Source organism: Kitasatospora sp. NPDC028055 (assembly GCF_040637885.1).
GTDB lineage: Bacteria > Actinomycetota > Actinomycetes > Streptomycetales > Streptomycetaceae > Kitasatospora.
This window is the reverse complement of the sequence record NZ_JBEZXE010000001.1, coordinates 56,032-282,824: the sequence shown is the minus strand read 5'-3', so window position 1 is coordinate 282,824 and position 226,793 is coordinate 56,032. Positions and strand designations below refer to the sequence as shown.

At 72.3% G+C, this 226,793-nt stretch carries 217 protein-coding genes and 4 tRNA genes (2 of these 221 only partly in view); 64 read left to right on the top strand and 157 right to left on the bottom strand.

From position 1 onward, the window contains the following. The 46 genes from AB0F71_RS01370 to AB0F71_RS01145 all read right to left on the bottom strand — a co-directional run. A protein-coding gene (locus AB0F71_RS01370) for an ATP-binding cassette domain-containing protein (RefSeq protein WP_360226285.1) crosses the window boundary here: on the bottom strand, positions 1-1,387 show its 5' portion. The gene continues 272 nt to the left of window position 1, outside the view; 1,387 of the gene's 1,659 nt are visible here — the first part of the coding sequence; the start codon lies at positions 1,385-1,387; the stop codon falls past the left edge of the window. Between the two features lie 41 nt (positions 1,388-1,428). Then, on the bottom strand, positions 1,429-2,340 hold the full coding sequence (gene truA / locus AB0F71_RS01365; RefSeq protein ID WP_360226282.1) for a tRNA pseudouridine(38-40) synthase TruA: 912 nt from the start codon (positions 2,338-2,340) through the stop codon (positions 1,429-1,431). Between the two features lie 79 nt (positions 2,341-2,419). Continuing rightward, positions 2,420-2,893: a 50S ribosomal protein L17 gene (gene rplQ / locus AB0F71_RS01360; RefSeq protein ID WP_360226279.1), complete on the bottom strand. Its 474-nt coding sequence runs from the start codon at positions 2,891-2,893 to the stop codon at positions 2,420-2,422. Between the two features lie 127 nt (positions 2,894-3,020). Then, a complete protein-coding gene (locus AB0F71_RS01355) occupies positions 3,021-4,043 on the bottom strand; it encodes a DNA-directed RNA polymerase subunit alpha (protein ID WP_030055844.1) in 1,023 nt (340 codons plus the stop codon). 146 nt (positions 4,044-4,189) lie between these two features. Continuing rightward, positions 4,190-4,597, bottom strand: a complete 408-nt coding sequence (gene rpsK, locus AB0F71_RS01350) for a 30S ribosomal protein S11 (RefSeq protein WP_030232513.1) — start codon at positions 4,595-4,597, stop codon at positions 4,190-4,192. A gap of 72 nt (positions 4,598-4,669) precedes the next feature. Beyond that, positions 4,670-5,050, bottom strand: a complete 381-nt coding sequence (gene rpsM, locus AB0F71_RS01345; protein WP_030259703.1) for a 30S ribosomal protein S13 — start codon at positions 5,048-5,050, stop codon at positions 4,670-4,672. A gap of 176 nt (positions 5,051-5,226) precedes the next feature. Beyond that, positions 5,227-5,340: a 50S ribosomal protein L36 gene (gene rpmJ, locus AB0F71_RS01340; RefSeq protein ID WP_003956441.1), complete on the bottom strand. Its 114-nt coding sequence runs from the start codon at positions 5,338-5,340 to the stop codon at positions 5,227-5,229. A 32-nt stretch (positions 5,341-5,372) separates the two neighbouring features. Then, the gene (gene infA, locus AB0F71_RS01335; RefSeq protein WP_003956442.1) at positions 5,373-5,594 is read right to left on the bottom strand and encodes a translation initiation factor IF-1; all 222 of its coding nucleotides are present in this window, start codon (positions 5,592-5,594) and stop codon (positions 5,373-5,375) included. A gap of 194 nt (positions 5,595-5,788) precedes the next feature. After that, positions 5,789-6,214, bottom strand: coding sequence for a large conductance mechanosensitive channel protein MscL (gene mscL, locus AB0F71_RS01330; protein ID WP_360226276.1), 426 nt, complete (start codon positions 6,212-6,214; stop codon positions 5,789-5,791). Positions 6,215-6,352: 138 nt separating this feature from the next. Beyond that, complete coding sequence (gene map / locus AB0F71_RS01325; RefSeq protein WP_360226273.1) at positions 6,353-7,192, bottom strand: type I methionyl aminopeptidase; 840 nt, start codon at positions 7,190-7,192, stop codon at positions 6,353-6,355. A 116-nt stretch (positions 7,193-7,308) separates the two neighbouring features. Continuing rightward, positions 7,309-7,962 carry an adenylate kinase gene (locus AB0F71_RS01320; RefSeq protein ID WP_360226270.1) on the bottom strand — a complete coding sequence of 218 codons (654 nt, stop codon included), beginning with the start codon at positions 7,960-7,962 and terminating at the stop codon, positions 7,309-7,311. After that, positions 7,962-9,272 carry a preprotein translocase subunit SecY gene (secY, locus tag AB0F71_RS01315; protein WP_360226267.1) on the bottom strand — a complete coding sequence of 437 codons (1,311 nt, stop codon included), beginning with the start codon at positions 9,270-9,272 and terminating at the stop codon, positions 7,962-7,964. The genes AB0F71_RS01320 and secY overlap by 1 nt, the downstream gene beginning before the upstream one ends. Positions 9,273-9,609: 337 nt before the next feature. Beyond that, positions 9,610-10,065, bottom strand: coding sequence for a 50S ribosomal protein L15 (gene rplO, locus AB0F71_RS01310; RefSeq protein ID WP_094742972.1), 456 nt, complete (start codon positions 10,063-10,065; stop codon positions 9,610-9,612). Next, positions 10,065-10,247: a 50S ribosomal protein L30 gene (gene rpmD, locus AB0F71_RS01305; protein ID WP_030055835.1), complete on the bottom strand. Its 183-nt coding sequence runs from the start codon at positions 10,245-10,247 to the stop codon at positions 10,065-10,067. The genes rplO and rpmD overlap by 1 nt, the downstream gene beginning before the upstream one ends. Continuing rightward, positions 10,247-10,867: a 30S ribosomal protein S5 gene (rpsE, locus tag AB0F71_RS01300; RefSeq protein WP_350503564.1), complete on the bottom strand. Its 621-nt coding sequence runs from the start codon at positions 10,865-10,867 to the stop codon at positions 10,247-10,249. Before rpsE ends, rpmD begins: the two co-directional genes overlap by 1 nt. Before the next feature lie 48 nt (positions 10,868-10,915). After that, the gene (rplR, locus tag AB0F71_RS01295) at positions 10,916-11,299 is read right to left on the bottom strand and encodes a 50S ribosomal protein L18 (RefSeq protein ID WP_030280785.1); all 384 of its coding nucleotides are present in this window, start codon (positions 11,297-11,299) and stop codon (positions 10,916-10,918) included. Positions 11,300-11,302: 3 nt separating this feature from the next. Continuing rightward, positions 11,303-11,842, bottom strand: a complete 540-nt coding sequence (gene rplF / locus AB0F71_RS01290; RefSeq protein WP_360226263.1) for a 50S ribosomal protein L6 — start codon at positions 11,840-11,842, stop codon at positions 11,303-11,305. Positions 11,843-11,864: 22 nt separating this feature from the next. Beyond that, on the bottom strand, positions 11,865-12,272 hold the full coding sequence (gene rpsH / locus AB0F71_RS01285) for a 30S ribosomal protein S8 (RefSeq protein ID WP_030232489.1): 408 nt from the start codon (positions 12,270-12,272) through the stop codon (positions 11,865-11,867). 269 nt (positions 12,273-12,541) lie between these two features. Beyond that, positions 12,542-12,727, bottom strand: a complete 186-nt coding sequence (locus AB0F71_RS01280; RefSeq protein ID WP_030055830.1) for a type Z 30S ribosomal protein S14 — start codon at positions 12,725-12,727, stop codon at positions 12,542-12,544. A 4-nt stretch (positions 12,728-12,731) separates the two neighbouring features. Next, a complete protein-coding gene (rplE, locus tag AB0F71_RS01275; RefSeq protein WP_030280779.1) occupies positions 12,732-13,301 on the bottom strand; it encodes a 50S ribosomal protein L5 in 570 nt (189 codons plus the stop codon). Continuing rightward, positions 13,301-13,612, bottom strand: a complete 312-nt coding sequence (rplX, locus tag AB0F71_RS01270) for a 50S ribosomal protein L24 (protein ID WP_030263484.1) — start codon at positions 13,610-13,612, stop codon at positions 13,301-13,303. The genes rplE and rplX overlap by 1 nt, the downstream gene beginning before the upstream one ends. A gap of 15 nt (positions 13,613-13,627) precedes the next feature. Then, a complete protein-coding gene (gene rplN / locus AB0F71_RS01265; protein ID WP_030300391.1) occupies positions 13,628-13,999 on the bottom strand; it encodes a 50S ribosomal protein L14 in 372 nt (123 codons plus the stop codon). Between the two features lie 102 nt (positions 14,000-14,101). After that, positions 14,102-14,374 (bottom strand): 30S ribosomal protein S17, encoded by a 273-nt coding sequence (rpsQ, locus tag AB0F71_RS01260; RefSeq protein WP_153460991.1) that lies wholly within the window; start codon positions 14,372-14,374, stop codon positions 14,102-14,104. Continuing rightward, positions 14,374-14,598 (bottom strand): 50S ribosomal protein L29, encoded by a 225-nt coding sequence (rpmC, locus tag AB0F71_RS01255; RefSeq protein ID WP_030232478.1) that lies wholly within the window; start codon positions 14,596-14,598, stop codon positions 14,374-14,376. The genes rpsQ and rpmC overlap by 1 nt, the downstream gene beginning before the upstream one ends. Further along, complete coding sequence (gene rplP / locus AB0F71_RS01250) at positions 14,598-15,017, bottom strand: 50S ribosomal protein L16 (protein WP_030232476.1); 420 nt, start codon at positions 15,015-15,017, stop codon at positions 14,598-14,600. The genes rpmC and rplP overlap by 1 nt, the downstream gene beginning before the upstream one ends. A gap of 5 nt (positions 15,018-15,022) precedes the next feature. Further along, positions 15,023-15,847, bottom strand: a complete 825-nt coding sequence (rpsC, locus tag AB0F71_RS01245) for a 30S ribosomal protein S3 (RefSeq protein WP_030280775.1) — start codon at positions 15,845-15,847, stop codon at positions 15,023-15,025. Continuing rightward, on the bottom strand, positions 15,847-16,194 hold the full coding sequence (gene rplV / locus AB0F71_RS01240) for a 50S ribosomal protein L22 (RefSeq protein WP_030280773.1): 348 nt from the start codon (positions 16,192-16,194) through the stop codon (positions 15,847-15,849). Before rplV ends, rpsC begins: the two co-directional genes overlap by 1 nt. Before the next feature lie 82 nt (positions 16,195-16,276). Continuing rightward, the gene (gene rpsS / locus AB0F71_RS01235) at positions 16,277-16,558 is read right to left on the bottom strand and encodes a 30S ribosomal protein S19 (protein ID WP_030280772.1); all 282 of its coding nucleotides are present in this window, start codon (positions 16,556-16,558) and stop codon (positions 16,277-16,279) included. Between the two features lie 11 nt (positions 16,559-16,569). Continuing rightward, entirely contained in the window at positions 16,570-17,406 is an 837-nt protein-coding gene (gene rplB / locus AB0F71_RS01230; protein WP_207810337.1) for a 50S ribosomal protein L2, read from the bottom strand. 46 nt (positions 17,407-17,452) lie between these two features. Next, positions 17,453-17,770: a 50S ribosomal protein L23 gene (gene rplW / locus AB0F71_RS01225; RefSeq protein ID WP_030280768.1), complete on the bottom strand. Its 318-nt coding sequence runs from the start codon at positions 17,768-17,770 to the stop codon at positions 17,453-17,455. Beyond that, on the bottom strand, positions 17,770-18,447 hold the full coding sequence (rplD, locus tag AB0F71_RS01220; protein ID WP_360226259.1) for a 50S ribosomal protein L4: 678 nt from the start codon (positions 18,445-18,447) through the stop codon (positions 17,770-17,772). Before rplD ends, rplW begins: the two co-directional genes overlap by 1 nt. A 4-nt stretch (positions 18,448-18,451) precedes the next feature. Next, complete coding sequence (gene rplC, locus AB0F71_RS01215) at positions 18,452-19,099, bottom strand: 50S ribosomal protein L3 (protein WP_207810335.1); 648 nt, start codon at positions 19,097-19,099, stop codon at positions 18,452-18,454. A 14-nt stretch (positions 19,100-19,113) separates the two neighbouring features. Then, positions 19,114-19,422 carry a 30S ribosomal protein S10 gene (gene rpsJ, locus AB0F71_RS01210; protein WP_012785157.1) on the bottom strand — a complete coding sequence of 103 codons (309 nt, stop codon included), beginning with the start codon at positions 19,420-19,422 and terminating at the stop codon, positions 19,114-19,116. Between the two features lie 393 nt (positions 19,423-19,815). Further along, positions 19,816-21,639 carry a hypothetical protein gene (locus AB0F71_RS01205; RefSeq protein ID WP_360226256.1) on the bottom strand — a complete coding sequence of 608 codons (1,824 nt, stop codon included), beginning with the start codon at positions 21,637-21,639 and terminating at the stop codon, positions 19,816-19,818. Positions 21,640-21,917: 278 nt separating this feature from the next. After that, positions 21,918-22,811: a glycosyltransferase gene (locus tag AB0F71_RS01200; RefSeq protein WP_360226253.1), complete on the bottom strand. Its 894-nt coding sequence runs from the start codon at positions 22,809-22,811 to the stop codon at positions 21,918-21,920. 187 nt (positions 22,812-22,998) lie between these two features. Beyond that, positions 22,999-23,376, bottom strand: coding sequence for a DUF2304 domain-containing protein (locus tag AB0F71_RS01195; protein WP_360226250.1), 378 nt, complete (start codon positions 23,374-23,376; stop codon positions 22,999-23,001). Beyond that, the gene (locus tag AB0F71_RS01190) at positions 23,373-24,062 is read right to left on the bottom strand and encodes a glycosyltransferase family 2 protein (RefSeq protein WP_360226247.1); all 690 of its coding nucleotides are present in this window, start codon (positions 24,060-24,062) and stop codon (positions 23,373-23,375) included. The genes AB0F71_RS01195 and AB0F71_RS01190 overlap by 4 nt, the downstream gene beginning before the upstream one ends. Positions 24,063-24,145: 83 nt before the next feature. Then, positions 24,146-25,468 carry a hypothetical protein gene (locus tag AB0F71_RS01185; RefSeq protein ID WP_360226244.1) on the bottom strand — a complete coding sequence of 441 codons (1,323 nt, stop codon included), beginning with the start codon at positions 25,466-25,468 and terminating at the stop codon, positions 24,146-24,148. Between the two features lie 135 nt (positions 25,469-25,603). Further along, complete coding sequence (locus AB0F71_RS01180) at positions 25,604-27,676, bottom strand: hypothetical protein (protein ID WP_360226241.1); 2,073 nt, start codon at positions 27,674-27,676, stop codon at positions 25,604-25,606. Positions 27,677-27,898: 222 nt separating this feature from the next. After that, positions 27,899-28,345: a GtrA family protein gene (locus AB0F71_RS01175; RefSeq protein ID WP_360226238.1), complete on the bottom strand. Its 447-nt coding sequence runs from the start codon at positions 28,343-28,345 to the stop codon at positions 27,899-27,901. Continuing rightward, a complete protein-coding gene (locus AB0F71_RS01170) occupies positions 28,342-29,373 on the bottom strand; it encodes a glycosyltransferase family 2 protein (RefSeq protein WP_360226235.1) in 1,032 nt (343 codons plus the stop codon). Before AB0F71_RS01170 ends, AB0F71_RS01175 begins: the two co-directional genes overlap by 4 nt. Before the next feature lie 189 nt (positions 29,374-29,562). Then, positions 29,563-30,756 (bottom strand): elongation factor Tu, encoded by a 1,194-nt coding sequence (tuf, locus tag AB0F71_RS01165; RefSeq protein WP_360226232.1) that lies wholly within the window; start codon positions 30,754-30,756, stop codon positions 29,563-29,565. Between the two features lie 198 nt (positions 30,757-30,954). After that, the gene (gene fusA / locus AB0F71_RS01160; RefSeq protein ID WP_360226229.1) at positions 30,955-33,060 is read right to left on the bottom strand and encodes an elongation factor G; all 2,106 of its coding nucleotides are present in this window, start codon (positions 33,058-33,060) and stop codon (positions 30,955-30,957) included. Between the two features lie 39 nt (positions 33,061-33,099). Further along, positions 33,100-33,570, bottom strand: coding sequence for a 30S ribosomal protein S7 (rpsG, locus tag AB0F71_RS01155; protein ID WP_030055803.1), 471 nt, complete (start codon positions 33,568-33,570; stop codon positions 33,100-33,102). 2 nt (positions 33,571-33,572) lie between these two features. Beyond that, the gene (rpsL, locus tag AB0F71_RS01150; RefSeq protein ID WP_014144289.1) at positions 33,573-33,944 is read right to left on the bottom strand and encodes a 30S ribosomal protein S12; all 372 of its coding nucleotides are present in this window, start codon (positions 33,942-33,944) and stop codon (positions 33,573-33,575) included. Positions 33,945-34,353: 409 nt separating this feature from the next. Then, a complete protein-coding gene (locus AB0F71_RS01145) occupies positions 34,354-34,902 on the bottom strand; it encodes a DUF1707 and DUF4190 domain-containing protein (protein WP_360226226.1) in 549 nt (182 codons plus the stop codon). Between the two features lie 258 nt (positions 34,903-35,160). On the opposite strand from AB0F71_RS01145, the gene AB0F71_RS01140 reads away from it, so the two are divergent. The 4 genes from AB0F71_RS01140 to AB0F71_RS01125 all read left to right on the top strand — a co-directional run bounded on the left by AB0F71_RS01140 (position 35,161) and on the right by AB0F71_RS01125 (position 40,145). Then, positions 35,161-35,997, top strand: coding sequence for an ABC transporter ATP-binding protein (locus AB0F71_RS01140; protein WP_360226223.1), 837 nt, complete (start codon positions 35,161-35,163; stop codon positions 35,995-35,997). Further along, positions 35,994-37,625, top strand: a complete 1,632-nt coding sequence (locus tag AB0F71_RS01135) for a transporter (RefSeq protein WP_360226220.1) — start codon at positions 35,994-35,996, stop codon at positions 37,623-37,625. Before AB0F71_RS01140 ends, AB0F71_RS01135 begins: the two co-directional genes overlap by 4 nt. Positions 37,626-37,697: 72 nt before the next feature. Next, positions 37,698-38,981, top strand: coding sequence for a DUF2786 domain-containing protein (locus tag AB0F71_RS01130; RefSeq protein ID WP_360226217.1), 1,284 nt, complete (start codon positions 37,698-37,700; stop codon positions 38,979-38,981). 48 nt (positions 38,982-39,029) lie between these two features. Next, positions 39,030-40,145 (top strand): ADP-ribosylglycohydrolase family protein, encoded by a 1,116-nt coding sequence (locus tag AB0F71_RS01125; protein WP_360226214.1) that lies wholly within the window; start codon positions 39,030-39,032, stop codon positions 40,143-40,145. Positions 40,146-40,149: 4 nt separating this feature from the next. Here AB0F71_RS01125 and AB0F71_RS01120 read toward each other — a convergent pair whose 3' ends face one another. The 7 genes from AB0F71_RS01120 to AB0F71_RS01090 all read right to left on the bottom strand — a co-directional run bounded on the left by AB0F71_RS01120 (position 40,150) and on the right by AB0F71_RS01090 (position 47,260). Next, positions 40,150-41,475, bottom strand: a complete 1,326-nt coding sequence (locus AB0F71_RS01120) for a serpin family protein (RefSeq protein ID WP_360226211.1) — start codon at positions 41,473-41,475, stop codon at positions 40,150-40,152. A 37-nt stretch (positions 41,476-41,512) separates the two neighbouring features. Continuing rightward, positions 41,513-42,511 carry an ADP-ribosylglycohydrolase family protein gene (locus AB0F71_RS01115; protein ID WP_360226208.1) on the bottom strand — a complete coding sequence of 333 codons (999 nt, stop codon included), beginning with the start codon at positions 42,509-42,511 and terminating at the stop codon, positions 41,513-41,515. A gap of 20 nt (positions 42,512-42,531) precedes the next feature. Continuing rightward, entirely contained in the window at positions 42,532-43,746 is a 1,215-nt protein-coding gene (locus AB0F71_RS01110) for a cytochrome P450 (protein ID WP_360226205.1), read from the bottom strand. Positions 43,747-43,838: 92 nt separating this feature from the next. Then, positions 43,839-44,450 carry a hypothetical protein gene (locus AB0F71_RS01105; RefSeq protein WP_360226202.1) on the bottom strand — a complete coding sequence of 204 codons (612 nt, stop codon included), beginning with the start codon at positions 44,448-44,450 and terminating at the stop codon, positions 43,839-43,841. A 122-nt stretch (positions 44,451-44,572) separates the two neighbouring features. Next, positions 44,573-45,253 carry a response regulator transcription factor gene (locus AB0F71_RS01100; RefSeq protein ID WP_360226199.1) on the bottom strand — a complete coding sequence of 227 codons (681 nt, stop codon included), beginning with the start codon at positions 45,251-45,253 and terminating at the stop codon, positions 44,573-44,575. Beyond that, positions 45,250-46,437 (bottom strand): sensor histidine kinase, encoded by a 1,188-nt coding sequence (locus tag AB0F71_RS01095; RefSeq protein WP_360226196.1) that lies wholly within the window; start codon positions 46,435-46,437, stop codon positions 45,250-45,252. The genes AB0F71_RS01100 and AB0F71_RS01095 overlap by 4 nt, the downstream gene beginning before the upstream one ends. Before the next feature lie 148 nt (positions 46,438-46,585). Further along, positions 46,586-47,260: a DUF4097 family beta strand repeat-containing protein gene (locus AB0F71_RS01090; protein ID WP_360226193.1), complete on the bottom strand. Its 675-nt coding sequence runs from the start codon at positions 47,258-47,260 to the stop codon at positions 46,586-46,588. Positions 47,261-47,504: 244 nt separating this feature from the next. On the opposite strand from AB0F71_RS01090, the gene AB0F71_RS01085 reads away from it, so the two are divergent. From AB0F71_RS01085 to AB0F71_RS01060, 6 genes are all read left to right on the top strand, one after another. Further along, a complete protein-coding gene (locus AB0F71_RS01085; RefSeq protein WP_360226190.1) occupies positions 47,505-48,224 on the top strand; it encodes a Crp/Fnr family transcriptional regulator in 720 nt (239 codons plus the stop codon). An 89-nt stretch (positions 48,225-48,313) separates the two neighbouring features. Beyond that, positions 48,314-49,165: a hypothetical protein gene (locus AB0F71_RS01080; RefSeq protein WP_360226187.1), complete on the top strand. Its 852-nt coding sequence runs from the start codon at positions 48,314-48,316 to the stop codon at positions 49,163-49,165. Beyond that, entirely contained in the window at positions 49,162-51,348 is a 2,187-nt protein-coding gene (locus AB0F71_RS01075; RefSeq protein ID WP_360226184.1) for a hypothetical protein, read from the top strand. The genes AB0F71_RS01080 and AB0F71_RS01075 overlap by 4 nt, the downstream gene beginning before the upstream one ends. A gap of 42 nt (positions 51,349-51,390) precedes the next feature. After that, positions 51,391-52,341, top strand: coding sequence for a hypothetical protein (locus tag AB0F71_RS01070; RefSeq protein WP_360226181.1), 951 nt, complete (start codon positions 51,391-51,393; stop codon positions 52,339-52,341). 17 nt (positions 52,342-52,358) lie between these two features. After that, positions 52,359-52,874, top strand: coding sequence for a Pycsar system effector family protein (locus AB0F71_RS01065; protein ID WP_360226178.1), 516 nt, complete (start codon positions 52,359-52,361; stop codon positions 52,872-52,874). A 121-nt stretch (positions 52,875-52,995) separates the two neighbouring features. Continuing rightward, on the top strand, positions 52,996-54,333 hold the full coding sequence (locus tag AB0F71_RS01060; RefSeq protein WP_360226175.1) for a M48 family metalloprotease: 1,338 nt from the start codon (positions 52,996-52,998) through the stop codon (positions 54,331-54,333). Between the two features lie 80 nt (positions 54,334-54,413). Here the strand turns inward: AB0F71_RS01060 and AB0F71_RS01055 are convergent, their stop codons facing one another. The 12 genes from AB0F71_RS01055 to AB0F71_RS01000 form a co-directional block, all read right to left on the bottom strand. Beyond that, positions 54,414-58,307 carry a DNA-directed RNA polymerase subunit beta' gene (locus tag AB0F71_RS01055; protein WP_360226172.1) on the bottom strand — a complete coding sequence of 1,298 codons (3,894 nt, stop codon included), beginning with the start codon at positions 58,305-58,307 and terminating at the stop codon, positions 54,414-54,416. A gap of 98 nt (positions 58,308-58,405) precedes the next feature. Further along, on the bottom strand, positions 58,406-61,882 hold the full coding sequence (rpoB, locus tag AB0F71_RS01050) for a DNA-directed RNA polymerase subunit beta (protein WP_350503604.1): 3,477 nt from the start codon (positions 61,880-61,882) through the stop codon (positions 58,406-58,408). 709 nt (positions 61,883-62,591) lie between these two features. After that, positions 62,592-62,978 carry a 50S ribosomal protein L7/L12 gene (gene rplL / locus AB0F71_RS01045; protein ID WP_360226169.1) on the bottom strand — a complete coding sequence of 129 codons (387 nt, stop codon included), beginning with the start codon at positions 62,976-62,978 and terminating at the stop codon, positions 62,592-62,594. A 90-nt stretch (positions 62,979-63,068) separates the two neighbouring features. Further along, complete coding sequence (gene rplJ / locus AB0F71_RS01040) at positions 63,069-63,632, bottom strand: 50S ribosomal protein L10 (RefSeq protein WP_350503606.1); 564 nt, start codon at positions 63,630-63,632, stop codon at positions 63,069-63,071. A 381-nt stretch (positions 63,633-64,013) separates the two neighbouring features. Further along, the gene (locus AB0F71_RS01035) at positions 64,014-64,889 is read right to left on the bottom strand and encodes a hypothetical protein (protein WP_360226166.1); all 876 of its coding nucleotides are present in this window, start codon (positions 64,887-64,889) and stop codon (positions 64,014-64,016) included. Positions 64,890-65,103: 214 nt separating this feature from the next. Continuing rightward, positions 65,104-65,958 carry a hypothetical protein gene (locus AB0F71_RS01030; RefSeq protein ID WP_360226163.1) on the bottom strand — a complete coding sequence of 285 codons (855 nt, stop codon included), beginning with the start codon at positions 65,956-65,958 and terminating at the stop codon, positions 65,104-65,106. A gap of 104 nt (positions 65,959-66,062) precedes the next feature. Beyond that, entirely contained in the window at positions 66,063-66,854 is a 792-nt protein-coding gene (locus AB0F71_RS01025) for a hypothetical protein (protein ID WP_360226160.1), read from the bottom strand. A 226-nt stretch (positions 66,855-67,080) separates the two neighbouring features. Then, positions 67,081-67,803: a 50S ribosomal protein L1 gene (rplA, locus tag AB0F71_RS01020; protein ID WP_355669608.1), complete on the bottom strand. Its 723-nt coding sequence runs from the start codon at positions 67,801-67,803 to the stop codon at positions 67,081-67,083. Positions 67,804-67,909: 106 nt separating this feature from the next. Beyond that, positions 67,910-68,344: a 50S ribosomal protein L11 gene (gene rplK, locus AB0F71_RS01015; protein ID WP_360226157.1), complete on the bottom strand. Its 435-nt coding sequence runs from the start codon at positions 68,342-68,344 to the stop codon at positions 67,910-67,912. Positions 68,345-68,510: 166 nt separating this feature from the next. After that, positions 68,511-69,350, bottom strand: coding sequence for a transcription termination/antitermination protein NusG (gene nusG / locus AB0F71_RS01010; protein WP_360227658.1), 840 nt, complete (start codon positions 69,348-69,350; stop codon positions 68,511-68,513). 269 nt (positions 69,351-69,619) lie between these two features. Further along, positions 69,620-69,946, bottom strand: a complete 327-nt coding sequence (gene secE, locus AB0F71_RS01005) for a preprotein translocase subunit SecE (RefSeq protein WP_360226154.1) — start codon at positions 69,944-69,946, stop codon at positions 69,620-69,622. Positions 69,947-70,096: 150 nt separating this feature from the next. After that, positions 70,097-70,169: transfer RNA gene (locus AB0F71_RS01000), tRNA-Trp, on the bottom strand. A gap of 286 nt (positions 70,170-70,455) precedes the next feature. Between AB0F71_RS01000 and AB0F71_RS00995 the strand changes: the two genes are divergently transcribed. Both AB0F71_RS00995 and AB0F71_RS00990 read left to right on the top strand, forming a co-directional pair. After that, on the top strand, positions 70,456-71,703 hold the full coding sequence (locus tag AB0F71_RS00995) for a pyridoxal phosphate-dependent aminotransferase (RefSeq protein ID WP_360226151.1): 1,248 nt from the start codon (positions 70,456-70,458) through the stop codon (positions 71,701-71,703). 116 nt (positions 71,704-71,819) lie between these two features. Then, complete coding sequence (locus AB0F71_RS00990) at positions 71,820-72,863, top strand: adenosine deaminase (RefSeq protein WP_360226147.1); 1,044 nt, start codon at positions 71,820-71,822, stop codon at positions 72,861-72,863. Here AB0F71_RS00990 and AB0F71_RS00985 read toward each other — a convergent pair. The 8 genes from AB0F71_RS00985 to AB0F71_RS00950 all read right to left on the bottom strand — a co-directional run bounded on the left by AB0F71_RS00985 (position 72,860) and on the right by AB0F71_RS00950 (position 77,822). After that, a complete protein-coding gene (locus AB0F71_RS00985) occupies positions 72,860-73,903 on the bottom strand; it encodes a UDP-N-acetylmuramate dehydrogenase (RefSeq protein WP_360226144.1) in 1,044 nt (347 codons plus the stop codon). The genes AB0F71_RS00990 and AB0F71_RS00985 overlap by 4 nt on opposite strands. Before the next feature lie 63 nt (positions 73,904-73,966). Further along, positions 73,967-75,523, bottom strand: coding sequence for an MFS transporter (locus AB0F71_RS00980; protein WP_360226141.1), 1,557 nt, complete (start codon positions 75,521-75,523; stop codon positions 73,967-73,969). 87 nt (positions 75,524-75,610) lie between these two features. Beyond that, entirely contained in the window at positions 75,611-76,153 is a 543-nt protein-coding gene (locus AB0F71_RS00975; protein ID WP_360227655.1) for a TetR/AcrR family transcriptional regulator, read from the bottom strand. Positions 76,154-76,356: 203 nt separating this feature from the next. Further along, the gene (locus tag AB0F71_RS00970) at positions 76,357-76,779 is read right to left on the bottom strand and encodes a MaoC family dehydratase (protein ID WP_360226138.1); all 423 of its coding nucleotides are present in this window, start codon (positions 76,777-76,779) and stop codon (positions 76,357-76,359) included. A gap of 5 nt (positions 76,780-76,784) precedes the next feature. Next, positions 76,785-77,243 (bottom strand): MaoC family dehydratase N-terminal domain-containing protein, encoded by a 459-nt coding sequence (locus AB0F71_RS00965; protein ID WP_360226135.1) that lies wholly within the window; start codon positions 77,241-77,243, stop codon positions 76,785-76,787. A 141-nt stretch (positions 77,244-77,384) separates the two neighbouring features. Continuing rightward, complete coding sequence (rpmG, locus tag AB0F71_RS00960; protein ID WP_006604855.1) at positions 77,385-77,549, bottom strand: 50S ribosomal protein L33; 165 nt, start codon at positions 77,547-77,549, stop codon at positions 77,385-77,387. Between the two features lie 83 nt (positions 77,550-77,632). Beyond that, positions 77,633-77,705, bottom strand: a tRNA-Met gene (locus AB0F71_RS00955). A gap of 44 nt (positions 77,706-77,749) precedes the next feature. Then, positions 77,750-77,822 (bottom strand) — tRNA-Thr (locus AB0F71_RS00950). Positions 77,823-78,104: 282 nt separating this feature from the next. Between AB0F71_RS00950 and AB0F71_RS00945 the strand changes: the two genes are divergently transcribed. Beyond that, the gene (locus AB0F71_RS00945) at positions 78,105-79,373 is read left to right on the top strand and encodes a hydrolase (protein ID WP_360226132.1); all 1,269 of its coding nucleotides are present in this window, start codon (positions 78,105-78,107) and stop codon (positions 79,371-79,373) included. A gap of 281 nt (positions 79,374-79,654) precedes the next feature. On the opposite strand, the gene AB0F71_RS00940 is transcribed toward AB0F71_RS00945, so the two are convergent. The 8 genes from AB0F71_RS00940 to AB0F71_RS00905 all read right to left on the bottom strand — a co-directional run bounded on the left by AB0F71_RS00940 (position 79,655) and on the right by AB0F71_RS00905 (position 90,406). Then, positions 79,655-80,350 (bottom strand): response regulator, encoded by a 696-nt coding sequence (locus AB0F71_RS00940; RefSeq protein ID WP_360226129.1) that lies wholly within the window; start codon positions 80,348-80,350, stop codon positions 79,655-79,657. Further along, positions 80,343-83,000 (bottom strand): ATP-binding protein, encoded by a 2,658-nt coding sequence (locus AB0F71_RS00935; protein WP_360226126.1) that lies wholly within the window; start codon positions 82,998-83,000, stop codon positions 80,343-80,345. Before AB0F71_RS00935 ends, AB0F71_RS00940 begins: the two co-directional genes overlap by 8 nt. Before the next feature lie 174 nt (positions 83,001-83,174). Continuing rightward, positions 83,175-83,804: a potassium-transporting ATPase subunit KdpC gene (gene kdpC / locus AB0F71_RS00930; protein ID WP_360226123.1), complete on the bottom strand. Its 630-nt coding sequence runs from the start codon at positions 83,802-83,804 to the stop codon at positions 83,175-83,177. A gap of 22 nt (positions 83,805-83,826) precedes the next feature. Next, complete coding sequence (kdpB, locus tag AB0F71_RS00925; protein ID WP_360226120.1) at positions 83,827-85,941, bottom strand: potassium-transporting ATPase subunit KdpB; 2,115 nt, start codon at positions 85,939-85,941, stop codon at positions 83,827-83,829. Further along, a complete protein-coding gene (kdpA, locus tag AB0F71_RS00920; protein WP_360226117.1) occupies positions 85,941-87,602 on the bottom strand; it encodes a potassium-transporting ATPase subunit KdpA in 1,662 nt (553 codons plus the stop codon). Before kdpA ends, kdpB begins: the two co-directional genes overlap by 1 nt. A 1-nt stretch (position 87,603) precedes the next feature. Beyond that, positions 87,604-87,693 carry a K(+)-transporting ATPase subunit F gene (gene kdpF, locus AB0F71_RS00915; protein WP_360226114.1) on the bottom strand — a complete coding sequence of 30 codons (90 nt, stop codon included), beginning with the start codon at positions 87,691-87,693 and terminating at the stop codon, positions 87,604-87,606. Positions 87,694-88,104: 411 nt separating this feature from the next. Continuing rightward, entirely contained in the window at positions 88,105-89,934 is a 1,830-nt protein-coding gene (locus AB0F71_RS00910) for an APC family permease (protein WP_360226111.1), read from the bottom strand. A gap of 391 nt (positions 89,935-90,325) precedes the next feature. Further along, positions 90,326-90,406: transfer RNA gene (locus tag AB0F71_RS00905), tRNA-Tyr, on the bottom strand. A 218-nt stretch (positions 90,407-90,624) separates the two neighbouring features. Here AB0F71_RS00905 and AB0F71_RS00900 point away from each other — a divergent pair. After that, positions 90,625-91,113, top strand: coding sequence for a YajQ family cyclic di-GMP-binding protein (locus tag AB0F71_RS00900; protein ID WP_360226108.1), 489 nt, complete (start codon positions 90,625-90,627; stop codon positions 91,111-91,113). A 137-nt stretch (positions 91,114-91,250) separates the two neighbouring features. Here the strand turns inward: AB0F71_RS00900 and AB0F71_RS00895 are convergent, their stop codons facing one another. The 11 genes from AB0F71_RS00895 to AB0F71_RS00845 all read right to left on the bottom strand — a co-directional run bounded on the left by AB0F71_RS00895 (position 91,251) and on the right by AB0F71_RS00845 (position 102,782). Then, the gene (locus AB0F71_RS00895; RefSeq protein WP_360226105.1) at positions 91,251-92,312 is read right to left on the bottom strand and encodes a low specificity L-threonine aldolase; all 1,062 of its coding nucleotides are present in this window, start codon (positions 92,310-92,312) and stop codon (positions 91,251-91,253) included. A 95-nt stretch (positions 92,313-92,407) separates the two neighbouring features. After that, positions 92,408-93,625, bottom strand: coding sequence for a hypothetical protein (locus AB0F71_RS00890; RefSeq protein WP_360226102.1), 1,218 nt, complete (start codon positions 93,623-93,625; stop codon positions 92,408-92,410). A gap of 27 nt (positions 93,626-93,652) precedes the next feature. Next, complete coding sequence (locus AB0F71_RS00885; RefSeq protein ID WP_360226099.1) at positions 93,653-95,266, bottom strand: class I tRNA ligase family protein; 1,614 nt, start codon at positions 95,264-95,266, stop codon at positions 93,653-93,655. Between the two features lie 26 nt (positions 95,267-95,292). Next, a complete protein-coding gene (locus AB0F71_RS00880) occupies positions 95,293-96,387 on the bottom strand; it encodes an FAD-dependent oxidoreductase (RefSeq protein ID WP_360226096.1) in 1,095 nt (364 codons plus the stop codon). After that, the gene (locus AB0F71_RS00875; RefSeq protein WP_360226093.1) at positions 96,384-96,779 is read right to left on the bottom strand and encodes a cupin domain-containing protein; all 396 of its coding nucleotides are present in this window, start codon (positions 96,777-96,779) and stop codon (positions 96,384-96,386) included. The genes AB0F71_RS00880 and AB0F71_RS00875 overlap by 4 nt, the downstream gene beginning before the upstream one ends. A 2-nt stretch (positions 96,780-96,781) precedes the next feature. Beyond that, entirely contained in the window at positions 96,782-98,002 is a 1,221-nt protein-coding gene (locus tag AB0F71_RS00870) for a SidA/IucD/PvdA family monooxygenase (protein WP_360226090.1), read from the bottom strand. Next, positions 97,999-99,270 (bottom strand): ATP-grasp domain-containing protein, encoded by a 1,272-nt coding sequence (locus tag AB0F71_RS00865; protein ID WP_360226087.1) that lies wholly within the window; start codon positions 99,268-99,270, stop codon positions 97,999-98,001. Before AB0F71_RS00865 ends, AB0F71_RS00870 begins: the two co-directional genes overlap by 4 nt. After that, positions 99,267-100,544 (bottom strand): MFS transporter, encoded by a 1,278-nt coding sequence (locus tag AB0F71_RS00860; protein WP_360226084.1) that lies wholly within the window; start codon positions 100,542-100,544, stop codon positions 99,267-99,269. Before AB0F71_RS00860 ends, AB0F71_RS00865 begins: the two co-directional genes overlap by 4 nt. Positions 100,545-100,806: 262 nt before the next feature. Continuing rightward, positions 100,807-101,439: a hypothetical protein gene (locus AB0F71_RS00855; protein ID WP_360226081.1), complete on the bottom strand. Its 633-nt coding sequence runs from the start codon at positions 101,437-101,439 to the stop codon at positions 100,807-100,809. Between the two features lie 155 nt (positions 101,440-101,594). Next, positions 101,595-102,083: a hypothetical protein gene (locus AB0F71_RS00850; RefSeq protein ID WP_360226078.1), complete on the bottom strand. Its 489-nt coding sequence runs from the start codon at positions 102,081-102,083 to the stop codon at positions 101,595-101,597. A 42-nt stretch (positions 102,084-102,125) separates the two neighbouring features. Further along, a complete protein-coding gene (locus tag AB0F71_RS00845; protein WP_360226075.1) occupies positions 102,126-102,782 on the bottom strand; it encodes a helix-turn-helix domain-containing protein in 657 nt (218 codons plus the stop codon). Between the two features lie 140 nt (positions 102,783-102,922). Between AB0F71_RS00845 and AB0F71_RS00840 the strand changes: the two genes are divergently transcribed. The 7 genes from AB0F71_RS00840 (at position 102,923) to mug (ending at position 110,854) form a co-directional block, all read left to right on the top strand. Continuing rightward, positions 102,923-104,341: an MFS transporter gene (locus AB0F71_RS00840; RefSeq protein ID WP_360226072.1), complete on the top strand. Its 1,419-nt coding sequence runs from the start codon at positions 102,923-102,925 to the stop codon at positions 104,339-104,341. A gap of 269 nt (positions 104,342-104,610) precedes the next feature. After that, positions 104,611-106,041 carry an APC family permease gene (locus AB0F71_RS00835; RefSeq protein WP_360227652.1) on the top strand — a complete coding sequence of 477 codons (1,431 nt, stop codon included), beginning with the start codon at positions 104,611-104,613 and terminating at the stop codon, positions 106,039-106,041. Continuing rightward, complete coding sequence (locus AB0F71_RS00830; RefSeq protein WP_360226069.1) at positions 106,038-106,475, top strand: hypothetical protein; 438 nt, start codon at positions 106,038-106,040, stop codon at positions 106,473-106,475. Before AB0F71_RS00835 ends, AB0F71_RS00830 begins: the two co-directional genes overlap by 4 nt. A gap of 9 nt (positions 106,476-106,484) precedes the next feature. Continuing rightward, a complete protein-coding gene (locus tag AB0F71_RS00825) occupies positions 106,485-107,831 on the top strand; it encodes a dipeptidase (protein ID WP_360226066.1) in 1,347 nt (448 codons plus the stop codon). Between the two features lie 218 nt (positions 107,832-108,049). Beyond that, positions 108,050-109,129, top strand: a complete 1,080-nt coding sequence (locus AB0F71_RS00820; protein ID WP_360227649.1) for an aminopeptidase P family protein — start codon at positions 108,050-108,052, stop codon at positions 109,127-109,129. A gap of 148 nt (positions 109,130-109,277) precedes the next feature. After that, a complete protein-coding gene (locus AB0F71_RS00815) occupies positions 109,278-110,294 on the top strand; it encodes a phosphatase PAP2 family protein (protein WP_360226063.1) in 1,017 nt (338 codons plus the stop codon). 17 nt (positions 110,295-110,311) lie between these two features. Then, positions 110,312-110,854, top strand: coding sequence for a G/U mismatch-specific DNA glycosylase (gene mug / locus AB0F71_RS00810; RefSeq protein ID WP_360227646.1), 543 nt, complete (start codon positions 110,312-110,314; stop codon positions 110,852-110,854). 27 nt (positions 110,855-110,881) lie between these two features. Here mug and AB0F71_RS00805 read toward each other — a convergent pair whose 3' ends face one another. Then, a complete protein-coding gene (locus tag AB0F71_RS00805) occupies positions 110,882-111,784 on the bottom strand; it encodes a LysR family transcriptional regulator (protein ID WP_360226060.1) in 903 nt (300 codons plus the stop codon). 133 nt (positions 111,785-111,917) lie between these two features. Here AB0F71_RS00805 and AB0F71_RS00800 point away from each other — a divergent pair, with 133 nt between their 5' ends. Further along, positions 111,918-112,916, top strand: coding sequence for an NADP-dependent oxidoreductase (locus AB0F71_RS00800; RefSeq protein ID WP_360226057.1), 999 nt, complete (start codon positions 111,918-111,920; stop codon positions 112,914-112,916). Positions 112,917-112,932: 16 nt separating this feature from the next. On the opposite strand, the gene AB0F71_RS00795 is transcribed toward AB0F71_RS00800, so the two are convergent. The 3 genes from AB0F71_RS00795 to AB0F71_RS00785 all read right to left on the bottom strand — a co-directional run bounded on the left by AB0F71_RS00795 (position 112,933) and on the right by AB0F71_RS00785 (position 115,357). Beyond that, a complete protein-coding gene (locus AB0F71_RS00795; RefSeq protein ID WP_360226054.1) occupies positions 112,933-113,889 on the bottom strand; it encodes a M48 family metalloprotease in 957 nt (318 codons plus the stop codon). A gap of 3 nt (positions 113,890-113,892) precedes the next feature. Further along, positions 113,893-114,318: a BlaI/MecI/CopY family transcriptional regulator gene (locus tag AB0F71_RS00790; protein WP_360226051.1), complete on the bottom strand. Its 426-nt coding sequence runs from the start codon at positions 114,316-114,318 to the stop codon at positions 113,893-113,895. Positions 114,319-114,427: 109 nt separating this feature from the next. Further along, the gene (locus AB0F71_RS00785) at positions 114,428-115,357 is read right to left on the bottom strand and encodes a DMT family transporter (protein WP_360226048.1); all 930 of its coding nucleotides are present in this window, start codon (positions 115,355-115,357) and stop codon (positions 114,428-114,430) included. On the opposite strand from AB0F71_RS00785, the gene AB0F71_RS00780 reads away from it, so the two are divergent. Next, positions 115,356-116,810: a PLP-dependent aminotransferase family protein gene (locus AB0F71_RS00780; RefSeq protein WP_360226045.1), complete on the top strand. Its 1,455-nt coding sequence runs from the start codon at positions 115,356-115,358 to the stop codon at positions 116,808-116,810. The genes AB0F71_RS00785 and AB0F71_RS00780 overlap by 2 nt on opposite strands. 37 nt (positions 116,811-116,847) lie before the next feature. Here the strand turns inward: AB0F71_RS00780 and htpX are convergent, their stop codons facing one another. From htpX to AB0F71_RS00725, 11 genes are all read right to left on the bottom strand, one after another. Beyond that, entirely contained in the window at positions 116,848-117,711 is an 864-nt protein-coding gene (htpX, locus tag AB0F71_RS00775) for a zinc metalloprotease HtpX (RefSeq protein WP_360226042.1), read from the bottom strand. A 118-nt stretch (positions 117,712-117,829) separates the two neighbouring features. After that, positions 117,830-119,383 (bottom strand): NADH-quinone oxidoreductase subunit N, encoded by a 1,554-nt coding sequence (locus AB0F71_RS00770; protein WP_360226039.1) that lies wholly within the window; start codon positions 119,381-119,383, stop codon positions 117,830-117,832. A gap of 56 nt (positions 119,384-119,439) precedes the next feature. Continuing rightward, a complete protein-coding gene (locus AB0F71_RS00765) occupies positions 119,440-121,020 on the bottom strand; it encodes an NADH-quinone oxidoreductase subunit M (RefSeq protein ID WP_360226036.1) in 1,581 nt (526 codons plus the stop codon). Positions 121,021-121,076: 56 nt separating this feature from the next. Beyond that, a complete protein-coding gene (locus AB0F71_RS00760) occupies positions 121,077-123,128 on the bottom strand; it encodes an NADH-quinone oxidoreductase subunit L (RefSeq protein WP_360226033.1) in 2,052 nt (683 codons plus the stop codon). Continuing rightward, a complete protein-coding gene (gene nuoK, locus AB0F71_RS00755; protein WP_360226030.1) occupies positions 123,125-123,502 on the bottom strand; it encodes an NADH-quinone oxidoreductase subunit NuoK in 378 nt (125 codons plus the stop codon). The genes AB0F71_RS00760 and nuoK overlap by 4 nt, the downstream gene beginning before the upstream one ends. Beyond that, positions 123,502-124,200, bottom strand: a complete 699-nt coding sequence (locus AB0F71_RS00750; protein ID WP_360226027.1) for an NADH-quinone oxidoreductase subunit J — start codon at positions 124,198-124,200, stop codon at positions 123,502-123,504. The genes nuoK and AB0F71_RS00750 overlap by 1 nt, the downstream gene beginning before the upstream one ends. Further along, positions 124,197-124,793, bottom strand: coding sequence for an NADH-quinone oxidoreductase subunit I (locus AB0F71_RS00745; RefSeq protein ID WP_360226024.1), 597 nt, complete (start codon positions 124,791-124,793; stop codon positions 124,197-124,199). The genes AB0F71_RS00750 and AB0F71_RS00745 overlap by 4 nt, the downstream gene beginning before the upstream one ends. After that, positions 124,790-125,743, bottom strand: coding sequence for an NADH-quinone oxidoreductase subunit NuoH (gene nuoH, locus AB0F71_RS00740; protein WP_360227643.1), 954 nt, complete (start codon positions 125,741-125,743; stop codon positions 124,790-124,792). The genes AB0F71_RS00745 and nuoH overlap by 4 nt, the downstream gene beginning before the upstream one ends. A gap of 2 nt (positions 125,744-125,745) precedes the next feature. Then, positions 125,746-126,942, bottom strand: a complete 1,197-nt coding sequence (locus AB0F71_RS00735) for an NADH-quinone oxidoreductase subunit C (protein ID WP_360226021.1) — start codon at positions 126,940-126,942, stop codon at positions 125,746-125,748. Next, positions 126,939-127,574, bottom strand: coding sequence for an NADH-quinone oxidoreductase subunit B family protein (locus tag AB0F71_RS00730; protein WP_360226018.1), 636 nt, complete (start codon positions 127,572-127,574; stop codon positions 126,939-126,941). Before AB0F71_RS00730 ends, AB0F71_RS00735 begins: the two co-directional genes overlap by 4 nt. Continuing rightward, positions 127,565-127,981 (bottom strand): NADH-quinone oxidoreductase subunit A, encoded by a 417-nt coding sequence (locus AB0F71_RS00725; protein WP_360226015.1) that lies wholly within the window; start codon positions 127,979-127,981, stop codon positions 127,565-127,567. The genes AB0F71_RS00730 and AB0F71_RS00725 overlap by 10 nt, the downstream gene beginning before the upstream one ends. A 336-nt stretch (positions 127,982-128,317) precedes the next feature. On the opposite strand from AB0F71_RS00725, the gene AB0F71_RS00720 reads away from it, so the two are divergent. After that, positions 128,318-129,487, top strand: a complete 1,170-nt coding sequence (locus tag AB0F71_RS00720) for a sensor domain-containing protein (protein ID WP_360227640.1) — start codon at positions 128,318-128,320, stop codon at positions 129,485-129,487. Between the two features lie 174 nt (positions 129,488-129,661). Here the strand turns inward: AB0F71_RS00720 and AB0F71_RS00715 are convergent, their stop codons facing one another. Further along, a complete protein-coding gene (locus AB0F71_RS00715; RefSeq protein ID WP_360227637.1) occupies positions 129,662-130,759 on the bottom strand; it encodes a trypsin-like peptidase domain-containing protein in 1,098 nt (365 codons plus the stop codon). A 221-nt stretch (positions 130,760-130,980) separates the two neighbouring features. On the opposite strand from AB0F71_RS00715, the gene galE reads away from it, so the two are divergent. Continuing rightward, a complete protein-coding gene (gene galE / locus AB0F71_RS00710; protein WP_360226013.1) occupies positions 130,981-131,967 on the top strand; it encodes a UDP-glucose 4-epimerase GalE in 987 nt (328 codons plus the stop codon). 39 nt (positions 131,968-132,006) lie between these two features. Here galE and AB0F71_RS00705 read toward each other — a convergent pair whose 3' ends face one another. Beyond that, a complete protein-coding gene (locus tag AB0F71_RS00705) occupies positions 132,007-134,403 on the bottom strand; it encodes a PQQ-binding-like beta-propeller repeat protein (RefSeq protein ID WP_360226010.1) in 2,397 nt (798 codons plus the stop codon). A gap of 424 nt (positions 134,404-134,827) precedes the next feature. On the opposite strand from AB0F71_RS00705, the gene AB0F71_RS00700 reads away from it, so the two are divergent. Then, positions 134,828-135,475 (top strand): TetR family transcriptional regulator, encoded by a 648-nt coding sequence (locus AB0F71_RS00700; RefSeq protein WP_360226007.1) that lies wholly within the window; start codon positions 134,828-134,830, stop codon positions 135,473-135,475. Between the two features lie 320 nt (positions 135,476-135,795). Here AB0F71_RS00700 and AB0F71_RS00695 read toward each other — a convergent pair whose 3' ends face one another. The 6 genes from AB0F71_RS00695 to AB0F71_RS00670 form a co-directional block, all read right to left on the bottom strand. Then, positions 135,796-136,740, bottom strand: a complete 945-nt coding sequence (locus AB0F71_RS00695; RefSeq protein WP_360226004.1) for a beta-ketoacyl-ACP synthase III — start codon at positions 136,738-136,740, stop codon at positions 135,796-135,798. A 122-nt stretch (positions 136,741-136,862) separates the two neighbouring features. Beyond that, complete coding sequence (locus AB0F71_RS00690; protein ID WP_360226001.1) at positions 136,863-138,152, bottom strand: L,D-transpeptidase family protein; 1,290 nt, start codon at positions 138,150-138,152, stop codon at positions 136,863-136,865. Between the two features lie 114 nt (positions 138,153-138,266). Beyond that, entirely contained in the window at positions 138,267-139,430 is a 1,164-nt protein-coding gene (gene mqnE, locus AB0F71_RS00685) for an aminofutalosine synthase MqnE (protein ID WP_360225998.1), read from the bottom strand. Positions 139,431-139,483: 53 nt separating this feature from the next. After that, positions 139,484-140,446 carry a threonine/serine dehydratase gene (locus tag AB0F71_RS00680; protein ID WP_360225995.1) on the bottom strand — a complete coding sequence of 321 codons (963 nt, stop codon included), beginning with the start codon at positions 140,444-140,446 and terminating at the stop codon, positions 139,484-139,486. Positions 140,447-140,450: 4 nt separating this feature from the next. Next, positions 140,451-140,909 carry an Lrp/AsnC family transcriptional regulator gene (locus AB0F71_RS00675; RefSeq protein WP_030232219.1) on the bottom strand — a complete coding sequence of 153 codons (459 nt, stop codon included), beginning with the start codon at positions 140,907-140,909 and terminating at the stop codon, positions 140,451-140,453. A 119-nt stretch (positions 140,910-141,028) separates the two neighbouring features. Then, complete coding sequence (locus AB0F71_RS00670; protein ID WP_360225992.1) at positions 141,029-141,703, bottom strand: UbiX family flavin prenyltransferase; 675 nt, start codon at positions 141,701-141,703, stop codon at positions 141,029-141,031. Positions 141,704-141,794: 91 nt separating this feature from the next. On the opposite strand from AB0F71_RS00670, the gene AB0F71_RS00665 reads away from it, so the two are divergent. The 3 genes from AB0F71_RS00665 to AB0F71_RS00655 all read left to right on the top strand — a co-directional run bounded on the left by AB0F71_RS00665 (position 141,795) and on the right by AB0F71_RS00655 (position 145,650). After that, entirely contained in the window at positions 141,795-142,541 is a 747-nt protein-coding gene (locus tag AB0F71_RS00665; protein ID WP_360225989.1) for a cyclase family protein, read from the top strand. Positions 142,542-142,605: 64 nt separating this feature from the next. Continuing rightward, positions 142,606-143,322 carry an MOSC N-terminal beta barrel domain-containing protein gene (locus AB0F71_RS00660; protein ID WP_360225986.1) on the top strand — a complete coding sequence of 239 codons (717 nt, stop codon included), beginning with the start codon at positions 142,606-142,608 and terminating at the stop codon, positions 143,320-143,322. 255 nt (positions 143,323-143,577) lie between these two features. After that, positions 143,578-145,650 (top strand): LPXTG cell wall anchor domain-containing protein, encoded by a 2,073-nt coding sequence (locus AB0F71_RS00655; protein WP_360225983.1) that lies wholly within the window; start codon positions 143,578-143,580, stop codon positions 145,648-145,650. A gap of 76 nt (positions 145,651-145,726) precedes the next feature. Here AB0F71_RS00655 and AB0F71_RS00650 read toward each other — a convergent pair whose 3' ends face one another. Both AB0F71_RS00650 and AB0F71_RS00645 read right to left on the bottom strand, forming a co-directional pair. Continuing rightward, the gene (locus tag AB0F71_RS00650; protein ID WP_360225980.1) at positions 145,727-146,095 is read right to left on the bottom strand and encodes a VOC family protein; all 369 of its coding nucleotides are present in this window, start codon (positions 146,093-146,095) and stop codon (positions 145,727-145,729) included. A 20-nt stretch (positions 146,096-146,115) separates the two neighbouring features. Then, positions 146,116-146,910, bottom strand: a complete 795-nt coding sequence (locus tag AB0F71_RS00645) for a TetR/AcrR family transcriptional regulator (RefSeq protein ID WP_360225977.1) — start codon at positions 146,908-146,910, stop codon at positions 146,116-146,118. Between the two features lie 96 nt (positions 146,911-147,006). Here AB0F71_RS00645 and AB0F71_RS00640 point away from each other — a divergent pair, with 96 nt between their 5' ends. Further along, positions 147,007-148,233, top strand: coding sequence for an FAD-dependent oxidoreductase (locus AB0F71_RS00640; RefSeq protein ID WP_360225974.1), 1,227 nt, complete (start codon positions 147,007-147,009; stop codon positions 148,231-148,233). A 119-nt stretch (positions 148,234-148,352) separates the two neighbouring features. Beyond that, the gene (locus tag AB0F71_RS00635) at positions 148,353-149,108 is read left to right on the top strand and encodes an alpha/beta hydrolase (RefSeq protein ID WP_360225971.1); all 756 of its coding nucleotides are present in this window, start codon (positions 148,353-148,355) and stop codon (positions 149,106-149,108) included. Positions 149,109-149,155: 47 nt separating this feature from the next. Here AB0F71_RS00635 and mqnP read toward each other — a convergent pair whose 3' ends face one another. Beyond that, complete coding sequence (gene mqnP, locus AB0F71_RS00630) at positions 149,156-150,052, bottom strand: menaquinone biosynthesis prenyltransferase MqnP (protein ID WP_360225968.1); 897 nt, start codon at positions 150,050-150,052, stop codon at positions 149,156-149,158. Further along, a complete protein-coding gene (locus tag AB0F71_RS00625; protein WP_360225965.1) occupies positions 150,049-151,506 on the bottom strand; it encodes a menaquinone biosynthesis decarboxylase in 1,458 nt (485 codons plus the stop codon). Before AB0F71_RS00625 ends, mqnP begins: the two co-directional genes overlap by 4 nt. Positions 151,507-151,599: 93 nt before the next feature. Between AB0F71_RS00625 and AB0F71_RS00620 the strand changes: the two genes are divergently transcribed. The 4 genes from AB0F71_RS00620 (at position 151,600) to AB0F71_RS00605 (ending at position 155,275) form a co-directional block, all read left to right on the top strand. Then, positions 151,600-152,064, top strand: a complete 465-nt coding sequence (locus AB0F71_RS00620) for a PLD nuclease N-terminal domain-containing protein (RefSeq protein WP_360225962.1) — start codon at positions 151,600-151,602, stop codon at positions 152,062-152,064. A 451-nt stretch (positions 152,065-152,515) separates the two neighbouring features. Further along, positions 152,516-154,117, top strand: coding sequence for an acyl-CoA carboxylase subunit beta (locus AB0F71_RS00615; RefSeq protein ID WP_360225959.1), 1,602 nt, complete (start codon positions 152,516-152,518; stop codon positions 154,115-154,117). Positions 154,118-154,193: 76 nt separating this feature from the next. Beyond that, positions 154,194-154,403, top strand: coding sequence for an acyl-CoA carboxylase subunit epsilon (locus tag AB0F71_RS00610; RefSeq protein ID WP_360225956.1), 210 nt, complete (start codon positions 154,194-154,196; stop codon positions 154,401-154,403). Positions 154,404-154,663: 260 nt separating this feature from the next. After that, positions 154,664-155,275, top strand: a complete 612-nt coding sequence (locus AB0F71_RS00605; protein ID WP_360225953.1) for a ScbR family autoregulator-binding transcription factor — start codon at positions 154,664-154,666, stop codon at positions 155,273-155,275. An 87-nt stretch (positions 155,276-155,362) separates the two neighbouring features. Here the strand turns inward: AB0F71_RS00605 and AB0F71_RS00600 are convergent, their stop codons facing one another. After that, on the bottom strand, positions 155,363-155,980 hold the full coding sequence (locus tag AB0F71_RS00600) for a ScbR family autoregulator-binding transcription factor (protein WP_360225950.1): 618 nt from the start codon (positions 155,978-155,980) through the stop codon (positions 155,363-155,365). A gap of 349 nt (positions 155,981-156,329) precedes the next feature. On the opposite strand from AB0F71_RS00600, the gene AB0F71_RS00595 reads away from it, so the two are divergent. Next, positions 156,330-157,400 carry a ScbA/BarX family gamma-butyrolactone biosynthesis protein gene (locus tag AB0F71_RS00595; protein ID WP_360225947.1) on the top strand — a complete coding sequence of 357 codons (1,071 nt, stop codon included), beginning with the start codon at positions 156,330-156,332 and terminating at the stop codon, positions 157,398-157,400. A gap of 40 nt (positions 157,401-157,440) precedes the next feature. Here the strand turns inward: AB0F71_RS00595 and AB0F71_RS00590 are convergent, their stop codons facing one another. The 7 genes from AB0F71_RS00590 to hemL form a co-directional block, all read right to left on the bottom strand. Next, on the bottom strand, positions 157,441-157,848 hold the full coding sequence (locus AB0F71_RS00590; RefSeq protein WP_360225944.1) for a hypothetical protein: 408 nt from the start codon (positions 157,846-157,848) through the stop codon (positions 157,441-157,443). A 121-nt stretch (positions 157,849-157,969) separates the two neighbouring features. After that, positions 157,970-159,169: a c-type cytochrome biogenesis protein CcsB gene (gene ccsB / locus AB0F71_RS00585; protein WP_360225941.1), complete on the bottom strand. Its 1,200-nt coding sequence runs from the start codon at positions 159,167-159,169 to the stop codon at positions 157,970-157,972. Between the two features lie 3 nt (positions 159,170-159,172). Next, a complete protein-coding gene (locus AB0F71_RS00580) occupies positions 159,173-160,966 on the bottom strand; it encodes a cytochrome c biogenesis protein ResB (protein WP_360225938.1) in 1,794 nt (597 codons plus the stop codon). 2 nt (positions 160,967-160,968) lie between these two features. Continuing rightward, positions 160,969-161,757, bottom strand: a complete 789-nt coding sequence (locus tag AB0F71_RS00575) for a cytochrome c biogenesis protein CcdA (RefSeq protein ID WP_360225935.1) — start codon at positions 161,755-161,757, stop codon at positions 160,969-160,971. After that, positions 161,754-162,359 carry a TlpA disulfide reductase family protein gene (locus AB0F71_RS00570; protein WP_360225932.1) on the bottom strand — a complete coding sequence of 202 codons (606 nt, stop codon included), beginning with the start codon at positions 162,357-162,359 and terminating at the stop codon, positions 161,754-161,756. Before AB0F71_RS00570 ends, AB0F71_RS00575 begins: the two co-directional genes overlap by 4 nt. 193 nt (positions 162,360-162,552) lie before the next feature. Beyond that, positions 162,553-163,203 (bottom strand): histidine phosphatase family protein, encoded by a 651-nt coding sequence (locus AB0F71_RS00565; RefSeq protein ID WP_360227634.1) that lies wholly within the window; start codon positions 163,201-163,203, stop codon positions 162,553-162,555. 65 nt (positions 163,204-163,268) lie between these two features. Beyond that, positions 163,269-164,597: a glutamate-1-semialdehyde 2,1-aminomutase gene (gene hemL, locus AB0F71_RS00560; RefSeq protein ID WP_360225929.1), complete on the bottom strand. Its 1,329-nt coding sequence runs from the start codon at positions 164,595-164,597 to the stop codon at positions 163,269-163,271. A 473-nt stretch (positions 164,598-165,070) separates the two neighbouring features. On the opposite strand from hemL, the gene AB0F71_RS00555 reads away from it, so the two are divergent. Further along, positions 165,071-165,559, top strand: coding sequence for a hypothetical protein (locus AB0F71_RS00555; protein WP_188309827.1), 489 nt, complete (start codon positions 165,071-165,073; stop codon positions 165,557-165,559). A gap of 97 nt (positions 165,560-165,656) precedes the next feature. On the opposite strand, the gene AB0F71_RS00550 is transcribed toward AB0F71_RS00555, so the two are convergent. The 4 genes from AB0F71_RS00550 to AB0F71_RS00535 form a co-directional block, all read right to left on the bottom strand. Then, on the bottom strand, positions 165,657-166,145 hold the full coding sequence (locus AB0F71_RS00550) for a MarR family transcriptional regulator (RefSeq protein WP_360225926.1): 489 nt from the start codon (positions 166,143-166,145) through the stop codon (positions 165,657-165,659). A 63-nt stretch (positions 166,146-166,208) separates the two neighbouring features. Then, positions 166,209-167,495, bottom strand: coding sequence for a glycosyltransferase family 39 protein (locus AB0F71_RS00545; RefSeq protein ID WP_360225923.1), 1,287 nt, complete (start codon positions 167,493-167,495; stop codon positions 166,209-166,211). Between the two features lie 190 nt (positions 167,496-167,685). Then, the gene (locus tag AB0F71_RS00540) at positions 167,686-169,362 is read right to left on the bottom strand and encodes an RICIN domain-containing protein (RefSeq protein ID WP_360225920.1); all 1,677 of its coding nucleotides are present in this window, start codon (positions 169,360-169,362) and stop codon (positions 167,686-167,688) included. 283 nt (positions 169,363-169,645) lie between these two features. Then, positions 169,646-169,885: a chaplin gene (locus AB0F71_RS00535; RefSeq protein WP_360225917.1), complete on the bottom strand. Its 240-nt coding sequence runs from the start codon at positions 169,883-169,885 to the stop codon at positions 169,646-169,648. A 570-nt stretch (positions 169,886-170,455) separates the two neighbouring features. Between AB0F71_RS00535 and AB0F71_RS00530 the strand changes: the two genes are divergently transcribed. The 3 genes from AB0F71_RS00530 to AB0F71_RS00520 all read left to right on the top strand — a co-directional run bounded on the left by AB0F71_RS00530 (position 170,456) and on the right by AB0F71_RS00520 (position 171,608). Next, the gene (locus AB0F71_RS00530; RefSeq protein WP_360225914.1) at positions 170,456-170,698 is read left to right on the top strand and encodes a chaplin; all 243 of its coding nucleotides are present in this window, start codon (positions 170,456-170,458) and stop codon (positions 170,696-170,698) included. A 110-nt stretch (positions 170,699-170,808) separates the two neighbouring features. Further along, positions 170,809-171,078, top strand: coding sequence for a chaplin (locus AB0F71_RS00525; protein ID WP_360225911.1), 270 nt, complete (start codon positions 170,809-170,811; stop codon positions 171,076-171,078). A 149-nt stretch (positions 171,079-171,227) separates the two neighbouring features. Then, positions 171,228-171,608, top strand: a complete 381-nt coding sequence (locus AB0F71_RS00520) for a hypothetical protein (RefSeq protein WP_360225908.1) — start codon at positions 171,228-171,230, stop codon at positions 171,606-171,608. A 145-nt stretch (positions 171,609-171,753) separates the two neighbouring features. On the opposite strand, the gene AB0F71_RS00515 is transcribed toward AB0F71_RS00520, so the two are convergent. Next, entirely contained in the window at positions 171,754-172,461 is a 708-nt protein-coding gene (locus tag AB0F71_RS00515) for a hypothetical protein (RefSeq protein WP_360225905.1), read from the bottom strand. A 280-nt stretch (positions 172,462-172,741) separates the two neighbouring features. Here AB0F71_RS00515 and AB0F71_RS00510 point away from each other — a divergent pair, with 280 nt between their 5' ends. The 3 genes from AB0F71_RS00510 (at position 172,742) to AB0F71_RS00500 (ending at position 173,915) form a co-directional block, all read left to right on the top strand. Then, positions 172,742-173,086, top strand: a complete 345-nt coding sequence (locus tag AB0F71_RS00510) for a rodlet layer protein (protein ID WP_360225902.1) — start codon at positions 172,742-172,744, stop codon at positions 173,084-173,086. An 83-nt stretch (positions 173,087-173,169) separates the two neighbouring features. Next, complete coding sequence (locus AB0F71_RS00505) at positions 173,170-173,514, top strand: rodlet layer protein (protein WP_329929037.1); 345 nt, start codon at positions 173,170-173,172, stop codon at positions 173,512-173,514. A gap of 134 nt (positions 173,515-173,648) precedes the next feature. Further along, positions 173,649-173,915, top strand: coding sequence for a hypothetical protein (locus AB0F71_RS00500; RefSeq protein WP_360225899.1), 267 nt, complete (start codon positions 173,649-173,651; stop codon positions 173,913-173,915). 61 nt (positions 173,916-173,976) lie between these two features. On the opposite strand, the gene hemB is transcribed toward AB0F71_RS00500, so the two are convergent. The 7 genes from hemB to AB0F71_RS00465 form a co-directional block, all read right to left on the bottom strand. Continuing rightward, positions 173,977-174,963 (bottom strand): porphobilinogen synthase, encoded by a 987-nt coding sequence (hemB, locus tag AB0F71_RS00495; protein WP_360225896.1) that lies wholly within the window; start codon positions 174,961-174,963, stop codon positions 173,977-173,979. A 72-nt stretch (positions 174,964-175,035) separates the two neighbouring features. Continuing rightward, the gene (locus AB0F71_RS00490; protein WP_360225893.1) at positions 175,036-176,682 is read right to left on the bottom strand and encodes a bifunctional uroporphyrinogen-III C-methyltransferase/uroporphyrinogen-III synthase; all 1,647 of its coding nucleotides are present in this window, start codon (positions 176,680-176,682) and stop codon (positions 175,036-175,038) included. Beyond that, positions 176,679-177,683: a hydroxymethylbilane synthase gene (hemC, locus tag AB0F71_RS00485; protein ID WP_360225890.1), complete on the bottom strand. Its 1,005-nt coding sequence runs from the start codon at positions 177,681-177,683 to the stop codon at positions 176,679-176,681. The genes AB0F71_RS00490 and hemC overlap by 4 nt, the downstream gene beginning before the upstream one ends. 41 nt (positions 177,684-177,724) lie before the next feature. Beyond that, positions 177,725-179,065: a glutamyl-tRNA reductase gene (locus AB0F71_RS00480; RefSeq protein ID WP_360225887.1), complete on the bottom strand. Its 1,341-nt coding sequence runs from the start codon at positions 179,063-179,065 to the stop codon at positions 177,725-177,727. Positions 179,066-179,090: 25 nt separating this feature from the next. Further along, a complete protein-coding gene (locus AB0F71_RS00475; RefSeq protein WP_360227631.1) occupies positions 179,091-179,987 on the bottom strand; it encodes a redox-sensing transcriptional repressor Rex in 897 nt (298 codons plus the stop codon). A gap of 107 nt (positions 179,988-180,094) precedes the next feature. Continuing rightward, complete coding sequence (locus AB0F71_RS00470) at positions 180,095-180,829, bottom strand: 3'-5' exonuclease (RefSeq protein WP_360225884.1); 735 nt, start codon at positions 180,827-180,829, stop codon at positions 180,095-180,097. Positions 180,830-180,992: 163 nt separating this feature from the next. Beyond that, complete coding sequence (locus tag AB0F71_RS00465) at positions 180,993-181,268, bottom strand: glutaredoxin family protein (RefSeq protein WP_360225881.1); 276 nt, start codon at positions 181,266-181,268, stop codon at positions 180,993-180,995. Positions 181,269-181,388: 120 nt separating this feature from the next. Between AB0F71_RS00465 and AB0F71_RS00460 the strand changes: the two genes are divergently transcribed. The 3 genes from AB0F71_RS00460 to AB0F71_RS00450 all read left to right on the top strand — a co-directional run bounded on the left by AB0F71_RS00460 (position 181,389) and on the right by AB0F71_RS00450 (position 185,480). Continuing rightward, positions 181,389-182,456, top strand: coding sequence for an HAD-IB family hydrolase (locus AB0F71_RS00460; RefSeq protein ID WP_360225878.1), 1,068 nt, complete (start codon positions 181,389-181,391; stop codon positions 182,454-182,456). 627 nt (positions 182,457-183,083) lie between these two features. Beyond that, positions 183,084-183,902 carry an ECF subfamily RNA polymerase sigma factor, BldN family gene (locus AB0F71_RS00455; protein ID WP_360227628.1) on the top strand — a complete coding sequence of 273 codons (819 nt, stop codon included), beginning with the start codon at positions 183,084-183,086 and terminating at the stop codon, positions 183,900-183,902. 288 nt (positions 183,903-184,190) lie between these two features. Next, positions 184,191-185,480, top strand: a complete 1,290-nt coding sequence (locus AB0F71_RS00450) for a DUF5667 domain-containing protein (RefSeq protein WP_360225875.1) — start codon at positions 184,191-184,193, stop codon at positions 185,478-185,480. A 106-nt stretch (positions 185,481-185,586) separates the two neighbouring features. Here the strand turns inward: AB0F71_RS00450 and AB0F71_RS00445 are convergent, their stop codons facing one another. From AB0F71_RS00445 to proC, 7 genes are all read right to left on the bottom strand, one after another. Further along, positions 185,587-186,594: a lysophospholipid acyltransferase family protein gene (locus AB0F71_RS00445; RefSeq protein WP_360225873.1), complete on the bottom strand. Its 1,008-nt coding sequence runs from the start codon at positions 186,592-186,594 to the stop codon at positions 185,587-185,589. A gap of 7 nt (positions 186,595-186,601) precedes the next feature. Then, the gene (locus AB0F71_RS00440; protein ID WP_360225870.1) at positions 186,602-187,693 is read right to left on the bottom strand and encodes an NAD-dependent epimerase/dehydratase family protein; all 1,092 of its coding nucleotides are present in this window, start codon (positions 187,691-187,693) and stop codon (positions 186,602-186,604) included. Between the two features lie 149 nt (positions 187,694-187,842). Beyond that, positions 187,843-187,941: an AURKAIP1/COX24 domain-containing protein gene (locus tag AB0F71_RS00435; RefSeq protein WP_003948845.1), complete on the bottom strand. Its 99-nt coding sequence runs from the start codon at positions 187,939-187,941 to the stop codon at positions 187,843-187,845. Positions 187,942-188,132: 191 nt separating this feature from the next. Then, positions 188,133-188,342 (bottom strand): helix-turn-helix domain-containing protein, encoded by a 210-nt coding sequence (locus AB0F71_RS00430; protein ID WP_045699258.1) that lies wholly within the window; start codon positions 188,340-188,342, stop codon positions 188,133-188,135. Positions 188,343-188,590: 248 nt separating this feature from the next. After that, positions 188,591-189,787: an acetoin utilization protein AcuC gene (locus tag AB0F71_RS00425; RefSeq protein WP_360225867.1), complete on the bottom strand. Its 1,197-nt coding sequence runs from the start codon at positions 189,785-189,787 to the stop codon at positions 188,591-188,593. Positions 189,788-189,836: 49 nt separating this feature from the next. Then, on the bottom strand, positions 189,837-191,027 hold the full coding sequence (locus tag AB0F71_RS00420; protein ID WP_360225864.1) for an MFS transporter: 1,191 nt from the start codon (positions 191,025-191,027) through the stop codon (positions 189,837-189,839). 85 nt (positions 191,028-191,112) lie between these two features. Next, positions 191,113-191,940 (bottom strand): pyrroline-5-carboxylate reductase, encoded by an 828-nt coding sequence (gene proC, locus AB0F71_RS00415; protein ID WP_360225861.1) that lies wholly within the window; start codon positions 191,938-191,940, stop codon positions 191,113-191,115. Between the two features lie 193 nt (positions 191,941-192,133). Here proC and AB0F71_RS00410 point away from each other — a divergent pair, with 193 nt between their 5' ends. Further along, on the top strand, positions 192,134-192,583 hold the full coding sequence (locus AB0F71_RS00410) for a hypothetical protein (RefSeq protein WP_360225858.1): 450 nt from the start codon (positions 192,134-192,136) through the stop codon (positions 192,581-192,583). Between the two features lie 175 nt (positions 192,584-192,758). Beyond that, positions 192,759-194,108 carry a hypothetical protein gene (locus AB0F71_RS00405; RefSeq protein WP_360225855.1) on the top strand — a complete coding sequence of 450 codons (1,350 nt, stop codon included), beginning with the start codon at positions 192,759-192,761 and terminating at the stop codon, positions 194,106-194,108. Positions 194,109-194,111: 3 nt separating this feature from the next. Here AB0F71_RS00405 and AB0F71_RS00400 read toward each other — a convergent pair whose 3' ends face one another. The 9 genes from AB0F71_RS00400 to AB0F71_RS00360 all read right to left on the bottom strand — a co-directional run bounded on the left by AB0F71_RS00400 (position 194,112) and on the right by AB0F71_RS00360 (position 205,969). Next, on the bottom strand, positions 194,112-194,627 hold the full coding sequence (locus AB0F71_RS00400) for a hypothetical protein (RefSeq protein ID WP_360225852.1): 516 nt from the start codon (positions 194,625-194,627) through the stop codon (positions 194,112-194,114). A 105-nt stretch (positions 194,628-194,732) separates the two neighbouring features. Then, positions 194,733-196,577, bottom strand: a complete 1,845-nt coding sequence (gene ilvD / locus AB0F71_RS00395; protein ID WP_360225849.1) for a dihydroxy-acid dehydratase — start codon at positions 196,575-196,577, stop codon at positions 194,733-194,735. A gap of 170 nt (positions 196,578-196,747) precedes the next feature. Next, entirely contained in the window at positions 196,748-197,518 is a 771-nt protein-coding gene (locus AB0F71_RS00390; RefSeq protein ID WP_360225846.1) for a methyltransferase domain-containing protein, read from the bottom strand. Positions 197,519-197,563: 45 nt separating this feature from the next. Beyond that, a complete protein-coding gene (locus tag AB0F71_RS00385) occupies positions 197,564-198,367 on the bottom strand; it encodes a sugar phosphate isomerase/epimerase (protein ID WP_360227625.1) in 804 nt (267 codons plus the stop codon). Between the two features lie 621 nt (positions 198,368-198,988). Next, positions 198,989-199,951 (bottom strand): Ppx/GppA phosphatase family protein, encoded by a 963-nt coding sequence (locus AB0F71_RS00380; RefSeq protein ID WP_360225843.1) that lies wholly within the window; start codon positions 199,949-199,951, stop codon positions 198,989-198,991. 121 nt (positions 199,952-200,072) lie between these two features. Next, complete coding sequence (locus AB0F71_RS00375; protein WP_360225840.1) at positions 200,073-200,927, bottom strand: glycerophosphodiester phosphodiesterase; 855 nt, start codon at positions 200,925-200,927, stop codon at positions 200,073-200,075. A 158-nt stretch (positions 200,928-201,085) separates the two neighbouring features. Further along, positions 201,086-202,441: an SUKH-4 family immunity protein gene (locus tag AB0F71_RS00370; RefSeq protein ID WP_360225837.1), complete on the bottom strand. Its 1,356-nt coding sequence runs from the start codon at positions 202,439-202,441 to the stop codon at positions 201,086-201,088. Positions 202,442-202,658: 217 nt separating this feature from the next. Next, on the bottom strand, positions 202,659-205,427 hold the full coding sequence (locus AB0F71_RS00365; RefSeq protein ID WP_360225834.1) for a toxin glutamine deamidase domain-containing protein: 2,769 nt from the start codon (positions 205,425-205,427) through the stop codon (positions 202,659-202,661). 71 nt (positions 205,428-205,498) lie between these two features. After that, a complete protein-coding gene (locus AB0F71_RS00360) occupies positions 205,499-205,969 on the bottom strand; it encodes a hypothetical protein (RefSeq protein WP_360225831.1) in 471 nt (156 codons plus the stop codon). Between the two features lie 238 nt (positions 205,970-206,207). Between AB0F71_RS00360 and AB0F71_RS00355 the strand changes: the two genes are divergently transcribed. Further along, on the top strand, positions 206,208-207,029 hold the full coding sequence (locus AB0F71_RS00355; RefSeq protein WP_360227622.1) for a hypothetical protein: 822 nt from the start codon (positions 206,208-206,210) through the stop codon (positions 207,027-207,029). A 56-nt stretch (positions 207,030-207,085) separates the two neighbouring features. Here AB0F71_RS00355 and AB0F71_RS00350 read toward each other — a convergent pair whose 3' ends face one another. After that, complete coding sequence (locus AB0F71_RS00350) at positions 207,086-208,255, bottom strand: NADH-quinone oxidoreductase subunit D (RefSeq protein WP_360225829.1); 1,170 nt, start codon at positions 208,253-208,255, stop codon at positions 207,086-207,088. Continuing rightward, the gene (locus AB0F71_RS00345; RefSeq protein ID WP_360225826.1) at positions 208,252-209,268 is read right to left on the bottom strand and encodes an SAM-dependent methyltransferase; all 1,017 of its coding nucleotides are present in this window, start codon (positions 209,266-209,268) and stop codon (positions 208,252-208,254) included. The genes AB0F71_RS00350 and AB0F71_RS00345 overlap by 4 nt, the downstream gene beginning before the upstream one ends. A gap of 129 nt (positions 209,269-209,397) precedes the next feature. On the opposite strand from AB0F71_RS00345, the gene AB0F71_RS00340 reads away from it, so the two are divergent. From AB0F71_RS00340 to AB0F71_RS00270, 15 genes are all read left to right on the top strand, one after another. Further along, complete coding sequence (locus AB0F71_RS00340; protein WP_360225823.1) at positions 209,398-210,627, top strand: sensor histidine kinase; 1,230 nt, start codon at positions 209,398-209,400, stop codon at positions 210,625-210,627. A gap of 25 nt (positions 210,628-210,652) precedes the next feature. Then, the gene (locus tag AB0F71_RS00335) at positions 210,653-211,342 is read left to right on the top strand and encodes a response regulator transcription factor (RefSeq protein ID WP_360225820.1); all 690 of its coding nucleotides are present in this window, start codon (positions 210,653-210,655) and stop codon (positions 211,340-211,342) included. A gap of 87 nt (positions 211,343-211,429) precedes the next feature. Then, positions 211,430-212,377: a DUF2520 domain-containing protein gene (locus AB0F71_RS00330; protein ID WP_360225817.1), complete on the top strand. Its 948-nt coding sequence runs from the start codon at positions 211,430-211,432 to the stop codon at positions 212,375-212,377. Next, entirely contained in the window at positions 212,377-213,282 is a 906-nt protein-coding gene (gene panC / locus AB0F71_RS00325; RefSeq protein WP_360225814.1) for a pantoate--beta-alanine ligase, read from the top strand. The genes AB0F71_RS00330 and panC overlap by 1 nt, the downstream gene beginning before the upstream one ends. 51 nt (positions 213,283-213,333) lie before the next feature. Beyond that, complete coding sequence (gene panD / locus AB0F71_RS00320; RefSeq protein ID WP_360225811.1) at positions 213,334-213,783, top strand: aspartate 1-decarboxylase; 450 nt, start codon at positions 213,334-213,336, stop codon at positions 213,781-213,783. A gap of 15 nt (positions 213,784-213,798) precedes the next feature. After that, positions 213,799-215,472, top strand: coding sequence for an L-aspartate oxidase (locus AB0F71_RS00315; RefSeq protein WP_360225809.1), 1,674 nt, complete (start codon positions 213,799-213,801; stop codon positions 215,470-215,472). Between the two features lie 4 nt (positions 215,473-215,476). Further along, the gene (nadC, locus tag AB0F71_RS00310) at positions 215,477-216,445 is read left to right on the top strand and encodes a carboxylating nicotinate-nucleotide diphosphorylase (RefSeq protein ID WP_360225806.1); all 969 of its coding nucleotides are present in this window, start codon (positions 215,477-215,479) and stop codon (positions 216,443-216,445) included. Between the two features lie 59 nt (positions 216,446-216,504). Continuing rightward, the gene (locus AB0F71_RS00305) at positions 216,505-217,290 is read left to right on the top strand and encodes a type III pantothenate kinase (protein ID WP_360225803.1); all 786 of its coding nucleotides are present in this window, start codon (positions 216,505-216,507) and stop codon (positions 217,288-217,290) included. Positions 217,291-217,478: 188 nt separating this feature from the next. Further along, positions 217,479-218,228: a hypothetical protein gene (locus AB0F71_RS00300; protein ID WP_360225800.1), complete on the top strand. Its 750-nt coding sequence runs from the start codon at positions 217,479-217,481 to the stop codon at positions 218,226-218,228. A gap of 103 nt (positions 218,229-218,331) precedes the next feature. Then, positions 218,332-219,888, top strand: a complete 1,557-nt coding sequence (lysX, locus tag AB0F71_RS00295) for a bifunctional lysylphosphatidylglycerol synthetase/lysine--tRNA ligase LysX (protein WP_360225797.1) — start codon at positions 218,332-218,334, stop codon at positions 219,886-219,888. A gap of 249 nt (positions 219,889-220,137) precedes the next feature. Continuing rightward, entirely contained in the window at positions 220,138-220,602 is a 465-nt protein-coding gene (locus AB0F71_RS00290) for a BlaI/MecI/CopY family transcriptional regulator (RefSeq protein WP_360225794.1), read from the top strand. Positions 220,603-220,611: 9 nt separating this feature from the next. Next, positions 220,612-221,148, top strand: coding sequence for an amino-acid N-acetyltransferase (locus AB0F71_RS00285; protein ID WP_360225791.1), 537 nt, complete (start codon positions 220,612-220,614; stop codon positions 221,146-221,148). Between the two features lie 91 nt (positions 221,149-221,239). Then, positions 221,240-221,590, top strand: coding sequence for an Lsr2 family protein (locus tag AB0F71_RS00280; protein ID WP_360225788.1), 351 nt, complete (start codon positions 221,240-221,242; stop codon positions 221,588-221,590). Positions 221,591-222,259: 669 nt separating this feature from the next. After that, entirely contained in the window at positions 222,260-224,779 is a 2,520-nt protein-coding gene (locus tag AB0F71_RS00275; protein WP_360225785.1) for an ATP-dependent Clp protease ATP-binding subunit, read from the top strand. 273 nt (positions 224,780-225,052) lie between these two features. Then, a protein-coding gene (locus AB0F71_RS00270) for an immune inhibitor A domain-containing protein (RefSeq protein WP_360225782.1) crosses the window boundary here: on the top strand, positions 225,053-226,793 show its 5' portion. Its footprint extends 605 nt past the window's final position; only the first 1,741 of its 2,346 coding nucleotides appear in the window; its start codon is at positions 225,053-225,055; the stop codon falls past the right edge of the window.

The window sequence follows — 226,793 nt, the reverse complement described above, 5'->3', positions numbered from 1 at the left end:
CGGACAGCGACTCGAACTTCTGCTCCTCCTGGCGGTCCAGCTCGTACCGGCGCAGCGCGCCCATCGCGGCGCCGCGGCTGAGCGCGTGCTCCTCCTCGATGATCGAGCGCACGGTACGACCGAACAGCTCCGGGTGGGCGTGGGTCTGCCGGAAGTGGCCGGGGACGACCCGGGCGCCGAGCTTCCAGTCGCCACTGTGGGCGACGGTGGTGTCCCCCGCGAGCAGCCGCAGCAGGTGCGACTTGCCGGCCCCGTTGGCGCCCAGCACCGCGACCCGCTCGCCGTAGAAGACCTCCAGGTCGAAGGGCTGCATCAGGCCGGTGAGCTCCAGCCGCTCCAGGGTGACGGCGCGCACACCGGTGCGCCCGCCCTTGAGCCGCATGGTGATGGTCTGCTCGCGCGGCGGCGCCTCCGGCGGGCCGGCGTCCTCGAACTTCTTGAGCCTGGTCTGGGCGGCCGAGTAGCGGGAGGCCATCTCGTGGCTGACGGCGGCGGCCTGGCGCAGGGTGACGACCAGCTTCTTGAGCTTGGCGTGCTCCTCGTCCCAGCGGCGGCGCAGTTCCTCGAAGCGCTCGAAGCGGGCCTTGCGGGCCTCGTGGAAGGTGTCGAAGCCGCCGCCGTGCACCCAGACGCTGCTGCCGGCGCCGCCGGACTCGACGCTGATGATCTTGTCAGCGGTGCGGGAGAGCAGCTCGCGGTCGTGCGAGATGAACAGGACGGTCTTCGAGGTGGCCTTGATGGCCTCCTCCAGCCAGCGCTTGGCCGGCACGTCCAGGTAGTTGTCCGGCTCGTCGAGGAGCAGCACCTCCTCCGGGCCGCGCAGCAGCGCCTCCAGCACCAGCCGCTTCTGCTCGCCGCCGGAGAGGGTGTTCAGGCCGCGCCACTGGGCCTTGTCGAAGGGCATCCCGAGGGCCGCCATGGTGCAGACGTCCCAGTCGGTCTCGTAGTCGTAGCCGCCGACGTCGGCCCAGTCGGAGAGCGCCTGGGCGTAGGCCATCTGCGTCTTCTCGTCGTCCTGGGCGATCATCGCCAGCTCGGCGGCGTCCACCGCGCGGGCGGCCGTGGCGATCCGCTCCGGGGCGACCGAGACCAGCAGGTCGCGCACCGAGGCGTCGGCCGGCAGGGCGCCCGGGGTGGCGCTCTGGTCCTCGCGGCCGGTGGTGCCGACGAACTGGCGCATCACGCCGAGCCCGCCGCTGATCGTCACCGTGCCGCCGTGCGGCTGGATGTCCCCCGCGATCATGCGCAGCAGGGTCGTCTTGCCGGCCCCGTTGGCCCCGACCAGCGCGACCGCGGCCCCCTCGCCGACCCGGAAGGACGCGTCGTCGAACAGCACCCGCCCGTCCGGCAGGTAGTACTCCAGGTGCGAAATCTCGACGTGTCCCATGGGAGCGATTGTCCCAAGCGGACGCCCCGGGCCAAAACGGATTACGCGGCCGCCGGCTGCCCGGGCAGCGTGCGCATCCGCCGCGCCTGCCGGTTCCGCTCGGCGAGCTGGTCGTCCGGCGGGTAGCCGACCTCCTCCAGCGTGAGCCCGTACGGCCGGATCACGTTGACGGCCGAGTTGCGCACCCCGCCGGCCAGCACCTCGCCGGGGAACTCCACCGGCCGGTGCCCGTCGCCGACCAGCAGCATCGCGCCGACCAGCGCCCGGACCATGTTGTGGCAGAAGGCGTCGGCCCGCACGGTGGCGACCGCGAGGCTGCCTTCCTGGCTCGCGTAGGTGTCCACCGGGACGCGGTCCCAGTGCAGCTCCAGCAGGGTCCGGATGGTGGTGGCGCCCTCGCGCTTCTTGCAGTACGCGGCGAAGTCGTGCTCGCCGAGCAGCAGCTTCGCGGCCTCGTTCATCTTCTCGACGTCCAGCGGCCGGTCGTGCCACAGCACGTGCCCGCGCAGCAGCGGGTCGACCCCGCCGGGGTGGTCGGCGACCCGGTAGGCGTAGCGGCGCCAGACGGCCGAGAAGCGGGCGTCGAACCCGGCCGGCGCCTCGCCGACCCGGTAGATCCGGACGTCCCCGGGCAGCCGGCCGGCCAGCCGGCGCAGCAGCTTCTCCCGGTGCGCCTCCCACAGCTCGGCCGGCAGGTCGACGTGGGCGACCTGGCCGCGGGCGTGGACGCCGGCGTCGGTACGGCCGGCCACGGTGAGCGGGAACAGCTCCGGGCTGCGGGTGACGATCTGCAGCGCGGTCTCGATCTCCTCCTGGACCGTCCGGCGGCCGCCCTTCTGGCGGGCCCAGCCGGAGAACTCGGCGCCCTGGTAGGCGAGGTCGAGCCGGACCCGGACGTGACCGTCGGCCGGCCCGTCCTTCACCGGCGGCTGCTCGGCGCAATCGTTGACCACTTGCTCCTGCTCCTACGAATAAGGAACGGGCCCGCTCCCCCATCGCTGGGAGAGCGGGCCCGCATCACACCTGGAGGTGTCAGGCCTGCTCGGTGGCCTCGGCCTCGTCGGCCTTGGCCTCGACCGCGGCGTCGGCCTCCTTGACGGCACGCTTGGTGGCGGCCTCGGCCTCGCCGACGGCGGTCTGCGCGACGGTCAGCGCCTCGACCAGCTCGATCACGGCCATCGGGGCGTTGTCGCCACGACGGGGACCGATCTTGGTGATGCGGGTGTAACCACCCGGGCGGTTCTCGTAGCGCGGCGCGATCTCGGTGAAGAGGGTGTGCAGCACCGAGACGTCGGTGATGGTCTTGCGCACCAGGCGACGGTTGTGGATGTCGCCCTTCTTCGCCTTGGTGATCAGCTTCTCCGCCAGCGGGCGCATCCGACGGGCCTTGGCCTCGGTCGTGGTGATGCGGCCGTACTGGAACAGCTCCCGGCACAGACCGGCGAGCAGCAGCGGCTCGTGGTGCGGGCCGCCGCCGAGGCGGGCACCCTTGGTGGGACGCGGCATGGTGACTCCTTGTATCTCCGAATACGGCCGTATCAGGTACCGCAGCGGGCGTACCGGCACTGTTGCCGGCACGACTTGCCATGACGACGGGGGCGGCTCCGTGGAACCGCCCCCGCGGCCAAATCTCTTAGTACTGCTCGGTCTCCGCGTAACCCGCGTCGTCCAGGTCGTCGGCGCCGAAGGCGTCGGCGGCGGCGGTCGGGTCGAACCCGGGCGGGCTGTCCTTGAGGGCCAGGCCCATGCCGGCCAGCTTCGCCTTGACCTCGTCGATCGACTTCGCGCCGAAGTTGCGGATGTCGAGCAGGTCGGCCTCGGAGCGGGCGACGAGCTCACCCACGGTGTGGATGCCCTCGCGCTTGAGGCAGTTGTACGACCGAACGGTGAGCTCCAGCTCCTCGATCGGCAGCGCCAGGTCGGCGGCCAGGGCGGCGTCCGTCGGGGACGGGCCCATGTCGATGCCCTCGGCGTCGATGTTCAGCTCGCGGGCGAGGCCGAACAGCTCCACCAGGGTCTTGCCGGCCGAGGCCATGGCGTCGCGCGGACGCATGGCGGGCTTGGTCTCGACGTCGACGATCAGCTTGTCGAAGTCGGTCCGCTGCTCGACACGGGTGGCCTCGACCTTGTAGGTGACCTTCAGCACGGGGCTGTAGATCGAGTCGACCGGGATGCGGCCGATCTCCTGGCCGGAGGCCTTGTTCTGGACGGCGGAGACGTAGCCGCGACCGCGCTCGACGGTCAGCTCCATCTCCAGCTTGCCCTTGCCGTTCAGCGTGGCGAGGACCAGCTCGGGGTTGTGCACCTCGACACCCGCCGGCGGGGCGATGTCGGCGGCGGTCACGACGCCCGGGCCCTGCTTGCGCAGGTACATCACGACCGGCTCGTCGTGCTCCGAGGAGACGACCAGCTGCTTGATGTTGAGGATGAGGTCGGTCACGTCCTCCTTGACGCCCGGCACGGTGGTGAACTCGTGCAGGACGCCGTCGATGCGGATGCTGGTGACAGCGGCACCCGGGATCGACGACAGGAGCGTGCGGCGCAGGGAGTTGCCGAGGGTGTAGCCGAAGCCCGGCTCCAGCGGCTCGATCACGAACCGCGAGCGGAACTCGTCGACGACCTCTTCGGTCAGCGAGGGGCGCTGAGCGATAAGCATGGGGGATGTTCCTCCAGTTGTCTTCGGCACCCACTATTTGATGCCGACAGGACCAAGCGTACGGGGTCCCCCGCAGAGCGACTAATCACCTGCGCGGGACCCCGTACGTGGCTTACAGCGTTACCACCGTGCCCGAAGGCGCTGCGTCAGACGCGGCGGCGCTTCGGCGGACGGCAGCCGTTGTGCGGGGTGGGGGTGACGTCCTGGATCGAGCCGACCTCCAGGCCGGTGGCCTGGAGCGAACGGATCGCGGTCTCGCGGCCGGAGCCCGGACCCTTCACGAAGACGTCAACCTTGCGCATGCCGTGCTCCTGCGCGCGACGGGCAGCGGCCTCGGCGGCCATCTGCGCGGCGAACGGGGTGGACTTGCGCGAGCCCTTGAAGCCGACGTGGCCGGCGGAGGCCCAGGAGATCACGTTGCCCGCGGGGTCGGTGATCGAAACGATGGTGTTGTTGAACGTGCTCTTGATGTGCGCGTGGCCGTGAGCGACGTTCTTCTTTTCCTTGCGGCGGATCTTCTTCGCGCCGGCAGCCTGACGACCCTTGGGGGGCATAAGTCTGTTCTCCTACTGAGGTGGTCGGTCCGCTGACCCGCGGGCCGGAGGGATGTCCGGTTACGGGACGGACTACTTCTTGCCCGGCTTCTTCTTGCCGGCGATCGCGCGACGCGGGCCCTTGCGGGTACGCGCGTTGGTGTGGGTGCGCTGGCCGCGGACCGGCAGGCCACGGCGGTGACGCAGACCCTCGTAGCAGCCGATCTCGACCTTGCGGCGGATGTCGGCGGCCACCTCACGGCGGAGGTCACCCTCGACCGTGTAGTTGGCGTCGATGTACTGGCTCAGCTTGACCAGGTCTTCCTCGGTGATGTCGCGAACGCGGACATCCGGGTTGACGCCGGTCTCGGCGAGGGTCTGCTGGGCGCGGGTACGGCCGATGCCGTACACGTACGTAAGGGCGATCTCGATCCGCTTCTCACGGGGGAGATCAACGCCGGCGAGGCGTGCCATTCAAGGCTCCTGTTGTTCTTCAGAGGTCTGACGAGCCACCTACTCCGACACCTCACGGTGAGGGAGCCCCGGCCTCTGACCGGGGGCGGCAGTCCGTCCCGCGGGGGACGGATCGGGTGACCCGCGTATGACGTTTTCGCGTCGCGCGAAGTACTACGAGAAATGCGGGAGGGAGATCAGCCCTGGCGCTGCTTGTGGCGCAGGTTGTCGCAGATCACCATGACCCGGCCGTGACGGCGGATCACCTTGCACTTGTCGCAGATCTTCTTGACGCTCGGCTTGACCTTCATGTTCAGGTTCTCCGGGTCTAGATCTGACGTTCTTACTTGTAGCGGTAGACGATCCGGCCGCGCGTGAGGTCGTAGGGGCTGAGCTCCACGACGACCCGGTCGTCCGGCAGGATGCGGATGTAGTGCATGCGCATCTTGCCACTGATGTGCGCGAGGACCTTGTGACCGTTCTGCAGCTCGACCTTGAACATCGCGTTCGGAAGAGACTCGATCACGGTGCCCTCGATCTCAATGGCGCCTTGCTTCTTAGCCATGAACTGCGAGATCCACCTTCCGGGACCGGCTACCGTATGCGGAACGCTCGTGCGAACCTGGGTTCACCCCGCCCCCGAGGGGAAGAGGGCGTGCTGAAGCACGCTACGAGTGAGCCGACGGTCCATCCTACGCCAGCGCGTCCCGCGGGCCAAAACGGGGGTACCGGAAGGAGTCCGCCGTCACACCGGCCCCGTCAGGCCCCGGTGGAGAAGGTCAGCGGCTCGACGTGGGCGGTGCAGGCCGAGCAGCGGCGGGCGGCCTCGGGTATCTCGGTCAGGCACTCGGGGCAGGGGCGCTTCGCGGGCTTCGGCTTCTTCGGCAGGTAACGCTCGGTGGCCTTGGTGATCGGCAGCACGACGCAGAAGTACAGCACCGCGGCGGTCATCAGGAACGCGATCAGCACGTTCAGGAACTGGCCGTACGGGAACTTCACCCCGCCGATCTCCGCCGTGTACGAGCTGAAGTCGCCGGCCGCACCGACCACCACGCCGACCAGCGGGGTGAGGAAGGCGGACACGAAGCCGGTCACCACCGCGGTGAACGCGGCACCGATGACCACACCGACCGCCATGTCGACGACGTTGCCGCGCATCATGAAGTCGCGGAATCCCTTGAGCACTGCGCTCTCCTGCTCGCTCGTAAGCCATTGGGCCAGAAACTGCCACTGCCAGCCGTTAAAAATAGGACAAAAGCCCTGGAGGTCCAAACCTCCAGGGCTCTGATCCCTTGTCAGCAGCGGCAGTTGACCGCCCGGCCGCTACGCCAGCGGGTCCGGAGCTGCGGTGATGCCCAGCTTGGCGAGCTCGGCCCTGCCGCCGTCGAAGGCGGTCAGCACCAGCGGGCCCTCCTCGGTGACGGCCACCGAGTGCTCCCAGTGCGCGGCCCAGGTGCCGTCGTTGGTGACGACCGTCCAGTCGTCCTCCAGCACCGCGGTGTGCGGGGTGCCCAGCGAGACCATCGGCTCGATCGCCAGCACGGTGCCCGGGACCAGCTTCGGGCCCTTGCCGCGGCCGCGCTCGACGTAGTTCAGCACGTGCGGCTCCATGTGCATCGCGGTGCCGATGCCGTGGCCGCCGTAGCCCTCGGTGATGCCCCACTTGCCCTTGGGCGGCAGCGGCTGGCGCCGGATGTAGCCCTCGATCGCCTTGGAGACGTCCACCAGGCGGTTGTTCTTCTTCATCTGGGCGATGCCGGCCCACATCGAGCCCTCGGTCACCCGGCTGAGCATCTCGACCTCGGGGCGGACCTCGCCGACGGCGACGGTGATCGCCGAGTCGCCGTGCCAGCCGTCCAGGATGGCGCCGCAGTCGATCGAGATGATGTCGCCCTCCTGCAGCACCCGCTCGCCGGGGATGCCGTGCACGACCTCGTTGTTCACCGAGGCGCAGATCACGCCCGGGAACCACAGGCCGCCGTGGTGGGCCCGGAAGTTCGAGGTGGCGCCGTGGTCGGTGATGACCTTGTCGGCGATGTCGTTGAGCTCCTGGGTGGTCACCCCGGGAGCGACCGCCTCGCGACAGGCCTTGAGCGCCTCGGCGACGACCAGCCCGGCCGCCCGCATCTTCGCGATCTGCTCGGGGGTCTTGATCTCCACCATCAGGTCACGCCTTCCAAGTCCGGATTACCACTGCCTACCACCGTACGACGTCGAAAACGGCCGGGCCGCCCGCTCCACGGGCGACCCGGCCGTCACACGTACCTCGCTGAGGGACCTCAGCCGTTCTGCTTCAACGCCTCGATCGCGCGCTGGGTGACCTCGTCCACCTTGCCGAGGGCCGAGATCGTCGCCACCAGGCCCTGCTGGACGTAGTAGTCGATGATCGGCTCGGTCTCCGTGTGGTAGACCTCCAGGCGCGTGCGCACCTTCTCCTCGGTGTCGTCCGAGCGCTGGTACAGCTCGCCGCCGCACTCGTCGCAGACGCCCTCGACCTTCGGCGGGTTGTAGTCCACGTGGAACACGTGGCCCCCGTCGTTGCGGCACAGGCGGCGGCCGGCGATCCGGCGGACGACCTCGTCCTCGGGGACCTCCAGGTCCAGCACGCCGTCCAGCTTGATGCCCTGCTCGGTGAGGAACTCGTCGAGCGCCTTGGCCTGGCCCAGGTTGCGGGGGAAGCCGTCGAGCAGGAAGCCGTTGGCCGCGTCGGCCTGCAGCATGCGGTCCTTGGCCATCCCGATGGTGACCTCATCCGGCACCAGGCGACCCGCGTCCATGTAGCTCTTGGCCTCGAGCCCCAGCGGGGTGCCCTGGCCGATGTTGGCGCGGAACAGGTCTCCGGTGGAGATGTGGGGGATGGACAGGGTCTTGGCGAGCAGGTGCGCCTGAGTACCCTTCCCGGCCCCGGGAGGACCAACGAGGACGATACGCATCAGCGGAGGAACCCTTCGTAATTGCGCTGCTGGAGCTGGCTCTCGATCTGCTTCACAGTTTCGAGTCCGACGCCGACGACGATGAGCACGCTGGTGCCGCCGAACGGGAAGTTGGTCTGCTGTCCGAAGGCGACCAGGGCGATCATCGGGATCAACGCGATCAGGCCCAGGTAGAGCGAACCCGGCCACGTGATTCGGGTCAGCACGTAGTTCAGGTACTCGGCCGTCGGGCGGCCGGCCCGGATGCCCGGGATGAAGCCACCATACTTCTTCATATTGTCGGCAACTTCTTCGGGGTTGAAGGAGATGGCGACGTAGAAGAAGGCGAAGAAGACGATCAGCAGGAAGTAGGTGGCCATGTAGATCGGGTGGTCACCCTTGACGAAGTTCTGCTTGATCCACGCCGCCCAGCCCGACTGGCTGTTGGTCAGCTGGACCACCAGCGCCGGGATGTACAGCAGCGACGAGGCGAAGATGACCGGGATGACACCGGCCTGGTTCACCTTGAGCGGGATGTAGGTCGAGGTGCCGCCGAAGGCCCGGCGGCCGATCATCCGCTTCGCGTACTGGACCGGGATCCGGCGCTGCGCCTGCTCGACGAAGATGACCAGCATCACAACGATGATGCCGACCGCGACCACGGAGAGGAACTCGACCCAGCCGCCGCCGATGGTGCCCGACTGCTTGATGGCCCACATCGAGGTCGGGAACTGCGCGGCGATCGAGGTGAAGATCAGCAGCGACATGCCGTTGCCGATGCCGCGGTCCGTGATCAGCTCGCCCAGCCACATGATGACCGTGGTGCCGGCCGTCATCGTGAGCACCATGACGGCGATCCGGAACACCGAGGTGTCCGGCACGATCTGGTTGGCCACCGGGCAGCCGGAGAACAGCGCACCGCTGGAGGCCGTCGCGACGATGCCGGTGCCCTGGAGCACGGCGAGCGCGATGGTCAGGTAGCGGGTGTACTGGGTGATCTTCGCGGTGCCGGCCTGCCCCTCCTTCTTCAACGCCTCCAGTCGCGGGATCACGACGGTGAGGAGCTGGAGGATGATGCTCGCGGTGATGTACGGCATGATGCCGAGCGCGAAGATCGTCAGCTGGAGGAGCGCGCCACCGCTGAACAGGTTGACGAGTCCGAAGAGCCCGTTGTTCTTGGTCTCCTTGACGCACTCGTTCACGGCCGTGAAGCTCACGCCCGGAATCGGAATGTGCGAGCCCAGCCGGAACAGCACCATGATGCCCAGCGTGAACAGCAGCTTCTTGCGCAGGTCGGGCGTCTGGAACGCCCGCGCGAACGCACTGAGCACGGTGCCTCCTGCGCCTCCCGCACGTCGTCGGCGGGAGGGTCGGTCCTGAATGGGGAGTTTGCGGTACGGGCCCCCGTACAGACGGCACAGGCGAGCCTACGCGCAGCCTACAAGGGAACTCCACGGACTCTAACAGTGCGCGGCCACTCGAAAGAAGCGCGTACCGTCCCTCCCCCACTCACGGGGGTACGGGATGCCCGGTTTTGCCACACAAAAGAACGAGGCCCGGTACCGGCTGATTTCGGCCCCGGAGTGAAAGCCGGGGTAAAAGCACGAGCCCCGCACCTCCCGAAGGAGGTGCGGGGCTCGAAGCCGGTTGTCGGCGGGTTCAGCGGGCTCAGACGAGCTCGGTGACCGTACCGCCGGCGGCCTTGATCTTCTCGGCGGCCGAGCCGGAGACGGCGTCGACCGTCACCTGCAGCGCAACCGAGACCTCGCCGGTGCCGAGCACCTTGACGAGGGAGTTCTTGCGAACCGCGCCCTTCGCGACCAGGTCCTCGACCGTGACCTCGCCACCCTGCGGGTAGAGCTCGGCCAGCTTGTCGAGGTTGACGACCTGGAACGTGATCTTGAACGGGTTCTTGAAGCCCTTCAGCTTCGGCAGGCGCATGTGGAGCGGCATCTGGCCACCCTCGAAGCGCTGCGGAACCTGGTAGCGGGCCTTGGTGCCCTTGGTACCACGACCGGCGGTCTTACCCTTGGAGCCCTCACCACGACCCACACGGATCTTGTCGGTCTTGGCACCCGGGGCGGGACGCAGGTTGTGGATCTTGATCGGGTTGTCGCCCATGATCAGTCCACCTCCTCAACCGTCACCAGGTGACGGACCGTGTGGGCCATCCCGCGGATCTCGGGACGGTCCTCCTTGACCACCACGTCGTGCATGCGCTTGAGACCAAGCGAACGCAGGGTGTCACGGTGGTTCTGCTTGCTGCCGATGTACGACTTGGTCTGCGTGATCTTCAGGCGAGCCATCAGGCGCTCACCCCAGCAGCACGAGCCCGCAGCAGGGCGGCGGGGGCCACGTCCTCCAGCGGCAGGCCACGGCGCGCGGCGATCTCCTCGGGGCGAACGAGGCCCTTCAGAGCAGCCACGGTGGCGTGCACGATGTTGATCGCGTTGTCCGAGCCGAGCGACTTCGACAGGATGTCGTGGATGCCGGCGCACTCCAGGACGGCGCGCACCGGACCACCGGCGATAACACCGGTACCGGGGGCGGCGGGCTTGAGCAGCACGACGCCGGCGGCCTTCTCACCCTGGATGGGGTGCGGGATGGTGCCCTGGATACGGGGGACCTTGAAGAAGTTCTTCTTGGCCTCCTCGACACCCTTCGCGATGGCGGCCGGAACCTCCTTCGCCTTGCCGTAACCGACACCCACGGTGCCCTCGCCATCGCCCACCACGACGAGCGCGGTGAAGCTGAAGCGACGGCCACCCTTGACAACCTTGGCGACACGGTTGATCGCGACGACGCGCTCGACGTAAGCGGTCTTCTCGACGGCCTGGGCGTTGCCCTGACCGTCACGCTTACGGTCGCGCCGCTCGCCACCCGTGCCGCGACCGGCGCCGCCTTCGCGGCGCTGGGGTCCAGCCATTGGAATTACCTCTCTCGTTTACGTCCGTCGACAGAGTCGACGAGCGGCTTAGAAGTCGAGCCCGGCCTCGCGGGCCGCGTCCGCCAGGGCGGCGATGCGGCCGGCGTACCGGTTGCCCGCGCGGTCGAAGACGACCGACTCGATGCCGGCGGCCTTGGCGCGCTCGGCGACCAGGCTCCCGACCTTCTTGGCCAGCTCGGTCTTGTCGCCCTCGGCGCCCTTGATGGACACGTCGAGGGTGGACGCCGACGCCAGGGTGTGACCCTTGGCGTCGTCGATGACCTGGGCGACCATGTGACGGTTCGAGCGCGTCACGACGAGGCGCGGACGCACCTCGGTGCCGACGACGCGCTTGCGAACGCGGATCGCGCGGCGCTTGCGAGCGGCGCTCTTGTAGGCGTTGCCCTTGCCGATCTTGACAGAGACACTCATCGCTTACTTACCACTCTTTCCGACCTTGCGGCGGATGACCTCGCCCGCGTACTTGACACCCTTGGCCTTGTACGGGTCCGGCTTGCGCAGCTTGCGGATGTTCGCGGCGATCTCGCCGACCTTCTGCTTGTCGATGCCGTCCACGTGGAACTTGGTGGCCGACTCGACGACGAAGGAGATGCCCTCCGGCGCGGTGATCAGGATCGGGTGGCTGTAGCCCAGCGCGAACTCCATGTCGGAGCCCTTCGCCGTGACTCGGTAGCCGACACCGCTGATCTCCAGCGACTTGCGGTAGCCCGCGGTCACGCCGGTGATCATGTTCGCCACCAGCGTGCGGGTCAGGCCGTGCAGGGCCTTCGAGCGACGCTCGTCGTTCGGGCGGGTGACGAGCACGGTGCCGTCCTCACCCTTGCCGATCTCGATCGGCTCAGCGACGACGTGGGTGAGGGAGCCCTTGGGGCCCTTCACCGAGACCGTCTGGCCATCGATGGTGACGTCCACGCCAGCGGGGACCTGGATGGGCAGCCGTCCAATGCGCGACATTGCTGTACCTCCGTTTCCCGAATTACCAGACGTAGGCGAGAACTTCTCCGCCTACGCCCTTCTTGGCGGCCTGCTTGTCGGTCAGGAGGCCGGAGGACGTGGAGATGATCGCCACGCCCAGGCCGCCGAGAACCTTCGGCAGGTTGGTGGACTTTGCGTAAACGCGCAGACCCGGCTTGCTGATGCGCTTGATGCCGGCGATGGAGCGCTCACGGTTGGGGCCGAACTTGAGCTCGATGGTCAGCTTCTTGCCGACCTCGCCCTCGACGGGCTCCTCAACCTTGTAGGAGGAGATGTACCCCTCCTGCTGCAGGATCTGGGCGACGTGCGCCTTGATCTTGCTGGCCGGCATCGCCACGGTGTCGTGGTACGCCGAGTTCGCGTTACGCAGACGCGTGAGCATGTCTGCGATGGGGTCGGTCATGGTCATGATGGCCTCAGGCCTCTCTCGCCGTGGTTTCTCCGCACCAGGTCCCCCCGCCGCACTCGGAACGAGTGCGTCAGGGGCACAAGCGCAGGGGACCTACGACGTAGTAAGACTGGGTGCGAGCCCTTCCAGAAAGGGCCACGGACATCCATGGGGAAGCCGCGGCAGGGGGCCCGACCCCACAACCTTACGGGAATCCGTACGGGAGCCCAAAACGGGCCGATGTGGGGTCGGGCACCTCTGCGTCGCTGGCGGTACCTGAAACTCCGGGGTTACCAGGAGCTCTTGGTCACGCCCGGCAGCTCGCCGCGGTGCGCCATCTCACGGAGGCAGACACGGCACAGGCCGAACTTGCGGTACACCGAGTGCGGACGGCCGCAGCGCTGGCACCGGGTGTAGGCCCGGACGCCGAACTTCGGCTTACGCTCGGACTTCGCGATGAGGGACTTCTTCGCCATTGGCTCACGCCTCCTTGAACGGGAAGCCCAGAGCGCGCAGGAGCGCCCGGCCCTCGTCGTCGGTCTGAGCGGTGGTCACGACGGTGATGTCCATACCGCGCTGACGGTCGACCTTGTCCTGGTCGATCTCGTGGAACATAACCTGCTCGGTCAGACCGAACGTGTAGTTGCCACGGCCGTCGAACTGCTTCGGGGAGAGACCACGGAAGTCACGGATTCGCGGCAGGGCCAGCGAAACCAGACGGTCCAGGAACTCCCACATGCGGTCACCACGGAGGGTGACGTGGGTGCCGATCGGCTGGCCCTCGCGCAGCTTGAACTGCGCGATGGACTTGCGAGCCTTGGTCACGGCCGGCTTCTGACCGGTGATCGCGGTCAGGTCGCGGATCGCGCCCTCGATCAGCTTGCTGTCACGGGCGGCCTCGCCGACACCCATGTTGACCACGACCTTGACCAGGCCGGGGATCAGCATGACGTTCTCGTACGAGAACTGCTCCTGCAGCTGGCCCTTGATCTCGGAGTTGTAACGCTCCTTGAGGCGGGGGGCCACCTTCTCAACAGTCGTCTCAGACATCAGATGTCCTCACCGGTCCGCTTGGCAACGCGGATCTTGTTGCCCTGGTCGTCGAAGCGGTAACCGACGCGGGTGACGACCTTCTTGCCGTCCTTCTCCACGACCAGCTGGACGTTGGAGACGTGCACCGGGGCCTCGACGGTCACGATGCCACCCTGGGTACCCGGACCCGGCTTGGTGTGCTTCTTGACCCGGTTGACACCCTCGACCAGGACCTTGTTCTCAGCCGGCATGGCCTGGATGACCTTGCCCTGCTTGCCCTTGTCCTTGCCGGTGATGACCTGGACCAGGTCACCCTTCTTGATCTTCATGCTGTTCGCCATGGGTTAGAGCACCTCCGGCGCCAGCGAGATGATCTTCATGAACTTCTTGTCGCGCAGCTCGCGGCCGACCGGGCCGAAGATACGGGTGCCACGGGGGTCACCATCGGTGTTCTTCAGCACGACAGCGGCGTTCTCGTCGAAGCGGATGTACGAGCCATCCGGACGGCGGCGCTCCTTGACGGTGCGGACGACGACGCACTTGACGACGTCACCCTTCTTCACCGAACCACCGGGGATCGCGTCCTTGACGGTCGCGACGATGACGTCCCCGATGCCGGCGTAGCGGCGACCGGAGCCACCGAGAACACGGATGCAAAGGATCTCCTTGGCACCAGTGTTGTCGGCAACACGCAGTCGCGACTCCTGCTGGATCACAGCTTTCTCCTGATCGTCAACGAGAGTCGACGGGCCGGCCGCTGCTCACACCGGCGTCCCAGCGGGACCCTGTGCACATACGGCCGTACCTCATCGGCTTCGTTACTTGGCCTTCTCGAGGATCTCGACGACGCGCCAGCGCTTGGACGCGGACAGCGGGCGGGTCTCCGCGAGGAGGACCCGGTCGCCGACACCGCAAGCGTTCTGCTCGTCGTGCGCCTTCAGCTTGTTCGTACGGCGGATGACCTTGCCGTACAGAGCGTGCTTGACGCGGTCCTCGACGGCGACGACGACGGTCTTGTCCATCTTGTCGCTGACGACGAGACCCTCACGGGTCTTGCGGAAACCGCGCGTCTCGTTGGTGTTCTCAGTCATCAGGCGTTCTCCACCGTCTCGATGCCCAGCTCGCGCTCGCGCATCAGGGTGTAGATCCGCGCGATGTCCTTACGGACGAGCTTGAGCCGTCCGTGGTTGTCGAGCTGCCCGGTCGCCGCCTGGAAGCGGAGGTTGAACAGCTCCTCCTTGGCCTCGCGCAGCTTGGCAACGAGACCCTCGTTGTCCAGCGAGCGAAGCTCAGCAGCCTTGGTAGCGGCCGACATCAGCTCTCACCGTCCTCGCGCCGGACGATCCGGCACTTCATCGGCAGCTTGTGCGCGGCGCGGGTGAGCGCCTCGCGAGCAACCTTCTCGTTCGGGTACGACAGCTCGAACATGACCCGACCCGGGTGCACGTTCGCGATCCACCACTCCGGCGAACCCTTACCGGAACCCATGCGGGTCTCGGCCGGCTTCTTGGTGAGCGGGCGGTCCGGGTAGATGTTGATCCAGACCTTGCCGCCACGACGGATGTGACGGGTGATCGCGATACGAGCGGACTCGATCTGACGGTTCGTCACGTAGGCCGGGGTCACGGCCTGGATGCCGAACTGGCCGAACGCCAGCTCGGTGCCACCCTTGGCAGCGCCGCGACGCTTGGGGTGGTGCTGCTTGCGGTGCTTGACCCGACGGGGGATCAGCATTGGGGTCAGGCCTCCGTTCCGGTGTTCTCAGCAGCCGGAGCCTCGACGGCCGCGGCCGCGGGGGCCTCGGCAGCGGCGGGACGACGGCCACGGCCACCGCGCTCGCCACCACGGCGCTCGCCACCGCGGGCGGGACGACCACCCTCGGGACGGGCCGGGCGGTTGCCCGAGCGGGCAGCGGCGTTCTCAGCGCGGACCTCGGCGATGTTCTTGACGTCGCCCTTGTAGATCCAGACCTTCACGCCGATGCGGCCGAAGGTGGTCTTGGCCTCGAAGAAGCCGTAGTCGACGTTCGCACGCAGGGTGTGCAGCGGCACGCGACCCTCGCGGTAGAACTCCGAACGGCTCATCTCGGCGCCGCCGAGACGACCGGAGCACTGGACCTTGATGCCCTTGGCGCCGGACTTCATGGTGCCCTGCATCGACTTGCGCATGGCACGACGGAAGGAGACGCGGGAGGACAGCTGCTCCGCGACGCCCTGAGCCACGAGCTGGGCGTCCAGCTCGGGGTTCTTGACCTCGAGGATGTTCAGCTGGACCTGCTTGCCGGTCAGCTTCTCGAGGTCGCCGCGGATGCGGTCGGCCTCGGTGCCACGGCGACCGATGACGATGCCGGGGCGGGCGGTGTGGATGTCGACGCGGACGCGGTCGCGGGTGCGCTCGATCTCAACCTTCGAGATGCCGGCGCGCTCCATGCCCTTCGTCATCATGCGACGAATGGCGACGTCTTCCTTGACGTAGTCCTTGTACAGCTTGTCGGCGTACCAGCGGGACTTGAAGTCCGTGCTGATGCCGAGGCGGAACCCGTGCGGGTTAACCTTCTGGCCCATTACCGGGTCCCTTCCTTGCTGCTGACGACCACGGTGATGTGGCTGGTCCGCTTGCGGATCCGGTAGGCGCGGCCCTGGGCACGCGGACGGAACCGCTTCAGGGTCGGGCCCTCGTCAACGTACGCCTCGGAGATGTAGAGGTCGTCCACGTTGGAGTGGTTGTAGTTGTGCGCGGCGTTGGCAATGGCGCTGTCGAGCACCTTGCCGACCGGCACGGTGGCTGCCTGCGGAGCGAAACGCAGGACGGCCTGGGCCTCCGTGGCATTCATGCCACGGATGAGGTCCACCACGCGGCGGGCCTTCATGGGCGTCACGCGGATGTACCGCGCCTGTGCCCTGGCTTCCATGGTTGTCCCCTTAATGGAGTAAGTCATTGAGTCTTTTTGGCGCGCAAGCTCAGCCCGTGGCCGGAGGCCACTGATGGGCTCTCTAGCGACGCTTCGACTTCCGGTCTTCCTTCACGTGGCCACGGAAGGTGCGGGTCGGAGCGAACTCGCCGAGCTTGTGGCCGACCATCGACTCGGTGACGAACACCGGGACGTGCTTACGGCCATCGTGAACCGCGATCGTGTGGCCGAGCATGCTCGGGGAGATCACGGAACGACGGGACCAGGTCTTGATGACGTTCTGAGTACCCGCCTCGTTCTGAGCGTCCACCTTCTTGATGAGGTGGCCGTCGATGAAGGGGCCCTTCTTAAGACTGCGCGGCATCTGACCTGCTCCTAGCGCTTCTTGTTGGTCTTGCGGCGGCGCACGATGAGCTTGTCCGACGCCTTGTTCGGGCGACGGGTGCGGCCCTCGGGCTTACCCCACGGCGAGACCGGGTGGCGACCACCGGAGGTCTTACCCTCACCACCACCGTGCGGGTGGTCGATCGGGTTCATGGCCACACCACGCACGGTCGGGCGGACGCCCTTCCAGCGCATACGGCCGGCCTTGCCCCAGTTGATGTTCGACTGCTCGGCGTTGCCGACCTCGCCGACGGTGGCGCGGCAGCGCGCGTCCACCAGGCGGATCTCACCGGAGGGCATGCGCAGGTGCGCCATCTTGCCCTCACGCGCCAGCAGCTGGATGCCGGAACCGGCGGAGCGGGCCAGCTTGGCACCGCCACCGGGACGCAGCTCCACCGCGTGGATGGTGGTACCGACCGGGATGTTGCGCAGCGGCAGGTTGTTGCCCGGCTTGATGTCGGCGCCAGCGCCGTTCTCGATCCGGTCGCCCTGCGTGATGCCGCGCGGCGCGATGATGTAGCGCTTCTCGCCGTCCGCGTAGTGCAGGAGCGCGATGCGCGCGGTGCGGTTCGGGTCGTACTCGATGTGCGCGACCTTGGCCGGCACGCCGTCCTTGTCGTGACGACGGAAGTCGATCACGCGGTAGGCGCGCTTGTGACCGCCACCCTGGTGGCGAGCGGTGACACGACCGGCGTTGTTGCGGCCGCCCTTGCTGTGCAGCGGGCGAACCAGCGACTTCTCCGGGGTGGACCGCGTGATTTCTACGAAGTCGGCCACGCTGGAGCCACGACGGCCCGGCGTAGTCGGCTTGTACTTGCGGATGCCCATTTGGCTCTCTCGTCCTCGTCCTAATCGACGATCACGATCTCCTGTTTCAGGAGACCGGACCACCGAAGATGTCGATGCGGTTGCCCTCGGCCAGCGTCACGATGGCGCGCTTGGTGTCCTTGCGCTTGCCAAAGCCCGTCTTGGAGCGCTTGCGCTTGCCCTGACGGTTGATCGTGTTGACAGCCTCGACCTTGACCGAGAAGACCGCCTCGACGGCCTGCTTGATCTGGGTCTTGTTGGCGCCCGGCGACACGATGAACGTGTACTTGTTCTCGTCGAGGAGCGAGTAGCTCTTCTCCGAGATGACCGGCTTCACCAGGACGTCACGGGGGTCCGTGAACGTCTTGCTCGTAACGTCGCTCATCAGGCGGCGCTCCCTTCGAGCTCGCCCTCAGCGGCAACGGCCTTGGCGGACGCGGCCGGACCGGCCACGAAACGCTCGAAGGCGGCCTGGGTGAAGACCACATCGTCGGAGACGAGCACGTCGTAGGTGTTCAGCTGACCGGCGTCCAGGATGTGCACGTTCGGCAGGTTGCGAGCGGACTTGAGGCCCAGCTCGTCCGAGCGCTCGACGACCAGGAGGACGTTCTTGCGGTCGGTGATCTTGCCGAACAGGCCCTTGGCGGCCTTGGTCGACGGCGCCTCGGTCGCGGTCACGTCGGTGATGACGTGGATGCGGTTGTGGCGGGCCCGGTCGGTGAGCGCACCGCGCAGGGCGGCGGCGATCATCTTCTTCGGGGTCCGCTGCGAGTAGTCGCGCGGCACGGGACCGTGCACGACGCCACCGCCGGCGAACTGCGGCGCACGGGTCGAGCCCTGACGGGCGCGGCCGGTGCCCTTCTGGCGGTACGGCTTCTTGCCGCCACCGCGGACCTCGCCACGAGTCTTGGTCTTGTGGGTGCCCTGACGGGCCGCAGCGAGCTGCGCCACGACGACCTGGTGCATCAGCGGAACGCTGACCTTCGCGTCGAAGATCTCGGCCGGAAGCTCGAGGCTGCCGGTCTTGTCGCCAGCCGGCGACAGGATGTCAATGGTGCTCATTTCCTCACAGCCCCTTCGCCGCGGTGCGGACGAGGACGAGGCCGCCGTTCGGGCCCGGGACGGCGCCCTTGATGAGCAGCAGACCCTTCTCCGCGTCGACCGCGTGCACGGTCAGGTTCTGGGTGGTCACACGCTCGTGGCCCATCCGACCAGCCATGCGCAGGCCCTTGAACACACGGCCCGGGGTGGCGCAGCCACCGATGGAACCGGGCGAACGGTGCTTGCGCTGGGTGCCGTGACCGGCGCCGAGACCCTTGAAGTTGTGACGCTTCATGACACCGGCGAAGCCCTTGCCCTTGGAGGTGCCGGTCACGTCGACCTTGACACCCGCCTCGAACAGCTCCGCGGTGATCTCCTGGCCCAGGGTGTACTCGGACGCGTCCGAGGTACGGATCTCGACCAGGTGGCGGCGCGGGGTGACACCGGCCTTGGCGAAGTGGCCCGCGAGGGGCTTGTTCACCTTGCGGGGGTCGATCTCGCCGAAGCCGAGCTGCACGGCGCTGTAGCCGGCCGGGCTGTCGGCGGTGTGGACCTGGGTCACGACATTGGGCCCAGCCTTGACGACGGTCACCGGGACGACCCGGTTGTTCTCGTCCCAGACCTGGGTCATGCCGAGCTTCTCGCCCAGGATGCCCTTAATCTGCTTAGCCATCTTCGGTGCGCCTCTCAGAGCTTGATCTCGATGTCGACGCCAGCCGGCAGGTCGAGACGCATGAGCGAGTCAACCGTCTTCGGCGTGGGGTCGAGGATGTCGATCAGACGCTTGTGAGTACGCATCTCGAAGTGCTCGCGCGAGTCCTTGTACTTGTGCGGCGAGCGGATGACGCAGTACACGTTCTTCTCAGTGGGCAGCGGCACCGGGCCTGCGACCTGCGCACCAGTACGGATCACCGTCTCGACGATCTTCTTCGCCGAGGAGTCGATGACCTCGTGGTCGTAGGCCTTGAGCCGGATGCGGATCTTCTGTCCCGCCATGGCTACTCAGTAGTCCTTTGTCCTTAGTCACTGCACGACCCTCCTCCGACCCCCGCGCTCGGGCGTGTCGCTCTCGCGCTTGTAAAAAACCGGCGAAGTACTTCGTCGGTTTCAAACTTTCGGGGTGAGGGGTAGCCGGGTCGAGGCCCCGCACACGCTTCCCGGAAGATTCCCGTACTTTCGCCCCGCAGCTGCCGTGGCGTAGAACTCACGCTTGACGGCCATCACGGGAACGACGAGTACATGGGACTCGCTTCCGGTCCTCCCGGCGGGAGGCGCGCAGCATCGGCACTCAACCGAGCAACTTGGACATACTGCCACATGGAGCAGCCCGGATGCCAATCGGGGCCGGTGAGGCGTACCTCACCGGCCCCGATGGGGTGGAACCGCAGCTCAGCCCTTGCGCCAGAGCACCCAGCCGCGGTCGATGTTGTACTTCGCGACGTGCCAGCCCGGGAGCGGCTTCTGCCAGCTGGACTCCGGCTTGGTGCCCGGGTCCTTGGAGACCGTCAGCAGAATCGCGTTGGCCGACTCCGGCGGGGTGTTGCCGTTCTTCACGTTGCTGGTCCAGACCCGGCCCCAGTAGACCTCGAAGGCCAGCGACATCCGGCTGCCCCACTCGAGGTCCCAGTCCAGCACCACGTTGTCGCCCTTGCCCAGGCCGGCCTCCTTGGCCAGGCCGACGGCCTCGTACTTGCGGAACTTGGAGTGCGACTCGGCGATGTTGTTGGTGACGGTGACCGTCGCGTAGGCGGCGAAGACCGCCAGGCAGGCCACCACGGCCGCGACGATCCGGCGACCGCCGGCCACCCGCAGCAGCAGGCAGGCCGCGAGCACGGCGAGCGCACCGAAGGTCGTACGGCCCATGTGCAGGCCGTCGTAGGTCGAGGCGAGGAACTGGGCGTCCGGCACCGTCCACGGGATGATCCAGACGCCGAGCTTGCGGCCGGCGTACTCGGTGACGGCGAACCCGGTGATCCCGACGACCACCGTGCCGAGCGCGGCCAGCTGCAGCAGCCGGCGCTTCCCGGCCCGGAACAGCACGGCCAGGCCGACCACCATGAACACCGGCACCAGCACGGCGCAGTACCGGGCGTACACCCAGTTGTCGACGCGCTCGTTGTCCGCCAGGCCCGCGGCGGAGGCCAGCGCGGTGCCGCACAGCAGGGCGACCATGCAGAAGGACGCCACCCGCTCGGCCACCGGGGACCGGCGGTGGAACACCGCCACCAGGCACAGCACGAAGGCGACCGCGCCGAGGCCGTAGGACGACGTGAAGAAGTACCAGAGCTCGCCGAGGGTGCGGACGATGATCGTGCCGGTGTACTTGCGGTCCTCGAGGTTCTCGAAGACCTTGTTGCCGACGCCCGCCCCCGGCACGTCCTTGAACTGGGCCGTGACGAAGCCGTCCAGCAGCTTGGCGCCCAGGTAGGCCACCGCGAGCGCGCCGAGCCCGGCCAGCGAGGTGAGCCGCGGCGCCCAGCCGAGGGCGAGCACCACCAGCAGGGCCAGCGCGGTCAGCGCCACGACCACGCCGCCGCGGTCGTGGGTGGCCATCGAGTAGCCGGCGGCCAGGCTCATCGCGGCCGCGTACAGCGCGCGGCGGCGGGCCGATCCGGGCGAGAGCCAGCCGTGCATCGAGATCAGCCAGATCAGCAGGAGCACCGGGAGGACGGTGTCCGTCATCACGAACTGGGAGTAGAAGATCACCGGCGGCACCAGCGCGACGGCGGAGCCGGCCAGGAAGGCCTGCGGCCGGGACAGCCCGAGGCGGCGGGCCGCCGCGAAGGCCAGCGGGAAGACCAGCGCGTTGAGCACCGCGTTGATCACCATGATCAGGTGGTACGCGGTGTTCGGGTTGTCGGCTATCCGCAGGGCCGGCGAGATCAGCAGCGAGTAGCCGCCGGGGATGATCACGCCGGTGGGCATCTCGGAGGCGGGCTTGCCGGCCAGCACCCGCGCGATCGCGAGGTAGCCGTCCTCGTCCGCGTGCACCGACGGGTAGTAGTTGTGGATCGAGAGCGACAGCCGGAACGCCGTCTGCGCGAGGTAGCCGACCAGTACGGCCACCGGCCAGAACCAGCGGTGGGCCGCGAGGGCCCGGAGCCGCACGAGCGCGGCCGGCGGAGCCGCCGGCCCGGCGGTCCCGTTCCCGTCACCGCCCTCCTTCAATGTCCGCCCGTCGGTCGCATGGGCAGAATCGATCAGCGGCTGCACCGGGACACTTCCCTCGTTGTTGGAACCAGCACTTGTCATGTCTTTTTCACAGGTGCCCGCGAGTCGCCCACACGCACCCCCAGTCGTTGGATCGCACGGGAAGTCTGCCACGCGGCCCGGTGTGGAGTCATCGTGATCATCCGATGGACCAGGCGCGTACGAGTCGCCGTCGCCCGGCCGACCCGCATCCGCGGAACGGCCGCCGGCCCGCTGCCCTACCCTCCGGACAACGCGGAACCGACGGCCCGACGTTCAGCCCCGCTCCGTCGCGGAACGGGTCAACTGCTGCGGACGGCCCGGCCGACCATGGCGCCGGCGTGGGCGAAGTCACCCGCGCCGAGGCGCCCGGCGGCGACCATCAGGGCGTGCAGCCGGGAGGAGAGGTGCAGGTCGGCCGAGCGGGCCGCGGCGTTCCAGCCCTTGGCGCGCAGCTCCTTGGCGATCAGCCCGTAGTACTGCAGCTCCTCGTCGAAGCGCTTGCCGTCCTTGACCCGGTTCGAGGAGTCGCTGGCCTGGTGGCGGCGGTAGCGGAACACCTCGCGCTCGTCGACCAGCAGGTTGCCGCCCTCCATCAGCATGTCGACCATGAACGCCAGGTCGTGCACGGCGTCGATGTCCGGGCGGTACGGGATCTTCGACAGCGCGGACTGCCGGTACAGCAGCGACGGGGTGTACAGCCAGTTCCCGGACAGCAGGCTCTTCACCGCGTCCTCGCCGCTGATCAGGCCGGCCTTGCGGGCCGGGGCGGCGATCCGGCGCTTGACCTTGTCGCCGATGCCGAGCGCCGGCACCAGGTTCCCGTCGCTGTCCATCACCTTGACGCCCGGCTGGACCGCGATCGCCTTCGGGTCGGCCTTCATCCGCTCCAGGACGACGTCCAGGTAGTTCGGCTCCAGCAGGTCGTCGGCGCCCATCATCGAGACGAACTCGCGCTCGGCCAGGGTCGACGCCTTGTAGGTGTTGCCGTTGGGGCCCAGCCGCTCCTCGTTGCGGACGTAGCGGATCCGCTCGTCGTTCAGGCCCTCGATGTACTCCAGCGCCCGGTTGCCCGGGTACTGGTCGTCCACCACGGTCAGCCGCCAGTCCTGCTGGTGCTGCGCCCTGATGCTGTCGATGGTGGCGAACAGGTACTCCGGGTCTCCGTAGTACGGGATGACGAAATCGACGCTCATGGCGGCGCCGCACCTCCTGGTCCTGGATCACGCTTCGGTGCCGCCCGGCCGCGGCCGCCGGGCGGGTCAAGTCAACCAGCTTTTTCGAACGACCGCGTCGGCCGGGGTCGGCAGCGGCGGAGGGCCGGCCCCCAACGGGGCCGGCCCTCCGCCACTGGTGTTCGTCGCGCCGTCCGAACGCCCGGGATCAGCGCTCGGAGCCGACCGGGGCGTTGAGCCGGTCGTTGTTGTGCCGGACGCCCTCGGTGATGGCCACGGTCCGGGCCAGGTCGGTGATCTTCTTCTCCAGCGAGCGGAAGCGCAGGTAGGTGTTGAGGGTCAGGAAGCCCATGGCGATGACCATCAGGTAGAGCACCAGGTCGGTGCCGCGGCCGACGCCCAGCGCGGTGGCCAGCTTGGTCACGCCGGTCGGCCACAGGATCGCGACCACGTTGACGATCACGAAGAGCGTGAAGGCGATGCGCTTCCACGCCCGGGTGTTCGCCTTGTCCCAACGCCAGACGAAGACGAGCGCCATGGCCACCGCGGCCACGACCAGGATGAGCTGGATCCAGAGGTGGTTCATCGGCCGTTACGCTCCCGCAGCGAGATGTCAAAGAGGATGTTCACGCCGTTGATCAGGGACTGGCCCTTGGCGCGCGAGTAGTCGGTGTACAGGATGTCCACCGGAACCTCGGCGACCCGCAGGTCCGAGCCGGCGAGGAAGGAGACGATCTCCGACGCGTGCGCCATGCCGTTCATGGTGATCTTGATCCGGCTGGCGGCCTCGCGGTTCATCACCCGCAGCCCGTTGTGGGCGTCCGTGAGCTTGAGCTTGCGGGCGGTCGGGCTGACCGCGGCGGCGGTGCGGAGCACCACCCGCTTGATCCACGGCACCTGGCCGGTCTGCTCGATGAAGCGGGAGCCGAGGACGATGTCGGCCTCGCCCTCGCGCAGCAGCGCCACCATCTTCTCGACGTCGCCGGTCTGGTGCTGGCCGTCCGCGTCGAAGGTCGCGAAGTACTCGGCGCCCTCCTGGGCGAGCGCGTACTTGAGACCGGTCTGGAGCGCGGCGCCCTGCCCCAGGTTGACCGGGTGCCGCACCAGGTGGGCGCCGGTCGTCATGACGTGCTCGGCCGTGTCGTCGGTGCAGCCGTCGTCGATCACCACGATGTTCGGGAAGGTCTTGCGTGCCCCCTCCACGACGTCGGCGATCACCTGGCCTTCGTTGTAGGCCGGGATCACCAGCCAGACGTTGTCATACTCGGACACAGGTGCTCCATGCTTGGCGAACGGCACGGCGGCCCGTGCCTCGGGTCTGTCTATCGGTGCTGGTCATGGTGTCTGGGCCCACCTCAGGAGGTCCGCAGCGGCTCTGCCGCGGACCGGTCTGCCGACACGGCGGCGGGGCGGGAGGGGAAGGCGCGGTACAGCGACCACAACATCAGAACGGCACTGACCAGTGAGCCCGCCAGGTACGCGAGCTCCGCCCGGAGACCCACGTCGCCCGGTGCGAGCGCGACAGCCACCAATGCTACGGAACCGGCGGTCCAGCCCACCAGCTGACGACGGTGCTGGGCGCTCGACATCAGCGCCTGGCCGAAGACCGTCGCGAGCACGTAGCAGAGCGTTCCGAACACCAGCCAGACGAAGTCCAGCGGGCCGAGCACGTCCTTGGCGTTGAACAGCAGCGGGTTGAGCTTCGAGCCGAGCACGATCACCGGCAGGCCACCGCCGATGCACATCGCGGCGACGATCGCGGTGGTGCGGGTCAGCACCTTGCGGAACTCGGCGTGGTCGCCGGCCGCGGCGGCGCCGGAGAGCGCGGACACCATCGAGGCCTGCAGGGCGCTGTAGGCGAACAGCGGCGCCCGGGCCATCACCACGGCCTGGCCGATCGCGAAGACCAGTGCGTCGGAGGCCTCGGAGTGCTTCGGCGAGAGCAGGCGCACGCAGACCACGGTCGCGTTGACCACCAGCTGGCTGAGCATCACCGAGGCGATCAGCAGGCCGAGGCCGCTGGTCAGCTGCTTCCAGGGCACCTCCGGGCCGGGGGTGCGGTCCGCGAGGGTGCCCCGCAGGCCGATCAGCGAGGCGGCCAGCGGGGAGACGAAGAGGATGAGGCCGAAGGCCAGCGCCGAGTGCAGGCCGACCGCCGCGGCCACGGCGGCCAGGCCGATCCGCAGCCCGCCGTCGACCGCCAGCTGGGTGCCGTACGGGCCGAACAGCCCGAGGCCGGCCAGGGCACCGCGGGCCACCGAGCTCACCGCGAGACCGGCCAGGCCGCCGGCCAGGGCGACCACCAGTGCCCTGTCGCCGCTGAACAGCAGGTCGGCGACCGGGCCGGCGGCCGCGGCCAGCAGCGCGCACACCGCGGCCAGCAGCGCCATCGCGAGGAGCAGCATCCGGCGCACCGCGGGCAACGCCCCGTGCCCGGCCACCTTGCGGGCGGCCACCAGCCGGGTCAGTTCGAGTTCGACCGGTTGGAAGAGTCCCCAGCCCACGGACATCACGATGGTCCAGAGCATGGTGACATTGGCCTTGCCCACGGCGCTCAGGCTGTAGCCCACGAGCGCCATGTAGACGTACGCCGACGCTCCCAGCACGACCGTGCCACCGACCACGAGCCGCGCCCCCGGGGGAAGCGCCCCAAGCAGCTTGGCGATCGGGTTCTTCATCACATGACCACCGAATTCACCGGCCGGCCGTGCCGCACACCTCCGCACGAGGCCGGCCAAGCCGTGCGATTGCTGTGAATAGTAGCGGGTGGCCGTGACTGCTCGGTGCGCACGGGCGTTCCCTCGGGCGTCATCTCAGACGGTCCCGGGGAATGTACGCCCCCACGGCTGGGTCCAGAGGATCCCCTGATCGCTCACGACGTCGACCGTCACGCCGTTCTTGGCGAGGTCCCGCTTGATCCGCTCCCCGACCGACCGGTCGGCGGTCAGGATGGTCGGCGTCAGGTGCGGGGCGGGGAGCTTCTCGATGGCGCCCTTCAACCGGCCGAGGGAGCGCTGGTAGTCCTCCTCCTTCACCTGCGGACCGCCGATGCCCACCCAGTGGATGTCGTACAGCGCCTTCATGTCACCGCCGCGCCGGTTCATCAGCGAGGCGAGCCAGGTGGCCTTGAGGTTCTTGACGTCGTCGTTGGAGACCAGCGCGATCACCGGCTTGTCGCCGCGCAGGACCCTCAGCCCGTCCATGCCCTTGGGGCCCATGTCGGTCTCGGCCTCGCCGCGGCTCCAGACCACCAGCGGGTTGTTGGACCACGCGGACGGGGCCTCCTTGGTGGCCAGGAAGCCCCACTGCACGTTGGCGAAGAGGCTCAGCGCGGCGGCGACGGTCAGCCCGGAGAGCGCCAGCTCGCCCAGGCGCCGGCTCAGCGCGTTGCCGGTGCCCCGGTGCGGCGTCTGGAGGACCGCCCCGACCGCGCCGATCGACAGCAGGGCGACCACGACGCCCACGGCCGTCATCTTGTGGAAGTAGTACGAGTACTTGTCGATGGTCTGCAGCTGGTAGACCGCGAAGGCACTGAGCAGGCCGCCCGTGCCGAGCAGTACCGCCAGGTGCGCCTGGCCGGTGGCGGTCCGGCGGTTGCGCGGCATGGCCGCCGCCAGCAGCCCGAGCAGCCCGCCGCCGATGAGGATCGAGCGGTCGGCGCTGACGCTCGGGCCGCTCATGTTCGAGGCGCTGGCGACGTCCAGGTCGCCCATCACCGAGAGGACGCTCGGCAGCGCGGCCACGCCCAGCGCGCACGCCAGCGCGCCGAGGACCCACCACCAGCGCCCGGCGAACCTGCGCCGGTGCACCACCAGCGCGCCCAGCAGCGGCACGGCGACGAACGCGCCGTAGATGTTGTACGTGTAGGTGACGGAGATCAGCCCGGCGGAGGCGACCAGCACGAACTCGGTGCGGCCCATCGCCGGCCGGATCAGCACCGCGAGCGCGAGCGCGATCAGCAGCAGGCCGATGAAGGTCGAGTCGAAGCCGTGGACCAGCAGGTCCAGGTAGTTGGTGGCGAACATGATCGCGCCGACGGTCGCGCAGACCGCCGCCGCCCGCCAGCCGCGCAGCCGCGGCCCGCCGATCCAGCGGGCCGCCCAGACCAGCGCGGTGCAGAACAGCGCGTACGCCACCAGCAGGTACAGGAAGTACCGGTTCATGGTGTGAACCATGTCGCCGGGGTCGGCGGCGGAGTGGACCAGCCCGTCGATCCAGGCCAGCAGGAAGTGCGAGCCCTGCGGGTAGGTCACCTCGGACGGCGGGATCAGGTAGGACCTGGCGGCTTCCTGGTGGAGGAAGGCGAAGCCCCCGACGCCCTGGATGCTGGAGAAGAAGGAGAAGTGCGAGAGCCGGTCCTCCGCCGTGGCGAAGAAGGCGACCCGCTCCGCGGCCGACGCGCCGGCGACCGGGTGGAACAGGTAGTGCCACATCCCGGCGAAGGTGCCCACCACCAGCAGGTCCGACCAGCGGAAGCGCAGCGGCAGCCGGGGGGCGCGCCTGGCGGCCCAGGCGGCCGTGGTCAGCACGCTGAACAGCACACCGGTGGTGGCCGTCGGCGACAGGCCCCAGGGCCAGAGCGAGAAGACCAGGCCGAAGGTCAGCACCGAGCCGGCCAGGATCAGCCCGGCGACGAACAGCCGGTCGAGCAGCACACCGCCGACCCTGATCACGGCGGCGACCGCGAGCAGCAGCAGCGGCAGCAGCACGACGCCCAGGTGCAGCGCGACCAGGCCGGCCGGCACCAGCCAGGACAGGGCGAGCCCGCCTGCCAGGACGAGCGGGTTGCGCCGCGGCCGTCTGCCGTCGGCGGGCGAGGACGGCGGTCCCGGCGGCACGGTTCTGTGCCCGGTCTCGCTGTCGGGTGAGCTCTGTATGGTCGACACGGTGCCGTGCCCTTCCGGTCATGTCCCTGCCGCCCGTCTCCCCCCTACCGGGTCCGGACTTCCGCCACCGTCTGCGGGCAGGCTGCAGTCGCCCAGCATAGCGAGGGCCGCATTGGTCCAGACCTCCCAGGGGCCCTGTGGGGCGCCTGCGAACCAGCGGGCGCGCACACGGCCCGTCGGCCCGGGACCGCCGGAGGATCGGGGGCGGAGCGAGTCCGCTGGTCAGACCCCGGGGCGGTCCGACTGCCCGCCGCGGAAGACCCAGACCTTCAACAGGACGAACCGGGCGACCGTGGCCAGCCCGTTGGCGACGACCAGCCCGCCGACCTCCACCGGCCGGGAGGCGTCCGGCACCACCCGGTCGAGCAGGGCGAGCACCCCGGAGCTGAGGCCGAGCCCGATCAGGAAGGCGACGGCGCCCTGCAGCTGGTGGCGGACCATCCCCCGCGAGCCGACCACCCCGAAGGTGAAGCGCCGGTTGGCCGCGGTGTTGGCCACCGCGCTGACCGCCAGGGCGATCAGGTTGGCCGCCTGCGGGTCGGTGAACGACCGCGCGAGGACGAACAGCCCCAGGTAGAAGACGGTGCTGAGGACGCCGATGACCAGGAAGGACGGCAGCTGGCGGCGGGCCCCGGGGGTGGGCCCGGCGGGCTCCTCGGTCGGCGTCACCGGCCCCGGCCCCGCTCGTCGCCCGAGCCGCGCGCCTCGCGTGAGTCGCGTGCCTCGCGTGCCTCGCGTGCCTCGCGTGCCTCGCGCTCGGCGTCCTCGGCCGAGTCGTAGCCGATGAAGTAGGTCGGGCGGTTCTGCACCGCCGAGTAGATCCGGCCCACGTACTCCCCCAGCAGCCCGACGCAGATCAGCTGCACCCCGCCGAGGAAGAGCATCCCGATGAACAGCGAGGACCAGCCGGGCACCGTCGAGCCGAGCGCGTACGCGACGGTGGCGTGGATCCCCAGTGCGATGCAGACCACGAAGCTGACCAGGCCGAGGTAGGTGGCCAGTCGCAGTGGGGCGGCGGAGAAGTTGGTGATGCTGTCCAGCGCGAGCCGCACCATCTTGGACAGCGGGTAGTGGGTGCCGCCGGCCACCCGCTCCTCGCGGACGTAGACGACCTCGCCGCTGGGGAAGCCGAGCCACGGCACCAGCAGCCGGTAGACCGGCTGGTGCTCGGGCAGGTGCTTGAGGGCGTCCACGGCGGCCCGGCTGAGCAGCCGGAAGTCGCCGGCCTGGTTGGGCATCCGCTTGCCGACCAGCCGGCGCATCAGCCAGTAGTACGCGCCCGCGCTGCGGCGCTTGAAGGCGGTGTCGGTGCCGCGGTCCCCGCGCACGCCGTAGACCACGTCGAGGCCCTGCTCGCGGGCCAGCTCGAGCATCTCCGGGATCTTCTCCGGCGGGTCCTGGAGGTCCGCGTCGATGCTGACCACGTAGTCGCCGAGCGCCCGGTGGATGCCCGCGGTGAGCGCGGCCTGGTGCCCGGAGTTACGGGCGAAGCGGACGATGCGGAACTCCGGCCAGTCCTGCCGGATCTTCTGCATCAGCACGGGGGTGGCGTCCCGGCTGCCGTCGTCCACGCCGACGACCTCGTAGTCGACCCCCAGCCCGTCCAGGATCGGACGCAGTCGCTCGACGGTGAGCGGGAGCGCCTCCTGCTCGTTGTAGATCGGCATCACGACCGACAACAGCGGTGCCGTAGACATGCGTTGGATCCCACTTTCCGCGACGGCGGGGCTGGATGGTGAGCCGACCATAACAGTCGGCCATGAGCTGCCCGTGAGAGGAAGTGCGCCCAGGTGAGCGCCGGGTCAGACGCCGAAGGGCCCCACGCACCGTGCGGTGCGTGGGGCCCTTCGGACGAGCCTGACGGGGCAGGCAGGTCAGAGCCTCGATTACTTGAGGATCTTGGTGACCTGGCCGGCGCCGACGGTGCGGCCACCCTCACGGATGGCGAACTTGAGGCCCTCCTCCATGGCGATCGGCTGGATCAGCGCGACGGTCATGGCGGTGTTGTCGCCCGGCATGACCATCTCGGTGCCCTCGGGGAGGGTCACGACGCCGGTCACGTCCGTGGTACGGAAGTAGAACTGCGGGCGGTAGTTGTTGAAGAACGGGGTGTGACGGCCACCCTCGTCCTTCGACAGGATGTAGGACTGGGCCTCGAAGTCGGTGTGCGGGGTGACCGAACCCGGCTTGATGATGACCTGGCCGCGCTCGACGTCCTCGCGCTTGATGCCACGGAGCAGCAGACCGACGTTCTCACCGGCCTGGCCCTCGTCGAGCAGCTTGCGGAACATCTCGATGCCGGTGACCGTGGTGGTGGTCTTCTCGGTCTTGATGCCGATGATGTCGACGGTCTCGTTGACCTTGAGGATGCCGCGCTCGATGCGACCGGTGACGACGGTGCCACGACCGGTGATCGTGAAGACGTCCTCGATCGGCATCAGGAACGGCTGGTCCACGGCGCGGGCCGGGGTGGGGATGTTCTCGTCGACGGCCTTCATCAGGCCGAGGAGCTTCTCGCCCCACTCGGCGTCGCCCTCGAGGGCCTTGAGCGCGGAGACGCGGACGACCGGCAGGTCGTCGCCCGGGAACTCGTACTCGGAGAGCAGCTCGCGGACCTCGAGCTCGACGAGCTCCAGGATCTCCTCGTCGTCCACCATGTCGGCCTTGTTCAGGGCGACGACGATGTACGGAACGCCGACCTGGCGGGCCAGGAGGACGTGCTCCTTGGTCTGCGGCATCGGGCCGTCGGTGGCGGCGACCACCAGGATGGCGCCGTCCATCTGGGCGGCACCGGTGATCATGTTCTTGATGTAGTCAGCGTGACCCGGGCAGTCGACGTGCGCGTAGTGCCGGTCCTCGGTCTGGTACTCGACGTGCGCGATCGAGATGGTGATACCGCGCTGACGCTCCTCCGGGGCCTTGTCGATCTGGTCGAACGGCGTGAAGGGGTTCAGGTCCGGGTACGCGTCGTGCAGCACCTTGGTGATGGCCGCGGTCAGCGTGGTCTTGCCGTGGTCGATGTGACCGATGGTGCCGATGTTGACGTGGGGCTTCGTCCGCTCGAACTTCGCCTTGGCCACTGAGTCCTCCTGAGGACAGTTCCTGTACGCCGTGCTGACGTCAGTTGGTCTTTGATTCGGGCCCGGCCCGGGTGCCCTGGGCACCTCGCGCCGCCCCGTGGGTGTGGGGGGCCGGAGGTCCCGGGAGGATCCGGACGGATCCTCCCGGGTCGCCTCCTAACAGCCTAAGGGGTGTGAATCATCCCGAAAATCGGGAGGTCACTCGCCCTTGGACTTGGCGATGATCTCCTCAGCCACGGCCTTGGGGACCTCGGCGTACGAGTCGAACTGCATCGAGTAGCTCGCGCGACCAGAGGTCTTGCTGCGCAGGTCACCGACGTAGCCGAACATCTCGGAGAGGGGCACCAGCGCCGTGACGACGCGGGCACCGTGACGCTCGTCCATGGACCGGATCTGGCCACGGCGAGAGTTGATGTCGCCGATCACGTCGCCCATGTAGTCCTCGGGCGTGGTGACCTCGACGGCCATCATCGGCTCAAGAAGGACCGGCTTGGCCTTCTTGGCGCCTTCCTTGAAGGCCATCGAACCGGCGATCTTGAACGCGAGCTCGGAGGAGTCGACGTCGTGCGCCGCACCGTCCAGCAGCTTCACGCGGACACCCTGGAGCGGGTAACCGGCGAGCACACCGAACTCCATGGCCTCCTGGCAACCGGCGTCGACCGACGGGATGTACTCGCGCGGAACGCGACCACCGGTGACCAGGTTGACGAACTCGTAGCCCTCGGCCTGCTCGAGCGGCTCGATCGCGATCTGCACCTTGGCGAACTGACCGGAACCACCGGTCTGCTTCTTGTGGGTGTAGTCGATGCGCTCGACGGCCTGACGGATCGTCTCGCGGTACGCGACCTGCGGCTTGCCGACGTTGGCCTCGACCTTGAACTCACGGCGCATACGGTCGACGAGCACCTCGAGGTGCAGCTCGCCCATACCCGCGATGATGGTCTGGCCGGTCTCCTCGTCCGTGTTGACCTGGAAGGACGGGTCCTCCTCGGCGAGACGCTGGATGGCGACACCCAGCTTCTCCTGGTCACCCTTGGACTTGGGCTCGATGGCGACGCGGATGACCGGGGCCGGGAAGTCCATGGACTCCAGGATGACCGGGTTCTTCTCGTCGGCCAGCGTCTCACCGGTGGTGGTCTGCTTGAGGCCCATGACGGCGACGATGTCGCCGGCGCCCACCGACTCGATCTCCTCACGCTTGTTCGCGTGCATGCGGTAGATCTTGCCGATGCGCTCCTTCTTGCCCTTGACGGCGTTCAGCACCGAGGTGCCGGACTCCAGGCGACCGGAGTAGATCCGGACGAAGGTGAGCTTGCCGAGGTGCGGGTCGGACATGATCTTGAACGCAAGGGCGGCGAGGGGCTCCTCGTCCGAGGCCTTGCGGGAGATCTTGGTGTCCGGGTCGTTCGGCTTGGTGCCCTCGATGGACTCGATGTCCAGCGGCGACGGCAGGTACTTGACGACCGCGTCGAGCAGGGGCTGAACGCCCTTGTTCTTGAAGGCGGTACCGCAGAAGATCGGGGTGAAGTCCGAGTTCAGGGTGCCCTTGCGGATCGCGTCCTGCAGCAGCTCGACCGGGATCTCCTCGCCCTCCAGGGCGAGCTCCATGACCGCGTCGCTGAAGTTCGACACGGTGTCGATCAGCTGCTCGCGGTACTCGTCGGCCTGCTCCTGCAGCTCGGCCGGGATGTCGACGATGTCGTACATCTCGCCCTTGGCGGCCTCGGCCGACCAGACCAGCGCCTTCATGCGGACCAGGTCGACGACGCCCTGGAAGTCCGCCTCGGCACCGATCGGCAGCTGCATCACCAGCGGGGTGGCGCCGAGGCGCTCCACGATGGTGTCGACGCAGAAGAAGAAGTTCGCGCCCGTGCGGTCCAGCTTGTTGACGAAGCAGATGCGCGGAACGCCGTAGCGGTCAGCCTGCCGCCACACGGTCTCGGACTGGGGCTCGACACCGGCGACACCGTCGAACACCGTGACGGCACCGTCGAGGACGCGCAGCGAACGCTCCACCTCGACGGTGAAGTCGACGTGACCCGGGGTGTCGATGATGTTGATGGTGTGGTCGGCATCGTCGACGGTCCAGTGACAGGTCGTCGCGGCCGACGTGATCGTGATGCCGCGCTCCTGCTCCTGCTCCATCCAGTCCATGGTGGCAGCGCCATCGTGGACCTCACCGATCTTGTACGACACGCCGGTGTAGAACAGGATCCGCTCGGTGGTGGTGGTCTTGCCCGCGTCGATGTGCGCCATGATCCCGATGTTGCGGACCTTGGCGAGGTCAAGGGAGGTTGCAGCCATGGTGGCTCGTTCTCTCTCTGTCTAGTGACGGGGTACGGACTACCAGCGGTAGTGCGCGAAGGCCTTGTTGGACTCGGCCATCTTGTGGGTGTCCTCGCGACGCTTCACGGAAGCGCCCAGGCCGTTGCTGGCGTCGAGGATCTCGTTCATCAGGCGCTCGGTCATGGTCTTCTCGCGACGGGCGCGGGAGTAACCGACCATCCAGCGCAGCGCCAGGGTGCTGGCGCGGCCCGGACGGACCTCGACCGGAACCTGGTAGGTCGCGCCACCGACACGGCGGGACTTGACCTCGAGGGCCGGCTTGACGTTCTCCAGCGCACGCTTGAGCGTGACGACCGGGTCCGAGCCGGTCTTCTCACGGACGCCCTCGAGGGCGCCGTAGACGATCCGCTCGGCGGTGGAGCGCTTGCCGTGCAGCAGGATCTTGTTGACCAGCTGGGTGACGACAGGGGAGCCGTAGACCGGGTCGATGATGACCGGGCGCTTCGGGGCGGGGCCCTTACGAGGCATTCTTACTTCTCCTTCTTGGCGCCGTAGCGGCTGCGGGCCTGCTTGCGGTTCTTGACACCCTGGGTGTCGAGCGAACCGCGGATGATCTTGTAGCGGACACCAGGAAGGTCCTTCACACGACCACCGCGCACCAGCACGATGGAGTGCTCCTGCAGGTTGTGGCCCTCGCCCGGGATGTAAGCGGTGACCTCGATCCCGCTGGTGAGGCGCACACGGGCGACCTTGCGGAGAGCCGAGTTCGGCTTCTTCGGGGTGGTCGTGTACACACGCGTGCAGACCCCACGACGCTGCGGGGAGCCCTTCAGCGCGGGAGTCTTGTTCTTCTCGACCTTGTCCTGCCGGCCCTTTCGGACCAGCTGCTGGATCGTAGGCACCGTTTCTCCGTTTTCTGTGTGCCAAGGCTTGGTGGAACTAACCTGCGGTGTCTCCCTCGCACACGGCCCCGTGGTCGACCCACGCGGTCGGGTGTGTTGGGCTATTCCGACACGGAATCCCATGAGCTGATGTACAGCGACGGCGCTCTACGCGCGGCGCGCTTTGAGGCGCTCCGGCTCGGCGCGGCGACCGGTGTGCATGCACGCACAAGGACCCGGGGACACCCCAGGCACAAGGTCAGAGCGTACCTAGCGCATGGGGCTCGGTCAAAACAAATGCAACGCCGCAGGTCGCGGCCTTCGGCCCGGTGTCGCCCCGGTGTCCCGTACGCGACCGGCCGGTGTCGGGCCGCCCTCCACCCGCTCTACCACAGTCGGCGGGCACCCGCCAACGGGGCGTCCGGGGCCGTCAGAGGATGCCCAGCATGATCACCAGCAGCCAGAAGGCGCCGCCCAGGTAGCCGAGCACCAGCCCGAGCACCGCCGCCCAGTCCCCGTCCATGTTGCGCTCGCGGATCTGCTGGCGGGCGAGGTGGCCGGTGACCAGCGCGGGCACCACCGGCAGCGCCAGGAAGCCGGTCAGGCCGCACACCAGGGAGATCACCGCCAGCGCGCTGGTGGGCCGGGCCTGCGGCACCGGCGGCGGCAGCAGGAAGGTCGCCGGGACGGGCTGCGCGGCCTGCAACGGCGCCGCCATCGGCCCGGACGGCAGGTCGGCCACCAGCGCGGCCAGCTCGCCGTAGGTCACCGCCCGGGCGGCCGCCTCGTGGCGCTGCCCGTACTCCTCGGCGGACAGCCGGCCCTCGGCGAACCCGGCCTTCAACACGTCCACCGTCCGGTCCCGGTCGGCGTGGCCGGCCCGCATCGCCGACTGCTGGTTCGGCGCAGGCGGCCAGCCGGCCGCCCGCCGGCCGTACCGGTCGGCGGGGCGGGACTCGCCCCACGGTTGAACGGACATCCGCCACCTCCCGGGCGCCGCGGCACCCCCGCGCGCTCACTGGTCCTCATAGTGCAGGACGAACCGGGGAACTGAGTAGTTGCCGAATCCGACCGGCAGCTCCCGGAGACCGCCGCCGAGCGGCGCGCCTCACCCGTTCGGCGGACAGGCTCAGGGGATGCTCAAAGCAGGCGACAGCCCGTCGGGCCGGTGCCAGGCTGGGCTCCGGAGCGCCGCACCACCTCACGTCCACCCCACGACCAGAGACAGAAGGCCGCCATGCAGGCGTCAGAACCGTCGCCCTCCGAACCGACCACCGCCGACCGGCCCGGGCCGGGCACCCCGTCCGCCGTCAGCATCCAGGGGCTGTGGAAGCACTTCGGGACCCAGGCCGCCGTCGCCGGGCTCAGCCTGGAGCTCCCCGCCGGGTCGTTCATCGGCCTGGTCGGGCCGAACGGCGCCGGCAAGACCACCACGCTGTCCATGGTCACCGGCCTGCTCCGGCCCGACCAGGGCACCGTGCTGGTGCACGGCACCGACGTCTGGGCCGACCCGGTCTCGGTCAAGGCCCGGATCGGCATCCTGCCCGAGGGCCTGCGGATGTTCGAGCGGCTCAGCGGACGCGAACTGCTCCAGTACACCGGCCGGCTGCGCGGCCTGCCCGGCGCCGAGGTGGACCGCCGCGCCGAGGAGCTGCTGGCCGTCCTGGACCTCGGCAGGGACGCCGACAAGCTGGTCGCCGACTACTCCACCGGCATGCGCAAGAAGATCGGGCTGGCCGCCGCGCTGCTGCACAACCCCGACGTGCTGTTCCTGGACGAGCCCTTCGAGGGCGTCGACCCGGTCTCCGCCCAGACCATCCGCGGCGTGCTCAAGCGGTACGCGGCGGCCGGCTCCACCGTGGTCTTCTCCAGCCACGTGATGGAGCTGGTCGAGCAGCTCTGCGACTGGGTCGCCGTGGTCAACGCGGGCCGGGTGATCGCCCAGGGCCCGCTGGACTCCGTCCGCGGCGGACGCAGCCTGCACGCGGCCTTCCTGGAGCTGATCGGCGTCCGCGAGGACGACGGCCAGGCCCTCGGCTGGCTCGGCGGCGGCCGCGCCGAGGACGCCCGGTGAGCGCCGTCACCGCGCCCGTCACCGCCGTGCCGGACGACCGGACGGTGGTCCGCGGCCTGGTCGCGCTCAAGCTGCGGCTGCTGCGCAACGGGCTGCGCCGCAGCCGGGGCCGGGCGGCCGTGTACGTCGTCGGCGGCGTCCTCGGCCTGGCCTTCGCGGGCCTGATCGCCTTCGGCATGGCGATGCTCAACGGGCGCTACGAGGGCTCCGGCAACACCGGGGTGATGCTGGTCGGCGTGCTCACCCTGGGCTGGGCCGCGCTGCCGCTGTTCCTGTTCTCCAGCGACGAGAGCGCCGACCCGACCCGGCTCACCATGCTGCCGCTGCGGCCCGGCCCGCTGCTGCGCGGCTCGCTGCTGGCCTCGCTGCTCGGGCCCGGTCCGCTGATCAGCCTGGTGCTGGTGACCGGCGCGGTGCTGTCCGGCGCCACCGGCGGCGCCTCGGCCGCCACCGCGGTGGTCGCCGTGCCGCTCGCCCTGCTCTGCCTGGTCACGCTGTCCCGGGCGGTCGCGGCCGGGAACGCCCGGATGCTCTCCAGCCGGCGCGGCAAGGACTTCGCGATCTTCGGCGGACTGGCCTTCGCCCTGCTCGTCCAGGGCGCCAACGTCGGCTCGCAGAGCATCTTCGGCCGGCAGCACGACCGGGACATCGACCTCAGCCCGCTCAAGCCGATCGCCGCGGTGCTGCGCTGGATCCCGCCGGTCAGCGCCGCCGACGCCCCCCGCAGCGTCGGCGCGGGCGAGTACGGGGCGGCGCTGCTCCAGCTCGCCGCGGCCGGCGCGCTGCTCCTCCTGCTGCTGCGCTGGTGGCGGAACAGCCTCCAGGAGCTGATGGTCACCGCCGACTCCTCCACCCTGGAGGTGGCCCGCGGGGTGCAGAGCGCCCGGGGCTGGCGCTTCCTGCCCGAGGGCCGCACCGGCGCGGTGATGCAGCGCCACCTGCGGTACGCCTGGCGTGAGCCGCGGGCCAAGGCCGCGCTGTTCACCAGCGTCGGGATGACGCTGGTGATCTGCCTGCTGTCGGTGGTGCAGGGCTGGTCGAGCGTCTACCTGCTGGCGATGACCGGGACCTTCCTCGGGCTCCAGATGCTCAACCTGTTCGGCATGGACGGCTCGGCGTTCTGGATGGTCGCCGCCACGCTGCGCACCCCGGCCGACGCCCGGGACGAACTGCGCGGCCGGGCGTACGCGGTGCTGTCGTACGCCGTGCCGGTCACCGTGGTGCTCGGGCTGGTGCTGGCCGCCGTCACCGGCGAGTGGGGCGAACTGCCGTCCGCCCTCGGCCTCGCGCTGGCGGTGCTCGGCGGCGGCATCGCGCTCGGCTCGGTGTTCAGCGTGCTCGCGCCGTACACCATGCCGGCCGACAGCAACCCGATGCGCAACGCCGCCCCCGGGCAGGGCGGGCTGATCCTGCTCAACCAGTTCGGCTCGATGCTCGGTGTCGCGGTGCTCTCCCTGCCGGTCGGCGGCTACCTGCTCTGGGCGCTGCTCTCGGACGGGCCGAGCTGGCCGCTGCTGCTGCTCGGCCCGGCCTACGGCGCCCTGGTCGCCACCCTGGGCATCCGGCTGGCGGCCCCCCGGCTGCTGGAGCGTGTGCCGGAGATCATGGCCAAGGCCATCGAGCGGTAGGGCTTGTCTGCTCGGCCGCTCCGGCATCATGGGCCGGAGGGGCCGGGCCGTCGAGGAGAGCAGGGACACACCGTGGGCAAGCGCGCGCAGCAGGGCGACGGGAACGCCGGGCCGCTGCTGGAGCAGGCGGTGCGCTCGGTGCTCACCGTCCCCGACGAGGGGCTGGACCTCGCCCTGGACACCGGGGCCTCGCTGCTGGCCGCCTCGGCCGGGCAGTGGCCGGCGGTCAGCCGGGCGGTGCTCAGGTACGCGGACTCCGCGGTGGGCCGCTGCTGGTCCGCGGGCTGGCGCCCGGCGGACCTGGTGCGGGTGGTGCGGCGCGGGCTCAAGCCCGTCCACCTGGCGCTCGCGGTGGACCTGATCGCCGCCGAGTCCCGCCGCCACCCCGCCGCCGCCCTGGACCGGCGCTGGCAGGAGCAGCTGCGCGAGTTGGAGGCCGAGGTCTGGTGGCCCGCGGACGAGCAGTACCTCGGCGCCTTCGCCCACCGCCACCGGCTGGACCGCTTCGCGCTCGCCACCGCCCTGCTGGAGCTGCTGCGCAGCTGGGGCCGGCTGCCCCCGATCGCCCCGGTCGGCCCCGCGCCCGGGCAGCCGGGGCAGGCCGGGCCGGCCCGACGCCCTGCCGGGCCGGTGGCCGGCGAGCCGCGGATGCTGGCCCGGATCCGGGCCCTGCTGGCCAAGGCCGAGTCCACCGAGTTCCCGGAGGAGGCCGAGGCGCTGACCGCCAAGGCCCAGCAGCTGATGGCCCAGCACAGCATCGACGACGCGCTGCTGGCCGCCGCCGGGGCCGACCGGAACACCCCGGCGGCGCTGCGGATCGGCGTGGACAACCCGTACGAGGGACCCAAGACGATGCTGCTGGACGCGGTCGCGGCGGCCAACCGCTGCCGGGTGGTGTGGGCCAAGGAGTTCGGCTTCTGCACCGTGATCGGCTTCGACGGGGACCTGGACGGCGTCGAACTGCTCTACACCTCGTTGCTGGTGCAGGCCACCCACGCGCTCAACAAGGCCGGGTCCGGCAAGGACTCGCGCAGCAAGGCGTTCCGGCAGTCCTTCCTGGTCGCGTATGCGGCCCGGATCCGCGAGCGGCTGACCGCCGCCACCGAGCGGGCCACCGACGCCGCCGCGGCCGGCCGCCACCTGCGCGAGGACGGCACCGAGGAGCAGCTGCTGCCCGACGAGCGGCTGCTGCCCGCGCTGGCCGCCCGCTCGGCGGCGGTGGACGAGGAGGTCGGCCGGCTGTTCCCGAAGCTGGTCTCCCAGCGGGTCCGGGTCAGCGACGGCGAGGGCTGGGCGGCCGGGCGGGCCGCGGCCGACCGGGCCGCCCTGCACGGGCGGGGCGAGATCCACACCTGACGGCCCGCCTGATAGAAACGACCCGCCACGAACGAAGGGGGATTCGACGTGACGGAGTCGGCGGCGGAGTCCGGATACCGGGACCGGGTGCGCGGAGCGCTGCTCGGCGGCGCGATCGGCGACGCGCTGGGCTGGCCGGTGGAGTTCCAGCAACTCCACCAGATCCAGGAGCGGTTCGGCCCGCAGGGCGTGACGGCGCTGCCGTCCGGGAGCGCCGGGTCGGTGGAGGTCACCGACGACACCCAGATGACGCTGTTCACCGCGGAGGGGCTGATCCGCGGCTTCGTCCGCGGCTGGTCCGGCGGCGGCGGCTCCGTCCCGGAGGCCGTGCACGGCGCCTACCGGCGCTGGCTGCGGACCCAGTACCAGGGCGCCCCGGACACCGGGCCGCAGCCGCGCCCGTACGACGGCTGGCTGCTCGGCCGGCCGTTCCTGTACGCGCGGCGGGCGCCGGGCAACGCCTGCCTGAGCGGGGTGTCCGAGCACCCAGTGTTCGAGGCACCGGCCCCGATCGGGAGCCCGGGGCCGATCAACCCCGGCTCCAAGGGCTGCGGTTCGGTGATGCGCGCGGCGCCGTTCGGGCTGGCCCGGCTCGGGGTCGAGCAGTCCTTCGGGCTGGCCGTGCAGTGCGCCCAGCTCACTCACGGGCACCCGACCGGCTACCTCGCCGCAGGCGCCTTCGCGGCGCTGGTCGAGCGGCTGGCGGCCGGGACGGAGCCGTGGGCGGCGGTCGGGGAGACGGTCGAGCAGATCCGCGAGCTGCCGAGGTCCAAGGAGACCGTGCAGGCGCTGGCCCGGGCGGTCCGGCTGGCCCAGGAGGCCGAGCCCTCGGCGGACACGGTGGAGCGGGTCGGGCTCGGCTGGATCGCCGAGGAGTGCCTGGCCATCGCGGTGTACTCGCTGCTGGCGGCCACCCTCGACCCCGATCCGGTGCGCACCGCGCTGCTGCTGTCGGTGAACCACTCCGGGGACAGCGACTCCACCGGCGCGGTCTGCGGCAACCTGGTCGGGGCCGCGTACGGCGCCTCGGCGCTGCCCGCCGACTGGGCCGAGGCCGTCGAGGGGCGGGCCGAGCTGCTGACGGTCGCGGACGACCTGCTGGTGCTGTTCGGCAGCCGTGACCCGGGCCACCCGGCGCTCGGCGGGCGCTACCCGGCCTGGTAGGGGGCTACTTCGCCTGCGGGTCGGTGACCTGCCCCAGGAACAGCGGCCGCCCGTTCGACGTGTCCCGGACCAGGAACAGGAACGGCCGGTCGATGTGCAGTTCGGCGGCCTGACGAGGGGCGGGCACCGCCGCGACGCCGGCCACGGCGCCGCTGCCGGCCGCCGCGACCGTGCCCTCCTCGTTGACCTGCACGGTGGCCTTCTGCACCACCGTGCTGACGGCGAGCGGCGGCTGCTCGGCGATCCCGGTGAGGTCGGCGGCGTCGAAGGCCGAGTGGACGCCGAGCGAACGCAGCGCGGGGGTGAGCTCGTTGGACGTGTCGAAGTGGAAGCGCGGCAGCTGGAGGTCGACGGGCTGCGCGCTGAGGGCGCCGAGGATCCGGTCCAGCTGGGGCTGGTCCAGCCCCTTGGTGAAGGCGGCGAAGCCGCCCTGCGCGGGGACGATCAGATCCATCGCCAGGTTGCCTCCCGCGTAAGGGAGTTCGACGGCCTGCCAGGGCTCGCCGACGATTCCGCCGGAGCCTTCCGCGTACCTGAACTCGCCGGTCTGACTCATCGTGGAGACGTTCGAGGCGGTGCCGTCCAGCTTGCGGAACGGGCGGTCGGCGGTCTGCCCGGGCTTGAACTCGGCGGCCCACTTCGCCTTGAGGTAGAGCGCGTCGGTGAGGACCACGCGGGTGTCGGCGTTGATCGCGCCCGGCGCGAAGAGGTCCTTGACGCGCCCCTCGGTGGCCTTCTCCACGGCCGAGTCGACCGCCTTGCGGCTGCCCTCCGGGTCCTTCTTGAAGTCGGTGGTGTGCACTCCGGCGTCGAAGGCGGTGGCGAGGGTCGCCAGGTAGTCCGGGTTCACCGGGAAGCCCTGCTGGGTCCAGACCTCGTCGGCCTGGTGCAGCGTGAGCTGGTCGCCGTTCTTCGTCCGCCGGTCCAACGCGCCGACGGCGAGCGCGTACTGCTTCGGGTCGAGCTCGGTGTGCAGGGCCTTGGCCAGCTCCTGCGCGGTCGCGCCGCGCGCGCCCGGCATCAGCATCCCGAGCACGGTGGCCAGCCCGACGGGCGAGACCACGGTGTTGCGCCCGGCCCCGCCGGGCGACGCGGTGAGAGCGTGCAGGAGGTCCAGGCCGAAGGCGTCGGTGGCCTTGGCGGTGGCGGCCACCGAGGCCTGGTCGACGGCGGGCCGGGTGGCCGGTGCGGAGGCCCGCTGCTCCCCGGTGGCGGTGGTGCCGGTACTGCCGCAGCCGCTGACCAGCGGTGCGGCGAGCGCGGCGGCGAGGAGCAGTGCCGCGGGGCGGCGGGGCGGGCGACGACGGGTTCCGCTGCTGCTGTTCGTCATGGCCCTTCGACGCGGCGCCCCGCCGGCCGGTTCCCGCTCAGTCCCAGAGGGCGCCGAACTCCAGCAGTTCGTCCCGGTGCTCGATCCGCTCCACCCACTCCGCGGGCCAGGCCGCCTCGCCGTGGTGCGCGCCGGCGAAGGCGCCGGTCAGGCAGGCGAGCGAGTCGGAGTCGCCGGAGCTGTACGCGGCCCGGCGGACGGCGGCCACCGGGTCGTCGGGCAGCAGCAGGAAGCAGAGCAGGCCGGTGCCGAAGGCCTCCTCGGCGACCCAGCCCTCGCCGGTGGCCAGGCAGGGGTCGGCCTCCATGTCGGGGGCGGCGAGGGCGGCCTGCACCTGGTCGAGGACCTTGAGGCAGTCCTCCCAGCCGCGGGCGAGGACGGCCTGCGGGGAGGCGCCGTACCAGCGGTCGGCGAGGTCGCCGAGCCAGAACTCGTCGTAGCGCTCGCGGCTCGCCAGCGCGTACGCCCGTAGCACGGCGGGCAGGCCGGCGGGCGGGACGCCCTCGGCGAGCTTGCGGACGGCGTACGCGGTGAGGTCACTGGCGGCGAGCGCGGTCGGGTGGCCGTGGGTGAGCGCGGACTGCAGCTGGGCGGCGCCGGAGAGCTGCCGGGCGTCCAGTTCACGGATCAGGCCGATCGGGGCGACCCGCATGTTGGCGCCGCAGCCCTTGGAGCCCACGTCGCTGGCCTGCTGCCAGCGGTACCCGTCGCGGCTGAGCCGCTCGCAGGCGCGCAGGCAGGTCATGCCGGGGGCGCGGTTGTTCTCCGGGGAGCGCCACCAGTCGACGAACTCCGCGCGGACCGGGCGCTCCAGGCGCAGCGGGGTGAGGGGCCCGCGCGCCAGGGCGGTGCGCAGGCCGCGGGCGAGGGCGAGCGTCATCTGGGTGTCGTCGGTGACCAGCGCCTGCTCCGGCAGCGGGAGCCGCCGCCAGTCCGGGTGGTCGGCGGCGATCCGCTCGACGTCCTGGAACTCGGTCAGCCGGCCCATCGCGTCGCCGATCGCCAGCCCCAGCAGTGCCCCCGTCGCCTTGCCCACGGCCTTCTCCCCGCTTCCCGTCACACTTCGACCAACAGCTCCTTGAGCCCGCGGATCACGTAGCCCGGGTTCCACTCGGGCTCGCGGACCAGCCGCAGGCCCGGGGCCCGGCGCAGCAGCGTGCCGTAGGACTCGGTGAGCTCCAGTCTGGCAAGGGGGGCGCCCAGACAGAAGTGGATTCCGGCGCCGAAGGTGACGTGCGGGTTGTCGGTGCGGCCGAGGTCGAGACGGTCGGGGTCGGCGAAGCGCTCCGGGTCGCGGTTGGCGGAGCCGAAGAGCAGGGCGATCTCGGCGCCGCGCGGCACGGTGACCCCGCGGACCTCGATGTCCTCCAGCACCCACCGTTCGAACATCTGCAGCGGGGTGTCCCAGCGCATCAGTTCCTCGACGGCGGTGGGCAGCAGCCCGGCCACGTCGCCGCGCAGCCGGGCCAATTCCTCGGGGTGGCGGAACAGCGCCCACCAACCGTTCCCGGTGGTGTTGACGGTCGCCTCGTGGCCGGCGTTGAGCAGCAGCACGCAGGTGGAGACCATCTCCTGCTCGCTGAGCGCGTCGGAGCCCTCCTGGGCCTGGATCAGCGCGCTGATCAGGTCGGTACCCGGGTTGCCCCGGCGCTCGCGGATCAGGGCGCGCAGGTAGTCGGAGAACCCGATGCTCGCGGTGACGGCCCGGCGGGCGGCCTCCTCGCTCGGGTTGAGCTCGAACATCCCGGTGATGTCGGCGGACCAGGGGCGCAGCAGGTGCCGGTCACTCTCCGGCACGCCGAGCATCTCGGCGATCACGGCGACCGGCAGCGGCTCGGCGACGGCGGAGATCAGGTCGCCGCCGCCGGCCGCGAGCAGGTCGTCGACGAGCTCCCCGGCCAGCCGCCGGACGGTCGGCCGCAGCCCTTCGACCATGCGCGGGGTGAAGGCCTTGGAGACCAGCCGGCGGATCCGGGTGTGGTCGGGGGCCTCCAGGTCGAGCAGCCCGTGGTCGTTGAGGGTGTGGAAGGGCTCGTGTGCCGGGTCGGGCTCGGGGCGGCCGAACTCCTGGTGGCTGAACCGGTGGGTGTAGGTACGGCCGAGCCGCCGGTCGCGCAGCAGGGCGCTGACGTCCTCGTGGCGGGAGACCAGCCACTGGTTCGTCGGCTCGTGGTACGTCACCGGCGCGTGCTCGCGCAGTTCGGCGTACGCGTCGTACGGGTGGGCCACGAACTCCGCCGACCAGGGGTCGAACTTCGCCGTCGTCGTCATCGCTCGATCACTCCAGGCCGTGAGGGGAAGCCGGGAAGATCATCGTATGCATGCGGTACGTCCGTAAAGGGTCCTTACGCCCCTTCCGGTTCTCAGGCGACGGCCGGGGTCCGCGCGACGCCCTGGCGGACCAGCGGGGCGAGGGCGGCGAGGTAGCAGACGGCGGCCACCGGGATGAAGGCCAGGTCGGCCGCCGTGGCCACCGTGCCGACCAGCATCAGCACCGGGCTCCACCAGCGCAGCGCCCGTCCCGCGCCCACCGAGGCCGCGATCAGCATCGCCAGCAGGCCGACGTAGAACAGCAGCGGGCCCACCTGGTACACCGCCGCGGACACCCCCGGGACGTCCTGGATCCTCTCGAACATCCGCGACTGATCCGGCTTGTCCGCCGCCTTCAGGCCGACCACCAGGTCGATCCCGATCTGCACCAGTGAGCAGGCCAGGCCCGCGAACGCCGTCCCCAGCGCGGCGTTCGCGGCCAGCCGCCCGGCCGCCGTGCGGCGCGGGGCGAGCACCCGGCGCAGGGCCAGGAGGATCGGGACGAACAGCAGCAGGCCCGCGAACATCGCGGTGTGCCCGGCCGTCCAGCCCGGGCCCGGCTCGCGGGAGCCGGGCACCAGACGGATGCCGCCGTACAGGGCCATCAGGGCGGTCGCGCCGAGGATGGCGTACGCAGTGCGGCGCGGGTGCAGATCGGCGTTCATTTCGAGCCCTCCGTCAGGTGTCCGTCGGTCCGTTCCGACACCGCAGAGCCTCTCCCCCGACACCCTCGTCACGGATCGCCCGCACCGGTGAACTGCCCGCCTCCCTCTCGCGGGTGAGGTCCTCAGCCCTCGCCCGCGACCACCGCACCGGCCTCGTACGCGAACACCACCGCGTGCACCCGGTCGCGCAGCCCGAGCTTGCTCAGCACATTGCTGACGTGGGTCTTCACGGTGTGCTCGCTGACCACCAGCTCGGCCGCGATCTCCGCGTTGGACAGCCCGCGCGCGATCAGCCGCAGCGTCTCCTGCTCACGCAGGGTCAACTGCTCCAGCAGCCTGGACGGCGGCCGCACCGCCCGCTCCCGGCCGCCCGGGCGGCGGGCCGCGAACTCGCCGATCAGCCGCTTGGTCACCGAGGGCGCGAGCAGCGCCTCGCCCGAGGCCACCATCCGCACCCCGTGCGCCAGGTCGTCCCGGCGGACGTCCTTCAACAGGAAACCGCTGGCGCCCGCGTACAGCGCGTCGAAGACGTAGTCGTCGATGTCGAAGGTGGTCAGCATGATCACCTTGGTGGCCGGGAACTCCTCGCACACCCGGCGGGCCGCCTCCAGGCCGTCCATCACCGGCATCCGGACGTCCAGCAGCAGCACGTCCGGGTTGTGCGCGCGCACCGCCTCGACCGCCTCGGCGCCGTCGCAGGCCTCGGCGACCACCTCGATGTCCGGCTGGGCGTCCAGGATCATCCCGAACCCGGCCCGCACCAACTCCTGGTCGTCCGCGACCACCACCCGTATCGGCGTCATCCGCCCACCCTCTCCACCACGCCCGCCGGCCCCAGCGGCAGCCGGGCACTCACCAGGAAACCCCTGCCGTCCGGCCCCGGACCGGCCTCGGCCCGGCCGCCGCAGGCCGCGGCCCGCTCGCGGATGCCGACCAGCCCGCGCCCGCCGGACCAGCCGGCCACCGTACGGTCGGCGGCCAGCGGCACCCCGCGACCGTTGTCGGAGACCACCACCTCCAGCACCCCGTCGGCCCGCCCCACCCTGATCGCGACCCGGTCCGCCCCGGAGTGCTTGACCGTGTTGGTCAGCGCCTCCTGCACGATCCGGTACCCGGCCGCCTCCACGTCGGCGGGCAACCCGCCCAGCCCGTCCGCGAGTTCGAGGTCAACCCGCAGGCCGGCCCCGCGCACCCGCTCGGCCACGTCGGCGAGTTCGGCCAGCCGGGGCTGCGGCGCCAGCGCCCGCTCCGCCTCCGGGTCCTTCAACACGCCGAGCACCCGCCGCAGTTGCACCATCGCGTCGCGGCCCGCGTCGGCGATGGTGTCGAAGGCGCGGATCGCCCGGTCCGGGTCGTGGCGCACCACCAGCGGCCCGGCCTCGGCCTGGATGACCATCAGCGACACCGCGTGCGCCAGGATGTCGTGCATCTCCCGAGCGATCCGGGCCCGCTCCTCGGCGACCGCCCGGGCCGCCTCGCTGGCCGCCCGCACCCCCGCCTCCCGCGCCCGCTCGGCCTGCATCCGGGCCAGCTCCCGCTGGGTGCGCACCAGGGCGCCGAAGACGAAGGAACCGCCCGAGGTCAGCACGCTGAACAGCGCGCCGTTCGGCGAATGGGTACCGAGCACATTCGCGGCCACCACCACCGCCAGTACCGGCCAGCGCTGCCGGTCGGGGAAGCGCTCCGCGACCGTGTACATCCCGATCACCGCGTACAGCGGCACCTGCGGGTTCGCCGAGTGCGCCACCACCGACACCACCAGCGAGGGCGCGGCGCCCACGATCAGGACCGGCAGCGAGGCCTTGCGCCGCCAGGGCAGGAACAGCGCGGTGGACACCGCCAGCAGGTACACCCACCAGGGCCAGTCGGTGTCGTCGTTGTAGACCGACCAGACCGACACCGCCGCCGAACAGGCCGCCAGGAAGGTGTCCAGCACGTACGGGCTCAGCCCGGCCGTCCGGCTCCGCCAACGCGCCGCGCGCTCCACCGTCGCACCTCCCCCGTACCCGGGGACGCCGTCCCCGCGGAGAAGATCATGCCCTACCGGCAGAACCACCGGCACCGCCCGGCCGGGCACCGCCGGCTCGGACAGCACCGCCCGGCCGGGACCCGCGGGCTCGGACAGCACCGCCCCGTCAGACACCGCTGACCGTCACGCCGCCGCTCTCCGACCGCGCCGTGATGCTGTGCGCCGCACCCGGCCGCGAGGGGACACCGATGTCCGCCCCGCCCGACCCCGCCTGCGCGTCCACCACGTACGCCTCCCCGGACGGCACCCGCAGCCGCACCCCGCCGTTGCCGACCCGGGCCTCCAGTGCCGACGGCGCCGCCGCGAAGTCGGCCCGCACCCCGCCGTTGGTCGCGCTCAGGTGCGCCGTCGGAGAGGTCAGCCCGGTGGCCTCGACCCCGCCGTTCTCCACCGCGGCCGTCACCTCGGCGGACAGCCCCGTCAGCCGCACCCCGCCGTTCTCCTCCTTGATCCGCACCTTGGTGCCGGCCGGCACCTGCACCTCGTACCCCACCCCGCAGGACTCGCAGGAGTACCCCAGCCGCAGCACGCCGTCCTTCACCTCGTGGGTGCTCCTCGGCGCGGACCCCCGGTAGTTCTGCTTCTCGACGACGTGCACCGAGTCACCGGTGCCGGTCACCACGACCCCGCCGTTCTCCCCCTCGACCACCAGCTCCTTGACCGCCTCGGCCACCCCGTACGTCACCGTCCGGTGCTCGTCCGACTCCAGGAACGGCAGGCACGCCTGCATCCCCAGCACCACCGCCGCCGTGATCGCCACCGCGCCCAGCACCCGCTTCATGTCCGGCCCCCTTCGCAAGCCCCGTCGTCCCGACACCGAGAACCCTCTTTCGGCCGGCCCCCTCGGCACCTCCCTCCCCGGAGCGGTTCCCGTCCCTCCCCCGTGCGGGGGAGGGGAGCCGGAGGGCCGGGGATTTCACGGATTCACCAGCGCCGCGGCCGCTCCGCCGGTAGCTTGTTTGCCCGCGCTCGGCGTTCCGGAGCCCGACCGCGCCAAGGCGAAACCGACGAGGGCTGATCAGGCAATGGCCAACACCCCGCCCGGCGGACCAGGTCCCGCGACCGGGCACGGCCTGGACGACCGCGTGCCCTTCCTGGCCCGGCTCGACCACGCCGACCGCACCGCCCTGCTCGCCCTCGGCCACCGGCTCGACTACCCGGCCCGCTCCACCGCACTGCGCGAGGGCGAACCGTCCGACCACGTCCTGCTCGTCCTGCACGGCTGGCTCAAGGTGACCGCCCTCGCCGAGAACGGCTACGAGGCCCTGCTCGCCCTGCGCGGACCGGGCGACATCGTCGGCGAGTCCGCCGCCCTCAGCGGCCGGCCCCGGGCCGCCACCGTCACCGCGCTGGAGCAGGTCTCGGCCACCGCCGTCGACCGCGCCGCCTTCACCGCCTACCTGCGGAACACCCCCGCCGCCTCGATGCAGCTCCTGGCGCTCTCCACCGACCGGCTGCGCGCCGCCGACCACCACCGGCTCAAGTCCGCCTCGCTCAGCGTCAGCGAGCGCCTCGCCGACCTCCTGCTGGAACTCGCCCGCACCCACGGCCGCCGCACCGCCGAGGGCATCGTCGTCTCCGTCCCGCTCAGCCAGCAGGAACTCGCCGGCTCCGTCGGCGCCTCCCGCGAGGCCGTCGCCCGCCTGCTCAAGTCCCTGCGGGACCGCGGCATCGTCGTCACCAGCCGCCGCTCCCTGGTCATCGCGCGCCCCGACCTGCTCCGGAGGCCCGGCCAACTCCGTTGACCCGCGCAGATGTTCTGTGCACACCGTCACAGAGCGAGTACCGCAACGGCGCTCACGCCGACCTGCCCGGCACGGGCAGGCTGAGGCCGATGACGAATCGAGAGGCGACCATGACCGATCCGGTGAACCACACCATCCTGCTGCTGGACATCGAACAGTTCGGCCGGCGGGACGACGTCGAACAGGCCTTCATGCGCCGGATGCTCTACGCCGTCCTGCACGAGACGCTGCGCAGCGCCGGGGTCGAGCCCGCCGAACAGCGCCTGGAGGACCGTGGCGACTCGGTGATGGCCCTGATCAGCGCCACCGTCCCCAAGACCGGGCTGCTGCACGCGCTGATCAACGAGACCCCCACCCTGCTGCACGCCAACAACCGCCTCGCGGCCGCCAGCGCCCGGGTACGGCTGCGGATCGTGCTCGCCTCCGGCGAGGTCGCCGTCCAGGAACTCGGCGGAGCCCTCGGCGGCGCCGTCGGCTGGGACCTCAACCAGGCCTTCCGACTGCTCGACTCGGCCCCGCTCCGGGAGGCCCTCCGGCACCGCGACGGGCCCTGCGTCCTCGCCGTGTCGGACGCGCTCTACCAGGGCATCGTCCGGCACGGCCACGGCGGCCTGGCTCCGGAGGCGTTCCACCGGGTCACCGTCCAGGGCAAGGAGGGCGAGTTCCCGGCCTGGCTGCACGGCGAACCCGCCCCCGGCACCCTGGACCCCGCACCGGTGGGCGCCCCGTCCGCCGCCCAGCCCCAGGCCCAGACCCCGGTGCCGGTGGCCGCCCAGGCCCCGGCCCCGGCCGCCGCTCCCCAGGGCGCCGCCAGCTTCCAGTTCCTCGGCGGCACTCCGACCTTCGGCGGCAGCCTGATCGGCGGCGACCAGCACACCGTCTCCGGCGGCCAGGTCCACGGCGACGTCAACACCGGCAACACCATCGGCGGCGACCGATGACCGCCACCGCCGAACCGGAGGCCGTGGAGCAGGAGGACGGCCTCCAGGAAACCCCGCCCGAGGACCCGCAGAACGCCGTGGAGGCCGTCCAGGAACTCCTGGAGCACGTCCCGGACTCCTTCGCCGGCCGCAACTACCTCTTCGCCGGCGGCAATCCCGGCTTCGGCGGCAGCCTGATCGGCGGCGACCAGCACACCGTCTCCGGCGGCCAGGTCCACGGCGACGTCGTCACCGGCCACAAGACCACGATCTACCAGCTCGGCGGGGCCGCCCTGCACGCCTCCGGGCTGGTCCCGACCGTTGAACTCACCGCCCTGGCCGAGGTCTTCCAACCCGGACCGGCCTTCGACCAGGCCCTCGCACACCTCCGCGAGCACCGGGTGCTGATCCTCACCGGCCGGGCGGACACCGGCCGTCGCTCCGCCGCGCTGATGCTGCTGCGGCAGCTGGGCAGCGAGCGGATCCGGAACCTGGACCCGGATGTCACGCCCACCGCACTGCTCAACGGCGTCGAACGGGCCGAGGGGTACGTGCTCACCGACTACACGGCCTCCCGCACCCGCCCGCTGCTCCGCTCCGACCTCGACCGCCTGCGCGAGACCCTCGCCAAGCAGGACGGCTACCTGGTCATCACCACCACCCACGCCCACACGATCCGTGAACTCCCCACCGTGGGCTGGCTACCGCCCGACCCGGGGCTCGTCCTCGGCGCCCATCTGCGGGCACTGCGGGACGACGGCGTCCCCGTCGAGGAACTGCTCGCCCTGGAGCCCGTCGAGGGGTTCCTGGCCAAGTACCCGCCGATCCGGGAGATCGCCGAGTTCGCCGTCAGGTTGGCCGACTACTCGCCGCAGACCGGCAGGCCCGCCGACCTCGCCGACTTCGGTCGGGGCGCCGTCCAGGAGAAGGTCGGCCGCTGGTTCGGGGACGACAAGCTCCCCCTCCACGAGAAGGCCTTCCTGATCTCCCTGGCCGTCTTCGACCACGCCCCCTACACCCTCGCCGCCGAGTGCGCCGACTCGCTGTTCCGCCGCCTGGAGACCATCCGGACCGCCGGGGAGCCGGACGGCATCCCGCCGTTCGGCAGCTCGATCGAGGACCGCATGGCCCTCGCCCGGGCCGAACTCACCGAGGAGACCGAGCAGACCCCCTGGGGCCCGGTCCCCCAGCGGATGGCCTCCTTCCTGGACCCCCGCACCTCGCCCACCCTGCTGCGCGAGGTCTGGACGGGCCACCCCTCCGCCCGCCCCGCGATCACCGGCTGGCTGAACGCCCTGGCCACCGACTCCCGCGCCCTGGTCCGCACCCGGGTGGCCTCCACCACCGCCCTGCTGGCCTCCGTCGACCTCTCCGCCACCATGAGCGGGCTGCTCGGCCCCTGGTCCGGCGCCAAGGACTTCCGGCTCTGCCTCCAGGCCGCCAACAGCCTCGCCCTCGCCTACCACGCGGGCACCGGCGCCGTCCCGCGCATCCTGCGCGGCTGGGCCGGGGACGACAACGCCCGCCGCCGCTGGACCGCCATCCGCTGCTACGCCCTGCTCGGCCCGCTGCTGCCCGCCCAGGCCCTGGAGGCCTTCGCCCTGGCCGCCGAGCGGCTGACCCCCGGCGAGCTCGACCAGCTGGCCGCCGGGTTCCGGCCCGGTGCGCAGCCGTCCGAGCAGCCCGACCGCCACCAGGCACTCGGACTGCTCGAAGCGGCCGAGCTGATGCTGCTCTCCGCCGAGGCCGAGCTGACCCTGCGCACCCTGGTCCGCTGGCTCTCCGGACCGGCCGCCCTGCGGCAGCTGGCCCTGGCCGCCTTCCTGACCGCCGCGCAGCGCACCGAGGACACCGTCGTGGGCCGGCCGCTGCTGCTCGACTGGTACGCCCGGAGCCCGCGCCCCGAACCGGGGAGCGTGCACAGCGTCACCGTGCTGCCCGCGCCCGAGGAGCCCGCCCCGGTCCGGGCGCTCCTGGTCGCCCTGTGGCGCACGGCCCTGGAGGACCCGCACTACCGCGATGCCGCCCTGGGCGTGCTGCGCGGCTGGCTGATCGGCGCCGCCGACCAGCCCGGGACCACCGCCCGGCTCACCGAACTCTTCGACGACCTGGCCGTCACCGAGCGCGACCGCCAGCGGCTCGACCACCTGGTCCGCACCGTACGCGCCGGCGGCCCGGCGACCACGGCGCTGCCCGGCAGCTGAAACAGCACCGTCCGATCCGTCCCGATCCTGGAGCACCCGCGCATGTCGGCACGACACCGCCCCGACCTCCCCACCGGAGACCTGACAGACCCGGTCCTGACGGTCCACCCGCTGGGCCGCGCGCTCGGCCTGCCCAAGCGCCCCGCCGCCCGGGCCGACTCCGCCCTCGTCCTGACCACCCCGTCCGGTGAGCACCAGGTCTACCTCCCGCCGCACCGCCCGGGGTTCAGCGACCTGGTGGGCCGCAACTACCAGGCCGCGTACGAGGTCGACCTCGGCCTGCACCACCTGCGGGCCGAGGAGCGGCTGCCCGGCCGGGACGACGTCGGCGCCTTCGAGGCCGTGGTGGAGATCGACTGGCAGGTGTCGGCCGCGGAGCTGGTCGTGGCGAGCCGGATCCGCGACGTCCCGGCGCTGCTGGTCCCGCGGATCCGGCAGCGGATGCGGGCCGTCACCCGGCACCTCTCCACCGACCGGAGCGGCGAGGCCGAGGCCGCCGTCCAGGAGGAGCTGGACGGGCACCCGGTCGCCGAGGCCGAGGGCCTGCGGGTGCGCTGCACCGTCCAGTTGGACATCGACCAGGCCGCCCGCGAGCAGAAGGAGCGGCTGCGCGGCTACCACTTCGACACCCAGGCCCACCCGCACGCCCTCCGGCAGGTCCAGGAGGCGAACGAGATCCTCGCCGCGAAGGCGAAGTTCTACCAGTACCACCTGGAGCAGGGCGGGGTGACCGCCTGGGCCCTCCAGGTCGCTGCCCACCCCGAGGACCTGCCGCGGGCGCTCGGCTACCTCCGGGAGGAACAGCAGGAGCTGGTCCAGGGCCAGCTCCACCTGATCCAGCGGCTGCTCGACCAGAACGGCCTGGAGGAGTTCGAGCTGGAGGGCCCGCGCCAGGAGGCGAAGGCCGCGCTCGAAGCGATCCTGCGCCACCGGCCTTCGGGCCCGGACACGCCCCGGCTCGACAAGGGCCCGAACCCCCCGTCGTCCCGGTGAACCCGAGGAGTCCCGCCGTGTCCGCCTCCGCCGGTACCGCCCCGGTAGCCCCGCCGCCGGGCGCCGCCCTGCTCGCCGAGCTGCGCACCGAGATCGCCCGCGCGGACAGCAAGGCGGCCGTCCTGGTGGCCGCCCTCGGCGTGATCGTCGGGGTGCTCGGCGGCCTGCTCACCAGCACCGGCTGGGCGCCGCAGCAGCTCTCCGGCGCGGCGAAGGCGCTGCTGGCCCTGGGCGGCCTGGGCATCGCCGTCTCCCTGGTCTCGCTGCTGCTCGCGGTGCTGCCCCGCTTCCGGCGCAGCACCTGGCGCCCGGGCCGCCCGCTCGGCTACTTCGGGGACATCCGGCTGGCCGCCGAACAGGGGCTGCTCACCGAAGCCCTGGCCGACACCGAGCGGTTGGCCGCCGAGGCCGTCCGCGCCGCGCTCGCGGAGAACAGCCTGATCGCCGCGCGGAAGCACTCCTGGGTCCGGGTCGGCATCCTCGCCTTCGGCGCCGGCCTGTTCCCGCTGGTCACCGCCCTGCTGCTGGGCTGACCGCCCTCCGGGGCGGTCCAGCACCGTCCCGCACCGCTCAGCACCGCTCAGCACCGTCCTGCCCTTGCCCGTCACCGTACGGACGCCGCCGTGCGCGCGTCCCGTCCCCGAGGACCCCGCCATGACCGAACCGACCTACCCGGACGCCACACCGCCGCAGTACCCCGGTGCCCCGCCGCAGTACCCGACGGCCGCCCCACCACAGCACCCGACCGTCCCGCCGCAGTACCCGACGGCCACTCCGCAGTACCCGACGGCGGCGCCGCCCGCGTACCCGGCCGCCACTCCCCCGCCGCCGCCCCCGTACCCCGCGCCCGCCCCGCAGCCGCCCGCCCCGCCGCAGTACCCCACCACCGTCCCGCCCCAGTACGCTCCTCCGCCCCAGCCCCAGCCCCAGCCCCAGCAGCCCCAGCCCCGGCACCCCCAGCAGCCCCCGCACATCCCCGCCCAGGGCTTCGCCCCGCCGCCCGCCCCGCCCCGGCCCCCGGTCCTCGACCCCACCGTCGACATCGACCCGCACACCGGCCGGATCCACCTGGCCGCCCGCCAGCGCGGCGCCGACGCCACCGCGGTCGGCCAACTGCTGCTCCAGCTGCCGCACTTCCTGTGCAGCCTGCTGGTCGTCACGCTGGTCTCGGTGTTCCTCCCCGAGCCGCTCAACCTGGTGCTGATCGGCCTCTGGCTCGCCTCCGGCGCGCTGGTCTTCCACCGCCCGACCGAGAAGGTGCTCGCCCGCTACCTGTTCCGGATGCGTCCGGCCCTGCACTCCGAGCTGACCAGGCTGGAGCCGATCTGGCACCAGGTGACCGCCAAGGCGGGGGTGAACCCGGCGACGTACGACCTGTGGATCGAGGACCACAAGGCCGTCAACGCCACCGCGGCCGCCGGCCACATCGTCGGCGTCACCCGGTACGCGCTGGAGACCCTCCCCGACGCCCAGCTCGCCGCCGTGCTCGCCCACGAGCTCGGTCACCACCGCGGCGGCCACGCCTGGGCGACCCTGCTCGGCTACTGGTACTCGATGCCGGCCCGGATCGCCTGGGTGGTGTTCCGGATCGCCGCGGTCCTCGCGTTCCGGATCGCCTCGGTGTTCTCGCTGCTCGGCGCCCTCGTGGTCGGGCTGGTCGCGGTGGTCCTGGTGGTGGCCGTGGCCGTCTCCTTCCCGCCGCTGCTGCTGGTCCTGGTCACGCCGTACCTGCTGGCCGCGGTCGGCCGCCGCTCCGAGCTGAGGGCGGACGTCCAGGCCGCCGAACTCGGTTTCGCCGACGCCATGATCGAGGTCTTCCACGGCTTCCTGCGGGACGAGGAGGAGGCCCTGGCGGCGGCCGCGCGGGAGAACGGGGGCCGCGCCGTCCGCCCGGGCCTGGGCCAGCGGCTGCTGTCCAGCCATCCGGACACCCACACCCGGATCCGCCGGCTGGAGGACTGGCGCGCGGCCGCGGCCACCCCGGCCCGGTAGGGCCGGAGACACCGGCCGGGAAACGCCGCAGGGCGGCCACCCCGTGAGGGGTGACCGCCCTGCGATCAGTGACGCGTGACTCAGCCGGTGTACGGGCCGTAGTCGTAGTCGTCCAGCGGAACCGCCTGGCCGGAGCCGGCGCCGAAGGGCGACAGGTCGTAGTCGTCGTAGCCGACGGCCGAGTACATCGCGGCCTTGGCCTCCTCGGTCGGCTCGACCCGGATGTTGCGGTAGCGGGGCAGACCCGTACCGGCCGGGATGAGCTTACCGAGGATGACGTTCTCCTTGAGGCCCAGCAGCGGGTCCGACTTGGCGTGGATCGCCGCGTCGGTGAGGACCCGGGTCGTCTCCTGGAAGGAGGCGGCCGACAGCCAGGACTCGGTGGCCAGCGAGGCCTTGGTGATACCCATCAGCTGCGGACGGCCGGAGGCGGGGTGACCGCCCTCGGAGACCACACGACGGTTCTCGGTCTCGAAGCGGCCGCGCTCGACGAGCTCGCCCGGGAGCAGCTCGGCGTCGCCCGACTCGATGATCGTCACGCGGCGGAGCATCTGCCGGATGATGATCTCGATGTGCTTGTCGTGGATCGACACACCCTGCGAGTTGTAGACCTTCTGGACCTCGGCGACCAGGTGGATCTGGACGGCGCGCTGGCCCATGATGCGCAGGACGTCGTGCGGGTTGGTGGCACCCATGGTCAGCTTCTGGCCGACCTCGACCGCCTCGCCCTCGCTGACGAGCAGCTTCACACGCTTCGAGACCGGGTAGGCGATCTCGTCGGTGCCGTCGTCCGGCGTGATGACGATCTTGCGGGTCTTCTCGGTGTCCTCGATCCGCGCGCGGCCGGTGGCCTCGGAGATCGGGGCCACACCCTTGGGGGTGCGGGCCTCGAAGAGCTCGACGACACGCGGCAGACCCTGGGTGATGTCGTCACCGGCCACACCACCGGTGTGGAAGGTACGCATGGTCAGCTGGGTGCCGGGCTCACCGATGGACTGGGCGGCGATGATGCCGACCGCCTCACCGATGTCGACCAGCTTGCCGGTGGCCAGCGAACGGCCGTAGCAGAAGGCACAGGTGCCGACGGCCGACTCACAGGTCAGGATCGAGCGGACCTTGACCTCGGACACGCCGTGGCGGATCAGCTCGTCCATCAGCACGTCACCGAGGTCGGTGTTGGCGGTGGCGAGCAGCTTGCCGTCGACGGTGATGTCCTCGGCGAGCATGCGGGCGTACACGCTGGTCTCGACGTCGTCGGCCTTGCGCAGCACGCCGTCGGCGCCCACGTTGCCGATCGACAGCTTGAGACCGCGCTCGGTGCCGCAGTCCTCCTCGCGAATGATGACGTCCTGGGAGACGTCGACCAGACGACGGGTGAGGTAGCCGGAGTCGGCGGTACGGAGGGCGGTGTCGGCCAGACCCTTACGGGCACCGTGGGTGGAGATGAAGTACTCCAGCACGGTGAGACCCTCACGGAACGACGCCTTGATGGGTCGCGGGATGGTCTCGTTCTTGGCGTTGGACACCAGACCACGCATACCGGCGATCTGACGCATCTGCATCATGTTTCCACGAGCACCCGAGTCGACCATCATGAAGATGGGGTTCGTCTTCGGGAAGTTCGCGGCCATGGCCTCGGCGACCTCGTTGGTCGCCTGGGTCCAGATGCCGACGAGCTCCTGCTTGCGCTCGTCGTTGGTGATCAGACCGCGCTCGTACTGCTTCTGGACCTTCTCGGCCTTGGCCTCGAAGCCCTCGAGGATCTGGGGCTTGCTCGGCGGGACGATGACGTCCGAGATCGAGACGGTGACGCCCGAGCGGGTCGACCAGTGGAAACCGGCCGCCTTGAGGTTGTCCAGGGTCGCCGCGACGACGACCTTGGGGTAGCGCTCGGCCAGGTCGTTGACGATCGCGGAGAGCTGCTTCTTGCCCACCTCGTAGTCGACGAACGGGTAGTCCTCGGGCAGCAGCTCGTTGAAGAGCGCGCGGCCCAGGGTGGTGCTCAGGCGGAAGGGCTCGCCCTCGAACCAGGTCGACTGGCCCTCCTCGTCCACCGGCGGGGTCCAGCCACGGGGCGGGACGGTGCCGGCGGCCAGGCGCAGCTCGATCGGGGCCTGGACGTCCAGCTCGCGGGCGTCGAAGGCCATGATCGCCTCGGCGGTCGACGAGAAGGTGCGGCCGGCGCCCTTCACGTTGTCGCGGTCCGAGGTCAGGAAGAACAGGCCGAGCACCATGTCCTGGGTCGGCATGGTGACGGGGCGACCGTCGGCCGGCTTGAGGATGTTGTTCGAGGACAGCATCAGGATGCGGGCCTCGGCCTGCGCCTCCGCGGAGAGCGGCAGGTGGACGGCCATCTGGTCACCGTCGAAGTCCGCGTTGAACGCGGTGCAGACGAGCGGGTGGATCTGGATGGCCTTGCCCTCGACCAGCTGCGGCTCGAAGGCCTGGATGCCGAGGCGGTGCAGGGTGGGCGCACGGTTCAGCAGCACGGGGTGCTCGGCGATGACCTCTTCGAGCACGTCCCACACGACCGGACGGGCACGCTCGACCATGCGCTTGGCCGACTTGATGTTCTGCGCGTGGTTCAGGTCGACCAGGCGCTTCATCACGAACGGCTTGAAGAGCTCCAGCGCCATGGCCTTCGGCAGACCGCACTGGTGCAGCTTGAGCTGCGGGCCGACGACGATGACCGAACGGGCCGAGTAGTCGACTCGCTTGCCGAGCAGGTTCTGACGGAAACGACCCTGCTTGCCCTTGAGCATGTCGCTCAGGGACTTGAGCGGGCGGTTGCCCGGGCCGGTGACCGGACGGCCGCGGCGGCCGTTGTCGAACAGCGCGTCGACGGCCTCCTGGAGCATGCGCTTCTCGTTGTTCACGATGATCTCGGGGGCACCGAGGTCGAGCAGGCGCTTCAGGCGGTTGTTGCGGTTGATCACGCGGCGGTACAGGTCGTTCAGGTCGGAGGTCGCGAAGCGGCCACCGTCCAGCTGCACCATCGGACGCAGGTCCGGCGGGATGACCGGGACGCAGTCCAGCACCATGCCGTTGGGCTTGTTGCTGGTCTGCAGGAACGCGGAGACGACCTTGAGGCGCTTGAGCGCACGGGTCTTCTTCTGGCCCTTGCCGGTGCGGATGATCTCGCGGAGGCGCTCGGCCTCCTCCGCCAGGTCGAAGGTCTCCAGGCGGTCCTTGAGGGCCGCGGCGCCCATCGAGCCGGAGAAGTAGGTGCCGAAGCGGTCGCGCAGCTCGCGGTAGAGCAGCTCGTCGCCCTCCAGGTCCTGGACCTTGAGGTTCTTGAAGCGGGCCCACACCTCGTCGAGGCGGTCGAGCTCGCGCTGCGCGCGGTCGCGCAGCTGCTTCATCTCGCGCTCGGCGCCCTCGCGCACCTTGCGGCGCACGTCGGCCTTGGCGCCCTCGGCCTCCAGCTCGGCCAGGTCGGACTCGGCCTTCTTGGCGCGGGCTTCGAGGTCGGAGTCGCGGCGGTTCTCGATCTGCTGACGCTCGACCGAGACGTGCGCCTCCAGGGACGGCAGGTCGCGCTGGCGGCGCTCGTCGTCGACCCAGGTGATCATGTAGGCGGCGAAGTAGATGACCTTCTCGAGGTCCTTCGGCGCCAGGTCGAGCAGGTAGCCGAGGCGGGACGGCACGCCCTTGAAGTACCAGATGTGGGTGACCGGGGCGGCCAGCTCGATGTGGCCCATCCGCTCGCGGCGCACCTTGGCGCGGGTCACCTCGACGCCGCAGCGCTCACAGATGATGCCCTTGAAGCGGACGCGCTTGTACTTACCGCAGTAGCACTCCCAGTCCCGGGTCGGGCCGAAGATCTTCTCGCAGAAGAGGCCGTCCTTTTCGGGCTTAAGGGTGCGGTAGTTGATGGTCTCCGGCTTCTTGACCTCGCCGTGCGACCACTGGCGGATGTCGTCGGCGGTGGCCAGGCCGATGCGGAGCTCGTCGAAGAAGTTGACGTCAAGCACTGGTCGTCAAGCCCTCTTTCGTGATTCGAGAGTTTGTCTGTGGTCTGAGGGGGGCCTGGGGGCGGGCCGGCTGCTCGGGGCAGCCGGCCCGACCTCCGTCAGACCTCTTCGACGCTGCTCGGCTCGCGCCGGGACAGGTCGATGCCGAGCTCTTCGGCGGCGCGGAAGACGTCCTCGTCGGAGTCCCGCATCTCGATGGACTGGCCGTCCGAGGACAGCACCTCCACGTTGAGGCAGAGCGACTGCATTTCCTTGATAAGAACCTTGAAGGACTCGGGAATGCCGGGCTCGGGGATGTTCTCGCCCTTGACGATGGCCTCGTAGACCTTCACGCGGCCGAGCACGTCGTCGGACTTGATGGTGAGCAGCTCCTGCAGGGCGTACGCGGCGCCGTACGCCTCGAGGGCCCACACCTCCATCTCACCGAAGCGCTGACCACCGAACTGCGCCTTACCACCGAGCGGCTGCTGGGTGATCATCGAGTACGGACCGGTCGACCGGGCGTGCAGCTTGTCGTCGACCAGGTGGTGCAGCTTGAGGATGTACATGTAGCCGACCGAGACCGGCATCGGGAACGGCTCGCCGGAGCGGCCGTCGAACAGGCGGGCCTTGCCGGTGGAGTTCACCAGGCGCTCACCGTCACGGGTGAGGGTGGTGTTGTCCAGCAGACCGGTGATCTCGTCCTCGCGGGCGCCGTCGAAGACCGGGGTGGCGAGGTTGGTGCCACCGGCGACCTGGTCGGCGCCGATCGCCTGGAGGCGCTGGGCCCACTCGTCGGCGAGGCCGGAGACGTCCCAGCCCTGCTTGGCGAGCCACCCGAGGTGGATCTCCAGGACCTGTCCCGGGTTCATTCGGGACGGGACACCCAGCGGGTTGAGGATGATGTCGACCGGGGTGCCGTCCTCGAGGAAGGGCATGTCCTCGACCGGAAGGATCTTGGAGATGACACCCTTGTTGCCGTGACGGCCGGCGAGCTTGTCACCGTTGGTGATCTTGCGCTTCTGGGCCACGTAGACGCGGACCAGCTGGTTGACGCCCGGGGGCAGCTCGTCGCCCTCTTCGCGGTCGAAGACGCGGACGCCGATGACCTTGCCGGACTCACCGTGCGGGACCTTGAGCGAGGTGTCGCGGACCTCACGGGCCTTCTCGCCGAAGATCGCGCGGAGCAGGCGCTCCTCGGGGGTCAGCTCGGTCTCACCCTTCGGGGTGACCTTGCCGACGAGGATGTCACCGGTGACGACGTCGGCGCCGATCCGGATGATGCCGCGCTCGTCCAGGTCCGCGAGGACCTCCTCGGAGACGTTCGGGATGTCCCGGGTGATCTCCTCGGGGCCGAGCTTGGTGTCACGGGCGTCGACCTCGTGCTCCTCGATGTGGATCGAGGAGAGGACGTCGTCCTGCACGAGGCGCTGCGACAGGATGATCGCGTCCTCGTAGTTGTGACCCTCCCACGACATGAACGCCACGAGCAGGTTCTTGCCGAGGGCCATCTCGCCCTCGTCGGTGCACGGGCCGTCGGCCAGCACCTGGTTGACCTCGACCCGGGCGCCCTCGTCCACGAGCACCTTCTGGTTGAAGGCGGTGCCCTGGTTGGAGCGGGTGAACTTGGCGGCGCGGTACGTGGTGTACGTGCCGTCGTCGTTCGCCACGGTGACGTAGTCGGCCGAGACCTCCTGCACCACGCCGGACTTCTCGGCGGTGATGACGTCGGCGGCGTCGACGGCGCAGCGGTACTCCATGCCGGTGCCGACCAGCGGGGCCTCGCTCTTCAGCAGCGGCACCGCCTGGCGCATCATGTTCGAGCCCATGAGCGCGCGGTTGGCGTCGTCGTGCTCGAGGAACGGGATCATGGCGGTCGCGACCGACACCATCTGGCGCGGCGAGACGTCCATGTAGTCGATCTCGGAGCCCGGGATGTAGTCGATCTCGCCGCCACGGCGGCGGACCAGGACGCGGGGCTCGGCGAAGTGCAGGTCCGCGGTCAGCGGGGCGTTCGCCTGGGCGATGACGTAGCGGTCCTCCTCGTCGGCGGTGAGGTAGTCCACCTTCTCGGTGACGACACCGTCGACGACCTTGCGGTACGGGGTCTCGATGAAGCCGAAGGCGTTGACCCGGCCGTACGAGGCCAGCGACCCGATCAGACCGATGTTCGGGCCTTCCGGGGTCTCGATCGGACACATGCGGCCGTAGTGCGAGGGGTGCACGTCACGGACCTCGAAGCCGGCGCGCTCACGGGAGAGACCGCCGGGGCCGAGGGCGGACAGACGACGCTTGTGGGTCAGGCCCGACAGCGGGTTCGTCTGGTCCATGAACTGCGACAGCTGGCTGGTGCCGAAGAACTCCTTGATGGAGGCGACGACCGGCCGGATGTTGATCAGGGTCTGCGGCGTGATCGCCTCGACGTCCTGGGTGGTCATGCGCTCGCGCACGACGCGCTCCATACGGGCGAGACCCGTACGGACCTGGTTCTGGATGAGCTCGCCGACGTTGCGCAGGCGGCGGTTGCCGAAGTGGTCGATGTCGTCGACCTCGACCACGATGTCGCGGCCGGTCTCGTCACGCCACTCGGTCTCACCCGCGTGCAGCTTCACCAGGTACTTGATCGCACCGATGATGTCGGGCTCGGTGAGCACGCCGGAGTCCAGCGACTCGGCGTTGCCCAGCTTCCGGTTCAGCTTGTAGCGACCGACCTTGGCCAGGTCGTAGCGCTTCGGGTTGAAGTACAGGTTCTCCAGCAGCGTCTGCGCGGCCTCGCGCGTCGGCGGCTCGCCCGGACGCAGCTTGCGGTAGATGTCCAGCAGCGCGTCGTCCTGGCCCTGGGTGTGGTCCTTCTCCAGGGTGTTGCGCATCGACTCGTACTCGCCGAACTCCTCGAGAATCATCTCGTTGGTCCAGCCGAGAGCCTTGAGCAGCACGGTGACGGACTGCTTGCGCTTGCGGTCGATGCGGACGCCGACCATGTCGCGCTTGTCGATCTCCATCTCGAGCCAGGCACCACGCGAGGGGATGACCTTGCAGGAGTAGATGTCCTTGTCGGACACCTTGTCCAGGGTGGAGTCGAAGTACACGCCCGGGGAGCGGACGAGCTGCGACACGACGACACGCTCGGTGCCGTTGATCACGAACGTGCCCTTGTGGGTCATGAGCGGGAAGTCGCCCATGAAGACCGTCTGAGACTTGATCTCACCGGTCTCGTTGTTGGTGAACTCGGCCGTGACGAAGAGCGGGGCCGCGTACGTGAAGTCGCGGTCCTTGCACTCGTCAATGGAGTTCTTCGGCGGCTCGAAACGGTGGTCGCGGAAGGTCAGGGACATCGACCCGCTGAAGTCCTCGATCGGCGAGATCTCCTCGAAGATCTCCTCCAGACCGGACTTGGTGGGGACATCCTGACCAGACTCCAGCGCCTGCTCGACCCGGGACTTCCAGGCCGCGTTGCCGAGCAGCCAGTCAAAGCTCTCGGTCTGCAGGGCCAGGAGGTTCGGGACCTCGAGGGGCTCCTTGATCTTCGCGAACGAGACGCGGAGCGGGGCGGTGGATGCGGCGGAATTGTTCGAGGCGTTGCGCGGCGCGGCCAAGAGGGGGGTCCTTCCGAGGGCTCGGAGCTCACTACGCGCGTACCAGCCGGGCCTGCTTGAGCCTGGATTCCGCCTCCCTCGCAGCCGGCCTCCGCCGGGGTCGAAACCCCAGGTCAGAGCCGCTTTGCGGAGGCGGTGCCAGACCCCTTCAGGGCAACGCAAACTCCGGGCGACGAGTCACGGAGCAGCTAACAGGCAGCGCAAAGGGACAGTGTAGCCAAAGGCGACACTGCTGTCCAGCTCTGATTCGGAAACCGAATCGGAGACTCCTCCCGGTAGCCGGGGGCGCGGGCGCCCACCGGGTACTGCTCTAACTCACGTGGAGTCATTTCCCGCCCGAGCCGCTGGTTATGCATCCAGCGGCGAACCAACCGGGCGGACTCGCGCCTCGAGAATCGCGCGCCTCGCCGGGTTCGTCAAGGGCCCGCCGGCGGGGCGGACCTCGACCCGTTCATCGGCCCGAACCCCTCCGGCGTTACAGAAGCCGTGGTGGGGGCCACCGTCGATGACGGTGATCACCATACTCCTCGCCGCCGACAGTACCGAGTGCGCGATCGGCCACACCGGTGGTCGTCCGGCCCGGGGCGGCGGGAGGGCGGGCGGGGAAGGCGGGCGGGGAAGGCGGCGGGCCCGGGAACGCAAAAGGCCGGGCCGACCACCCGCAAGGGTGATCGGCCCGGCCTCAGGCCCCCTCAGAGGGGGCGAGAAGTCACTTGACGGTGACCTTGGCGCCGGCACCCTCGAGGGCGGCCTTGGCCTTCTCGGCAACGTCCTTGGCAACCTTCTCCAGGACCTTGGCACCAGCGGTGTCAACGAGGTCCTTGGCCTCCTTCAGGCCGAGGGAGGTCAGGGTGCGCACCTCCTTGATGACCTGGATCTTCTTGTCACCGGCGGCGTCGAGGATGACGTCGAACTCGTCCTGCTCCTCGACAGCGGCCTCGGCGCCACCGGCGGCGCCACCAACGGCGGCAACGGCGACCGGGGCGGCAGCGGTGACGTCGAACTTCTCCTCGAAGGCCTTCACGAAGGCAGCGAGCTCGATGAGGGTGAGCTCCTCGAACTGCGCGAGCAGCTCGTCCTGGGACAGCTTCGCCATGATTGGCGTCCTTCCACTAAATCGGCAGGTGGTGCCGGATGTACGGGATGGCGGGCGTACGGGCCCGCAGCGAGGCGTGAGCCTGCCGAATTACTCGGCGGCCGCGTCCTCGGCGGCGGGAGCCGGCGTACCGGCACCGCCCTGCTCGACCTTGTCGCGCAGCGCGTCCACAGTGCGGACGAGCTTCGACGGCAGGGCCTGGAAGAGCGCGGCAGCCTGGGACTGCTTGGCCTTCAGGGCACCCGCCAGCTTGGCGAGCAGCACCTCGCGGGACTCGAGGTCCGCGAGCTTCTTGATCTCATCGGCGGACAGCGCCTTACCGTCAAGGACACCGCCCTTGATGATGAGAGCGGGGTTCTCCTTGGCGAAGTCACGCAGAGCCTTCGCCGACTCCACCGGGTCACCGGTGACGAAGGCAACAGCCGTCGGACCGTTGAACAGGTCGTCGAGCTCGGAGATCCCGGCCTCGTTGGCCGCGATCTTGGTCAGCGTGTTCTTCACCACGGCGTACTCGGCGTTGTCGCCGAGCGAGCGACGCAGGGTCTTGACCTGCTTCACCGAGAGACCGCGGTACTCGGTCAGCAGCGCCGCGGAGGAGCCGCGGAACTTGTCCGTGATCTCGGCGACGGCGGCAGCCTTGTCGGGCCTGGCCATAGGCTTACGCCTCCTTCCGTGATGTCGAAGTCCGGCCGACCGCGAAAGTCGACCATTCACACCTCGAACCGGCCGGACGGAAGGAAAGCTCCTGCAGAAATGCAATGAGCCCCGGTGCGCAGGCGCACGGGGCTCGTAGCGACCTCAACGGACACCAGCGCGAACGCGGGACCCGGAAGTCGAAGCTCCAGACACACCTGCGCGGGCTGCCTGCGACGAAGCGCAGATCCTTCGGCCACCGGCTCCCTGACGGGGGCGCGGCGACAACCAGCGGTCTTTGGCTTCGGCAACAGTAACCGGACTCGTCCGGACGACGCAAATCGCCCTCGGACGGGTGAACCGGGACGGGTCCCGGGCGGGGCCCCGAGGAGCCTGTCCGGCTCAGCGGGCCAGCGGGGAGACCGTCCGGACGCCGGTGTCCACGGTGTCCGTCTCGGCCGGGGCCTGGGCCGAGAGCAGCGGGCCGGCCGGGTCGGAGTAGATCACCGAGTCGTCCGCCCGGCCGCTGTCCCCGTTCCCGGTGCGCTGCAGCCGGACCAGCTGGTCCTTGTCGTTCAGCCAGAGGTCCAGGGTGAGCTCCAGCGAGCCGCCGGGGGCCAGCGCGGCCCGCAGGCCGTCCCGGCGGGCCTGCGGCAGCTGGGTCTGGGCCGCCGCGTACTTCTCGGCGGTGGTGGTCACCCGGTAGTGCTCGACGGTGGAGTCCTCGAACTTCTCCTCGCCGACGAAGGCCGGCTCCGCCCCGTCCGCGGTGGCCGCGGCCAGCGCCTCGACCGGGTTCAGCAGGTCCAGCAGCCCCGCGTACGGGACCGCCTTGTGCCCGTCCGGGTCGGGTGGGACGGCGAAGCGCTCCCAGTGCTTGCCGCCGTTCCTGGCCGCGGTGGCGGCGTCGCCGCCCTGGTAGCCGACGGTGTCCACGACGATCAGCTGCTCGGCGTCGCCCGGGGTGGCGCGCTTGAGCTGGGCCGCCGTCTTGGGGGCCCAGAACAGCGAGCCGGAGCCGGCGTCCGCGCCCAGCCGGTAGTTGACCTTGGCCCGGCGGGCGGTCTGCATGGTCAGCTGGGCGGAGAGCAGCACGCCGTGCGGGGACCGGTCGGTCGGCCTGGCCGGCCAGGTCGGGGTGGCGGCGGTGGCGGAGGTGGTGCTCGCGCTGGCGCCGGCCGAGGGCGTGGCGGGCGCGTCCCCGCCGCCGCAGCCGGTCAGGCCGCTCGCGAGCACGGCGACCACGGCCACCGCCGCCAGCCGCTGCCGTCGCGCCATCGTCCGTTCCTCTCTCACCGGGCCCACCTTGCCACCCGGACCGGGCCCGGCCGGTGGCGACCCCCGCCCCGTCCACCTGATCGGCCGGGCCGGGGGCCGGAACCGGCGGCCGGCGTCAGCTGCGGAACCCCCCGGGCACGCGAGGCGCCCGGGGTGGTAGCCGGTGGTCGGTGCGGCGTTCGGTGCGGGAGTTCGGTGCGGGTGTCCGGCCGGATCAGCCGAACAGCTTGAGCAGGTCGGCCTGGGAGCCCAGGTCGCCGGCGGCGGGCGCCTCGATCTTGTCGCCCTTGCCGAGGTCGGAGTACTTGACGGTGACGGCCTTGGACGCGCCGTTGGTGTCGCCGTACTCCTGGTACTTCACCAGCTCCTGCTTGTCGTTCAGCCAGAAGTCGATGGTGAGGGTCTTGCCGTCCTCCTCCAGCGTCTTCTGGACGGCCTGGCGCTGCTCCGCGGTGAGCGAGGTCATCCCGGCCACCAGGGTGGCGGTGTCCTCGACGGCCCGCAGGTGGGTGGTCTGGACGCCGTCCACGGCCTCCTGGCCGACCTTGCTGAGCTTGCCGCTCGCGGCCGCGATGGTGAGCTGGGAGACCGGGTTGACCATCTGACCCATCACCACGAAGGCGCTGCCCATCTCCTCCGAGGCGGGCACCTTGACCCAGTGCTTCCCCTGGAGGGCGGTGGCCGTGGTGTCGTCGCCGCCGATGTAGGTGTCGGCCCCGATCGCCCGGATCCTGAGCTTCTTGCCGTCCATGTCGCTGGACACGTCCACGGAGACCTTGCCCGGGTCCTTCCAGTCGGCGCTGCCGCTGCCGCTCGGGCTGGAGGCGTCCGGGGAGGTCAAGGCGACCTTGCCGTTGCCGGCCTTCTGCATCACCAGGGCGGAGGCGGCGAGCGCGGCCTTCGGGTCGGCGGCGAGTCCGGCCGCGGCCGCGGCCGCGTCCTTGCCGTCGGTGGCGCCCTTGCTGTCGGCGGCGCTCTTGGTGTCGCCGCCCTTGCTGCCGCAGGCGGTGGCGCCGGCCAGCAGGACGGCGGCGGTCGCGACGGTGGCCGCGAGACGGACAGCGCGCATGGGTGTACCCCCCGTGAGTTCCTCGGAAGAGCCGATCATCGGCTTCTTCTCAGCCGGACTCTAACGGATGGCCGGGGCCGATCCGCACCGGATATCCCCTCCCGTCAGCCGGCCGCGGCCGGGGTCGTCTCCCCCGCCCCGGGAGCGGTGACGTCCGTCGTGGTCACGGTCGTCCCGGCGCTCCCCCGGGCCGTCTCACGGAGCTTCATCAGCCGCGGGCCGGGCCCGACCCAGACGTCGTACCCGATCTCGCCGACCCCGCGCTGCCGGTACCAGCCGACCACCGCGGCGAGCTGCTGCGGGTCCAACTCCCGGTCCGCCCCGAAGTAGTCGGCCACCGGGGCGGAGCCCTGGTAGTGCACGACGGTCGTCCCGGCGAGCTGCTCGGCGCCGAGCGAGCCGAGCCGGTCGGTCTGGGCGATCGCGTACGCCCGGCTGCCCGGGTTGGTGACCAGCGCGGTCATCCAGCCGCCCGCGTACCCGCCGGAGCCGCCGGAGCCGCCGCCGGCCGCCGGGTCGGCCGACTCCGCGGTGGCGCGCTCGGCGTGCTTGGCCGCGCCGCCCTGGTACGTGAGGTCGAGCGCGCCGTCCCGGAGGGACAGCCGCCCGGTGCCCAGCTCGTCGGTGACGGTCAGCGCGGCCTCGTCCCGGTCGCCCCAGACCAGGGTGCCGCTCGCGCTGCGCCGGCCGTCCGGGCCCTCCCGCACCAGGTCGATCCGGGCGCCGCCGGCGTCGTCCAGGGCCTGGGCGGCCGCGAGCACCACCTGCTTGGGCGGGATCGGCGCCGGCTCACCGGGGACGCGGGTCCCCGGGGCGGCCAGCAGGCTGCAGGCGGTGGTGGTGCCGAGCAGCAGCAGGGCCGCCGCGAGCGTGGCGGGGCGAAGGGCGGGCGGCACGGCACACTCCGGCGGTCACAGGTTCTCCACATGATCTGACCGGCAGAGCGTACGACGACTCGATCAGCCGTTCCCATTCCCCCGTGTTCCGATCCCGCAACCGTTTCCGCCGCCGCCCCCGCCGGGCCGCCCCGGCCAGGCGCCGCCCCGGGAAACGACGACGGGCCCGCACCCCCGGTGAAGGGGGTACGGGCCCGTCGTACGGACAGCTCTAGAGCACTGGGGCTCAGACCGCGGCCGGGTCCTCCTCGACGAGGAGGTTGCGGGTGCGGTTCGGGTCCACCTGGATGCCGGGGCCCATGGTGGTCGAGAACGCGGTCTTCTTGATGTAGCGGCCCTTGGCGGCGGACGGCTTGGCGCGGAGCACCTCGTCCAGCGCGGCGGCGTAGTTCTCGACCAGCTGCTCGTCGGTGAAGGAGGCCTTACCGATGATGAAGTGCAGGTTCGAGTGCTTGTCGACGCGGAACTCGATCTTGCCGCCCTTGATCTCGTTCACAGCCTTGGCGGTGTCCGGGGTCACGGTGCCGGTCTTCGGGTTCGGCATCAGGCCACGGGGACCGAGCACGCGGCCCAGGCGGCCGACCTTGCCCATGAGGTCCGGGGTGGCGACGACGGCGTCGAAGTCGAGGCGGCCCTTGGCGACCTCGTCGATGAGCTCGTCGGAGCCGACGATGTCGGCACCCGCAGCACGCGCGGCCTCGGCACGCTCGCCGGTCGCGAAGACCAGGACCCGAGCGGTCTTACCGGTGCCGTGCGGGAGGATCACGGTGCTGCGGACCATCTGGTCGGCCTTGCGCGGGTCGACGCCCAGACGCATGGCGACCTCGACGGTGCCGTCGAACTTGGTGGTGCTGGTCGCCTTGGCGAGGCGGACGGCCTCGAGGGGGGCGTAAAGGCGCTCGCGGTCGACCTTGGCGTCCGCGGCCTTCAGAGCCTTGCTGCGCTTCACTGCTGCTCCTGAATGGTGATTGGAGTTGTGGTATTCGACGGGCCTGCGCAGGCCCTACCACAGGGACGGCTGAGCCGGTTTGCCCCTGACGGGACGGTGGGCTTGATCAGCCCTCGACGGTGATGCCCATCGACCGGGCGGTGCCGGCGATGATCTTCTCCGCCGCGTCCAGGTCGTTGGCGTTCAGGTCGGGCATCTTGGTGGTGGCGATGTCGCGGACCTGGGCGCTGGTGAGCTTGGCGACCTTGGTCTTGTGCGGCTCGCTGGAGCCCTTGTCGATACCGGCGGCCTTCAGGATGAGGCGCGCGGCCGGCGGCGTCTTCGTGATGAAGGTGAAGGAACGGTCCTCGTAGACCGTGATCTCCACCGGCACGATCATGCCGCGCTGCGACTCGGTCGCAGCGTTGTAGGCCTTGCAGAACTCCATGATGTTGACGCCGTGCTGGCCCAGCGCGGGGCCGACCGGCGGCGCCGGGTTGGCCGCGCCGGCGTTGATCTGGAGCTTGATAAGCCCCGTGACCTTCTTCTTCTTGGGAGGCATGTCTCTCCGGGTCCTTCCGAGAGGTGATTGCTGGTGCGTGCGGACCGGGGCGACACCCGGTCGCCAGCACACACATCAGGCCAGGCTAACGCGTCTGCGCCGCTGGACCAAAACGGATTCGGGACGGAGGCCGTCGGCCGCCGCCCCGGATCCGAAGACCGTGTGACTAGTTCTTCTGGATCTGGTCGAAGGAGAGCTCGACCGGGGTCTCCCGGCCGAAGATCTCGACCAGGCCCTTGACCTTCTTCGAGTCGGGGTTGATCTCGTTGATGGTCGCCTGGAGGGTCGCGAACGGGCCGTCGGTGACGGTGACCGAGTCGCCGACCTCGAAGTCCAGGACCTGGATCTCGCTCGGCTTGACCGGGGAGGGCTTGCCGGCCTCCTTGGCCGCCTGGCGCTCGACGTCCGGGGCGAGCATCTTGACGACCTCGTCCAGGGTCAGCGGGTACGGGTCGTAGGCGTTGCCCACGAAGCCGGTGACACCGGGGGTGTTGCGCACGACGCCCCAGGACTCCGGGGTGAGGTCCATGCGGACCAGGACGTAGCCGGGGAGCTTGTTCTGCCGGATGGTCTTGCGGTCGCCGTTCTTGATCTGGACGACCTCCTCCTGCGGCACCTCGGCCTGGAAGATGTACTCCTCGACGTTCAGCGAGACGGCGCGCTGCTCCAGGTTCTGCTTCACCCGGTTCTCGTAGCCCGCGTAGGTGTGGATCACGTACCACTCGCCCGGCATGAAGCGCAGGTCCTCGCGGAACTTGGCGACCGGGTCGACCTCGGCCTCGGCCTCGGCGGGCTCGTCCTCGACGGCCTCGGCCTCGGCCGGCTCCTCGTCGGCGGACTCCTCGGCGGCGAGCTCCTCGTCGACCTCCACGTGCAGCGCGGCCTCCTCGGCGGGCTCGCCGGCCTCGGCCTCGTCGTACGCCTCGACCTCGTCCTCGTCGCTGTCCACGGCGTCGACGACCTGCTCGGCGGACTCTGCGTCGACAGCCAGCTCGGCCGCGTCCAGCTCGGCGGCGACATCCGCCTCGCGGACGGTCTCGTCGGCGTCGTACAGGGGGGACTCAGACACGGTGGCTGCTTCTTTCCTGGAGATGGTGAAGGTGGCGCGCTCCGGAACCGGACCGGCGCGCAGCCGCTCGCGCGGGCGCCAGGAGAGGTCTCGGAGACTTCAACAGTACCGAGTCCACGGTACGCGCGCGTACGTCCGCCGCCGACAGCTCGACCCGGACCGATGATTCGGCCCGGGTCGGGAGGTGGTTCGGAGGTGGGGCTCGATCAGCCGAAGACCAAGAGGCTCAGCTTGGCGAAGCCGTAGTCGAGACCGTAGACGAAGCCCATCACGACCACGACGAAGGTCACCACGACCGCGGTGTAGTTGGTGAGTTCGCTCCGGGTGGGCCAGACGACCTTGCGGAGCTCCGCGATGATCTGGCGGTAGAACAGGCCCATCCGCGCGAAGAGGCCCTTCTTGGCCCGCTTGCCGGACTTCTTCTGCTTGCCGGAGGTCTTGTCGCCCTCGACAGCAGCGGTCTCGGCAGCGCCGTCGGTCCCCTCGGGGTTGCCGCTCTCAGGCGTTGCGGTGGAGCCCGTGGTCTCCGTCACTCGTCCTCACCTGAATCCGGGTCCGGCCGAACATCACCTGCGTACCCGTTTCAGGCACGAGCGGTCGGCTTAAGCGGTGCTGATCGGTGCCCTTTCCGCATCAAGCCCGCTCGCTCTGTGGAGCGAACGGGCTGAATACGGATCAAGCAGCAGGGCAAGAGGGACTCGAACCCCCAACCGCCGGTTTTGGAGACCGGTGCTCTACCAATTGAGCTATTGCCCTACGGAACCTCGCGGCCCCTGGTGGCGACCAACCTACCGCATCTCCCCCCGCTGTCTGTACAGGCGGTGAAAGCTCCGGTCATTTTCGGTGGGCCGTCGAGCAGCGAGTGTACGTGGTCGAGGGGTGTTTGGTCGAACCTCTTCTTCCGGGACCGCCGTCCGCCCGGCGGATGTCCGGCCCGGCGGGGCGGACACCGGCGGATCGCCGGGGGTCGCGATGCGGACGGAGCCGTACGGATGCTGGAACCGCCACGCCCGGTCCGTCCCGGTTCTGCGACGATGCAGGCATGAGCGCTTCCACCCCGCAGCCCGACCAGTCCATCCGCCCCGCCGACCGCCGGGTCTCCGCCCGGATCGGTGCGATCGCCGAGTCCGCAACCCTCGCCGTGGACGCCAAGGCCAAGGCCCTCAAGGCCGCCGGCCGTCCGGTGATCGGCTTCGGTGCCGGTGAGCCCGACTTCCCCACCCCGGACTACATCGTCGAGGCGGCCGTCGAGGCCTGCCGCGACCCGAAGAACCACCGCTACACCCCGGCGGGTGGGCTGCCCGAGCTCAAGGCCGCGATCGCCGCCAAGACGCTGCGCGACTCCGGCTACCAGGTGGACGCCTCCCAGGTGCTGGTCACCAACGGCGGCAAGCAGGCCATCTACGAGGCCTTCGCCGCGATCCTGGACCCGGGCGACGAGGTCATCGTCCCGGCCCCGTACTGGACCACCTACCCGGAGTCGATCCAGCTGGCCGGCGGCGTCCCGGTGGAGGTCGTCGCCGACGAGACCACCGGCTACAAGGTCTCGGTCGAGCAGCTGGAGGCCGCCCGCACCGAGAACACCAAGGTGCTGCTGTTCGTCTCGCCGTCCAACCCGACCGGCGCGGTGTACACCCGCGACGAGGCCGAGGCGATCGGCCGCTGGGCGCTGGAGCACGGCCTGTGGGTGCTCACCGACGAGATCTACGAGCACCTGGTCTACGGCGACGCGACCTTCACCTCGCTGCCGGCCCTGCTGCCCGAGCTGGCCGACAAGTGCATCGTGGTCAACGGGGTGGCCAAGACCTACGCGATGACCGGCTGGCGGGTGGGCTGGGTGATCGGCCCCAAGGACGTGGTCAAGGCCGCGACCAACCTGCAGTCGCACGCCACCTCCAACGTCTCCAACGTCGCCCAGCGCGCCGCGATCGCCGCCGTCGCCGGCGACCTGTCCGCCGTGCACGAGATGCGCACCGCCTTCGACCGCCGCCGCAGGACCATCGTGCGGATGCTCAACGAGATCGACGGCGTCATCTGCCCCGAGCCCGAGGGCGCCTTCTACGCCTACCCGTCGGTCAAGGGCCTGCTGGGCAAGGAGATCCGCGGTCAGCGCCCGCAGACCTCCGCCGAGCTGGCGAGCCTGATCCTGGACGAGGTCGAGGTCGCCGCCGTCCCGGGCGAGGCCTTCGGCACCCCCGGCTACCTGCGGTTCTCCTACGCGCTCGGCGACGAGGACCTGGTCGAGGGCATCAGCCGGATCCAGAAGCTGCTCGGCGAGGCCCGCGACTGACGTCCGTCGTCAACCGGACGTTCGGGATTCACCCGGCGCACCGCCCTCTTTCACCCCTTCGGGGGACGGGAAGAGGGCGGTTCCCGTTCGGGGGTCGCATACGGCAGTATCGGCAGATGGAACGCCTGTTGATCCCGCGAGACGTCAGGGGCCTCCCGAAGGCCCACCTGCACCTGCACTTCACCGGCTCGATGCGGCCCGCCACCCTGCTGGAGCTGGCCGACAAGCACGGCGTCCGCCTGCCGGAGGCGCTCAGCTCCGGCGAGCCGCCCAAGCTCCGCGCCACCGACGAGCGCGGCTGGTTCCGCTTCCAGCGCCTCTACGACACCGCCCGCTCGGTGCTCCGGGACGAGTCGGACATCCGCCGGCTGGTCCTGGAGACCGCCGAGGACGAACGGCGGGACGGCTCCCGCTGGCTGGAGATCCAGGTCGACCCGACCTCCTACGCGCCCCGGCTGGGCGGGCTGATCCCCGCCCTGGAGCTGATCCTGGACGCGGTCGAGCAGGCCGCCGCGGCCACCGAGGTGGGCATCCGGGTGCTGGTCGCGGCGAACCGGATGAAGTCCCCGATGGACGCCCGGACGCTGGCCCGGCTCGCCGTCCGCTACGCCGACCACGGGGTGGTCGGCTTCGGCCTCTCCAACGACGAGCGCCGCGGCCTGGCCCGGGACTTCGACCGGGCCTTCGAGATCGCCCGCAAGGGCGGGCTGCTGGCCGCCCCGCACGGTGGCGAGCTGGCCGGGCCGGAGTCCGTCCGGGACTGCCTGGACGACCTGGGCGCCGGCCGGATCGGCCACGGCGTGCGGGCCGCCGAGGACCCGCGGCTGATGGCCCGGCTGGCGGACCGCGGGATCACCTGCGAGGTCTGCCCGTCCTCCAACGTCTCGCTCGGCGTCTACGAACACCCGGAAGAGGTACCGCTGCGCCGGCTGTTCGACGCCGGGGTGCCGCTGGCGCTCGGCGCGGACGACCCGCTGCTGTTCGGCAGCCGGCTGGCCGCCCAGTACGACCTGGCCCGCGACGCCCTGGGCTTCACCGACGCCGAACTCGCCGAGCTGGCACGGCAGTCGGTGCGCGGCTCGTGCGCCCCGGAGGCCGTCCGCAAGGAACTGCTGGCGGACATCGACGGCTGGCTGGTCGACGGGCACCCGGCGGGTTAGAGCTTGACGCCCACCATCACGGGCTCGTTCACCAGCTCCACACCGAAGGCCTCGCGGACCCCGTCCCGGATCTCCCGGGCCAGGGCCAGCAGGTCCTCGGCGGTGGCCGCGCCGCGGTTGGTGAGCGCCAGGGTGTGCTTGGTGGAGAGCGTGGCCGGGCCGTCGCCGTAGCCCTTGCGGAAGCCCGCCCGGTCGATCAGCCAGGCGGCCGAGGTCTTGGTGCAGCCCTCCGGGGCCGGGTAGGCGGGGGCGTCCTCGGCGCCCGGGCGGGTCCGGAAGGACTCGTACTGCGCCGCCGTGAGCACCGGGTTGGTGAAGAAGGAGCCGGCCGACCAGGTGTCGTGGTCCGCCGGGTCCAGCACCATGCCCTTGCCGGAGCGCAGCCCCAGCACCGCGTCGTACGCCTCGCCCAGCGGCACCCGCTCGCCCTGCTCGACACCGAAGTGCCGGGCCACCTCGGCGTACTTGACCGGGGTGGAGAGCCCCGCGTGGTCCGCCAGGGCGAACCGCACCCGGAGCACCACGTAGCGGTCCGGCCGGGCCTTGAAGCGGCTGTGCCGGTAGGAGAACTCGCACTCGGCGTTCGAGAGGGTGACCACCTCGCCCGCCGTGCGGTCGTACGCGACCACCTCGGTGACGGTCTGGGCCACCTCCTGGCCGTACGCGCCGACGTTCTGCACCGGGGTGGCGCCGGCCGAGCCCGGGATGCCGGCCAGGAACTCGATGCCGGCCAGGCCGTGCTCGCGCACCACGCGGGTGACCGCCTCCGACCACACCTCGCCGGCCGCCAGCTCCAGCACGGTGCCGTCCAGGGCGAAGCCGGTGGTGGCGATCCGCAGCACCGTGCCGGGGAAGCCGGCGTCGCCGATCACCAGGTTGGAGCCGCCGCCGAGGACCAGCAGCGGCTCACCGGCCGCGTCGGCCTCGCGGACGGCGGCGATCACCTCGTCGTCGGTGTGGGCGGTGACCAGCCGACGGGCCGGGCCGCCGAGCCGGAGCGTGGTGAGCGGGGCGAGGGGGGCGTCGTTTTCTACCAGCACGCCCACCAGCGTACGGGGACGGGGGCGGCCGCTCGGCCGCCCCCGTGGCCCGCACCCCACCGTTCAGGCCTGCGCGGCCTCGGCCGGGACGGCGTCCTCGACGCTCCCGACGTCCTCGGTGTCCCCCGCCCGCTCGATCGCGGCGGGCTGCTCGGCGGCGGGCTGCTCGGCGACCACCGCCCCGGCCCGCGCCGCCCGGCCCGGCAGCAGCAGCGCGCAGGCCCCGGCCGCCAGCACCACCGCGGCCCCGACGTACAGCGCGGGCCCCATCGCGTGGACGAAGGTCCCGGCCGAGCCGTCCCCGCCCTGCTCCGAGAAGACCGCCGCCAGCACGGCCACCCCGAGCGCGCCGCCGACCTCGCGCAGCGCGTTGTTGGCGCCGGAGGCGATGCCCTGCTCCTCCGGCCGGACGCTGTCCATCACCATGGCGGCGGTCGGCGCGAAGTACATCGACATGCCGACCCCGCACATCACCACGGCGGGCACCACCGGGCCGTACGCGTAGTGCCCGAGTCCGGCGTTGATCGCCGCGTACAGCGCCAGGCCGACGCCCTGCAGCACCAGCCCGAGCACCACGATCGGGCGACCGCCGAGCCGGTCCGCCAGGATGCCGGCCAGCGGCGCGACGATCAGCCCCACCCCGGTCCACGGGAGCATCCGGACGCCGGCCTCCTCCGGGGTGTAGCCGCCCACGGTCTGCAGGTGCTGGCTGATCAGGAAGATCGAGCCGAACATCCCGAGCGACATCAGCAGGCCGGAGGCGTTGACGGCGGTGAAGGTCCGGTTGCGGAACAGCCGCATCGGGAGCATCGGGTGCTTCGCGCCGCGCTGCTCGTACCGGACGAAGGCGACCAGCAGCAGCACGCCGCCGGCCAGCGCGCCCAGCACCAGCGGACTGGTCCAGCCGTCCGGGTTGCCGCGGATCAGGCCGAGCACGACGCCGAACAGGCCGAGGCTCACCAGCACCGTGCCGACCGCGTCCAGGGCCGGGTTGGCGCCCCGGCTCTCGCGCAGCTTGAGGGCGGCCAGCGGCACCAGGACCACGCCGACCGGGACGTTCACCCAGAAGATCCACTGCCAGGAGAAGTTCTCGGTCAGGGTGCCGCCGACCAGCGGTCCGGTGGCGATGGCGAGGCCGTTGACGCCGGCCCAGATGCCGAAGGCCATCCCGCGCTTGGCCGCCGGGATGGCCGCGGTCAGCAGGGTGAGGGTGAGCGGCATCGACACCGCGGCCCCGACGCCCTGGAGGGCGCGGGCGGCGATCAGCTCGCCGATGCCGGGCGAGAGCGCGGCCGCGGCCGAGCCGACGGTGAAGAGCGTGAGCCCGATCACGAACATCCGGCGGCGGCCGAAGCGGTCGCCGAGCGCCGCGCCGAACATCAGCAGCACGGCGAAGGAGAGGGTGTAGGCGCTGACCGTCCACTCCAGGTCGGACAGCCCGCCGCCGAGCTCCTCGCGGATGGAGGGCAGCGCGGTGGTGACGACCAGGTTGTCCAGCGCGGCCATGAAGCCCGCGAGGGCGGTGATCACCAGGGTCCAGACGCCGGTGCGGCCGAGGCCCGGCCGCTCCGCGGCGGCCACCTCGGTTGTGGTGGCGCTTCCTGCTGTGTGCTCCGTCATGACGTCCCCCAGGATTTCTCGGATAGTTATTGATCACTAACTTTCGAGGACCGAAAAAAGGCCGCACGGACTCCGCCGTGCGACCCGCTACCCGGCCTCCTCGCGCTCGCCGAAGCCGTCCCAGATCCGGTGCTCCCGGGGGAAGCCCAGCGCCACCAGGGTGTTGATCAGCATCCCGTACGCGAAGAACTCGGTGGTCCCCTGCACGTCGCCGCCGACCCGCTCCCGCACCCGCTCGAACAGCTCCCCCCACAGCCGCCGGGCCATCTCGCCGATCTCGTCCTCGCCGGCCATCCGGGAGGCGAACACCGAGACGTACAGCTGCATCTGCATCATCAGCTGCTCGCCGTCCTCGACCAGGCCCATGTACGCCTCGGACATCTTCGCGGCGGCCTCCTCGCCGGTCAGCCCGGCCGAGGCCTCGTCGAAGACCCTCCAGGTCTCCTCGATGCAGCGCTCGGCGGCGGCCGTGAAGATCGCCTGCTTGCCCGGGAACAGCCGGAACAGGTACGGCTGCGAGACGCCCACCCGGCGGGCGATCGACTCGGTGGACGTCCCGCGGTAGCCGTTCCTGGCGAACTCGATCATCGCGGCCCGGACGACGCTCTCGCGCCGCTCCTCCGCACTCATCCGCATGCTCGTCTTCGCCACGGGTTCTAAGTTAGTGACCAATCACTATCTCTGCAAGGGGGCGGCCGCCCGGAGAAACCGACTCGGAGGAACCGACCGGGAGACCCGACCGCCCCGGCACCCGTCGAACGGGCCCGGGGCGGTCGGGGCGACGCCGCGGTGGCGTCGGAGTGAGCGAGGTCGGAGTGACGAAGGCCTCAGCCTCAGGCGAGGCGGACGATCGCCCGGGACATCCCCAGCACCTTCTGCCCGCCCGAGGTGGCCAGCAGGTCGATCTGGACCTTGCGGTCGTCCAGCTTCTTGGCGACCTTGGCGGAGACCTCGATCACCGCGCCGACCCCGTCGTTCGGCACCGGCACCGGCCGGGTGAAGCGGACGCCGTACTCGACCACCGCGGCCGGGTCGCCGACCCAGTCGGTGACCACCCGGATCGCCTCGGCCATGGTGAACATGCCGTGCGCGATGACGTCCGGCAGGCCGACCTCCCGCGCGAACTTCTCGTTCCAGTGGATCGGGTTGAAGTCGCCGGAGGCGCCCGCGTACTGGACCAGCGTGGCGCGGGTCACCGGGAAGGACTGCGCCGGCAGCTCGGTGCCGACCTCGACCTCGTCGTAGTCGATCGCCATCGTGCTCACTCCCCCGCCTCGCCGGCGGCCCGGGCCACCAGCGTCATGATCGCCGTCACCACGTGCTCGCCGGTCTCGTCCGCCACCTCGCCGCGCACGGTGAGCACGTCGTTGCCCGCCAGCGACTTGATGTTGTCGATGGTCACCGCGACCGTCAGCCGGTCGCCGGCCCGCACCGGGCGGGTGTACTGGAACTTCTGGTCACCGTGCACCACCCGGCTGTAGTCCAGCCCCAGCTCCGGGTCCTCGACGACCTGGCCGGCCGCCCGGAAGGCGATCGCGAACGGGAAGGTCGGCGGGGCGATCACGTCCTGGTGGCCCAGCGCCTTCGCGGCCTCCGCGTCGGTGTACGCCGGGTTGGCGTCCCCGATCGCGACCGCGAACTCGCGGATCTTCTCCCGGCCGACCTCGTACGGCGCGGTGGGCGGGTAGCTACGCCCGATGAAAGAGGGGTCGAGTGCCACGGCAGCTCCTCGGAACACGGATGGAAACGCGGGTGGGTACGCGGACGGGTACGAAAAAGACTCCGGGCCGCATCCCCTGTTGAGGGATACGGCCCGGAGTCGAAGACCTGGTTCACACAGGCCCGGCGCCCTGCAGCAGGGTCAGCGGGTCTCGCGGTGCGCGGTGTGCGAGTTGCAGCGGGGGCAGTGCTTCTTCATCTCAAGACGGTCCGGGTCGTTACGCCGGTTCTTCTTGGTGATGTAGTTCCGCTCCTTGCACTCCACGCAGGCCAGCGTGATCTTCGGGCGGACATCGGTGGCAGCCACGGGAGTGCCTTCCTTGGACAACGAATAAGAACACAACAAGAGTAGCCGACCGGGAGTGCGATCTCCCGACCGACTACGCGGGGTAGCGGTGACCGGACTTGAACCGGTGACACAGCGATTATGAGCCGCTTGCTCTACCAACTGAGCTACACCGCCACAGTGATCGGCGACCCGGCCGAAGCCGAACTGCCTTTCACCAGAGCCCCCATGCGGAATCGAACCGCAGACCTTCTCCTTACCATGGAGACGCTCTACCGACTGAGCTATAGGGGCGAACGAGGAAGAGATTACACGTTCCGCGCCCAGAGGTGAAATCCGTATCCCGGGGCGAAGACCGCAGGTCGGCGCGGTGCACGGACGGACGATCCAAGGCCGGGCGTTCGATCGGCCCACGAGCCATGCGCCCCGACCCGCGAGCCGTGCGCCCCGAGCCGATACGACTATTGCCCGCCTCCCGGCGCCCCGGCACCGTGCGCCATAGGCTCGACGCTCATTGGCCGGGGCCCCGGCCGATCCCCCCACGGGCCCACTGGCCAGCGCGAGAAGGAGCCGGCGATGGACAGCGCAGCCGCCGACGGGCCGCCCTCAGGCCCCGGCCCGGCGGCCAACCCGCTCGGGCACGGCCCGGTCCTCCTGCTCACCGGGGCCCGGCTGGCCGACGGACGCGTGGTGGACGTGCGGGTCAGCGGCGACCGGATCCAGGCGGTCGGCACCGTCGGCAGCCTCGGTCCGCTGCCCGCCCTGCCCGGCGCCCCCACCGTCACCACCGGCGCCCGGATCGACCTCAAGGGCTACCTGCTGCTCCCGGCCCCCGCCGAGGCGCACGCCCACTACGACTTCGCCTTCTCCGCCGCCCTGCCCGCCCCGCCCCCGGACACCCCCGCCGACCTCACCCGCCGGATCACCGAGGCCGCGCTCACCTCGCTCGGCTACGGCGCCACCGCCCAGCGCACCCACGTCCGGATCGGCGACGTGCACGGGCTGCGCCAGCTGGAGGCGGTGCTCACCGCCCGTCAGGCGCTGCGCGGCCTGGCCGAGCTCCAGGCGGTGGCGATGCCCCGACTGCTCACCGGCCGGGCCGGCGCGGACGGGCGGGCCCAGCTGCGCGAGGCCCTCAAGCTGGGCGCCACGGCGGCCGGCGGCTGCCCGGAACTGGACCCGGACCCGGCCGGGTACGTCCAACTGCTGCTGGAGGCCGCCCGGGAGGCGGACTGCCCGGTGGACCTGCACACCACCGCCGCCGACGCGACCCAACTCGCCCGGCTGGCAGGCGCCCTGGCACCGCTGCGGCCACGGGTGGCGCTCGGGCCGTGCGGGGCGCTGGCCCGCGGCGGGGTCACCGTGCTGGCGACCAGCGGGGTCCGGGTGGTCTGGCTGCCGCAGAACGGCGGCTGCACCGGTCTCGAAGGCCGCCCCGCCGGCCTCCGGCCGGGCCTGGTACGGGAGTTGGCCGCGGCCCGGGTGCCGTTGGCGGCGGGCAGCGGAGCCCTGCGGGACCCGTCCAACCCGGTCGGCCGGGCCGATCCGCTGGAGGCGGCCTACCTGCTCGCGGCGAGCGGGGAGCTGGACCCGGACGCGGCGTACGACGCGGTGGCGAACCAGGCCAGGGCGGCGCTCGGGCTGCCGCCGGTGCGGGTGGACGCCGGGTTCCCGGCGGAGCTGCTGGCGGTGCGCGGGGACTCCCTGGCCGGGGCGCTCGCGGGCGGGCACAGCCGGCTGGTGGTGCACAGCGGCCGGGTGGTCAGCCGGACCAGCGCCGTCCGGGAGTTCGCGGACACCGTGGCGCTGGCACTGCCCCGGCAGTCCGGCGGCATGGACTGCTGAGCGCGCGGGGAGGCGGGAAAGCCAAGGGGCGCGCGACCTGAGTCGCGCGCCCCTCCCCCACTACTGGCCGCCCTTGGCCGGCGGCTGGAGCGACCCCGGACCTCCCCCACAAGGAGCCGGAACCGCTCGTTCCGGCACTGACACTACGACCACGGAACACCGTCCCCGACCGGCCTTGACGCTCCCCTGTCGCCCACCGACCGTCTCTTGACGGCTCGTTGACGCCGTCCCGGTCGGGACCGGCCCCGGCACTTACCGGTACCTACGGCACGTATCGGCGCCTACGGCACGTACCGGTAGCCGATCCCCGGCTCGGTGATCAGGTGCCGCGGCCGGGCCGGGTCGCGCTCCAACTTCCGTCGCAGTCCGGCCAGGTAGACCCGCAGGTAGTTGCCGCGCGCCTCCTGGGCCGGCCCCCACACCTCGCGCAGGATCTGCCGCCCGGGCACCAGCCGGCCGGGGTTGGCGAGCAGCAGGCCGAGGATCCGCCACTCGGTCGGGGTCAGCCGCACCGGGCCGCCCGGCCCGACCACCGTGGTGGCCGCGAGGTCGACGGTGTGGTCGCCGATCACCGGCCGGCCCAGCGGCACCGGGCCCAGCGGCCGGCGCAGCACCGCCCGCAACCGGGCCAGCAGTTCGTCCATCAGGAAGGGCTTGGTGAGGTAGTCGTCGGCGCCCGCGTCCAGGGCGCCGATCTTGTCGGCGGCGTCGGCACGGCCGGAGAGCACGATGATCGGCGCCGCGCTGTGGGTGCGCAGTCCGCGCAGCACGTCCATGCCGTCGAGGTCGGGCAGGCCGAGGTCGAGCAGGACGGCGTCCGGGGCGGAGTGGGCGGCCCGGTCGAGCGCCTCGCTGCCGCTGGCGGCCGTGCGGACGGCGTACTTGCGGGCGCTGAGGTTGATCCGCAGGGTGCGCAGCAGGGCCGGTTCGTCGTCGACGACGAGGATCTCGCAGTTCTCGATGGTGTGCTCACTCATGGTGCGGTGGCTCCTCCCCGGTGGCGCGGTGCTCGGTGGCGCGGTGCTCGGTGGCGGGCTCGTTGACAGCGGGCTCAGCGGCGGCGGGCCCGCTCCCGGCGGGCTCGGCAGCGGCGGGCTCAGCGGCGGGCTCAGCGGCAGCGGGCAGGGTGAGCAGCATGGTGGTGCCGCCGCCCGGGGTGTCCTCCACCTCCAGGCTGCCGCCCATGGCCTCGGCGAGGCCGCGGGAGAGGGCCAGGCCCAGGCCGACCCCGGTGGTGTTGTCGGTGTCGCCGAGGCGCTGGAAGGGCAGGAAGACCCGGTCGCGGTCCTCGGGGGCGATGCCGGGGCCGCGGTCGATCACCCGGATCTCGACCTGGTCGGCGTGGTGGCTGGCGGTGACCAGCACGGGCGCGCCGGGGGCGTTGTAGCGGAGCGCGTTGGTGATCACGTTGGCGAGCACCCGCTCCAGCAGCGGGGGGTCGGCGAGCACCGGCGGGGCGGTGTCCAGGTCGAGCGGCTGGACCGGCGCGTACGGGTCGGGGAGGCTGTCGAGCGCCCGCGGCAGGATCTCGTCCAGGTGGGTCTCGGTGAGGTGCAGGGTGAGCGCGCCGGCCTGGAGGCGGCTCATGTCGAGCAGGTTGTCGACCAGCCGGGTGAGCTTGACCAGCGATTCGTCGGCGGTTTCCAGGAGTTCGGTCTGGTCCTCGGGCGAGAACTCGACGTCCGGGCTGAGCAGCGAGCCGACCGAGGCGCGGGCGGCGGCCAGCGGGGTGCGCAGGTCGTGGCTGACGGCGGCGAGCAGGGCGGTGCGCATCCGGTCGGCGGCCTTGATCGGTTCGACCTCGGCGGCGACCACGGCCAGCCGGTCGCGCTCCAGCGCGGCGCCGACGTGGGCGGCGAAGGCGGTGAGCACCCGCTGGTCGGCGGCCGGCAGCCGGCGGCCGGTGAGGACCAGGACGGCGTCGGCGCCGACCGGGACCTCGGTGGTCTCCTGCTGCGCCTCGTCCTCGTCCGGGTACTCGGCCTCGCTGTGGGCGAGCACCTCGCCGTCGGAGCGGGAGAGCAGCACGACGGTCTGCATGCCGAAGGCCGTCCGGGACTTCTCCAGCAGGGCGGGCAGCGCGTCGGCGCCGCGCAGCACGCTGCCGGCCAGGGTGGAGAGGGTCTCGGCCTCGGCGGTGGCCCGGGCGGCCCGGGTGGTGAGCCGGCCGGCGTGGTCGACCACGGTGGAGACGGCGAGCGCGATGGCGGCGAAGACCACCAGGGCGACGATGTTGTTGGTCTCGCCGATGGTCAGGCTGTGCACCGGCGGGATGAAGTAGTAGTTCAGCAGCACCGAGGCGATGAACGCGGCCAGCAGGGCGGACATCGCACCGCCGAGCAGGGCGACGATGACCACGCCGAGCTGGAAGATCAGCGCGTCGGTGGTGAGGTTGATGGTGTCGTGCGCCTGGGAGAGCACGGCGGTGAGCAGCCAGGGGATCACCAGGCCGGCCAGGTAGCCGACGACGGTGCGGCGCCGGGAGTGGCGCCGGCCCAGCGAGGGCAGCCGGCCGCGGCCGGTGAACTCGTGGGTGACCATGTGGACGTCGATGTCCTCGGAGGCATCCACGGTCGTCTGCCCGGTGCCCGGGCCGGTGAGGAAGCGGTTGATCCGGCCGCGACGGCTGGTGCCGAGCACCAGCTGGGTGGCGTCGTGGGCGCGGGCGAAGGCCAGCAGCGCGGTGGGGACGTCGTCGCCGACCACCACGTGGTAGCTGCCGCCGAGGCTCTCGACCAGTTGCCGCTGCTGGGCGAGTGCGCCGGAGGAGGCACCGGCCAGGCCGTCGCTGCGGGACACGTGCACGGCCAGCAGCTCTCCGCCCGCGGCGGCGGCGATCCGGGCGGCCCGTCTGACCAGGGTCTCGCCCTCCGGGCCGCCGGTGAGGGCGACCACCACCCGCTCGCGGGTCTCCCAGACCCGGTCGATGTTGTGGCTGGCCCGGTAGTCGCGCAGCCCCTCGTCGACCCGCCCGGCCACCCAGAGCAGGGCGAGCTCGCGCAGGGCGGTGAGATTGCCGACCCGGAAGTAGTTGGAGAGCGCGGCGTCCACCTTCTCCGCCTTGTAGACGTTGCCATGGGCCATCCGCCGGCGCAGCGCCTGGGGCGCCATGTCGACGAGTTCGAGCTGGTCGGCCCGGCGGACCACCTCGTCCGGGACGGTCTCGCGCTGCGGGATCCCGGTGATCTTCTGGACGACGTCGTTCAGCGATTCCAGGTGCTGGATGTTGACGGTGGTGATGACGTCGATCCCGGCGGCGAGCAGTTCCTCGACGTCCTGCCAGCGCTTGGCGTGACGGCCGCCGGGGATGTTGGTGTGGGCCAGTTCGTCGACCAGGACGACGGACGGACGGCGGGCGAGCACCCCGTCGAGGTCCATCTCCTCGAACTCGGCGTCGCGGTAGGAGCGGCGGGCGCGCGGCAGGACCTCCAGGCCGTCGATCATGGCCTCGGTGTGGCGGCGGCCGTGGCACTCGATGTACCCGATCACGACGTCGGCCCCGCGCTCCTGTCTGCGCCGGGCCTCGTCCAGCATCCGGTACGTCTTGCCGACCCCCGGGGCGGAGCCGAGGTACACCCTCAGCCGACCGGTGCGGCTGCCGGAGCCGGGGGTGAGGTCGCGGGCCATGGGCACTGCTTCTTTCCATCAGGAGGTGGCGGCGGAGGACGGTACGCGTCTGCGGATACGGTGCGGCCGACCCGGGCGCGGGGAGCATCCTCCCGCGCCCGGGCCGGCCCGGTCATCCTGGTATGTCGTGCGGTGTCACTGTCCGATCACTTCTGCTCGGTCACTTCTGCCCGGTCACTTCGCTTCGCTGATGGCCGTGTTGAGCAGGACGACGTTGACGCCCTCCTGGCCGAGGAAGCCGAGCGAGCGGCTCTCGGTGTACTTGTCGACCAGCCGGGCGACCGTCTCCACCGGCAGCTTGCGCTCCTTGGCGACCCGGTTCACCTGCTCCTTGGCGTAGGCCACCGAGATGTGCGGGTCGAGGCCGGAGCCGGAGGCGGTCAGCGCGTCGACCGGGACGCTCGCCGGGTCGACGCCGTCGAACTCGGCGACGGCCTTGCGGCGGTCGTCGACCGCCTTGAGCAGGTCGTCGCTGTTCGGGCCGAGGTTGCTGGCACCGGAGCTGTCGCCGGCGTAGTTGTTGGCGGAGGGGCGGGGCTGGAACCACTTCGGGTCCGGCACCGGCTCCTCCTTGGTGTCGTCCGGGTTCTTCTTGGGGAGGTTGTAGTTCTGGCCGAGCAGGCTGGAACCGATCACCTTCCCGTCGGACTTCACCAGCGAGCCGTTGGCCTTGTCGCTGAACGCGACCTGGCTGATCCCGGTGACCAGCAGCGGGTAGGCGACTCCGAGGATCACCGTGAGCACCAGCAGCACGCGCAGTGCGGTGAAGTGGGTGCGGACGGTGGTCGGCAGGGGCTTGGACATGGCGTTTCTCTCCTTCCCTGCGTCAGCTGAGGCCGGGGATGAACTGGACGATCAGGTCGATCAGCTTGATGCCGACGAACGGCACCACCAGGCCGCCGAACCCGTAGATCCCGATGTTGCGGCGCAGCAGCGAACTGGCGTCGGACGGGCGGTACTTCACGCCGCGCAGGGCGAGCGGGATCAGGCCGATGATGACCAGGGCGTTGAAGATGATCGCCGAGGTGATCGCGGACTGCGGGCTGTGCAGGCCCATGATGTTGAGGTGCTTGAGGCCCGGGTAGACCCCGGCGAACATCGCGGGGATGATCGCGAAGTACTTGGCCACGTCGTTGGCGATCGAGAAGGTGGTCAGCGCGCCGCGGGTGATGAGCAGCTGCTTGCCGATCTCCACGATCTCGATCAGCTTGGTCGGGTTGGAGTCCAGGTCGACCATGTTGCCGGCCTCCTTGGCCGCCATGGTCCCGGTGTTCATCGCGACGCCGACGTCGGCCTGGGCGAGCGCGGGGGCGTCGTTGGTGCCGTCGCCGGTCATCGCGACCAGCTTGCCGCCCTCCTGCTCCTTCTTGATCAGGGCCATCTTGTCCTCGGGCGTGGCCTCGGCGAGGAAGTCGTCCACGCCGGCCTCCTCCGCGATCGCCTTGGCGGTCAGCGGGTTGTCGCCCGTGATCATGATGGTCTTGATGCCCATCCGGCGGAGCTCGTCGAAGCGCTCCCGCATGCCCTCCTTGACCACGTCCTTGAGGTGGATGACCCCGAGGACGCGGGCGGGCCTGCTGCCGACCTTGGCGGCCACCACCAGCGGGGTGCCGCCGGCGGCGGAGATGCCGTCGACCAGGGTGGCGACCTCGTCGCCGACCGAACCGCCGTTGTCGGTCACCCAGTTGGCGACCGAGCCGGCCGCGCCCTTGCGGACCTGGTGGACGCCGTCGGCCTCGTCCAGGTCCACGCCCGACATCCGGGTCTGGGCGGTGAACGGGACCCACGTGGCGTGCGTCAGCTCGCCCTGGGCGCGGGCCCGCAGGCCGTACTCGGTCTTGGCCAGGACCACGATCGAGCGGCCCTCGGGGGTCTCGTCGGCGAGCGAGGAGAGCTGGGCGGCGCCGGCCAGTTCGTCCGTGGACACGCCCGGGGCAGGCAGGAACTCGGCGGCCTGGCGGTTGCCCAGGGTGATGGTGCCGGTCTTGTCGAGCAGCAGGGTGTTGACGTCGCCGGCGGCCTCGACGGCGCGGCCGGACATCGCCAGCACGTTGCGCTGGACGAGACGGTCCATGCCCGCGATGCCGATCGCGGACAGCAGCGCGCCGATGGTGGTCGGGATGAGCGCCACGATCAGGGCGACCAGGACGATCATCGACTGCGGGGCGCCCGCGAAGGTCGCCATCGGCTGGAGGGTGACGACCGCGACCAGGAAGACGATGGTCAGCGAGGCCAGCAGGATGTTGAGCGCGATCTCGTTCGGCGTCTTCTGCCGGGCGGCGCCCTCGACCAGGGCGATCATCCGGTCGATGAAGGACTTGCCGGGCTCCGAGGCGATCTTCACCACGATCCGGTCGGACAGCACCTTGGTGCCGCCGGTCACCGCGGAGCGGTCGCCGCCGGACTCGCGGATGACGGGCGCGGACTCGCCGGTGATCGCCGACTCGTCGACGGACGCGACGCCCTCGACCACGTCGCCGTCGCCGGGGATGACCTGCCCGGCCTCGACCACCACGTGGTCGCCGAGCTGGAGCGCGGTGCCGGGGACCTCCTCCTCGGCGTCACTGGCCGGCCAGTTGGTGAGGCGGCGGGCGACGGACTCGGTCTTGGTCTTGCGCAGGGTGTCGGCCTGGGCCTTGCCGCGGCCCTCGGCCACGGCCTCCGCCAGGTTGGCGAAGATCGTGGTGAGCCAGAGCCAGACGGTGATGGCCCAGGCGAACACCGACGGGCTGGCGATCGCGGAGACGGTGGTGACCACCGAGCCCACCTCGACCACGAACATCACCGGGTTCTTGACCATCACCCGGGGGTCGAGCTTCTTCACCGCGTCCGGCAGGGAGGCGACGATCAGCTTCGGGTCGAGGAGGCCGCTCTGCACTCTGTGCGGCGCGGCGGGCTCGGCCTTGTCGGCCGGTGCGGGGTTGAGCGTAGGGGTGGACATCAGGAGAGACCTTCCGCGATCGGCCCGAGAGCCAGGGCCGGGAAGTAGGTGAGGCCGACGACGATCAGGATCACGCCCGACAGCAGGCCCACGAACAGCGGCTTGTGGGTGGGCAGGGTGCCCGGGGTGGCCGGCACCGGCTGCTGCTGGGCGAGCGAGCCCGCCAACGCCAGCACGAAGACGATCGGCAGGAAGCGGCCGAAGACCATCGCCAGGCCGAGCGCCGTGTCGTACCAGTCGGTGTTGACGGTGATGCCCGCGAAGGCCGAACCGTTGTTGTTGGCGGCCGAGGTGAAGGCGTACAGCACCTCGGAGAAGCCGTGGGCGCCCGAGTTGAGCATCCCGGCCCGCTCGCCCGGCAGCGCCATCGCCACGCCCGTGCCGACCAGCACGATGGTCGGGGTGGTGAGGATGTACAGCGAGGCGAACTTCATCTCGCGGCCGCCGAGCTTCTTGCCCAGGTACTCGGGGGTGCGCCCGACCATCAGACCGGCGACGAACACGGCCACGACGGCGAGGATCAGCATGCCGTACAGACCGGAGCCCACACCGCCGGGCGCGATCTCGCCCAGCATCATGTTGAAGATCGTGATCCCGCCGCCGAACGGCGTGAACGAGTCGTGGAAGGAGTTCACCGCACCGGTCGACGTCAGCGTGGTCGACGTGGCGAACAGGGCACTGGCCGCGATCCCGAAGCGCTGCTCCTTACCTTCCATCGCACTGCCCGCGGCCTGCAGGGCGGTGCCGTGGTGCTGCGCTTCGGCGAGGGTCATCAGGGCGGTCGAGGCGACCCAGAAGAGGCCCATCACCGCGACGATGGCGTAGCCCTGGCGGTTGTCGCCGACCATCCGGCCGAAGGTCCGGGGCAGGGCGAACGGGATCAGCAGGATGAGGAAGATCTCGAGCCAGTTGGTGAACCCGGTCGAGTTCTCGAACGGGTGCGAGGAGTTCGCGTTGAAGAAGCCGCCACCGTTGGTACCGAGCTCCTTGATGACCTCCTGGGAGGCCACCGGGCCGCCCGGGATCTTCTGGATCTCACCGGTGAGGGTGTGCGCCTCGGTGAAGCCGTGGAAGTTCTGGATCAGGCCGTTGGCGGCCAGGACCAGCGCGAACACGATCGCCAGCGGCAGCAGGAGACGGAGGTTGATCCGGACCAGGTCCACCCAGAAGTTGCCGACCCGGTCGGTGCGGTTGCGGGTGAAGCCCCGGATCAGCGCGGCGACGACGGCGATGCCGACGGCCGCGGAGACGAAGTTCTGCACCGCCAGGCCCGCCATCTGCACCAGGTGGCCCATCGCGGACTCGCCGCTGTAGGACTGCCAGTTGGTGTTGGTGACGAAGGAGATCGCGGTGTTCCAGGCCTGGTGGCCCTCCATCTGCTGGACGCCCAGGTTCAGCAGCAGGTAGCCCTGGAGCCGGATCAGGCCGTAGAGGAACAGCACCGAGACGGCCGAGAAGGCCAGCACCGAGCGCAGGTACACCGGCCAGCGCTGGTCGGCGTCACCGTCGACGCCGATCACCTTGTAGATGCCGCGCTCGACTCTGAGGTGCTTGGCGGACGTGAGGAGCTTGGCGATGTAGTCGCCAAGGGGGCGGTAGCACAGGGCCAGCGCGCCGACGAGGGCGAGGGCCTGCAGCCAGCCCGCGAGAGTGGATCCCATGTCAGAACTTCTCCGGGAAGATCAGCGCCACGACGAGGTAGCCGACGAGCGCGACGGCCACGACCAGACCAGCGAGGTTCTCAGCGCTCACAGCTTCTCCACCCCCCGCGCGATCAGGGCGATGACGGCGAACACGGCGACCGTGACACCGACGTAGATGAGATCGGACATGGGCTCCACCAGCGTGGTTCGGGGGATGCCGCGAACGGGCCGAATGGCTTCCGTACGGCGCCGGCGGACGACCGGCAGAGGAAGCAAACCAGCCGTCTAAGGCGCGTTAGGGAGCCCTGACGCCCTCCATACGGGTGACAGCGGTCCGTTGACGCGACCTTGACGCCCGCTTCACCGGGCCGAGACCACCGTGATCGGGCCGAGACCTGGGGTGCTTCGGGTAGGGCGCCGCGGTACGGGGTGGGCACGCGCCGGGCGGGCACGCGTTGGGCCCCGGTACGACACGGCGTCGTACCGGGGCCCGTCCGCCGCGCCTACCGGGGCGGTCGGATCACATCCGCATCCGCAGCCGGCAGACCACCGCGTCGGTGTGCCGGCGCAGGGCGCGGTCGATCACGGCGCCGCGCCGGTTCTGCAGCGCCCGCTGCCACCAGTGCGCGGGCTCGACCTCGGGGATCAGCACGGTGAGCCGGTCGTAGGCGTGCTCCTCGCCCAGCCGGTTGACGAAGTCGGCTATCGGCTGGCCGAGCCGCCGGTGGTCCTCCGGGATCTCCAGCAGCGGCACGCCGGGCTCCCACAGCTCCCAGTCCCGGCGCAGCGCCTCGGCGTCCGCCGGATCGTGCACCACGGTCACCGCGAACACCTCGTCGCCCAGCGAGAGCGCCGCCGACAGGCCGTCCCGGGTGAGCCGGGTGATCGCCGTCACCGGGACCACCACCAGGCTGCGCCGGCGGGTCACCGGGCCAGGCACCCGGCCGAGCTCCAGCCGCTCGCCGATCCGCCCGTAGCTGCGGTGGATCGCCTCGAACAGCACCACCAGCAGGGGCAGGGCCACCACGATGCCCCAGGCGCCCTCGGTGAACTTGGTGCCGGTCACCACGAGGGTCGCGACGCCGGTCAGCAGCGCGCCGAAGCCGTTCAGCGCGGCCTTCCACCGCCAGCCGGCCGGACGGTTCAGGTGCCAGTGCCGGACCATGCCGACCTGGCAGATGGTGAAGCCGACGAACACGCCGATCGAGAAGAGCGGCACCAGGTCGTTGACGTCGCCGCCGGAGCCGACCAGCAGCGCGGCCGACACCGCGGCCAGGAACAGCACGCCGTACCGGTACACCTGGCGGTCGGCGCGCAGCGCGAAGACGTGCGGGAGGTGGTTGTCCCGGGCGAGCAGGTCCATCAGCACCGGCAGGCCGCCGAAGGAGGTGTTGGCGGCGAGGCCGAGCAGGACCACGGTGGCGAACTGGACGACGAAGAAGCCGGCGCCGTGGCCGAGCGAGGCGTCCGCGAGCTGGGCGAGCACGGTGACGCCGTCGACCGGCTGGAGGTGGAAGCGGCCGATCAGCACGGCCAGGCCGATCAGCATCACGCCGAGCAGGGCGCCCAGCGCGACCTCGGTGTGCTGGGCCCGCTTCACCCGCGGGGTCCGGAAGGAGGGGACGGCGTTGGCCACCGCCTCGACGCCGGTCAGCGCCGAGCAGCCGGCCGCGAAGGCCTTGAGCAGCAGCAGCGCGCCGACCGCGGTGGCGTTCTCGGCGAGCACCGAGGCGTGGCCGGCGGCGGCCGCGGTGCTCGCCGGGGCGTCCCGGAACAGGCCGACCACGATGATCGCCAGGATGGAGAGCACGAAGACGGCGGTCGGCACCAGGAACAGGCGGGCCGACTCGGCGATGCCGCGCAGGTTGACGGCGGTCACCAGGGCGAGCACGCCCAGGCAGAGCCAGACCCGGTCGTCGTACAGGCCGGGGATCGCGGAGGTCAGCGCCGCCACTCCGGCGGTCACCGAGACCGCGACGTTCAGGATGTAGTCGATCACCAGCGAGGCGGCCGCGGTCAGCGCCGTCCGGCGCCCCAGGTGGGCCTTGGCGACCGCGTACGAGCCGCCGCCGTCCGGGAAGGCCGCGATCACCTGCCGGTAGGAGGCGACCAGCACCGCGAGCAGCACGGCGATCGCCACCGTGACCGGCACCGTGAAGCCCAGCCCGTACGCACCGGCCGAGGCCAGCACCAGCACGACCGCCTCCGGGCCGTAGGCCACCGAGGCCATCGCGTCCAACGACAGCGCCGCCAGGCCGCCGAGGGCGCTGAGCCGGTGCCGTTCGTCGCCCGCCCCGGTATCCGGCGGTTCGTCGGCCGTGACGGCCGGGCTGGAGATGGCGCTGGACATCGGACGGACCTCCGCAGTCGGTAGTTGCTCCGAATCCTGCGGTTCGCACGCCCGGGCCGAGCCCGTCCCCTACGCGTTCCTGACGCCGTCACCAGCGCCCTTGACGCGGCCTTGACGCCGCCGCCGTACGGCGGGAGGGGGCTTGGCGGGGGTGGGGTGAGCCGTTGTCCCGGCGGGCGCCGGTTGGGAAGACGATCAGCTCGGTCGAAGGACTCCCACCCCCGGGCTCCCACTCTGCTGCCTGTCCGAGGTAATTGCAAGCAATGCGCAATAAGTGCCCGACGGCCGCCCCGGACGGCCCCGCCGTTCTCTCCGCCGTTCGATTCCGCCCGGGCGGCACGAAAAAGCCCCCGATCCGCGTTTCCGCAGATCGGGGGCTGTTCCTATCCGGTGGCTGGTGCAGGGTTCGAACCTGCGTAGCTTGCGCGACAGATTTACAGTCTGCTCCCTTTGGCCGCTCGGGCAACCAGCCAGGATGGTGTCTCGCGGGGCTTCTCGGCTCCGTTCGACGTGGTAAACCATACCTGATCCCGGGGGGTGCTACGCCACTCGGTAGATCACGCGATGATCAAGGACCGCCGCGCGGCGGTCACGGGCGGGGCCCGGGTGGCGCTGGATAGGCTTGGGCGGCGGGCGCCCGGTGGGGCGGGCCGTGTCAGTGAAGCCAGAGCATCAAGGAGACCAACACCCATGGCCGACTCCAGTTTCGACATCGTCTCGAAGGTCGAGTGGCAGGAGGTCGACAACGCGATCAACCAGACCTCCCGCGAGATCGCCACCCGCTTCGACTTCAAGGGCGTGGGCGGCGAGATCAAGCGCTCCGGCGAGAAGATCGAGATGAAGGCCAACGGCGAGGAGCGCGTGCTCGCCATCCTGGACGTGCTGCAGACGAAGTTCGTCAAGCGCGGCCTGTCGCTGAAGGCTCTGGACGCCGGTGAGCCGCAGCTGTCCGGCAAGGAGTACAAGATCTTCGCGGACATCAAGGAGGGCATCACCACGGAGGATGCCAAGAAGGTCGCGAAGATCATCCGGGACGAGGGCCCGAAGGGCGTCAAGGCCCAGGTCCAGGGCGACGAGCTGCGCGTCAGCTCCAAGAGCCGCGACGACCTCCAGGCCGTCCAGGCCCTGCTCAAGGGCAAGGACCTCGACTTCGCGATCCAGTTCGTGAACTACCGCTAGTCGACCCCCGGTCGGCCCGCCCCCGTGCGCGGGTGGGCGGCAGGACGGCACGGCCCCGCTCCCGGGTTCGGGGGCGGGGCCGTTCGCGTCGGTGCGGCAGGAGGGCCGGGCGGCCGGACGGCCGTGCGGCCGCGCGGTCAGAGCGCCGCGGCGAGCTCCTCGGCGATCGCGGCGGCGAAGGCGTCGACGTCGGCCTCGGTGGTGTCGAAGGAGGTCATCCAGCGCACCTCGCCGCTCTGCACGTCCCAGGTGTAGAAGCGGAAGCGCTTCTGCAGGGCCTCGGTGGCGGCCGGCGGCAGCACGGCGAAGATCTGGTTGGCCTGCACCGGGCGGTCGATCCGGATGCCGGGCAGGTCCCGGACGGCCGTGAACAGCCGCTGGGTCATCGCGTTGGCGTGGGAGGCGCTGCGCAGCCACAGGTCGGTGCCCAGCAGGGCCTCGAACTGGACCGAGACGAAGCGCATCTTGGAGGCCAGCTGCATGGAGGTCTTGCGCAGGTAGCGCATGCCCTGGACGGCCTCCGGGTTCAGCACCACGACCGCCTCGCCGAACAGCAGGCCGTTCTTGGTGCCGCCGAGCGAGAAGGCGTCCACGCCGGCGTCAGTGGTGAAGGCCCGCATCGGGACGCCCAGGGTGGCGGCGGCGTTGGCCAGCCGGGCGCCGTCGAGGTAGACCTTCATGCCCAGGCCGTGCGCGTGGTCGCAGATCGCCCGGATCTCCTCGGGCGTGTAGCAGGTGCCGACCTCGGTGGACTGGGCTATCGAGACGACGGCGGGGCGGGCCCGGTGCTCGTTGTCGAAGCCGTAGGCCTGGCGGTCGATCAGCTCCGGGGTGAGCTTGCCGTCCCAGGCCGGGACGGTGAGCAGCTTGAGGCCGGCCATCACCTCCGGCGCACCGCCCTCGTCCACGTTGACGTGCGCGCTCTCGGCGCAGACCAGGGCGTCCCGGCGGTCCATCATGGCCTGCAGCGCGACCACGTTGGCGCCGGTGCCGTTGAACACCGGGAACACCTCGGCGGACGGGCCGAAGTGGCCGCGGAACACCTCCTGGAGGTGCTCGGTGTAGACGTCCTCGCCGTAGCTGACCTGGTGGCCGCCGTTGGCGACGGCGATCGCCGCCAACACCTCGGGGTGGACGCCCGCGTAGTTGTCGCTGGCGAAGGCGCGGAGCTCGGGGTCGTGTCGTCGCTGCGGGGTCATCGGGTGCTGTTCCTCCACTGGAACGGGGTTGCCGGAACGGGGGTTGGTCGTCACCGGGCTTGTCATCGCGGGGTCGGTGGTCGCGGGGTCGGTGGTCACGGCCCGGCCGGTTCGACGTCGAGCCGGTACTCGGCCATGATCCGGCGGGCCGCGGCCCGCACGCTCCGCTCGTCCGGCCCGGTCAGCCGGAAGCGGCCCGGGACGTGGAAGTAACCGCCGGTGCCGTCGTACACGGCGCCGGGCTCGGGCAGCACCTCGGCGTACACCTGCGGCACCACGCCCTTCATCGGGGTGCGGTCCAGCACCCGGGCGGGCCGGACGGCGGGCTCGGGCATGACGACCCAACCGGCGCTGGCGTGCTCGAAGCCCCGGCCGGCCGACTCCAGCGGGAGGCCGAGCACCGTACGGAAGGTCTCCGCCATCAGGTCGATGCCGTGCACCTCCCGGTGGACGAAGGGGACCTCGGCCCCGCCCGGGCGCATGCCGACCTCCAGGAAGACCGGTTCGCCGCTCGGCCGGCGGATCACCTCCAGGTGGAAGCAGCCGGTCTCCAGGCCGAGCGCCCGGACGCAGGCGAGCGCGAAGGCGGCGAGCTCGTCCCGCAGCGCGCCCGGGTCCAGGAACACCGAGCCGAGCGGGCGGCCCTCGGTGAACTCCAGTGGGGTGTTGACGTAGCCGGAGACGCTGACGAAGTGCTCGCGGCCGTCCGCGAGCACCCCGTCGACGTGGTAGATCTCCGAGGAGACGTACTCCTCGCACTCGTACTCCTCGGCGTCGGTCTCCGCGAGCGCCGCTGTCAGGGCGGCGGAGTCGTGGACGATCCGGACGCCGGCCGAACCGGCCCGGGCCCGCGGCTTGAGGACCATCGGGAAGCCGACCGCACGCTCCAGCTCGGCGGCCGACGCACCGCCCGCCAGCGCGGCGAACCGCGGCACCGCCAGCCCGGCCGCGGCCACCCGCTCCTTCATCACCACCTTGTCCTTGAACGCCCGCACCAGGTCGGCCGAGGGGCCGGGGGCGCCGACCGCCTCGCGCACCCGGGCGGCCGTCAGCACGTCGTACTCCGACAGGCCGACCACGCCGTCGAAGTCGCCGTGCCGCTCCCGCAGTTCCAGCGCGGCCGCCAGGACGGTGGCGAACTCCAGGTCGGGCACGGTGACCACGCGCCCGGGCTCGATCGGGCCGAGCGCGGGCACGCCGTCGGGCGTGGTGACGACCGAGAGGTCGCAGGGGTGGCCGGCGCAGTACCGCCGGTACTCGGCGTCCTCGTCGTCGTACCGGTTGACGACCAGGTAGTGCGGGTGTTCAGGCACGCGGGGGCTCCGAAGGGGTGGTGGGGATCAGCTCAGGGTTTCCGGCAGGCAGGCGGCGAAGTCGGCCGCGGTGACCGGGGTGAACCACCGCCGGTGCGCGACGGTGGCCGGGGCCGGGCGCTCCGGGAAGGCGGCGAAGCCCGGGTCGCCGGTGCCGCCGAGCCGTCGCCAGAGGTCGGCGGCGAAGTCCGGCATGATCGGGAAGCCCAGCAGGGCCAGCCCCTTGAGCCACCAGTAGGCCTGGTCGGGGGTGCGGTCGGCGCCGGGGAGGGCGTCGATCCGGTCGATCCAGGAGTCCAGCACCGCGCCGGCCTCGGCCATCCGCACGGTCGGGCCGTCCAGGGCGCGCTCCAGCCGGTCCAGGTGCTCGTCGAGCACGGCCAGCTCCGACGCGGGGAGCGCCCCCGGTGCGGCCGGCAGCCGCTCCCAGGCGGCGGCGATCCGGTCCTCCAGGACGCCGGCCAGCCGGTGGTTGGCGGTGTCCAGGAACTCCTTGGGCTCGAAACTGGTCTGCGAGGTCTCCGGGTTGACCAGGGCGAGGTGGTAGCGGACGGCGTCCGGGGTGAGCCCGCGGACCTTCGCGACGCCCGAGGCGGTGATCGCGTGCCGGCGGCTGGTGGAGAACTTCTCCCCGGCCAGCTGGTAGAACTCGTTGATCAGCACCCGGTCGTACGGCCGGGTGTCCCCGTGCACCAGGGCGACGGCGTTGATGCAGATCAGCGCGGACACCACGTTGTCGCAGCCGAGGCTGGTCACCGTGACCACGTCGGAGTCGGGCGAGAAGGAGTTGGCCTCGGCGCCGATCCGCTGCCGGTGGATCTCGCCGAGCAGCCGGGCGAACATGAAGCCGCCGGTGTACGAGAACAGGCTGGACGGGACGCCGTCCTCACCGCCGGCCAGCGTCATCCCCCAGGTCTCGGGGACGCTCAGCCGGATACTGGCGCCGCCCCGGCCGAGCAGCGCCCGGACGGTCGAGCGGTACCGCTCGGCGAGGTCCAGCCGGTCGAACTCGGGCTCCAGCTCGGCCAGTCCGGCGGTGCGCAGGAAGCGGGTGGCGATCTGCCGCCACTGCCAGTCGGCGTCCGTGGCCAGCCGCGGGCGCGGCTCGACCACCTCCTCCGGGCGGAAGTGCGCGCCGCAGCCCTCGCAGAAGTAGCTGGCCACCTCGGTGCCGCAGTCCGGGCAGCGGCCGAGCAGCAGCGGGCCGACCACGAAGCGGCCGGCGGTCGGCTCGTACGGGACCTTCTCGATCAGCGTGCTCACCGCGCCGCGGGCGTCCAGCCGGGCGACGCTCTCGTCGATCTCGCGCTGGAACAGGCCGTGCCAGGGCTCCTCGGCGGGGTTGACGAACTCGTCCATGCCGATCCGCAGCGCGGCGAGGTCGGCCTGCATGACCTCGTGGTAGTGGGCGACGATCTCGCCCGGGTCGACGCCGTCGACCCGGGCCTTCATGGCGACCCAGGGCTCGTAGGCATCGGTGCCGGTCATGATCGCCGGACGGTCGCCGCGCATCCGCAGGAAGCGGGCGAGCGCGTCCACCCGCAGGAAGGGACCGGCGATGTGGCCCAGGTGCAGGTGCCCGTTGGGGGTGGGCTCCGGGGGGACGAGCAGGTAGTGACGGGGGGTGGCGTTGGTTCGCATCGTGGTCCTCAGGGGCTGTCGGGAGGTCAGTCGAGGCCCAGCAGGGCGAGCGCGCCCTCGGCCATGGCCGGGGCGAGCCGGAAGCCGGAGCCCGCGCCACCGGTCGCCAGGACGACGCCGTCCAGGCCGTCCAGCGGGGTGATCAGCGGGGCGAAGTCCGGCAGGTAGAGGTCGGCACCGGTCCGGCAGCCGGTGAACTCGGGCCGGAAGCCGGGGAGTTGCTCGGCCAGGATGGCCTCGGCCAGGGCCCGGTCGGCGGGGTTCGGCGCCAGCCGGGTGCGCTCGGGCGGGCAGTCCCAGTCGGTGCTGGTGATGCTGTAGCACCAGTCCCGGCCGTCCCCGACGGGCAGCAGGAAGGCGTCCGGCTCGTCCAGCACCAGCAGCGGGCGGTGCCCGCCGGGCTCTCCGCCGCGCAGCCGGTAGGCGACGATCTTCTTGGTCCGGGCGCCGAACCGCTTCGCCGTCGCGGCGAAGGGGCCGGTCAGGGCGGCGGCGCCGGGGGCGGCCAGCACCCGGCGGGCGGTCAGTTCGCCGCCGTCCTCGGCGATCAGCCGGTAGCCGTCCGCGCAGGGCTCGACGGCGCGCACCGCGAAGCCCTCGGCCAGGTCGCGCCGCGGGCCGTCGGCGGGGCTCCCACTGGTGAGCGGCCGGAGCAACTGCTCGACGGCGTCGGCGGGTTCGGTGAACGTCGCCTCGGCGGAGCGGCGCAGCTCGGTACCCGCCCCGCCGACCGGTCCGCCGAACACGGCCCGCAGCCGCGCCTCCTGCTCGGACCGGCAGGGCGCCAGCGCGTCGCCGACCAGCTGGCCGTCGACCCCGGCCGCGCCACCGGCCGGCAGCACCCAGTACGCGCGCCTCGTCCGGGCGTTCAACGCCGGTGCGAGCGCGGCCAGTTCGGCCCGGAGTTCGAGGCTCCGGCGGGCCAGCGCCCGCTGCTCCTCGGTCCGCCCGGCCGGGATGTCCACCGCGAGCGAGCGGACGGTCGAGCCGTCGTGCACGGCGCCCGCGCAGACCGCGACCACCGAGGCGCCGGGGTGGCGCAGCGTGGCCAGGCCGACGGCGGTGGCGCCGACGATGCCGGTGCCGATCACCGCGAGGTCGTACGTCCCGCCCGCGCTCATGCGTCGGCTCCCCGCCACCAGATGGAGAGCACCGTCATCTCCTCGTCGGCGGTGTGCAGCCGGTGCTCCTCGCCGCCCGGGAGCGCGTACAGCCCGCCCGGGCGGGCCGGGTGCTCGCGGCCGCCGCAGGTGATCACCCCGTGGCCGCGCTGGACCAGCCACAGCTCCTGGGAGGCGTGGCAGTCGGCCATGGTGGCCGAGTGCGGGGGCACGGTGAACACCGCCAGGTTGACGGGCAGCCGGCCGACGGCCGCGAGGACCTCGGCCGCGTCCAGGTCGGCCTCCAGGCTGGAGGTGCCGGTCTCGTCGACGTCGGGCGCGAGGTAGCCGACCTCGACGGACCGACCCTCGGCCGCAGCGCCCGTGCCGACCTTCTCGTTCAACTGCTGCATCGTCAGGAACCCCCGTTCGTACGGATGCTGTCGAGGATCACCCGGCTGCGCCAGGCGAGCAGGCCGAGGTTGGGATCGGTGATGCCGAACGCGTGCCGGGCACCGTTCTGCAGGTAGATCCGGTGGTCGTCCGGCCCGTCCCACTCCACCGAGTAGTCCGCCCGGACGACCGGGAGCCCGTCCTCCAGCCGCAGCCGTCCGGCCAGGGCGCCCAGGCACTGGGGCAGTCGCTGGACGTAGCCGGTCGCCAGCACGACCGCGTCGCAGTCCACCGCGGTCCCGCCCTCGGCGGACTTGAGCTCCAGGCGCAGCCCGTCGGCCTGCTCGGCGAGCCCGGCGACCTCGTGCCCGGGCAGCAGCCGGATCAGCTCCGGGCGCCCCTCGACGTGGCTGGTCAGGTAGACGATCCGGTACAGCTCGGCCAGCAGTCCCTCGTTGACGCCGTCGCTGGCGTACTTCTGCTCGGCCAGCAGGGCGGCCCGCTGTTCCTTGGGCCGTCCGAAGAAGTCCTGGGCGGCCTCCGGCAGGTACAGGTCGTTGGTGAAGGCCGACTCGTCCAGCGGCAGGAAGCCGGGCCGCCGGCTGACCCAGGTGACCCGTTCCGGGCGGGTCTGGCCGACCAGCAGGTGGCGGACGATCTCGGCGCCGCTCTGCCCGCCGCCGACCACGGCGACCCGGCGGCCGGCCAGGGCCTCGGCGTGCTGGACGAACTCGCTGGAGTGGAACACGGCCGGCCCGGTGGCGCCCTCCAGCACCGGCGGCAGGTACGGCTGGGGGCCCGCGCCGAGGACGAGGTGCCGGGAGCGGAAGCTGCCCCGGGAGGTCTCGGTCTCGAAGTGGTCGCCGCGGAAGCGGACCTCCGTCACGTCGTGGTCGTAGCGGACGGTGTCGCCGAGCTGGTCGGCCACCCAGCCGAGGTACTGGTTGAACTCGGCGCGGTGGACGGCCGGGAAGCGGGCGGTCAGGAACTGGTAGAACCGGCCCTTGGCGGCGAGGAAGGCCAGGAAGGAGAACCGGCTGGTCGGGTCGACCGGGGTGACCAGGTCCTTGAACGGCGAGTTCTGCAGGGTGGCGTCGGGGAGCAGCAGCCCCGGGTGCCAGGCGGGCCGTTCGCGGCGGTCCAGGTGCAGTCCGGTGGTGCCCGGGTGGGCTTCCGCTTGGGCGGCCAGGCTGAGGTTGGCCGGGCCGGCGCCGACCGCCAGGTAGTCGAGGAGCTCGCTCACCGTTCCTCCTCCGCTTGCGGGTTGATCCGGACGGCGGCGTCGACCGCGCCGCGCAGCGCGGTGGCGGCGGCCGGGGAGTCGGCGGTGAAGACCGCCTGGCCGAGCCGGCAGCGGAAGTCGTCCAGGTGCGGGTGGATCGGGTCGCCCGGGGCGAGGTCGAGCCGGACCTCGCGCACGCCCGGCAGGGCGGCCGCGGTGTCCAGGCCGGTGGCCCGGTCGAAGCGGGTCTCGCCGGGGGCGGTGAAGAAGTGGATGCCGGCGACCGCCGCGACCGGTTCGCCGAAGGCGCCGGTCTCCCGCGGGTCGAGGCCGAGCAGCCCGGCCAGCCAGACCCTGGGCAGGCTGACGCCGGTGGCGAGCTGGGCCAGTTCGGCGATCCGGTCGCCGCCCATCCGGGCGCCGATCTCGACCAGGGCCGGGCCCTGGGCGGTGAGCCGCAGTTCGCAGTGGAACGGCCCGACGGTGAGGTTGACCGCCCGGACGACGCCCTGGACGTACTCCTCGATCGCGGCCGACGCCTCGGCCGACAGGGCGGCGGGCAGCTGGTGGCCGATCTCGGCGAAGTACGGCTCCGGCGCGAGGAGCTTCTCGGTCACCGCGACGACGGTGGTCGTCCCGTCGAGGACGTAGCCCTCGACGCTGTACTCCGGCCCGTCCAGGTACTCCTCGACCAGGGCCCGCTCGATCATCGGGCGGCCGAGGTCGACGAAGTCGTCGGTGCTGAGCCGGCGGTACGCGGCGGTCAGCTGCTCCAGGTCGTGGACCACCGAGACGTGGAGGCTGCCGGACTGGTCCACCGGCTTGACCACGCACGGGAAGCCGGTGTGCTCGGCGGCCTTCGGGAGGTGCTCGTCGGAGCTCACCTCCAGGAAGCGCGGGCTGCGCAGCCCGGCGGCCTCGACCGCCTCGCGCATCCGGGTCTTGTCCCGGACCTGCTCCACGGTCCGCACGTCCAGGCCGGTCAGGCCCAGCTCGGCGGCGAGGTGCGCGGCGTTGGGGACGTAGACGTCGCAGCCGGGGAAGACCGCGGACAGCGGGAGGCGCTGGTGCAGCTCGCGGACCGCGGCGAGCAGGGCGGGCAGGTCGTTGGTCTCGACGGTCACCAGTTCGTCGATGCGGTCGCGCAGGTGCGCGGGCATCACCCGGTCCTCGGTGTCCGCGCTGGCGACCACGACGCCGATCCCCAGGTCGAGGGCGGCCTCGACCAGCAGCACACCCCCCGAGAGGGCTTCGATCACGAGGATGCGCCGGTCGGAATGCTTGGTCATCGTGCTATGTCTTCCCGTTCGTGGGCCACGGGCGCCGCTCCGGCGTCGTGGTGGTGGGGGTCGTGAGGGTGGTGGGGGCCGGCGGGGGTGGGGCGGTCGGCGGGGGTCGGGCGGCCGGCCCGGGCCAGCCCGGGCAGCAGCGCGAGGGTCAGGACCAGCACCCCGACCGAGGCCACCCGCAGCAGGGTGGCCGGGTCCACCGAGGAGCCGGCCAGGGCGAGGGTCGCCCCGGCGACGGGCATCGGCGCCACCAGCAGCAGGCCGAAGGCGGCGACCGCGCTGCCGAACTCCCCGGTCGGCACCCGCTCGGCCCTGGTGGTGCGCAGGTAGACGCTGAACAGCGAGTCCAGGGCCAGGAACACCCCGAGGGCGACGCCGAACAGCGCCAGGTCCGGGGCCGCGGACAGCCCCAGGCAGACCAGCGCGGAGGCGAGGGCGAGGCCGATGCCGTAGCGCCACAGTCCGAGCCGGCCGATCAGCCAGGGGGCGATGCCGACCACCGCGATCGAGGCGACACCGGCCGCCGAGTAGACGAAGCCGAGCGCGCTCTCCGAGACGCCGTACCGAGTGGCGACCAGCGCCGGGGCGCTGCCGATCAGCAGGCTGAGCAGGTAGTTCAGCCCCATGGTCAGCAGCACCACGCTGCGCAGCACCGGATCCCGTACGGTCCGGCGCAGGCCGGCCAGCGGGGACGGCGCCGCGTCCGGGTCGGCCCTGCCCTCGGGCAGGGCGAGGGCGAGCAGCAGGCTGACCGCGTAGCCGGCTCCCGCGGTGGCGACGAACACCACCGGCGGGAACAGCAGCAGCAGTCCGCCGAGGGCGGGCCCGGCGATGATGGCGGCCTGCTCCAGGCCGGTCAGCACCGACTGGGTGCGGGCCGCCCGCTCCGGCGGGGTGAGCAGCCTCCCGGCCTTCTCGCCGGCCACGAAGGTCTGCTCGAAGAACGCGCCGGACAGCATGCCGAAGACCAGCACCACGGGCACCGCGGTGCTCGGCCGAAGCAGGATCAGCAGGCAGCAGACGGCCGCCAGGGCGAGCCGTCCCGCGTCGCTGACCAGGAAGATCTGGCGGATCGACAGCCGGTCCACCAGGTAGCCCGCGCCGGCCAGCGAGAGCAGCCGGGGCGTCCAGGTCAGCACCACGGCCAGGCCCGACCAGGTGAGCCCGCCGGTCACCCGGTAGCAGAGCAGGGGGATCCCGAAGACCAGGAGGTTGTCCACCAGCCAGCCGATCGAGCGCAGCGCGAAGTAACCCACCGTACGGCCGGACGCCATGGAAGTTCCCCCGTGAACCTCGGAAATCGCCACCCCGGCCGGGCTGTTCGGAGCCCGGCATGGGCACGACCGTAGCCCGTCGGAAACGGAAAAGCTAGATCCATTTCCTGCCCTGACATGAAGATCTGTTCTTATCTGACGCTGCGACAGGAAGATCTGTTGGCAGATGCCGGGACGACGACAAGGCCCCGCTCCCGGACCGGGGAGCGGGGCCCTGCGCGGCGGCCGAGCTGGCCGGCCGGTCACGACCGGCTGATGACGGTCAGCCGGTGGCGGGGTGGGAGTGGGCGGCGCCGGCGCTCAGCGCCCGCGCCTGGGCGCGCAGGGCTTCGAGCTGCTCCTGGAGGCCCGCGGGGGCGGAACCTTGGTGCTGCCGGGACGGGCTCGCGGCGGTGCCCGGGAGGGTGGGCAGCGTCGGCACGCTCGGGACTTGGCCGAGCAGGCCCTGCAGCGCGGCGAGGAGCTGCTGGACGAGACCACCGACGTCGGGGACGGCCGAGGTCACCGTCGAGAGCAGGCCGGTGACCAGCTTGACGACGTCGCCGAGGGCCGCGCTCGGGTCCGGCGTGGCCGGGACGGCGGGGAGCGTCGGGAGCGTCGGGGTGTCCGGCACGGCCGGGGTGTCCGGCACAGCGGGGGTGTCCGGCACGGCGGGGGTGTCCGGCACAGCGGGCGTGTCCGGCACGGCGGGGGTGTCGGGGGCCGTGGGCGGGTCGACGACCGGGAGGGTGGCCGGCGGTGCCGGGACGGTCACCGGGGCGACCGGGACGACGGGGGCGGAAACGGTGGTGCGGGGGGCCGTGGCTCCGTGGCCGGCGGCGGTGGCGGACGCCGTGGCGACCATGGTCAGCGCGAGGGCTGCGGTCAGCGCGGCGGCCATCCGGGTGGCACGCATGGGTACTGCTTCCTCTCGGTGCGAGATCAGGCGAGATCGCCTGACTCACACCGTGCGGTCGCCGTCCGGACCCGGCCACCGCAGGTACGCCGAACGGCGGCGCGCCGGACGACGGTCCACCGAACGGGCCGTGGTACGACGCGCCGAACGACGGCTCAGCCCTCCGCCCACCCCGCGGTGTTGCGGTGCGCCCCCAGCCCGACCGAGTCGAACTCGTCCACCCGCCCCGCTTCGACGCGCCCGCCGAGCCATCGCAGGGCTCGCGAGATCGGGGTGCCCTCGGCCGGCGCGGGCTCGAACTCGCCACTGGCGAGCGGGCCCAGAACGACCCGGCCGTCGAACCAGACGACGGCGCGCTGAGTCCCGCCGCCACCGGAGTACTCGGCCTCGACGCAGGCGATCGGACCGGCCTTGGACCAGGCGGCGAGCCGGAGTTCGAACCCGTCGGAGTGCCCGCCGAATCCCGCCCCACCGGCGGACTTGGCCACCGCGGCGTCGCCCTGGAGCGCGGACAGTACGGCGGGGGTGACCGGGATGAGCGCCAGCCCCTGGGCCAGCGGCACCACCCGGGCCTCCGGCACCTCCGCCGCCGCCACCGTCAGCAGCTCCAACATGCCGATCAGCGCTTGGAGTTCATACGACATGCCGGCCATGCTGTCCCACCGCACCGACAGTCGGCCCGGAATTTATCGTTCCGTGCCCGCGCGGAGACCGTAGAGCAGGGTGAAGAGGGTCACGTCCACGGCGTCGTCGGCCGTACTCGGACCTTCTTCGGACAAGCCGTCGAAGATCTCGGCCAGTTGGGCGCGGAGCCTGGTCAGCCGGTCCGGGTCGAGCCGGAGGGTGAAGTGCGCGAACAGCCCGGCCGACGGACCCGAACCGTCCTGCGGGCGGCTGAAATCCAGCCGGCCGTCGGCCACATGGGCGCGGAACTCGCCGCGGACCCGGTCGATCGCGGCCAGCATGGCGTCGTACGCCTCGGAGCGGGCCGGGGAGTCGGCGGTGAACATCTCCGGGGCGAGCCGGATGGAGTCCTGGGCGACCCGGTAGCGGCTCTCCACGATGCCGGAGACCAGCCGGGTGCCCGCCACCAGGACCAGCCCGGCCTTCTCCAACTGCTTGATGTGCCGGTAGAGCTTGGTCTGCGGCTCGCCGAGCTCGGCGGCGAGCTCCTTGGCGGTCAGCGGACGGTCCTCGGCGGTCTTCAACGCGCCGAGGATGGCGAGGCGCAGCGGGTCGGCCAGTGCCTTGAGCACCGCGACGTCGCCCACCTGGCGTTCCTTGACCCAGGTGGTGGGCTGCTGCTCGTCCCCGTCGGCGGGTTCCCGTTCGTGCTCGGCCACGGGCCCACCCTCGCAGATCGGCCGCTCCGCATGCAATCACGCCCCGGTGAGCGCTCACCCTTGCGCAATCGCTCACACTCACGCCATCATTCACGTGAGCGTGAACGATGGCGGAGAGCGCGAACGATGGGGGTCGGTCCATGACGGAGCACACCACGGCGACGGCCGAACGGACGGCGGTCGGGCAGGCGGCAGCGCCCGTACGAGCGGCAGCGCCCGGACCGGCGGACTCGCAGCCGCCCGTACCGCTGCGGCGCAACCTGCGGTTCCAGGCCCTGTGGGCCGGCACCTCCTGCGCGACCCTCGGCCTGATGATCGGCGAGACCGCCTTCCCCCTGCTGGTGCTCGCCCTCACCGGCTCGTCCACCGCCGCCGGGGCCTTCGGCGCCGTCCAGATGGCCGCCACCCTGCTGCTCGGCGTGCACGGCGGCTCGGTCGCCGACCGGTGGGACCGCCGCCGGGTGCTGGTCGCCTCCGACGCCGTCCGGCTGCTGGCCCTGGCCAGCGTCCCGGCGGCCCTGGCCCTCGATCGGCTGACCCTGGCCCACCTGCTGGTGGTCGCCGCGCTGGTGGGCGCGACGATCGCCTACAGCGGCCCGGTCCGGCTGCTGGCCCTGCGCTCGGTGGTCGCGCCGGAACAGCTGTCGCAGGCGCTCGCCCAGGACGAGGCCCGGATGAGCGGCGCCGCGCTGGCCGGCCCGCCACTGGCCGGGTTCCTGTTCGGACTCGGCCGCTCGGTGCCCTTCCTCGGCGCCGCGTTCGCCTCGCTGGTCGCGCTGACCACCGCACTGCTGGTGCGCTTCCCGGCCGGACCGGCGGCCGCGGCCGCAGCCGAGCAGCAGGGCCGGGAGGGCCGGGAGGGCCGGGCGGAGCAGGGCCGGGCGGAGCAGGGCCGGGCGGAGCAGGGCCGGGCGGAGCAGGAGGAGCAGGAGGAGGGCCGCGCACTGGCCGGCTTCCGCCTCCTCGCCGCCTCCCCGCTGCTGCGCCCCGCCCTGGCCGTACTGCTGGTGATCAACCTGACCGGGGCCGCGCTGCTGCTGCCCGTCATGGTGCTGCTGCGCGAACACGGCACCAGCAGCGGCGGGATCGGCCTGGCACTGGCCGGCGAGGCGGTCGGGGCACTGGCCGGGGCGACCCTGGTCTCCCGGCTGCACCGGCTGGCCGGCCCCGGCGCGCTGCTGCTCGCGGTGGCCTGGATCGCCGTGCCGGTCCCGCTGGCACCGCTGCTGCCCGGCGGGGCGGTCACCGTGTTCGCCGCGCTCTTCCTGGTCGGCGCGGGCACCCCGGCCCTGCGGGTGATGCTCGACCTGCTGGTCTTCCGCCAGGTGCCCGACCGGCTCCGCGGCCGGGTGATCGCCGCGACCATGACGCTGCTCACCGCCGGGATGCCGGCCGGCTCCTTCGCCGCCGGCCTGCTGCTGGACCGCTTCTCCCCCGCCGTCACGCTCGTCGCGATCGCCGCCCTGCTCGCCGCCGCCCTGCTGCCCGCCACCGCGAGCCGCACCCTGCGCCGCGCCGCCTGGCCCACCGCCGCGCCGGTGGCGGCCCAGCTGGACTGAGCACGGGTCACCCGCACGGCCGCCCGCCGCATGCGGCGGGCGCGGCAACCGGGTGAACTGACCGGGTACGGCCCGCCTCCGGGGCCCTTCCCCGGCGCCCTGGTCCCGCCCTGCCCCCGCCCTGCCCCCGCGCAGCCGAACGGGGCCGTACCGGAGGAGTCTCGATGAGTGCCACGGACGCGCCCCCGCCCGGCTCCGGGGGCGAGGCCGGCCCCGTCACCCGGGAGCGCGGCGGCTCGGTGGCCAGCCGACTGGCCGCCGCCCCGCGGATGTCCTGGATCACCCTCGCCCTGATGACCACCAGCTCGGTCGCCAGCCTGCGCTCCGCCCCGACCATGGCGGTGTACGGGCTGGCCTGCGTCTTCCTCTACCTCGTCCCCGCGGTGGTGTTCCTGCTGCCGACCGCGCTGGTCTCCGCCGAGCTGGCCTCCGGCTGGGAGGGCGGCGTCTACCGCTGGGTCTCGGAGGGCCTGTCGAAGCCGCTGGGCTTCCTGGCCGTCTGGTGCCAGTTCGCGATGACGATCTTCTACTACCCGTCCCTGCTGGCCTACGTGGCCTCGACCATCGCCTACGTGGTGAACCCCCGGCTGGCCAGCAACGGCCCGTACACCGCGGTCGTGATCATGGTGCTGTACTGGACCGGCGTCTGGGTCTCCGCGCGCGGGACGAAGGCGGTCGCCGGGCTGTCCTCGATGGGCCTGGTGATCGGCACCCTGATCCCCGGCACCCTGCTGGTCGTGCTCGGCTTCGTCTTCCTCGGCGAGGGCAACGCCTCCGCCGCCCCGATGGACGCCTCGCACCTGTTCCCGCAGTGGACCGGACTGGCCAGCCTGGTGCTGATCGTCAACAACTTCCTCAGCTACTCCGGCATGGAGATGAACGCGGTGCACGTCTCCTCGCTGCGCGACCCGGCCAGGGAGTTCCCGCGGTCGATGTTCACCGCCTCCGCGATGGTGCTGGCGATCTTCATCCTGCCGGCGCTGGCGATCAGTTGGGTGGTGCCGTCCAGCGAACTGAGCCTCACCGCCGGGGTGATGCAGGCCTTCGACGCCTTCTTCCAGTACTTCCACATCGGCTGGCTCACCCCGGTCATCGCGGTGGCCCTGATCGCCGCCTCGCTCGGCGGCATGCTGACCTGGCTGGCCGGGCCCTCCAAGGGGCTGCTGATGATCTCCCGTCAGGAGGGCTACCTGCCGCCGTTCCTGCAGAAGCTCAACCGCGCGGGCGTCCAGCAGAACCTGCTGGTCACCCAGGGCGTGGTCACCACCGCCATCGCCCTGCTGTACGCACTGATCCCGAACGTCTCCAGCGCCTACTGGATCTTCTCGGTGATCACCACCCAGGTGTACCTGATCGTCTACCTGCTGATGTTCAGCGCCGCGATCCGGCTGCGCCGCACCCAGCCGGACCACCCGCGCGGCTACCGGGCCCCGGCCCTGGTGCCGATCTGCGTGACCGGCCTGCTCGCCTCGGCCGCCGCGATGGGCATCGGCTTCGTACCGTCCTCGCAGTTCGGCAGCGGCAGCGTCTGGTCGTACATCGGGATCGTCGGCGGCGGCCTGCTGCTCCTCGGGCTGGTCATCCCCCTCCTCTTCCTGCGGCTGCGCAGGCCGAGTTGGCGCTCGCCCGAGGCGGCGGCCGAGCTGGCCGCCCAGGAGGCGCAGGAGCTGCGCCGGACCGAAGGAGGTACGACGTCATGACCACCGGCCTGATGGCCTCCCGGCACCGCTGGATCTACCTCGGCTCGATCGTGCTGCTGGTCGCGATGCTGGTCACCGGCCTGCTGTCGTTCACCCAGCTGCACGCCACCGACCTGGCGAACGAAAAGGCCAAGGAGCTTGCCACGAGGCTGGGTTCGGCCGGCTACCCGGTGCCCACCCAGGACCAGATCACCCACACCCTCGGCGAGGACGGCGGCGCGGTCTGCGCCGACCCGGCGAACGCGCTCAACCAGGCGCAGTGGACGTACGGGATGTCCAACGGCGCGGGCGGGCCGGGCCAGCGCCCGGTGCTGTCCGACCGCGAGGTCGTCAAGGCCGAGGCGATCGTGCTCTCGGTGTACTGCCCGGACCGGCTCGCCGCCGTCCAGGACAGCATCGACGACCTCGACCTGCGCGACACCGTCCGCAAGTAGGAGCCCCAGATGACCGACGAACTCGCCCGGCGGATCGACGAGTTGATGCCCCAGGCCCGGGCCGACCTGGCCGAGCTGGTGGCCATCCCGTCCGTCGCCGACCCCCGGCAGTACCCGCCGGAGAAGTGCCGGGAGGCCGCCGAGTGGGTCGCCGCCGCGTTCACCGGGGCCGGCCTGCGCGACGTCCACCTGGAGGAGACCCCGGACGGCAGCCACGCCGTGGTCGGCCACCGCCCGCCCCCGCCCGGCGCCCCGACCGTGCTGCTGTACAGCCACTACGACGTCCAGCCCCCGCTGGACGAGGCCGCCTGGACCTCCCCGCCGTTCCGGCTCACCGAGCGCGACGGCCGCTGGTACGGGCGCGGCGCCGCCGACTGCAAGGGCAACATCGTCATGCACCTCACCGCGCTGCGGGCACTCGGCGAGGACGTCCCGGTCGGCCTCAAGCTGGTGGTCGAGGGCTCCGAGGAGCAGGGCACCGGCGGCCTGGAGCAGTACGTGCCCCCGCACGCCGGGGAGTTGCACGCGGACGCCCTGCTGATCTGCGACACCGGCAACGCCGCCGTCGGCGTGCCCACCGCCACCACCTCGCTGCGCGGGGTGGTCACCGTGGTGGTCGGCGTCGAGGCGCTCACCGGCGACGTGCACTCCGGCATGTTCGGCGGCCCCGCCCCGGACGCCCTGGCCGCGCTGATCCGGATGCTGGACTCGCTGCGCGACGCCGACGGCGGCACCCGGATCGAGGGCCTGGACTGCACCGGCACCTGGAGCGGCGTCGGCTACGACGAGGGCACCTTCCGGACCGACGCCGGGGTGCTGGACGGCGTCCGGCTGACCGGCTCCGGCACCGTCGCCGACCGGCTCTGGGCCCGCCCCGCCGTCACCGTCCTCGGCATCGACTGCCCGCCCGTGGTCGGCTCCGCGGCCGCCGTCCCGGCCGCCGCCCGGGCCCGGGTGAGCCTGCGGGTGCCGCCCGGCACCGACGCCCGGGCCGCCCAGGACGCCCTGGTCGCCCACCTGGAGGCGGCCGCGCCCTGGGGCGTCCGGGTCACGACGGAGCGGGAGAGCGCGGGCGCGCCGTTCCGGGCCGACACCGGCGGGCCCGCGTACGCCGCGCTCGACAAGGCCGCGCAGGAGGTCTACGGCAAGCCGCTGTCCTTCCTCGGCCAGGGCGGCTCGATCCCGCTGTGCAACGTGCTGGCCACCGCCTTCCCGGCGGCGGAGCTGGTGCTGATGGGCGTCGAGGAGCCGCGCTGCCTGATCCACGCGCCGAACGAGAGCGTCGACCCGGAGGAGATCCGGCGGATGGCCCACGTCGAGGCGCTGTTCCTCCGGTACTTCGCCAACAGCCGCTGACCGTGGCGCAGTCGGGCGGCGTCGGCCAACATCGAAGGACCGGCACAGGACCCGGCACCTCAGAACCCGCACCGCAGAACCCGCACCGCAGGCCCGACCTCGAAGGACCCCGCATCGAAGGACCCCGCACCGCAGGACCCCGGACCAACCGCCCCACCCGGCCCCGAGGAGGAGCAACCGTGCCCCGTCCGTTCACCACCGAGGACCACGCCGCCCGGATGGCCCGGGCCACCGCCGAGGCGACGGCCGCCGGGCTGGCCGGCCTGGTGGTCGCCCCCGGCCCCGACCTGAGCTACCTGTGCGGCTACCGTCCCACCGCCGTCACCGAGCGGCTCACCGCCCTCGTCCTCACCCCCGGCCGCCGCCCCGCGCTGATCGTCCCCCGGCTGGAGCGCCCGGACGCCGAGAAGGCGCTCGGCGCCCCGGCCGTCGAGCTGCTCGACTGGTCCGACGGCGAGGACCCGTACGCCACCGCCCGCCCGCTGTTCGAGCCGGCCGGGCGCTACGGCATCTCCGACAACGCCTGGGCGATGCACCTGCTCGGCCTCCAAGCCGCCCTGCCCGGCGCCGGTTTCAGCTCGCTCACCGAGGTGCTGCCGATGCTGCGCGCGGTCAAGGACGGCGAGGAGCTGGAGCGCCTGGCCGCGGCCGGCGGCGCCGCGGACGCCGCCTACCGGGGCATCCTGGAGGTCGAGTTCGCCGGCCGCCGGGAGACCGACGTCGCCGCCGACCTCGGCGCGCTGCTGATCCAGTACGGCCACAGCCAGGTCGACTTCACGGTGGTCGGCTCCGGCCCCAACGGCGCCAACCCGCACCACGAGGCCGGGGAGCGGATCATCCGCACCGGGGACACCGTGGTGCTGGACTTCGGCGGCCTCAAGGACGGCTACGGCTCCGACACCACCCGCACCGTGCACGTCGGCCCGGACGTCCCGGACGAGGTGCGGCAGGTGCACGACCTGGTCCGGCTCGCCCAGCAGACCGCCTTCGAGGCGGTCCGGCCCGGAGTGAGCTGCCAGGAGATCGACCGGATCGCCCGACGGGTGATCACCGAGGGCGGCTACGGCGAGTACTTCATCCACCGCACCGGCCACGGCATCGGGATCACCACCCACGAACCGCCGTACCTGGTCGAGGGCGAGGAACAGCCGCTGGTACCCGGCATGTGCTTCTCGATCGAGCCCGGCGTCTACCTGCCCGGCCGGTTCGGGGTGCGGATCGAGGACATCGTCACGGTGACGGCCAACGGCGGACGACGCTTCAACAACACCCCGCATGAGCTCGGTGCCGTCGCCTGACCGGGGCGGCGAGGCCGCTCCGGCCGAACTTTCGCCCGGATCACGGGACTTTCGTCCGACGAGATTTGACCCGACCGTGGGATTTTCTTACGAGCCGGTCATGGTTCGCCCAGAGTCCTCCAAGCTTGCGTTGCTAGTTTCGCTGAACATGACGAAGCTGCTGAGCCCGGCCCCGCCGACCCCGGTGCGGGCCGGACGTCTGCGTCCCGCGACCGAACGCGACCGCCGGACCGGCCTGGCCAGACTGCGGCTGCTGGCCTGGCCGGCCTACCTCACCGCCTTCGTCTGGTTCCTCGCCACCCAGGGCATGGCCTTCGCCAACGACGTGGTCTTCCTCTGGCTGATCGGCGCCCTGCTCACCGCCGCCGTGCACAGCGGACACGGCACCCGCGGCTTCCTGCTGGTGCTGCGCGACTGGGTCCCGGTGATGGCCGTGGTCTGGGCCTACTCGCTGCTGCGCGGCTACGGCGCCCACACCCCCTGGGCCCCGCACTGGCTGCCCCAGCTGCGCTTCGACGAGGTGCTCGGCGCCGGGGAGACCTGGACGGTACGGCTCCAGCACGCGCTCTACACCCCCGGCTCGCCGCACTGGTACGACTACGCGGCGACGACCGTCTACCTCTCGCACTTCCTCGTCGTCTTCGTCCTGCTCGCCGTGCTGTGGCGGCGCGCCCACCAGCGCTTCCGTCAACTCCTCGCCTGCTACTTCACGCTGACCTTCGCCGGCTTCGCGACCTACCTGCTCTACCCGGCCGACCCGCCGTGGCTGGTCGGCCAGCAGGGCAACCTGCCCGAACTGCACCGGGTGGTCTGGGAGACCATCTCGAACCTGGGCCTGCCGCAGGCCGACTCGCTGCTGGAGAACGGCAGCCAGTTCGCCAACGACGTCGCCGCGATGCCCTCGCTGCACTCCGCCTACCCGGCGATGCTGCTGTTCCTGTTCTGGCCCACCGCCCGGCCCTGGCTGCGCGCCCTGCTGGTCGCCTATCCGCTCGCCATGGCGTTCACCCTGGTCTACGGCGCCGAGCACTTCATCATCGACATCCTGGCCGGCTGGACGTACGCCGCCGTGGTGGTGTTCGGCCTGCGGTGGCTGCGCGACCGCCGCACCGCACGGGCGACGACGGTCAGGGCAGAATCGGCCGGGTGCACTCCCCTTCCGTGAAGCCGACCCCGACGCCGATGAAGCCGACCCCCGAGCAGCTGCGGGCCGCCCAGGACACCACCATCCCGGACGTCACCGGGCCCGGGCTGCGGGTGCTGTTCTGCGGCATCAACCCGGGCCTGTGGTCCGGGGCCACCGGGCACCACTTCGCCCGCCCGGGCAACCGCTTCTGGCCCGCCCTGCACCGCTCCGGCTTCACCGAGCGCCAGTACCGCCCGGACGAGCAGGGCGAACTGCCCGCCCTCGGCCTCGGCATCACCAACGTCGCCCCGCGTACCACCGCCAAGGCGGAGGAGCTCACCGCCGAGGAGCTGCGCGCGGGGGGCGCGGCGCTGCGCGAGCGGGTGCTGCGACTGCGGCCGCGGGTCCTCGCGGTGCTCGGCATCGGCGCCTACCGGACGGCCTTCGGGCAGCGTCGGGCGGTGATCGGGCGCCAGCCGGAGGGCATCGGCGACACCGAGGTGTGGGTGCTGCCCAACCCGAGCGGCCTCAACGCCCACTACACCCTGGACGCGCTGGCGGCCGAGTTCCGCAAGCTCCGGGAGAGCCTCGACGACTGATCAGCTGATCAGCCCGGGCCGCGCTGATCAGGCCGCCGTCAGCCCGGCCGGCAGCGGCAGCTCGCGCAGTTCGCGGATCAGCGCCCGGACGGCAGCCGTACCGGCCAGCTCGGGGGTGGTGACGTACCCGACGAAGCGGCTGGGCGGCCGCAGGCCGAGGTCGGTGACGGCCAGCCCGGGCGGCGCGCCGAGCAGTGCCGTCCGGGGCATCACCGCCATGCCGAGGCCCTGGGCGACCAGTGAGAGCGCCACCGTGTCGTCCTCCGCGTCGACGGTCGCGGGCGGCAGCCAGTCCTGCCGCCGCCACCAGTCCCTGGTGTACGAGCCGCAGTTCTCCGCCCAGTCCACCAGCGGCAGCCGGCGGGGCTCCGGGTGGCCCTGCGGGTGGGCGAGGGCGTACGACTCCTGGTACAGCCGCACCGCGACCAGCCCGGGCACGGCCGGCGGACCGCCCGCGTCCAGGGTGGCCAGCCCGAGGTCGGCGCGCCCGTCCGCGACCTCCCCGGCGGTGCCCCGGCCGAGCTCCCGGACGATCCGCACCCGAGGGGTGAGCCCCGGGTGCTCGGCGGCGAGCCGGGCCAGCACGGGCGGCAGCAGGTGGGCGGCGGCGCTGCGGAAGGCCGCGATCCGCAGCGTGCCGGTCAGCGGACCCGCCGGGCCGGCGCCCGCGCCCCGCACTTCGGGGCCCATCACCGCCAGCAGCCGTAGGATCCGGCGGGCGTAGCCGACCGCCCGCGCGCCGGCCTCGGTGGGGCGCGCGCCGTGGCGCCCGCGGTCGAAGAGCACCGCGCCGAGCTTCCGTTCGCAGGCGCGCACGGCGTGCGAGACGGCGGACTGGGTCGTCTCCAGGCGCGCGGCGGCCGCCGTGAAGCTCCGCTCCTCGTCGACGGCGACCAGGACGCGCAGCTCGTGCGGGGCGAGTTCGGTCATACGGCGAACCTACCGTCCATCGAATCCGCTCATGGAAGGAGCCGATCCATCGCCGCCGCCCCCTGCCCGGCCGCTCCCCCGCTTCCTACGGTGATCACGTCCCCGCCGATCTCCCCCGTACGGAGCACCGCCGATGTCCCGCCCCACCGCCCGCGCCGTCCACCTGGTCTCCCGTCCCTCCGGCGCGCCGAGCGCCGAGAACTTCGCCTTCGTCGACGTGACCCTCCCGGCGCTCGCCGCCGGCGAGGCCCTGGTCGAGAACCTCTACCAGTCCGTCGACCCGTACATGCGCGAGGAGATGGACGAGGGCGGCTGGCAGCTGCACGCCCCGTTGGAGGGCCGCACCCTCGGCCGGGTGGTGGAGTCCCGGGCCGACGCGCTGCCGGTCGGCGCCCTGGTCTTCCACCGGCAGGCCTGGCGCACCCACTCGGTGGTGACCGCCGAGCGTGCCGACCTGCTGCCCGACTTCGCGGGTGTCCCGCTCAGCGCCCACCTCTCGATCCTCGGCGGCACCGGGCTGTCCGCCTGGGTCGGCCTGACCAGGATCGCCCGGCTCCAGCCCGGCGAGACCCTGTTCGTCTCGGCCGCGGCCGGCGGGGTCGGCACCGCCGCCGGCCGGATCGCCCGACTGCTCGGCGCCGGCCGGATCATCGGCAGCGCCGGCTCGCCCGCGAAGGTCGCCCACCTCACCGGGCACCTCGGCTTCGACGCCGCCTTCGACTACCACGACGGCCCGATCGCCGACCGGCTGCGCGAGGCCGCCCCGGACGGGCTGCACGTCTACCTGGACAACGTCGGCGGCGCCCACCTGGAGGGCGCGATCAGTGCGATGCGCGACCACGGCCGGATCGCCTGGTGCGGCGCCGTCGCCCAGTACAACAACCCGCTGGACCCGCCGCCCGCGCCGCGCAACCTCTACGAGGTGGTCGGCAGGAGCCTGCGCCTGGAGGGCTTCCTGGTCCGCAACCACCTGGACGCCCGCCCCGAGCTGTACGACTTCGCCGTCCCGCACCTGCGCTCCGGCGCCCTCGTCCCGGACGAGACCGTCGTGGACGGCTTCGACCACGTGGTGGACGCCTTCCTGGGCATGCTGCGCGGCGCCAACACCGGCAAGATGCTCGTCCGGATCTGACCCTCCCAGGGCGGGCCTAGAGCGGGGTGACGGCCTTCAACACCACCAGCAGCGCCACCGCCGCGTTGAGCGCGCACAGCGCCGAGGCCGCCGTGCCGACCGCGGCCACCATCGCCGCCAGGCCCGCCGGGGTCTTGGCCGGCGGCCAGTTGCGGGCCGTCGGCACCGGGCCGAGCAGCGCGGCCACCCGGCGCGGCACCGGGCCGGGCGCCGGGGCCGGAGCGGCGAAGGCCGCGAAGCCGGGCACCGGGGCGGCGTGCGAGACCAGCGCCGCCCGGGCCACCGCCCGGGCGGTGATCCGCCGGTCGCCCACCGCCTGGGCCGACTCCTCGTCCGCCCACCGCTCGGCGCTGAACGCCACCGCCTCCTGCAACGGCCGCAGGAACGGGTTGACGCAGGCGGCGAGCTGGGTGGTCAGCAGGTAGCGGTGGTGGTGGTGGCGCAGGTGCGCCCGCTCGTGCGCGAGCAGCGCCTCCCGCTCGTCCTCGGCCAGCCCGGCCAGCATCCCGGTGGAGACCACCACCCGCCCGGGCGAGCCGGGCAGCGCGTAGGCGTACGGGCTGTGGTCCGGCAGCACCGCGAGGTCGCCGGCCTCGGCCGGGGCCTCCGGCAGTCCGGCCAGCGCCCGCCGGGCCCGGGAGCGGACCCGCAGGTGCCGCACGACCGTCCGGGAGCAGGCGAAGCCGACCAGCGCCAGCAGCCACATCGCGGCGGTGCCGACCGTCTCGTGGTACGGCAGCGCGTGCCGCACCTCCGGGTCGGACCAGCTGTCCGGCAGCGGGTTGCCGGGGATCTGCGCCGTGCCCACCACGCCGATCAGCCCGAGGCAGAGCACGCTGCACACCGCCATCACGGCGCTGATCACGGTCATCAGCCGGGCGGCCCCGCGCGGGTGCAGGTGCTGCTCGGTCAGCCGGGCGATCGGCACCGCCGTCAGCGGCAGGATCAGCGGGAGGAAGACGAAGAAGCCCACGAGTCAGCTCTCACGGTCGGCCGCTGGGGGCTCCGCGGACGCGGCGTCCAACAGTGCCCGCAGCAGTTCCTCGTCGTGCGGCAGCAGCGCGGTGACGAAGCTGGCGAGGACGGCGTCCCGGTCCGCCTCGCCGTCGAGCATCCGGCGCATCCGCAGCGCGGCCAGCCCGGCGGCGTCGGCGGAGGCCTGCCACAGGTAGGAGCGGCCGGAGCGGCTCCGGGAGACGGCCTTCTTGGCGTGCAGCCGGGACAGGATGGTCATCACCGTGGTGTACGCCAGGTCGCCGTCGATGCGTTCCTGGACCCACCCCGCGGTGGCCGGGCCGGGCGCCCGCTGGAGCACCGCCAGCACCTGCGCCTCCAGCTCGCCCTGCCCGCGCCGTCGGGTCGGCGCGTCCCCGGACGCCGGGGCGTGCCTCTCGTCTGCCATGACGGCCCACTCCCTCCGGATGCCGCTCCCCGGACCGACGGGGGCGCGGGGTCATCCTAACGAGCCGGCGGCTCCTCCGGACGGCCCTGCGCGAGGGTTCGGGCCCGCACTACGCTCGGGCCCGCTGGGTGACCGCGATGCAGCCCAGCACCACCACGGCCGTCAGCGGCGCGGCCACCGGCAGGTCCTCGCCGAGCAGCAGCACCGACCAGACCAGCGTCAGCAGCGGCTGGGCGAGCTGCAGCTGGCTGGCCCGCGGCACCCCGATGGCCGCCATCCCCCGGTACCAGAACACGAACCCGCCGAGCTGGGAGACCGCCGCGATGTACGCCAGTCCGACCAGCGCCTTCGCACCGAGCCGGACCGGCTCGGCGGAGAGCCCGTAGGCGGCGGTCAGCAGCATCACCGGCGCCGCGGCCACCACCGCCCAGGCGATCACCCGGGCGCCCGGGAGGTCCCGGGAGAGCCGCCCGCCCTCCGTGTACCCGGCCGCGCAGACCAGCACCCCGGCGAACAGGTAGAGGTCGGCGACGGTCGGCCGGCCGTGGCTCTGCAGCAGGGTGAAGCCGAGCACGGCCGCCGCCCCGGCCAGCGCCGCCGCCCAGAAGGCCCGGGACGGCCGCCGGCCGGTGCGCAGCGCCGAGGCCACCGCGGTGGCCAGCGGCAGCAGGCCGATGACCACCGCCGAGTGGGCGGTGGAGGAGGTCCGCAGGGCGAGCGTGGTGAGCAGCGGGAACCCGACCACGCAGCCGGCCGAGACCACCAGCAGGCCGGGCCACTGCCGGGCCTTTGGCAACGGGACGCCGGAGGCCAGCAGGTAGAGCCCGGCGAGCAGGCCGGCCAGGGCGCCGCGCAGCCCGGTCGAGGTCCACGGGCCGAACCCGTCGAGGGACCACACGGTGGCCGGGAAGGTGAGCGAGAAGGAGGCCACCCCGAGGGCGGCGAGGGCCGTTCCGGAGGCGGTGCCGGGGGCGGTGCCGGAGGTACCGGTCCCGGGTGCTATCGCCACGGTCCGGGTAGCGCTATCTTGTGCCGTCATGAACGAGCGTAGCAGCGTGACCGAACTCGCCGAAAGCCTCCGGCGGGAGGTCGAGCGCTACCCGGAAGGGCGAAAGCTGCCGTCCAGCCGGGCCCTGACGGAGCGCCACCAGGTCAGCCCGGTGACGGTCTCCCGCGCCATCGCGGTGCTGGTCGCCGAGGGACTGGTGGTCTCCCGGCCGGGTGCCGGGGTGTTCCGGGCGGCGGCCTTCGCCGCGGCCCCCGACTCCCCGGCGGCCCCGGCCGCCCGGCCCGGCGACCTCTCCTGGCAGGAGGTCGCGCTCAGCGCCGACTCCGGCCCGCGCGACCTGCTGGCCGCACCGGTGTTCGCCACCCTCCAGGTGCCGCCGCCGGACGTCATCGACCTCAACAGCGGCTACCCCCACTCCTCGCTGCTGCCCGAGCGGCTGCTCGCCGCCGCCCTCGCCCGGGCCGGCCGCCGCCCGGGCGCCTGGGACCGGCCGCCCACCGACGGCCTCACCGAACTGCGCGGCTGGTTCGCCCGCGACATCGGCGGCCACGCCGGGCCGATCAGCGCCGGGGACGTCCTGATCACCGCCGGCGGGCAGGGCGGCCTGACCGTGGCGATGCGCTCGCTGGCCGCGCCCGGCTCCCCGGTGCTGGTCGAGTCGCCGACCTACTCGGGCATCCTCGCGGTGGTACGGGCGGCCGGGCTGCGGCCGGTGCCCGTCCCGGTCGACGCCGACGGCGTCCGCACCGAGCTGCTGGCCGACGCCTTCGAGGCCACCCGGGCCCGGGTGTTCGTCTGCCAGCCGCTGTTCCAGAACCCCACCGGCGCGGTGCTCTCGCCCGCGCGCCGGGCCGAGGTGCTGCGGATCGCCCGGGCCGCCGGGGCGTTCGTGGTCGAGGACGACTTCGCCCGGCTGCTGGTCCACGCGGACGCCCCGGCGCTGCCGCGCCCGCTGGCCGCCGACGACCGGGACGGGGTGGTGGTGCACCTGCGCTCGCTCACCAAGGCCGCCTCCCCCAACCTGCGGGTCGGCGCCCTCACCGCGCGCGGCCCGGCGCTCGCCCGGCTGCGGGCCACCCAGGTGGTGGACAGCTTCTTCGTGCCCCGGCCGCTCCAGGAGGCGACCCTGGAGCTGGTCTCCGACCCGGGCTGGGCCCGTCACCTGCGCACCCTCGGAGCCGAACTGCGCGACCGCCGCACCGCCGCCGTGGCCGCCCTGCACCGCGAGCTGCCCGGGGTGCTCGGCGCCCACCGGCCCGGGGGCTACCACCTGTGGCTGCGGCTGCCGGACGGCACCGACGACGGCGCCCTGGTCGCCGCCGCCCGGCGCCGGGGTGTCCAGGTCACCCCCGGCCGGCCGTACCACGCCGCCGAGCCCCCGGCCCCGCACCTGCGGCTGAGCTACGCCGCCGCCGACAGCCCCGCCCAGGTCGCCGAGGGCATCCACCGCCTGCGGACGGCCTACCAGGAGTCGACCGGCTGACCGCGCCGCCCCCAGCCCCGGCCCCGCGCAGCGGCCGCTACGACCGGTACCCGGCCATCCGCTCCAGCCGCGCGATCCGCTCCGCCATCGGCGGATGCGTCGAGAACAGCCGCGCCCCCGCCTCCCCCGGCCGGAACGGGCTGGCGATCATCATGTGGCTCGCCGTCTGCAACTGGGGCTCCGGCGGGAGCGGCAGCTGGCGGGTGCCGGCGTCGAGCTTGCGCAGCGCACTGGCGAGGGCGAGCGGGTCGCCGGTGATCCGGGCGCCGTCGGCGTCGGCCTGGTACTCGCGGGAGCGGCTGACGGCCAGCTGGATCAGCCCGGCGGCGATCGGCCCGAGGATCATGATGGCGAGCATCCCGAACAGCCCGGGGCCGTCGTCGTCCTCGTTCCGGCCGAACGGGATCAGCCAGGCGAAGTTCACCAGGAACATCACCACCGAGGCCAGCGCCCCGGCGACCGACGAGATCAGGATGTCCCGGTTGTAGACGTGGCTGAGCTCGTGCCCGAGCACCCCGCGCAGCTCGCGCTCGTCCAGGATCTGCAGGATGCCCTCGGTGCAGCAGACCGCCGCGTTGCGCGGGTTGCGGCCGGTGGCGAAGGCGTTCGGGGCCGGCGTCGGGGAGATGTAGAGCCGGGGCATCGGCTGCCGGGCCGAGGTGGAGAGCTCCCGCACGATCCGGTACAGCACGGGCGCCTCGAACTCGCTGACCGGCCGGGCCCGCATGGCCCGCAGCGCGAGCTTGTCGCTGTTCCAGTAGGCGTAGGCGTTGGTCCCGAGGGCGACCAGCAGGGCGATCACGAAGCCGGTCCGGCCGAAGAATCCGCCGATCACCAGGATCAGTGCCGAGAGGCCACCGAGCAGGACGGCGGTCCTCAGTCCGTTGTGCCGGCTGTGCACGTCAGGCCCTCCAGTGGTGCGGTGGGGAAGCCCTTTCTGCCTCGTCCCTCTTGCCCGCTCAACGGGCGGGCCCCGGGACCTTGTTCCCTTGTGACCGACGCGACACCCGGTCGGCGGCTCAGAACAGCGAGCCGCCGGCCACCTGGAGGACCAGCTGCGGGGCGACCGAGAGCACCACCGCCGCCGAGGCGGTGAGCCCCAGGGTGGCGGTCAGGCTGACCGGCAGCCGCCGCTCGGCGCCGTCCGCGGTTGCGTCCGCGTCCGCAGCCGCGTCGGCCGGGGTGAACAGCCGAGCCGTCCACAGCAGGTAGTAGTACAGGGCGACGACCACGTTGACGGCCATCACCACGGCCAGCCACCCCAGCCCGGCGTCCACGGCCGCGCGGAACACCACGACCTTGCCGAACAGGCCGATCACGCCGGGCGGCAGCCCGGCCAGGCAGAGCAGGAAGAAGGCCAGCGCGAGCGCCGTCCAGCGGTTGCGGGCGAACAGGCCGCGGAAGTCGTCCACGCTGGTCCCGGCCCGGCGGCCGACGGCGGCGACCACCCCGAAGGCACCGAGGTTCACCACGCCGTAGATCAGCGCGTACGCGGCGGTCGCGCCCAGCGGATCGGCCCCGGTGGGGGCGTAGCCGGCCGCGGCGAGCGGCACCAGCAGGTACCCGGCCTGGCCGACCGAGGACCAGGCCAGCAGCCGCACCGCGCTGTACCGGGTGTCGAAGCGCTGCCGCAGCGCGCCGACGTTGCCGACCGTCATGGTGACGGCGGCCAGCACGGCGAGCACCAGGCCCCAGGTGTGGGCGTACGGGCGGAACGCGACGGTGGTGGCGAGCGCCAGCCCGGACAGGCCGGCCGCCTTGCCGACCACCGAGAGGTAGCCGGCCACCGGCAGCGGGGCGCCGGTGTAGGTGTCGGGCACCCAGAAGTGGAAGGGGACGGCGGCGACCTTGAAGGCGAAGCCGACCAGGGTCAGCACCGCCCCCGCCTCGGCCAGCGCCTTGAGCTGGGCGGGCGCGTGCTCCAGCCCCTGGGCGACGGCGCCGAGGTGCAGGCTGCCGCTGGCCGCGTAGACGAAGCCGATGCCGAGCAGCATCACGGCGGTCGCGGTGACGGAGGAGACGAAGAACTTGAGCGCGGCCTCCGCGCCCCGCCCGTCCCGGCGCAGCGCGACCAGGGCGAAGGCCGGCAGCGAGGCGACCTCCAGGGCGATCACCATGGTGGCGAGGTCGCGGGAGGCGGGCAGCAGCGCGGCGCCGGTGGCGCTGGAGAGCAGCAGGAACCAGTACTCGCCGCGGGGCAGCTTCTGGTCCTCGACGGTGTGCATCGACAGCAGCGCCGCGATCAGCGCGCCGCCGAGGGCCAGCAGCTGGAAGACCAGCGCAAAGTGGTCGGCGACGTACGAACAACCGCCGGTGTCAGTGGCCCCTGCTACGTTCCGGAGGCAGAAGGTGGCCCGGGGTGATCCCCCGGTGAGCGGAAGGAGGGCGAGCAGGGCGAGGGCGAGTCCGGCGGCGGTGAGGCGGCCGAGCCAGCGCTTGTGCCGTTCGGGCAGGAAGAGGTCGGTGACCAGCACCGCGAGGGCGGCCACGGCGGCGATCAGCGGGGGCGCGATCGCCACCCAGTCCACGGACTGGATCAGGCTGCCCGGGTGGGCTACGGCGAGGGAGGTCACAGTGTGCTGCCCCGTGGAGTGAGGTCCGAGTGCGGCGGTGTGGGCTGCGAGCACGGTCAGCCACCCCCGAGGAGGTGCTTGACGGCCGGGTCGGAGAGCCCGAGCAGGAGGGCGGGCCAGAGTCCGGCCACCAGGGTGAGCGCGGCCAGCGGCGTCCAGCTGACGGCCTCGTACGGCCGCAGGTCGGGCACCTCGGCCACCGGCGCGGGCTGCTCGGGGTCGCCCATGCAGACGCGCTTGACCACGATCAGCAGGTAGCCGGCGGTGAGCAGGGTGCCGAGGCCGGCCAGGACCATGTACGTGACGAAGGCCGGGCGGGAGAGCCCGGCGGCCGGGTCGAAGGCGCCGAACATGGCGAGCAGCTCGCCCCAGAAGCCGGCCAGGCCGGGCAGGCCGAGGCTGGCGACGGCGGCGAAGGCGAGCAGCGCGCCGATCCGGGGTGCCCGGCCGTACAGGGCCGCGCCGGTGGCCCCGGAGAGGGTGTCCAGGTCCGCCGTGCCGTAGCGGTCCTTGACCGCCCCGACCAGGAAGAACAGCAGGCCGGTGATCAGACCGTGGGCGATGTTGGCGAACAGCGCGCCGTTGACGCCCACCGGCGTGAGGGAGGCGATGCCGAGCAGTACGAAGCCCATGTGGCCGACGGAGGAGTAGGCGATCAGGCGCTTGAGGTCGCCCTTGGCCCCGGGGCGGGCGAGCGCCAGGCAGGCCAGCGAGCCGTAGACGATGCCGACGGCGGCGAAGGCGCCCAGGTAGGGGGCGAGCGTCGTGGTGCCGTCCGGCACGACCGGGAGGAGCACCCGGACCAGTCCGTAGGTGCCCATCTTGAGCAGCACGCCGGCCAGCAGCACCGAGCCGACCGTCGGGGCGGCGGTGTGGGCGTCGGGGAGCCAGCTGTGCAGCGGCCAGGCGGGGGCCTTGACCGCGAGCCCGACCATGATCGCCAGCGCGGCGACCACCTGGGTGGTGTGGCTCAGGCCGTTGCCGTGCCCGGCGGCCAGCGCCTGCATGTCGAAGGTGCCGGCCTTGCTGCCGATCAGCAGGAAGCCGAGCAGCATCACGGCCGAGCCGAGCAGCGTGTAGAGGATGAACCGGTTGGCCGCCGGGGTCCTCGCACCGCTGCCCCAGCGGGCGATCAGGAAGTACATCGGGATCAGCACGATCTCGAAGGACAGGAAGAAGAGGATCAGGTCCAGCACCGCGAAGGTGGCGAGCATGCCGACTTCGAGGAGCAGGAACAGCCCGACGAAGGCCTGCGCCGAGGGCCGGTGCTCCTCAGCGGCTCCGCCCCGGGCTTCCCCGCCCGGCAGCCGCTTCTCCGAGTACAGCGCGCAGAGGAAGGTGAGCAGCGCGGTCAGCACGATCAGCGGCAGCGAGACGCCGTCCACCCCGAGGTGGAAGCGCACGTGCAGGGCCGGGATCCAGTCCAGGTCGGTGGTGGCCTGCATCCGGGCCGGCGCGTCGTGGTCGAAGCCGGCCGCGAGGACGACGGAGAGCAGCAGCACCGCGCCGGTGAGGACGGAGTTCAGCCGCAGCGCCCGGCGGCCGGCGACGGCCTGGTCCGGGCCGAACACCGGCGCCAGGGTGAGCGCGGCGCCGAGCAGTGGCAGCACCAGGAGGGCGATGAGGACCGCGTTCATCGGGGGCTCCTCGGGGCGGCGGTGGAGAGGACGGGGATGGGGGAGAACGGCACCGGTTACACCGCCACCAGGACGGCGAGCAGGACGACCCCGGCCAGCAGGGCGCTGAGGTAGGTCTGCGCGTTGCCGGTCTGCGCGAGCCGGACGGCCCGGCCGAGCAGGTTGGCGCCGATCCCGCTGCCCTGCACGTAGCCCTCGACGACCTCGCGGTCGAGGAAGCGGACCAGCCGGGCCGCCACGACCACCGGCCGGACGAACAGCAGGTGGTAGAGCCGGTCGACGCCGAAGCCGTGCCGGGCCGGACCGAACAGCGGGCCGAGCAGGGTGCGCCCGGGGTCGGCGACGACCACCTCGGCGGCCGGGGCTCCGGCCTGCTCGGGCACCCTCCCGGCGGCGGCCGGGGCGGGCCGGCCGGTGGTCAGCCGTGCGGTGGCCGAGCGCCAGGCGCCGTACGTGGCGAGCACACCGACCACGGCGAGCCCGGTGCCGGTCACGGCGGTGACGCCGGTGGGGCGCAGCGAGCCGCCGTCCAGCAGCGCGGGCAGCCAGTCCGAGCGCAGCCCGGCGACGCCGAAGGCGATGGTCGGGACGGCCAGCACCCACAGCGGCCAGCGCATCGCGGGCGGCTCGGCGGTGGTCGGGTCGGCCTCGTCCGGCTCGGGCGAGTACGGCGCGTCGGCCTCGTGCTCGGCCGGAGCGGCCTGGGCCGCCTGGGCGGCCCGAGCGGGCGCGGCCGCGCCCACCGGGCTGTGGAAGGCGACCAGGAACAGCCTGGCCGCGTAGGCACCGGTGAGCAGCGCGGTGAGCGCGGCCGAGATCAGCACGATCCAGCCGGCCGCCTGCGGCACCGCCGAGGCCGGGCCGAGGCCGTTGGTCAGCGCCTCGCCGTTGGCGGCGTGCTCGGCCGCGGTGAGCACCGCTTCCTTGCTGAAGAAGCCGGAGAACGGCGGCAGCCCGGCCAGCGCGAACAGCGCGATGCCCATCGTCCAGTGGGCGTCCGGGACGGTCCTGCGCAGGCCCGGGATCCGGGACATCGCGGAGATCGAGTTGGTGTGCGCGGCGTGGATCACCACACCGGCGGCCAGGAACAGCAGCGCCTTGAACGCGCCGTGGCTGACCAGGTGGAACACCGAGGCCTCGCGGTCACCGCTGGCCAGCGCGCCGGCCATGTAGCCCAGCTGGCCGACGGTGGAGTAGGCCAGCACCCGCTTGAGGTCGTCCTGGGCCAGCGCGCAGAGCGCCGAGCCGATCATCGTCACGGCGGCCATCACCGCGAGCACCACCAGTGCCGCCCCCGACTGGAGGAACACCGGCAGCAGCCGGGCCACCAGGTAGATGCCGGCCGCGACCATGGTGGCGGCGTGGATCAGGGCGGAGACCGGCGTCGGACCGGCCATCGCGTCCGGGAGCCAGGTGTGCAGCGGGAACTGGGCGCTCTTGCCGGCCACGCCGGCGAGCAGCAGCAGCGCGACCAGCGTCGGGTGGCCCAGCCGGCCCTCGGTCGCGGCCGACAGCACGTCGGTGATCCGGAAGCTGCCGGCGTCCGCGCCGAGCAGGAAGATCCCGAACAGGAACGGCACGTCACCGAGCTTGGTGACCAGGAAGGCCTTGAGCGAGGCCGACCGGGCGTCGGCGCTCTCCCAGTGGTGGCCGATCAGGAAGTACGAGCAGACGCCCATGACCTCCCAGCCGACCAGCAGCACGACGAGGTCGCCCGAGTAGACCACCAGGAACATCGCCGCGGTGAACAGCGAGACCAGCGCCGCGTACGAGGGGTAGCGCCGGTCCTCCTTGAGGTACGCGGTCGAGTAGACCTGGACGCAGGTGGCGACCAGGCCGACCAGCACCGAGATCAGCGAGGTGAAGCCGTCCAGGTGGACGGAGAGCGCGATGTCCGGGCCGCCGGTCGGGGTGAGCCGGGTGGCGGCGTCCAGGGTCCGGCCGGTGCCGAGCTGGAGGGCGACCACCAGGGCGAGCACGGCCGAGACGGCGACCGGGACGACCGCCAGCGGCCGGGCCAGCCCGGGCGCCTTCTTGCCGACGGCCAGGGTCGCGGCGGCGCCGAGCGCGGGCAGCGCGGGGACGAGGACGGGCAGGGCGAGGTTCATGCGGTGGCCCGGCCCTTCAGTGCCTCGGCTGCGACCGGCTCGTCCTCGGCCGGGGTGTGCGGCTCGGCCGGGTCGCCGAGCGCGGTGGCCCGGTCGATGTCCGCGGTGCCCCGGGCCCGGAACAGCAGCAGGACGATGGCGAGCCCCAGCCCGATCTCGGCGGCGGCGATGGTGATGGTGAACAGGGTGAGCGCCTGCCCGGCGTGCAGCGAGTCGCGCAGCCAGGCGTCGAAGGCGACCAGGTCGAGGTTGACGGCGTTGAGCATCAGCTCGACGGACATCAGTACCAGGACGGCGTTGCGCCGGGCGAGCACGCCGTACACGCCGACGCTGAACAGCAGCGCGGCGAGGACGACGGGGTAGACGAGGTGCATCAGCTCTCCTCCGACGCGGACGACGCGGACGACGCGGGCGCGGAGGGCTTGGGCGTGGTCGCGGCCACCGTCCCGTTCGACCCGACCGGCCGTCCGGCCCGCAGCTTGCCCGCCCGGGGCGTCGGCACCCGGCGCCCGGACCCGCGCGACAGCACGATCGCGCCGACCAGCGCCGCCAGCAGCAGCACGGACAGCGCCTCGAAGGGCAGCACCCAGTTGCGGAACAGGCTGGCGCCGGTCACGGAGGCCGAACCGCCGCCCGCGCCGAGGTCGATCCAGGAGGTCCGGAAGGCGTCGACCACCAGGGTCACCAGGGTCCCGGCCGCGGCCAGCGCCACCACCAGGGCGACCCAGCGGTTCTTGGAGTCGGCGTCCGGCGAGCGCCCGATCGGCGCCTTGGTGAGCATCAGCCCGAACAGCACCAGGACGACCACCGAGCCCAGGTAGATCAGCACCTGCACCCAGGCGATGAACTCGGCCGTGAGCAGCAGGAACTCCACCGCCAGCCCGCCGAGCGCGACCACCAGCCAGAGCGCGGCGTGCACCAGCTGCTTGGTGGTCACCGAGACCACCGCCGAGCCGAGCACCGCGATGCCGACCAGCAGGAAGACGACCTCCTGCCCGGTCGGGGACAGGAACGAACGGGCGGCCGGCTCCAGGGAACCGGTCGCCGCGAGAAGCGTGGCAGCGGCGTTCACGCGTCGTCACCCTTCTCCTCGGCGGCCTCGACGGCCTCAGCGGCCTCGACGGCGGCGGCAGCCTCGGCCGCCGCGGCGGCGGCGAGCTTGTCCGCCGCCTTGCGCGCGGTGGCGATCTCCTTGGGCTCCTCGGCCGCCGGGTCCAGCGCCGGCGGCGCCGGGACGGTCCACATCCACTCCCGGAGCTTCTCCCGCTCGTGGGTCAGCTCGTGGATGTCGGTCTCCGCGTACTCGAACTCCGGCGACCAGAACAGGGCGTCGAAGGGGCACACCTCGATGCAGATCCCGCAGTACATGCAGAGCGAGAAGTCGATGGCGAAGCGGTCCAGCACGTTGCGGGTACGGGCCCGGGCGTTCGGCTCGGCGGCCGGCAGCGTCTCCTTGTGGGAGTCGATGTAGATGCACCAGTCCGGGCACTCGCGCGCGCAGAGCATGCACACCGTGCAGTTCTCCTCCAGCAGCGCGATGACGCCGCGCGAACGCGGCGGCAGCACCGGCTGGACGTCGGGGTACTGCGCGGTGACGGTCTTCTTCGTCATCGTCCGCAGCGTCACGGCCAGGCCCTTGGCGAGACCGGCACCGGGAAAACTCATGCGATCGCCACCTTGATGATGCCGGTGAGGGCCAGCTGGACGAGCGCGAGCGGGATCAGCACGATCCAGGCGAAGCGCATCAGCTGGTCCTCGCGCAGACGCGGGTAGGTGACCCGCAGCCAGATGACCAGGAAGGCCAGCGCGAAGGTCTTGAGGAGCATCCAGAGCCAGCCGAGCTGGTCCGCCATCGGCCCGTGCCACCCGCCGAGGAACAGCACCGCCGTCAGCGCCGACACCACCAGGATGCCCGCGTACTCGGACAGCAGGAACAGCGCGAAGCGCAGCCCGGTGTACTCGGTGTAGGCGCCGAAGATGATCTCCGAGTCGGCGACCGGCATGTCGAACGGCGGCCGCTGGAGCTCGGCCAGGCCGGCCGTGAAGAACACGAAGGCGCCGATGAGCTGCCAGGGCAGCCAGTACCACTGCCAGGCGTCCAGGATGCCGGGCAGCGACAGGGTGCCGGCGGCCATCGCCACCGAGGCCGCCGCGAGCACCATCGGCAGCTCGTAGGACATCAGCTGGGCGGCCGTGCGCAGGCCGCCGAGCAGCGAGAACTTGTTCGCCGAGGCCCAGCCGGCCATCAGCTTGCCGATCACGCCGACGCCCATCACGGCCAGCACGAAGAACAGCCCGGCGTCGACCGCCTGGCCGACGAAGCCGTTCGGACCGACCGGGATCGCCAGCAGCACGAACAGGTACGGCAGCAGCGAGACGGCGGGCGCCAGCTGGAAGACCCGGCGGTCCGCGCCGGCCGGGACGATGTCCTCCTTCTGGGCGAACTTCACCCCGTCCGCGACGAGCTGGGCCCAGCCGTGGAAGCCGCCCGCGTACATCGGGCCGAGCCGGCCCTGCATGTGCGCCATCACCTTGTGCTCGGTCTGGCCGATGAGCAGCGGGAAGACCAGGAAGACGACCAGGGTGGCGACGCAGCGGAGCACCGTGTCGAGCAGGTTCACGCGCCGTCTCCGTCCTGGTCGGCCGCTCCGGCCGGGTTCTCGTCCTTCGCCCCACCGGGCTCCTGCCCGCCGGCCTCGCCCGACGGCTTCTCCTCGTGGGCGGGCACCGGGTTGTGCCAGGGCGCGTCGGAGGACCGTGGCCGGGCCGGAGCCGGAGCCGGAGCCGGGGCCGGGGTCTGGGGCTCGGCCGCCGGCTCGGCGGCGGCGTCGGCCGCCTGGCTGACCGAACCGTCGGACACCGACCGGGTCCGCCGCGGCCGGTCGGCCCGCACCGGCGGAGCGCCCTCGGCAGCGGCAGGAGCAGCGGGCACGTCCGAAACAGCAGGCGCGCCCGGAGCAGCAGGCACGTCCGAAACAGCAGGCACGCCCGGAGCAGCCGAGGTCCCCGGCGCCGCCGCGGCCTCGCCGCCCGCCTGGCTCGCCGAGCCCTCGGAGACGGACCTGGTCCGCCGCGGCCGGTCCGCCCGCACCGCCGGAGCGCCCTCGGCGCCGGGTGCGCCGGCCCCGGCCCCGGCCGCCGCCGCGCCCGCCCGCGGGGTGCGCGCCGCCGCACCGGCCGCCCGCGCACCACGCGCGGGCCGCTCGGCGACCGGCGGCAGGGTGCCCTTGAGCGGCCCCCACTCGTTCGGGTCCGGCACACCGGCCGGCTGCATCTTGCGCCGGGCCGGGCCGCCGCCGTGGTCCGACTCGCCCGGCTCCTTGGCACCCGGCCAGTCCTTGGCGACCCGCGCCGCGAGCACGAACTCCTTGCGCAGCGGGTGCCCCTCGAAGCCGTCCGGCAGCAGCAGGGTGGCCAGGTGGGGGTGCCCGGGGAAGTCGATGCCGAACATCTCGTGGGTCTCGCGCTCGTGCCAGGCGGCCCCGGCGTACACCGCGACGGCGCTCGGCAGTGCGGCGCCGTCCCGCGGCACCCGGGTGCGCAGCGCGAGGTGCCGCACGCCCGGCGCCTCGACGGCGGCCAGGTGGGCGACCACGGAGAAGCCCTCGGCGAGCTCGTCGACGGCGCTAAGCCAGTCGAAGAAGCCCAGGCCCAGCACGTCCCGGGCGGTGGTGAGCGCCTCGATCCAGCGCTCGGCCGGCACATCGACGGTGATCAGCCCGTACGCCTCGGCGCCGGTCGCCCACTCCCCGACCGACGCCGCGTACTGCTCCGCCGTGAGCGTCTCGACAGGTCGCTCGCCGCGCTCGCTCACGACACTCCTCCATCGGTCGGGGGCCCCGCCACCAGCGGTCGGCGCAGCACCGCGGCGGGCGCGGTGTAGCGGCCGGGCAGGGACTCGGCGGCGATCTTCTCCTGGAGCTTGAGGATGCCCTGGAGCAGCGCCTCCGGCCGCGGCGGGCAGCCGGGCACGTAGACGTCGACCGGGATGATCTGGTCCACGCCCTTGGTGACCGAGTAGGAGTCCCAGTACGGGCCGCCGGAGTTGGAGCAGGCGCCGAAGGAGATGACGTACTTCGGCTCGGGCATCTGCTCGTAGAGCCGCTTGACGGCGGGCGCCATCTTGTCGGTGACCGTCCCGGAGACGATCATCAGGTCCGCCTGCCGGGGGCCGGGCGCGAACGGGATCACACCCATCCGGATGAAGTCGTGCTTGGCCATGGACGCGGCGATGAACTCGATCGCGCAGCAGGCCAGGCCGAAGTTGAAGCACCACAGGCTGTAGCGGCGGCCCCAGTTGAGCACGACCTTGACCGGGTCCGGCGCGAGCCGGGCCAGCGGGCCGATGCTCCGGCGCTCGACGGCGCCGGGGCGGGCCGGGTCGGGCAGTCCGAGCGGGACGGGACCGCCCTGGCCACCGTGCGAGTGGGTGTGCGTCACGTCCATTCCAGAACGCCCTTCTTCCAGGCGTAGAGCAGTCCGACCGCGAGGAAGCCGATGAAGAGGAACATCTCGATCAGCGTTCCGGCGCCGTACCCGGCGGTCGCGAAGACGGTCGCCCACGGGAACAGGTAGATCGCGTCGACCGCGAAGATCACGTAGAGGAAGGCGTACACGTAGTAGCGGATCTGGGTGTGCGCCCAGTCCTCGCCCACCGGGTCCACCCCGCACTCGTAGGCGAGGAGCTTCTCGGGGGAGTACACCACCGGCCGGAGCAGCCGGTTGGCGGTGAACGCCACGGTCACGAAGAGCACCCCGATGACGGCCAGCAGGCCCATCGCGGCGTACGCGTCGAAGTAGCCGCCGCCGACCGCCGGGTCGGCCGCGACGGCAGCCACCTGCTGCCCCTCCATGCCTTCGCCTCCACCTCGGCCGCGAACCCGCCCTCAAGACAGTTCTACGACTTTTCCTCACACGGTCTTAACCATGGCCAATGCGTGAGTCTAAGGGGAGGGCTCCACTCCCCCCGAAACCTGCCCGCTCCGCAAGACGTCCGGTGGACAACCCGGTGAACGCCCGGGGGCCCGCCGGGGTGGGGATAACCCCCGCCCGGGAAGATGTATCACCCCCATGGCACACCCCCTCCCCCGTTAGGGATGCTGGGGGCCGCCAGCTCGAACGAGGGGACGGATGATCCGATGAAGTCGCTGAACCGCGCCGTGGACGCCATCAAGGAGCAGGACGCTCGGATGGAGCGTCCGCCGCTGTACGGCGCGCGGATGTGGCGCCAGGTCGGACACCTGATGCTCAACCTCCCGCTGGGCATCGCCGGCTTCGTGCTCTCGGTGACCGCGCTGTCGGTCGGCCTGGGCCTGTCGGTGACGGTGATCGGCCTGCCGGTGCTGGCCGCAGGTCTGGCCGGATCCCGTGCCCTGGGCGCCCTGGGCCGCAGCCGGGCCCGCTCGGCGTACGGTTCCGCGATCGACGATCCGCAGCCGGTGAAGCAGCGCCGCCCGGGCGTGGTCGGCTACACCATCGCCCACCTCACCGACCTGCTGAACTGGCGCTCGGCGCTCTACAACGTGCTGATGCTGCCCTGGGGCATCCTGAGCTTCACCCTGACCCTGGTCTCGGTGGTCACACTGTGGCCGGTGCTGCCCTTCATGGTGCGTGCGATGGCCGCGGTCGACCGGATCCTGATCGAGTCACTGCTCTTCCCCGGCGCGCTGGCCGAGCGGGTGCGCGAGCTGGAGGACGACCGCGGCACCGTGGTCGAGACCGCCGCCGCCGACCTGCGCCGGATCGAGCGCGACCTGCACGACGGCGCCCAGGCCCGGCTGGTCGCGCTGGCGATGGACCTCGGCATGGCCAAGGAGCGGCTGCGGGAGGTGGAGACCCAGGAGGACATGGCGGTCGCCACCCGGATGGTCGACAACGCGCACGGCGAGGTGAAGCTGGCCCTCCAGGAGCTGCGCGACCTGGCCCGCGGCATCCACCCGGCGGTGCTCACCGACCGCGGCCTGGACGCGGCGCTGTCCGCGGTGTCGGCCCGCTGCACCGTCCCGGGCGGGGTGAAGGTGAACGTCGACCTGGCCGGGCCGGACGGCGAGCCCGAGCGCCCGGACTCGGCGGTCGAGGGCATCGCGTACTTCACCGTCAGCGAGCTGCTGACCAACGTCTCCAAGCACGCCGGCGCCACCACCGCCTCGGTGGACGTCTGGCGCTCGGACGACCAGCTGATGGTGCTGGTCCAGGACGACGGCCGGGGCGGGGCGGCCCCCTACCCGGGCAGCGGCCTGGCCGGGCTGGCCGAGCGGATCCGGGCGGTGGACGGGGTGTTCCTGGTGGAGAGCCCGGAGGGCGGCCCGACCACCGTCACCGTCGAGCTGCCCTGGCGCACCCGCACCGCCCGCCGCTAGGAGCCGGTCCGGGAACGCGAAGGCGCCCGGACCGCGAACGGGCCCGGAACGCGAAGGGGCGCCGGGACCCGTCGAGGCAGTGGACGGGTCCCGGCGCCGGTCCGGTGCGGCGGCCGCCCCGCGGAACCCTTGCGCGGTGTACGGGCCGGCCGGCGTACCGGGGTCGGGGGGCGGCTAGGAGCTGCTCTCCAGCGTGCCGAGGGTGACGTCGGCGGTCGCGTTGTTGCCGTCCCTGGTGTAGCTGACGGTGACCTTGGTGCCCGGGGTGAGCGAGGCGAGCGCGGTGGTGAGCGCGTTCAGCGAGTCGACCGGGGTGTCGCCGATCCTGGTGATGACGTCGCCTGCCTGGAGCCCCGCCGAGGCGGCCGGGCCGCCCTGGCTGACCGCCACGATGACCGCGCCGGCCGGCTGGAACTGCTGGTTGAAGCTGGTCCGGGCGGTGATGCCGAGCGCGGCCCGCCCGGAGTTGGTGACCTTGCCCTGCTTGATCAGCTGGTCGGTGATGTTGGTGATGGTGGACGCCGGGATGGCGAAGCCGATGCCGGGGGCCGCCGCGCCGTTGCTCTGCGGCTCGGTCGCGGCGAGGGTGTTGATGCCGATCACCTTGCTGTCCAGGTTGACCAGCGCGCCGCCGCTGTTGCCCGGGTTGATCGCGGCCGAGGTCTGCACCATGTTGCCGATGGTGGCGCCCGGCGAACCGCCGCCGCGGGGCTCGGAGACGGTCCGCCCGGTGGCCGAGACGATGCCCTGGGTGACACTGCTGGAGAGCCCGAGCGGGCTGCCCATGGCCAGGGTGATCTGGCCGAGCTGAACCTTGCTCGAATCGCCGAAGGCAGCCGGCTTGAGGCCACCGGGCGGGTTGCTGAGCTTGATCACCGCGAGGTCGGCGTCCGGGTAGCTGGCGACCAGGGCGGCGTCCAGCGCCTTGGTGGAGTTGGCCAGCGTGACGGTGAAGGTGGTCGCCGAACCGACCACGTGGGCGTTGGTGACGATGTCGCCCTTGTCGTCGTAGACGATCCCGGAGCCGAGGCTGTCGCCGGTGGTGATCTGGACCACCGAGGGCAGCACGTCGGCGATCACCTTCTGGTACGCGTCCTGCAGCTGGTTGGCGCCGCCCGGCTGGGCGGCGGGCGCGGCGGAGGCCTGCTTGCTCGCGCCGGCGGAGGAGGCGGTCGAGGACGAGGTGGCCTTGGAGGAGGAGGACGAGCTGCTGCACCCGGCCAGCGCCAGGGCGAGCGCCGTGACGACCACGACCCCGCCGGGCACGAGCAGCCGCCGGTGCGCCGCCTTGGGGCCGGTCGGCCGGGGGCCGGCCGGGAGCGGTCGGTTGTGTTCCTTCTTTCGGCTCACCTGGCTGCCTCCGATTCGTCACCGCGCGAGGGCGCGGGGCATGAGAGCACGGAAATCTTTGTCAGCATTTCACCGATTTGTCCGTTTTGACGTCCCGACTCGCCCGACGACGGGGGTTTGAAGACGGGCCCTAGGATTGCCGCATGACTTGGTTGATCACCGGCGGTGCCGGATACATCGGCGGACACGTCGTCCGCCAGCTGCTCGACGCCGGTGAGCGCGTCGCCGTCCTGGACGACCTGAGCACCGGCGACGCCTCCCGGGTGCCGGCCGGCGTCCCGCTGATCGAGGGCTCCACCCTGGACCGCGCCGTCCTGGACGCCGCGATCCGCGAGCACGGCATCGAGGGCATCCTGCACTTCGCCGCCAAGAAGCAGGTCGGCGAGTCGGTCGAGCAGCCGTTCCTGTACTACCGGGAGAACATGATCGGCCTCCAGACGGTCCTGGAGGCCGCGGCCGAGGGCGGCGTCAAGCGCTTCCTGTTCTCCTCCTCCGCTGCCGTCTACGGCATGCCGGACGTCGACCTGGTCACCGAGTCCACCCCGTGCGCCCCGATGAGCCCGTACGGCGAGACCAAGCTGGCCGGCGAGTGGCTGGTCGCCGCGGCGGGCAAGGCTTACGGGATGTCCACCGTGGCCCTGCGCTACTTCAACGTGGCCGGCGCCGCCTCGCCCGAGCTCTCCGACACCGGGGTGTTCAACCTGATCCCGATGGTCTTCGAGCGGCTGACCGCCGGCCAGGCCCCGCGGGTCTTCGGCGACGACTACGCGACCCCGGACGGCAGCTGCGTCCGCGACTACATCCACGTCTCCGACATCGCCTCGGCCCACGTGGCGGCCGCCAAGCGGCTGGCCGCCGACCCGGCCGGCGAGACCGCGCTGGTGCTCAACATCGGCCGCGGCGAGGGCGTCAGCGTCAAGGAGATGATCGAGGTCATCGGCAAGGTGACCGGCTACGACACCACCGCCGAGGTGACCCCGCGCCGCCCCGGCGACCCGGCCCGGGTGGTGGCCGCCGCCGACCTGATCCACCGCGAGCTGGGCTGGAGCGCCGGCCACGACGTCGAGGACATGGTCTCCTCCGCATGGGAGGGCTGGTGCAGCCGCCACCCCGGGGCCCGCAAGGCCTGACCCTCGGGTAGCAGCACCGTACGGCGGTGTCCGCCCCGCTCAGCGGGCGGGCACCGCCGTGCCGTAGTAGGCGTCCAGCGCGTACACGCAGCGGTCCTTGGAACCGACGAAGACCCGCCCGCCGACCGCCACCGGGGAGCCGGTGAGCTCGCCCTTGGTGCCGAGCTCCCAGCGCAGCTGACCGGTCGCCAGGTCCAGGGTGTGCAGCGAGTGGTCCCGGCTGCCCAGGTGCACCAGGCCGTCGGCCACCGCCGGGGAGCCGACGATCTCGCCGCGCGTGGTGTAGCGCCAGCGCTCCCGGCCGGTCGCCGCCTCGAAGGCGTACAGCACCTCGCCGCTGCCGACCAGCACCATGCCGTCCCCGACCACCACCGGCTCGGCGCCCTGGCGGCTCCCGGTGACCCCGCGCCAGCGGTCCCGGCCGGTGGCCGCGTCCAGCGCGTAGACGGTGCCCAGGTAGTCGGCCACGTAGACCGCGTCGCCGTCCAGCGTCGGCGGGGTGAACAGCACCACCGGGGCGTCGAAGCGCCAGCGCTCGGTGCCGCTGGCCGCGTCCAGCGCGTACACCCGGGTGCCCGCCGTCACGTACAGCACGCCGCCGCGCTCGACCGGGTGCGCGGGCACGTCCTCGCCGACCTGGAACGACCAGCGCAGACCGGCCCCGCGCGGATCCACGCAGCGCAGCCGTCCGGCGCCGAAGTAGTAGGCGGCGCCGCCCACCAGGACCGGACCGGACTGCGGGTTCTCGTAGTCCTGCTGGGCGTCGTCGGCGCGCCACAGCTCGGCGCCGGTGGCGGCCGCGCGCAGCTGGACGCCGCCGCCGCGCACGCCGCAGCAGAGCACGCCGTCGGCGGCGGAGAGCGAGTAGACCCAGCCGTCCAGCGAGGTGCGCCAGCGCTCGGTGCCGTCCGCGACGTCCACGGTGTACAGGTGCGGGCCGTCCGCGGCGTGCACCCGGCCGGCGTCCACCGCGAGCGCCCAGGCGACGTCCCGGGTCTTGTAGCGGCGCTCGCCGGAGGCGATGTCCAGCGCGTGCACCTCGAAGCTGGAGACGAAGAGCGTGCCGTCGGCGACCACCGGGGTGCCCCAGACGTCGTTGGACATCCGGAACCGCCAGGGGCGCCAGCGGGCCGCCGCGGCGGGCGGCGGGGTCGGAGCGGGCGGCGGGGTCGGCGCCGTCCGGCGGACCCAGTCGGTGGTGGCCGGGGCGGTGCTCGGACCGGGCTGCTCGTGCTCGGCCCGCGGCCCCGGGCCTATCCGCACCGAGGCGCCGGACAGCTGCACCTCGACGGCCATGCCGCCGGTGGGCGCGCGGTGCTTGTTCTTGGAGGGGATCTTCGCGGTCGGGATCCCGTCGTCCTGGCCGGGGCGCGGCCCGGCGTGCACCGGCCCGGTCGGCGGGGCGTGCCCGGCCCCGGGGTAGGTGCGCGGGTCGTCCGGGCCGGGGTGCTGCGGCGGCACGGGCGACTGCTGCGGCAGGCCCTGGGCGTGCGGCGGCCGCGGCGGCTCGGCCGGACCGGCGTACGAGCGGGGCTGGGCGCTCGGGCGGCGGCCGCGCTTGCGCTCGATCAGCTCCAGCGCGTGGGGCGGCAGCCAGTCGCCGACCTCGCCGGCGGCGTCGTCCCGGGAGAACAGGTGCGGGGCCAGCTCGGCCTGGATCTGCGCGGGGGTGGGCCGGCGCTCGGGCGCCTGCTGCATGCAGGCCCGGACCAGGTCCATCAGCTCGGGCGCCATCCCGGTGAGGTCCGGCTCCTCGCGCAGCAGCTGGAACACCGTCTCGACCGGGTTGGAGCCGCGGAACGGGGGGTGCCCGGTGGCGCAGAAGACCATCAGCGAGCCGAGCGAGAAGACGTCGCTGGCGCCCCGGACGGTACGGCTGTCCCGGGCCTGCTCCGGGGACATGTAGGCGGGGGTGCCGACCGCGACGTTGGTCATGGTCAGCCGGGTGCTGGAGACCCCGGCCGCGATGCCGAAGTCGATCACCTTCGGGCCGTCCTCGACCACCAGCACGTTGGAGGGCTTGAGGTCGCGGTGGATCAGTCCGGCCGCGTGGATGGACTGCAGCGCCTCGGCGATGCCCGCGACCAGCCAGCGGGTGGCGTCGACCGGCAGCGGCCCGCACTCCTCGACCAGGTCCTCCAGGGAGGGCGCCGGGATGTACGCGGTGGCCAGCCAGGGCACCCGGGCGTCCGCGTCGGCGTCCACCACGGCCGCGGTGTAGAAGCCGCCGACCGTCTTGGCCGCCGCGATCTCCCGGGCGAAGCGGACCCGGAACAGCTCGTCCTCGGCCAGCTCCCCCCGGACGGTCTTGATGGCCACCCGGCGCCCTGAGGCGGAGCGCGCCAGGTAGACCAGCCCCATCCCACCCGCGCCGAGCCGCCCCAGCACCTCGAAGGGCCCGATCCTCCTCGGATCGTGCGCCGTCAGCTGGTCCACTCCGCAGCCACCTCCCCGTCGTCCGCACCCGCCGCGTGGTGCCGGACCCGATTCTCCAATGCCGCCCGGCGCAACTCCAACCTCCCCCACCGGGAGACGGCCGCCGCCCCGGACCGTCGGTCCGCTGGTCAGCGGTGACGGAACGGCCGGATCCTGACGCCCGTTCCGGCACCGGCTTGCGCCCCGGAGTCCGGACCGTCCACCGTCCGACCCCCAGTACCGGTCACGCTCTGTCACCCGACCACCCCTCAGCGGACTCGCCGTCACGCTATGGGGTCAAAAGCACACGGGGGGGCTTCAAGAGCGCCTTCGGAGCCCGGTGAATATCCGTCCGAAGTGGTTCAGGCCGCTATAGCGCCCCCCGTGCGGAGTAATAGTCGCATCACCGAATCGCGCCAAGATCTTGCCACGGTAAGCTGACGGCATGACAGGACAAGTTCGCACCGTCGACGGTCGCGTCGCCGGGCGACGCGGACAGGAGACGCGGCAGAAGCTGCTCGACTGCCTCCGCGAGATGCTCAGCACGTCGCCCTATCGGGACGTCAAGGTCATCGACGTCGCCCGTATGGCGGGTACCTCCCCCGCGACCTTCTACCAGTACTTCCCGGATGTCGAGGGCGCAGTCCTCGAAATCGCCGAGGAAATGGCCAAGGACTCCGACACCCTCAAAGAGCTGGTGGCCGGAAAGTCCTGGGCAGGGAAGTCCGGACCGACCACTTCGGAAGAACTGGTCGACGGATTCCTCGCCTTCTGGCGCAAGAACGACGCCATTCTCCGAGTGGTCACGCTCGGTGCCGCGGAAGGGGACAAGCGGTTCTTCAAGATCCGCATGACCGTCCTCAACTCGGTCGCCAAGCCGCTCGCGGAAGCCGTCAAGGAACTCCAGGCGAAGGGTCAGGCCGACAAGACGCTCGACCCGAACGCCGTCGCCGGGGCCCTGGTCTCGCTGCTCGCCTCGGCGGCCGAGCACCAGAAGGCCTTCACCTCCTGGGGCGTCAAGGTCAAGGACCTCAAGCCCAACCTCGCTCCCCTGGTGTACCTGGGCGTCACCGGCAAGAAGGCGCCCAAGTAGGACCGTCCTCCGACCCACCATCCGCTCCGCGCGCAGCCCCGGCCTCCTGTCCGGGGAACGACGGACGGCGGCCGTGTCCTCGGGGGAGGTCCGCCGACGTACCGCACGCGCGCCAGACATGCCGGTGGGCGGGCACCCCTCACACAGGGTGCCCGCCCACCGGCATTGCTGCTGTTACTCGCCCGCTCGCCTGCTACCCGCCCGCCTTGAGCCGAAGGGGCGCGCCGGTGCCGAAAGGGAGAAGCGAGGGAGCGACGAAGGAGCGAGGGAGCGCCGACCGTCGGCACCGGGTCAGAGCGCCCCGGAGGCGAGCGGGCGAATCAAGGGCAGCGGACGACCTGGCCGGCGTAGGCGAGGCCGCCGCCGAAGCCGAAGAGCAGGACCGGGTCGCCCGGGGAGAGCTCGCCGCGCTCGACCAGCTTGGAGAAGGCGAGCGGGATCGAGGCGGCCGAGGTGTTGCCGGAGTCGACCACGTCCCGGGCCACCACCGCGTCGGCGAGGCCCAGCTTGGCGGCGATCGCGTCGATGATCCGCAGGTTGGCCTGGTGCGGGACGAAGCCCTTGAGCTCCGACGGGTCGATCCCGGCCCGCTCGCAGGCCTGCCGGGCCAGCGGGGCGAGCTGGGTGGTGGCCCAGCGGAACACCGACTGGCCCTGCTGGCTGATCACCGGGTCCCACCCGGTGATCACCACGGCGTCGCCCCGTTCCGGCTCGGAGCCCCAGACCACCGGTCCGATGCCCGGCTCGGCGCCCTCCTCCTGGGCCTCGACCACCGCGGCGCCCGCACCGTCGCCGAAGATCACGCAGGTGGAGCGGTCGGTCCAGTCGAGCGTGTCGGACATCCGTTCGGCGCCGATCACCAGCGCGCGCCGCGCCGCACCGGCCCGGATCGCGTGGTCGGCGGTGGCCAGCGCGTAGGAGAAGCCGGAGCAGACCGTGTTGATGTCGTACGCGGCGGGCGCGCGGACGCCCAGCCGGGCAGCCACCGCGGCGGCGGTGTTGGGGCTGCGCTCGATCGCGGTGCAGGTGGCGACCACGACCAGGTCGATCTCCGCCGCCGTCCGGCCACTGTTGGCCAGCGCCTTCTGCGCGGCCTCGGTGGCGAGGTCGACCAGGGTCTCGCCCTCGGCGATGTGCCGGGTGCGGATCCCCACCCGGGTACGGATCCACTCGTCGTCGGTGTCGACGAATGCCGCCAGATCGTCGTTGGAGAGCACCTTGGGAGGCTGGTAGTGCCCGAGTGCCACAATGCGCGAACCGCTCATGCTGCCATGGAACCGGGTTACCCGCTGGTCAGCCGGGCACGACCGGCTACAGGATCCACACCGGGGAACTGTAGGGGGTCCACAAGACCCTTGGGGCGCCTGGGCCCGGGTGTACGCCGAGGTCAGGCGGCCAGCGAAGTGGCGTCGCCCATCACGATGACCGGGTGGGCGGCCGGGTCCAGGGTGCGGATCAGCTGGGCCATCTTGTCCTCGGGTATCGACACGCAGCCGTGGGTCGGGCCGTCGTGGTCGACGTGCAGCCAGATGCCGCCGCCCTTCTTGCTGCCCATCGGACGGCGCATGTCGAGCGGGGAGCTGCCGGCGACCCGGTTGTAGTTGATCGCGACCACGTAGTCGAAGGAGCCGGCCAGCTGGTCGCCGAAGAAGCCCGTCCCGGAGACCACGAAGCTCGCGTCCTTGTCGTACGGGAGCTTGCTGCCGGGGTTGTCCTTCTTGCCGCCGGCGTCGGTGAGGTCGAAGACGCCGATCGGGCTGCGCAGGTCGCCCTCGTTGTGGTCGGTGGTCCAGCCGTTCTTGCCGTTGTGGCCCTGCCAGGTCTCACCGGCCAGCCAGCGGCCCTCGGGGGTGCGGGTCCACAGGGTGACGCTGTTCTTGTCGGTGTCCTTGCCCTGGCCGGTGGCGACCACGACCTGGGTGGTCGCGGCGGGGATCTTCGCGGTGAAGGCGGCCCCGAGGCCGGGTATCGCGGCCAGCGAGCCGTCCGGGCGGGTCTCGCTGCGGCCGGCGGCCGCGGGGGCGGCCTGCCGGTCGGCGGCGGCCTGGACGGCCGCGGGGGCGGGCGTGACGGGCTGGTCGGGCTTGCTGACGCCCTCCGGTCCGGGGCCGTCGGCGGCCGCGGCGACGGACTTGGCGCCGTCCTGGCCGACGGTGTACCAGCCGGCGGCGGCCGCGACCAGCAGCGCGGTGCCGGCCATCACGGCCTTGCCGTGGCGTTTCTGCTTCGCCTTGCGCCGTCGGCCCCGGGCGGCGGCCCGGCCACCGGGCGCGGGGGCCGCGGCGACGATGGGCGTGACGGAGGCGAGGGGCGCGAGGGGCGCGACCGGTTCGGGCTGCTGCTCGTACACCGGCTCCTCGTACACCGGCTCCTGATACGCCGGCTCCTCGTACGCCGGCTGCTCGTACAGCGGCTCCTGGTGGGCCGGCTCCGGCTCGACGACGTACGGCTGGAAGGGCTGGAAGGGCTCGAACGGCTGCTCGTACGCCCCGGAGTACCCGTCGGCCGGCTGGTGGTACTCGCCGTAGTACTCCTGCGGAGCGGGCTGCGGGACGGCCTGCGGGTACGGCTCGTACGCCTGGTACGGCGCCCCGTGCGACTGCTGCGGCACCCCGTACCCCGGCTCCGGCATCGGCTCGTACGGCGGGTACTCGGTGGCGCGATGGGAACCGGACATGCCGTCGATCCTGCCAAACGCCGTACCCGTTGGTAAACCCGGGTCGCGTGCGGGAGCGGTGAAGACGCCGCCGCCCGGGCCGCGGGTGCGGTCCGGGCGGCGGAAGTGCGCAGGTCAGAGGCGCATCGCCTGCGGGGTCTCGCGACGCGTCAGGTCGGGGCCGTCGTACTCGCGGATGACCTCGTAGCGGGTGTTGCGCTCCACCGGGCGGAAGCCGGCGTCCCGGATCAGGCCGAGCAGGTCCTCGCGGCCGAGCTTGTTCGGGGTGCCAAAGTTGTCCGCGTCGTGGGTGATCTTGTACTCGACCACCGAGCCGTCCATGTCGTCCGCGCCGTGGCTGAGCGCCAGCTGGGCGGTGGTGACGCCGTGCATCACCCAGAAGACCTTGACGTGCGGGACGTTGTCGAAGAGCAGCCGGGAGACCGCGAAGGTCTTCAACGCCTCGGCGCCGGTGGCCATCTCGGTACGGGCCATCAGCTTGTTGCGCACGACGCCGTCCTTGGAGTCGTGGAAGTCGTGCTGGTAGCGCAGCGGGATGAAGACCTGGAAGCCGCCGGTCTCGTCCTGGAGCTCGCGCAGCCGCAGCACGTGGTCGACCCGGTGGCGGGGCTCCTCGATGTGGCCGTACAGCATGGTGGCCGGGGTCTTGAGGCCCTTGCCGTGCGCCAGGCGGTGGATCCGCGACCAGTCCTCCCAGTGGGTGTCGTGGTCGACGATGTGCTGGCGGACCTCCCAGTCGAAGATCTCCGCGCCGCCGCCGGTCAGCGACTCCAGACCGGCGTCGATCAGCTCGTCCAGGATCTCGTCGGCGGGCAGGCCGCTGATCTTCTCGAACCAGTGGATCTCGGTGGCGGTGAAGGCCTTCAACGAGACGTTCGGCAGCGCCGCCTTGAGCTCCCGCAGCGAGCGCGGGTAGTAGCGCCACGGCAGGGTGGGGTGCAGGCCGTTGACGATGTGCAGCTCGGTGAGGGACTCGCTCTCCATCGCCTTGGCGAGGCGGACGGCCTCCTCGATGCGCATCGTGTAGGCGTCCTTCTCGCCCGGCTTGCGCTGGAACGAGCAGTACGCGCAGGACGCGCTGCAGACGTTCGTCATGTTGAGGTGGCGGTTGACGTTGAAGTGGACGACGTCGCCGTTCTTCCGCGTCCGCACGTGGTGGGCCAGCCCGCCCAGCCAGGCCAGGTCGTCGCTCTCGTAGAGCGCGATCCCGTCCTCGCGGGTCAGCCGCTCACCCGCGTAGACCTTCGCCTCCAGCTCGCGCTTGAGCCCTGCGTCCATGCGGTGCCCCGCCTCCTCAGACATTCGATTCCTTACCGGAGACGAGGTTACGCCTAGGCCGCGAGCAGCTCGGCGAGCAGGCCCGGGTCGATGTTGCCGCCGCTGACCACGGCGGCCACCGTCCGGCCGCCGGTCTCGGCGGCGCGGTGGAAGTACGCAGCCGGGGCGACCGCGCCGGAGGGCTCGGCGACCAGCCGGCCGCGGCGGGCCAGCAGGGCGACGGTGGCGCGGATCTCGTCCTCGGTGACGGTGACGATGTCGTCGACGTAGGCCGTGAGGTGCTCGTACGGCAGCACGCCCACCGAGGGGGTGCGCAGCCCGTCCGCGACCGTCCGGTAGGTGTCGGCGACCGGCCACTCCACCCGGCGCCCGGAGCGCAGGCTCTCCCGGGCGTCGGCGGCCAGCTCCGGCTCCACCCCGATCACCCGGACGCCCGGGCGGGTGAGCTTGAGCGCGGCGGCCGTCCCGCTGATCAGGCCGCCGCCGCTCACCGGCACCAGCACGGTGTCCAGCCCGGCCGGGGCGTCCTCGGCGATCTCCAGGCCCACCGTGCCCTGGCCGGCGATGATGAACGGGTCGTCGTACGGCGGCACCCAGACGAAGCCGTGCCGCTCGGCCAGCTCGCCGGGCAGGGCGTCCCGCTCCCCCGGTGGGACGAGGATCACCTCGGCGCCGAACGCGCGGGTGGCCTCGACCTTCACGGCGGGCGAGGTGTCCGGCATCACGATCACGGCCTTGAGGCCGAGCAGCTGCGCCGCGTAGGCCACCGCCTGCGCGTGGTTGCCGCTGGACTGGGCGACCACCCCGCGGGCGCGCTCCTCCGGGGTGAGCGCGGCCAGCCGGTTGTAGGCGCCGCGGGTCTTGAAGGCCCCGGTCGGCTGGAGGTTCTCGGGCTTGAGCCAGAGCCGCCGCCCGTCCTCGGACGCCCAGGGGGCGGGGACCAGCGGGGTGCGCACCGCGACCCCGGCGATCCGCTCCCGAGCGGCGTGCAGCTCCTCCAGACCGACCAGTGCCATGCCGTCACTCTCCTTCGGGGGGGAGCTCGCTCACCCGGTTCTCCCACTTCGTGGAGAGTACGACGGTGGTGCGGGTGCGGGCCACGCCCTTCGTGCCCGAGATCCGCTTGACCACCGACTCCAGGCCGGCCACATCGGCCACCCGGACCTTGAGCATGTAGGAGTCGTCACCCGCGATGAACCAGCAGTCCTCGACCTCGTTGAGGTCCTTGAGCCGGAACGCGACGTCCTCGTGGTCGGCTGCGTCGGTCAGTTGGAGACCGATCAGGGCCGTGACGCCGAAGCCGAGCGAGGCCGGGTTGACCGTCGCCCGGTAGCCGGTGATCACACCGGCCTGCTCCAGGCGGTTGATGCGGTCCGTGACGCTCGGGCCGGAGAGGCCGACCAGTCGGCCCAGCTCGGCGTAGGACGCACGGCCGTTCTCCCGGAGCGCCTGGATGAGCTGTCTGTCCACCGTGTCCATATACCGTCCGCGTCCTTCCGAACCTCACCAGACCCACAGATCATTATCCGGATTCAAAGGCGCCGTGCGCTGAACGACCCGGATATCGCAGAGAAGATACTCTCCCGCCCTCGCTCTCCTTACTCCCCCTCAGGTCGAGCGGCGTCCCCGTCGCCCGGCTTGCGGGCGGCCGCGCCCAACTCGCCCTCCCAGCGCAGGTACAGGGAGTGCGGCACGCCGACGGCGTCCAGCACCCGGCCGGCCACGAAATCCACCAGTTCGCGCACGGTGGAGCCGCCGGCGTAGAAGCCGGGCGAGGCGGGGAGCACGACGGCGCCCTGCGCGTCCAGCTCCACCAGGTGCTTCAACGTCACCCCGTTGAGTGGCGCCTCGCGCACGCAGACGACGAGCGGACGGCGCTCCTTGAGGGTGACGCTGGCCACCCGCTGGAGCAGGTCCTTGCTCAGGCCGAGCGCGATCCCGGCCACCGCGCCGGTGGTCGCCGGGACCACCAGCATCCCCTTGGCCGGGTACGAGCCGCTGGACGGGCCGGCCGCGAAGTCCCCGGCCGGCCAGTAGCGGACGTCGTCCAGGCCCTCGTCCGTCCCCAGCCACCGGGCGAGGTCGGCGCGCCAGTGGGCATCCCGGAAGGAGATCCCGGTCTCGTCCAGGATGGTGAGCCGGGCGGCCCGACTGACGATCAGGTCCACCGCCTCACCGGCGGCGAGCAGCGCCCGGATCACCGAGGCCGCGTACGGCGTCCCCGACGCTCCCGAGACCCCGACCACCCACGGCTGACGCTTCGCAGTTCCCATGGAGACAATTCTGTCCCGCCCCCACCTGCGGCTCCGCCCCGGGCACGGCGGAGCGGGCCCGCGCGGGCGCGCCCCCTGGGAGGATGGGCGCATGGCAGCGACCCTCGTCGACCTCACCCATCAGGTGACCACCGCGATGCCGGTCTACCCCGGCGACCCGGCCGTCCTGCTGGAGCCCGCGCTCACCACCGCCACGGCGGGGGTGAACGTGCTGGCCCTGCACCTCGGCTCGCAGTCCGGGACGCACGTGGACGCGCCGTACCACGTGGACGTCACCTGGCCGACCCTGGACGGGCTGCCGCTGGAGCGGTTCACCGGCCCGGCCGTGGTCGCCGACCTGCGCGGCTTGGAGCCCCGGACGGCCGTCACCCCCGACCTGCTGGCGCCCGCGCTGGCGCGCTGCGCCGAGGGCACCGTCCTGCTGCTGGCCACCGGCTGGGCCCGGCACTGGGGCACCGACGCCTACCTGGCCCACCCCAGCCTGACCGCGGCCGCCGCCGAGGCGATCGTGGCCGCCGGGGTGCGGACGGTCGGCGTGGACGCGCTGAGCGTGGACCCCACCCCCGACCCGGGGCCGGAGCACCCGGCGGTCGCCGCGCTGCTCGCCGACCTCACCGACGAGCACGACGGGCCCGACCCGGTGGAGGAGCCGACGCTGGCCGCCCACCGGGTGCTGCTGGGCGCGGACGGCGGCGGGGTGATCGCCGAGAACCTGACCGATCTGCGGGCGCTGCTGGCGGCGCAGGAGGCCGGTCGGCCGGTGGAGGTGTCGCTGTTCCCGCTGCGCCTGGTGGCCGCGGACGGGGCCCCGGTGCGGGCGGTGGCGCGGCTGGGCTGACCGGCCCGACCGGGGTCACACTTGGTCTAGACCAACTCCGATGGCGCCACTAGGCTTTCCGGCCATGGCTGAGATCATCGGAGTGATCGAGCGACTCTGGCGCTACCCCGTGAAGTCCACCGGCGGCGAGCGGCTCGACTCCGTCGACGTGGACGTGCGCGGCCTGGCCGGGGACCGCCTCTACGCCGTCCGCGACGCCTCCGGGAAGCTCGGCTCGGGCAAGAACACCCGCCGCTTCCGCCGGATGGACGGGCTGCTCCGGCTCTCCGCCCGGCTCGGCCGCCGGATCGACGGCCCCGAACTGTTCGACCCGCTCGGCCGCCGGGTCGACCACCCGACCGCCTTCCTACGCGCCTACCTCCAGCGCGAGGACGTCGAACTCGCCCGCGAGGACGCCGTCCCGCACTTCGACCGACTGCCCGTCAGCGTGCTCAGCACCGCCACCCTGGACTGGGTCCGCGAGGCCGTCCCCTTCGCGGTGGTCGACGAACGCCGGTTCCGCCCCAACATCGTGCTGCGCACCCCGCCGGGCACCCCGCCCTTCGTCGAGGACGCCTGGCTCGGCCGGCAGGCCCGCGGCGGGGGCCCGGACAGCGCCCGGCTCGCCTTCGTCTCCTCCAGCGAGCGCTGCGCGATGAGCGGTGCCCCGCAGCCCGGCCTGCCGCACGCGCCGGAGATCCTCAAGGCGATCGTGCACGCCCACGACGGCCGGCTCGACGCCCTCGCCGAGGTCGCCGCCCCCGGGCGGCTGCGGCTCGGTGACCGGCTGGTGCTGGACTGAGTCCTGGCCGCGGCGCCGGTGAAACCGCAGGTCAGAGCGGTTTCAAAGATTCTCCGAAAAAGTTCTGAACTCACCTGCAACCCCCCGGGCCCTTGCACGTCTATGTGAGTGAGCGGCGGGGGAACCCGCCCGAGCGGACCGCAGGCGACACCGGGGACACCACCCCGGACCTCAGGTCCGATCCGTACCGTGCTGATCGACCAGCAGCGGAAAGCTGCCGGTGAAACACCCTGGGGGGTATCCCGAATGTCCGTCGTGCGCGCACGCCGTTCCCGCTCCGCCGTCGTCACCGCCGCCACCCTCGGCGTGCTGCTCGCCACCGGCGCCGTGGTCTCCTCCCCGGCCGCCTACGCCGCCGACGCCCCGGCTGCCGCCACCGCCTCCGCCGAGCCGACCGCCCAGGCCGGCCAGCCGTCGCTGACGGTCAACACCCCTGAGTCGTTCGGCAACGGCGGGGAGCCGGTCGAGTTCTCCGAGACCGTCACCAACCCCGGCACCGCCGACGCCTCGTACAAGCTGTGGTTCGACGCGAGCAACCCGGAGGCCACGTCCGGGAACCAGCTCACCGTCGACTACCGCGACGCGGACGGCGCCTGGAAGCCGGTCGACCTGGCCTTCACCAACTCCGGCGGCCACTTCACCGGCGGGATCCCGACCGCTCTGACCGTCGCCGGCGGCGCCACCAAGACGGTCCAGCTGCGTCTCGGCCTCCCGATCAGCAACAACTGGGGCAGCCACGACCTGCCCATCAAGCTCGACTCCACCGTCCTCGACGCCTCCGGCCACACCGCGCTCGCCGAGAGCACCAAGACCGTGACGGCCAAGGCCCTCACGGTGCAGGTCGGGAACGCGCCGACCACCGCCGTCGCCGGCGGCGCCCCGGTCGAGTTCGACGTCACGGTGACCAACCCCAGCGCCGCGCGCTACACCGACGTCGCCAAGGTCATCGAGGCCGACCAGCGCAGCAAGCTCCAGGTGCAGAACGCGGACGGCAGCTGGGAGACCGTCACCGCGGCCCCCGACCAGTCGGGCCGGGTCCGCTACCACCTCACCGCGGACAAGACCCTCGCCCCCGGTGCCTCCTTCACCCGGCACGTCCGCCTCTCCTTCGCGGCCGACGCCCCGACCGGCACCACCTACATCCACCCGTGGGCCATGCTCGGCGAGGGCGGGGCGCTCGCGCCCGTCGTCTGCGGCCCGCAGTTCGTCGCGATCAACGTCACCTCCGGCCCGACCCTGTCGGTGCAGCCGCCGTCGTCCATCGGCAACTCCGGCAAGCCGGTCGAGTTCACCGAGACCGTCACCAACCCGGGCAGCACCGACGCCACGTACACGCTGAAGCTGAACGTCAGCAACCCGGCCGCGCGCAGCACCGGCCGCTTCGCCGTCGACTACCGCGACGCCGACGGCACCTGGAAGCCCGTCACGCTGAACTTCAGCCAGGGCGAGAAGACCTTCAACTTCAGCGGTGAGATCCCGGGCGTGTCGGTCGCCGCCGGCACCGCCAAGACCCTCCAGCTGCGCCTCTCCGCCCCGGTCAACAACGACTGGCCCAACGCGCACGGGACCGTCACGCTCCACTCCGCGATCGTGGACGGCGCGAACACGGTCGTGTCGGAGAGCACCAAGGACGTCGAGATGAAGAGCCTCGGCCTGACGGTCAAGAACGCGCCGAGCACCGCCGCGATCGGCGGCGCCCCGGTCGAGTTCGACTTCACCGTGGACAACCAGAGCGCCTCGGACTACGACAACCTCTCCCCCGTGGTGGTCGCCGACCGGAACAGCAAGCTCCAGGTGCAGCAGGCCGACGGCAGCTGGGCGGACATCACCGGCACGCCGAACGGCCAGGCCGGCGGTCCGCTGGTGTACCACCTCACCACGGACAAGAACCTCGCGGCCAAGTCCTCCTTCACCAAGCACGTGCGCCTGGCCTTCACCGCCGACGCCCCGATCGGCCGGGTCTACGTCACCCCGGCGGTCATCCTCGCCGAGCAGCCGGCCGGCAGCCAGTACGCGGACGCGTGGGCCAGCGCCCAGGGCTTCTCCCTCGACCTGACCGCCACCCCGGCCGAGTACACGGGCAAGGGCACCGACCAGGGCACCGGCACCGCCGTCAAGGCCGGTCTCACCAGCACCACCGACACCGGCAGCACGGCCGACAGCACCGGCGGCACCGGCGGCACCGCCACCACCGACACCCAGCTGACCGGCGGCTCGCTCGCCCACACCGGCTCGGACGGCATGCTGTCGGCCGCCGCGGCCGCCGCCGGCCTGCTGGCCAGCGGCATCGGCGCGATCTTCTTCTCGCGTCGCCGCCGCAACGCCTGATCCCCGCTCCGAACAGCACCCGAGCCCCGGCTCCCGGCATCGTCCGGGGCCGGGGCTCGGCCGTTCCGCGCGCCCCTCAGCCGCGGACCAGGCAGAACGGGTGGCCGGCCGGGTCGGCGTAGACCCGCCAGCCCCCGGCGTCGTGCAGCCGCACCGCACCCAGGGCGAGCACCGCGGGCTCGGCGGCGTCGAGGTCCGGCACGTCGATGTCCAGGTGGGCCTGCTGCGGGTGTTCGGCGCTGCCCCAGCGGGGCGGGCGGTGGTCGGCGACGGCCTGGAAGCAGAGCACCCTGCCGTCGTCCAGGTGCAGGGTGGACCAGGCCGTGCCGAGCGACCAGCGGCGGTCCGGGCGGTCGACCTCGCCGCCGAGCAGTCCGGCGTAGAAGCGGGCCAGCGGGCCCGGGGCCGGGCAGTCGAGCACCAGGCACTGGAGGGTGCCGATCACGGGTTCTCCTCGGGGTCGGTTCAGGGGTTCCGGTGGCCCGGCCCGGGCAGGGAGACCGCCCGGAGGTAGGCCTCGACGAACAGGTCCAGCGCCTCGTCCAGCGGCGGCAGTCCGGCGCCGAGCGCGGGCTCCAGCACCGGTCTCAGCAGGACGTGGTTGACCAGCGGGCCGAGCAGCAGCTGGACCAGCACCGGAAGCGGCAACGGGCGCAGCCGCCCCGCCTCGACGTGCGGCAGCAGCAGGCGGGAGAGGCCCTCGAACAGCCGCGGCAGGTGGGCCGCCATCATCCGGGCGGCGGGGCCGTCCGGGCGGCCGAACAGGTCGGCGAAGACCGCCGGGACGACCCTCGGCTCGCCGTCGAAGGCCGCGGCGAAGGTGCGGTGGATCGCCCGGACGGTGTCCTCCAGGCTCTCCGGCGGGTCCGCGGCCAGCGTCTCCAGGTCCGGCAGCGGGCCGTACTGGAGGAAGACGGCGGCGAACAGGCCGTCCCGCCCCTCGAAGACGGTGTGCAGGCTGGGCAGTGAGCAGCCGGCCCGGTCGGCCACGGCGTCCAGGGTCACCCCGGCGAGGCCGCGTTCGGCGACCAGTCGGCCCGCCGCCTCGATCGCCCGCTCCCGCACCGGCGGCCGTCCGCCCGGGTCGACGCCGGCCTGCCGGACGGCCTCGTCCAAGGGGGCCCGGGAGCCGCCGAGCCGGCGCAGCAGAGTGCTGCGCGACATCCCGGCCGCCGAGGCGATCGCCGTCAGCGGGACGTCCGCGACGTCCTGCCCCCGTTCCTTCGCCGCCGCCAGGGCGGCCGCCACCAGATCGTTCATGTGAGACATCGTACTACTTGACACCTGAGACGGTTCCAGAGATGCTCTATATGCAAGTTCCACCCGGGAGCGGCAAGGGATCGAAGGGGGAGAGCCATGAGCGTCGTCATCTCCGGAGGCGGACCGGCCGGAATGGTGCTGGGCCTGATGCTGGCCCGGGCGGGCGTCGAGGTGACCGTGCTGGAGAAGCACGCCGACTTCCTGCGGGACTTCCGCGGCGACACCGTCCACGCGTCCACCGTGCGCCTCATGGACGAACTGGGCCTCGGCCGGAAGTTCGCCGCCCTGCCGCAGAGCCGGCTCGGCAACCTGGTGGTACCGGTGCCCGGCGTCGGGGAGGTCGCGCTGAGCGCCTTCGACCGGCTGCCCGCGCCGTACAACTACATCGCCATGATGCCGCAGTGGGACCTGCTCAACTTCCTGGTCGAGGAGGCGAAGCGGGAACCCGCCTTCACCGTGCGGATGAACACCGAGGCCACCGGACTGCTCCGGGAGCACGGCCGGGTGGTCGGCGTCCGCTACCGCACCCGGGACGGCGAGGAGGGCGAGCTCCGCGCCGACCTCACCGTTGCCGCCGACGGCCGGCACTCCACCCTGCGCCGGGAGGCCGGCCTGGTGCCCGAGGAGTACCCGGTGCCCTTCGACGTCTGGTGGTTCCGGCTCCCCCGGCACGCCGACGAGCAGGCCGCGCCGCCCAGCCTCACCCCCGGCTTCGGCGAGCGCGAGATGGCCATCAGCCTGACCCGCGACGACTACTTCCAGATCGCCTACTTCAGGTCCAAGGGCTCCGACCCCCGGCTGCGCGCCGAGGGCATCGACCACTTCCGCGCCCGGATCGCCCGGCTCCTGCCGCAGTTCGCCGACCGGGTCGACCAGTTGGCCGGCCTGGACGAGGTCCACCTGCTCGACGTCAAGCTCAACCGGCTGGACCGCTGGTACGTCGACGGGCTGCTGCTGATCGGCGACGCCGCCCACGCGATGTCCCCGGCCGGCGGCGTCGGCATCAACCTCGCCATCCAGGACGCCGTCGCGGCCGCCACCCTGCTCGCCGAACCGCTGCGCCGCGGCCGGCCGACCGTGGCCGCACTGGCCCGGGTCCAGCGGCGCCGCTGGTGGCCGACCGTGCTCATGCAGCGCCTCCAGCGGGTCCTGCACGCCGTCATGTTCGTCCCGGTGCTCACCGGCCGGCGCGCCGGGCCGCCGACCGCCTTCGCCGCGCTCGCCCGCCGGGTGCCCGTCCTCCGGGTCGGCCTGTCCCGGCTGATCGCCATCGGGCCGCGCCCCGAACACGCCCCGGCCTTCGCCCGCCGGCCGTCCGCCTGACCGGGCGCCCAGCTACCGGCCCGACCACCGGCTCGTGCACCGGCTCGCCCACGCCCGCCCGAACAGCCCGCCCCGGACCGGCCGTTCGGGCGGGCGGTTTCCGGGGAACGACCCTCGGCATGACGATCCCTCACCGCCTGACCGGCACGGGCGCCCACCCCGTCCTCGTCCTGCACGACTGGTTCGGCACCAGCGCGGGCTGGGGCCCCTTCCTCGACTACCTCGACGGCAGGGCGTTCAGCTACGCCTTCCTCGACTACCGCGGCTACGGCGAGCGCAAGGACGTGACCGGCGCCTACACCCTGGCCGAGATCGCCGCCGACGCGCTCGCCCTCGCCGACCAACTCGGCTGGGACCGATTCTCGTTGGTCGGCCACTCGATGGGCGGCAAGGCGGCCCAGCAGGTCCTGGCCGAGGCCCCGCTACGGGTGCGCAAGCTGGTCGGCCTGTCGCCGGTGCCGGCCGGGGCGTACCCGCTGGACGAGGCGGGTGAGGCGCTGTTCTACGGCGCCGCCGAGGACCGCGAGAAGCGGTACGCGATCCTCGACCTGGTCACCGGGCAACGGGCGGGCCGGGTCTGGCTGGACCGGATGGTCGACCAGTCGCTGCGGCTGTCGACCGTCGAGGCCTTCGACGGCTACGTCCAGGACTGGACCACCGCCGACCTGGAGCACCGGATCAGCGGGAACCCCGTCCCGGTCAAGGTCATCGTCGGCGAGCACGACCTCGCGCTGACCGCCGACGTGATGCGCGGCACCTGGCTGGAGCACTACCCCAACGCCGAGTTGGAGGAGCTCGGCGGCAGCGGGCACTACCCGATGTACGAGGCGCCGGTGGCACTGGCGACCTCGATGGAGGCCTTCCTGCACAACTGAGCCGAGCGGCGGGGCCGACCCGTTCGGGAGGGCCCCGGCCGCAGGGGTCAGATGCCGAGGCCGCGGATGACCAGGTCGACCAGGGCGAAGAAGAACAGCGAGATGCCGACGAAGCTGTTCGTCTGGAAGAAGGCCCGGTTGAGCCTCGACAGGTCGTTCGGCTTCACGATGGTGTGCTCGTAGACGAAGGCGCCCGCGACGACGGCCAGGCCGATCCAGAACGCCGGGCCGGCGTGGGTGAGCACCGCGAACCAGCCCAGCAGCAGGGTGGTCAGGACGTGGCAGACCCGGGCGCCGCGGATGGCGGCCGGGACGCCGAAGCGGGCCGGCGGCGAACCGACGCCGTGCTCCCGGTCGGACTCGACGTCCTGGCAGGCGTAGATCAGGTCGAAGCCGCCGATCCAGATGCCGACCGCGACCCCGAGGACCACGGCCTCCCAGGACCAGCTGCCGGTCACCGCGAGCCAGGCGCCGACCGGACCCATCGCCTGGGCCAGGCCGAGGATCGCCTGCGGGAAGTCGGTGAACCGCTTGCCGTACGGGTAGACGACCATCGGCACCACGGCCACCGGCGCGAGGGCCAGGCAGAGCGGGTTGAGCAGGGCCGCCGCGCCGAGGAACACCACCAGGGCGACCGCCGAGCCGACGTACGCGGTCCTCAACGAGACGGCGCCGGTGACCAGTTCGCGCCCGGCGGTGCGCGGGTTCCGGGCGTCGATCTCGCGGTCGATGATCCGGTTGGCGGCCATCGCGAAGGTGCGCAGGCCGACCATGCAGACGGTGACGATGAACAGTTCGCCCCAGTGCACCCGCTTGTCCGCCAGGAACATGGCGGTCAGCGCGGCGATGTAGGCGAAGGGCAGGGCGAAGACCGAGTGCTCGATCATCACCAGGCGCAGGAAGGCCCGCGTGCGCCCCGGGGTCTCGACGGCGGCCGTGCTCACAGTCCGTACTCCTTCCAGCGACGGGTCACCAGTGCGGCCGTGGCCGGGTCCGAGGAGACCATCTCCGGCCAGCCGCCGTCCCGGGTGTAGCCCTCCTCGGGGAGCTTGCGGGTCGCGTCGATGCCCGCCTTGCCGCCCCAGAACTGCTGGTAGGAGGCGTGGTCGAGGTGGTCGACCGGGCCCTCGACCACGGTGAGGTCGCGGCTGTAGTCGACGTTCCCGAAGGCCCGCCAGGCGACTTCCTGGTAGTCGTGGACGTCGCAGTCGGAGTCCACCACGATGATCAGCTTGGTGAGCGACATCATGTGGGCGCCCCAGATCGCGTGCATCGTCTTCTGGGCGTGCTTGGGGTACTTCTTGTCGATCGAGACGATCACGCAGTTGTGGAAGCCGCCGGCCTCGGGCAGGTCGTAGTCGACGATGTCCGGGATGATGATCTTGAGCAGCGGCAGGAAGAACCGCTCGGTGAACTTGCCCAGCGGGCCGTCCTCGGTCGGCGGGCGGCCGACCACGATCGACTGCAGGATCGGCCGGCGGCGCATGGTCACGCAGTCGATCGTCAGCGCCGGGAACGGCTCCTGCGGGGTGTAGAAGCCGGTGTGGTCGCCGAACGGGCCCTCGGGGAGCATCTCGCCGGGCTCCAGCCAGCCCTCCAGGACCACCTCGGCGTCGGCCGGGACCTGCAGCGGGACGGTCTTGCAGTCGACCATCCGGACCCGCTCGCCCGCGACGAAGCCGGCGAACAGGTACTCGTCGATGTCGCCGGGCAGCGGCGCGGTGGCCGCGTAGGTGACGGCCGGCGGGCAGCCGAAGGCGATCGCGACCGGGAGGCGCTCGCCGCGCTTGGCCGCGACGGCGTAGTGGTTGCGGCTGTCCTTGTGGATCTGCCAGTGCATCCCGATGGTGCGGCGGTCGTGCCGCTGGAGCCGGTAGAGGCCGAGGTTGCGGACGCCGGTGTCCGGGTCCTTGGTGTGGGTCAGGCCCAGGTTGAAGAAGGAGCCGCCGTCCAGCGGCCAGGTGAACAGCGCGGGCAGCTCGTCCAGGTTGACGTCGTCGCCGGTGAGCACGACCTCCTGGACCGGGGCGTCGCCGGCCTTCACGTGCCGCGGCGGGACGTGCGCCATCGAGGCGAGCTTGCCGAAGGCGTCCCGGAACCCGGTGAAGCCCTGCGGCAGTTCCGGCTTGAGCAGGCCGGCGATCTTCTCGGCGATGTCCTCCGGGCCCTTGAGGCCGAGCGACTTGGCGAGGCGCCGCTCGGTGCCGAAGACGTTCATCGCGAGCGGCATCGACGAGCCCTTGACGTTCTCGAACAACAGCGCCGGGCCCTTGGCCTTCTGCACGCGATCGACGATCTCGCCGATCTCCAGGTGGGGGTCCACCTCCGCCTTGATGCGCTTGAGGTCGCCCTCGCGGTCGAGGGCCCGGAGAAACGAGCGGAGATCGTCGTATGCCATGCCTGTCAGTATCCGCCACCCGATAGCCTGGCTTGCGTCAAGGGCCCGGGAAGGCGCCCGCCGCTACCGCCCTCGACGGGGGAGATCGCAGCCGTGCTGAGGATTCTTCTGACCATCGTCCTGCCGCTCGCGCTGTGGGTGTGGGCGTTCATCGACTGCCTGGTCACGCCCGAGGGGGAGGTCAGGCACCTGCCCAAGCCGATCTGGCTGATCATCGTGCTGCTCTTCCCGCCGCTCGGCCCGATCGCCTGGCTGGTGGCCGGGAAGCAGCGCGGCTTCCTGCGCACGGGCGCGCCGGACGGGCGGACGGGCGCCGACGGCCGGAGCGGTTCCGCCGCCCCGCGCCGCGGACGGCCGGTGGCCCCGGACGACGACCCGGAGTTCCTGGCCTCCCTCGGGAACGAGTCCGCGAAGAAGGACGAGTCCCCGAGGAGCGGGTCCTTGCAGGGGAACGACAAGGACCACGAGGAGATGCTCCGCCGCTGGGAGGCCGATCTGCGCCGCCGGGAGCAGGAACTGCGCGGCGGGGAAGAGCCCGAGGACGGGCGAAAGAGCTGATCGGAGCGGTTCCGCCGCTCCCCCGGACAGCCCACCCGGCCAGCTGCGGGTGGGCTGCGGCCTTTTTGGCGCTTCCCTACGACCGGGAGGCCCCCGGCCCTGATCGCCCCGCTCCCGGCGGCGCGGTCCAGCCGTCCTCGAGCGGTACTCCGGACGGCCGTCCCACACTGCTGGAGGACGGTCCTGACCTGCGCTTTCCTTCATGCTCAGATCATCGGACCATCATCTGCCCGACAACCCCCGGTATTCGAACGGCCACCGAGCGCACAGGCCTCGGGTCGACCGCTTCTGTGCAGGCCTGACAGCTAAACGAACTCGACCTTGTACGGAATCGACGCCGAAACCTGCGCACGGCCCCTCGTAGAGTCATAAGTGAAGAAGTTGATTCGCAGCTGGGGGTACAGCAGACGCTGGCTGTCGGACAGTTCCCTCACCCTTGGAGTGGTTCGAGATGACGGTTGTGCATGAGGCGCCGGTCGGCGGCGAGGTCCCCGAGGTCCCGGCCGATGCCAAGGGGCGGGTCGCCGAGCTCCACGAGCTCCGCGAGCAGGTGCGCCGCGGCCCGAGCGACAAGGCCACCGAGGCCCAGCACGCGAAGGGCAAGCTGACCGCCCGCGAGCGCATCGACCTGCTGCTGGACGAGGGCTCCTTCCGCGAGGTCGAGCCGCTGCGCCGGCACCGCGCCCAGGGCTTCGGCCTGGAGGCCAAGAAGCCGCACACCGACGGCGTGGTCGTCGGCTGGGGCACTGTGCACGGGCGCACCGTGTTCACCTACGCGCACGACTTCCGGATCTTCGGCGGCGCCCTGGGCGAGGCCCACGCGCAGAAGATCCACAAGATCATGGACATGGCCATCGCGGCCGGCGCCCCGCTGGTCTCGCTGAACGACGGCGCCGGCGCCCGCATCCAGGAGGGCGTCACCGCCCTGGCCGGTTACGGCGGCATCTTCCAGCGCAACACCAAGGCCTCCGGCGTCATCCCGCAGATCTCGGTGATGCTCGGCCCGTGCGCCGGCGGCGCCGCGTACTCCCCCGCGCTGACCGACTTCGTCTTCATGGTCCGCGAGACCTCCCAGATGTTCATCACCGGCCCGGACGTGGTCCAGGCCGTGACCGGCGAGAAGATCAGCCAGAACGGTCTGGGCGGCGCCGACGTGCACGCCGGCGTCTCGGGCGTCTCGCACTTCGTCTACGACGACGAGCAGTCCTGCATCGAGGAGGTCCGCTACCTCCTGTCGCTGCTGCCGCAGAACAACCGCGAGATGCCGCCGTCCGTGGTCAGCGAGGACCCGGTCGAACGCCGCAACGACAGCCTGCTGGACCTGGTGCCCGTCGACGGCAACCGCCCGTACGACATGCGCAAGGTGATCGAGGAGATCGTCGACCACGGCGAGTTCCTGGAGGTCCACGAGCGCTGGGCCACCAACGTGCTCTGCGTGCTGGCCCGGGTCGACGGCCACGTCACCGGCATCATCGCCAACCAGCCGCAGTCGCTGGCCGGCGTGCTCGACATCAACGCCAGCGAGAAGGCCGCTCGCTTCGTCCAGATGTGCGACGCCTTCAACATCCCGCTGGTCACCCTGCTGGACGTGCCCGGCTTCCTGCCCGGCGTCGACCAGGAGCACGGCGGCATCATCCGGCACGGCGCCAAGCTGCTGTACGCCTACTGCAACGCCACCGTGCCGCGCATCTCGCTGATCCTGCGCAAGGCCTACGGCGGCGCCTACATCGTCATGGACTCCCGCTCCATCGGTGCGGACCTGTCCTACGCCTGGCCGACCAACGAGATCGCGGTGATGGGTGCCGAGGGCGCCGCCAACGTCATCTTCCGCCGCGAGATCAACGGCGCCGACGACCCGGACGCCATGCGCGCCGAGAAGATCAAGGAATACAAGAGCGAGCTGATGCACCCGTACTACGCGGCCGAGCGCGGCCTTGTGGACGACGTCATCGACCCGGCGGAGACCCGCCAGGTGATCGCCTCCGCCCTGGCGATGCTCCGTACCAAGCACGCCGACCTGCCCAGCCGCAAGCACGGCAACCCGCCGATGTAGCAGCGGCGCGGTTCGCAGCAGCAGGCCGTACCGAGCACCGCCACACACCACAGCAACCGGGGGAGAAACCAAGGACATGACCGCTTCCGCCGAACCACTCGTCCGCGTCGTCCGCGGCAGCCTCTCCGACGAGGAGCTCGCCGCCCTGACCGCCGTCCTGATGGCCCGCGCCGCCGTCGCGCAGCAGGCCTCGGCCGCCGCGCAGGTGGAGCCGATCGCCAACTGGCAGCGCCTGGAGCGCCGCCCGGCCTACTACTCGCCGGTCAGCTGGCAGCAGGCCGCCTGACGCATCCGGGCCCCGGGCCCCGAGAGTCCGACCGCGACGGCCGGTCACCCCCATCGGGTGACCGGCCGTCGGGCTGTCCGGCCCGTGCTCCGCCGGCCGCCGCGGCACCGGCACCCGGGCGCCCCGGCACCGTTCGTTCCCGTCCGACCGGGCCCGGAGCGGCTCGGTAGGATACCTACCGGACGGTTCACGCCCGTCGCCCCGTCGGCCCCCATAGGATCGGCCGCTGCCGAGGTACAGAACTTTCCAGGGAGGCTGCGATGGCCAGGCAGGCCCGCGCGCTGGCAACCCGCCAGGCGGTACTCCTCGCGGCGGCCGAGGTGTTCGACGAGCGGGGCTACGCCGCCGCCACGATGGCCGAGATCCTGGAGCGGGCCGGTGTCACCAAGGGCGCGCTGTACTTCCACTTCCACTCCAAGGAGGAGCTGGCGCTCGCCGTGATCGAGGGCCAGGGCGCCTGGATCGCCACCTGGGAGCCCTCCTCGGACAGCCCGGTGCAGACCCTGATCGACCTCGGGTACGCGTTCGCCCGCGCGCTCCAGGAGGACCCGCTGGTGCGCGGCAGCATCCGGCTGACGATCGAGCACGGCAGCTTCACCCAGCCGCAGATCGCCGCCTACCAGGGCTGGATGGACCTGGTGGGCGCGCTGTTGGAGCGCGCCCGGGAGGCCGGCGACCTCCACCCGGGGGTCGACCTGGTGGCGGCCTCCGGCGTGATCACCGGCGCGGTGACCGGGATCCAGCTGAGCTCCCAGGTGCTGGCCGACCGGCAGGACCTGATCAAGCGGATGGCCGACCTGTGGACGCTGCTGCTCCCGGGTCTCGTCCAGCCGCACGCCCTGGCCCGGCTGAGCGTCGCCGAACGCCGCTGAGCCCGGCTGAGCGTCGCCGAACGCCGCTGAGCGCGGCCGGGGCGCGGCTGAGCGCGGCCGGGGTGCGGGGCCCTGGTCGAATCCCGGTCAGACCCGGTAGCCCGCGCAGTCGTCCGGCCCCACCAGGGCCGGCAGGGCGGCCTCCCAGAGCCGCCGGACGGCCTCCGGCGCCGGTCGGCCCGGCTCCTCGGCGGCCAGCAGCACCTGGCCGGCCGCCACCGCGGTGAGCAGTTCGGCGCAGGCCCGCCGGTCCGCCCCGGGGCGCAGCTCCCCGGCCCGTTCGGCGCGCTCCAGCAGCCGCTGGACGACGGCGGCGAGGCTGCGCCAGGCGGCGCCCGGTCCGACGCAGCCGTCCGTCGGCCGCAGGCCCTGGCGGCCGAGCCGGACGCCGGCCCGCACCACCACGTCCTCGCGCAACAGCCGGGCCAGTTCGTACGAGAAGTCGATCAGCCCCTGGACGGCCCGGTCCTCGGTGCGCAGGGCGCGCAACGCGGCCGCACCGATCTCCCGCCCGGCGGCGGCCCGCACGCCGTCGGCCAGGGCCTGCTTGGAGACGAAGTGGAAGTAGAGGGCGCCCTTGCTCACCCCGGCCCGGCGACTGATGTCGACCAGGCTGGCGGCCTCGAACCCGGCCCCCGCGAAGGTGTCCGCGGCGGCGAGCAGCACGGCCTGCCTGGTCCGCCCCGCGCGTTCCTGCTTGACCACTGATCCCCCCGGACTCCGCCGGACGCGTTCCCCGCCCCACCGGCCGCTGTCGGCGCGCCCTCGGTCGGAGGCGACGCCTCGCATGCGGAGGGCACTGGCCGAAACCGCATGGTTGGTATCTAATCTAGCGCCTGTGTCGACCCCGCCGTCCAGCGGGGACCACCCCCCGCCCAAGGTCTGCCGTCCCCGCATCGGGCATTCCCGCAGACCAGAGGCCGGGTAGCGTGGTCAGTCCGGGTCTTGCGCCGGGCCACCCCCGGCCGCAGAAGACAAACCGGGTGGTATGTATGTTTTGCTGTGGGGCGTCCGTGGCGGACGCTCGACCGACACCCTGGAGCTGGGGCCAGTCATGCCATTGATCGTAGAGCCGGACGCCCACGGCCCGTACGCCCACCCCGGCACCGGCTACGGCACCCCCTCCGGCACCCACCCCGGCACCGGCTACGACTTCCACGACCGGACCGTCTCCCGGCACCTGGTGCACCGCGCCTCGGTCTCCGAGGTCTTCCTCACCGGCTGGCAGGCCACCGGCCCGTACGACTTCCTGCTCGGCGCCCAGTGGCCCCGGCTGCACGGCTTCTACCGGCTGCCCGGGGACCGCTACCACGACCCGGTGCTGATGGCCGAGACCGTCCGGCAGGCCGGGCTGCTGATCGGCCACGCGGGCTTCGGGGTGCCGCGCGACCACCACTTCGTCATGGAGGAGCTCGGCTACGCGCTCGGCGAGCCCGGCCTGCCCGGCCTCGCGGTGACCGCCGACCCGGCCTCGCTGATGCTCACCGTCGGCTGCCAGGACGTCCGGATGCGGCACGGCCGGCTGGCCTCGCTGCGGGTGCACGCCGAGGTCACCCGGGACGGCCTGCGGATCGGCCACGGCGCCGGCCAGCTGCGGGTGGTCACCCCCGCCTCGTACCGGCGGCTGCGCGGCCCCGGCCGCGGCGCCGTCACCCCGCCGCGCCCGCCGGAGCCGGCCGCACCCGAGCTGGTCGGCCGGGCCCAGGCCGCGGACGTGGTGCTCAGCCCGACCCTGCGGCCGGACACCTGGCTGCTGCGCGCCGACGCCGGGCACCCGGTGCTGTTCGACCACGAGCTCGACCACGTGCCCGGGATGCTGGTGCTGGAGGCCGCCCGGCAGGCCGCCCAGCGGCTGCACCACCCCGAGCCGGTGGTGCCGGTCGAGCTGGTGACCGCCTTCGACCACTACATCGAGCTGGACCGGCCGTGCTTCGTACGGGCCGTCCGCGAGCGGACACCGGACGGCCGCCGCACCCCCGTCCTGGTGCGGCTGCTCCAGGACGGGCGGACGGCGGCCGAGTGCCGGCTGCTCACCGAGCCGGTCGACGGTCCGCGGGTGCCGGTCCGGCGGGACGCCTTCGAGGGGCGCCCCACCGCGACCGGCCTGCTGCCGCTGGCGAGTTGAGGCCCGGCGGGCCGGTGCCGCGGCGGGCCGGGATCCTGGTTCAGGCGGCCACCAGTGCGGCGGGCCGGCGCCCGGCGTGCATCACGCTGAGGTTGGCCGCCAGCCGGACCGGGTCCTGGGCCAGCCAGAGCCGCAGCGCCGCGCCCAGGGCCGCGCTGGCCGACTCGATCCGGACCTCGGTGATCTGGGCGATCCGGGCCGCGCCGGGCACCAGCAGATCGGCCAGTGCGGTCGGCAGCCAGACCGTCAGCGCGCACGGCGCCGGCGTCGCGAGGGCGCCCAGCAGCCGGTAGGCGTCCCCCGGTGCGCTGAGCGTGGGGATGATGTCCAGCAGAGCGTCGGCCACCACTTCGGACACGTCGCTCCGGTGTCCCTGGGCGAGCCGTCGGAGCAACATGCGCTCGGCGGCGGTGATTCGGACGGTCAGCATGACCTCGTCGCACTCCATTGCGCGATCTCCTCCTCGTTCCTCCCCGTACCGGCACGGACGGCCGGCACGTCTTACCCCTGGTGCACCTCGGCCCGGCGATCTCGTGCGGAAAGCCGGGCCGGTGGGTGCGTGCCTCCGGTCAGATCCCCGCGTACGAGTGCTTGCCGGTGACGAAGATGTTGACGCCGTAGTAGTTGAAGAGCCAGCAGCCGAAGGCGGCCAGCGCCAGGTACGCGGCCTTGCGGCCCTTCCAGCCGGCCGTGGCGCGGGCGTGCAGGTAGCAGGCGTAGGCGACCCAGGTGATGAACGACCAGGTCTCCTTCGGGTCCCACTCCCAGTACTTGCCCCAGGCGGCCTCGGCCCAGATCGCGCCCGCGATGATGGTGAACGTCCACAGCGGGAAGATCAGGGCGTTGATCCGGTACGACAGCTTGTCGAAGGTGGCCGGGGCGGGCAGGCGGTTGCAGACCGACACCCGGACCCGGGCCAGCGCGATCCGGGCCTTGCCGTACTTCGCCTCGGCCGACCGCGCCGCGCCGGGCCGCAGGAACTCGTAGAAGCCGGCGTCGGCCTTCTTCCGGAACGAGTCCTGGAACAGGTACAGCAGCGTGGCGATGAATGCCGCGTAGAAGGAGCCGCCGCAGAAGATCGCGGTGGAGACGTGGATCGCCAGCCAGTACGAGTGCAGCGCCGGGACGAGCTGCTCCGAGTCGGTGTACAGCACCTGGGTGGCGATGCCGAGGGTCAGCAGCACCGCGACGACGACCGGCAGGCCGAGCCAGCGGACGTTCTTCCGCGCGGCCAGCAGGACCAGGTACGCCGCCGTCATGGCGAACGCGAAGGCGCACGAGAACTCGTACATGTTGCCCCACGGCCAGCGGGACACCGACAGGCCGCGGGCGACGATGCCGCCACCGTGCAGCAGCACCGCCAGGACGGTGAGCGAGACGGCGATCCGGCCCGCCAGGTCGGCCTTCTCGCTGGTGCCGGCCGCGCCCGGGCCGTCCTCCTCGTCCGCGCTGCGCCCGCTGGTGACGACCGTCGCGCCCTCGCCCGCCACCGCGGTGCGGGTGAGCGTGGTGGTACCGCCGGCGGCACCCGCCACGGTGACGGTGACCTTCTTCACCGCCTTGCTCGCGGCCGTCTGCTCGGCCGCGGCGACGGTCTCGGCCAGACTGCCCGCCTGCTCCTTCGAGCGGACGGCGACGGCACCCTTGCTGCCGAAGGTCCACTCGATCATGTGGGCGAACATGGCGAGCGTGTAGACCGCCATCGCCGAATAGATCAGCTTGTTGGAGAGGTCGGCCAGCTGTGGGTCGACTCCCGAGGCGAGGTGCACCGTCTACTCCTTGGAGTTCTGGTCGGCAGGGGCTGTGGGGTCTTCTGCTGCGGGGTCTTCCGGTACCGCGGGGTCGTCCGGTGCTCCGGGCTCTTCCGGTGCTCCGGGCTCTTCCGGTGCCACGGGCTCGTCCGGTGCCACGGGGTCGTCCTCCTCCGACGCCGGGGCGTCGTCCTGGAGGTCCACCGCGAGTTCGGCCAGCTCCTCGGCGATCTTCGCCGACTCGCTGCGGGCCAGGCCGGCCAGCTCCACCTGGGTGCCGCCGCCCGGCAGGGCCACCGCCCGCACCCAGATCCGGCGGCGCTGGATGAACAGCGAGCCGATCAGGCCGAGGATCGCCAGCACCGCGCCGGTCAGCGCGATCTCGTTGCCGGGGCGGTGCGAGACGTTGAAGCTCGCCCACTGCTTGTAGCCCTCGAAGGTGACGGTGCCGTAGCCGTCCGGCAGGGTCCAGCCCTGTCCGGGCTTGAGCAGCGCCTTGGCCGGCTGGCCGTCCTGCTGCAGCTGGGTGAGCTTGGAGGTGTTCAGCTGGTAGATGTTCTGCGGCAGGCCGGAGTCGGTGCCGAGGTCGCCGGAGAAGGCGTTCAGCACCAGCTCGGGGGCGGCGTCGCCGGGGAACAGCGAGATCGGGCCGGTGCCCGCGAAGCTCAGCGGGGCGGTCGGCAGGAAGAAGCCGGAGAAGCCCAGCTGGGTCCGGTTGCCGTCCGGGCCGGCGCCGTAGTCGGAGACCTTCACCACGCCGGTCGAGGTCAGGTTGGCGTCCTGCGGCAGGAACGGCACGACGTCGTGGTAGACCACGTCGCCCTTGCCGTTCTTCACGGTGATCACCGGGGCGTAGCCGTGGCCGATCAGGTAGACCTTGCTGCCGCCGATCTCCAGCGGGTGGTTGACCTCGATCGTGCCCTTCTTCATCTTCGACTCGTCGCTGCCCTCGTAGTACTCCACGTTCGCGGTGAACTGACGGGCGGCGCCCATCTGGTCACCGGTGTTCTGGAACTTCGAGGTGAAGTCGTCAAGCTTGAGGTAGAAGGGGTCGAGGTCCTGGTTGCCGTAGAACCGGGTGCCGGTGAAGTCGTCGAGCTGGGTGATCGTGTTGGAGTAGCCCTGGCCCTCGACCATCAGCTTGCCGCCGGTGCCGGAGGCCAGGCTGGCCCAGGCGAAGCCGCCGAGCAGCGCGAACAGCGACAGGTGGAACAGCAGGTTGCCGACCTCGCGCAGGTAGCCCTTCTCGGCGGCCACCGAGTCGCCGGACAGGTTCGCCCGGAAGCCGCGCTTGCGCAGCAGCCGGTGGGCGGCCGCGTTCACCTGCTCCGGCGCCGCCCCGGTGCGCCAGACCGCGTGCACCGGCATCCTGGTCAGGTTGCGCGGGGCGGCCGGGGGCTGGGAGCGCAGCACGCCGACGAACTGCCAGGTGCGCGGGATGATGCAGCCGGCCAGCGAGACGAACAGCAGGATGTAGATCGCGGAGAACCAGACCGAGCTGTAGACGTCGAACAGCTGGAGCTTCTCGTAGATCGGCGCGACCGTGGTGTGCTGCGCCTTCCAGGTCTGCACCTTGAACTGGTTCTGGCCGTTCTGCGGGATCAGCGAGCCCGGGATGGCGGCCAGCGACAGCAGGAACAGCAGGATCAGGGCGACCCGCATCGAGGTCAGCTGGCGCCACATCCAGCGCGCCCAGCCGAGCACCCCTATGCCGGTCGGCCCCTCGGACTCGACCGGCGCGCTGCTGAGCCGTTCGGCTGCGGCGTCGTCGTCCGGCGCCGGGGGCAGCTCGGTATCGGTCGTGGTCTTGCTCACGGTCAGATTCCGATCTGGGAGTCGGCGGTCCAGGACTGCAGTTCGCTCATCCAGGAATCCCAGATCCCGGTGACGAGCAGCAGACCGACCGCGACGAGCATGCCGCCACCGATCCGCATCACGAGCGGGTAGTGCCGCTTGACCCACCCGAAGGCGCCCAGCGCCCGGCGGAAGGCCAGCGCGGCCACGATGAACGGTACGCCGAGGCCCAAGCAGTAGAAGGTCATCAGCAGGGCCCCGCGCGCCGCGTCCGCCTGGTTCAGCGACAGCGTCTGGACGGCCGCCAGGGTCGGGCCGATGCAGGGCGTCCAGCCGACGCCGAACACCATGCCCAGCAGCGGCGCGCCGAGCAGGCCGACGGCCGGGCGGCGGTGCGAGCGCACCTCGCGCATGCTCAGGCCGGGGACCAGGCCCATGAAGGCCAGGCCCATCACCACGGTCAGCGAGCCGAGCACGATCGAGATGGCCCGCTTGTGCTCCAGCAGGGTGTTGCCGAACTGGCCGAACAGCGCCCCGCCGGAGACGAAGACCACGGTGAAGCCGAGGATGAACAGGGTCGCCCCGAGCAGCATCCGGCCGCGCCTGGCGCCGCGGGCGTCCGCGAGGTCGGCGGCGGAGAAGCCCGTCACGTACGACAGGTAGCCGGGCACCAGCGGCAGCACACAGGGCGAGAAGAACGAGACCAGCCCGGCCGCGAGCGCGACCGGCGCGGCGGCGAGCAGCGCCCCGCTCTGGACCGTGGTGAAGGTGTCGGCCAGCGGGAGTGCGGCGGCGTTCGGCGGCGCACTCACTGCTGCTGCTCCGCGACCACCGGCTGGACGATCGACTCCAGCGCCTCCTGGGTCGTCCCGCCGACGGCGCGGGCGGCCAGCTTGCCGTCGCGGTCGACGACCAGGGTGGTCGGGATGGACTGCGGGTTGAGGCTGCCCTTGGGGAACTTGAGCAGCTGGGTGCCGGCCGGGTCGAAGATGCTCGGGAAGGAGACGCCCTGCTCCTGCTCGAAGCGGACGGCGTTGGTCCTGTCGGTGTCCCGGGTGTTGATGCCCAGGAACTGGACGCCCTTGTCCTTGTACTCGTCCGCGACGGCCTGGAGGTTCTTCGCCTCGGCCCGGCACGGCCCGCACCAGGAGCCCCAGACGTTCAGCACCACGACCTTGCCGCGGTAGTCGGAGAGCTTGACCTGGTTGCCCTCCAGGGTCTCCCCGGAGACGTCGGGCGCGTCCCCGCGCTTGCCGGTGTCCGCCTTCGACAGGTTGGTCCCCTTGACGGTCACGAACCCGACCTGCCCCTCGCTGCTGCTCGACGAGCCCGAGGAGGAACAGCCGGTGAGGACGAGCGCAGCGGCGGCGACTGTGGCGGCGGCTGCGGCGACACGGGGACGGGGGCGCGTCATGGCAGACATGTGAAAAGTTTCGCATGGAGTTCCGGACGGGTTCGCCGGGGTCCTACCTTGCGCGTCGCACGCCCTCTGACCTGCGAAGACTTCGGGCCACCCGACGCTCGCCGGGTGACCCGAAGTCATACTTACGCACCGCTTACGGGCCTCAGCTCACGGCCCTCTGGTCGCGGCTCCCAGGTTGGGGGCCTCAGGCGCCGAAGCTCTTGCCCACCGGCTTGTCGCCCTTGCGGCCCTTGCCGACCAGGTGCGCGGGCAGCAGGTCACGGGCCGGCTCGCGGTACCCGACCGAGACGATGCTGTCGCCCTCGAAGGTGAAGCTGGTCAGCGAGGCCAGCGAGCACTGCCGGTTGCGCGGGTCGTGCCAGAGCCGGCGGCGCTCCACGAAGGAGCGGAGGATCCAGATCGGCAGCTGGTGGCTGACGCAGACCGCCTCGTGCCCGCGGGCCGCGTCCCGGGCGGCGCCGAGCGCACCCATCATCCGCACCACCTGGTCGAGGTACGGCTCGCCCCAGGAGGGCTTGAAGGGGTTGGTCAGGTACTTCCAGTAGCCCGGGTTGCGCAGCGAGCCGTCGCCGACGCCGAAGGTCTTGCCCTCGAAGACGTTCTCCGCCTCGATCAGCCGCGGGTCCGCCGCGACCTCCAGACCGTGCGCCTTGGCGATCGGCTCGGCGGTCTCCTGGGCCCGCTCCAGCGGGGAGGCCACCACGTGGGTGACGTCCCGCCCGGCGAGGTCCTCGGCGACCCGGTCGGCCATCTGACGGCCCAGCTCGGACAGGTGGTAGCCCGGCAGGCGGCCGTACAGCACGCCCTCCGGGTTGTGCACCTCACCGTGGCGCATCACGTGGACGACGGTGATCTCTTTGGCGCTCACTTCTCAACTGCTCCTGTGGTCGGGAGGGGGGCTCAGGCCGTGGCGGCGGCAGCGGCGCGGGCCGCGGCCGGCAGCGCGGCGGCGATCCGCTCGATCGCCCGGGCGTCGTGGGTCGACGAGACGAACCAGGACTCGAAGGCGGACGGCGGCAGGTAGACGCCCTCGGCCAGCATCGCGTGGAAGAAGGCGGTGAAGCGGAACGCCTCCTGGGTCTTCGCCTCGTCGTAGTTGGTGACGGCGGCCTCGGTGAAGAACACCGAGAACATGTTCCCGGCGGTCTGCAGCCGGTGCGCCACGCCCTCCTTGGTGAGCGCCTCGGAGACCAGGCCGGAGATCTCGGCGGAGACCTTGTCCACCGTCGCGTACACCGCGTCGGTGCAGCCGCGCAGCTGGGCCAGGCCGGCCGCGGTGGCGACCGGGTTCCCGGACAGGGTGCCCGCCTGGTAGACCGGGCCGGCCGGGGCCAGGTGGGCCATCACGTCGGCCCGGCCGCCGAAGGCCGCGGCCGGGAAGCCGCCGCCCATGACCTTGCCGAAGGTCAGCAGGTCCGGCGCCCAGCCCTCGTGCGCCGCCTCCAGGCCGTACCAGCCCGCCTTGGAGACGCGGAAGCCGGTCATCACCTCGTCGGAGACGAACAGCGCGCCGTTGTCCCGGCAGAGCCGGGCCAGGCCGGCGTTGAAGCCGGGCAGCGGCGGGACGACGCCCATGTTGCCGGGCGAGGCCTCGGTGATCACGCAGGCGATCTCGCCCGGGTGGGCGGCGAAGGCCTGCTCGACGGCGGCCAGGTCGTTGTAGGGCAGCACGATGGTGTCGCCGGCCTGGGCGCCGGTGACGCCCGGGGTGTCCGGCAGGCCGAAGGTGGCCACGCCGGAACCGGCGGCGGCCAGCAGCGCGTCCACGTGACCGTGGTAGCAGCCGGCGAACTTGACCACCTTCGCCCGGCCGGTGAAGCCGCGGGCGAGCCGGATCGCGGACATGGTGGCCTCGGTGCCGGAGGAGACCAGGCGGACCTGCTCGACCGGGGCGACCCGGGAGACGATCTCCTCGGCCAGCTCGACCTCGCCCTCACCGGGGGTGCCGAAGGAGGTGCCGCGGGAGACCGCCCGCTGGACGGCGTCGACCACGGCCGGGTTCGCGTGGCCGAGGATCATCGGACCCCACGAGCACACCAGGTCGACGTACTCGCGGCCGTCGGCGTCGGTGAGGTAGGGGCCGGTGCCGGACACCATGAAGCGCGGCGTGCCGCCGACCGCGCGGAAGGCGCGCACCGGGGAGTTGACGCCGCCGGGCGTGACCACGGAGGCGCGATCGAACAGCGACTGGGACTGGGGGGCTTCGTAGGGGTAGCTCACGGGAGACATGGTCTCAAATCGTGTCCTTGAGCTCTGCATGTCCGGCCCGATCATCTGGAACGATGATCCGGGCACCGTTGTCTGTACGGTTGTCCCTGACGGTCGCCCGTGGCGGTGGTGTACGGGCGGGGCCGCTGGTTGTTCCGTCACACGGACCAGTCAGACTGTGTGCACAGAGTGCGCGAGCGCTCCGGTTGTGTACAGGGGTGTGGAGAGGACTGCTGTGTGCCGCTGGTGGGTACGGCCCGCGAGTAGGCACGGCGGCGAATGACGGTAAGGAGCACGGCCGGCGGGACGCCGGTCGTGCGGGGGTCTGTCGATTCCGGCGAATTCCGGTGAGGATGGTCCGAGTGTCCGAGGCGCAGGACGGGTTCGACGAGGCAGCGGGTGGCCCCCGCAGGCCCGCCGAGACCGCACGCGGGGGTACGGGAGCGGGTACGGGTCGTGGTCGTCGCGGTGGCGAGAGGCGGGGTGAGGGACGCGTGGGGGTGACGTACAAGTACTTCGGCGCACCGGACCGCGCCACCGCCGCCAGAGTCCCCACCGCCCTCGGCCCGGGCGGACTCGGCCTGGACGCCGGCGAACTCGGCGCGCTGGGGCGGCTCGGCGACCTGATGGAGACCAGCGGCTCCCCCACCGGCCACCTCTCCACCAAGATCAAGCCGGAGACCATGAGCGCGATGGTCCTCACCGGCATCCAGGGCGTCCCGCTGCACCAGGTGCCGCCGCTGGAGCTCGTCGTCCTGCACCCCGACTACGCCGTCGTCCAACTCCCCCACAACGTGGTCGAACCGCTGCGCAAGGCGGACGAGACCGAACTCGGCGCGGCCGCCTTCATCTGGTCCACCGTCCCGGACCGCCGCGGGCCGCGGGACGCCTTCGTGATCTACAGCATGCTGCACGAGTGGCAGGACTTCGCCAACCGCCTCCACGACGCCGGGCACCAGCTGTACTGCCTGGTCTGGCCCTGAGGGCGCCACTGACCACTGGCCGCTGAACGCTCTTCGGGGCAACGGAGGTTGACGGTTCGTCAATCCGGTCCGACCCGGGACCGGCCCCCGGGGCGGGTCAGCCGCGGGAGCGGCGGGCCCGGCGGACGGTGCGTTCGCTCTCGACCGGCTCCGCCAGGTGCCCGTCCACCAGCCGGGCCAGGGCCGCGACGAAGACCTCCTGCTCGGGCTGCGGCAGCGCCTCCAGCAGCTCCCGGTGGACCCGGTCGGCGATCGCGGTGCCCCGCTCGACGGCGCGCTCGCCCGCCTCGGTGACCGAGATGATCCGGGCCCGCCGGTCGGTGGCGGACGGGCGGCGCTCGGCCAGGCCCGCCTTCTCCAGCTCGTCGACGGTGACCACCATGGTGGTCTTGTCCAGGTCCGCAAGCTCGGCCAGCTGGATCTGGGTGCGCTCGGCCTGCTGCGCGTGGAACAGCACGCAGTACGCGCGCGGGGTGATCCCGAGCTCGGTGAAGGCGGCCGCCATCCGGGTGGCCAGCACGTGGCTCGCGTGGTCCAGCAGGCCCGAGATGTCGCGGATCCGGCGCACGGGCGGGGTCGTCGTCATACGTCCGAGATTAGCAACGGCCCGTCTGCTGCCGGATGATCCCGTAGCCAACCAACACCGGGGTTACGGGATACCCAACTCGAACAGCGCATAGCCCGCGTACCAGCCCGCCGCGATGGCCGGCATCGCGAACAGCCCGATCAGCGAGGAGGTCCGCACCTTGCGCAGCGCCACCGCCAGGCCGATGAACAGCGGGAAGGCCGGCAGCAGGTAGCGGGAGATGTTGCCGAAGATCTGGTTGCTGCTCAGCGCGGTGAAGACGGTCAGCGCGGTGAAGACCCACAGCACCAGCGGCGGCCGGGCCCGCGCCAGCAGCACCAGCAGGCCGGGCAGGGCGATCAGCAGGGCGATCGCGATCAGGTCCGGCACCGGATTGGACTGCCAGAAGTCCCAGTGGCCGGTGATCACGTCCATCACCGTGCGCACGGTGGAGGCGCCGAAGTCGAAGTAGCGGTTCCAGGCGCCGCGCTGGAGCTTGAAGTAGCCGCCCCAGTCGCCCATCCGCCAGCCCACCCAGGCGACGAAGCCGAACAGGCCCCACGGGGTGATCAGCATCGCGGTCAGCGGGCGGGCCACCCCGTCGGTGCGGCGCACCAGGGCGACCAGCGCGGCGATCGACACCGCGGCGATCAGCGCGGCCGCGGTCGGCCGGTTCAGGCCCGCGACCAGGGCCAGCAGCCCGGCCGCGATCCAGCGGCGGGTCATCACGCAGTAGCAGGCCCAGGCCGACAGCGCGACGAACAGCGAGTCCGAGTAGACCGCCCACTCCACGCCCGAGCCCGGGAACAGACCCCAGATCACCGCGGCGATCACACCCGCCCGGAAGCCCCCGAGCCGCTCCGCGATCGCGAAGATCCCGGCCGCGGCGACCAGCGAGGCGAGCACCGAGACCGCTATCCCGGAGCCGTACGGACCGAGGCCGGTGACCGCGCCGACCAGCCGCATCAGCCACGGGTAGAGCGGGAAGAAGGCGGCGGAGTTCTCGTAGTAGGTGGCCAGCGGGAACCCGTGCAGCTCGATCAGCTGCGGGTCGTAGCCGTTCTCGGCGATCCGCTGGTACCAGATGCCGTCCCAGGTGCCCAGCACGTCCCAGGCGTGGGCGCCGCCACCCCGGCCGGGCTGCTTCTTCAGGTAGTCGCCGGTGTGCTCCAGCAGCATCAGGAAGACGGTCAGGCCGATCGCCTTGACCACCGCGTACGCGCCCAGCGCGGGCGCGAAGCGGTCCACCAGCGCCATGAACCGCCCGGGCGTACGGCCCGCCCGCTCCTCGACCGGCTCCCCCGGCCCGGCCACCGGCTCGGCGCTGGACGGTTCGGTGCTGGACGACTCGGTGCTCGATGCCGTGCTCATCTGCTCTGGGTACTCCCCGCCCCGCTCATGGTGCGCGCGGCTCCGGCGCAACGACGTTCCGGAGAGCCTACGGCACGCCCCCACGCCCCGCCCCGCCCCCGCCCGGCCCGGAAAACCCGTGGCGCCCGACCGTCGCCGCCCGGTTGGGGGCGGCGACGGCCTGAGGTCAGGGGTGGGCGCGGGCCTCGGCTCAGCTGTGGAGGTAGACGATGCCGAGCTTGGTGAGCTGCCAGAGCTGGGCAGGGGCGCCGGTGTCGGTGGCGAGTTCGACGTAGGGGTTGCCCTTGGCGTCGAGGGTGGTGCCGGCCGCCAGGACCTTGGTCGGGTCCGCCGAGTCGGCGATCTTGTAGCTGCCGTTGCCGGCCGGCGTGAACACCCAGTGCTGGTTGGCACCGCCGTTGCAGCCCCACTGCTGGATCCGGGTGCCTGGCGCGGTGGAGGCCGCGTTGGCGTCCAGGCACATGCCGCGGTTGCCGCTGAAGTCCAGCTCGTAGCTGCCGCCGGCCTTCGCCTCCAGGACGAAGGACTGGTTCAGCCCGCCGGTCGCCGGGTAGCTGATGGCGGCCCGGCCGTTGGTGGAGTCGCCGTAGCTGCCGCCGCCGCTGAGGTCCAGGGCGTTGCCGGTGGCCGCGTTGGTGAGCTGGTACCAGGAGCCGTCCTCGGGGGTGTCGCCGAAGGGCTTGCCGGGGGTGAGCGGCTGGATCGAGGTGGTGTTCTGCTGGTTGAGCGTGCAGTACGCCTCCGCCTGGTCGGGCCGGGCGAAGAACTGGCCGAGGCAGACGCCCTCACCGCGGTAGCCGGCCACCCGCAGGTGGTACGACTGGCGGACCATGTTCATGCACAGCCCGGGGATGCCGATCTGCGAGTCACAGCCGTTGCGGGTCCACTCGGAGAGGTTGATGACGTCCCCGTTGCTGTACTCGTACGGCGAACTCGTCCACTCCGCGCACACCTCGTGCCCGAAGGCGACCCTCCGCTGGTCCAAGTACCGTACGCCGGGCACCTGTTCGGCCGCGCCGCGGAGCGCGTCGCTGAACGTGGGGACCACCCAGTCGTGGCCCCAGGCGAGGTCCTCGGGGAAGGCCGGGCAGCCGTCGGCGATCTTGCCGAGGTAGTCGTTGCGCCGGATGTCCGGGGTGATCGGGTTGAAGTACGACTGGTAGACCAGCTGGTACGAGGAGTCGGCGTAGCCGGCCCGGCGCATGGTCTGCCGGATGTTCTGCAGCGCCGCGACCACCTTGGGCTGGACCGCCTTGGCCCGGCGGCGGATCTCGTCGCTGCCGATGGTGTCCCGGCAGCCCTGGTCCTTGGGGATCGGGAAGTACTGCGCGAGGCAGTGCATCATGATGCCGCTGAAGTCGAAGTCGTCGTTGGCGCCGATGGTGACGACGACCATCTTGACGTCGTACTTGGCCGCCGTGTCGGCGAGTTTGACGTCCTGTTTGGGCTCGCCGTAGTCGCCGCTGCCGCCACCGGTGATCTTGGCCAGTTCGGGGTCGCTGACCAGGTCGCCGGTCTGGGCGCCGGAGCAGGCCAGGTCGATCGGGGTGACCCCGGGGATGTCGGTGACGAAGATCTCCGACTTGGGGTGCCGGTGGCAGTAGTTGGTGGGGGTGTCGGTCTCCGGGAAGTAGCCGTCGCCGGTGTCGGTGCCGGCGCCCTCCCCGGAGATGGCGCTGTCGCCGAGGGCGACGATGGCGGCCGGGCGGGTGGGGGCCGGGGCGGGGGCCGGGGCGCTGTCGGCGAGCGCGGCGGGGGCGCCGGCCAGGCCGAGGGCGGCGACGAGGACGCCGGTGGCGAGCAGCGCGGCGGACCGGGACGAGCCCGTTCGCGCTCGCCGCGCAGCGGACGTGCGGAACCTGATCACACGCGACTCCTTGCGGGGGTGGGGGCCGCCGGGCCTGGGGTGCCGGGCGGTGCGGGGCAAGAGAGGTGCCGAAAAGGTGAGCAGGTCTCACATTCTAGGTACTGACAAGTAGTACAACAAGGCTCGTGACAGCACCGGGAACCCGGCCCCGGAACGGCGGCCCCACGGGCGGGCCCGCGCGGACGCGGCAGAACACGAGCGGACGCGCGAAAAGAGCCGCCGTTCCGCGCCCCAGGAGGGAAGCGCGGAACGGCGGCTCTCACCGGCCGAACCGGGGGTGGGTTCAGCCCAGGTTGGCGCAGTGGTTGCCGAACGCCGGGTTCAGCAGGCCGATCACGTCGACGCTGTTGCCGCACAGGTTGACCGGGATGTGAACCGGAACCTGGATCTGGTTGCCCGAGATGACACCGGGGGAACCGGCGGCAACACCCTCGGCGCCGGAGCTGGCCATGGCGGTGCCGGCGCCGGCGGCCACGATGCCCACCACGGCCGCGCCGACGGCGGCGGTCTTCTTGATGCTCATGTGAGCCTCCTGACTGTTCATACAGAGATGCACGGGGAGTGCGACATCTAGAACGAGACCCGTCCGGACCGGTTGCGAGGGTGCCCGCACTGTCACCCGTCCGGCCCAATCCGGCCGCCGAGCGGCATTCGGGTGATCACCGGACCGGACCGTTTCCCCGCGCGCGTTGCCTCGTTCTCCCTCACGAAGACGATCCATCAGGCCCTGCTCAACGAATCGAGTACCGCCCATGCACAGCTCGCCCACGGCCACGTCGGCACCGCGGCCCACGGCGGGCCGGTCGACGTGGCGGGCCCCCCAGAGCCCGGCGTTCGGCGACACCGCCTGAACGCCTGACCGGGAATTCCTGGTCGCACCTCTGTCCGGACCGTTCCCGGCCGTGCGGGAAATGTTCGCGAGGTGCCGGAAGAACGCGGCGGCTGCGTCGACGCCCGAGCCACGGGCGCAACACGCCGGTGTGCGCCGCCGGAGTGACATTCACGGCAATCCCTGAACCCTTCGGGTGAGTATTCGTGCTCGCCCGTTTCCCGACATTTCCCTTCCGTCGGGGCAGAAATCGGAGGAACAGACATGCGTAACCTCAAGAAGGCCGCCGCCCTGTCGCTGGCCGCCACCGGCCTGGTGCTCGGTGCCGCGGGCGGCGCGTTCGCCAGCTCGGGCGCCGAGGGCGTGGCCGCCGGCTCCCCCGGCGTGCTCTCCGGCAACCAGATCCAGATCCCGGTGCACATCCCGGTCAACGTCTGCGGCAACAGCATCAACGTGATCGGCCTGCTGAACCCGGCGTTCGGCAACTCCTGCGCCAACGTCGGCTGAACCCGCGGTCGCCGACCCGGCGACAGCTGATTCACCCGAGCCCGTGCCGCGCCCCGCAGCGCCGGGGCACGGCACGCTCCACCCGTGTGTGATCGAGGAGATCAACCCCCATGCAGAACGTCAAGAAGGTCGCCGTCCTCTCCGCCGCCGCTGCCGGCCTGGTGCTCGGCGCGGCTGGCTCCGCCGCCGCCAGCTCGGGCGCCGAGGGCGTGGCCGCCGGTTCCCCCGGTGTCGTCTCCGGCAACCAGATCCAGGTCCCGGTGCACGTGCCGATCAACCTGTGCGGCAACACCATCAACGTGATCGGCCTGCTGAACCCGGCCTTCGGCAACAGCTGCGCCAACGTGGACATGCACCCGAAGCCCGCGGACGACTGCTGATCCCCGATCGGCACGCGTTTCGGCCGTACTGCCCCCCGACCAGCCGGCCGGGGGGCAGTTCGCTTTCTCCGGACGGGACGTCCGGAAGCTCAGGGCCCGTCCCTCGGGTTTCGCCGGGCCGGGCCCCACTCCACCGAAGGGTGAACCGCATGGTTTCGAAGAAGGGCGGGGCCGGGCTGGCCGCCGCCGTGGGCGCCGCGGTGCTGCTCGGCGCCGGTTCTGCGCAGGCCGCTCCCGCCGCGGGGCAGCAGCCCGCCGCCGGCCCGGCCACGCTGGCGAAGACCGACGTCGGGCAGGCACTGAACGGGACGACGGCCGGCCTCGGCTACGGCGTCGCGCCGATCAAGAGCCTGCGCCTGGACCCGTGGGCCAACTCCTCGGCCGACGTGCTCAACAACGGTGCGACCGTCCAGCCGGACCAGGGCCTGGCCCCGGTGGGCACCGGCACGCTGACCGGACCGCTGAGCGCGGGCGGCGGGGTCAAGGACCTCCCGCTGGTCGGCGGGCTCTCCGGCGTCCTGCCGGGCTGACCGCGGACGCGCCGGAGCCCGGCACCCCTGGCCACCAGGAGGGGTGCCGGGCTCCGGCGCGTCGGGCGGGAGCTCGGAGCCCTGCTCAGCGCTGGGCTCGGAGCCGGGCTCTGAGCCGGGCTCTGAGCCGGGCTCGGGACCGGGCTCAGAGCTGGGTGAGGTCGGCCAGGCCGCTCTGCTGGACGAGGCCGGTGGCGGTCGAGGTCGCCGTACCGGTCGCGTCGGTCTGCCGCAGGACGCCGGTGGCGGTGGCCGTGGTGGTGTTGGCCAGGTCGTTCACCTCGTCGGTGACGGAGAGCCGGCGCTCGTCGCCGCCCAGGCTCGCGGTGGCCCCGGGGACGGTCTGCACGGCGCCGGGCACCAGCCGCGGGTCCACCTCGTCCACCCGGATCCGGCCGTCGGCCAGCTGGCCGGTGCCGTCGTGCACCAGGGAGAGCGGCTTGCCCACGTCCAGGCCGGGGGTCCTGGCCTGGAGCGGCGCGGCCGGGGCCTCCAGCAGCACCTGGCCGAGGTCGGCGCCCTGGTCGACCAGCGGCAGCGGCAGCTGGGCCTTGGCGCTCGGGCCGACCTTGCCGGTGGCCAGCTGGGGCACCAGGTGGTCCGGGAGCAGCCCGTTGTCGGTGGTCCGGCCGGCCACCGGCGGCATGACCAGCGAGGTGGGAATGCCGGCCGTGACGTGGCTGCCCAGCGGGGTGAGCGGCACGTCCGCCGGGACCTGCTGGGTGGCCAGCTTGTCCTCCAGGGCTCCGACCTGGTCGGGGCTTACCGGGGCGGCGGAGGCCGCTCCCTGGGAGGCGAGCACGCCCGCACCGACCGCCAGCAGCATCGCGCCGGCCCGCTTGGAGAACTTCATGCTTTTCACCGTTCCTTCGAGGAGGGCTGCGGGGCCGCAGCCGGAAAGCAATCTGCGCAACGAGTGACCAGGAGTTCGGATTGCGGGCGTTAGCCGATTCGGCCTAATAATCCGACCGGAAACCACCCCCGGACGCGCCTCCCGGACTCTTTTCAAAAATCCCCGTAACCTTCCGTGCCGTCATTCTTTGATCTGGACGTCAGTGACTGCAGACCGGGTCTGAGCGTTCGACGCGTTGCTACGCACGGAAACCGAAAGCATTTCAGAGAGGGATCTCCCCATGATCCAGAAGTCCTTCGCCGCCGCCGGCCTGGCCGTCGCCGCGCTCGCCGGTGCCGCCGCTCCCGCTTCGGCCATCGGTGACGCGGACGGCGCGGCCGCCTCCATCGAGGGCAACGGCGGCACCAACTTCACCGGGACGGTCGGGAACAACAGCCCGAACTTCCACTTCCTGGACAACGCGAACATCTGCCTCCCCGAGGTCCACAACATCGCCGTCGGTGTTCTCGGTGTGGCCGTCCCGGTCGAGGTCCCGATCGCCAACAGCGGTGGCAAGCAGTACTGCACCCAGGGCCAGGGCACCCAGAGCCACGGCGACGCGGGCGTGTCCCACCTGGTCGGCTGACGCTCCCCCAGCCCACCTCCGCACCACCCCCCTGAACCACCCTCGAATCGCTCCCCGATTCACCCTTGAGAGGAAAACCGGAAATGATCAAGAAGTCCCTCGCCGCCGCCGGCCTGGCCGCCGCCGCCATCGCGATGTCCGCCGGCTCGGCTTCCGCCATCGTCGACTCGGACGGCGCCGCCACCTCCGTCCAGGGCAACGGCGGCACCAACCAGACCGGCACCCACGGCAACGGCAGCCCGAACTTCCACACCCTGGACAACGCGAACGTCTGCCTGCCGGAGGTCCACAACATCGCCGTCGCCGTCATCGGCGTCGCGGTTCCGGTCGAGGTGCCCGTCCTGAACAGCACCCCGAAGCAGATCTGCAACGTCGGCCAGAACACCCAGTCCTCGGGCGACGCGGGTGTCTCGCACCTGATCGGCTGATCAAGGGGCACGGCACGGACGGAGGGCCCGGGGAGGAAGAGCTCCCCGGGCCCTCCGGGCTTCATCGACAAGAGTCGCAGCACCAGTCAGAGGACGGGCGCCCGCGGGGGCGCCCCCACAGAGAGGGCAGATCCATGAAGAGCACGCTGGCCAAGGCCGCCCTGACCGCCACCGCCGCGCTCGCGCTCGCCGGTGCCGCCACCCCGGCGTTCGCCCACGTCGGCCTGGTGGGCGGCGGCGGCATCGTCGCCTCCGGTGAGCAGCCGTTCGTGGCCGGTGGGGGCTTCGGCGTCGGCCACACCACCAACGTCGTCGCCGGCGGCTTCGTCGGCGGTGCCGCCACCGCGACCGACCTGGTCGGCGGCGGCGAGGGCTTCGCGCACATCAACGGCTGGAAGTAGTGACGAGGAAGGCCGGGCCGCTCCCCGCGGGGGGAACGGCCCGGCCTTCCGCCGTACGGGCTCAGCCCTGCTTGAGCATCGCGGCGGCCTCGACCGCCCAGTAGGTGAGGATCTGCTCGGCACCGGCCCGGCGCAGCGAGGTGAGCGTCTCCATGATCATCCGCTCCCGGTCGATCCAGCCGTTCGCGGCGGCCGCCTCGACCATCGCGTACTCGCCGGACACCTGGTACGCGGAGACCGGCACCGGGGAGGCGTCGGCGACCTGGCGCAGGATGTCCAGGTAGGCCATGGCCGGCTTGACCATCACCATGTCCGCGCCCTCGGCGAGGTCCAACTCCAGCTCGCGCAGCGCCTCGCGAGCGTTGGCCGGGTCCTGCTGGTAGGCCTTGCGGTCGCCCTTGAGCGAGGAGCCGACCGCCTCGCGGAACGGGCCGTAGAAGGCCGAGGCGTACTTGGCGGTGTAGGCGAGGATGCCGGTGTCCTGGTGCCCGGCCTCGTCCAACGCCCGCCGGACCACGGCGATCTGACCGTCCATCATGCCGGACGGGCCGACCAGGTGGACGCCCGCGTCGGCCTGCACCCGGGCCATCTCGGCGTAGCGCTCCAGGGTGGCGTCGTTGTCCACGCTGCCGTCGGCGGCCAGCACGCCGCAGTGGCCGTGGTCGGTGTACTCGTCCAGGCAGAGGTCGGACATGACCACCAGGGAGTCGCCGACCTCGGCGACCACGTCCCGGATCGCCTGCTGGAGGATGCCGTCCGGGTTGGTGCCCTCGCTGCCGGTCGCGTCCTGCACGAGCGGGACGCCGAACAGCATGACGCCGCCCAGCCCGGCCTCGGCCGCCTCGACGACGGCCTTGCGCAGGGTGTCGCGGGTGTGCTGGACCACACCCGGCATCGAGGTGACCGGGACGGGCTCGCTGACGCCCTCGCGGACGAACAGCGGCAGGATCAGCTCCGCCGGGTGCAGCCGGGTCTCGGCGACCAGCCGGCGCATCGCCGGGCTCTGCCGCAGTCGACGGGGGCGAACGTACGGGAATTCAGCGGACACGGCTTCTCTCTCCGAACGGTTGTGCAGTGCCGGGGGCGACCAACCGCCGCCCCCAGCAGCATGGTTGAGGGCTCAGCGGGCCTTGCGGCGGGATCCCGGACGGCGCTCGCTGGGCCGGTAGACCGGCTCGCCCGCGGCCGTCGCGGTGTCCCGGCGCTTGGCCCCGAAGTCTGCCAGCGCCTGGGCCAGCGCGGCCGCCGACGGCGCCGGGGCCATCACGTCGACCCGCAGGCCGTGCTCCTCGGCGGTCTTGGCGGTGGCCGGGCCGATGCAGGCGATGACCGTGACGTTGTGCGGCTTGCCGGCGATGCCGACCAGGTTCCGCACGGTCGAGGACGAGGTGAACAGCACCGCGTCGAAGCCGCCGCCCTTGATCGCCTCGCGGGTCTCGGCCGGCGGCGGCGAGGCGCGCACCGTCCGGTACGCCGTCACGTCGTCGACCTCCCAGCCGAGCTCGACCAGGCCGGCGACCAGGGTCTCGGTGGCGATGTCGGCGCGCGGCAGCAGCACCCGGTCGATCGGGTCGAAGACCGGGTCGTACGGCGGCCAGTCCTCCAGCAGCCCGGCCGCGGACTGCTCCCCGGAGGGCACCAGGTCCGGCTTCACGCCGAAGTCCACCAGGGCCTGGGCGGTGGTCTCGCCGACCGCCGCGACCTTGATCCCGGCGAACGCGCGGGCGTCCAGGCCGTACTCCTCGAACTTCTCCCGGACGGCGCGGACGGCGTTCACCGAGGTGAAGGCGATCCACTCGTAGCGTCCGGTGACCAGGCCCTTGATGGCCCGCTCCATCTGCTGCGGGGTGCGCGGCGGCTCCACCGCGATGGTCGGCACCTCCTGCGGCACCGCGCCGTACGAGCGCAGCTGCTCGGACAGGCCGTGGGCCTGCTCCTTGGTGCGCGGCACCAGGACGTTCCAGCCGAACAGCGGCTTGGTCTCGAACCAGGAGTGCGAGGCCCGGTGGGCGACCTGCTCGCCCACCACGGCTATCACCGAGGTCGCCGGGTCCACCGGGGCGGAGACCGGCGAGGGCAGCACCCGGGCGACCTTGAGGTCGGCCGCGATGGTGGCCAGCGTGGAGGTGAAGGTCCGCTGGCGGGTGGTGGTGCCGGACAGCGTGGCGCTCAGCGCCGAGTCCGGCTTGCGGCCGTTGGAGACCAGCGCGCTCGCGGTGGCCGGCAGCTGGCCCAGGGTGGTGCGGACCACCAGGGTGGTCTCCGGCGCGCCCAGGTCGACCGGGGCGCCGGACAGCAGCTGGCCGCCGTCCACGAAGCGGACGTCGGTGCCGGCCGCGCCGCGCAGCGGGACGCCCGCGTAGGCCGGGACGCCGACCGACTGGGCGACGCCCGGGATCACCTCGAAGGGGATCCCGTCGCCCGCGCAGCTGAGCATCTCCTCGGCGGCGCAGCCGTCCAGGCCCGGGTCGCCGTCGACGGTGCGGACCACGTGCTTGCCGGCCCGGACGGCCTCGGCGACCAGCTTGGCCAGGTCGAAGTCGGCGCCCTCGGCGGCCGGGGCGTGCACCTGCACGCCGGCCGGACAGTGGGTGCGCACGGCGGCCGCGGTCAGCGGGTCGGCGACCAGGACGTCGGCCGAGGACAGCACCTCGACCGCGCGCAGGGTCAGCAGCCCCGGGTCCCCGGGACCGGCTCCCAGGAAGGTGCACCGTCCGGTGGGCCGGCCGGCCGGGAAGAGGGCGTCGGTGGCGGCGGTGGGGCTCATCGGGCTCGCTCCCCCATCAGGGTGGCCGCGCCCGCGTCGAGCAGCCGGGCGGCCAGGGCGTGGCCGAGGGCCCGCGCCTGCTGCTCGGCGGTCTCGTCGAGGACGATCGGACCGTTGGCGGACATCTTCAGCAGGGCGGTGCCGTCGGGATCGCCGACCACGCCGTCCAGCCGCAGTTCGTACTCCCGGCCCCAGGTGGCCAGTGCGGCCACCGGAGCCGAGCAGCCGGCCTCCAGGGTGGCCAGCAGGGCGCGCTCGGCGGCCACGGCGACCCTGGTGGGGGCGTGGTCCAGCGCGGCGAGCGCGGCGGTCAGCTCCGTGTCGGCGGCGGCGCACTCGATCGCGAGCGCGCCCTGGCCGGGGGCCGGGATCATCAGCTCGGGGTCGAGGTGCTGGGAGATCTCCGCGCTGCGGCCGAGCCGGTTGAGGCCGGCCGTGGCCAGCACCACGGCGTCCAGCTCGCCGGCGGTCACGTAACCGATCCGGGTGTCCACGTTGCCGCGGATCGGGACGGTCTCCAGCTGGGCGCCGCGGGCCCGGGCCCAGGCGTTCAGCTGGGCCATCCGGCGCGGCGAGCCGGTGCCGATCCGGGCCGGGCGGCCGGCTCCGGCCAGCTTCTCCACCAGCTCGTCCAGGGCCAGGCCCTCGGCCGCGACCAGGGCGTCCCGGACGTCCTCGCGGGCGGGGACGGCGGCCAGCGCCAGGCCCTCGGGCGCGGCGGTGGGCAGGTCCTTGAGCGAGTGCACGGCGAAGTCGATCCGGCCCTCCAGCAGGGCGTCCCGCAGTGCGGAGACGAACACGCCGGTGCCGCCGATCTGGGCGAGCGCCTCCCGCGAGGTGTCGCCGTAGGTGGTGATCTCGACCAGCTCGACGGGGCGGCCGGTGAGCCTGGTCACCTCGCGGGCGACCATGCCCGACTGGGCCATGGCGAGCGGGCTGCGCCGGGTGCCGAGCCGCAGGGCGGCGTCCGGAGCCTGCTCGGTGAGCGGTTGACCATTCATGAGGTGATCGTCCCGGTGGTACTCGTGGGATGGCTGACGGTTCATCTGGTGCCCCCGGCCGAAGGCTGGGAACGGCCGCCGACGGGCGTACCCGAAACGGCGTGCACGGCCGCCGGGTCGAGGTCGAACAGCTCGCGCAGGGCGTCCGCGTAGGACGCGCCGCCGGGCTCGGCGGCCAGCTGCTTCACCCGGACGGTCGGGGCGTGCAGCAGCTTGTCGACGACGCGGCGGACGGTCTGGGTGATCTCGGCGCGGGAGCGCTCGTCCAGGTCGGGCAGCCGGGAGTCCAGCCGGCCCAGCTCGGCGGCGACCACGTCGGAGGCCATCGCCCGCAGCGCGACCACGGTCGGCGCGATCCGGGCGGCCCGCTGGGCGGCGCCGAAGGCCGTCACCTCGTCGGAGACGATCCGGGTGACCTCGTCGACGTCGCCGGCGCCGGGGCTGGCGGCGTGCGCGTGGGAGAGGCTCTCCAGGTCGACCAGCAGGGCGCCGTCCAGCTCGTGCACGGCGTGGTCGACGTCGCGCGGCATGGCGAGGTCGAGCAGCGCCAGCGGCTCGGGGGCGGTGCGCACGGCGACCGCGGCGGCGACGTCCTCGGCCCGGACCACCACGCCGGCCGCGCCGGTGCAGGAGATCACCAGGTCGACGTCGGCCAGCGCCTGCGGCACCTTGTCGAGGTCCAGGGTGCGGGCCACGTCCGGTCCGAGGATCTCCACCAGGCGCTCGGCGCGGGCCGGCGTGCGGTTGGCGATCAGCAGGTCGGTGACCCCGGAGCGGACCAGGGTGGCGGCGGCCAGCGAGCTCATCGAGCCGGCCCCGACCACCAGCGCGCGCTTGCCGGCGATCTCGCCCGCGCCCGCGGCGACCTGCTCCAGGCCGAAGGTGACCAGCGACTGGCCGGCCTTGTCGATCCCGGTCTCGCTGTGCGCCCGCTTGCCGACCCGCAGGGCCTGCTGGAACAGCTCGTTCAGGCCGCGCCCGGCGGTGTGCTCCTCCTGGGCCTTGGCCAGCGCGTCGCGCAGCTGGCCGAGGATCTGGCCCTCGCCGACCACCATCGAGTCCAGGCCGCAGGCCACCGAGAACAGGTGGTGGACGGCGCGGTCCTCGTAGTGGACGTACAGGTGGGAGGTCAGCTCCTCCAGGTCCACCCCGCTGTGGTGGGCGAGCAGCAGCGACAGCTCGGCGACGCCGCCGTGGAACTTGTCCACGTCCGCGTACAGCTCGATCCGGTTGCAGGTGTTCAGCAGGGCGGCCTCGGCGACGGTCGAGGACGCGGCCGCGTCGTGCAGCAGCCGGGTCGGGACCTCGCCGGTCAGCGCGGCGCGCTCCAGCACGCCGACCGGTGCCGTCCGGTGGCTCAGTCCGACGACGAGAAGACTCATGCCCGCCCCCCACAGCTCTCGGTGTTCACGCCGGCATCACCGCGGACAGCTCGCCCTCGCCACCCTTGGCGGGCTTGCCCTTGGCCGACGGCTCGGCCGGCTCCTTGGCCGCCGGCTCGGTGCCGGTGCGGCCCTTGCCGCTGCCGCCGGCCGCCCGGCGCAGCTTGGCCGCGGCCGCGCGGACCGGGCCGGGGGCGCGGTCCAGCACCGACTCGGTGCGGTCGGGCTCCTCGCCGGCCTTGCGCTGCTCGTGGAAGGCGAGGATCTGCAGCTCGATGGAGAGGTCCACCTTGCGCACGTCCACGCCGTCCGGGACGGTCAGCACGGTCGGGGCGAAGTTCAGGATGCTGGTGACGCCCGCCTCGACCAGTCGGTCGCAGACCTGCTGGGCGGCGCCGGGCGGGGTGGTGATCACACCGATCGAGACGTGCTGGCTCTCGACGATCGACTCCAGCTCGTCCATGTGGCGCACCGGCAGTCCGGCCGCGGTGGAACCGACCACGTTCGGGTCGGCGTCCAACAGGGCGGCGACCCGGAAGCCGCGGGAGGCGAACCCGCCGTAGTTGGCGAGGGCGTGGCCGAGGTTCCCGATGCCGACGATGACGACCGGCCAGTCCTGGGTCAGGCCCAGCTCGCGGGAGATCTGGTAGACGAGGTACTCGACGTCGTAGCCGACGCCCCGGGTGCCGTAGGAGCCGAGGTAGGAGAAGTCCTTGCGCAGCTTGGCCGAGTTCACTCCGGCCGCGGCGGCCAGCTCCTCGGAGGAGACGGTCGGCACCGAGCGCTCGGAGAGCGCGGTGAGGGCCCGCAGGTAGAGGGGGAGGCGGGCGACGGTCGCCTCCGGGATGCCCCGGGCACGCGCGGGTCGGCGCGCGGCGCCCTGGTCGGGCGTCTGCGAACTGCTCTGTGGTGATCGGCCGATTGCCACGGTGCTCCTGTGGGTGAAGCTGGGCTTTGGCAGCCAGGCTAAGCGTTTGTGAACGTGTGCACAAAGATGGTGTCCGATTTGTCCCGGCACAGTGACACGCATCACGCCGATGAGCTCATAGCACCGGCCTGCGTCAGGACCACTTCCGGGGCCTGGGCGCCGGGCAGCCAGGGGCCGTACGGCGCCTCCCGGCGCAGTAGTGGCACGGTACCGCCGGACGGCCGGGAACGGGCCCGGCCCAGCCGCGGCCAGGGCACCCGGGCGGCCTCGCGCAGCGGCCCGGTCCAGTCGTCCGGCGGGCAGGACGGGACGCCCGCGCAGTGCCGCAGCAGTTCCGCCGTCACCCGGGCGTCGCCCAGCGCGGTGTGCGCCGGGAACCAGCCCAGCCCGGCCGCCTCCGCGCAGGCCGCCAGGCCCTGCCCGCGGGCCTCCGGCAGGTGGGCGCCGGCCAGCCGCATCGTGCACAGCAGGGGGACGGGCGGCAGCGGCACCCCGATCCGGGCGAACTCGCGCTCCAGGAAGGCGTGGTCACAGCTGACGTGGTGACCGACCAGCACCCGGCCGGCCAGCAGCTCCAGCAGCCGGGGGGCGATCTCCCGGAAGCGGGGCGCACCCTCGATGTCGGCCTGGCGTATCCGGTGCACATGGGTCGGGCCGACCGGGCCCAGCGGGTCCAGCAGGGTGGCGAACTCGCCCTCGGGGCGGAGCCGCTCGTCCAGCAGCACCACCGCGACCTCGACCACCCGGTGCCGCCACGGACTGCGGCCGGTCGCCTCCACGTCCACCACGGCGAAGCCCGGGGCTGCGGGCAGCGCGGGGGTCGGACGGGGAAGCATGGCGGCACTCCTCGTGTGCTCAGCCCCCCACGGGCGCAAACGCGTTCGATCGTAAGCCGACCGAGGCGCCCGGCCCCACGCCGGAACGGAGTGTCTTCGGCAACGATTCGGCGAAGCTCCCCCGCCGGTCGGCGGGGGAGGTGGTGCACGCACGGGCCCTTCCTCAGCCGCCCAGGGCCTTGCGCAGGCGCTTCTCGTCGACCCGCCAGAAGTCGTGCTGGCGGCCGTCGACCAGGGTGACCGGGATCTGCTCCCAGTAGCGGCGGTACAGCTCCTCGTCCCGGGTGATGTCCTGCTCCTCGAAGGCCGCGCCCAGCTCCGCCGCCACCCGGACGATCACCTCCCGGGCCTCGTCGCACAGGTGGCAGCCGGGCTTGCCGACCAGGGTCACGGTACGGGCCGCCGGCTCGGGGCTCTTGCGTCGCAGCAGTGGGCTCACCTGCTCATTGTCGTCCACCCGCCCGCCCGCCTCCGGGGCGGTGGCCGCCCGGCAGCTGTTCACCGCACGGGCACGGCTCCGTCACGGCCGCTCCCCGCCCGGCTGGCTATGCTCGGTGGCATGGCCGTGCTCCGAAGGCTCACCAAGGCGAGACGCTCCACCACCGAGCGGAGCGCCCTGGCGGGCGAGGCCGCGGCAGCGGCGGCCGAGGCCGCGCTGCGCGCCGAACCGCTGCTCGCCGAACCGCTGCTCGCCCCCGCGACGGACGCCCCGGCGGCCGACGCCCCGGTGGCGGAGGAACCCGGGGCGGAGGAGACCGCGGCGGCCCCCGCCACCGCAGGGAGCCAGGCACCCGCCCGACCCGGGAAGACCCCCAAGGCCCCGGCCGGGAACCACACCCCGGACCGGGACGACCCGCGCGCCGCCGCCTTCTTCGACTGCGACAACACCATCCTGCGCGGCGCCGCGATCTTCTACCTCGGCGTCGGCCTCTACCGCCACGGCTTCCTCACCCGCCGCGACATCGCCCGCTTCGCCTGGCAGCAGGCGCTCTTCCGGCTGCACGGCACCGAGGACCCGGACCACATCTCGGACGCCCGCAACACCGCGCTGGGCCTCGTGGCCGGCAAGCGCACCGCCGACCTGGAGGTGATCTGCGAGGAGGTCTTCGAGCAGGTCGTCGCCGACAAGATCTGGCCGGGCACCCGCGCCCTGGTCCAGATGCACCTGGACGCCGGCCAGCGGGTCTGGCTGGTGACCGCCGCCCCGCTGGAGGTGGCCCGGATCATCGCCCGGCGGCTCGGCATGACCGGCGCGCTGGGGACCGTCGCGGAGGCCCGGGACGGCCACTACACCGGCCGGCTGGTCGGCGACCTGCTGCACGGCCCGGCCAAGGCCGCCGCGGTGAACGCGCTGGCCCGGCGCGAGCGGCTGGACCTGGACCGCTGCGCGGCCTACAGCGACTCGGCCAACGACATCCCGATGCTCTCGCTGGTCGGCCACCCCTACGTGGTGAACCCGGACGGCGCGCTGCGGCGGCACGCCCGGGCGCAGGGGTGGCGGGTGCGCGACTTCCGGACCGGGCGCAAGGCGGCCCGGGTGGGCCTGCCGGCGGCGGCCGCGCTCGGGGTGCTGGCCGGTGCGGCGGCGGCCGGGGTGGCGCTGCGGCGCCGCCGTCGGCGCGGCTGAACTCCCGCCCCAGCCCCTCCCCGGGCCCGGTCGAACACCCGGGGGAGCCGGGCCGAACTCCGGCTGAACGTCCCGCCGTTCGGCTTCGGACGGCCGCCCACGGAACCGTTTCTGCCCCTCCCCCGTGCGAGTGAGAGGCCGTCAATCAGCGGCCTGACCTGGCCCCTCGTACGGGCGAACTCCCGGCTCCGACACGGCCGTCCGGGCCGCCCGTGCGAACTTGTCACCCGGTGACCGGTTCTGATCGTTCGCCAGGCCGGGAAAGTCAGGGGTTGCGGAGCCTCAAGGCTGGGAAACCGCCCGCAGTACCGCCGAATTGGTCACCCTGGGCGCCCGAACGGTCACGTTGAGCCGGATGAACGCCGACACCTCCGGTCAGTGTCAGCCGAATATGCGCAACAAATGGATCCCAAACGACCACTTCGACCACACGGTGTAGCTGTCATTGCACAAAGCGTTATTCTCTCCTGGATGCACGTCACCCATGCGTCCCGCTCGAACGGATGCCATGGGGAGTGCTCTCCGCGCAGGCGGAGGTGATCCGTCCACAGTTCTGCCTCTGGGAGTCCCGTGTACCCACCCGTCCGGAACGACGCGCCTGCACCCTCCCGCCCGTCGTCCGCGCCCCTGCGCCCCCGCACCGGCCTCCGCGGCCGCCCGGCCGAGCGGCAGATCTCCACCGGCCTGGACCTGCTGCGCACCCTGCTCCGCAGCCAGCTCGCCGCCTCGCCCCAACTCGTGCCCGCCGGAGCGCCGTTCGGCCACCAGCACGGCCCCGGCATCGCGCTGCGCACCACCGCCGCCGGCTCCACCGGCACCGGCTCGCGCGGCCGCACCGGCAGCACCGGCGCCGGCCGCAGCCGTACCCGCACCGCGCCGAGCCCCGGCTACGAGACCGAGCACAACCCGATCATGGAGCTGGTCGAGCGGGCCCAGGCCGGCGAGAGCGAGGCCTTCGGCCGGCTCTACGACCACTACGCGGACACCGTCTACCGCTACATCTACTACCGGGTCGGCAGCCGGGCCACCGCCGAGGACCTCACCAGCGAGACCTTCCTGCGCGCGCTGCGCCGGATCGGCACCTTCACCTGGCAGGGCCGCGACTTCGGCGCCTGGCTGGTCACCATCGCGCGCAACCTGGTCGCCGACCACTTCAAGTCCAGCCGGTTCCGGCTGGAGGTCACCACCGGCGAGATGCTCGACTCCAACGAGTGCGAGCGCAGCCCGGAGGAGTCGGTGCTGGAGTCGCTCTCCAACGCCGCCCTGCTGGACGCGGTGCGCCGGCTCAACCCCCAGCAGCAGGAGTGCGTGACGCTGCGCTTCCTCCAGGGGCTGTCGGTGGCCGAGACGGCGCGGATCATGGGCAAGAACGAGGGCGCGATCAAGACCCTCCAGTACCGCGCCGTGCGCACCCTCGCCCGGCTCCTGCCGCCCGACGCGCGGTGAGGCGGCAGTGACCGAGGGAGCGATAGGGCCCCGCCGGGGCCCAGCCCGGCACCGGTCCGAGGGCCCGTCACCACTGTCACCCGGCCGACACGTCCGGGTGAACGGTCGGTCCGATGATCAGCCGTGCGTAACCGACCGCCCGTACCGCTCGTTGGCCAGCGTGCAAGCCCCCACCAGGCATACGGTCAAGCCGAATTGTGACCTATCACCCGATGGAGTGGCTTTGGCCCGCCGGGGCAACCGTCCGGCAGGCCGGGGTGTCGACAACGACGAAGGGAGGTGTGGCCCGTGACGGCAAACGTGCTGGAGCACCGACGGGCGAAGGCCTTCGCCGAGGCGCTGGAGGCCCACCAGGCGGAGCAACGCCGCGCGGCCACCGCCGAATCGGCCAACACCACTGCCGCCGAGTCCGGTTCGGTGGCGATGGCCGAACTGGTGGGTCTGGCCGACGCGCTGGGGGCACTGCCCGGACCAGCCCTGGACCGGGAGGTCCGGACGGTCCAACGCGCTCAGCTGATGGCCGCGTTCGAGCAGGCCTTCGCGGGCGGGCCGGGCGCCGCGGTGCCCCGCCAGCGCCGCCACCGGGCGATCCGGACGGCGCCGCGCGGCCGGTGGAGCCGCCGCTTCGCGATCGGCGGACTGGTCGCCGGGCTCGCCGTCGGCAGCCTGGCCGGCGCGGCCGCCGCAAGCACCAACGCCCTCCCCGGGGACACGCTGTACGGCATGAAGCGCGGTCTCGAAGGGCTCCGGCTCGACCTCGCGGACTCCGACTCGGAGCGCGGCGAACTGCTGCTCGGCAACGCCGCCACCCGGCTCGGCGAGGCCAACGCCCTGGTCGGGCAGGCCGGATCGACCACCGGGCTCAGCCCCGGCACGGTCGACCGGGTCCGCCGCGCACTGGACGACATGCACGCCGACGCCCTCAAGGGCCGCGAACTGCTGCGTTCGGTCTACCGCAGCAACGGCTCGCTGGGCCCGATGCGCGCGCTGGCCGGCTTCGCCCACGACGAGGACGGCCGCTGGAGCGAGCTGCAGGGCCGGCTGCCGGTCCAACTCACCGAGCAGGCCCACCTGGTGAACCAGCTCTTCGACGACATAACCGAGGACGTCGCGCCCCTGCGCCTGGCCCAGCCCCCCGCCAAGAGCGGTGGACCGGGCGGCACCGGAGCGGGCGACGACTCCTCCTCGACCGGCTCCCCGGCCGGCACCGGTCCCGACGGCTCCGGCGCCGCACCCGGCTCCGCGCAGCCCCAGGGCGGCACGGGCAGCCGCCCCGGCACCGACCGCGCCCCGGACACCACCGGCAACGGCAGCACGGCCGGCGGCGGGGCCAAGGGCGGCGGACTGCCGAGCACCCTGCCCAGCAGTGCCCCGGACGCCGTCAACGGCCTGGTCGGCGACCTCACCAGCGGGCTCACCGGCAACCGGCCCTCGCCGAGCGCCGACGCGGCCCCGCCGAAGGCGCCCCAGCAGCCGTCCGGCACGCCCAGCACGCCGAGCGGCGCCCAGCAGGGCGTGGACGTGCCTCCGCTGATCCCCGGCCTGCTGCCCGGGCTGCGGATCCTCGGCGGGAGCTGAGCGAGGCGGTGAGGGCCCGGCGGAACGCGTTCCGCCGGGCCCTCACCGCGTCAGGTCCGCGAAAAAGACGATCAGAGAGCCCCGGCGCCTAGAAGAACCCCGGCGCCTAGAAGAACACCGACCGCCGCTGCACCAGCAGCTGGTACAGGGTGTGCTGGATGGTCTCCCGCACCTCGTCGGCCAGGTCGAAGACCAGCATCGGGTCGTCCGCCGCCTCCGGCGGGTGGCCGTCGGTGGCGATCGGCTCGCCGAAGCGGATCGTCCACTTGGTCGGCAGCGGCAGCATCCCGAGCGGCCCCAGCCACGGGAAGGTCGGCGTGACCGGCACGTACGGCAGGCCGAGCAGCCGGGCCAGCGTCTTCACGTTGCCGATCATCGGGTAGGTCTCCTCCGCCCCGACGATCGAGCAGGGCACGATCGGCACCCCCGCGCGCAGCGCCGAGGAGACGAAGCCGCCGCGGCCGAAGCGCTGGAGCTTGTAGCGCTCGGAGAACGGCTTGCCGATGCCCTTGAAGCCCTCCGGCCAGACCCCGACCAACTCGCCCCGCTCCAGCAGCGCCTGGGCGTCCTCGTTGCAGGCCAGGGTGTGGCCGGCCTTGCGGGCCAGCTCGTTGACGCCCGGCAGCACGAAGACCAGGTCGGCCGCGAGCATCCGCAGGTGCCGGCGGTGCGGGTGGTGGTCGTGGATGGCCACCTGGGTCATCAGGGCGTCCAGCGGGATGGTGCCGGAGTGGTTGGCGACGATCAGGGCGCCGCCCTCGGCCGGGACGTGCTCGATCCCCTGGACGTCGATCCGGAAGTACTTCTCGGCCAGCGGGCGCAGCAGCGAGAGCAGCACCTCCTCGGTGAGCTCCCGGTCGAAGCCGAACTCGTCGACCTCGTAGTCGCCGGTGATCCGGCGGCGCAGGAAGGCCAGCCGCTCGGTGGCCCGGCCCTCCCAGCCCTTGCCGAACAGCCGGGTGGCCGCCGGGCCGAACTGCCCGGACAGCGCCCCGCCGACGGCCCCGGCGAGCCGGTCGGCCAGGCCGGGGCCCTCCGGCGAGCTCCAGCTGGGGGCGGACTCGATCGGGATGACCTTGGCCTCGCCCGGCGCGTTCTCGGCTGCGGCACTCATCGCGGGTTCAGCTCCTCGGGCGGCGGGTCGGTACGGCGTCGGTGGCCTCTTCGGGGCCGAGCAGGGCGGTCAGCCGGTCGGTGACGGCGGCCAGCCGCTCCGGCGGCAGCAGGCCGGGGCCCAGGGCGGCGGCGAAGTCGGCGAAGGCCTCCGGCGTGCTGAACGCCGGACGGTAGCCGAAGGTCTCCCGCAGCCGCGTGGTGTCCACCACCCGGCCGTGGGTGAGCAGCCGCAGCTGTTCCGGCGAGACGTCCACCAGCCGGGTCTGCCGGGCCAGTACGGCCATCCAGCTGACCGCGGGCAGCAGCAGCGGCAGGGTCGGGCGGCCGAGCCGGCGGGCGCACTGGGAGAGCAGCAGCACGCCCTCCCCCGCCACGTTGAAGGTGCCGGTGTTGACGGTGCCGGGCTCGGGCTCGCCGACGGCCCGGCAGAGCACCGCGACGGCGTCGTCCTCGTGCACGAACTGCAGCCTGGGGTCGTAGCCGAGCACGGTCGGCAGCACCGGCAGCGCGAAGTACTCGCTGAGCGGGGTGTCGGCGCCCGGGCCGACGATGTTGGCGAAGCGCAGCACCGTCACCGCGACGTCCGGGCGGCGCCGGGCGAAGCCGCGGACGTAGCCCTCCACCTCGGCCGCGTCCTTGGCGAAGCCGCCGCCGGGCGGGTCCTTCGGCTGGATCCGCTCACTGAACACCGCCGGGTCGCGGGGCGCGGAGCCGTAGACGCCGGTGGTGGACTTCACCACCAGCCGGCGCACCCCGGGTGCCTTCTGGCAGGCGCCGAGCAGCTGCATGGTGCCGATGACGTTGGACTCCTTCACCGCGGAGCGGTTGGTGGAGCCCAGGCCGGTGGCGCTGACGCTCAGGTGCACCACGGTGTCCACCCGGTGCTCGGCGATCACCCGGGAGACCGCGGGGCGGCGCAGGTCGAGCTGGTGGAAGGTGTACGGGGCGGCCGGTCCGTCCGGCTCCTCGACCGGCAGCCGCGGCGGCTGCACGTCCACGCCGACGACCCGGTCCACCCCCGGGCGGCGACGGACCTCGGCGGCGAAGCGGGCACCCAGATGGCGTGCCACGCCGGTGACGAGCACGACCACGCCCACGGTGCTGCACCCCATTCCCTCGGCCCGAGCGGCTGCGTGCACCGTACCGCGCCGCCCCACCGGGCCGTGAAACGACACCGCCCGCCCAGGCCGCGAGGGCCTGGACGGGCGGTGGAAGCGCTGGGCGCGCTGGGCGCGGCCGGGGGCGCTTACTTCTTGTTGCGACGCTGAACGCGGGTCCTCTTCAGAAGCTTGCGGTGCTTCTTCTTGGCCATACGCTTGCGACGCTTCTTGATGACAGAGCCCACGGAACAACCCTCGCTCACTGAGACTCTCGTCCGTGAGAGACGGAGTCCATACGACTGACGTGAGGGCCTAGCCTACCGTCCGCGTGGGCCGGGCCGTAATCGCGCTCCCCCGAAGCAGGAAACTCGCGGGAAATCCGGGGCGAACGGGGACGGATCCACGGGCTGTGGACCCGCCCCGGCCGACCCCGGTGCTACGCGCTCTCGAGCCGCACGTACGACTCCTTGAGGTACTCGTGCACCGCCTGCTGGGGCACCCGGAAGGACCGTCCGACCCGGATGGCCGGCAGCTCTCCGCTGTGCACCAACCGGTACACGGTCATCTTGGACACCCGCATGACCGCGGCCACCTCGGCCACGGTCAGGAAGACGACTTCCTGCAGGGGACGCTCGACGGAACTCATGACCATCACCCGACCCTTACCCGTGTGCAAGGCACCGGCTTCCCCTCCGGTGACTCCACCGGCACACGTGTATCCCCAGAGTAGTTATGGGTGGTACCAGTGGGAAGAGGGGAGGTGCAGTCCTCGTACGGTGAGAGATAGGACTGTTGCAGTACGTAGTCACTCGGCGGTTCGCCCCAGGGGGCGTACGCACGGCCCTTCCGGCGCGCGGCCGGGGTACGGGCCGGGGTACGGCCGGGGCGGCGGATTCAGGCCAGCAGACCGTGGTGGGGGAACACCGCGCGGCGGGCCGCGAGGATGGCCTGATCGAGCCGGTCGGCCGGATCGTAACCCGAGTCGAAGTCGCGCCAGGACGGGCGGGCGCCGTCGGTCATCCGCAGCGGGGCCGGGCGGCGGGTGCGGCGGTAGACCTCGGCGCGCCAGGACTCGGGGGTCTCGGTGGCCGGGTCGACGGGCCGGCCGGCGGCGGTGGCGACCAGGTGGGTCCAGCTGCGCGGGACGACGTCCACCACGGCGTAGCCGCCCCCGCCGGTGGCCACCCAGCGGCCGCCGGTGAGCCGGTGGGCCAGTCCGTGCAGTTCCTCGGCGATCAGCCGCTGGGCGTCCACCGTGACGGCGAGGTGGGCGAGCGGGTCCTCCAGGTGGGTGTCCGCGCCGTGCTGGGTGACCAGGACCTGCGGCCGGAAGGCGGTGAGCAGTTCGGGCACCAGGGCGTGGAAGGCGCGCAGCCAGCCGGCGTCGCCGGTGCCGGCCGGCAGCGGCAGGTTGGCGGCGGAGCCGGGGGCGTCCGGGCCGCCGGTCTCGGTGGGCCAGCCGGTCTGCGGGAAGAGCGTGGCCGGGTGTTCGTGCAGCGAGACGGTCAGCACCCGGGGGTCGTTCCAGAAGGCCTCCTGGACGCCGTCGCCGTGGTGGACGTCCACGTCGACGTAGGCGACCCGCTCGGCGCCGAGTTCGAGCAGCCGGGCGATCGCGAGGGCCGGGTCGTTGTAGACGCAGAAGCCGGAGGCCTTGCCGGGCATCGCGTGGTGCAGCCCGCCGGCGAAGTTGACGGCGTGCGGGGTCTCGCCGTGCCAGACCGCCTCGGCGGCGGCGACCGACTGGCCGGCGATCAGCGCGGCGGCCGAGTGGACGGCCGGGAACGACCAGTTGTCGTCGGTGCCGAGCCCGTGCCGGGGGTCCGACTGCTCGGGGTGGGCGGCGGCGTGCTTGACCGCCTCGACGTACTCCTTGGTGTGCACCAGCTGCAGGGTGGACTCCCCCGCCGCCGGTGCGGACCGCACGGTCACCCCGGGCCCGGTGGCGAGTCCGAGGGCCTCGACCAGGCGCATGGTCAGCGCGAGCCGGGTCGGGTCCATCGGGTGGCCGGGGCCGAAGTCGTAGGCGGTGACGGCCTCGTCCCAGTAGAGGTGCAGGCCGCAGGAGGTGTCACGCTCGGCTTCGGGCATGGCCTCCACCGTAGTGGGTGGCGGCGGCGGGCCCCGCCCGCCCCCACCGTCAGGCCAGCTCTACCGCCGGAGCGGGGGCGAAGCGCTCGGCCAGCGGCAGCACGGCGAGCACCAGCAGCATCGGGGCGAGCAGCGCCCAGCGGTAGGAGCTCGCGTCCGCGATCGCCCCGACCAGCGGTGAACCGATCAGGAAGCCCACGTAGTTGAAGAGGTTGAGCCGGGCCACGGCGGCGTCCGAGTCGGCCGGGAAGAGCCGGCCGCCGGCGGCGAACACCTGCGGGATGATCGCGCAGATGCCGAAGCCGAGCACGGTGAAGGCGGCGATGCCCGCCCAGGCGGCGGGCGCCAGCGCGGCCAGCGCGAAGCCCAGTGCGGCCAGCGCGGCGCCGCCGCGCACCACCGGCACGGCGCCGAAGCGCTGCACCGCGCGGTCGCCCAGGGCCCGGCCGAGCAGCATCGCGACCATGTAGCCGAGGTAGGAGAGCTTGGCGAGGTCCTCCCGGCTGCCCAGGCCGTCGGTGAGGTACTTGACGCTGTAGTTGGAGACCGAGGCGTCCGCGATGTACGCGAAGGCCATCGCCAGGCAGAGCGGCAGCAGCGGGCGCCAGGGGATGGTCCGGGCGGCGGCCTCGGCGGCCTCCCGGACGGCGTCGCCGAGTTCGGCCGGCCCGGCGAAGCGCGTGCCGGTCAGCACCGCGAGCGGGGCGACCACCGCCGCGGCCGTGCCGAACAGCAGCGGCAGCCCCAGGTCGTAGTGCGAGCCGAGACCGGCGATCGCGGCACCGAGGATGCCGCCGAGGCTGAACGCGGCATGGAAGCCGATCATGATCGAGCGGCCGTAGCGGTGCTGGAGGCCCACCCCGAGCATGTTCATACTGGCGTCCAGTGCCCCCACCAGCAGCCCGAACGCGCCCAGCGCGAGGGCGAGTTGCCACAGCGAGTCGCCCAGCCCGGCGCCCGCCAGACTGAGGCAGACGGCCGGCTGGACGACCCGCAGCACGGCCCGGGCGCCGGTGCGCTTCACCAGCTGCTCAGAGAGGATCGAGCCCACCCCGGCCAGGATCGGCACCGCGGCCAGGAAGACCGGCAGCAGGCCGTCGCTCAGCCCGTACCGGTGCTGGATCTCCGGGATGCAGGTGACCAGCAGCGCGAAGGTGGTGCCCTGGAGCAGGAAGCTGACGGCGAGCGCGGCCCGCCCGACTCTCAGGCCGGGCGGAACGGTCGGGGACACGACGCTCATGCGGGACCTCGCTACTGGCCGGTAGAACGATGTTGGCCGAGAGCGTAGGGGGTGCGCCGCCTTTGCGGGAGGGGTCGTGCAGCGGTCACTTCCCGCCGGAGGCCAGCTCCCGGGAGCGGTCCCGGGCCGCCTCCAGGGCGCCGAGCAGCGCGGCCCGCACCCCGTGGTTCTCCAGTTCGCGGATCGCCGCGATGGTGGTGCCGGCCGGGGAGGTGACCGCCTCGCGCAGCTTCACCGGGTGCTCGCCGGAGTCGCGCAGCATCACCGAGGCGCCGATCGCGGACTGCACGATCAGGTCGTGCGCCACCTGCCGGGGCAGGCCGAGCAGGATGCCCGCGTCGGTCATCGCCTCGACCAGGAAGTAGAAGTAGGCCGGGCCCGAGCCGGACAGCGCGGTGGCCGCGTCCTGCTGGGCCTCCGGCAGCCGCAGCGCCTTGCCGACCGAGCTGAAGATCTGCTCGGCGCGCGCCAGGTGCTCCTCCCGGGCGTGCGAGCCGCCGGAGATGACGCTCATCCCCTCGTCCACCAGCACCGGCGTGTTGGGCATCACCCGGACCACCGGGGTGCCGGCCGCGAGCCGCTCCTCGAACCAGGCGGTGGGGACGCCGGCCGCCGCCGAGATCACCAGCCGGTCCGGGCTGATGTGCGGGGCCAGCTCCTCCAGCAGGGTGCCCATGTCCTGCGGCTTGACCGCGAGGATCAGGGTGTCGGCGAGCTTGGCGGCCTCGGCGTTGGAGACGGCCACCACGCCGTAGCGGTCGGCGAGTTCGGCCGCGCGCTCGGGGCGGCGGGCGGTCACCAGGACGTCCGCCGGATCGGTGCCGGCCCGCAGCAGACCGGAGAGCAGGGCCTCGCCGATCTTGCCGGTGCCCAGGAAGGCGATCTTCTGTCCGTGTGCTGCGCTGCTGCCCATGGTCCGCTCCTTACCTCGGTACTGCGGCCATCCTCGCACCGTGCGGCGGCGCCCGGCCGGACCGTCCGCTCCGTGGGCGGCGGGCCCGGCAGTGGACGGGAGGGGCCGGAAGGCCTGGGTGCTCTGCCCCTAGGGAGAAAACTCGGGGGTTTCCCCTATGGCCTCCGGGCCCGGGCGGGCGCACCGTGGAGCCATGGCACACGACGAGATGTCCCGACGTGAGAACCGGCAACTCGCCGCCGCCTCGGCGACGATGGGCCCGTGGCGGACGGCCGCGGGGGTCGGTGCGGTGGTGGGCGCGACCGCCCTGGGGGTCGAGGCGATCTCCGGGGACTGGTCACTGGCCATGCTGGCCGGACCGGCCGGCTGGGCCCTGTTCTTCCTCTTCCTGGTCGGCACCGTCGGCGGTCAGCTGCGCCGCGACACCACCGACCGGCGGCTGCGCCGCTGGGCCGACGCGCACCCGTGGCAGTCGGCTCTCCCGGCGGCCGGCGGGCTGCTGGTGCTGAACACCCTGGCGCAGTACTTCCTGGGCGACAGCGGGCTGTTCGGCTCCTTCTTCATCTCGCTGCTGCCGGCCGGCCTGCTGCTGGTGATCGCCGGAGTGGTGGGTTCGGTGAAGCAGGCCCGCCGCAAGGGCTGAGGCCTCCCCCGGCCGTCCCCCGGCCGTCCCCCGGCCGTCCCCTGGCCGTCCCCCCGGTCGATTCGGGGCAGGTTTCCGGACAAAGAGCGGTGAACCTTCCCGCCGGGCACACGGGTCCACCACAGGCCGTGCCCCCGATCAACGGATCGTCACACCCCGTCGGCATACTGGCGCGATGCCGATAGCCGAAGATCCGGAACCGCGCCCCTCCGAGGGTCGTGAGCCGGACGGGTCCAACCCGTCCGGAGCGGGCGGGAAGGACCCGTTCGCCGACCTCGTCCTGGACGAGGAGTTCATCAAGGGCGCCACCGTCAAGGAGCAGTCCGGGCGCACCAGGATGCTGTCCGCCCGGTGGAAGCACACCCCGCCGGTCGACCCGGGCGGCCGCCGCTCGGTCAACGACGGCCCGCCGCCGGCCAGGCGCCGGTTCGGGCGCAGGCCCAAGGTCCGGCCGGTCGACCCGTGGGGCAACGTCCGTCAGGCCAAGCGCCGGGGCGGCCTGGAGTGGCGCACCCCGCTGTTCGCCGTCCTGGCCGTCGCCGTGCTGCTGGCCGCGCTCAACATCGACGGGCTGCGCAACTGGCTGCACGACGGCGACTCCTCGGCGGCCCACGTGCCGGTGCCGACCGTCGCCCCGGAGACGGCCAGACCGACCACGGCCGCGCCGACCGTGCCCGCCGACCAGCCCACCGTGGCCCACCCCTGGGCGGGCTCCCCCGTCGAGGGCTGGCCGAACGGCGCGGACGTCTTCGTGCTGCCCGAGGCCAAGGCCACCGGGGTGTTCTCCGCCGACCAGGTCGCCGACCAGCTGCAGCTGGTCAAGGACTACCTGATCGCCGGCAACCTGGACCCGAAGGTGGTCGCGGGCGGCCGGCCGGACGCCGCGCTCGCGCTGCTGCAGCCGGAGGAGCGGGACATGGCCACCACCGCCCTGGACCACCCGTCCAAGGAGACCAACCCGACCAGCTGGTTCAGCCGCTTCGACCCGCGCGACGCCGTCCCGGTGGGCGAGGTGATCAAGGTGCAGGGCTGGATGACCTTCGAGGGCGACGGCGACAGGGGCGTCCTGGTCCACACCGACTTCAGCTACGTGTACCCGCTGCGCCCCGGCCCAGAGGCCGCCAAGCGGGCCATGACGCCGGTGCCGTCGGCCGGCGCCCCGCAGCCGGCCGCGCCCCAGGGCGGCACCGCCAAACCGGCGGGCCTGCTCACGCCGGTCGACGCCCCGTCCGGGGACACCTGGACCGCCCGCACCATCGTCCGCCGGGTGGACACCTTCCGCTTCTACGACCCGGCCCGCTACCGGGTCGCTCCCAAGAAGATCGCGTACGCCAAGAACCAGACCGACCCGGCCAACTCGGCCTGTGGCGTCTACGACGGCTTCTTCCACCCGGAGTTCGCGCAGTTCGACGAACTGCGCGCGGAGGACCCGGGCCCCCGGTCGACCGGTCCGGCGGAGGACCCGTACGACCGCAGCAAGGACATCCCGCAGACCGAGGGGTGCGGCACGGTCAGCCGCACCTGACGCTCAGCGCCTGCGCTTGCCGCCGGGTCGGCCGCCACGGCCGGCCCGGCGCTTCTCGTACTGCTCGACGGCCGTGCGGTGGGCGGCCCGCCGGACCGCCTCGCCGGGGGCCTCGACCAGGCTGCGGACGAAGTAGGCGGCCAGGCTGCCGGCCCCGCCGATCAGCCAGACGGCGCCGAGCGACTTCTCCTCGGCCATCCAGCCGGTCAGCTGGTCCCTGCCCACGGTGAGGACCTTCCAGGTGCGCCGGACGGCCATCATCGAGCAGACCGCGATGGCGGCGGTCAGCAGCCCGTTCAGGAAGCCGCCGCCGCTGTCGGAGAGCGCGACGCCCTCGACGCCGAGGCGCAGCACCAGCACGGCGGCGGCGGTGGCGGCCAGGGCACCGGCCGAGACGCCGACCCGGCGCAGCCAGTAGCCGTTGTCCCGGTTGAGCCAGGAGGTGCCGAAGAAGCGGATCGGCTCCGGCTCGGGGGCGCCGGCGGGCTTGGGGGCGGGGGTGGGGGGCTGCTCGCTCACGTCGTCGATTATCACCCGGGTGCCGGCCGTGGCACCGCGCCCGGTGGACGGACGGCGGCGGAGCCGTCCCGGACCGCGGGACGGCTCCGCCGTGGCCGGCCGGGCTCAGCCGAGCTTGCTGACGTCCCGGACCGCGCCCTTGTCGGCCGAGGTGGCCATCGCCGCGTAGGCCCGCAGCGCCTGGCTGACCTGGCGGTCGCGGTTCCGCGGCCGGTAGCCGTGCCCGGCCTCCAGCGCGCGGCGGCGCTCGGCGAGGACCTCGTCCGGGACCTCCAGGGAGATGGTCCGGGCCGGGATGTCGATGGCGATGGTGTCGCCGTCCTCGACCAGCGCGATGGTGCCGCCGGAGGCCGCCTCCGGGGAGGCGTGGCCGATGGACAGGCCCGAGGTGCCGCCGGAGAAGCGGCCGTCGGTGACGAGCGCGCAGGCCTTGCCGAGGCCGCGGCCCTTGAGGAAGGAGGTCGGGTAGAGCATCTCCTGCATGCCGGGGCCGCCCTTGGGGCCCTCGTAGCGGATGACGACGACGTCGCCCTCCTTGACCCGCTTGGCGAGGATCGCCTCGACCGCGTCCTCCTGGGACTCGACGACGACGGCCGGGCCGCTGAAGGTCCAGATCGACTCGTCGACGCCGGCCGTCTTCACGATGCAGCCGTCCTCGGCGAGGTTGCCGTACAGCACGGCGAGGCCGCCCTCGACCGAGTAGGCGTGCTCGACGCTGCGGATGCAGCCGCCGGCGGCGTCGGTGTCCAGCGACTCCCAGCGCTCGGACTGCGAGAAGGCCTCGGCGGAGCGCTTGCAGCCGGGGGCGGCGTGCCACAGCTCGACGGCCTCGGCGGAGGGCGAACCGCCGCGCACGTCCCAGGTCTTGAGCCACTCGGCGAGCGAGTCCGAGTGCACGGTGTGGACGTCCTCGTTGAGCAGCCCGCCCCGGTACAGCTCACCGAGGATGGCCGGGATGCCGCCGGCCCGGTGGACGTCCTCCATGTAGTACGAGCCGTTGGGCGCGACCTTGGACAGACAGGGCACCTTGCGGGAGATCGCGTCGATGGCCCGCTGGTCGAAGTCCAGCTCGGCCTCCTGGGCGGCGGCGAGCAGGTGCAGGATGGTGTTGGTCGAGCCGCCCATGGCGATGTCCAGGGCCATGGCGTTCTCGAAGGCGGCGCGGGTGGCGATCGCGCGCGGCAGGACGGAGGCGTCGTCCTGGCCGTAGTGGCGGTTGGTGATCTCGACGACCGTGCGTCCGGCCTTCTCGTACAGCGCCCGGCGGGCGGTGTGGGTGGCGAGGACGGAGCCGTTGCCGGGCAGCGAGAGGCCGATCGCCTCGGTGAGGCAGTTCATCGAGTTGGCGGTGAACATGCCCGAGCAGGAACCGCAGGTCGGGCAGGCGTTCTCCTCGATGATCGCGATGTCCTCGTCGGAGACGTTCTCGTTCACCGCCTGGGAGATCGCGTCGACCAGGTCCAGCTTGCGCACGGTGCCGTCGACCAGGGTGGCCTTGCCGGCCTCCATCGGACCGCCGGAGACGAACACGGTCGGGATGTTGAGGCGCAGCGCGGCCATCAGCATGCCGGGGGTGATCTTGTCGCAGTTGGAGATGCAGATCAGCGCGTCGGCGCAGTGCGCGTTGACCATGTACTCGACCGAGTCGGCGATCAGGTCGCGCGAGGGCAGCGAGTAGAGCATGCCGCCGTGGCCCATCGCGATGCCGTCGTCGACGGCGATGGTGTTGAACTCGCGCGGGATGCCCCCGGCCTCCTTGATCGCCTCGGAGACGATCCGGCCGACCGGCTGGAGGTGGGTGTGGCCGGGGACGAACTCGGTGAAGGAGTTGGCGACCGCGATGATCGGCTTGCCGAAGTCCTCGCGGGCTACGCCGGCGGCCCGGAGAAGCGCCCGGGCGCCTGCCATGTTGCGACCGTGGGTGACCGTACGGGACCTCAGCTCGGGCACTGTGCTCCACTCCTTCGGGGCTCTCGCCGGCGCCCCGCCGGTGAGGGGGCGCGGGGGCCGTTGTGGCTTACGAGCCTACGCCCGCCGTCCGGCCGGCGGACGGCGCGTCCGCGATGCGGGCAGTCGGGGCAGGGCCCCGGGCGGCGGACCGGCGGACCGGCGGCTCGCGGTCAGGCCGGCTTGACGGCCACGGTGAGGTCCAGGCTGAACGGTTCTGCGACCACGCCGTCCGGGAACTCGACGGCCATCGCCTCCCGCTCGGCGGCCAGCACCGGGGCGCGCTCCTCGGGGCTGAGCGAGGCCAGGTAGGAGCGGGAGGTCAGGTCGGTGAGCACGTGCTCGACGGTGACCTGCCGCTCCCAGTGCAGCACCGTCCGCTCGACCACCAGGCCGGCCGGGGCGAAGTGCCGGGTGTGGCCGCTGATCCCGCCGTAGCCGCGGTAGCGGCCGGGCAGCGCGGCGGCCAGCCGCTCGGCCCGGGCCCGGACCCACGGCACGGTCTCGTCGTGCAGGTTCCACCAGGTGGCCAGGGCGCCGCCCGGCCGCAGCACCCGGAGCGCCTCCGGGATGGACCGCTCGGGCCTGGTCCAGTGGAAGGCCTGGGCGTAGCCGATCAGGTCGGCGGAGGCGTCGTGGAAGGGCAGGTCGTCGCCCGTCCCGCGGACCAGCGGCAGGGCCGGCGAGGAGGCCAGGAACTGGGCGGCCATGCCGTCGCTGGGCTCGACCGCGACGACCTCGGCACCCCTGGCGGCCAGCAGCCGGGTGGCGATGCCCGTCCCGGCGCCGACGTCCAGGACCCGGGCGCCCTTGAGGCCGCGGCCCCAGAGCCGCTCCACCGCGTCGAACAGCTCGTCGGGGTAGCCGGGGCGGCCCTGGTCGTACTCGGCGGCGACCGCGCCGAAGCTCATGGCGAGTTCCCGGTATTCCCGATCCTCCGTCATGTATCCCCCTCCGAGCGGAAGTTCGGGCCCGGCCGGGCCCGGTGCTCAGCGTACGCGCGAGGGGGTGGCGAGGTGCAAGCGGGTGAAGGCGAGGGCCTCGGCCAGGTCGGCCTCGCGTTCGGCGGGGGACGCGGAGCGGCGGGTGTTGACCTCCAGCACCACATGGCCGTCGAAGCCGGTGCGGGCGAGGTGCTCCAGCAGTTCGGCGCAGGGCTGCTTGCCCCGGCCGGGGATCAGGTGCTCGTCCTTGCCGGAGCCGCTGCCGTCGGCCAGGTGGACGTGGGCGAGCCGGTCGCCCATCCGCTCGACCATCTCGAAGGCGTCGATCCGGGAGGTGGCGACGTGCGAGAGGTCGATGGTGAAGTGCCGGTACTCCTCCTCGGTGACGTCCCAGCCGGGGGCGTAGGCCAGCACCTCGCGGTCGCGGTAGCGCCACGGGTACATGTTCTCGACGGCGAAGCGGACGTCGGTCTCGCCCGCCATCCGGTTGATGCCCTCGACGAACTCGCGGGCGTACTGCCGCTGCCAGCGGAACGGCGGGTGCACCACGACGGCGCCGGCGCCGAGCTTCTCGGCCGCCGCCCGGGCCCGGACCAGCTTGGTCCACGGGTCGGTGGTCCAGACCCGCTGGGTGATCAGCAGGCAGGGGGCGTGCACGGCCAGGATCGGCAGCTGGTGGGCGTCGGAGAGGCGGCGCAGCGCCTCCAGGTCCTGGCTGACCGGGTCGTTCCAGACCATCACCTCGACCCCGTCGTAGCCGAGCTTGGCGGCCAGCTCGAAGGCGACGGCGGTGCTCGCCGGGTACACCGAGGCGGTGGACAGCGCGACCTTGGTGTCCGGGATGTGCAGGGTCGGGTGCTGGGGCAGCACCAGCCGGTCGGTGGTGCGCAGCAGCGGCGGGCGGGCGGCGTCGCGCTTGGCGGCCTTCACCGAGCGGACGGACTGGACGGCGGCCTTGGCGGCGCCGGCGGCCCGGGCGGTGCGGGTCTCCTTGGGCGGCTGCCCGGCGGTCCCGGTGGCGGCCTTACGGGCCGTGCTCCGCTTGGTCGGGGTCTTCGCGGTCTTCCCGGCCTTCCCGGCCTTCGCGGTCTTAGCGGCGGTCGGCTGCTCGCTCTGCTTCTGCTCCGTGGCGGCGGCCGTGGCCTTCTTCGCGGTGCGTCGGCCCGCCTCGACGGCCTCGGCCCCCTTGGCCGCCTTGGCGCTCTTGGCAGCCTTGGCAACCTTGACCTTGGCGACCTTGGCCACCTTGCCGGCCTGTGCCGCGGTGGCGCCCTTGACCGCCTTGCCGAGACCGGCCTTGCCGAGCCGGCCGCGCGGGCCGGCCGACCGCGGCTGCCCGTCCGCTCCGGGAGCGCGGCCCTCCTGCGTTCCGTCCTCGCCCGCTGGTTGCACCACGGGAGACAGCGTAAGCGGAGCGCGCCCCGAACGGGGGCGGACGCCCGGCGGAGTGACCGCCGGCACGCTCCCCCGCTACTGGGTGAGCGCGGGGCGGCGCCGGTCGGCGGGGCTGTCCATGGCGTCCAGCTCGCGCAGGATGATGCCCTCGCGCAGGGCCCACGGACAGACGTCCAGCTCGTCCAGGCCGAACAGGTCCATCGCGGCGTCCGCGACCAGGGCCCCGGCCAGCAGTTGCTTGGCCCGGCCCTCGGAGACCCCGGGGATCTGCGCGCGCTCGGCGACGGTCATCGTGGACAGCCTCGGCAGCCAGGCGGCGAGCCCGCTGCGGGTGAGCCGGCGCTCGGCGTACGGGCCGGCGTCGGCGGGGGCGGCGCCGGTCATCCGGGCCAGCTGCTTGAAGGTCTTGGAGGTGGCGACGGCGTGCTGCGGCGCCCCGAGCCGGGAGATCTCGCCGACCACGTTGGCGATCTCGGCGCGGACGTGCCGTCTCAACTCGCGCAGCGCGTCCGGTTCGGCGACGTCCCCGGGCAGCCAGCGGGCGGTCAGCCGCCCGGCGCCGAGCGGCAGGGAGCAGGCGACGTCCGGCTGCTCGTCCAGGCCGCAGGCGATCTCCAGCGAGCCGCCGCCGATGTCCAGGTTGAGCAGCCGGCCCGAGGACCAGCCGAACCAGCGCCGGACGGCCAGGAAGGTGAGCCGGGCCTCGTCCTGCCCGGAGAGCACCCGCAGTTCGATCCCGGTCTCGGCGGCGACCCGGCGCAGCACCTGCTCGCCGTTGGCGGCCTCGCGGACGGCCGAGGTGGCGAACGGCAGGATGTCGACCACGCCCTTGTCCTCGGCGACCCGCAGCGAGGAGGCGATGTGGCCGATCAGCCGGTCGACGCCGGCCTCGCCTATCGCGCCGGAACCGTCGAGCAGTTCGGCCAGGCGCAGTTCGGCCTTGTGCGAGTACGCGGCCAGCGGGGCGGCACCCGGATGGGCGTCCACCACGAGGAAGTGGACCGTGTTGGAACCTACGTCGAGCACACCGAGTCGCATAACTCTCCACGCTACGCGATCCGGCCCTGGAGGAGATCGGTTGTGACCGTATTCGCGCTGGTCCAGGTCGTTCCCGACCGTTCCGGGTGCGATCGGTGGGTGCTCCCCGACCGCCGTGCGCTCAGTGGCCGCGCGGGCCGGCCCGGCGCTCGGTGCGGCAGTTGGCGTCCACCCAGCGGCGGGCCGGGCCCGGGGTGTCGGTGATCAGGCCGTCGGCGTCCCGGGCGGTCATCAGCTGCCAGGCCTCGTCACCGTCCAGCGTCCAGACGTAGACCTCGCGCCCGGCCTTGCGCTCGGCCGCGATCCGGGCGGCAGTGGCCAGGCCCGCGTCCAGGGCGATGCCGTCCAGTTTGAGGTCCCCCGGGTCCTCGGCGATCCCGCCGCTCTGGATCAGCACCACCGGCAGGGCGGGGGCCACCGCGTGGGCCTGGCGCAGGTTGGCGACCGAGAAGGAGTAGAGCACGATGTGCGCCCGGCTGCCGGCCGCCATCCGGGCGATCCGGGTGACGTCCTCGGGGCGCTGCCACTTGAGCTCCATCAGCAGCGTGGCGCTGCTGGTGGAGAGCCGCGCGAGCAGTTCCTCCAGGGTCGGGACGGGCTGGGCGCCGCCCGGGCCGACGGTCACCCGCAGGGCGGCGACCTGGGCGGCGGTCAGGTCCGCGACGGCGCCCTTGCCGTTGGTGGTGCGGTCCACGGTCGGGTCGTGCATCAGCACCGGGACGCCGTCCCGGGTGGTCTGCACGTCGGTCTCCAGCCAGTCCGCGCCCTGCTTGAGGGCGGTCTCGAAGGAGGCCATGGTGTTCTCGGGCGCGTTGAACGGCGCACCCCGGTGCCCGATCACCACCGGGGACGCGCACACCGGCGGCGCGGCGGGCGAGCGGGCCTGCAACGCGGGACCGGCGGAGGCGCACCCGGCGGCCAGGACCGCGAGCGCGGCGAGGACGGCCGTCTGGGCGGCGCGGGGCGGGGCGGTCACGGCTCGGTGCTCCGGTTTCGGTCGCTCGGGGTCGGCTGGTACGGGTCATACGCGGTCATCTGATCCTTTGATCCTTCTGACAGCCCCGCACCGACGTCCGGTTCCCCGGTCCGCCGGGATCGCCGGGATCGGCCGGTTCGACACGGCCCGCGGCCGGATCAGAGCAGGCCGTCCCACAACTGTTCCACGATGACGGCCCACCAGTTCTCCGGATCGCCGTAGACCGTACCGTCCAGCTCCGCCAGCCCCCGCTGCAGGGCGTCCACCGCCGTGCCCGCCGCGGCCGGGTCCAGCCCGCGCAGGGTCGGCCACCAGCCGGCGAACAGCTCCAGGCAGCGGACGAAGGCCCGCAGGTCGGCGTTGCAGTGACGGGCCGTCGCGTAGTCCGGGTCCACCGCCCGGACGGCGCCGTCCGCCGGGTCGAGGGTGATCAGCGCCCAGCCGTCCGTCCCCAGCACCAGCTGCCCGGCCGCCGCCGTCCGCTCCCGCTCGGCCGCCCGGGTGCCGCGGCCGAGCGCGGCGAGGTACGGCGCGAGCGGGGGCAGCACGGTGCCCGGGCGGGAACCGTCCGCGATCGCCTCCGCGCCCGGGTGGTGCAGCGCGAAGAAGCCGTCCACCGCCTTCGGCAGCCCGACCGCCAGCAGCAGCGCCGCCGCCTCCCCGGGCAGCTCGGCGCGCACCACGTCCGCCGGATCGAAGCGCTGGACGCCCGCCGGACCGAACCGCTCGGCCAGCCGCTGCGCCAGGGCGGCGTCCGGCTCCGCCGGCAGCGGCGGCACCGCCCGCGGGAACGGCACCCGGTTGCGCCCCGGCCCGGCCGGCGCGTCCGGCGCGTCGTGCCCGGCGTGCCCGGCGTGCCCGGCGTGCCCGGCGTGCCCGGCGTGCCCGGCGGCCAACTCCCGTACGGCGGCGGCCCGGTGGTCGAAGCGCGGGCCGTACGGCAGGTCGAAGTCCAGCCGGACGTGCGGCAGTTCGGCCGCCAGCGCGTACGACCAGTAGCCGCCGGGCAGGGCCGCCATCCGCAGGTCGGTCCGCACCGCCAGCACGTCCTCCGCCGCGACGCCCCGCTCCCGCAGCCACCACCAGCCGCGCAGCGCCGGATGCGGCAGCCCGGCCGCCGAGCGCAGCGCCAGCGCGCGGGTGGCGCCGGTGCCGTCCCGGTAGGTCAGCTCGGCCCGGGCGCCCCGGCCGGTGGCCGGCGGCCGGGTCGGGTCGTGGCCGCCCGCGCCGACGAAGTCCCGGTAGAGCCCGACCACTTCCTCCACCGGAACCGACGGCCAGACCGTGAACCGCCCGCTCTCCCGGTCCACCACGGCGCACGCGGCCCCGACCTCCTCGGGCGCCCGCCGCTCCCCCGTCCGCGGGTCCACCTCCACCCGCGGCGGCTCCGCCCAGACCACCCACCCCAGCTCGAACTCGTGCGCGCACACCCGCCGCGCCACCCCGGCCCCCTGCGGCAGATCCCCGTTGATCCACCGGTGCCCCGCCTCCACCGCCTGCGCCCGTGCGATCACCCGTACACCCCCGTCGTCGAATCGGACCCCATCATCGTCCAGCCCCGATCATCCAGCCCCGATCGGCTACCGGGGGAATCCGCCGAAGGAGGACGCCGGTACCGGTCCCGCCCGACCGGGATCCCCGGGCACGGCCGCTCCGTCGGCGCGGGAAGTCGGCCGAACCGGCTTCCCGCGCGAACCCGATGGGGTGCCAGGGACGGGTGCCGCAAGGAGTTCAGGCCGCCACCAGGTCCAGCGGGCGGCCCTCCGGGTTCAGGGCGATGGCCCAGAGGCCCTGGGTGGCGGGGTGGAGGGGGGCGGGTCCACGGCGGGCGAGCTGGTGGTCGAGGTAGGTGACGGTGTCCCGGTGGTTGACGGCGTTCCAGGCGTGCGGGCGGCCGTAGGCGTCCAGGGTGAGCAGCACGGCCTGGGCGCCGTGCCCGGCCCGGCGGAGTTCGGCGGCGAGGCGGGTGAAGGCCTGGCCGCCGTCGCCGAGGTCGCGGAAGGGGGCGCCGAGTTCGCGTTCGGCGCGGTCGCGGCCGCCGCGTTCGCCGGCGTCGCCCTCGGTGGGGATGCGCGGGGCCGCGCAGGTGGGGCGGCCGGTGTAGGTGTCGACGGCGGAGAGGGCGATCTCCAGGCTGTTGTTGGCCCGGCCGGGTTCGCGGTGGCCGCCCGCGTTGACGGCCTCGGCCCAGCCGCCGGCCGCCGGATCGGGGTGGCGGGCGGGCAGGTCGTCCTGGTCGCGGGGCACCCGGCGTTCGAGTTCGGCCTGGTGCTGGGGGTCGACCGGGCCGAGCCCGCCGGGCCGTCCGTACGGGCGGCTGTCGGCGATGGTGCGCGGTCGGGGTTCTTCGGGGCCGTCGGCGAGCGGGCCGCGGCGGGCGCGCAGGGCGAGTTGGAGGGCCATCGCGTGGGCGGTGGCGACCGGGACGGCGCCCCAGGCGAGGGTCGGGTCGGCGAGGCCCGCGGCGGTGTCCCGGCGGCGGCCGTCGGGGTGGTGGGCCTCGGGCCGGCCGATGACCGGGGTGGTGCCGACGATCGGCGGCTCGGCCGGCGGCGGGGGTGCGGTGGCCGGGCCGTGGGTTCCGGCCGGGGTGCGGGGCGCGCCGGGCTGCGGTCCGGCGGCCACCGGGGCACCGACGACGGGCGCGCCGACGACAGGTGTCCCGGCCACGGGCGCGCCGGCCACGGGCGTACCGGCCACCGGCGTACCGGCCGCGACGCCGCCGGGCGCACCCGCCCCGACGCCGCTGCCGAAGGGCGCGGCCGGGTGCGCCGGGTATCCGCCGCCCACGGCGAGCGGGCCGGGCCCGACGGTGCCGATCGGGCCCGCCACCGGGTAGCCGCCCGAGTAGGCCGGTGTCCCGAACGGCCCGGGCGCACCCACCACGCCGACCACACCGACCGGCCGGACGACCGGGGGCGCGTCCGGCGCCGGGCTGTAGCCGGGTCCGCCGGTGGACGGCGCGGCGACGGGCGCGGGCGGCGCGGCCACGGAGTCGGTCCGTACGGTCACCGGCACGCTGCCGCCACCGCCGCCTCCCCCGGTGTGGGAGGGCGCCTGGAGTGGGTAGTCCCCGTCCGACCAGCCCGCCGCCACCGCCGAGCCGCCCTGGTGGGCGGGGGCCGCCGCCCGGACCGACGGCCCGTCGTCCCGGGCGGGCGGCGACCAGTCGGCGGCCGCGGCCACGGTCCGGTGCGAGCCGCCGTACGAGGGGCCGGTGGCCGCGGCGGCCGGGTCGGCCGTCGGTGCCGAGGACGGGACGGCCGTGGGGTCCGCGGAGGGCGACGCGGCGGCGAGCACGGACGGGACCACCGGCGCGACGGCCTGGTCCACCGTCGGCAGCACCCCCGCCCCCTTCGGGTCACCGCCGGGGGCCTTCCGGTCCCGCGGGTCGGTCAGGTCGGCGAGCGGCAGCCCGTGCAGGTCCTTCCCCGCCTGGTCGGTGAGCACCGGCTGCCCGTGCTCGTCGAGCCGGACGGCCAGGTCGGCCACCCCGACCACCGGCTTGCCGTCCGCTCCGGTCACCACCAGCAGCCCGGCGGCGTCGGCCACCGGTGTGCCGTCGGAGCGCAGGATGACCGGCTTGCCGTCCGCGCCGAGGACGGGCTGCCCGTGGGCGTCGAGCGCGACGCTGAGGCCGGGCACGCCGACCAGCGGCCTGCCGTCCTTCCCGGAGAGCACGACCAGTCCGGTGCCGTCCTTGCCGAGCACGCCCGGTTCGCGGAGGGCCGCGGGCAGTCCGGCGGAGAGCGGGTCGAAGCCGCCCGCGGTGCGGTAGGAGGCGGTGGTGACGCCGGGCGTGGCGGTGGTGCCGAGGCGCAGCAGGGCGACGGCGGAGGGGTCCTTGAGCGCGGTGGCCAGGGCGTCCTTCATGCTGCGGCCGAGTTCGGCGAGCAGTCCGGCGATCTTGAGGGCCGCGGTCTCCACCGCCACGGCCTCGATGCCCGCCGCGACCTGGCCGGCGGCGGCGTTCCTGACGCCGTCCGCGAAGCCGGCGACGGACTTCGCCAGCCCGCCGAACACCCCGGTCCGCCCCGTCTGCCCCGCCTGGTCCGCCTGGCCCGCCTGGTCGGCGGTGCGGGCCACCTCGGCCGCGGTCTGCTGGACCTTGGCGGCCTGCTCCCGGGCCTGCTGGAGTTCGGCGGCCAGGTTCCGCAGGGTGGCGATGATCTCGGCCTTGCAGCCGTCGACGTCCTTCGCGGCGGTGTCGAAGGCGGCGGCGACCAGCCCGACGGCGGTGTGGGCGTCCGGCAGGCGGCCCTTGCCGCCGTCGCTGTAGGTGCGCCAGTACGCGGTGAAGGAGTCGACGGCGTGGCCGGAGTTGTCGGCGGCCACCCGCTGGACGGACTCGCCGCCCCGGCGGGTGATCCGTTCGGCCTCGGCGGCGAACTCCCGCCAGTGCGCGGCCGCCTTGCGCAGGGCCTCCTCGTCGGCCTGCGGCCACGGGTGGCCGGTCCTGGCCAGGAGCGGGACCAGTTCCTCGGGCAGTTTCCGGGACACGCGCTTCTTCCCCCTTCGAGCCGGGCCGTTCAGACCGACATGTTCAGACCGACGTGTTCAGACCGACGTGTTCAGACCGACATGTCCTGGGGGACGGCCGGTGCCGCCCCCGGGGTTGCTCCGGTGCCCGAAGTCGTCGGCGGGCCCTGGTACACGGCGGGCCGGGCGACCGCCCCCGGGGCGGCTCCGGCCGGTCCGGTGGTCGCGCCGAAGCCGTCCGCCGTCGAGGTGTCGGTGTCGGTGGTCCGCTCGGCCATGCTGTGCAGTCCGGCCCCGACCTTGCCCAGTTGGCCGGCCAGGGCTTTCAGCCCGCCGAGGAGTTCACCGTGCGCCGGGCCGTAGACGGCGGCGAAGGCGCTGCCCGGCTGGTCGGCGCCCCAGGGCGTGCCGAGTGCGGCCAGGTCCTTCTCCAAGGTGCCCACGGCCTTGCCGAGTTCGCGTCCGAGCTTCTCGAACTCCCGCCCCTCGCCGTGGAGTTCCCACGGCTTGAGGGCGAACCCGGTGCCGTCACCGTCGGACCTGCCGGTGCTGCCGCCTGCCATCCCGTACCTCCCCGTAGCGGACCGCGGCCGCCATCCTAGGCACGCGCCCGGCCCCGCAGGCGCCCACGGCCGGACCTCTTCACCCCGCCTTCACCGCGTCCCGGGCGCGCGCCGGGCGTCGTCCACCGGCCCGTACGCCCCCGCGAAGCTCTACCCTTGCCGGGTGGCACCAGCAGAAACGTCCAAGAAGAAGACCAAGGCGAAGCCCCCGGCCGCCCCCGCTCCCGTCGACCTCGCGATGCCGACCCTGCGCCGCGAGATCCCGCGCGACGAGGTCCCGCTCGACTTCCCGCGCGCCTGGGTCGAGTTCGCCGACCCCGCCGACGAGGAGCAGGTCTTCCGCTGCGACCTGACCTGGCTGACCTCCCGCTGGTCCTGCGTCTTCGGCCAGGGCTGCCACGGCATCCGCGAGGGCCGCGGCGAGTCGGACGGCTGCTGCACGCTGGGCGCCCACTACTCGGACGAGGACGACGAGAAGCGCGTCCTCGGCCACGCGGCCCGGCTGACGCCCGAGCTGTGGGAGAACTTCGCCGAGGGCACCGACGCCAAGGGCCGGATCCGCTCCGACGGCGGCGTGACCATGCTGGACGAGGACGGCGACCGCCAGACCCGCCGGGTCAACGGCGCCTGCATCTTCGTGAACAGCCCGGACTTCGCGGGCGGCGCCGGCTGCGCCCTGCACGCGCTGGCCCTCAAGGAGGGCCGCGAGCCGCTGGAGACCAAGCCGGACGTCTGCTGGCAGCTGCCGGTCCGCCGCACCTACGACTGGATCGACCGCCCCGACGACACCCGCTACCTCCAGGTGACGATCGGCGAGTACGACCGCCGCGGCTGGGGCCCGGGCGGCCACGACCTGCACTGGTGGTGCACCGGGGCCCCGGCCGCGCACCAGGGCGCGGTGCCGGTGTACGTGAGCTACCGCCCCGAGCTCACCGAGCTGATGGGCCGCGAGGCGTACCAGGTGCTGGCCCGGCTCTGCGAGGAGCGGATCGCCACCAAGGGCGACCGCAGGGTGGCCCCGCACCCGGCGGACCCGGTCAGGAAGCCGAAGAAGGACTGACCCCGCCCGCCGGTACCGGCACGCCCCCGGTACCGGCGCACCCCCTGGGTACCTGCCTACTTGTCGATGTCGCCGACCACGAAGAACATCGACCCGAGGATCGCCACCATGTCGGCGACCAGTGTCCCGGGCAGCAGCTCGGTGAGCGCCTGGATGTTGTTGAAGGACGCCGAGCGCAGCTTGAGCCGCCACGGCGTCTTGTCACCGCGCGAGACCAGGTAGTAGCCGTTGATCCCGAGCGGGTTCTCGGTCCACGCGTAGGTGCTGCCCTCGGGCGCCTTGAGCACCTTGGGCAGCCGCTGGTTGACCGGGCCGGGCGGGAGGGTGGCGAGCTTGTCGAGGCAGGCGTCGGCGAGGTCCAGCGAGTTGCCGGTCTGCTCCAGCAGGCATTCGAAGCGGGCGAGGCAGTCGCCCTCCTCGCGGGTGACGACGGTGAGCACCTGCCGCAGCTCCTCGGAGCCGTACGCGAGGTAGGGCTCGTCGCGGCGCAGGTCGAAGTCGAGGCCGCTGGCCCGGGCGATCGGGCCGCTGACCCCGTACGCCTGCGCCTGGGCCGCGGTGAGCACGCCGACGCCGGCGGTGCGGGCGCGGAAGATCTCGTTGCCGAGGACGAGGTCCTCGAAGACCGGCAGCTGGGAGCGGACGGTGGCGACGGCGGCGCGGACCCGGCCGAGCCAGCCGGCCGGGAGGTCCTCCTTGAGGCCGCCGACCCGGTTGAACATGTAGTGCATCCGGCCGCCGGAGGCCTCCTCCAGCACGTGCTGGAGGTCCTCGCGGCCGGTGAAGGCGTGGAAGATCGGGGTGATCCCGCCGAGCTCCAGCGGGTAGGAGCCGAGGAACATCAGGTGGTTGAGCACCCGGTTGAGCTCGGCGAGCAGGGTGCGGATCCACACCGCCCGCTCGGGGACCTCCATGCCGAGCATCCGCTCGACGCCGAGCACCACGCCGAGCTCGTTGGAGAAGGCGGAGAGCCAGTCGTGCCGGTTGGCCAGCATGATGATCTGCCGGTAGTCACGGGCCTCGAACAGCTTCTCCGCGCCGCGGTGCATGTAGCCGATCACCGGCTCGGCGGTGACGATCCGCTCGCCGTCGAGCAGCAGCCGCAGCCGCAGCACGCCGTGGGTGGCCGGGTGCTGCGGGCCGATGTTGAGCACCATGTCGGTGGTGCCCGCCTCGCCGGTGAAGTTCTCGGCTCCCGCCCCGATGCCGACCGTGGTCTCCCTCATGACCCCAGAGTCTGCCATCCCGGCAGGGCCGCCAGGCTTTCCGGTACCGGCATGCGGACGGCTTGCAGGACCCATCCGAAGCCGCCCAGCCCGGCCGGGTCGGTGAGTTCGGCCCCCTCCCCGGCGCCGCTCAGCGCCCGCAGGTAGCCGGCCGGGTCGGTGGAGGCGAGCGCCAGCGGCGGGCGTCCGCCGCTGACCCCGAGCGCGCGCAGGGCCTCGCGTTGCGTCGTCCACAGGCTGTGGAGACCGGGGACGGCGACGGCGTCCAGCGCGACGTGCGCGGTCACGTCGCAGGAGCCGTCCGGCACCGGGGCCACCTCCCGGCCGTCCCGGAAACCGGTGAAGGTCCCGAACGGCGGCCGCCGCCCGGCCGTGTGCCCGTAGTCGACGGCGACGGCCAGTCCGCGCTCCAGCCCGGCCACCGCCCGGGCCCAGGCGGCGTCCCGGGGCGCCCCGAACTCCACCACCTCCCCGGGCTCGACGGCCGGCCACCAGCGCTCGGCCCAGGCCGCGTCGGCCGCCGAGACGGGTTCGCCGAGGCGCTCCTCACCGGTCGCGGTGTCCACCTCGCGGTAGCGCAGCACGCCGTCCCCGTCGACCTCCCCGGCGTCCAGCGGCACGTTGTCCAGCCACTCGTTGGCGAACAGCAGCCCGGTCACCCCGCGCGGCGGCTCCGTCGTCCACAGGGCTGTGGACGGAAGTCCGGCGGGCCGCTCGGCGAGCTCCACACCGTACGGGCGCAGCCGCGCGAGCACCGGCCCGGGCAGTTCGGCCAGCACCCCGGCCAGCAGTTCGCCGCGCCCGGCCCCGACGTCGACCAGGGCCAGCTCCTCCGGACGGCCGAGGGCCTCGTCAACCTCCAGCAGCAGCCTGGCCACCGCACGGGCGAACCTCGGCGAGGCGTGCACCGAGGTCCGGAAGTGCCCGGCCGGGCCCTCCGGCCTGCGGTAGAAGCCGCCGTCCCGGTCGTACAGGGCCCGTTCCATGGCGGGCGCCCACCGCATCCACGTCATGGGCCGGGACGCTACCCGGCGGCGCGCGGCCCCTTCCAACCGGAGCAGGGCCGTCTCCGACCTACGGAGTAGGACGGATCGCCCTACCGGCGGACCTGGGCACCTCGTACGACTGCCTAGGCTGGACACGTGCATCGACTCAACGCCTGGCTCCGCCGTCACCCCATGGTGGTCGACGCCGTCTGGGCGTCGTTCGTGCTCTTCTTCGCCCTGGTGTCCGACAGCTCCTCCGGCAGCGGCTGGCTCCTCAACACGCAGATCCTGATCGCGGTGCTGCTGCCGCTGCTGATGGTCTTCCGCCGGCGCTTCCCCGACGTCACCGTCGCCGCCGCCACCGGCGTCGGCCTCGGCCAGGTCGCCGCCGACATCGACCCGGGCGGCTCCTCCATCGCCTACCTGGTGTTCGCCTACACCGGGGCCGCCTTCGGCCAGAAGTGGACCTCCCGGCTCGCCCTGCTCGCCGGGCTCTCCGCCGGTCCGCTGGCCTTCTGGCGGATGCACCTGGTGAAGACGTCCACCACCGACCACACCGGGGTGTACGTCTCCCGCCCGTACGGCTTCGCCGAGGCGGCGCTGGTCACCGTGCTGATGAGCACCCCGTTCATCCTCTGCTGGGCCTGGGGCCGGCTGACCAGGGTGCGGCGGGCCTACCTGACCGAGCTGGAGGACCGCGCGGCCCGGCTGGAGCGCGAACGGGACGCCCAGGCCAAGGTCGCGGTCGCGGCCGAGCGGGCCCGGATCGCCCGCGAGCTGCACGACGTGGTCGCGCACAACGTGTCGGTGATGATCGTCCAGGCCGACGGCGCCGCCTACGTGCTGGACAACTCCCCGCAGCAGGCGAAGGAGGCGCTCGGCACGATCGCCTCCACCGGACGGCAGGCGCTGGTCGAGATGCGCCGCCTGCTGGGCGTGCTGCGCACCGCCGACACCGCCGAGGAGTACGTCCCGCAACCGGGCGTCGAGGAGCTGCCCGACCTCCTGGAGCAGGTCCGCACGGCCGGACTGGAGGTCGACTACGCGACCTCCGGGCACCCGCGCGAACTCCCCCGCGGGGTCGAGCTGACGGTCTACCGGATCGTCCAGGAGGCGCTCACCAACGTCCGCAAGCACGGCGGCCCCGACGTCCACGCCCGGGTCGCGGTCGACTTCGGCGAACGGGAGCTGGCCGTCCTGGTGGAGGACGACGGCCGCGGCAGCACCGACGAACAACTGGCCGCCGGCGGCACGGACGGTCTGGGCCACGGCCTGATCGGCATGCGCGAGCGGGTCGGCATGGTCAGCGGCAGCCTCGACGTGGGCCCCCGCCCCGGCGGCGGCTTCCGGATCCGCGCCGTCCTCCCGCTCAAGGCGGCGCACTAACCCCCCGCCCCCCTTAGGAGCCATCTTGACCATCCGCGTGATGCTCGTCGACGACCAGGAGCTGCTGCGCACCGGCTTCCGGATGATCCTCCAGTCGCAGGGCGACATCGAGATCGCCGCCGAGGCGGGCGACGGCGCCCAGGCCCTGGACCTGCTGCGGCACACGCAGGTGGACGTGATCCTGATGGACGTCCGGATGCCGCGCCTGGACGGGGTGCAGGCGACCCGCCGGATCTGCCTGGCCGAGGACGGCAGTCCGCTGCCGAACGCCCCGCACGTGCTCATCCTCACCACCTTCGACCTGGACGAGTACGCCTTCGCCGCGCTCAAGGCCGGGGCCAGCGGCTTCCTGCTCAAGGACGTCCCGCCGACCGAGCTGGTGGCCGCGATCCGCGCGGTGCACGGCGGGGACGCCGTGGTCGCCCCGACCACCACCCGGCGGATGATCGACCGCTTCGCCGAGGTGCTGCCGACCCCGCACAGCGCGCCCGGCTCGGACGTCCTGGGGCCGCTCACCGAGCGCGAGCGGGAGGTGTTCCTGCTGGTCGCCCAGGGCCTGTCGAACGGCGAGATCGCGGCCCGGCTGGTGCTCTCCGAGGCCACCGTGAAGACCCACGTCGGCCGGATCCTGGCCAAGCTGGGGCTGCGCGACCGGGTCCAGGCGGTGGTGCTGGCGTACGAGGCCGGGCTGATCCGGGCCGGGGCGTCCGACTAGGGAGGGCAGCCGGGGCCGCCCGTACACTGGGGCGGTACGTCCGGTACCCGACGCGGACCGGAACGGTCATTCAGGACAAGGGTGGACATGGATTCGTCCGACTTCGCCGACTTCGGAGAGTTCGCCCCGCTCGCCGACGGCCTCGGCGACCCCAGCAGCCGACCGGCCCGGCTCGCCGTCGGCGTGGTCGGCACCGGCCGGGTCGGCCCCGCGCTGGGCGCCGCCCTGCAGCTCGCCGGGCACACCGTGGTCGCCGCCTCCGGGGTGTCCAGCGCCTCCCGGCGCCGCGCCGAGTCCCTGCTGCCGGGCGTGCGGATCGTCACCCCGCCGCAGGTGATGGCCGCCGCCGACCTGGTGCTGCTGACCGTCCCGGACGACGCACTCGCCGACCTGGTGGCCGGACTGGCCGCCACCGGGGCGGTCCGCCCCGGCCAGCTGCTGGTGCACACCTCCGGCGCGCACGGCGTCGGCATCCTGGAGCCCGCCACCCGGGCCGGGGCGCTGCCGCTGGCCCTGCACCCCGCGATGACCTTCACCGGCACCTCGGTGGACCTCGCCCGGCTGGCCGGCTGCCCCTTCGGGGTGACCGCCCCCGAGGAGCTCCGGCCGGTCGCCGAGGCGCTGGTGGTGGAGATGGGCGGCGAGCCCGAGTGGGTGCCCGAGGAGGTCCGCCCGCTCTACCACACCGCCCTCGCCCACGGTGCGAACCACCTGGTCACCCTGGTCGCCCAGGCGATGGACCTGCTGCGTACGGCCGGCGTCGCCGAGCCCGGCCGGATGCTCGGCCCGCTGCTCGGCGCCGCCCTGGACAACAGCCTGCGCTCCGGCGACGCGGCCCTCACCGGCCCGGTCGCCCGGGGCGACGCGGGCACCGTACGGCGCCACCTGGCGCAGCTCAGTACGGTGTCCCCGGACATCCCGGCGGCCTACCGGGCGATGGCCCGCGCCACCGCGCAGCGGGCGCTCGCCAACGGGACGATCGACGACGCGTCGGCGGCAGCACTGCTGGACGTACTGAACGAGGAGAAGCACTGATGGCACGCGGGAAGCAGCCGAGCAAGGCCCAGCGGGCGCCGAAGGTCCACCGGGCCGTCGTCACCCACACCGTGGACGACTTCGAGGCCGCGTTCTGGCCGGACGAGAGCCCGGTGGACAACGCCGTGGTGATGACCATGGGCGCCCTGCACGAGGGCCACGCCGCGCTGATCCGGGCCGCCCGCAAGCAGGTCGGCCGGGAGGGCCGGGTCGCGGTCACGGTCTTCGTCAACCCGCTGCAGTTCGGCCCGACCGAGGACCTGGAGCGCTACCCGCGCACCCTGGACGCCGACGTGAGGCTGGCCGAGGAGAACGGCGCCGACGTGGTGTTCGCGCCGTCCGTCGAGGAGGTCTACCCGAACGGCGAGCCGCAGGTGCGCCTGGCGGCCGGCCCGATGGGCGAGCGCTTCGAGGGCGCCACCCGGCCCGGCCACTTCGACGGGGTGCTGACCGTCGTCGCCAAGCTGCTGCACATCACCGACCCGGACTTCGCCTTCTTCGGCGAGAAGGACGCCCAGCAGCTGGCGCTCATCCAGCGGATGGTCGCCGACCTGGACTTCGACGTCGAGGTCGTCGGCGTGCCGACCGTCCGCGAGGAGGACGGCCTGGCGCTGTCCTCGCGCAACCGCTACCTCTCCGAGGAGGAGCGCACCCGCGCCCTCGTCCTGTCCAAGGCCCTGTTCGCCGGCCGGGACGTCGCCGCGCAGGGCCCGAAGGCCGTGCGCGAGGCCGCCTCGGCCGTCCTGGACGGCGCCGAGGGCGTCACCCCCGACTACCTCGCCCTGATCGACCCGCACGACTTCTCGGAGGCGGCGGACGACTTCCAGGGCGAGGCGGTGCTGGCCGTCGCCGCGACGGTGGGCTCGACCCGCCTGATCGACAACGTCCGCATCATCGTCCGGTAGTACCGCAGTCAGAACCCCTCAGGCATGCACTCACAGGAGGCGTGACCCGCAATGCTCCGCACCATGCTCAAGTCCAAGATCCACCGGGCCACCGTGACCCAGGCCGACCTGCACTACGTCGGCTCGGTCACGGTGGACGAGGACCTGCTCGACGCCGCCGACCTGCTCCCCGGCGAGCTGGTCCACATCGTCGACATCAACAACGGCGCCCGGCTGGAGACCTACACCATCGCCGGCCCGCGCGGCACCGGCGTGATCGGCATCAACGGCGCCGCCGCCCGCCTGGTCCACCCGGGCGACCTCGTCATACTCATCGCCTACGGGCAGATGGACACGGCCGAGGCCAAGGGCTACGAGCCGAAGGTCGTCTTCGTGGACGAGCACAACCGGATCACCGGCTTCGGCGGCGACCCCGCCGAGGCACCGGAGGGCAGCGGACTGCTGCGCGGGGACACGGCGTACCGTGACGAGGACGGCGCGGCCACCGCGGCCACGCGCTGAAGGAGCCACTGAGCCATGTCCGTTACGCATCGCCTCACCGCCCCGAGCCCCGGGTGGACCGCCACCACCGACGTGGTCGTGGTCGGCTCCGGGGTGGCCGGTCTCACCGTCGCCCTCAACGTCCGCAAGGCCGGCCTGCGGGTCCTGGTGGTCACCAAGGCCGTGCTGGACGAAGGCTCGACCCGCTGGGCCCAGGGCGGCGTCGCGGCCGCCCTGGGTGAGGGGGACACCCCCGAGCAGCACCTGGACGACACCCTGGTGGCCGGCGCCGGCGTCTGTGACGAGGAGGCCGTCCGCACCCTGGTCACCGAGGGCCCGGACGCCGTCCGCCGGCTGATCGCCACCGGCGCCCTGTTCGACCGGGGCGAGGACGGCGAGATCCTGCTGACCCGCGAGGGCGGCCACCACCGCCGCCGGATCGTGCACGCGGGCGGGGACGCGACCGGCGCCGAGATATCGCGCGCCCTGGTCGCCGCCGTCCGCACCGACCCCGGCATCGAGCTGATCGAGCACGCGCTCGTCCTCGACCTGCTGACCGACGCCGAGGGCCGCACCGCCGGGCTGACCCTGCACGTGATGGGCGAGGGCCAGCGCGACGGCGTCGGCGCCGTCCGGGCCCGCGCGGTGGTGCTCGCCACCGGCGGCATGGGCCAGGTCTTCTCCGCCACCACCAACCCGGCGGTCTCCACCGGCGACGGCGTGGCGCTGGGCCTGCGGGCCGGCGCCGCCGTCACCGACCTGGAGTTCGTCCAGTTCCACCCCACCGTGCTGTGGCTGGGCCCGGACGCCGAGGGCCAGCAGCCGCTGGTCTCCGAGGCGGTCCGCGGCGAGGGCGCCCACCTGGTGGACGCGGACGGCGTGCGCTTCATGGTCGGACAGCACGAGCTGGCCGAACTCGCCCCGCGCGACGTCGTCGCCAAGGCCATCACCCGGCGCATGCAGGAGCAGGGCGCCGAGCACATGTACCTGGACGGGCGGCACTTCGGCGCCGAGATGTGGGAGCACCGCTTCCCCACCATCCTCGCCTTCTGCCGCGCCCACGGCATCGACCCGGTCACCGAGCCGATCCCGATCGCCCCGGCGGCGCACTTCGCCTCCGGCGGTATCCGCACCGACCGGCACGGCCGCACCAGCGTCCCCGGCCTGTACGCCTGCGGCGAGGTCGCCTGCACCGGGGTGCACGGCGCCAACCGGCTGGCCTCCAACTCGCTGCTGGAGGGCCTGGTCTTCGCCGAGCGGATCGCCGCCGACCTGGCGGGGCTGCACGCGGCCGGCGAGCTGCCCGAGCGCACGGTGGACGTCGCCGCGGCGCGGGCCGCGCACCCGGTGCCGCTGCCGGGCTCCGAGGCCCGGGCCGAGATCCAGCGGCTGATGTCGCGGGGCGCGGGGATCCTGCGCTCGGCCGCCTCGATGGCCGACACCGCGGCCGGGCTGGCCCTGATCGCCGAGCAGGCCCGCTGCCACGTGGCCGAGGAGAAGCCGGCCGACCCCCGGGTGGAGACCTGGGAGGCGGCCAACCTGCTGCTGGTCGCCACGGCGCTGGTCGCGGCCGCCGCGCAGCGCGAGGAGACCCGCGGCTGCCACTGGCGCGAGGACTTCCCCGAGCGGGACGACGCCCACTGGCGGCGCCACCTGATCACCACCCTCGCCGCCTCCGGCGACCCCGTCAGCACCCCCGAGGAGCAGTAGAACCATGACCCACGCGCACGAGGAACTCCCCCTGGCCGAGCAGGGCGGCTGCGGCGACGGCTGCGCCTGCGGGGACGGCGAGGGCTACGAGACCGGCCTGGACCCGCAGCTGGCCGAGCTGCTGGAGGAGGCCGGGCTGGACCCGATCGAGGTCGAGGACATCGCCACCCTGGCGCTGGCCGAGGACCTGGCCGGCGGCGAGGACGTCACCTCGGTGGCCACCGTGCCCGCCGACGCGGTCGCCACCGCCGACTTCACCGCCCGCCAGGCCGGTGTGGTGGCCGGCCTGCGGGTCGCCGAGGCGGTCGTCTCGCTGGTCTGCGAGGAGGAGTTCGAGGTCGAGCGGCACGTCCAGGACGGCGACCGGGTGGAGGCCGGCCAGGTGCTGCTGTCGGTCCGCTCGCGCACCCGCGACCTGCTGACCGCCGAGCGCAGCGCGCTCAACCTGCTCTGCCACCTGTCCGGCATCGCCACCGCGACCCGGGCCTGGGCGGACGCCCTGGAGGGCACCGGCGCGGTCGTCCGGGACACCCGCAAGACCACCCCGGGCCTGCGCGCCCTGGAGAAGTTCGCGGTCCGCTGCGGCGGCGGCGCCAACCACCGGATGGCGCTCTCGGACGCCGCCCTGGTGAAGGACAACCACGTGGTCGCCGCGGGCGGCGTGGCCGAGGCCTTCCGGGCCGTCCGGGCCGCGTACCCGGAGCTGCCGGTCGAGGTCGAGGTGGACGAGCTGGCGCAGATCCCCCCGGTGCTGGACGCCGGCGCGGACCTGATCCTGCTGGACAACTTCACCGTCGAGCAGTTGAAGGAGGCCGTCGCGCTGGTGGCCGGCCGGGCGAAGCTGGAGGCCTCCGGCGGACTGACCCTGGCCGGCGCGCGCGAGGTCGCCCAGACTGGTGTCGACTACCTGGCGGTGGGCGCGCTGACCCACTCCTCTCCGATCCTGGACATCGGCCTGGACCTGCGCGCCTGACCGTCAGGTCGAGAGCGGTTCCTGCCCCGATCCCGTCCCGACTCGCAGAAAGCGTTCCCGTGCTCCTCACCATCGACGTCGGCAACACCCAGACCACACTCGGCCTGTTCGACGGCGAGGAAGTGGTGGAACACTGGCGGATCTCCACCGATCCGCGCCGCACGGCGGATGAACTCGCGGTACTGCTGCACGGGTTGACGGGCAACCGCACCGCGGTCCGGGAGGCCGCGGTGGAGGGCCTGGCGATCTGCTCCTCCGTCCCAGCCGTGCTCCACGAGCTCCGCGAGGTGACCCGCCGCTACTACGGCGACGTCCCCGCGGTGATCGTGGAGCCCGGCGTGAAGACCGGGGTGCACGTCCTGATGGACAACCCCAAGGAGGTCGGCGCGGACCGGATCGTCAACGCGCTGGCCGCCAACCACCTGTACGGCGGCCCGTGCATCGTGGTCGACTTCGGCACCGCGACCACCTTCGACGCCGTCAACGCGCGCGGCGACTACGTCGGCGGCGCGATCGCCCCCGGCATCGAGATCTCGGTCGAGGCTCTCGGCGTCCGCGGCGCCCAGCTGCGCAAGATCGAGCTGGCCCGGCCGCGCAACGTGATCGGGAAGAACACCGTCGAGGGCATGCAGTCCGGCATCCTCTACGGCTTCGCCGGGCAGGTCGACGGCCTGGTCGAGCGGATGGCCCGGGAGCTGGCCAAGGACCCGGACGACGTCCAGGTGATCGCCACCGGCGGGCTCGCCCCCCTGGTCCTCGGCGAGGCCACCACCATCGACGAGCACGAGCCCTGGCTGACCCTGATCGGCCTGCGCCTGGTGTACGAGCGCAACCGGCCGAGCTGACCCGGCCCGTCTCCCCGCTGCCCCGCTGCCCCGCTGCCCCGCTGCCCCGCACCCCCGGCCACTCGGCCGACCCGGTGGGCGCGGGGCAGCGTCGTAGGCTCGGCGAAAGGTTTCTCCAGCAGGCCGACCGAGCGGAATTCCGCGCGACGTTACCGACAAATCGGATATTCCTCACGTAGTGTCAACCCATGCCTACGCCACACGGATCGCGCGGCGGCATGGCCTTCAGCGCCGACGAAGTCCGCGTGCTGCGCCGAGCCCTCGCCCAAGCCCTGCACCCCGCCGTCCCCGTCCACCTCCAGGGGCCCGACCGGACGGCGCTCGCCGGGCCGGGCGCCGAACTGTGGGCGGAGGACGTCCAGGACGCCCTGCGCCTGACCGAGGCGATCGACGAGGCCGTCCAGGAGGGCGGCCGGCTGCGCGCCTTCCTGCTGGCCGACCTCGGCCGCTACCGCGCCGCCCTGCCCGGCAGCGCCGCCGGCTACCTGGAGCGCCTGGAGGAGGCGGTGGCCGACGGCTACCTGCCCGGGCCCGAGGACCTCACCGCCCTGCGCGGGCTGACCCGCCAGCCCTGCGGCCACGGCGAGCGGGCCCGCCGCTCCCGGCTCGCCGGCCGCTGCCACGCGCTGGCCGAGGCCGCCGTCCGCGAGCGCCTGGCGCTCTCCACCGGGCACCCGCGCCACCTGGTGGCCGTACCGAACCCCGCCGCACCACCCAGCAGTCACCCCACCCCTGTAGGAGGACGGATCACGATGAGCAGCACCGACTCCCGGGACTCGCGCCCGGAGCAGCCCGCCGCCGCGCAGACCCCGCCCCGCCCGCACCGGATGCCCACCCCGGCCGAACTGTTCGGCCGCCGCCCCAAGCCTCCGGCCCGGCCCGCCCCGGAGGCCGGGCGGGACGAGGAGGAGGTCGAACTCGCCACCGGCACCGGCTGAGCCCGCCCGCACCCGCCCCGGAGGGGAGGCCGTCGATCCGACGGCCTCCCCTCCGGCGTCATCCGGTCGCGGAGCACGGCGTACGGCTGGCTACCCTTGTGGGGTGAGCGATCAGAGCCTTGTCCCCGCGACCGACGACCTTCCCGAGCAGATGCGCGTCCGGCGCGAGAAGCTGGACCGGCTCCGGGCGGCCGGGGTCGACCCGTACCCGGTCGGATTCCCCCGCACCAGCACCATCGCGGACCTGCGTGCCAAGCACCCGGACCTCGAAGCCGACACCGCGACCGGCGAGCGCGTCGGCATCACCGGCCGGGTGATCCTGTCCCGCACCGGCGGCAAGCTGTGCTTCGCCACCCTGCGCGACGGCTCCGGCGACCTCCAGGTGATGCTCTCCCTGGACAAGCTCGGCGCCGAGCGGCTGGCGGCCTGGAAGTCCGACATCGACCTCGGCGACCAGGTCGGCGTCGAGGGCGAGGTGATCACCTCCAAGCGCGGCGAGCTGTCGGTGATGGTGGACCGCTGGGAGCTCACCGCCAAGTGCCTGCGTCCGCTGCCGGACAAGCACAAGGGCCTGACCGACCCGGAGGCCCGGGTCCGCCAGCGCTACGTCGACCTGATCGTGAACCCCGAGGCGCGCGAGATCCTGCACCTGCGCAGCAAGGTCGTCCGCTCGATCCGCCGCACCTACGAGGACCGCGGCTACATCGAGGTCGAGACCCCGATGCTGCAGCCGGTGCACGGCGGCGCCAACGCCCGCCCGTTCAAGACGCACATCAACGCGTACGACATCGACCTCTACATGCGCATCGCCCCCGAGCTGTACCTCAAGCGGCTGGTGGTCGGCGGCGCCGAGAAGGTCTTCGAGATCAACCGCAACTTCCGCAACGAGGGCGCGGACTCCACCCACAACCCGGAGTTCACCTCGCTGGAGTCGTACGAGGCCTACGGCGACTACGACACCCAGGCCGAGCTGATCCGCGCGACGATCGTCAACGCCGCCCGGGACGCCCTGGGCACCACGGTGATCAAGGGCGTCGACCCGCACGGCGTGGAGCACGAGATCGACCTGGCCGAGCCGTGGGAGGAGGTCAGCGTCTACCCGGGCATCTCCGCCCGCCTGGGCGTCGAGGTCACCCCGGAGACCTCCGTCGAGGAGCTGCGCGCGCTGGCCACCGAGCACGGCATCCCGTTCGAGAAGAACTGGGGCCACGGCCAGATCGTGCTGGAGATGGTGGAGCGCCTGCTGGAGGAGAACGCCGTCCGGCCGACCTTCATCAAGGACTACCCGACCGAGGTCTCCCCGCTGACCCGCCAGCACCGCTCGATCGCGGGCGTGGCCGAGAAGTGGGACCTGGTGATCTTCGGCACCGAGATCGGCACCGCCTACTCCGAGCTGGTCGACCCGGTCGAGCAGCGCGCCCGCCTGACCGCGCAGTCCCTGCTGGCCGCCGGCGGCGACGTCGAGGCGATGCAGGTGGACGAGGACTTCCTGCGCGCCCTGGAGTACGCGATGCCCCCGACCGGTGGCCTGGGCCTCGGCGTGGACCGCCTGATCATGCTGCTGACCGGCAAGAACATCCGGGAGACCGTGCTCTTCCCGCTGGTGAAGCCGGAGCCGAAGGCTTCCGCCGTCGCGGCGGAGAAGACCGAGGAGGAGTGACCTGATGGACTACGTCAGCGCGATCGTGCCACCGCTGGTCATGGCGATCGGCTTCGGATTCCTGGTGCGGGCCATCTTCCGCAGCCAGGGCGGGGCCCAGAAGGCCAAGGAAGACATCGACTGATCGACTGACGCCGTCAGCCGCTCCGAACCACCCGCGCCGCCATTCCCGATTCCCGGGGGTGGCGGCGCGCCGGTTTGGCGCACTTCACAAGATTTGCCCCATTCACTCCCTATCCTGGCCGCACTATGGTCCGGCAACTCGGCGAACTTGAGAACGCCATCATGACCCGGGTGTGGCGGTGGAACCGACCGGTGACGGTTCGCGAGGTTCTCCTGGATCTGCGGTCGGAACGCGAAATCGCGTACACCACGGTGATGACCGTCCTGGACAAGCTGCACAGAAAGGGCTGGTTGCGCCGCGAGCGGGTGGGCCGGGCCTATCGATATGAACCGGTCTCCTCGCGTGAGGCGTACACGGCGGCTCTGATGAACGACGCCTGGGCCACCGGCGACAATCCCGCGGCGGCCCTGGTCCACTTCTTCGGCCTGATGTCGCCGGAGCAGCGCGAGGCCCTCCGGGACGCCTTGCGGGTCGCGGCCTTGTTCCCGCCCGATCCAGCGGCGGATCAGCCCGCCCCGGATTCCCCCGCGAACGGCCCGGATACCGGCGGAGCGGATACCGGGGAGACCCCGCCGGGCGCGGCACGATAACGTCCCGCCATGGAGGTCACCATCCGCCGCGCGCGGACCACGGACGTACGGGCCGTACGCGGGCTCATCGACACCTACTCGCGCGACGGCATTCTGCTCGACAAGCCCACAGTCACACTGTTCGAATCCGTCCAGGAGTTCTGGGTCGCGGAACGCGACGACAACGGCGCGGTGGTGGCCTGCGGCGCCCTGCACGTGATGTGGGAGGACCTCGCCGAGGTCCGTACGCTGGCGGTCGATCCGTCCTGCCGGGGCTTCGGGATCGGGCACCTGCTGTTGGAGAAGCTGGTGCAGACCGCCCGCTGGCTGGGCGTCCGTCGGATTTTCTGCTTGACGTTCGAGGTTCCGTTCTTCGCGAAACACGGTTTCGTCGAGATCGGGGAGCTCCAGGAAACCGATGATGGTACGACAGACCCGGCGGCGATCGCTACGGATGTCTATGAAGAACTCCTCCGCTCGTACGATGAAGGTGTCGCGGAGTTCCTCGACCTGGAGCGGGTGAAGCCCAACACACTGGGCAACTCGCGCATGCTGCTGCACCTCTGAGCGGCTCCGCGCCGGTCAAGGGTTTGTGTTTTCCGCAGAAAGGCGCTTTCCTTTCCTTAGGCAATGGGTCGTTTAGCGGAAAGGGAAGCCCGTGGCACAGAGGGTGCAGGTCATTCTTGAAGACGATCTCGATGGCGGTTCGGCGGACGAGACGGTGACGTTCGCGCTCGACGGCGTTGCCTACGAGATCGACCTGAAGAGCGCCAACGCGGACAAGCTGCGCGGTCTGCTGGCGCCGTACGTGGAGAAGGGCCGCAAGCAGAGCGGCCGGTTGGCCGGCGCCCGCCGCCCGGGCCGCGCCGCCGCGGCGCGCCCGTCCGGCAGCGCTCCCGACACCGCGAAGGTCCGCGCGTGGGCCAAGGAGCAGGGCATGGAGGTCAACGACCGCGGCCGGGTGCCGAGCACGGTCCGCGAGGCCTACGACAAGGCCAACGCGGCCTGACCCCGGCGCAACCACCGGCCCGCCGGAGCGGATGCGGGGCCCCGGCGGCCGCGTACGGCACCGACGACACACGCGCGGGGCGCGGAGGTGACACCTCCGCGCCCCGCGGTGCGCACCGGGCCGGCCGCCGCACCGGCGGCCCCGGGGCCCTGTCCGGCCCGGCCGGCCGGGAGCGCGGGCTCGGGCGGCGGAACAATCACGAGCTGTGCAACGCTGTAGGGGCGAAGCGGTAACGCGGACACCCCGGGATGGCGTACGACCGTCCCCGGCCGCCGTCGAACCACCGTCACCGCGGCCGGACTTCTCGCCAGGCGAACACCGCCACCGCGGAAACTGCGCGAGAACCGCCCCGATACCGGGTATGAATGCAGGTGGACGGGTTCTTCGACCCGTCCAGGGGCAGCATGTGCGACCGGCCGAAGAGGGTCCGGCTCCGCCCCGGCGACGCTTGTTCGCCGATGGCGTAGCGGTTTCCGGTGCATCCGGCCCACCTGTGGGAACACCGATTCCCAGCATCAGGTTGGGATTGGTGTCGGCTGGTCGCGCAGCATCTCGCTCCTCTACCGGGGAGTGAATCCGTGGGCCGCGCCGCTGAGCGGGACTAGCATGCGGAAGGACAGGGCGGGGACGGACCCCGAACTGCCCGACCGCTCTGAGGAGCGATAAACGATGTTCGAGAGGTTCACCGACCGCGCGCGGCGGGTTGTCGTCCTGGCTCAGGAAGAAGCCCGGATGCTCAACCACAACTACATCGGCACCGAGCACATCCTCCTGGGTCTGATCCACGAGGGCGAGGGCGTCGCCGCCAAGGCCCTGGAGAGCCTCGGGATTTCCCTTGAGGCCGTGCGCCAGCAGGTCGAGGAGATCATCGGCCAGGGCCAGCAGGCCCCGTCCGGTCACATTCCCTTCACCCCCCGGGCGAAGAAGGTCCTGGAGCTGTCGCTCCGGGAGGCCCTGCAGCTCGGCCACAACTACATCGGCACCGAGCACATCCTGCTCGGCCTGATCCGCGAGGGCGAGGGCGTCGCCGCCCAGGTCCTGGTGAAGCTGGGTGCCGACCTCAACCGGGTGCGCCAGCAGGTCATCCAGCTGCTCTCCGGTTACCAGACCAGCGGCGGCAAGGAGTCGGCCACGGCCGGCGGGCCCGCCGAGGGCACCCCGTCGACCTCGCTGGTCCTGGACCAGTTCGGGCGCAACCTCACCCAGGCCGCCCGCGAGGCCAAGCTCGACCCGGTCATCGGGCGCGAGAAGGAGATCGAGCGGGTCATGCAGGTGCTGTCCCGCCGCACCAAGAACAACCCGGTCCTGATCGGTGAGCCCGGCGTCGGCAAGACCGCCGTGGTCGAGGGCCTGGCGCAGGCGATCGTCAAGGGCGAGGTCCCGGAGACGCTCAAGGACAAGCAGCTCTACACGCTGGACCTGGGCGCCCTGGTGGCCGGCTCGCGCTACCGCGGTGACTTCGAGGAGCGCCTCAAGAAGGTGCTCAAGGAGATCCGCACCCGCGGCGACATCATCCTGTTCATCGACGAGCTGCACACCCTGGTCGGCGCGGGCGCCGCCGAGGGCGCCATCGACGCCGCCAGCATCCTCAAGCCGATGCTGGCCCGCGGCGAGCTGCAGACCATCGGTGCCACCACCCTGGACGAGTACCGCAAGCACCTGGAGAAGGACGCCGCGCTGGAGCGCCGCTTCCAGCCGATCCAGGTCGCCGAGCCCTCGCTGCCGCACACCATCGAGATCCTCAAGGGTCTGCGCGACCGCTACGAGGCCCACCACCGGGTCTCCATCACGGACGCCGCCCTGGTCGCCGCCGCCACCCTGGCCGACCGGTACATCTCGGACCGCTTCCTGCCGGACAAGGCGATCGACCTGATCGACGAGGCCGGCTCCCGGATGCGCATCCGCCGGATGACCGCGCCGCCGGACCTGCGCGAGTTCGACGAGAAGATCGCCGACGTGCGCCGCGAGAAGGAGAGCGCGATCGACGCGCAGGACTTCGAGAAGGCCGCGTCCCTGCGCGACGACGAGAAGCAGCTCCTGCAGGCCAAGGCCAAGCGCGAGAAGGAGTGGAAGGCCGGCGACATGGACGTCGTCGCGGAGGTCAACGAGGAGCTCATCGCCGAGGTCCTGGCCACCGCCACCGGCATCCCGGTCTTCAAGCTGACCGAGGAGGAGACCTCCCGGCTGCTGCGCATGGAGGACGAGCTGCACAAGCGCGTCATCGGCCAGAAGGACGCCATCAAGGCGCTCTCCCAGGCCATCCGGCGCACCCGTGCGGGCCTCAAGGACCCGAAGCGCCCCGGCGGTTCGTTCATCTTCGCCGGCCCGTCCGGCGTCGGTAAGACCGAGCTGTCCAAGACGCTCGCCGAGTTCCTCTTCGGCGACGAGGACGCGCTGATCGCGCTCGACATGTCCGAGTTCTCCGAGAAGCACACCGTCTCCCGGCTGTTCGGCTCCCCGCCCGGGTACGTGGGCTACGAGGAGGGCGGCCAGCTGACCGAGAAGGTCCGCCGCAAGCCGTTCTCGGTCGTCCTCTTCGACGAGGTCGAGAAGGCCCACCCGGACATCTTCAACTCGCTGCTGCAGATCCTGGAGGACGGTCGTCTGACCGACTCCCAGGGCCGCGTGGTCGACTTCAAGAACACCGTCATCATCATGACGACCAACCTCGGCACCCGGGACATCTCCAAGGGCTTCAACCTGGGCTTCGCGGCCACGGGTGACACCCAGACCGGGTACGAGCGGATGAAGGCGAAGGTCGGCGAGGAGCTCAAGCAGCACTTCCGCCCCGAGTTCCTGAACCGCGTCGACGACATCGTGGTGTTCCACCAGCTGTCCGAGGACGACATCATCCAGATCGTCGACCTGATGATCGACAAGGTGGACGAGCGGCTCAAGGACAAGGACATGGGCCTGGAGCTCAGCGTCGAGGCCAAGAAGCTGCTGGCCAAGCGCGGCTACGACCCCATCCTGGGTGCCCGTCCGCTGCGCCGCACCATCCAGCGCGAGATCGAGGACCACCTCTCCGAGAAGATCCTCTTCGGCGAGCTGCGGGCCGGCCACATCGTGGTCGTGGACGTGGACGGCGAGGGCAAGGACGCCAAGTTCACCTTCCGCGGCGAGGAGAAGTCGGCCGTCGCGGACACCCCGGCCGCGGTCGCCTCGTCCGGTCCGGACCTGACGAAGTAGACCAACATTTAACAGACAACTTCACAGCCACGAGCCCCCGGCGTTCGCGCCGGGGGCTCGTGGCGTTCCGGGGTCCCGTGCGGGGCCCTGACCAGGCCTTCTCTGAGCAGCCGTCAGCTGACAGGAAATCGGCGAGCATAGCGCCGTGGCCATGTCAGGGTCAAGGTCTATCTTTTCCAGCCCCACTTCGGTCAAATGACGTCCACCTGTCTTTCATATTGGTTTACCGGGCCTTGGCCAAGAGTCAGCTCGGTCGGGGAGGGCGTCACAACGTTGAAGACCACCAGGAGAGCCGCAGCGGTCACCACCGCGGCGGCGGTCATAGTCACGCTCGGCGCGGGTCTGTTCCCGAGCAGCGCCGTCGCAGCCGGCTCGGCACCGGTTCCGAAGGACCCGGCCGAGGCCGTCCAGAACACCGAGCACAACATCCCGGGCCCGCTGACCGCCAAGGTCGACGCGGAGAAGAAGGCCGCCACCGAGCAGCTGCTCAACGGCACCGCCCAGGTCGAGCAGCACAACGGCAGCACCAGCGTGAAGCTCGGCAAGGACAAGTACGTCGAGCTCGCCCGTGAGCGCACGGACAAGATCTTCACGATCCTGGTCGACTTCAGCGACCAGGTCGACAACACCACCAAGACCGCCGACGGCAAGGTCAAGTACGGCGGCGACCCGGGCCCCAAGCACAACGAGATCGCAGCGCCCGACCGCGCCACGAACAACTCGACCGCCTGGCAGGCCGACTACAACCAGCAGCACTACCAGGACCTGTACTTCGCCAAGGACAAGCCCTCGCTGAAGACCTTCTACGAGAAGCAGTCCTCGGGCCGCTACTCGGTCGACGGCGTGGTCTCGGACTGGGTCCGGGTGCCGTGGAACGAGGCCCGGTACGGCTCCGACTACTGCGGCTCCAACGTCTGCGCGAGCGCCCAGGACCTGATCCGCGACGCCGTCGACATCTGGTACAAGGACCAGCTGGCGAAGGGTCAGACCGACGCCCAGGTCAAGGCGACGCTGGCCCAGTACGACCAGTGGGACCGCTACGGTTCGCACCACGACGGGAACTTCAACCAGCCCGACGGGTACATCGACCACTTCCAGATCGTGCACGCCGGTGAGGACAAGTCGGCCGGTGGCGGCAAGCAGGGCAGCAAGGCCCTGTGGGCGCACCGCTCGTACGTCTACGGCAACCTGACCGGCCAGGCCGGCCCGGACAACAACAAGCTCGGCGGCGTCCAGGTCGGCAACACCGGCCTCTGGATCGGCGACTACACGATGCAGCCGGAGAACGGCGGCCTCGGCGTCTTCGCGCACGAGTACGGCCACGACCTCGGTCTGCCGGACCTCTACGACACCGCCGGCAAGGGCATCGACAACTCGGTCGGCTTCTGGTCCCTGATGTCCTCCGGCTCCTGGCTCGGCGAGGGCAAGGACAGCATCGGCGACATGCCGAACGACCTCGACGCCTGGAGCAAGTACCAGCTCGGCTGGCTCAAGGCCGACCGCGCCAAGGCGGGCACCGAGTCGACCCACCACATCGGCCCGGTCGAGTACAACACCGACCTTCCGCAGGCGCTCATCGTCGACCTGCCGAAGAAGAGCATCACCACCGACATCAACAAGCCCTTCGCCGGCAACAGCGAGTGGTGGAGCGGCAGCGCCGACAACCTGAACGTCACGCTGACCCGCGAGATCGACCTGACCGGCAAGGCCAAGGCCAGCATCAACGCCAAGGCCTGGTACGAGCTGGAGCCGGACTTCGACTACACCTTCGGCGAGGTCTCCACCGACGGTGGCAAGACCTGGACCGTGGTGGACGGCACCTGGAACGGCGCCGCCCTCCCGAAGGAGAACGGCCGCCCGGCCCTCAGCGGCCTCACCGCCGCCTGGGGCGACCTGTCGTTCAACCTGGACGCCTACGCCGGCAAGAAGATCCAGTTCCGCTACCACAACACCACTGACGGCGGTCTGCACTACCGCGGCTTCGCGGCGGACAACATCGCCGTGGTCGCCGACG

Coding starts and splice junctions, on each gene's coding strand:
- rpsC (WP_030280775.1), bottom strand. CDS start 15,847: ATGGGCCAGAAGGTTAACCCGCACGGGTTCCGCCTCGGCATCAGCACG.
- rplJ (WP_350503606.1), bottom strand. CDS start 63,632: ATGGCCAGGCCCGACAAGGCTGCCGCCGTCGCCGAGATCACGGACAAG.
- rpsK (WP_030232513.1), bottom strand. CDS start 4,597: ATGCCCCCCAAGGGTCGTCAGGCTGCCGGCGCGAAGAAGATCCGCCGC.
- AB0F71_RS00480 (WP_360225887.1), bottom strand. CDS start 179,065: ATGAGTCTTCTCGTCGTCGGACTGAGCCACCGGACGGCACCGGTCGGC.
- AB0F71_RS00490 (WP_360225893.1), bottom strand. CDS start 176,682: ATGAGCCCCACCGCCGCCACCGACGCCCTCTTCCCGGCCGGCCGGCCC.
- kdpC (WP_360226123.1), bottom strand. CDS start 83,804: ATGTCCAAGCCCCTGCCGACCACCGTCCGCACCCACTTCACCGCACTG.
- AB0F71_RS00815 (WP_360226063.1), top strand. CDS start 109,278: ATGACGAAGCTGCTGAGCCCGGCCCCGCCGACCCCGGTGCGGGCCGGA.
- AB0F71_RS00910 (WP_360226111.1), bottom strand. CDS start 89,934: ATGTCCAGCGCCATCTCCAGCCCGGCCGTCACGGCCGACGAACCGCCG.
- AB0F71_RS01070 (WP_360226181.1), top strand. CDS start 51,391: ATGTCGGCACGACACCGCCCCGACCTCCCCACCGGAGACCTGACAGAC.
- rpsH (WP_030232489.1), bottom strand. CDS start 12,272: ATGACCATGACCGACCCCATCGCAGACATGCTCACGCGTCTGCGTAAC.
- rplF (WP_360226263.1), bottom strand. CDS start 11,842: ATGTCGCGCATTGGACGGCTGCCCATCCAGGTCCCCGCTGGCGTGGAC.
- rplX (WP_030263484.1), bottom strand. CDS start 13,612: ATGAAGATCAAGAAGGGTGACCTGGTCCAGGTCATCACCGGCAAGGAC.
- AB0F71_RS00935 (WP_360226126.1), bottom strand. CDS start 83,000: ATGGCCCGCGACCTCACCCCCGGCTCCGGCAGCCGCACCGGTCGGCTG.
- AB0F71_RS00590 (WP_360225944.1), bottom strand. CDS start 157,848: ATGGAGTGCGACGAGGTCATGCTGACCGTCCGAATCACCGCCGCCGAG.
- mug (WP_360227646.1), top strand. CDS start 110,312: ATGAAGCCGACCCCCGAGCAGCTGCGGGCCGCCCAGGACACCACCATC.
- AB0F71_RS00645 (WP_360225977.1), bottom strand. CDS start 146,910: ATGAACGATCTGGTGGCGGCCGCCCTGGCGGCGGCGAAGGAACGGGGG.
- AB0F71_RS00850 (WP_360226078.1), bottom strand. CDS start 102,083: ATGTCGTATGAACTCCAAGCGCTGATCGGCATGTTGGAGCTGCTGACG.
- AB0F71_RS00895 (WP_360226105.1), bottom strand. CDS start 92,312: ATGACCCCGCAGCGACGACACGACCCCGAGCTCCGCGCCTTCGCCAGC.
- AB0F71_RS00350 (WP_360225829.1), bottom strand. CDS start 208,255: ATGAGGGAGACCACGGTCGGCATCGGGGCGGGAGCCGAGAACTTCACC.
- AB0F71_RS00860 (WP_360226084.1), bottom strand. CDS start 100,544: ATGGCGTCCGGCCGTACGGTGGGTTACTTCGCGCTGCGCTCGATCGGC.
- rplP (WP_030232476.1), bottom strand. CDS start 15,017: ATGCTGATCCCCCGTCGGGTCAAGCACCGCAAGCAGCACCACCCCAAG.
- rpsM (WP_030259703.1), bottom strand. CDS start 5,050: ATGGCACGCCTCGCCGGCGTTGATCTCCCCCGTGAGAAGCGGATCGAG.
- AB0F71_RS00800 (WP_360226057.1), top strand. CDS start 111,918: ATGTCCCGCCCCACCGCCCGCGCCGTCCACCTGGTCTCCCGTCCCTCC.
- AB0F71_RS00940 (WP_360226129.1), bottom strand. CDS start 80,350: ATGAGTGAGCACACCATCGAGAACTGCGAGATCCTCGTCGTCGACGAC.
- AB0F71_RS00970 (WP_360226138.1), bottom strand. CDS start 76,779: ATGGCGATCGACTACGACGAGGTCGAGGTCGGCACCGAGCTGCCGGCG.
- AB0F71_RS01145 (WP_360226226.1), bottom strand. CDS start 34,902: ATGTCCGTTCAACCGTGGGGCGAGTCCCGCCCCGCCGACCGGTACGGC.
- AB0F71_RS00840 (WP_360226072.1), top strand. CDS start 102,923: ATGACGGAGCACACCACGGCGACGGCCGAACGGACGGCGGTCGGGCAG.
- AB0F71_RS00535 (WP_360225917.1), bottom strand. CDS start 169,885: ATGAGCATCAAGAAGACCGCCGCCGTCGGCGCGGCCGTGGTGGGCATC.
- AB0F71_RS01030 (WP_360226163.1), bottom strand. CDS start 65,958: ATGCGCGCTGTCCGTCTCGCGGCCACCGTCGCGACCGCCGCCGTCCTG.
- AB0F71_RS01320 (WP_360226270.1), bottom strand. CDS start 7,962: ATGCGTATCGTCCTCGTTGGTCCTCCCGGGGCCGGGAAGGGTACTCAG.
- AB0F71_RS01100 (WP_360226199.1), bottom strand. CDS start 45,253: ATGACGCCGATACGGGTGGTGGTCGCGGACGACCAGGAGTTGGTGCGG.
- AB0F71_RS00520 (WP_360225908.1), top strand. CDS start 171,228: ATGGTTTCGAAGAAGGGCGGGGCCGGGCTGGCCGCCGCCGTGGGCGCC.
- AB0F71_RS01035 (WP_360226166.1), bottom strand. CDS start 64,889: ATGGCGCGACGGCAGCGGCTGGCGGCGGTGGCCGTGGTCGCCGTGCTC.
- AB0F71_RS01355 (WP_030055844.1), bottom strand. CDS start 4,043: ATGCTTATCGCTCAGCGCCCCTCGCTGACCGAAGAGGTCGTCGACGAG.
- AB0F71_RS00820 (WP_360227649.1), top strand. CDS start 108,050: ATGGCCCGGGCCACCGCCGAGGCGACGGCCGCCGGGCTGGCCGGCCTG.
- AB0F71_RS00830 (WP_360226069.1), top strand. CDS start 106,038: ATGACCACCGGCCTGATGGCCTCCCGGCACCGCTGGATCTACCTCGGC.
- AB0F71_RS01105 (WP_360226202.1), bottom strand. CDS start 44,450: ATGAACGCCGATCTGCACCCGCGCCGCACTGCGTACGCCATCCTCGGC.
- rplQ (WP_360226279.1), bottom strand. CDS start 2,893: ATGCCGCGTCCCACCAAGGGTGCCCGCCTCGGCGGCGGCCCGCACCAC.
- AB0F71_RS00300 (WP_360225800.1), top strand. CDS start 217,479: ATGCCTACGCCACACGGATCGCGCGGCGGCATGGCCTTCAGCGCCGAC.
- AB0F71_RS00760 (WP_360226033.1), bottom strand. CDS start 123,128: ATGAACCTCGCCCTGCCCGTCCTCGTCCCCGCGCTGCCCGCGCTCGGC.
- AB0F71_RS00445 (WP_360225873.1), bottom strand. CDS start 186,594: ATGAGTGCCGCAGCCGAGAACGCGCCGGGCGAGGCCAAGGTCATCCCG.
- AB0F71_RS00380 (WP_360225843.1), bottom strand. CDS start 199,951: ATGCGACTCGGTGTGCTCGACGTAGGTTCCAACACGGTCCACTTCCTC.
- AB0F71_RS00720 (WP_360227640.1), top strand. CDS start 128,318: ATGGAGCGTCCGCCGCTGTACGGCGCGCGGATGTGGCGCCAGGTCGGA.
- AB0F71_RS00730 (WP_360226018.1), bottom strand. CDS start 127,574: ATGGACGTGACGCACACCCACTCGCACGGTGGCCAGGGCGGTCCCGTC.
- AB0F71_RS00285 (WP_360225791.1), top strand. CDS start 220,612: ATGGAGGTCACCATCCGCCGCGCGCGGACCACGGACGTACGGGCCGTA.
- rplV (WP_030280773.1), bottom strand. CDS start 16,194: ATGGAAGCCAGGGCACAGGCGCGGTACATCCGCGTGACGCCCATGAAG.
- AB0F71_RS00995 (WP_360226151.1), top strand. CDS start 70,456: ATGAGCGCTTCCACCCCGCAGCCCGACCAGTCCATCCGCCCCGCCGAC.
- AB0F71_RS00885 (WP_360226099.1), bottom strand. CDS start 95,266: ATGCGAACCAACGCCACCCCCCGTCACTACCTGCTCGTCCCCCCGGAG.
- AB0F71_RS00855 (WP_360226081.1), bottom strand. CDS start 101,439: ATGCGTGCCACCCGGATGGCCGCCGCGCTGACCGCAGCCCTCGCGCTG.
- AB0F71_RS00680 (WP_360225995.1), bottom strand. CDS start 140,446: ATGGCACTGGTCGGTCTGGAGGAGCTGCACGCCGCTCGGGAGCGGATC.
- AB0F71_RS01075 (WP_360226184.1), top strand. CDS start 49,162: ATGACCGCCACCGCCGAACCGGAGGCCGTGGAGCAGGAGGACGGCCTC.
- rplC (WP_207810335.1), bottom strand. CDS start 19,099: ATGGCTAAGCAGATTAAGGGCATCCTGGGCGAGAAGCTCGGCATGACC.
- AB0F71_RS00470 (WP_360225884.1), bottom strand. CDS start 180,829: ATGCTTCCCCGTCCGACCCCCGCGCTGCCCGCAGCCCCGGGCTTCGCC.
- rpmJ (WP_003956441.1), bottom strand. CDS start 5,340: ATGAAGGTCAAGCCGAGCGTCAAGAAGATCTGCGACAAGTGCAAGGTG.
- nadC (WP_360225806.1), top strand. CDS start 215,477: ATGACCCACGCGCACGAGGAACTCCCCCTGGCCGAGCAGGGCGGCTGC.
- infA (WP_003956442.1), bottom strand. CDS start 5,594: ATGGCTAAGAAGCAAGGCGCCATTGAGATCGAGGGCACCGTGATCGAG.
- AB0F71_RS00530 (WP_360225914.1), top strand. CDS start 170,456: ATGCGTAACCTCAAGAAGGCCGCCGCCCTGTCGCTGGCCGCCACCGGC.
- AB0F71_RS00405 (WP_360225855.1), top strand. CDS start 192,759: ATGCCGATAGCCGAAGATCCGGAACCGCGCCCCTCCGAGGGTCGTGAG.
- AB0F71_RS00875 (WP_360226093.1), bottom strand. CDS start 96,779: ATGCAGCAGTTGAACGAGAAGGTCGGCACGGGCGCTGCGGCCGAGGGT.
- AB0F71_RS00390 (WP_360225846.1), bottom strand. CDS start 197,518: ATGACGGAGGATCGGGAATACCGGGAACTCGCCATGAGCTTCGGCGCG.
- rplL (WP_360226169.1), bottom strand. CDS start 62,978: ATGGCGAAGCTGTCCCAGGACGAGCTGCTCGCGCAGTTCGAGGAGCTC.
- rplE (WP_030280779.1), bottom strand. CDS start 13,301: ATGTCTGAGACGACTGTTGAGAAGGTGGCCCCCCGCCTCAAGGAGCGT.
- rpmC (WP_030232478.1), bottom strand. CDS start 14,598: ATGTCGGCCGCTACCAAGGCTGCTGAGCTTCGCTCGCTGGACAACGAG.
- AB0F71_RS00695 (WP_360226004.1), bottom strand. CDS start 136,740: ATGAGCGGTTCGCGCATTGTGGCACTCGGGCACTACCAGCCTCCCAAG.
- rplK (WP_360226157.1), bottom strand. CDS start 68,344: ATGCCTCCCAAGAAGAAGAAGGTCACGGGGCTTATCAAGCTCCAGATC.
- AB0F71_RS00355 (WP_360227622.1), top strand. CDS start 206,208: ATGCCGACCCTGCGCCGCGAGATCCCGCGCGACGAGGTCCCGCTCGAC.
- AB0F71_RS00635 (WP_360225971.1), top strand. CDS start 148,353: ATGACGATCCCTCACCGCCTGACCGGCACGGGCGCCCACCCCGTCCTC.
- AB0F71_RS00625 (WP_360225965.1), bottom strand. CDS start 151,506: ATGGCATACGACGATCTCCGCTCGTTTCTCCGGGCCCTCGACCGCGAG.
- kdpB (WP_360226120.1), bottom strand. CDS start 85,941: ATGTCCACCCCTACGCTCAACCCCGCACCGGCCGACAAGGCCGAGCCC.
- fusA (WP_360226229.1), bottom strand. CDS start 33,060: ATGGCTGCAACCTCCCTTGACCTCGCCAAGGTCCGCAACATCGGGATC.
- rpsG (WP_030055803.1), bottom strand. CDS start 33,570: ATGCCTCGTAAGGGCCCCGCCCCGAAGCGCCCGGTCATCATCGACCCG.
- AB0F71_RS00550 (WP_360225926.1), bottom strand. CDS start 166,145: ATGACGACGACCCCGCCCGTGCGCCGGATCCGCGACATCTCGGGCCTG.
- AB0F71_RS00880 (WP_360226096.1), bottom strand. CDS start 96,387: ATGAGCGCGGGCGGGACGTACGACCTCGCGGTGATCGGCACCGGCATC.
- AB0F71_RS00570 (WP_360225932.1), bottom strand. CDS start 162,359: ATGACGCGCCCCCGTCCCCGTGTCGCCGCAGCCGCCGCCACAGTCGCC.
- AB0F71_RS00785 (WP_360226048.1), bottom strand. CDS start 115,357: ATGACGGCACAAGATAGCGCTACCCGGACCGTGGCGATAGCACCCGGG.
- AB0F71_RS00345 (WP_360225826.1), bottom strand. CDS start 209,268: ATGACGTGGATGCGGTGGGCGCCCGCCATGGAACGGGCCCTGTACGAC.
- AB0F71_RS00790 (WP_360226051.1), bottom strand. CDS start 114,318: ATGGCAGACGAGAGGCACGCCCCGGCGTCCGGGGACGCGCCGACCCGA.
- AB0F71_RS00565 (WP_360227634.1), bottom strand. CDS start 163,203: ATGCGCCACGGTGAGGTGCACAACCCGGAGGGCGTGCTGTACGGCCGC.
- AB0F71_RS01170 (WP_360226235.1), bottom strand. CDS start 29,373: ATGTCTACGGCACCGCTGTTGTCGGTCGTGATGCCGATCTACAACGAG.
- AB0F71_RS00410 (WP_360225858.1), top strand. CDS start 192,134: ATGGCACACGACGAGATGTCCCGACGTGAGAACCGGCAACTCGCCGCC.
- hemL (WP_360225929.1), bottom strand. CDS start 164,597: ATGTCTCCCGTGAGCTACCCCTACGAAGCCCCCCAGTCCCAGTCGCTG.
- AB0F71_RS01280 (WP_030055830.1), bottom strand. CDS start 12,727: ATGGCGAAGAAGTCCCTCATCGCGAAGTCCGAGCGTAAGCCGAAGTTC.
- AB0F71_RS01080 (WP_360226187.1), top strand. CDS start 48,314: ATGACGAATCGAGAGGCGACCATGACCGATCCGGTGAACCACACCATC.
- AB0F71_RS00670 (WP_360225992.1), bottom strand. CDS start 141,703: ATGGGAACTGCGAAGCGTCAGCCGTGGGTGGTCGGGGTCTCGGGAGCG.
- AB0F71_RS00505 (WP_329929037.1), top strand. CDS start 173,170: ATGATCAAGAAGTCCCTCGCCGCCGCCGGCCTGGCCGCCGCCGCCATC.
- rplB (WP_207810337.1), bottom strand. CDS start 17,406: ATGGGCATCCGCAAGTACAAGCCGACTACGCCGGGCCGTCGTGGCTCC.
- AB0F71_RS00430 (WP_045699258.1), bottom strand. CDS start 188,342: ATGAGTTCCGTCGAGCGTCCCCTGCAGGAAGTCGTCTTCCTGACCGTG.
- rpmD (WP_030055835.1), bottom strand. CDS start 10,247: ATGGCTCGCCTGAAGATCACGCAGACCAAGTCGTACATCGGCAGCAAG.
- rplR (WP_030280785.1), bottom strand. CDS start 11,299: ATGAGTGTCTCTGTCAAGATCGGCAAGGGCAACGCCTACAAGAGCGCC.
- AB0F71_RS00515 (WP_360225905.1), bottom strand. CDS start 172,461: ATGAAGTTCTCCAAGCGGGCCGGCGCGATGCTGCTGGCGGTCGGTGCG.
- AB0F71_RS00700 (WP_360226007.1), top strand. CDS start 134,828: ATGACAGGACAAGTTCGCACCGTCGACGGTCGCGTCGCCGGGCGACGC.
- AB0F71_RS00360 (WP_360225831.1), bottom strand. CDS start 205,969: ATGGCAGGCGGCAGCACCGGCAGGTCCGACGGTGACGGCACCGGGTTC.
- rpsE (WP_350503564.1), bottom strand. CDS start 10,867: ATGGCTGGACCCCAGCGCCGCGAAGGCGGCGCCGGTCGCGGCACGGGT.
- AB0F71_RS00615 (WP_360225959.1), top strand. CDS start 152,516: ATGACGGTTGTGCATGAGGCGCCGGTCGGCGGCGAGGTCCCCGAGGTC.
- mqnE (WP_360225998.1), bottom strand. CDS start 139,430: ATGGACGCAGGGCTCAAGCGCGAGCTGGAGGCGAAGGTCTACGCGGGT.
- AB0F71_RS00765 (WP_360226036.1), bottom strand. CDS start 121,020: ATGAACGCGGTCCTCATCGCCCTCCTGGTGCTGCCACTGCTCGGCGCC.
- AB0F71_RS01185 (WP_360226244.1), bottom strand. CDS start 25,468: ATGAAGAACCCGATCGCCAAGCTGCTTGGGGCGCTTCCCCCGGGGGCG.
- AB0F71_RS00640 (WP_360225974.1), top strand. CDS start 147,007: ATGAGCGTCGTCATCTCCGGAGGCGGACCGGCCGGAATGGTGCTGGGC.
- AB0F71_RS00675 (WP_030232219.1), bottom strand. CDS start 140,909: ATGGACACGGTGGACAGACAGCTCATCCAGGCGCTCCGGGAGAACGGC.
- nuoK (WP_360226030.1), bottom strand. CDS start 123,502: ATGCACCTCGTCTACCCCGTCGTCCTCGCCGCGCTGCTGTTCAGCGTC.
- AB0F71_RS01140 (WP_360226223.1), top strand. CDS start 35,161: ATGCAGGCGTCAGAACCGTCGCCCTCCGAACCGACCACCGCCGACCGG.
- rplW (WP_030280768.1), bottom strand. CDS start 17,770: ATGAGCGACGTTACGAGCAAGACGTTCACGGACCCCCGTGACGTCCTG.
- AB0F71_RS00275 (WP_360225785.1), top strand. CDS start 222,260: ATGTTCGAGAGGTTCACCGACCGCGCGCGGCGGGTTGTCGTCCTGGCT.
- map (WP_360226273.1), bottom strand. CDS start 7,192: ATGGTGGAGATCAAGACCCCCGAGCAGATCGCGAAGATGCGGGCGGCC.
- AB0F71_RS00420 (WP_360225864.1), bottom strand. CDS start 191,027: ATGAGCGTCGTGTCCCCGACCGTTCCGCCCGGCCTGAGAGTCGGGCGG.
- proC (WP_360225861.1), bottom strand. CDS start 191,940: ATGGGCAGCAGCGCAGCACACGGACAGAAGATCGCCTTCCTGGGCACC.
- AB0F71_RS00945 (WP_360226132.1), top strand. CDS start 78,105: ATGGACAGCGCAGCCGCCGACGGGCCGCCCTCAGGCCCCGGCCCGGCG.
- AB0F71_RS00865 (WP_360226087.1), bottom strand. CDS start 99,270: ATGACCAAGCATTCCGACCGGCGCATCCTCGTGATCGAAGCCCTCTCG.
- AB0F71_RS00780 (WP_360226045.1), top strand. CDS start 115,356: ATGAACGAGCGTAGCAGCGTGACCGAACTCGCCGAAAGCCTCCGGCGG.
- galE (WP_360226013.1), top strand. CDS start 130,981: ATGACTTGGTTGATCACCGGCGGTGCCGGATACATCGGCGGACACGTC.
- AB0F71_RS00330 (WP_360225817.1), top strand. CDS start 211,430: ATGGATTCGTCCGACTTCGCCGACTTCGGAGAGTTCGCCCCGCTCGCC.
- rpsS (WP_030280772.1), bottom strand. CDS start 16,558: ATGCCGCGCAGTCTTAAGAAGGGCCCCTTCATCGACGGCCACCTCATC.
- AB0F71_RS00660 (WP_360225986.1), top strand. CDS start 142,606: ATGGCTGAGATCATCGGAGTGATCGAGCGACTCTGGCGCTACCCCGTG.
- kdpA (WP_360226117.1), bottom strand. CDS start 87,602: ATGGGATCCACTCTCGCGGGCTGGCTGCAGGCCCTCGCCCTCGTCGGC.
- AB0F71_RS00605 (WP_360225953.1), top strand. CDS start 154,664: ATGGCCAGGCAGGCCCGCGCGCTGGCAACCCGCCAGGCGGTACTCCTC.
- AB0F71_RS00610 (WP_360225956.1), top strand. CDS start 154,194: ATGACCGCTTCCGCCGAACCACTCGTCCGCGTCGTCCGCGGCAGCCTC.
- AB0F71_RS01195 (WP_360226250.1), bottom strand. CDS start 23,376: ATGAACCACCTCTGGATCCAGCTCATCCTGGTCGTGGCCGCGGTGGCC.
- rpsQ (WP_153460991.1), bottom strand. CDS start 14,374: ATGACTGAGAACACCAACGAGACGCGCGGTTTCCGCAAGACCCGTGAG.
- AB0F71_RS01090 (WP_360226193.1), bottom strand. CDS start 47,260: ATGAAGCGGGTGCTGGGCGCGGTGGCGATCACGGCGGCGGTGGTGCTG.
- AB0F71_RS00835 (WP_360227652.1), top strand. CDS start 104,611: ATGTCCTGGATCACCCTCGCCCTGATGACCACCAGCTCGGTCGCCAGC.
- AB0F71_RS01060 (WP_360226175.1), top strand. CDS start 52,996: ATGACCGAACCGACCTACCCGGACGCCACACCGCCGCAGTACCCCGGT.
- rplD (WP_360226259.1), bottom strand. CDS start 18,447: ATGAGCACCATTGACATCCTGTCGCCGGCTGGCGACAAGACCGGCAGC.
- AB0F71_RS00665 (WP_360225989.1), top strand. CDS start 141,795: ATGGCAGCGACCCTCGTCGACCTCACCCATCAGGTGACCACCGCGATG.
- AB0F71_RS00425 (WP_360225867.1), bottom strand. CDS start 189,787: ATGCCCGAAGCCGAGCGTGACACCTCCTGCGGCCTGCACCTCTACTGG.
- AB0F71_RS00690 (WP_360226001.1), bottom strand. CDS start 138,152: ATGTCCGGTTCCCATCGCGCCACCGAGTACCCGCCGTACGAGCCGATG.
- AB0F71_RS00525 (WP_360225911.1), top strand. CDS start 170,809: ATGCAGAACGTCAAGAAGGTCGCCGTCCTCTCCGCCGCCGCTGCCGGC.
- AB0F71_RS00460 (WP_360225878.1), top strand. CDS start 181,389: ATGGCCGTGCTCCGAAGGCTCACCAAGGCGAGACGCTCCACCACCGAG.
- AB0F71_RS00500 (WP_360225899.1), top strand. CDS start 173,649: ATGAAGAGCACGCTGGCCAAGGCCGCCCTGACCGCCACCGCCGCGCTC.
- hemC (WP_360225890.1), bottom strand. CDS start 177,683: ATGAATGGTCAACCGCTCACCGAGCAGGCTCCGGACGCCGCCCTGCGG.
- AB0F71_RS00595 (WP_360225947.1), top strand. CDS start 156,330: ATGCCATTGATCGTAGAGCCGGACGCCCACGGCCCGTACGCCCACCCC.
- AB0F71_RS00725 (WP_360226015.1), bottom strand. CDS start 127,981: ATGGAGGGGCAGCAGGTGGCTGCCGTCGCGGCCGACCCGGCGGTCGGC.
- AB0F71_RS00545 (WP_360225923.1), bottom strand. CDS start 167,495: ATGAGCACGGCATCGAGCACCGAGTCGTCCAGCACCGAACCGTCCAGC.
- rpsJ (WP_012785157.1), bottom strand. CDS start 19,422: ATGGCGGGACAGAAGATCCGCATCCGGCTCAAGGCCTACGACCACGAG.
- AB0F71_RS00315 (WP_360225809.1), top strand. CDS start 213,799: ATGTCCGTTACGCATCGCCTCACCGCCCCGAGCCCCGGGTGGACCGCC.
- AB0F71_RS01200 (WP_360226253.1), bottom strand. CDS start 22,811: ATGAGCGTCGATTTCGTCATCCCGTACTACGGAGACCCGGAGTACCTG.
- AB0F71_RS01085 (WP_360226190.1), top strand. CDS start 47,505: ATGGCCAACACCCCGCCCGGCGGACCAGGTCCCGCGACCGGGCACGGC.
- panC (WP_360225814.1), top strand. CDS start 212,377: ATGGCACGCGGGAAGCAGCCGAGCAAGGCCCAGCGGGCGCCGAAGGTC.
- AB0F71_RS00900 (WP_360226108.1), top strand. CDS start 90,625: ATGGCCGACTCCAGTTTCGACATCGTCTCGAAGGTCGAGTGGCAGGAG.
- AB0F71_RS01120 (WP_360226211.1), bottom strand. CDS start 41,475: ATGACGAACAGCAGCAGCGGAACCCGTCGTCGCCCGCCCCGCCGCCCC.
- AB0F71_RS00825 (WP_360226066.1), top strand. CDS start 106,485: ATGACCGACGAACTCGCCCGGCGGATCGACGAGTTGATGCCCCAGGCC.
- AB0F71_RS00510 (WP_360225902.1), top strand. CDS start 172,742: ATGATCCAGAAGTCCTTCGCCGCCGCCGGCCTGGCCGTCGCCGCGCTC.
- AB0F71_RS00975 (WP_360227655.1), bottom strand. CDS start 76,153: ATGAGTGCGGAGGAGCGGCGCGAGAGCGTCGTCCGGGCCGCGATGATC.
- AB0F71_RS01110 (WP_360226205.1), bottom strand. CDS start 43,746: ATGACGACGACGGCGAAGTTCGACCCCTGGTCGGCGGAGTTCGTGGCC.
- AB0F71_RS00745 (WP_360226024.1), bottom strand. CDS start 124,793: ATGAGTTTTCCCGGTGCCGGTCTCGCCAAGGGCCTGGCCGTGACGCTG.
- AB0F71_RS00805 (WP_360226060.1), bottom strand. CDS start 111,784: ATGACCGAACTCGCCCCGCACGAGCTGCGCGTCCTGGTCGCCGTCGAC.
- AB0F71_RS00990 (WP_360226147.1), top strand. CDS start 71,820: ATGGAACGCCTGTTGATCCCGCGAGACGTCAGGGGCCTCCCGAAGGCC.
- AB0F71_RS00290 (WP_360225794.1), top strand. CDS start 220,138: ATGGTCCGGCAACTCGGCGAACTTGAGAACGCCATCATGACCCGGGTG.
- AB0F71_RS00980 (WP_360226141.1), bottom strand. CDS start 75,523: ATGACGGAGCACACAGCAGGAAGCGCCACCACAACCGAGGTGGCCGCC.
- panD (WP_360225811.1), top strand. CDS start 213,334: ATGCTCCGCACCATGCTCAAGTCCAAGATCCACCGGGCCACCGTGACC.